Annotated in this window: 147 protein-coding genes, 5 tRNA genes and 1 other annotated feature; of the genes, 67 read left to right on the top strand and 85 right to left on the bottom strand. The window is 41.2% G+C overall.

Annotation, left to right across the window (positions count from 1 at the left end; genetic code table 11):
• Positions 1 to 100: 100 nt before the first annotated feature.
• Positions 101 to 1,213, bottom strand: a complete 1,113-nt coding sequence (locus BCU94_RS03835; RefSeq protein ID WP_102440621.1) for a PilT/PilU family type 4a pilus ATPase — start codon at positions 1,211 to 1,213, stop codon at positions 101 to 103.
• Positions 1,214 to 1,224: 11 nt separating this feature from the next.
• Complete coding sequence (locus BCU94_RS03830; protein WP_076542380.1) at positions 1,225 to 2,262, bottom strand: type IV pilus twitching motility protein PilT; 1,038 nt, start codon at positions 2,260 to 2,262, stop codon at positions 1,225 to 1,227.
• Positions 2,263 to 2,297: 35 nt separating this feature from the next.
• On the opposite strand from BCU94_RS03830, the gene BCU94_RS03825 reads away from it, so the two are divergent.
• From BCU94_RS03825 to BCU94_RS03790, 8 genes are all read left to right on the top strand, one after another.
• Positions 2,298 to 2,993: a YggS family pyridoxal phosphate-dependent enzyme gene (locus BCU94_RS03825; protein ID WP_102440640.1), complete on the top strand. Its 696-nt coding sequence runs from the start codon at positions 2,298 to 2,300 to the stop codon at positions 2,991 to 2,993.
• Between the two features lie 138 nt (positions 2,994 to 3,131).
• Positions 3,132 to 3,950: a pyrroline-5-carboxylate reductase gene (gene proC / locus BCU94_RS03820; RefSeq protein ID WP_102440622.1), complete on the top strand. Its 819-nt coding sequence runs from the start codon at positions 3,132 to 3,134 to the stop codon at positions 3,948 to 3,950.
• An 86-nt stretch (positions 3,951 to 4,036) separates the two neighbouring features.
• Positions 4,037 to 4,588 (top strand): YggT family protein, encoded by a 552-nt coding sequence (locus BCU94_RS03815; protein ID WP_102475650.1) that lies wholly within the window; start codon positions 4,037 to 4,039, stop codon positions 4,586 to 4,588.
• Positions 4,589 to 4,630: 42 nt separating this feature from the next.
• Entirely contained in the window at positions 4,631 to 4,930 is a 300-nt protein-coding gene (yggU, locus tag BCU94_RS03810) for a DUF167 family protein YggU (RefSeq protein WP_102440624.1), read from the top strand.
• Between the two features lie 213 nt (positions 4,931 to 5,143).
• Positions 5,144 to 5,578 carry a DUF4426 domain-containing protein gene (locus tag BCU94_RS03805; protein WP_102475649.1) on the top strand — a complete coding sequence of 145 codons (435 nt, stop codon included), beginning with the start codon at positions 5,144 to 5,146 and terminating at the stop codon, positions 5,576 to 5,578.
• Between the two features lie 308 nt (positions 5,579 to 5,886).
• Positions 5,887 to 6,486 (top strand): RdgB/HAM1 family non-canonical purine NTP pyrophosphatase, encoded by a 600-nt coding sequence (rdgB, locus tag BCU94_RS03800; RefSeq protein ID WP_102440626.1) that lies wholly within the window; start codon positions 5,887 to 5,889, stop codon positions 6,484 to 6,486.
• 5 nt (positions 6,487 to 6,491) lie between these two features.
• Positions 6,492 to 7,643 (top strand): radical SAM family heme chaperone HemW, encoded by a 1,152-nt coding sequence (gene hemW, locus BCU94_RS03795; protein WP_102475648.1) that lies wholly within the window; start codon positions 6,492 to 6,494, stop codon positions 7,641 to 7,643.
• 353 nt (positions 7,644 to 7,996) lie between these two features.
• A complete protein-coding gene (locus tag BCU94_RS03790; RefSeq protein WP_102475647.1) occupies positions 7,997 to 9,886 on the top strand; it encodes a DUF885 domain-containing protein in 1,890 nt (629 codons plus the stop codon).
• Between the two features lie 659 nt (positions 9,887 to 10,545).
• On the opposite strand, the gene BCU94_RS03785 is transcribed toward BCU94_RS03790, so the two are convergent.
• The 5 genes from BCU94_RS03785 to trmB all read right to left on the bottom strand — a co-directional run bounded on the left by BCU94_RS03785 (position 10,546) and on the right by trmB (position 15,263).
• On the bottom strand, positions 10,546 to 11,487 hold the full coding sequence (locus BCU94_RS03785) for a LysR family transcriptional regulator (protein ID WP_102440629.1): 942 nt from the start codon (positions 11,485 to 11,487) through the stop codon (positions 10,546 to 10,548).
• Between the two features lie 546 nt (positions 11,488 to 12,033).
• On the bottom strand, positions 12,034 to 12,843 hold the full coding sequence (locus tag BCU94_RS03780; RefSeq protein WP_102440630.1) for a YggN family protein: 810 nt from the start codon (positions 12,841 to 12,843) through the stop codon (positions 12,034 to 12,036).
• Positions 12,844 to 13,241: 398 nt separating this feature from the next.
• Positions 13,242 to 14,156 (bottom strand): glutaminase B, encoded by a 915-nt coding sequence (glsB, locus tag BCU94_RS03775; protein ID WP_102440631.1) that lies wholly within the window; start codon positions 14,154 to 14,156, stop codon positions 13,242 to 13,244.
• A gap of 8 nt (positions 14,157 to 14,164) precedes the next feature.
• Positions 14,165 to 14,491 carry a 50S ribosome-binding protein YggL gene (locus BCU94_RS03770; protein ID WP_102440632.1) on the bottom strand — a complete coding sequence of 109 codons (327 nt, stop codon included), beginning with the start codon at positions 14,489 to 14,491 and terminating at the stop codon, positions 14,165 to 14,167.
• A gap of 55 nt (positions 14,492 to 14,546) precedes the next feature.
• Positions 14,547 to 15,263, bottom strand: a complete 717-nt coding sequence (trmB, locus tag BCU94_RS03765; protein ID WP_102440641.1) for a tRNA (guanosine(46)-N7)-methyltransferase TrmB — start codon at positions 15,261 to 15,263, stop codon at positions 14,547 to 14,549.
• Positions 15,264 to 15,426: 163 nt separating this feature from the next.
• Here trmB and mutY point away from each other — a divergent pair, with 163 nt between their 5' ends.
• From mutY to BCU94_RS03735, 6 genes are all read left to right on the top strand, one after another.
• Positions 15,427 to 16,563 (top strand): A/G-specific adenine glycosylase, encoded by a 1,137-nt coding sequence (mutY, locus tag BCU94_RS03760; RefSeq protein WP_102440633.1) that lies wholly within the window; start codon positions 15,427 to 15,429, stop codon positions 16,561 to 16,563.
• Between the two features lie 9 nt (positions 16,564 to 16,572).
• Positions 16,573 to 16,851 carry an oxidative damage protection protein gene (locus tag BCU94_RS03755; RefSeq protein WP_102440634.1) on the top strand — a complete coding sequence of 93 codons (279 nt, stop codon included), beginning with the start codon at positions 16,573 to 16,575 and terminating at the stop codon, positions 16,849 to 16,851.
• A gap of 321 nt (positions 16,852 to 17,172) precedes the next feature.
• Complete coding sequence (locus tag BCU94_RS03750; RefSeq protein WP_102475646.1) at positions 17,173 to 18,975, top strand: aryl-sulfate sulfotransferase; 1,803 nt, start codon at positions 17,173 to 17,175, stop codon at positions 18,973 to 18,975.
• Positions 18,976 to 19,338: 363 nt separating this feature from the next.
• Positions 19,339 to 20,736, top strand: coding sequence for an MFS transporter (locus BCU94_RS03745; protein WP_102475645.1), 1,398 nt, complete (start codon positions 19,339 to 19,341; stop codon positions 20,734 to 20,736).
• Positions 20,737 to 20,752: 16 nt separating this feature from the next.
• Entirely contained in the window at positions 20,753 to 23,152 is a 2,400-nt protein-coding gene (locus BCU94_RS03740; protein ID WP_198590849.1) for a glycosyl hydrolase family 65 protein, read from the top strand.
• A 140-nt stretch (positions 23,153 to 23,292) separates the two neighbouring features.
• The gene (locus BCU94_RS03735) at positions 23,293 to 24,165 is read left to right on the top strand and encodes a CBM9 family sugar-binding protein (RefSeq protein ID WP_241904952.1); all 873 of its coding nucleotides are present in this window, start codon (positions 23,293 to 23,295) and stop codon (positions 24,163 to 24,165) included.
• A gap of 73 nt (positions 24,166 to 24,238) precedes the next feature.
• Here the strand turns inward: BCU94_RS03735 and BCU94_RS03730 are convergent, their stop codons facing one another.
• Positions 24,239 to 24,826 (bottom strand): YceI family protein, encoded by a 588-nt coding sequence (locus tag BCU94_RS03730; RefSeq protein ID WP_102440637.1) that lies wholly within the window; start codon positions 24,824 to 24,826, stop codon positions 24,239 to 24,241.
• 129 nt (positions 24,827 to 24,955) lie between these two features.
• The gene (locus tag BCU94_RS03725) at positions 24,956 to 25,507 is read right to left on the bottom strand and encodes a cytochrome b (RefSeq protein WP_102475644.1); all 552 of its coding nucleotides are present in this window, start codon (positions 25,505 to 25,507) and stop codon (positions 24,956 to 24,958) included.
• A gap of 384 nt (positions 25,508 to 25,891) precedes the next feature.
• On the opposite strand from BCU94_RS03725, the gene BCU94_RS03720 reads away from it, so the two are divergent.
• The 4 genes from BCU94_RS03720 to BCU94_RS03705 all read left to right on the top strand — a co-directional run bounded on the left by BCU94_RS03720 (position 25,892) and on the right by BCU94_RS03705 (position 26,335).
• Positions 25,892 to 25,967: transfer RNA gene (locus tag BCU94_RS03720), tRNA-Phe, on the top strand.
• A 39-nt stretch (positions 25,968 to 26,006) separates the two neighbouring features.
• A tRNA-Thr gene (locus tag BCU94_RS03715) sits at positions 26,007 to 26,082 on the top strand.
• 64 nt (positions 26,083 to 26,146) lie between these two features.
• Positions 26,147 to 26,222 (top strand) — tRNA-Phe (locus BCU94_RS03710).
• Between the two features lie 37 nt (positions 26,223 to 26,259).
• A tRNA-Thr gene (locus BCU94_RS03705) sits at positions 26,260 to 26,335 on the top strand.
• Positions 26,336 to 27,290: 955 nt separating this feature from the next.
• Here BCU94_RS03705 and BCU94_RS03695 read toward each other — a convergent pair.
• The 12 genes from BCU94_RS03695 to BCU94_RS03640 form a co-directional block, all read right to left on the bottom strand.
• Entirely contained in the window at positions 27,291 to 28,268 is a 978-nt protein-coding gene (locus tag BCU94_RS03695; RefSeq protein WP_198590850.1) for a transposase, read from the bottom strand.
• A 362-nt stretch (positions 28,269 to 28,630) separates the two neighbouring features.
• Complete coding sequence (locus BCU94_RS03690; RefSeq protein ID WP_102475641.1) at positions 28,631 to 28,927, bottom strand: hypothetical protein; 297 nt, start codon at positions 28,925 to 28,927, stop codon at positions 28,631 to 28,633.
• Positions 28,928 to 29,042: 115 nt separating this feature from the next.
• Positions 29,043 to 30,059 carry a hypothetical protein gene (locus BCU94_RS03685; protein ID WP_102475640.1) on the bottom strand — a complete coding sequence of 339 codons (1,017 nt, stop codon included), beginning with the start codon at positions 30,057 to 30,059 and terminating at the stop codon, positions 29,043 to 29,045.
• 1,250 nt (positions 30,060 to 31,309) lie between these two features.
• Positions 31,310 to 32,614 (bottom strand): sugar MFS transporter, encoded by a 1,305-nt coding sequence (locus BCU94_RS03680; protein ID WP_102439184.1) that lies wholly within the window; start codon positions 32,612 to 32,614, stop codon positions 31,310 to 31,312.
• A gap of 304 nt (positions 32,615 to 32,918) precedes the next feature.
• Entirely contained in the window at positions 32,919 to 34,130 is a 1,212-nt protein-coding gene (locus BCU94_RS03675; protein ID WP_102475639.1) for a DUF5009 domain-containing protein, read from the bottom strand.
• A gap of 3 nt (positions 34,131 to 34,133) precedes the next feature.
• Positions 34,134 to 35,294 (bottom strand): N-acetylglucosamine-6-phosphate deacetylase, encoded by a 1,161-nt coding sequence (nagA, locus tag BCU94_RS03670; protein WP_102475638.1) that lies wholly within the window; start codon positions 35,292 to 35,294, stop codon positions 34,134 to 34,136.
• Between the two features lie 66 nt (positions 35,295 to 35,360).
• Positions 35,361 to 36,359, bottom strand: a complete 999-nt coding sequence (locus BCU94_RS03665; protein WP_102475637.1) for an SIS domain-containing protein — start codon at positions 36,357 to 36,359, stop codon at positions 35,361 to 35,363.
• Between the two features lie 122 nt (positions 36,360 to 36,481).
• Complete coding sequence (locus BCU94_RS03660; RefSeq protein ID WP_102439188.1) at positions 36,482 to 37,393, bottom strand: BadF/BadG/BcrA/BcrD ATPase family protein; 912 nt, start codon at positions 37,391 to 37,393, stop codon at positions 36,482 to 36,484.
• 287 nt (positions 37,394 to 37,680) lie between these two features.
• Entirely contained in the window at positions 37,681 to 40,419 is a 2,739-nt protein-coding gene (locus BCU94_RS03655; protein ID WP_102475636.1) for a family 20 glycosylhydrolase, read from the bottom strand.
• A gap of 675 nt (positions 40,420 to 41,094) precedes the next feature.
• Positions 41,095 to 41,799 (bottom strand): SapC family protein, encoded by a 705-nt coding sequence (locus BCU94_RS03650; protein WP_102439190.1) that lies wholly within the window; start codon positions 41,797 to 41,799, stop codon positions 41,095 to 41,097.
• A 284-nt stretch (positions 41,800 to 42,083) separates the two neighbouring features.
• A complete protein-coding gene (locus BCU94_RS03645; protein WP_102475635.1) occupies positions 42,084 to 43,616 on the bottom strand; it encodes a tryptophan halogenase family protein in 1,533 nt (510 codons plus the stop codon).
• Between the two features lie 122 nt (positions 43,617 to 43,738).
• Entirely contained in the window at positions 43,739 to 46,336 is a 2,598-nt protein-coding gene (locus tag BCU94_RS03640; protein WP_102475653.1) for a TonB-dependent receptor, read from the bottom strand.
• Between the two features lie 438 nt (positions 46,337 to 46,774).
• On the opposite strand from BCU94_RS03640, the gene BCU94_RS03635 reads away from it, so the two are divergent.
• Entirely contained in the window at positions 46,775 to 47,785 is a 1,011-nt protein-coding gene (locus BCU94_RS03635; RefSeq protein WP_102475634.1) for a LacI family DNA-binding transcriptional regulator, read from the top strand.
• Between the two features lie 87 nt (positions 47,786 to 47,872).
• Here BCU94_RS03635 and BCU94_RS03630 read toward each other — a convergent pair whose 3' ends face one another.
• Entirely contained in the window at positions 47,873 to 48,211 is a 339-nt protein-coding gene (locus BCU94_RS03630; protein ID WP_102475633.1) for a P-II family nitrogen regulator, read from the bottom strand.
• A gap of 230 nt (positions 48,212 to 48,441) precedes the next feature.
• On the opposite strand from BCU94_RS03630, the gene BCU94_RS03625 reads away from it, so the two are divergent.
• A complete protein-coding gene (locus tag BCU94_RS03625) occupies positions 48,442 to 48,960 on the top strand; it encodes a GspH/FimT family pseudopilin (protein ID WP_102475632.1) in 519 nt (172 codons plus the stop codon).
• Between the two features lie 101 nt (positions 48,961 to 49,061).
• Positions 49,062 to 49,589, top strand: a complete 528-nt coding sequence (locus BCU94_RS03620; protein WP_102475631.1) for a GspH/FimT family protein — start codon at positions 49,062 to 49,064, stop codon at positions 49,587 to 49,589.
• 126 nt (positions 49,590 to 49,715) lie between these two features.
• Here the strand turns inward: BCU94_RS03620 and BCU94_RS03615 are convergent, their stop codons facing one another.
• The 11 genes from BCU94_RS03615 to murJ all read right to left on the bottom strand — a co-directional run bounded on the left by BCU94_RS03615 (position 49,716) and on the right by murJ (position 63,248).
• The gene (locus BCU94_RS03615) at positions 49,716 to 50,126 is read right to left on the bottom strand and encodes a type IV pilin protein (protein ID WP_102475630.1); all 411 of its coding nucleotides are present in this window, start codon (positions 50,124 to 50,126) and stop codon (positions 49,716 to 49,718) included.
• 12 nt (positions 50,127 to 50,138) lie between these two features.
• Positions 50,139 to 53,648 (bottom strand): PilC/PilY family type IV pilus protein, encoded by a 3,510-nt coding sequence (locus tag BCU94_RS03610; RefSeq protein ID WP_102475629.1) that lies wholly within the window; start codon positions 53,646 to 53,648, stop codon positions 50,139 to 50,141.
• 2 nt (positions 53,649 to 53,650) lie between these two features.
• Positions 53,651 to 54,088, bottom strand: a complete 438-nt coding sequence (locus BCU94_RS03605) for a pilus assembly PilX N-terminal domain-containing protein (protein WP_102475652.1) — start codon at positions 54,086 to 54,088, stop codon at positions 53,651 to 53,653.
• Positions 54,089 to 54,115: 27 nt separating this feature from the next.
• On the bottom strand, positions 54,116 to 55,087 hold the full coding sequence (locus tag BCU94_RS03600) for a PilW family protein (RefSeq protein WP_102475628.1): 972 nt from the start codon (positions 55,085 to 55,087) through the stop codon (positions 54,116 to 54,118).
• 9 nt (positions 55,088 to 55,096) lie between these two features.
• Entirely contained in the window at positions 55,097 to 55,648 is a 552-nt protein-coding gene (gene pilV, locus BCU94_RS03595) for a type IV pilus modification protein PilV (RefSeq protein WP_102475627.1), read from the bottom strand.
• Positions 55,649 to 55,920: 272 nt separating this feature from the next.
• Entirely contained in the window at positions 55,921 to 56,850 is a 930-nt protein-coding gene (gene ispH, locus BCU94_RS03590; RefSeq protein ID WP_198589266.1) for a 4-hydroxy-3-methylbut-2-enyl diphosphate reductase, read from the bottom strand.
• A gap of 31 nt (positions 56,851 to 56,881) precedes the next feature.
• A complete protein-coding gene (gene fkpB, locus BCU94_RS03585; protein ID WP_277869342.1) occupies positions 56,882 to 57,313 on the bottom strand; it encodes an FKBP-type peptidyl-prolyl cis-trans isomerase in 432 nt (143 codons plus the stop codon).
• 10 nt (positions 57,314 to 57,323) lie between these two features.
• The gene (lspA, locus tag BCU94_RS03580; protein ID WP_076542956.1) at positions 57,324 to 57,821 is read right to left on the bottom strand and encodes a signal peptidase II; all 498 of its coding nucleotides are present in this window, start codon (positions 57,819 to 57,821) and stop codon (positions 57,324 to 57,326) included.
• Positions 57,822 to 57,833: 12 nt separating this feature from the next.
• Positions 57,834 to 60,656 (bottom strand): isoleucine--tRNA ligase, encoded by a 2,823-nt coding sequence (gene ileS / locus BCU94_RS03575; protein WP_102475625.1) that lies wholly within the window; start codon positions 60,654 to 60,656, stop codon positions 57,834 to 57,836.
• A gap of 32 nt (positions 60,657 to 60,688) precedes the next feature.
• Positions 60,689 to 61,624, bottom strand: coding sequence for a bifunctional riboflavin kinase/FAD synthetase (gene ribF / locus BCU94_RS03570; RefSeq protein ID WP_102439205.1), 936 nt, complete (start codon positions 61,622 to 61,624; stop codon positions 60,689 to 60,691).
• A 64-nt stretch (positions 61,625 to 61,688) separates the two neighbouring features.
• Complete coding sequence (murJ, locus tag BCU94_RS03565) at positions 61,689 to 63,248, bottom strand: murein biosynthesis integral membrane protein MurJ (RefSeq protein WP_102439206.1); 1,560 nt, start codon at positions 63,246 to 63,248, stop codon at positions 61,689 to 61,691.
• A gap of 256 nt (positions 63,249 to 63,504) precedes the next feature.
• On the opposite strand from murJ, the gene rpsT reads away from it, so the two are divergent.
• A complete protein-coding gene (gene rpsT / locus BCU94_RS03560; protein WP_076542960.1) occupies positions 63,505 to 63,771 on the top strand; it encodes a 30S ribosomal protein S20 in 267 nt (88 codons plus the stop codon).
• Positions 63,772 to 64,001: 230 nt separating this feature from the next.
• Here rpsT and BCU94_RS03555 read toward each other — a convergent pair whose 3' ends face one another.
• Positions 64,002 to 64,298, bottom strand: coding sequence for a metalloregulator ArsR/SmtB family transcription factor (locus BCU94_RS03555; RefSeq protein ID WP_076542961.1), 297 nt, complete (start codon positions 64,296 to 64,298; stop codon positions 64,002 to 64,004).
• 134 nt (positions 64,299 to 64,432) lie between these two features.
• Between BCU94_RS03555 and BCU94_RS03550 the strand changes: the two genes are divergently transcribed.
• Positions 64,433 to 65,869 (top strand): M20/M25/M40 family metallo-hydrolase, encoded by a 1,437-nt coding sequence (locus BCU94_RS03550; protein WP_102439207.1) that lies wholly within the window; start codon positions 64,433 to 64,435, stop codon positions 65,867 to 65,869.
• 105 nt (positions 65,870 to 65,974) lie between these two features.
• Here BCU94_RS03550 and yaaA read toward each other — a convergent pair whose 3' ends face one another.
• Complete coding sequence (gene yaaA / locus BCU94_RS03545; protein ID WP_102475624.1) at positions 65,975 to 66,754, bottom strand: peroxide stress protein YaaA; 780 nt, start codon at positions 66,752 to 66,754, stop codon at positions 65,975 to 65,977.
• A gap of 165 nt (positions 66,755 to 66,919) precedes the next feature.
• Positions 66,920 to 68,356 (bottom strand): alanine/glycine:cation symporter family protein, encoded by a 1,437-nt coding sequence (locus BCU94_RS03540; RefSeq protein WP_076542978.1) that lies wholly within the window; start codon positions 68,354 to 68,356, stop codon positions 66,920 to 66,922.
• A 575-nt stretch (positions 68,357 to 68,931) separates the two neighbouring features.
• On the opposite strand from BCU94_RS03540, the gene BCU94_RS03535 reads away from it, so the two are divergent.
• The 5 genes from BCU94_RS03535 (at position 68,932) to BCU94_RS03515 (ending at position 76,038) form a co-directional block, all read left to right on the top strand.
• Complete coding sequence (locus BCU94_RS03535) at positions 68,932 to 71,298, top strand: phosphoketolase family protein (RefSeq protein ID WP_102439209.1); 2,367 nt, start codon at positions 68,932 to 68,934, stop codon at positions 71,296 to 71,298.
• Between the two features lie 327 nt (positions 71,299 to 71,625).
• On the top strand, positions 71,626 to 72,729 hold the full coding sequence (locus BCU94_RS03530; protein WP_102475623.1) for an OmpA family protein: 1,104 nt from the start codon (positions 71,626 to 71,628) through the stop codon (positions 72,727 to 72,729).
• 305 nt (positions 72,730 to 73,034) lie between these two features.
• Complete coding sequence (tal, locus tag BCU94_RS03525) at positions 73,035 to 73,988, top strand: transaldolase (protein WP_102475622.1); 954 nt, start codon at positions 73,035 to 73,037, stop codon at positions 73,986 to 73,988.
• A 17-nt stretch (positions 73,989 to 74,005) separates the two neighbouring features.
• Entirely contained in the window at positions 74,006 to 75,643 is a 1,638-nt protein-coding gene (gene pgi, locus BCU94_RS03520; RefSeq protein WP_102475621.1) for a glucose-6-phosphate isomerase, read from the top strand.
• A gap of 209 nt (positions 75,644 to 75,852) precedes the next feature.
• Positions 75,853 to 76,038 (top strand): DUF3545 family protein, encoded by a 186-nt coding sequence (locus BCU94_RS03515; protein ID WP_076542968.1) that lies wholly within the window; start codon positions 75,853 to 75,855, stop codon positions 76,036 to 76,038.
• Between the two features lie 133 nt (positions 76,039 to 76,171).
• On the opposite strand, the gene BCU94_RS03510 is transcribed toward BCU94_RS03515, so the two are convergent.
• The 4 genes from BCU94_RS03510 to thrA all read right to left on the bottom strand — a co-directional run bounded on the left by BCU94_RS03510 (position 76,172) and on the right by thrA (position 81,638).
• Positions 76,172 to 76,714: a hemerythrin domain-containing protein gene (locus tag BCU94_RS03510; RefSeq protein ID WP_102439282.1), complete on the bottom strand. Its 543-nt coding sequence runs from the start codon at positions 76,712 to 76,714 to the stop codon at positions 76,172 to 76,174.
• 186 nt (positions 76,715 to 76,900) lie between these two features.
• On the bottom strand, positions 76,901 to 78,184 hold the full coding sequence (gene thrC, locus BCU94_RS03505; RefSeq protein ID WP_102475620.1) for a threonine synthase: 1,284 nt from the start codon (positions 78,182 to 78,184) through the stop codon (positions 76,901 to 76,903).
• Positions 78,185 to 78,216: 32 nt separating this feature from the next.
• Positions 78,217 to 79,173 carry a homoserine kinase gene (thrB, locus tag BCU94_RS03500; protein WP_102475619.1) on the bottom strand — a complete coding sequence of 319 codons (957 nt, stop codon included), beginning with the start codon at positions 79,171 to 79,173 and terminating at the stop codon, positions 78,217 to 78,219.
• Positions 79,170 to 81,638 (bottom strand): bifunctional aspartate kinase/homoserine dehydrogenase I, encoded by a 2,469-nt coding sequence (gene thrA / locus BCU94_RS03495; protein ID WP_102439215.1) that lies wholly within the window; start codon positions 81,636 to 81,638, stop codon positions 79,170 to 79,172. Before thrA ends, thrB begins: the two co-directional genes overlap by 4 nt.
• Before the next feature lie 799 nt (positions 81,639 to 82,437).
• Here thrA and BCU94_RS03490 point away from each other — a divergent pair.
• On the top strand, positions 82,438 to 82,989 hold the full coding sequence (locus BCU94_RS03490; RefSeq protein ID WP_102475618.1) for a peptidylprolyl isomerase: 552 nt from the start codon (positions 82,438 to 82,440) through the stop codon (positions 82,987 to 82,989).
• 289 nt (positions 82,990 to 83,278) lie between these two features.
• Positions 83,279 to 83,668, top strand: a complete 390-nt coding sequence (locus BCU94_RS03485) for a hypothetical protein (RefSeq protein WP_102439217.1) — start codon at positions 83,279 to 83,281, stop codon at positions 83,666 to 83,668.
• Between the two features lie 18 nt (positions 83,669 to 83,686).
• On the opposite strand, the gene trpR is transcribed toward BCU94_RS03485, so the two are convergent.
• Complete coding sequence (trpR, locus tag BCU94_RS03480) at positions 83,687 to 83,965, bottom strand: trp operon repressor (RefSeq protein WP_102439218.1); 279 nt, start codon at positions 83,963 to 83,965, stop codon at positions 83,687 to 83,689.
• Positions 83,966 to 84,169: 204 nt separating this feature from the next.
• Here trpR and BCU94_RS03475 point away from each other — a divergent pair, with 204 nt between their 5' ends.
• Positions 84,170 to 84,619: a cytochrome c gene (locus BCU94_RS03475; protein WP_102475617.1), complete on the top strand. Its 450-nt coding sequence runs from the start codon at positions 84,170 to 84,172 to the stop codon at positions 84,617 to 84,619.
• Between the two features lie 114 nt (positions 84,620 to 84,733).
• Here the strand turns inward: BCU94_RS03475 and BCU94_RS03470 are convergent, their stop codons facing one another.
• The gene (locus BCU94_RS03470; RefSeq protein ID WP_102439220.1) at positions 84,734 to 85,414 is read right to left on the bottom strand and encodes a cytochrome b/b6 domain-containing protein; all 681 of its coding nucleotides are present in this window, start codon (positions 85,412 to 85,414) and stop codon (positions 84,734 to 84,736) included.
• Positions 85,415 to 86,013: 599 nt separating this feature from the next.
• On the opposite strand from BCU94_RS03470, the gene raiA reads away from it, so the two are divergent.
• Positions 86,014 to 86,367: a ribosome-associated translation inhibitor RaiA gene (gene raiA, locus BCU94_RS03465; protein WP_102439283.1), complete on the top strand. Its 354-nt coding sequence runs from the start codon at positions 86,014 to 86,016 to the stop codon at positions 86,365 to 86,367.
• A 131-nt stretch (positions 86,368 to 86,498) separates the two neighbouring features.
• Positions 86,499 to 86,614, top strand: a sequence feature (Phe leader region).
• A 62-nt stretch (positions 86,615 to 86,676) separates the two neighbouring features.
• The gene (pheA, locus tag BCU94_RS03460) at positions 86,677 to 88,632 is read left to right on the top strand and encodes a prephenate dehydratase (protein WP_102475616.1); all 1,956 of its coding nucleotides are present in this window, start codon (positions 86,677 to 86,679) and stop codon (positions 88,630 to 88,632) included.
• Between the two features lie 100 nt (positions 88,633 to 88,732).
• Here pheA and BCU94_RS03455 read toward each other — a convergent pair whose 3' ends face one another.
• The 8 genes from BCU94_RS03455 to ffh form a co-directional block, all read right to left on the bottom strand.
• Positions 88,733 to 89,065: a hypothetical protein gene (locus tag BCU94_RS03455; protein WP_102439222.1), complete on the bottom strand. Its 333-nt coding sequence runs from the start codon at positions 89,063 to 89,065 to the stop codon at positions 88,733 to 88,735.
• Between the two features lie 108 nt (positions 89,066 to 89,173).
• Positions 89,174 to 90,313: a bifunctional chorismate mutase/prephenate dehydrogenase gene (gene tyrA, locus BCU94_RS03450; RefSeq protein WP_102475615.1), complete on the bottom strand. Its 1,140-nt coding sequence runs from the start codon at positions 90,311 to 90,313 to the stop codon at positions 89,174 to 89,176.
• 25 nt (positions 90,314 to 90,338) lie between these two features.
• Entirely contained in the window at positions 90,339 to 91,412 is a 1,074-nt protein-coding gene (locus BCU94_RS03445) for a 3-deoxy-7-phosphoheptulonate synthase (protein WP_102475614.1), read from the bottom strand.
• 248 nt (positions 91,413 to 91,660) lie between these two features.
• A complete protein-coding gene (rplS, locus tag BCU94_RS03440) occupies positions 91,661 to 92,014 on the bottom strand; it encodes a 50S ribosomal protein L19 (protein ID WP_076542580.1) in 354 nt (117 codons plus the stop codon).
• A gap of 35 nt (positions 92,015 to 92,049) precedes the next feature.
• Positions 92,050 to 92,796 (bottom strand): tRNA (guanosine(37)-N1)-methyltransferase TrmD, encoded by a 747-nt coding sequence (gene trmD, locus BCU94_RS03435; RefSeq protein WP_076542576.1) that lies wholly within the window; start codon positions 92,794 to 92,796, stop codon positions 92,050 to 92,052.
• Between the two features lie 15 nt (positions 92,797 to 92,811).
• Positions 92,812 to 93,342, bottom strand: a complete 531-nt coding sequence (rimM, locus tag BCU94_RS03430) for a ribosome maturation factor RimM (protein WP_076542574.1) — start codon at positions 93,340 to 93,342, stop codon at positions 92,812 to 92,814.
• A gap of 18 nt (positions 93,343 to 93,360) precedes the next feature.
• Positions 93,361 to 93,612 carry a 30S ribosomal protein S16 gene (gene rpsP / locus BCU94_RS03425; protein WP_102439225.1) on the bottom strand — a complete coding sequence of 84 codons (252 nt, stop codon included), beginning with the start codon at positions 93,610 to 93,612 and terminating at the stop codon, positions 93,361 to 93,363.
• A 216-nt stretch (positions 93,613 to 93,828) separates the two neighbouring features.
• A complete protein-coding gene (ffh, locus tag BCU94_RS03420) occupies positions 93,829 to 95,202 on the bottom strand; it encodes a signal recognition particle protein (protein WP_102439226.1) in 1,374 nt (457 codons plus the stop codon).
• Between the two features lie 266 nt (positions 95,203 to 95,468).
• On the opposite strand from ffh, the gene ccsA reads away from it, so the two are divergent.
• Together ccsA and BCU94_RS03410 are read left to right on the top strand one after the other, a co-directional pair.
• Positions 95,469 to 96,257 (top strand): cytochrome c biogenesis protein CcsA, encoded by a 789-nt coding sequence (ccsA, locus tag BCU94_RS03415; RefSeq protein WP_102439227.1) that lies wholly within the window; start codon positions 95,469 to 95,471, stop codon positions 96,255 to 96,257.
• A gap of 101 nt (positions 96,258 to 96,358) precedes the next feature.
• Positions 96,359 to 97,642 (top strand): CNNM domain-containing protein, encoded by a 1,284-nt coding sequence (locus tag BCU94_RS03410; RefSeq protein WP_102439228.1) that lies wholly within the window; start codon positions 96,359 to 96,361, stop codon positions 97,640 to 97,642.
• Between the two features lie 78 nt (positions 97,643 to 97,720).
• Here the strand turns inward: BCU94_RS03410 and BCU94_RS03405 are convergent, their stop codons facing one another.
• The 12 genes from BCU94_RS03405 to rpoE form a co-directional block, all read right to left on the bottom strand.
• Positions 97,721 to 98,263 carry an Mpo1-like protein gene (locus BCU94_RS03405; protein WP_102439229.1) on the bottom strand — a complete coding sequence of 181 codons (543 nt, stop codon included), beginning with the start codon at positions 98,261 to 98,263 and terminating at the stop codon, positions 97,721 to 97,723.
• Between the two features lie 158 nt (positions 98,264 to 98,421).
• Positions 98,422 to 98,802 carry a holo-ACP synthase gene (gene acpS, locus BCU94_RS03400; protein WP_102439230.1) on the bottom strand — a complete coding sequence of 127 codons (381 nt, stop codon included), beginning with the start codon at positions 98,800 to 98,802 and terminating at the stop codon, positions 98,422 to 98,424.
• Positions 98,802 to 99,539, bottom strand: a complete 738-nt coding sequence (pdxJ, locus tag BCU94_RS03395; protein ID WP_102475613.1) for a pyridoxine 5'-phosphate synthase — start codon at positions 99,537 to 99,539, stop codon at positions 98,802 to 98,804. The genes acpS and pdxJ overlap by 1 nt, the downstream gene beginning before the upstream one ends.
• A gap of 113 nt (positions 99,540 to 99,652) precedes the next feature.
• Positions 99,653 to 100,360: a DNA repair protein RecO gene (gene recO, locus BCU94_RS03390; protein WP_102439232.1), complete on the bottom strand. Its 708-nt coding sequence runs from the start codon at positions 100,358 to 100,360 to the stop codon at positions 99,653 to 99,655.
• A 47-nt stretch (positions 100,361 to 100,407) separates the two neighbouring features.
• Positions 100,408 to 101,412 (bottom strand): GTPase Era, encoded by a 1,005-nt coding sequence (gene era, locus BCU94_RS03385; protein WP_102439233.1) that lies wholly within the window; start codon positions 101,410 to 101,412, stop codon positions 100,408 to 100,410.
• Entirely contained in the window at positions 101,409 to 102,089 is a 681-nt protein-coding gene (rnc, locus tag BCU94_RS03380; RefSeq protein ID WP_102439234.1) for a ribonuclease III, read from the bottom strand. Before rnc ends, era begins: the two co-directional genes overlap by 4 nt.
• Positions 102,089 to 103,003 carry a signal peptidase I gene (gene lepB / locus BCU94_RS03375; protein ID WP_102475612.1) on the bottom strand — a complete coding sequence of 305 codons (915 nt, stop codon included), beginning with the start codon at positions 103,001 to 103,003 and terminating at the stop codon, positions 102,089 to 102,091. Before lepB ends, rnc begins: the two co-directional genes overlap by 1 nt.
• Positions 103,004 to 103,211: 208 nt before the next feature.
• A complete protein-coding gene (lepA, locus tag BCU94_RS03370; RefSeq protein ID WP_102475611.1) occupies positions 103,212 to 105,002 on the bottom strand; it encodes a translation elongation factor 4 in 1,791 nt (596 codons plus the stop codon).
• Between the two features lie 141 nt (positions 105,003 to 105,143).
• Positions 105,144 to 105,611 (bottom strand): SoxR reducing system RseC family protein, encoded by a 468-nt coding sequence (locus BCU94_RS03365; RefSeq protein WP_102439284.1) that lies wholly within the window; start codon positions 105,609 to 105,611, stop codon positions 105,144 to 105,146.
• A gap of 181 nt (positions 105,612 to 105,792) precedes the next feature.
• On the bottom strand, positions 105,793 to 106,725 hold the full coding sequence (locus tag BCU94_RS03360; protein ID WP_102439237.1) for a MucB/RseB C-terminal domain-containing protein: 933 nt from the start codon (positions 106,723 to 106,725) through the stop codon (positions 105,793 to 105,795).
• A gap of 12 nt (positions 106,726 to 106,737) precedes the next feature.
• On the bottom strand, positions 106,738 to 107,352 hold the full coding sequence (locus BCU94_RS03355; protein ID WP_102475610.1) for an anti sigma-E factor RseA C-terminal domain-containing protein: 615 nt from the start codon (positions 107,350 to 107,352) through the stop codon (positions 106,738 to 106,740).
• A 24-nt stretch (positions 107,353 to 107,376) separates the two neighbouring features.
• Complete coding sequence (rpoE, locus tag BCU94_RS03350; protein ID WP_102439239.1) at positions 107,377 to 107,955, bottom strand: RNA polymerase sigma factor RpoE; 579 nt, start codon at positions 107,953 to 107,955, stop codon at positions 107,377 to 107,379.
• A 224-nt stretch (positions 107,956 to 108,179) separates the two neighbouring features.
• Here rpoE and nadB point away from each other — a divergent pair, with 224 nt between their 5' ends.
• Positions 108,180 to 109,790 carry an L-aspartate oxidase gene (nadB, locus tag BCU94_RS03345; RefSeq protein ID WP_102475609.1) on the top strand — a complete coding sequence of 537 codons (1,611 nt, stop codon included), beginning with the start codon at positions 108,180 to 108,182 and terminating at the stop codon, positions 109,788 to 109,790.
• An 11-nt stretch (positions 109,791 to 109,801) separates the two neighbouring features.
• Here the strand turns inward: nadB and BCU94_RS03340 are convergent, their stop codons facing one another.
• From BCU94_RS03340 to rppH, 9 genes are all read right to left on the bottom strand, one after another.
• Positions 109,802 to 110,233 (bottom strand): protein YgfX, encoded by a 432-nt coding sequence (locus tag BCU94_RS03340; protein WP_102475608.1) that lies wholly within the window; start codon positions 110,231 to 110,233, stop codon positions 109,802 to 109,804.
• A 51-nt stretch (positions 110,234 to 110,284) separates the two neighbouring features.
• Positions 110,285 to 110,533 (bottom strand): succinate dehydrogenase assembly factor 2, encoded by a 249-nt coding sequence (locus BCU94_RS03335; RefSeq protein WP_102439242.1) that lies wholly within the window; start codon positions 110,531 to 110,533, stop codon positions 110,285 to 110,287.
• A 30-nt stretch (positions 110,534 to 110,563) separates the two neighbouring features.
• Positions 110,564 to 111,496, bottom strand: coding sequence for a transcriptional activator NhaR (gene nhaR, locus BCU94_RS03330; protein WP_076542538.1), 933 nt, complete (start codon positions 111,494 to 111,496; stop codon positions 110,564 to 110,566).
• 28 nt (positions 111,497 to 111,524) lie between these two features.
• Positions 111,525 to 111,911 carry a hypothetical protein gene (locus tag BCU94_RS03325; protein ID WP_102439243.1) on the bottom strand — a complete coding sequence of 129 codons (387 nt, stop codon included), beginning with the start codon at positions 111,909 to 111,911 and terminating at the stop codon, positions 111,525 to 111,527.
• A gap of 14 nt (positions 111,912 to 111,925) precedes the next feature.
• Entirely contained in the window at positions 111,926 to 113,098 is a 1,173-nt protein-coding gene (gene nhaA / locus BCU94_RS03320; RefSeq protein WP_102439244.1) for a Na+/H+ antiporter NhaA, read from the bottom strand.
• Positions 113,099 to 113,599: 501 nt separating this feature from the next.
• Complete coding sequence (locus BCU94_RS03315; protein ID WP_102439245.1) at positions 113,600 to 114,451, bottom strand: thymidylate synthase; 852 nt, start codon at positions 114,449 to 114,451, stop codon at positions 113,600 to 113,602.
• A gap of 75 nt (positions 114,452 to 114,526) precedes the next feature.
• Entirely contained in the window at positions 114,527 to 115,330 is an 804-nt protein-coding gene (locus BCU94_RS03310; RefSeq protein WP_102439246.1) for a sulfite exporter TauE/SafE family protein, read from the bottom strand.
• A 160-nt stretch (positions 115,331 to 115,490) separates the two neighbouring features.
• Positions 115,491 to 117,725: a phosphoenolpyruvate--protein phosphotransferase gene (gene ptsP, locus BCU94_RS03305; RefSeq protein WP_102475607.1), complete on the bottom strand. Its 2,235-nt coding sequence runs from the start codon at positions 117,723 to 117,725 to the stop codon at positions 115,491 to 115,493.
• A gap of 24 nt (positions 117,726 to 117,749) precedes the next feature.
• Positions 117,750 to 118,268 carry an RNA pyrophosphohydrolase gene (gene rppH / locus BCU94_RS03300; protein WP_076542529.1) on the bottom strand — a complete coding sequence of 173 codons (519 nt, stop codon included), beginning with the start codon at positions 118,266 to 118,268 and terminating at the stop codon, positions 117,750 to 117,752.
• 733 nt (positions 118,269 to 119,001) lie between these two features.
• Between rppH and mutH the strand changes: the two genes are divergently transcribed.
• Together mutH and BCU94_RS03290 are read left to right on the top strand one after the other, a co-directional pair.
• Entirely contained in the window at positions 119,002 to 119,667 is a 666-nt protein-coding gene (mutH, locus tag BCU94_RS03295; protein ID WP_102475651.1) for a DNA mismatch repair endonuclease MutH, read from the top strand.
• Positions 119,668 to 119,788: 121 nt separating this feature from the next.
• Positions 119,789 to 120,865 (top strand): adenylate/guanylate cyclase domain-containing protein, encoded by a 1,077-nt coding sequence (locus tag BCU94_RS03290; protein ID WP_102439248.1) that lies wholly within the window; start codon positions 119,789 to 119,791, stop codon positions 120,863 to 120,865.
• 39 nt (positions 120,866 to 120,904) lie between these two features.
• Here the strand turns inward: BCU94_RS03290 and oxyR are convergent, their stop codons facing one another.
• From oxyR to BCU94_RS03275, 3 genes are all read right to left on the bottom strand, one after another.
• The gene (oxyR, locus tag BCU94_RS03285) at positions 120,905 to 121,810 is read right to left on the bottom strand and encodes a hydrogen peroxide-inducible genes transcriptional activator OxyR (protein WP_102439249.1); all 906 of its coding nucleotides are present in this window, start codon (positions 121,808 to 121,810) and stop codon (positions 120,905 to 120,907) included.
• Positions 121,811 to 121,974: 164 nt separating this feature from the next.
• Positions 121,975 to 122,340 carry an Hpt domain-containing protein gene (locus tag BCU94_RS03280; RefSeq protein ID WP_076542524.1) on the bottom strand — a complete coding sequence of 122 codons (366 nt, stop codon included), beginning with the start codon at positions 122,338 to 122,340 and terminating at the stop codon, positions 121,975 to 121,977.
• A 190-nt stretch (positions 122,341 to 122,530) separates the two neighbouring features.
• On the bottom strand, positions 122,531 to 123,451 hold the full coding sequence (locus tag BCU94_RS03275; protein ID WP_102475606.1) for a TIGR01212 family radical SAM protein: 921 nt from the start codon (positions 123,449 to 123,451) through the stop codon (positions 122,531 to 122,533).
• Between the two features lie 514 nt (positions 123,452 to 123,965).
• On the opposite strand from BCU94_RS03275, the gene gltB reads away from it, so the two are divergent.
• The 7 genes from gltB (at position 123,966) to BCU94_RS03240 (ending at position 133,404) form a co-directional block, all read left to right on the top strand.
• Entirely contained in the window at positions 123,966 to 128,414 is a 4,449-nt protein-coding gene (gltB, locus tag BCU94_RS03270; protein ID WP_102475605.1) for a glutamate synthase large subunit, read from the top strand.
• A gap of 6 nt (positions 128,415 to 128,420) precedes the next feature.
• Positions 128,421 to 129,833: an FAD-dependent oxidoreductase gene (locus BCU94_RS03265; protein ID WP_102475604.1), complete on the top strand. Its 1,413-nt coding sequence runs from the start codon at positions 128,421 to 128,423 to the stop codon at positions 129,831 to 129,833.
• A 206-nt stretch (positions 129,834 to 130,039) separates the two neighbouring features.
• Positions 130,040 to 130,732 (top strand): 5'-methylthioadenosine/adenosylhomocysteine nucleosidase, encoded by a 693-nt coding sequence (locus BCU94_RS03260; protein ID WP_102439253.1) that lies wholly within the window; start codon positions 130,040 to 130,042, stop codon positions 130,730 to 130,732.
• A 103-nt stretch (positions 130,733 to 130,835) separates the two neighbouring features.
• Positions 130,836 to 131,837 (top strand): cobalamin biosynthesis protein, encoded by a 1,002-nt coding sequence (locus BCU94_RS03255; RefSeq protein ID WP_157936105.1) that lies wholly within the window; start codon positions 130,836 to 130,838, stop codon positions 131,835 to 131,837.
• An 81-nt stretch (positions 131,838 to 131,918) separates the two neighbouring features.
• Complete coding sequence (locus tag BCU94_RS03250; RefSeq protein WP_102439286.1) at positions 131,919 to 132,299, top strand: DUF2721 domain-containing protein; 381 nt, start codon at positions 131,919 to 131,921, stop codon at positions 132,297 to 132,299.
• Positions 132,292 to 132,918, top strand: coding sequence for a trimeric intracellular cation channel family protein (locus tag BCU94_RS03245; protein ID WP_102439255.1), 627 nt, complete (start codon positions 132,292 to 132,294; stop codon positions 132,916 to 132,918). The genes BCU94_RS03250 and BCU94_RS03245 overlap by 8 nt, the downstream gene beginning before the upstream one ends.
• The gene (locus tag BCU94_RS03240; protein ID WP_102475602.1) at positions 132,919 to 133,404 is read left to right on the top strand and encodes a nuclear transport factor 2 family protein; all 486 of its coding nucleotides are present in this window, start codon (positions 132,919 to 132,921) and stop codon (positions 133,402 to 133,404) included. It abuts the gene before it with no gap.
• A gap of 124 nt (positions 133,405 to 133,528) precedes the next feature.
• On the opposite strand, the gene tyrS is transcribed toward BCU94_RS03240, so the two are convergent.
• Entirely contained in the window at positions 133,529 to 134,725 is a 1,197-nt protein-coding gene (gene tyrS, locus BCU94_RS03235; protein WP_102439257.1) for a tyrosine--tRNA ligase, read from the bottom strand.
• 124 nt (positions 134,726 to 134,849) lie between these two features.
• On the opposite strand from tyrS, the gene BCU94_RS03230 reads away from it, so the two are divergent.
• From BCU94_RS03230 to BCU94_RS03210, 5 genes are all read left to right on the top strand, one after another.
• A complete protein-coding gene (locus BCU94_RS03230) occupies positions 134,850 to 136,364 on the top strand; it encodes a peptidoglycan DD-metalloendopeptidase family protein (RefSeq protein WP_102475601.1) in 1,515 nt (504 codons plus the stop codon).
• A 101-nt stretch (positions 136,365 to 136,465) separates the two neighbouring features.
• Positions 136,466 to 137,578 (top strand): anhydro-N-acetylmuramic acid kinase, encoded by a 1,113-nt coding sequence (locus tag BCU94_RS03225; RefSeq protein ID WP_102475600.1) that lies wholly within the window; start codon positions 136,466 to 136,468, stop codon positions 137,576 to 137,578.
• A gap of 247 nt (positions 137,579 to 137,825) precedes the next feature.
• A complete protein-coding gene (gene aqpZ, locus BCU94_RS03220) occupies positions 137,826 to 138,530 on the top strand; it encodes an aquaporin Z (protein WP_102475599.1) in 705 nt (234 codons plus the stop codon).
• A 182-nt stretch (positions 138,531 to 138,712) separates the two neighbouring features.
• A complete protein-coding gene (locus BCU94_RS03215) occupies positions 138,713 to 139,099 on the top strand; it encodes a DUF2750 domain-containing protein (RefSeq protein ID WP_102439261.1) in 387 nt (128 codons plus the stop codon).
• Between the two features lie 119 nt (positions 139,100 to 139,218).
• Positions 139,219 to 139,644, top strand: a complete 426-nt coding sequence (locus BCU94_RS03210) for a hypothetical protein (RefSeq protein WP_102439287.1) — start codon at positions 139,219 to 139,221, stop codon at positions 139,642 to 139,644.
• A 69-nt stretch (positions 139,645 to 139,713) separates the two neighbouring features.
• Here the strand turns inward: BCU94_RS03210 and erpA are convergent, their stop codons facing one another.
• Both erpA and BCU94_RS03200 read right to left on the bottom strand, forming a co-directional pair.
• Positions 139,714 to 140,064: an iron-sulfur cluster insertion protein ErpA gene (gene erpA / locus BCU94_RS03205; RefSeq protein ID WP_055024237.1), complete on the bottom strand. Its 351-nt coding sequence runs from the start codon at positions 140,062 to 140,064 to the stop codon at positions 139,714 to 139,716.
• A 79-nt stretch (positions 140,065 to 140,143) separates the two neighbouring features.
• The gene (locus tag BCU94_RS03200) at positions 140,144 to 140,857 is read right to left on the bottom strand and encodes a DUF6776 family protein (RefSeq protein ID WP_102439262.1); all 714 of its coding nucleotides are present in this window, start codon (positions 140,855 to 140,857) and stop codon (positions 140,144 to 140,146) included.
• Positions 140,858 to 140,924: 67 nt separating this feature from the next.
• Between BCU94_RS03200 and BCU94_RS03195 the strand changes: the two genes are divergently transcribed.
• The 4 genes from BCU94_RS03195 to nhaD all read left to right on the top strand — a co-directional run bounded on the left by BCU94_RS03195 (position 140,925) and on the right by nhaD (position 146,570).
• Positions 140,925 to 142,649 carry a chloride channel protein gene (locus BCU94_RS03195; RefSeq protein ID WP_102439263.1) on the top strand — a complete coding sequence of 575 codons (1,725 nt, stop codon included), beginning with the start codon at positions 140,925 to 140,927 and terminating at the stop codon, positions 142,647 to 142,649.
• Between the two features lie 145 nt (positions 142,650 to 142,794).
• Positions 142,795 to 143,814, top strand: coding sequence for an aspartate carbamoyltransferase (locus BCU94_RS03190; protein WP_102439264.1), 1,020 nt, complete (start codon positions 142,795 to 142,797; stop codon positions 143,812 to 143,814).
• A 27-nt stretch (positions 143,815 to 143,841) separates the two neighbouring features.
• Positions 143,842 to 145,134, top strand: coding sequence for a glutamate-1-semialdehyde 2,1-aminomutase (gene hemL / locus BCU94_RS03185; RefSeq protein ID WP_102439265.1), 1,293 nt, complete (start codon positions 143,842 to 143,844; stop codon positions 145,132 to 145,134).
• Between the two features lie 188 nt (positions 145,135 to 145,322).
• Entirely contained in the window at positions 145,323 to 146,570 is a 1,248-nt protein-coding gene (gene nhaD, locus BCU94_RS03180) for a sodium:proton antiporter NhaD (protein WP_102439266.1), read from the top strand.
• A gap of 162 nt (positions 146,571 to 146,732) precedes the next feature.
• Here nhaD and BCU94_RS03175 read toward each other — a convergent pair whose 3' ends face one another.
• Both BCU94_RS03175 and BCU94_RS03170 read right to left on the bottom strand, forming a co-directional pair.
• Positions 146,733 to 147,854 carry a general secretion pathway protein GspB gene (locus BCU94_RS03175; protein WP_102475598.1) on the bottom strand — a complete coding sequence of 374 codons (1,122 nt, stop codon included), beginning with the start codon at positions 147,852 to 147,854 and terminating at the stop codon, positions 146,733 to 146,735.
• Positions 147,854 to 149,470: an ExeA family protein gene (locus BCU94_RS03170; RefSeq protein WP_102439268.1), complete on the bottom strand. Its 1,617-nt coding sequence runs from the start codon at positions 149,468 to 149,470 to the stop codon at positions 147,854 to 147,856. Before BCU94_RS03170 ends, BCU94_RS03175 begins: the two co-directional genes overlap by 1 nt.
• Before the next feature lie 142 nt (positions 149,471 to 149,612).
• On the opposite strand from BCU94_RS03170, the gene BCU94_RS03165 reads away from it, so the two are divergent.
• Together BCU94_RS03165 and BCU94_RS03160 are read left to right on the top strand one after the other, a co-directional pair.
• Complete coding sequence (locus tag BCU94_RS03165; protein WP_102475597.1) at positions 149,613 to 150,842, top strand: multifunctional CCA addition/repair protein; 1,230 nt, start codon at positions 149,613 to 149,615, stop codon at positions 150,840 to 150,842.
• Between the two features lie 276 nt (positions 150,843 to 151,118).
• Positions 151,119 to 151,385 (top strand): Lpp/OprI family alanine-zipper lipoprotein, encoded by a 267-nt coding sequence (locus tag BCU94_RS03160; RefSeq protein ID WP_076542485.1) that lies wholly within the window; start codon positions 151,119 to 151,121, stop codon positions 151,383 to 151,385.
• 155 nt (positions 151,386 to 151,540) lie between these two features.
• Here the strand turns inward: BCU94_RS03160 and BCU94_RS03155 are convergent, their stop codons facing one another.
• The 4 genes from BCU94_RS03155 to folB form a co-directional block, all read right to left on the bottom strand.
• Positions 151,541 to 152,368, bottom strand: a complete 828-nt coding sequence (locus BCU94_RS03155; protein ID WP_102439270.1) for a methyltransferase domain-containing protein — start codon at positions 152,366 to 152,368, stop codon at positions 151,541 to 151,543.
• Between the two features lie 127 nt (positions 152,369 to 152,495).
• Complete coding sequence (locus BCU94_RS03150; protein ID WP_102439271.1) at positions 152,496 to 153,296, bottom strand: undecaprenyl-diphosphate phosphatase; 801 nt, start codon at positions 153,294 to 153,296, stop codon at positions 152,496 to 152,498.
• Positions 153,297 to 153,313: 17 nt separating this feature from the next.
• The gene (gene folK / locus BCU94_RS03145) at positions 153,314 to 153,817 is read right to left on the bottom strand and encodes a 2-amino-4-hydroxy-6-hydroxymethyldihydropteridine diphosphokinase (protein ID WP_102439272.1); all 504 of its coding nucleotides are present in this window, start codon (positions 153,815 to 153,817) and stop codon (positions 153,314 to 153,316) included.
• Positions 153,818 to 153,881: 64 nt separating this feature from the next.
• Complete coding sequence (gene folB / locus BCU94_RS03140) at positions 153,882 to 154,235, bottom strand: dihydroneopterin aldolase (protein WP_102439273.1); 354 nt, start codon at positions 154,233 to 154,235, stop codon at positions 153,882 to 153,884.
• A 241-nt stretch (positions 154,236 to 154,476) separates the two neighbouring features.
• Between folB and plsY the strand changes: the two genes are divergently transcribed.
• Positions 154,477 to 155,085, top strand: a complete 609-nt coding sequence (gene plsY, locus BCU94_RS03135; protein ID WP_102439274.1) for a glycerol-3-phosphate 1-O-acyltransferase PlsY — start codon at positions 154,477 to 154,479, stop codon at positions 155,083 to 155,085.
• 90 nt (positions 155,086 to 155,175) lie between these two features.
• Here the strand turns inward: plsY and tsaD are convergent, their stop codons facing one another.
• Positions 155,176 to 156,189, bottom strand: a complete 1,014-nt coding sequence (gene tsaD / locus BCU94_RS03130; RefSeq protein WP_076541076.1) for a tRNA (adenosine(37)-N6)-threonylcarbamoyltransferase complex transferase subunit TsaD — start codon at positions 156,187 to 156,189, stop codon at positions 155,176 to 155,178.
• 237 nt (positions 156,190 to 156,426) lie between these two features.
• On the opposite strand from tsaD, the gene rpsU reads away from it, so the two are divergent.
• From rpsU to BCU94_RS03080, 10 genes are all read left to right on the top strand, one after another.
• Positions 156,427 to 156,642, top strand: a complete 216-nt coding sequence (gene rpsU, locus BCU94_RS03125; RefSeq protein ID WP_055024252.1) for a 30S ribosomal protein S21 — start codon at positions 156,427 to 156,429, stop codon at positions 156,640 to 156,642.
• A 7-nt stretch (positions 156,643 to 156,649) separates the two neighbouring features.
• Entirely contained in the window at positions 156,650 to 157,093 is a 444-nt protein-coding gene (locus BCU94_RS03120) for a GatB/YqeY domain-containing protein (RefSeq protein WP_102439276.1), read from the top strand.
• Positions 157,094 to 157,177: 84 nt separating this feature from the next.
• On the top strand, positions 157,178 to 158,905 hold the full coding sequence (gene dnaG / locus BCU94_RS03115) for a DNA primase (protein WP_102439277.1): 1,728 nt from the start codon (positions 157,178 to 157,180) through the stop codon (positions 158,903 to 158,905).
• Between the two features lie 144 nt (positions 158,906 to 159,049).
• Positions 159,050 to 160,879 carry an RNA polymerase sigma factor RpoD gene (rpoD, locus tag BCU94_RS03110; protein WP_102439278.1) on the top strand — a complete coding sequence of 610 codons (1,830 nt, stop codon included), beginning with the start codon at positions 159,050 to 159,052 and terminating at the stop codon, positions 160,877 to 160,879.
• 215 nt (positions 160,880 to 161,094) lie between these two features.
• Positions 161,095 to 161,171: transfer RNA gene (locus BCU94_RS03105), tRNA-Ile, on the top strand.
• 175 nt (positions 161,172 to 161,346) lie between these two features.
• Complete coding sequence (locus BCU94_RS03100) at positions 161,347 to 162,585, top strand: integrase domain-containing protein (protein WP_102475596.1); 1,239 nt, start codon at positions 161,347 to 161,349, stop codon at positions 162,583 to 162,585.
• Between the two features lie 89 nt (positions 162,586 to 162,674).
• The gene (locus BCU94_RS03095) at positions 162,675 to 163,850 is read left to right on the top strand and encodes a hypothetical protein (RefSeq protein ID WP_102475595.1); all 1,176 of its coding nucleotides are present in this window, start codon (positions 162,675 to 162,677) and stop codon (positions 163,848 to 163,850) included.
• Positions 163,851 to 163,976: 126 nt separating this feature from the next.
• Positions 163,977 to 164,246, top strand: a complete 270-nt coding sequence (locus BCU94_RS03090; protein ID WP_102475594.1) for an AlpA family phage regulatory protein — start codon at positions 163,977 to 163,979, stop codon at positions 164,244 to 164,246.
• Positions 164,239 to 164,673: a hypothetical protein gene (locus BCU94_RS03085; protein ID WP_102475593.1), complete on the top strand. Its 435-nt coding sequence runs from the start codon at positions 164,239 to 164,241 to the stop codon at positions 164,671 to 164,673. Before BCU94_RS03090 ends, BCU94_RS03085 begins: the two co-directional genes overlap by 8 nt.
• 292 nt (positions 164,674 to 164,965) lie before the next feature.
• A complete protein-coding gene (locus BCU94_RS03080) occupies positions 164,966 to 165,538 on the top strand; it encodes an inovirus-type Gp2 protein (RefSeq protein ID WP_102475592.1) in 573 nt (190 codons plus the stop codon).
• 7 nt (positions 165,539 to 165,545) lie between these two features.
• Here BCU94_RS03080 and BCU94_RS19870 read toward each other — a convergent pair.
• A partial coding sequence (locus BCU94_RS19870) for a tetratricopeptide repeat protein (RefSeq protein WP_133149776.1) occupies positions 165,546 to 165,900 on the bottom strand: 355 nt, incomplete at its 5' end.

Raw genomic sequence — 165,900 nt, 5'->3', positions numbered from 1 at the left:
CAGGGCTTACGCCTTGGCCTTTTTATAAAATATTTAATAATATCAATGGAGATTAACACTAATGTGAACACATAGTTAAAAGCACAACCAACATTAGCCGTTAATTCATATCAAATGTCACCCCATCCATCATCCCTGACGAGTTAGCTTCATTACTTTGCAGTTTAATCATTAAGCGTAAATCATTGGGTGAATCAGCGTGATGTAATGCATCGGCATAGCTAATCTCTTTTTCAAGATATAAATCCAACAAGGCTTGGTCAAATGTTTGCATGCCCTGCTCTCTTGATTTAGCCATGGTTTCTTTGAGTAAATGCAGCTCATTGTTAGCAATCAAACTGGCTATACGTGGGGTATTAATTAACACTTCGATTGCTGCCCTACGGCCACTACCATCAGATTTTGCCACTAATTGCTGCGCCACAATACCGCGAAGGTTTAATGATAAATCAAACAATAGCTGGTTATGCTTGCTCTCAGGCACTAAATGCATAATACGGTCTAACGCTTGGTTAGCGTTGTTAGCATGCAAGGTCGCCATACATAAGTGACCTGTTTCAGCAAATGTTAAGGCAAATTCCATGGTTTCTTGAGTACGAATTTCACCAATCAAAATCACATCGGGCGCTTGACGCAGCGAACTTTTAAGCGCGGCATCAAATGAATCAGTATCAATACCGACTTCTCGCTGGGTGATAATACTTTTGCGATGGTCATGAACAAATTCTACTGGGTCTTCTATGGTCAAAATATGCCCGCGAGCATGGGCATTACGATAACCCACTAATGCTGCCAGCGAAGTTGATTTACCAGTACCAGTGCCACCCACCATGATGATCAAACCACGTTTACTCATCACCAAGTCTTTAAGGATCGGCGGTAGTTTTAAGTCATCAACTTCAGGAATTTTGGTTTCAATTCGGCGCATCACGCAGCCGGGTGATTCACGTTGCCAAAAAGCACTGACACGGAAACGGCCTAAATCTTTTGCAGCAAAAGCAAAGTTACATTCACGAGACTCGTGAAACTCCTTCTTTTGCACCTCTGTCATTAAGGATTCAACAAACTCTAATGACTGCTCAGGGTTAAAGCTATTATCCGATAGTGGTCTTAGCTCACCATCAATTTTGGCGCTGGGCGGAAAGCCTGCAGTAATAAATAAATCTGAAGCCTTTCTGTCAACCATTACCTTTAAAAAAGGATGCACATCCATTTTACTTTCCTTTAAAAGTTAGCTTGTTTGTTAGAGCTTTTTGACATGGCATCATCACGGCTAATAAGGCCGCGATTGACTAGGTTTTGTAGACACTGTTCAAGGGTTTGCATTCCATGAGACATACCCGTTTGAATAGCTGAATACATTTGTGCGACTTTATCTTCACGAATAAGGTTACGAATAGCTGGCGTGCCCATCATAATTTCGTGAGCTGCCACTCGGCCGCCGCCAACCTTTTTAATTAAGGTTTGCGATATAACCGCCTGCAAAGATTCAGACAACATAGTACGTACCATGTCCTTTTCGCCTGCAGGGAATACATCAACAATACGGTCAACTGTTTTAGCCGCTGAAGTGGTATGCAAGGTACCAAAAACTAAATGACCGGTTTCTGCTGCTGTCATTGCTAAGCGAATGGTTTCAAGGTCACGCATCTCACCCACAAGAATAACATCGGGATCTTCACGCAGTGCACTTCGAAGCGCCGCTTCAAAACTATGGGTATGTTTATGCACTTCACGTTGGTTGACCAAACATTGCTTATTTTGGTGCACAAATTCTATTGGGTCTTCAATGGTCAGAATATGGTCATGGCGTTCATTATTAATATAATCCACCATCGCCGCTAGTGTTGTAGACTTACCAGAACCTGTCGGCCCTGTTACTAAGACTAATCCACGAGGGAAGCTTGAAATCTTTTTGAAAATTTCAGGAGCGCCTAACTGCTCAAGTGATAATATATCGCTGGGAATGGTACGGAAAACGGCACCAGCCCCACGGGATTGGTTAAATGCGTTAACACGAAAACGGGCAAGGTTTGGCACTTCGAACGAGAAATCGATTTCTAAATGTTCTTCGAAGTCCTTACGCTGTTTATCATTCATGATGTCATAGACTAATCCATGAACAGCTTGATGGTCTAATGCGGGTAAGTTGATTTTTCTCACTTCACCATCAACGCGAATCATCGGAGAAACACCGGCAGAAAGGTGTAGATCTGATGCATTGTGCTTTACACTAAAGGCAAGTAACTCAGTTATTTCCATGACTAATGACATCCATTCAAACAAATCAAAACAATATGACAACAATAGCAGACCGAATATCAATCGCCCAGAGCCAAATTGCACAAGCGACGCAAAATTGTTCACGTAATAGTGAAGAAGTCACCTTACTTGCCGTCAGTAAAACTAAGCCAATATCGGCTATTATTGAGGCTTATCAAGCGGGCCAGCGCTGCTTTGGTGAAAATTATGTCCAAGAGGGCGAAGAAAAAGTCCTCGCACTAAAAGATGACTATTGTGATATTGAGTGGCATTTTATCGGCCCTTTGCAGTCCAACAAGTCGCGTATTGTTGCCGAGCATTTTGATTGGATGCACACTTTAAGTCGTGAAAAAATCGCTAAGCGCCTCAATGACCAAAGACCAGCAGGTAAAGCGCCGTTGCAAGTGTGTATTCAAGTTAATATCAGTGAAGAGGCATCAAAGTCAGGGGTGATAGCGACCGAGGTTAGCGCTTTAGCTAAGGTGATAGCATCGCTCCCTAATTTGACTTTAAGAGGCTTAATGGCCATACCGACTGCCACCAGCGATATCGCTCTGCAACGCCAAGAATTTGCCAAACTGCAACAGCTTTTTGCGCAGCTAAAAAGCCAATACCCTGACATTGACACCCTATCAATGGGCATGAGTAATGATCTGGCGGTGGCGATTGAGCATGGCTCTACCATGGTCAGAATTGGCACCGCAATATTTGGCGCTCGAGATTACCCATAAACCCTAAAGGCCAAAAACGCCAAATCATTAATTAAAATTTATCCGCTACTGCTTGTATTAGTAAGCAATAGCCCAAACATTAGTAAATAAGCAATTAGCAAATAACAGCCGACATAAAAATTAAAAGTGATCCTTAATATGACTCAAGCAAAAGTATGTTTTATCGGTGCAGGCAATATGCCCCGCTCAATTATCAGTGGTTTAGTCAGTAATGGTTACCCAGCAGATCGTATTCACGCCACCAATCCCAGTGTTGGTAAATTAGATGCGTTAAAAGCCGATTTTAATATTGGTGTATCTCACGACAATATTGCTGCTGCAGATGATGCAGATGTGATTGTACTCAGCGTAAAACCGCAGTTAATGCAAATGGTGTGTGAACAACTAAGTCAGTTAGATTTATCAAAAAAGTTATTAATCACTATCGCTGCAGGCATTCCTGCGGCGCGCTATGTCGATTATTTTAAGCAACCGATTAACCTTATTCGCACTATGCCTAATACACCAACGCAAATTGGCGTGGGTATGACAGGCTTATACGCCGATGAATCCATTTCAGCAGAGCATAAACAAATTTGCGAAACCTTAATGATAAGTGGTGGCAAAATAGTTTGGGTTGAAAAAGAAGACGAGCTTAACCAAGTGATTGCATTAGCTGGCAGTTCACCGGCTTATTTTTTCTTGTTTATTGAGTCTATGATTGACCATGGCATTAAATCTGGCATGGATGAAACCACAGCAAGAGCGCTTGCCCAGCAGGCGGCATTAGGCGCGGCGCAAATGGTGATTCAAAATCCACAACTTTCATTAGCAACCTTGCGTAATAATGTTACCTCAAAAGGCGGCACTACAGCTCAAGCGGTTGAAACCTTCGAACAAGGCGATTTACGCGGTTTAGTGGATAAAGCTATGACAAACTGCATAAAACGGGCACAAGAAATGGCAAAAACATTTTAAACAAACGATATTTAATGGAAAATAGCCCGTGAAGATAATTTTCAGTTCAATTTTAGATCAACTTCAGATCAACTAAGGCACACTCAATGAATGCACTACATTTCTTAATCGATACCGTTTTTGGTCTTTATCTTATGATAGTCCTGCTGCGCTTTTGGCTACAATTAGCCAGAGCTGATTTTTACAATCCATTTAGCCAGTTTGTGATTAAAGCCACTCAACCTATCATAGCCCCAATGCGCCGTGTATTGCCGTCTATGGGCAGTATTGATACCGCATCAATCGTACTGGCCTTATTGGTGGTATTTATAAAATATTCAATACTTACCGCTATGACACCTGCTGCGCTATTTGACCCATTAATGCTTGGTATTCTTACTGTGGTTTCAGTATTAAAAGAAGCTGGAGTATTACTGTTTTGGGTACTCATTCTGCGCGCACTGCTTAGCTGGTTTAACCAAGGTCACAACCCGATTGTGAAGGTAATGGATCAACTTACCGAACCCTTTTTAGCCCCTGTTCGTCGTATCCTGCCTCCTATGGGTGGTTTAGACTTATCGGTGATGTTAGTGCTGATTGCAATGAACTTCCTTAATATTTTGTTAGCGCAATACATTCCATTTTGGGCTCAGGTTTAAATTTCATGTTTTCCGTTTTAACCTCCGAGCGAGCTTAAGCTGATGCCTGTCGTTATTCAGCAACAGAGTAACCTGTTGCTGAACCTTTATATTCAGCCTAAGGCCAGCCGTGATAAAATTGTGGGCTTACATGGTGATGAAATAAAAATCGCCATCACAGCCCCGCCAATCGACGGTAAAGCCAATAGCCACCTGATAAAGTATTTAGCCAAAGCCTTTAAAGTGCCAAAGTCTGATGTGATGCTTCTAAAAGGGCTTCAAGGCCGTCATAAGCAAGTGAAGATACTTAGCCCGTTAAAGATCCCGCCTGAAATATCGCAGATAATAGCCCAATGCAACTAAGCATCGATTAGTGAAATCATCCATTATTGAAATCATCCATCAAAATGATCCAATTACGGGTGATCTGGCTAAAAATTCTCTATACTTAAGTCTACATTCCAATTAGTGAATCAACTCTTTCGTCGCGACGATTAACTAACCTAGGGCTAAACTAACCCGCTAGGTCAATTAAGCCAGTTGTTAGCAACACAGAGTCGATCAAGGATTTAGATTATGTTTCGCACCCTTTTATGTAGCTTTGTCATTTTAATGAGTACCCTAACGACCGTTCAAGCAGAACAAAAACAGACTGTCGGTAATTATGATATTCATTACATGGCATTAGGTAGTACCTTTATTACCCCTGCTATTGCCAAAACCTATGGTATTGAACGCAGTAATTACAACGGTATTGTCAATATTGCAGTGTTAGATACCAGTAAAGAAGGTAATCCCGCCGTTGCTGTTGAAATCGCTGGCGTAGCCAACAACTTACTTGATGCACGAATGGATTTAGAGTTTAAAGAAATCCGTGAAGGCGATGCTATTTATTATATCGCCCAAGTGCCATACCGAGACGATCAACAAATCAACTTTAACCTGACGATAAAGTACGGCAATAAGCTCAATACATCGTTAAAGTTCAAACAAAAATTTTATGTGGAATAAGGCTAAACAGCGGCTTATTTCAAATGATTTTGCACTTTTAACAAGCTAAACCTCAAGGTTTAGCTTTTTATTTAGTTGCGCAAACCATAGCTATTTTATCCTTTGCTGCTGTCTATCAACTCAGTGCTTAGGTATCATTAGGCCAATTTCATTGATGAAAATTTAAATAGCCAGTCAAGGCGAAAACTAAGCCTTTTTTAAGGCTAGATGCCACTTATTTGATGTGAGTTTTAGTTTACTGCAAAGCCTGCTCACCCCATAAGCACTATTTAAAACATCAGCCCCCTTATTTAATAAAAAGGTATTCCATGCAACAGATTGTTTTAGCAAGCGGTAACAAAGGTAAACTAACAGAGTTTGATCAGATGCTAGCCCAATTTGATATTGAGGTTTTACCGCAAAACCAATTTAACGTTCCAGAAGTGGCTGAAACAGGCACCACCTTTATTGAAAATGCCATTATTAAAGCCCGCCACGCTGCAGAAATCACTGGTAAAGCCGCAATCGCAGATGATTCTGGTTTAGAAGTTGATGCCCTTCAAGGCGCACCGGGGATTTATTCAGCCCGTTACGGCGGCGAAGGCGCCAGCGAGCAAGACAATTACCTTAAATTACTTGCTGCATTAGCAAACAAAACACAGCGCAAAGCACGCTTTCAGTGTGTATTGGTTTATATGCGCCATGCTAAAGACCCAACCCCAATAGTTTGCCAAGCGGCATGGGAAGGCACTATAGGATTGAGCCCTCAAGGTGAGCAAGGCCATGGCTACGACCCTATCTTTATTCCACAGGGGTTTGATATTTCGGCTGCCGAGCTTTCAAGTGAGCAAAAAAACCAGTTGAGCCACCGTGGGTTAGCACTTACTTTGCTTGTAGACGCTATGAAAGCCAAAGGGATTATTAAGTAACTATCATGCAATCAGCGAAATTATCTCTGCCACCACTGAGCTTATATATCCATATCCCTTGGTGCGTTCAAAAGTGCCCATATTGTGATTTTAACTCCCATGGTCAGCATGGAGTATTACCGCAACAAGCTTATGTTGATGCACTTTTAGCCGATCTCAATCACGACCTTCACTATGTACAAGGGCGAAAACTTCACAGCATTTTTATTGGTGGCGGCACGCCATCTTTATTTGAAGCCACCCAAATACAGCGCATTCTAGCCGGTGCTGAAGCCGCCATTGGTTTTGAAGATGATATTGAAATTACCATGGAAGCCAATCCGGGTACGTTAGAGCATGATGACTTTGCCGCATATCGCGCTGCAGGGGTGACGCGCTTGTCCATTGGGGTGCAAAGTTTCTCAAAAGATAAACTCAACCTTCTTGGCCGTATCCATGATGAGGATGAAGCCGTTACCGCTGCTAATACAGCCCGTAATGCAGGTTACAACAGCTTTAACTTAGATTTAATGCACGGCTTACCGAATCAGTCATTTGATGAAGCCATGGCCGATATCGATACTGCTGCTGGGTTAATGCCACCGCATTTATCTTGGTATCAACTGACCATAGAGCCAAATACCTTATTTCACTCTAAACCGCCACAATTGCCTGACGATGAAAACTTGTGGCATATCTATGAGCAAGGACAGAAGAAGCTAGCAGCACTTGGCTATGTGCAATATGAAATCTCTGCTTATGCCAAAGATGGATTTCAGTGCAAACATAATCTCAATTATTGGCAGTTTGGCGATTACTTGGGGATTGGCTGCGGCGCCCATGGCAAGATTACTCAACCTGAGCTCAATAAGATTATTCGCACCGTCAAAATTAAGCATCCGAAGGGTTATCTAGCAACGTCAGATTACACCAGTGAAACTACTGAAGTGCTAGCTGAAGATCGCGCCCTTGAATATTTAATGAATCGACTCAGGTTAATGACGGCTATCCCTAAAACTGAATTTGAACTGCGCACCGGCTTACCTGTGTCAGAGCTTGATGAAGGTATTGCTAAATCAATTAAAAGAGGCTTATTAACCGAAACTGAGACCCATTGGCAATTAACCGCCAAAGGCCATATGTTTGTTAATGATATTTTGTCGCAGTTTTTAGATTAGCTACTTTATAGCTAGCTGATTTATTAAAGTTATTACTAGCCTATATAACTAGTCTACTTATTACTGGCATATTTATTACTAGCCTATTTATTACTAGCCTATATAAAAGCCTGATGGATTACCTTTATAAAACAAGGTTAATGCATTAGGCTTTTTTTGATTTCCTTTGCCCATTAAGCTTGGCGCTTTAAGCAAAGTGCCTGCAAGTCACTAAATAAATCATTTCGCATTTACCCTGTAAATTCAGCAACATTTAAGACACAATTGCTAACATTTCACGTTATACATTTATGCTTGTGTCATTTAGGATATCAATCGATCTCCTGTTCTATTACTTTGCTAACGGAAACCCTATGCGACTAACAACAAAAACGACATTAATAGCCGTTGCTTTAACCAGCTTATTATCAAACGCCGCAATCGCCCACACTGCAGCGCACCAACCTTTAACCAATACAGTAGCCTCCACAAAAACAGCCACCACCGAGTCAGAAAAAGCCAATGAGCTGTTTGAAAGTATGTTCATGGAAAATATAATGGCTAGCCCGATTTCCCAAACCTATTTACGCATCAAAACTGATTATGACAAATGGGGTGATTTTAGTGATAAATCTGCTGACGAAGACTTAGCCAGAGCTAAAAAGCATTTAAAACAACTTGAAACTATTAATGTTGCTAAGTTAGACAAGCAAACGGCACTTAGCTACAAATTAATGAAACAAGGCTTAGAGCAGCAAATCAGCGATGATAAATGGCGTTACCATAATTACCCTGTAAACCAGATGCGTGGTAGTCATTCGTTTATTGCTACCTTCCTTATCAATCAACATCAAGTTGAAAATGTCAGTGATGCACAGGCTTACATTAGCCGTTTAAACGGTGTAAAGCATGTAACTGAGCAAGTGATCGATGCATTAAAAATTCGCGCCGATAAAAATATTATCGCGCCAAAGTTTGTCTTCCCTTATGTGATTTTAGACAGCGAAAATATTATCAAGGGTGCACCTTTTACTGATACTGAAGTTAAAAGCACCCTATGGGGTGATATTAACCGTAAAATCGAGAAGCTCGATATTACCCAAGCTCAAAAAGATGAATTATTGGCGGCAGCTAAAACAGCCTTAATTAAAAGTGTAAAACCTGGGTATGACAATTTAATCAGCTATTTACATGAATTAGAAGCCAAAGCTGATAGCCGTGATGGGGTGTGGAAGTTACCTTTAGGCGAAGATTTTTATAATACTCGTCTAAATCGTATTACGACGACTGATATGAGCTCTGAAACAATTCATCAGTTAGGTTTAGCAGAAGTTGAACGTATTCATAATGAAATGCGTGCGATCATGAAAAAAGTAAATTATACCGGCAACTTAGCCGAGTTTATGGCTTTCATGCGTGATGATGAACAATTTTATTACCCCAACACCGATGAAGGTAAAACTCGTTACATTACCGAAGCTAAAGACCTAATTGATAATATGGAGTCACGCTTAGGTGAAGTGTTTAATATTAAACCTAAAGCCGGATTAATCGTTAAACCTGTTGAAGCCTTTCGCGAAAAGTCTGCTGGTAAAGCATTCTATGATCAACCCGCTCCCGATGGTTCACGCCCTGGTACTTACTACGCCAACTTGTATGACATGAAAGCAATGCCCACTTACCAAATGGAAGCCTTGGCTTATCATGAGGGGATCCCTGGGCATCACATGCAAATTGCCATTGCCCAAGAGCTGGAAGGTATTCCTAAATTTAGAAAATTCGGTGGCTATACTGCCTATATTGAAGGCTGGGGTCTTTATACTGAATACTTCCCTAAAGAAATGGGCTTGTATGCTGATCCCTACTCTGACTTTGGCCGCTTAGCGATGGAGCTATGGCGTGCTTGTCGTCTGGTTGTAGACACAGGGATCCACACTCAACAATGGACTCGTGAGCAAGGTATCCAATACTACGTAGACAACACCCCAAATGCTAAGTCTGATGCCATTAAAATGGTAGAACGCCACGTGGTGATGCCTGGCCAAGCTACTGCCTATAAAGTCGGTATGATTAAAGTGTTAGAGCTACGTGAAAACGCCAAGCTTAAATTAGGTGACAAGTTTGATATTCGTCAGTTCCATACCCTAGTACTGCAAAATGGCCCTGTACCATTAGATGTATTAGAAGCTGAAGTGGACAATTGGATTAATCAAACCAATAAACCTGAGCTATTAAGCCAATCGGCAGACTCAAATCGCGGTTAATCAACCAATCGATTAAGTTATCTAAGGCCACTTTTTAGTGGCCTTCTTTTTGGCTCGTACTAAAGCCTAAGTAATGAAATCTAAGTAATGAGCGCCACTCTATAAATTACCAAGGCAATAACAAGTTCAATAACGAGTGCATTAACAAATGCTATACCCGACAAATATATTCAATTGGCAGCTTAAAAGAGAACAAAAGTACAAAGGCGAGAGAGTAAACAAATTAAGCGGATATTATAGGGCAGAAAAAATAACCCCAGCACAATGTCTGGGGTAAACCAATTAAAACTAGGATGATGGTTTCAAAGCCGGCATTGTTCTGATTTTAAAACCTCTGCCAGCAGTGATTCAAAACTTGCGAAGTTGCTGATTTGCACAAAAAGCTGAAAAGGGGTCATTTCTCAACAAGATGCGTGACTCAAATCATTCCGAATCAACTGAAATCTATTGTATTGATTTAAGAACAGAGTTCAAGCAGCTTTTTATACTCCATTAATAACTCAGCACAGAAACAACCTGAGCGTTTTTCAAGCACAAGACAATCAAGTTATTGTTTTTATTGTGCAAATAAAAAAGCCGCAACTTAAGTTGCGACTTTGTTTTAAAATTCGAACAATGTTTCCAGTTTTAGTTACTGACTTAGAAACCCCATTGAATGGCTATTTACGTAATTTGTATAAATGATCAAACTTACCATCCCAATAAGGTGTAGTACCAATATGACCTTTAATAAATTCAATAAATGCACTTACTTTAGGGGCAAGGTGCTTACGTCTTGGGTAAACAGCCTGTAGCGGTAAGTTGTTGGTCAATTGCCAATCAGGTAATAACGGCACTAATGTACCTTGTTCGATTTCATCTTCAAGTAAATAACTTGCTAGGTAGGCAATACCTAAACCGCTAACCGCGGCCGATTTTAATGCTGGTGCATTATCAACCCGGAAGTTACCAGAAACACCAATTTCACAGTAATCATCAGCTTTCTTAAACTGCCACATGCTGTGCTCATGCCACTCACCTTGGTAGACTAGACAGTTATGATCAACAAGTTGTTCAGGTCGAGAAATATTGCCATGTTGGGCAATATATTCTGGCGATGCCACTAATAAGAACTGACACTTCATTAATGGTCTTGCAACCATACCTAATGGTAGCTGCTCAGACATAGTCAAAAGTAAATCTAAACCTTCACTAACCACATCGACTTTATGATCCAGTAAGCTAACTTGTAGCTCAAGCTCTGGATGTCGTGCCATAAACTCAGGTAATGCAGGAATAATATGCATGGTACCAAAAGACTGAGAAATACCGACTTTAAGTACACCACGGGTGGCATCATTTAGATTATGCACACTAGCAACGGCCTGCTCTGCATCACGTAATAACTCCTCACCTTGTATGTAAAGCAAGTTACCCGCTTCAGTTAAACTTAAACTACGTGTAGTACGTTGGATGAGTTGAACCCCAAGTTTATGTTCAAGATCAGCAACCTGAGTACTTACTTTGGACTTAGATATACTCAACCTTCTGGCAGCGGCACTGAAGCTCCCGGCTCTAGCAACATGAGTAAAAATAGCAATAGGTTCTAATAGTTCTAACATTGGAGTCGCCTTAAGCTGTTTACGACATTAAAAATATTTTTTGAGTTCCAAGTAATGTCGCTTATTACAGACAATGCTGCATAAACGCCACCTACTTTATATGGTTCTTTAAACGTTGCGCCACTCACCCAAAAAGAAATTAAATTTTGATAGTCCATTATCATGAATAGCCAACCAAAACTAAAACAACAAGTTAATTGGTTAACGCCATACAGTTTTATAGTTTTAGGAGTATACCAAAAATTGTATAAATGGCTCTATATTTATAATATACAATTTTTTTATCAGAACAAATCTACGATAAACTGTAATATTAATGACTTTTTCTCAACTTGAACGGTGGCAATTAGACAAAAAACGACTAGCTCGGCTAGCATATCTCGCTACAAAGTAGCGCAAATAACAGATAGTTAACTAGAGCTTGATTGGCGGGTGAAGTTTTTGATTGGTAATTTAAGCAGGAATGGTTTAACCAAAAAGCCCCTGCACAAGGTACAGGGGAAGGTCAGGTGCATTTTGACAATGCTAGAACTTACAAGGTTACCGCTACTCAGTATCTGATAATGTCGCTAATTCATAAGAAGATAGCTGTGGGATGGATTGACGTAATTCACTTTCAAGCACCATTAACTGCTCAAAGTTACCGCAGACTTTTTTGGCTTTAGCTTCTATGGCCTCTGATTGCTCAGAAATCTGCAATTCAACATCTTCACCGATTCTTTCCATTTTGCTTGAAAAGGCAGTCATTTTTTCATCAAAGCTTCCGCCTTCTGAAGACATCATTTCAGCCCCTAGCGCCATCATAAAACTGCCCATGGAGTTTTTAATCATTTGCTCCATTTCTTGTTCAAACTCTTCATTAAATGCTTCTTCTAACGAAGACTCTGTCGCGCCAAGATAAAACTTATCCCCTTGTTGATATGCTGCTTGGTCAACACGGCTTTGAATTCCAGCTAAAAGCTCATCCAATTTAGCCGCGGTGGCATCGCCAAAAATAGGGGTTAATGCCATGCTCACTGCATCTGTTGCCAAAATAACAGCATCATCAACTAAATCAATTACCTCTGGGATCTGTTTAGATACTTGCTCAGAATAATCAGCTAACAAAGCTGCTTGCTTATCATTTAGTGCAACTTGGTTGCCATCAATATATAACTTTCCAAGTTCGACTCGGTAAACCTCAGCGCCTTTTTCGCTAAAGGATAATTTTTGTGGCTCAACGGTAACATCATAGTTTAAGGTCACGTTGCATTGATTATCTTCAAGGGACATTTTGGCCACCGCAGGCGTCATAGCCCCTGCGGTAAAAATTAAACCAGTTAGTGCAATACTTTTAAATAAACCTTGGGTATTCATTAGCTCTATCCTTGCTGTTAATCGTTATGTAGATAATCAATGGGGCGAGTGGCTAAACTGCTCACTAAGCTACTGCCAACGTTTTGATATCTAGTTTCAATGTTAATTAGACTGATACCAAGTTATTGCACAGGCTGTGCCAAAAACATAAATAAGCTTTTTATCAATAACTTAAAGCAGATAATAACTAATAGGTTTAGCTTTTAGATTTGGATTTATATTAACTATGTGTGAAATAAGCCAAATGTTGGTAATTTTCATCATCGCTATTATATGGGTAGATTTAAGAATAGATGATTTTCAAACTCGTGGATGAGGATACTAAAAAGACAATGGATGATTTCAAGCTTAACATTTGAAAATGGGCATAAAAAACTTGCCCAGCAACATAAGCGAGTTTAAAAAATTGAGCGACCTAATGATTGTGATAAATGCTCAAGCATGCGAGTGCCTGCCAGTGAGTTGCCATTTTGATCAAGTTCAGGCGACCATACGCAAATAGACATGTCCCCAGGGATCACCGCAATAATGCCGCCGCCAACACCACTTTTACCTGGCATACCAACCCGATAAGCAAACTCACCTGCGCCATCATATAAACCTGAGGTAGCAAGCAGTGCATTTAGCTGTCTGGTTTGTACTGGGGTAACGATTTGATCCCCTGCTAGGCTTTTACCGCGATTGGCGAGATAAAACATCGCTTTTGATAAGTCAGCGCAATTCATTTTTAATGAGCAGTAATGAAAATAGCTCTTTAATACTGTATCAACATCGCCGTTAAAATTACCAAATGACTTCATTAAATAGGCAATAGAGGCATTACGGGCACTAAACTGAAATTCTGAATTAGCCACAACTTTATCAAAAAGTATGTGAGGGTTTTCGCTCAGGTTTCTAACCACTTCAAGCAAGTGATGCTTAGGTGCACCAAGGCGCGCTTGAATTAAATCTGCTATCACTAATGCACCAGCATTAATAAATGGATTTCTTGGAATGCCTCGTTCAAGCTCAACTTGAACCAATGAGTTAAACGACTGACCTGAAGGCTCTTTACCTACCCTGCTCCAAAGTTCATCTTCGGAGTACAAACTTAGCGCTAAAGTAAGGCTGAATACTTTGGAGATAGATTGAATGGAAAACGGCTCAAGATAATCCCCAGCGCCAATGGTGTGACCATCTGCGCCAGTGACTGCTATTGCTATTTTGTTTGGATCTACGTCAGCCAATGCTGGAATATAATCTGCGACTTTCCCTAAACCAATAAGTGGCCGAACCTTGTCGACCACTTCATCAAGCAATATTTGCTCAGGCATTAGCTATATTAGCCCCACCAGATGTCGTACAGTGCACTAACTTCAAGTTGTGGCACTTTTTTCGCTTCCCAGAAGGCTTTAACAGCAGCAACATCTTCTTCGGTACATTTACCGATCTCTTGTGTTGCAATAATGCCTTCCCACATTTTATGACCGCCGCCATGGAAACCTAGCTTACGAGGTTCAATGACTTGTTCAATGAACTCATCAACAGCTTTATCAATATCTGCTTCAGAAATTGACTCATCAAAAGTCCAGTTGATATCAAAACCAAATTCTTGGAATTCATCAACGCGTAGTTTCTTACGTAAACGGCGAGTTCGGGTCTTAGCCATGGTTATTTCCTAGTTAGTTGATTAAATAGCTTATTTTAACAATATTTTATTATAATTATGCAATACGTTCGAACATTATGTCCCAAACGCCATGACCTAAACGATGGCCGCGGGCTTCGAACTTAGTTAGCGGGCGATGATCTGGACGTTCAACTACAGTATTGGTTGCTGATTGGTTTTTATAACCTTCAGCCACAGACATCACTTCTAACATGTGCTCGCTGTAGTTTTCCCAATCTGTTGCCATATGGAAAACACCGCCAATCTTAAGCTTACGACGAATTAATTGCGCAAATTCAGCTTGCACAATACGGCGTTTGTGATGACGTTTTTTGTGCCAAGGATCTGGGAAAAATAATTGTACTCGGGCAAGTGAGCCATCAGCAATGCTGTTTTCAAGCACTTCCATCGCGTCATGATGATAAACACGTAAATTAGTAATTTCAGCTTCACCGGCATCAACTAAACATGCGCCAACACCTGGTTTATGTACTTCGATACCAATGTAGTTTAACTCAGGAGCCGCTTTAGCCATTTCAACTAAAGATGCACCCATACCAAAACCAATTTCTAATACGGTATCAGCATCACGCTTAAACACTTCAGCTAAATTAATCGCTTCTGGTGTGTAATCTAAACCCATTGCAGGCCAATGTGCTTCAATTGCGTTTGCTTGGCCTTTGGTTAAACGGCCTTCTCTTAATACAAAACTTCTGATTTTACGAATATATTTGCCATCTTCGTTAAATTCAGCGGTGGTAACGTCGCTCATGTATGCCTCATCATTTGAATAGCGTTTAAATTGCCGACTATTCAAAGTTTCATCTTTGTTCCAATAATAGTGGCTAAGTATATCTTAAAATCACCATGACTAAAGTATTTATCAGTTAACAGGCTCCCTTGTTTATAGAATATTCTCCATATACACTGCGCTGATGAAAAAAGTTAACTCCTTTTCTGAGCGGATCACCGCTTGGTACGATTTACACGGACGCAAGACCTTACCGTGGCAAATCAATAAAACCCCATATAGAGTGTGGATTTCAGAGATCATGCTGCAACAAACTCAAGTTGCCACTGTTATCCCCTACTATGAAAAATTCATGCAAAGCTTTCCCGACATTAAAGCCCTTGCCAATGCCAGCGAAGATGATGTACTGCATCATTGGACGGGGTTAGGCTATTATGCCCGCGCCCGTAATCTGCATAAAGCGGCTAAAACAGTTTGTGAGCAACATGCAGGCAAGTTTCCTGAAGCGCTAGATGAAGTCATAGCCTTACCGGGTATTGGCCGCTCGACTGCTGGGGCCATTTTGTCATTGTCCCTTGGTCAGCATCATTCAATATTAGATGGAAACGTTAAACGGGTACTTGCCCGTCACGGCGCAATTGAAGGTTGGCCAGGTCAAAAAGCAGTTGAACAACAATTATGGCACTTAACGGATAAGTTAACCCCGCAAAAAGATGTGGTTAAATTTAACCAAGCCATGATGGATATTGGCTCTGCGGTTTGCACTCGCAGTAAACCCAATTGTGCTCAATGCCCTGTTGCAATTGATTGTAAAGCGCAGCTTGCTGGCCGACAGACAGAATTCCCCGGTAAAAAGCCTAAAAAAACCATTCCTGTAAAATCTGCATGGATGCTAGTACTGCATAAAGATGGTGAAGTCATTCTTAATAAAAGACCACCAGCAGGCATTTGGGGCGGCTTATGGTGTTTTCCTCAATTTGATACTGAGGCGGCGCTGCTTGCACATATCAGTGCTAATGGGTTTAATCACAGCAGCAATGAATATGCCGCAGCAAAAAACAACAATAATGAACAATCACAATGGCTTGCAGGATTTAGACATACTTTTAGTCATTTTCATTTAGATATTCAGCCTATCTTAGTTAATCTCGGCGAAAATCAACAATCGCCTCAAATTGACTCAAGTGTAATGGAACAAAATCAGACACTCTGGTATAACATACATCATCCCGCGAAAGTTGGATTAGCCGCAGCAACTGAGCGGATTTTATCTAACTTAGCCGCTCTTTTAGCAGTAGATCCCGTCAAGGAATCCCTTTAAGGAATAATCATGGCTCGTAATGTTAATTGCGTATATTTAAAGAAAGAAGCTCCAGGTTTAGATTTTCAACTTTACCCTGGCGATCTAGGCAAGCGTATCTTTGATTCAATCAGTAAAGAAGCGTGGGCACTTTGGCAGAAAAAACAAACCATGCTAATCAATGAAAACAAACTTAACATGATGAATGTTGATGACCGTAAACTACTTGAAGAGAATATGGTTAGCTTTTTATTTGAAGGCAAAGATGTTGCCGTTGAAGGTTATGTACCTCCAAGTGAAGACGAGTAACTAAATAGCTAATCCCTTAGCTAGCAGAACAACTTAAGAGCCTACTTTAAAACCGCTAACGGCGTGTTGATATAAAGTAGGCTTTTTTATTCGCATCAATTACCAATCACTTTTGAGACAATTGTAATAAGCTTCCCATCGGTTTTAAACAGTTGTTACTCCACAGCCTATTCACAAAAGTTCCCTAAATTTAGTTAAAAATCTTATTTCGTGAGCTATTAATCAAAAGTAAAAAATTATAACACTTTCTGTTAGTTACACTGCATTATTATCGATTATGCCAAGGTATACTGCCGCTATAACTAATTTCAGAGTGTGCCCATGCTAAAGCCAATACTTTATACAACATTGACCTTGTCACTGCTTTGTTCAATCAATAATGTTAATGCAGACCCCATGGGGATGAAGCCAATGCCAGTGGCAGATGCACCATTGGGTTATATCATTCATAATCCCTATGAAAATGCCCCACTAACGGCTTTAGTGACTCTTAATGGCCATAAAATTTCCAATGTGAATGTCACCATACATGCCAAAGGTGAAACTGGTGTCAGCATAAACTATCAAGTTGATGATATGCGGGTAATGGATGAAGGTGGAGTGCCAATTTTTGGTCTCTACCCTGCCTTTATGAACACCTTTACAATTAAATGGACTGAAAACGGCAAGCAGCGCAGCCACGAGTATCAAATGCTAACCCCAGACATTGATATGGGCTTTTCAGAAAGCCAGTGGGCTAAAGCGCCCATCGTCGAAGTAGAACATGTTGACGCTGACTTTAAAGACCGCCTTTATTTTGTAAACTGGACCAATCCAGACGGAAAGTCGGGTCAGTTATCCCACAATAACCCTGATGCACCTGGGGCGTTTTCTTGGGATGGGAAACCAGGATTTTTCATTATCGATACCGCCGGTGATATTCGTTGGTATCTGAATCCTTACACCACCCATAACTCAAAAAATTATGACAGCGCAGGTTACGCCATGGGCATGAACGTCACTAAAGACGGCAACATGGTGTGGGTACAGGGCCAAGGCTGGAAAAAAATGTCATTAATGGGAAGAATGATTTCAGAGCACAATTTACCGGGAAATTTTATCGATGCATCACACGAAGGGATTGAAGCTGCCAACGGCAATATCTTTATTCGCGCCGCCGCCAAAGATTATCGCCGCGCTGATGGCATGTTAGTCAACACCATACGCGATCAAATCATTGAGGTTGATAACACAGGTAAGTTAGTGGATTACTGGGATTTAAACACTATTTTAGACCCACTGCGTGATGCGGCATTATTATCCCTTGATGCCGGTGCAGTTTGTTTAAATATCAATATTGATCAAGCTGGCCATCAAACCACCTTAGACGATTTAAAGAATGCCCCTTATGGTGATATTCACGGAGTAGAAACAGGCCGTAACTGGGTCCATGTAAACTCTATTGATTATGACCCTAAAGATGACAGCATCATTATTAGCTCACGTCATCAATCTGCGGTAATCAAAATTGGCCGCGATAAACAAGTTAAATGGATATTAGGCCCTGAAAAAGGCTGGAGTGACAAGTTCCAAGATAAGCTACTCTCGCCAGTTGATGCTACAGGTAACAAACTTAGCTGTAATGAAAAGGGTCGTTGCCGAGGCAGTGATTTTGACTTCTCATACACCTCCCATACCGCTTATCTTGTTCCTGAAAAGGGCACTTTAACGGTATTTGATAATGGCGATGGACGTCAGCTAGGTCAGCCGATGTTTGCCAGTGAAAAATATTCCCGCGCGGTTGAATACAAAATTGATGAGGCCAATAAAACCGTTACCCAAGTATGGCAATACGGTAAAGACGAGTTGGGTTATCAAGGCTACTCGCCAGTAACATCTATCGTTAAATATCAGCAAGATAAAGACAGCATGATGAGCTACTTTGCCTCAGCTGGTTTATTTGGTTTAGGTGGCGGTTATGGCAACTTAAAAATGGATGACACCACAGGTAAAGTTAAATCTATTTTAGTTGAGCATCGCTATGGTGAAACCAAACCCGCTGTGCGCATTAATATCAATAGTCACGATATGTTCGCAACGGGTTACCGCGCTCAGGTTATACGAGTAAACGAGATGCTTAAATAGTGAGTCGCTTCTTATTCAATAACAGTTATCCAATAAGAATTATTTAGTAAATGTTATTCAGCCCTTTGATGGAAAAGGGCTGAATACCTTAGCCTCTTTATCCCAGATCAATAAAACGCTTCTACCCGCCTCTTTTCAAAAAATCATATTCAGTTTATTTAAATTAATACTGGTCAAAAAATGATTAATAATTTACATTGAAATCACAATGTAAGCGCTTACACTTAGGCGTGCTAAATATTAAAGCCTTACACTTTATCAGGTATCAACCCAGCGAAGATGTTGTAAATACAAGTGAATAGTGGGTTAGTTGTAAGTAATACCTTCAAGTTAGATTGCAACAATCAAGGTATAAAAACGATTATGGAACAATCAGCAACCAGCGTAAAAAACACATCGGTCACATTCGATAAGTTATCCTTTAAAGAGAAAGTTGGTTACGCCCTTGGGGATGTGGCATCTAACTTTTACTGGCGTGTTTTTGATGTGTTCTTATTTATTTTCTACACCGATGTATTTGGTATATCAGCTGCAGCTGTTGGCACCATGATGTTAGTGACTCGCATAATCGATGCGGTATCTGACCCATTAATGGGCGCCCTCGCTGATAGAACTAACACCCGCTTTGGCAAATTTCGCCCTTATCTCATATTAGGCATTATTCCGATTGCTGCAGCTGGTGTACTCACCTTCACAGTGCCCGATTTAGGTGATGATGGTAAATTGATTTGGGCTTATGGCACTTACATTTTCATGATGCTGGCGTACACCTTTATTAACGTGCCCTACGGCGCGCTATTAGGTGTGGTCACCAGTAATAGTCAGGAAAGAACCACATTAACCAGTTTTAGATTTATCGGTGCTTTTTCTGGTGGTACTTTAGTTGCTTATATGACGCCTGAATTAGTTACTTATCTTGGCGCGGGTAATGAGGCATTAGGCTGGCAACTGACCATGGCCTGTTATGGACTTATTTCAGCGGTGCTGTTTTGCCTTACTTTTTTTGCAACTAAAGAGCGCATAGCGCCACCAACTAATCAACAAACCTCAATCAAACAAGACATAATCGATTTAACCAACAACAAGCCATGGCTGATTTTATTCTCTTTAGCGTTAATCATCATGTTCACCATCACTTTGCGCGCCAGTACCGGCACCTTTTACTTTAAATACTATGTAAACCGAGAAGACCTCATTGGCACCTTTACCGCGGTTTATATGATCTCACTTGCCCTAGGCGCCGCCTCTACGCCTCTATTAACCAAATACTTTGATAAACGCCCACTGCTTATTGGTTTAATGACCATTGTTGCCATACTTTCGGCTGGCTTTTACTTTATTCCAGCTCACAACCTTACCTTGATGTTTATTATGCAGGCCTTAATTGGATTTTGCTTAGGGCCTAAATCGCCGTTGGTATTTTCTATGTATGCCGATACTGCTGATTACTCACAATATAAAAATGGCCGCCGCGCCACCGCAATGATTTTTTCAGCAGCAGCCTTTTCGCAAAAATTAGGCGGCGCTTTTGCAGGCGCGATGATCGGTTGGATGCTGTCATCCATGGGTTATGTGGCAAATCAGCAGCAATCACCCGACTCGTTAATGGGGATTTTACTGCTCAATACCATCATCCCTGCAGGCTTTGCCTTATTAGCGGTTTGGGTTGTTAAACACTACAGCTTAGATGAACAAAAAATGCGCCAAATTAACCAGTCGCTTTATCAACCTATTGATAAATCAGAGCCTGCAAGCGAGTAGTTGAGGAATTTAAATAGTGATTACTTACCATCAAAAAAATGGCAACGTCAGCTTGCATAGTCCAACCACTATGCCAAAAGCCTGTGGTTTTTTATGGAATAAAAACATGATGATTCAAATGAATTGTCGGGGTTTTGCGACTGCGCAATTTATGCAGCCAGAACCTGCTAAATATGCCCATGGGCCTGCATTAGAAGCCAAAACCTTTATGCAGCCAGAACACGCCTACTTTAGCCATCATCCTGGGCGATTTTTTTATATAAAAGATAACCACACTAACGAGCTATTCTCATTGCCCTATGAGCCAGTAAGGCAATCATTGGCATCATTTGAGTTTATCGTTAGCCAGCATCAAGTCAGTTGGCAAGTTAAGCACCTCAACCTACACTGTAAACTAAGCTTAACCTTAGCCACTGAAGATACCGCAGAGCTATGGCAATTATCCATTGATAACCTAAGTCAATCGGCGCGAGATATCAGCATTTATAGCTACTTTCCTGTGGGCTATATGTCGTGGATGAATCAATCTGCAAAATTTGATCCTTCACTTAATGCAATTTTATGTCACTCAATCACCCCCTATCAAAAAGTCGATCAATACTTTGTTCAACAAGACTTTAAAGACACCACGGTATTTCTAACTGACACAACCCCTGATAGTTACGAAACCCGTCAAAGTGTTTTTGAAGGCGAAGGCGGTTTACATAACCCAACGGCTATCAGTAATAACCGCTTAGAAAACATGCCTGCTCATTACCAAACCCCTGCAGCGATAATGCAATTTAATCGTAAGCTTGCCGCTTATGATGACGCTAGCAATAACACCAAGCCAGCAGTGGCATTAAAGTTTGTTTTTGCGCCGGTAAAAGATGCTCACGAAGCGAGTGAGTTAAAACAGCGCTATTTGAGTTCAACAGCGCTATTTACTCAAGCCCAAGATAAATACAAAGCGTATCTCAGCAGAGAAACTGGCTGTTTAAGCCTTTTATCCTCAACCCCTAAGCTTGATAACTTCATCAACCATTGGCTACCAAGACAGGTTTTTTACCATGGCGATGTCAATCGATTAAGTACCGATCCACAAACCAGAAACTACCTTCAAGACGCTATGGGGATGATTTATATCAACCCTAACAAGGCCAAAGCCGCCTTTGAAGTCGCCCTCGCCCAGCAACATCGCAATGGTGAAATGCCGGATGGCATTTTATTGCACCCTGAATCTGAGCTTAAATACATCAATCAAATCCCCCACACGGATCATTGTGTCTGGCTAGTGATTTGTATTGAGGCTTACTTAAATGAAACCGCCGACTTTGATTTCTTAAATCAAACCATTGGTTTTGCTGACAGTGAAGAAAACCGTTCGGTGATGGAACACGTTTGTTTAGCGCTGGAGTTCTTATACTCTCAACGTGATAACCGCGGCCTTAACTTTATCAACCAAGGCGATTGGTGCGATCCGATGAACATGGTGGGCTATAAAGGCTTGGGTGTTTCAAGCTGGTTGACGTTAGCAAGTGCTTACAGCATGACACTGTGGGCAAAAGTTTGCCCGCAAATGGCCTGTGACAATAAAGCATCAAAATTTAGCCAACTTGCAACGCAATTAAATGATGCCGTAATTGAACATTGCTGGGATGGTGAATGGTTTGCCCGCGGTATTACCGATGCAGGTCACTGTTTTGGTGTAAGCGATAATCATCAAGGCCGCATTTATCTTAACCCGCAAACTTTTGCCATGTTGTCTGGCGCAGTTAATGATCAGCGCTGGTCACTGATGCAGCCGCAAATCAAGCAGCAATTACAAACACCTTTTGGGATGATGATGCTAGCTCCCGCTTATACCCAAATGGATGAGCAAGTGGGCAGATTAACCCAAAAGTTTCCTGGCACCGCTGAAAATGGTTCAGTTTATAATCATGCTGGGGCATTTTATATATACGCCCTATTTGAACAAGGCGAAACAGAGCAAGCATTTGAACTATTACAAACCATGATAACTGCTGAAGATGTGCAAAATGAGCTCACCCGAGGTCAATTACCCGTGTTTATTCCCAACTATTACCGCGGGGCTTATTTTCAATATCCTGATGATGCGGGTAAATCGAGCCAGTTATTTAATACTGGAACCGTCGCTTGGATTTACCGAATTATCATCGAGCAACTTTGTGGCCTAAAAGGCTGCAGCGACGGCTTAAAAATCAAACCACAACTACCAAAGCACTGGCCTAGCCTAAAGGTAAGTAGGCGTTTTCGCGGCGCAACTGTGGATGTATCAATACAAAGGCGAGCAGACATCATATCCCAGCAGGTTTTAGTTAACGGTAAAAGCTTACAGACTAATGCTGCAGGTGAGCATATTTTAGCTATCAGCACTAATACAAGCTATAGCATCAGCGTGTTGCTGGCTGAATAACGCAAGTTGAAAAATCAGTATCCTAGCTACTGATTAAGATAACGCTTTCGACTAATGTCAAAGCGTGTGAATATGCCCAATAATAAATGATTCTATAAGATACTGACTTTAAGACTTAAACATTAGGAGTTTACTGGACAATGGACTGCACTGAAAAACCAACTAATAAAGCGAGCCATAAACATAAGGCCAACGCCTCACTTAAAGGCCTAATACTGCCCTGCCTGTTGGCATTAAATTGCACCGCAATTGCTTCAATGGCGAATGCTGATACGTCTTCAAGCACAAACAAAACATCTGCCGAATATGTGCATGCCCCTATTGAAGTTAACTACGCTAATAAAGCCATTACCCTTGATGGCATTGCTGATGAATCTGATTGGCAACAAGCTAAGTGGCTACCGATTGATCAAATGATCATCGGCGATGCTATAACTGCCGATGATTTTAGTGGCCAATATAAACTGCTTTGGCGCGAAAATAAGCTCTATCTACTGACTGAAGTGATTGATGATGTGCTATTTGATCAAACCGCAGATCCCACAGTGCGGTATTGGGATGATGACACCGTAGAGGTGTTTATTGATGAAGATGGCTCAGGTGGCGAGCATCAATATAGCCATAATGCTTTTGCCTATCATGTGGCATTAGATAAACAAGTGGCTGATTTTACCACGCAAAAAAAGGCCGCCACTTTTAATGAGCATATCACCACAGCATGGTCGAGAGACCCAGTTAACCCTCAAAAAATCTATTGGGAAATGGCGATAACGGTATTCCCTGACAGTTACAATGACAGCTTAAGCGCTTTTGATAAGCAGCAGGTTGCAGCCGTTAGCTTACAAGCCAACAAACAAATGGGTTTTATGCTGGCCTATTGTGATAATGATGGCTCCAAACAAAGAGAGAACTTTATTGGCTCCCACCCGATAAAGCCGTTAAATGGCGACATGAATCGCGGCTATAAACACGCTGATGTTTTTGGCAGTATTATTCTAAAAGCGGCACAATAATCATCATAAAAAGCCGCCAATGACTAATATCATTGACGGCTTTGTTGTTTTTAGTAAACCTGTTCAATAGACGTTATTGCTTAATCCCTTCAATAACCAAATCTAGGCTAACATTGGCAGACGCTGGGCCTAAATCCATTTTAAAACCGAAGTCTTTCATGGCAAATTCTGTGGTACCAATAAAGCCAGCACGATAACCACCCCAAGGATCTTGGCCTTCACCAACAAATTCAGCGGCAATAGCCACAGGCTTAGTCACCCCATTTAAGGTCAAATTACCGTTAACCAATATCTTGCCATTGCCTTGGTCTTCAACACTAGTCGAGGTGTACTGCGCCTGAGGAAACGCGCCAGTATTTAAAAAGTCAGCACTGCGTAAATGTTTATCACGCTCGGCATGGTTTGAGTCAACACTCGTTGTATTGATGGTGACATTCAAATTAGTGTCAGCAATTTTTGCCGCATCGTAACTAAAATCACCACTGAAATCATTAAAACGACCAGCTACAAAGCTATAGCCTAAATGATTTACTTTAAATTGAATTGATGCGTGGGCACCTTGAGTATCTATCTTATAATCGGCCGCATTAGCGACTGATGGTAGTAACATTGCAGCGCCGATAACGCTAGATAATACTGTGGCTAAAAGTTGCTTTTTCATTGGTCATTCCCTTTATTATAAATTCAATATTATTGATATGTTCAAGTACTAATAAGTGTTGCTAGCTAATAATTAGCGTTCTCAGCTCGTCGAGTTACAGGCTCGATTCAAGTGCTGTAGGTGTTAAAACTATTTTGTGGCAGGTTTTATCATTCTTGATAAAGTGCCATCCTTATCAATCAATTGGTGTTTTATCGCGCCTGCTGCATGAATAATCACTAGGGCTATTAATGTATAGGCTGCATATTGATGAACTAAGCCAGCAATATCAGCTTGGTTGTTAATAAAGCTGCCCAGTGACGGCACTTCAAACCAATCAAATACCCAAATTCCGCGGCCATCAGCCGTTGAAATTAAAAAGCCTGTCGCCATAATGGCCAACATTAATAGATAAAGCATTCCATGAGCCCACTTAGCCGCCGTTTGCTCCCAAGCCTTGTGATTACTCTTTGCATGAGGTTTCGCAGAGCCTAAGCGCCACACTAATCGCACTAGCGTTGCCAGTAACAATAAAATGCCAACACTTTTGTGAATATCCGGCGCGGTTTTATACCAACTACTGTAATAAGTGAGATCAACCATCCAAAAACCTAAGCCGAATAAGCCAATAACGGTTAATGCACTTAACCAATGGAGACTAATACTCACTAAACCATAGCCATTTTTTGTATTTGCTAACATCAAGCTGTCCTTGTCAAAATCTATGTGAATGATTATATCGACACAAAACAAAAAGAATATCGCTAAAAATCGCCAAAATCATTCGATAAAATAGAACAATAAAACTAATTGAGTCCTAACTAAACCCAGCCAGTCTTACTCAAATAAGCATTCAATTTGAGATATCGATTAAACTCTCTAAAACCACTATCATTGGGCTTTAAACCAATTAAAGGTAAAAAATCGCTCAGTTTGGCCATTTACTAGCCGAACGATTAAAATCATTTAAAAAAGCACTTGCAGGATTAAAACCATCGCTATACTATGTGCGCACTCCAAACGACACAGGCTCTAACGATTAAGTTAGCACCCAGTTTGAAGTAGTAAACTAACGCTTAGTTAGTTGCCCGAATAGCTCAGTCGGTAGAGCAGAGGATTGAAAATCCTCGTGTCCCTGGTTCGATTCCGGGTTCGGGCACCATATTTAATTTAATAGTGTTATCACTGTTAAGAAAGATAAGCCGGCATAGCTCAGTTGGTAGAGCAACTGACTTGTAATCAGTAGGTCCCGAGTTCGACTCTTGGTGCCGGCACCATATACAGAGAAACCACTCAGTGAGTGGTTTTTTCTTGTAAGTTTCAAGCTAACGATAGTTAGTCGCCCGAATAGCTCAGTCGGTAGAGCAGAGGATTGAAAATCCTCGTGTCCCTGGTTCGATTCCGGGTTCGGGCACCATATTTATATTAATAGTGTTTACTATTAAGCAAGATAAGCCGGCATAGCTCAGTTGGTAGAGCAACTGACTTGTAATCAGTAGGTCCCGAGTTCGACTCTTGGTGCCGGCACCATAAAAACAAAAAAGCCACTCAATGAGTGGCTTTTTTGTATCTGAAATTTGTGGTCTTTATTAGTAACTAATCAAGGCTACTTGTTATTCGCCCTACTTTGGTCATAGCTGCGTACTAGATTTGAAGAATTTATAGATTCCCGACACCATAAGATGAGTAGGTATAACACGTAATTGGACAGAAATCATTTAGAGCTGAAACTCTGAAAGCAACGACTTCCATTAGGTAAAGTATGGCGACCTGATATGTGGTAACGCCCTAATCAGCCGAGCCGCAGTTTGGCGTCGGCTGCATTTGTTTGTTATGTTTTTTAAATACTAAGTAGCGGAATATTAATGCCTGTATTAATGCAAACAAACCAAAAAATAACGCTGTTCCCGAATTTACTACTGCCCATAAAATTAATAAAAGTAACATAACTGATAGCACATAGTAGAAATATGAAGAGTTTGTACATTTAGATATCAAATAGTGAATTGGAAGTCCGAAAGCAATCCAGCCTACAAATGAAACGAGCAAATAACCCGCACCATAAAGAGTTAAAAGCATTATGAACTCGTGTGCTTCGTAACCATCAATGAAGGCCATCAACAAAAGGTAAGCTATTGAGCCGAGCCCGACATACATAATGCTTTTTATAAACGCGTTATCCCAATTCCCCATCATCCCTCACGAAAAACATAACAGCTTATTCAATAGCAGCACAATAATGTTCCAGGCTGCTCAATTCATATAAAATACATAGCCACCCATTATTTTGAAGTTATAACATAACGCCTTTCATTTTGAGTTGCCAACACCAACATTCATTTACTGATGGGATTATTCCTGCCAAAGGACTGAATATTTCATCATTAATCACCAAAATTCACTCATAAACTAAATCAAACACAGCAGAAAAGCTTGATATCAATCAAGTGGGAAATGCTGTTATTTTAAATTAAGAAATGATTTATTAAGCGCACAACCAGCGCTGACAGTTAGCTGCGCCTTGTCGTCGTTTACGCTCTAAATGTTCACAATATTCAGTTAATGCAGGTAACGCCCCTACAGCTCCTTTAAATAATGCACCAAATTCAGTGGTGATTTTTAACCAGTTTTCAGCAGGTATATTCAATCGATTGAGAATATCCTGACTACTCGCGCTGATGGCGCCACGTTTATCATCACGAATAATCCGCCCAGTATCTTCAACCAGCACAATGTAATCTTTGACGCTAAACATTAAACCATTGGGCATATCTAAACGCTCATTGCCCACAAAGGGAAGCAACGCTTTTGGTTGCTCACAGTTTATAGCTGAATTAATACGACGCTGAATACTGGTGTAATCGGAGGTTTCAGGTGTTGCTGCCATCCTGGCGCGAATGGGATTTAAGTCCACATAAGCCATGCAGGCGAGTACGGCGGCATCATCTAACAAGGCTTGAGATTTAAACCGCCCTTCCCAAAAGCGACCTGTACACTTGTCTTCTTTATTGGCCATTCTCGCAATCGGTTCACTCAAGGAACGCATAAACCAACTAATATCGGTTAAACGTTCTCGATATAGCCCAATACAATCATTAACCGTCTTTAATTCAAACTCATTAAGGACTTCACCTTTAACAAATTTATGGGTCAGCAAGGTGCCTTTAAAGCCTTTATGCCATTGGGTAAGCACATCTATATCAGACCATTCTTTGGCTTTATCCACATCGACTTTAAGCACCACATGTAAATGGTTACTCATCACGGCATAAGCACAAATATCAATCGCAAAAATCGTCGCTAATTCAATAATACGCGAATCAACCCACTCTCGGCGATGTTCATAGTTATCACCAGTCGACTTATCAAATCCACACAAAAATGCTTTGCGCACCACCCGCGTACAGCAGTGATAGTAAGGGGTGTCTTCTAAGCTCACGAGTGTTTTTCTAGGTCTGGCCATCATCAACTACCTAATATTAAGTAATGACCAAAGCCTAGTAGAGTGTTTGATATTTAGCCACCTGGAATGGGTGGCCATGTTAATTTTAGGAATGGGTGGCCATGTTAATTTTAGGTGGCCATGTTAATTTTATTAGATGCAGAACAATAAAAGTATCAGGAGGTGCTAAGGCATTGATATTTTGAGGTAAAGAAATTAGCTGACGATGCTAAGGGATCGAGGCGGCTAGTAAAAATGTAACTGCTCAGCACACATCGAAAAAGCGTAAGATCTTACGCCGATATTTACACTATAAAGGTATCACTCGGGCTTGTTCAACACTTGGGATAAGGACGCGGCTACGCGCGGCCTATCCTTATCTGTTATGTTTTACTTGCTGATTTCATTGCGGTACGTTCTTCCTTCTGCTTTCCCGAATAAATACAAAATGCAGAGTTATAATCGTTATATGCTACTGAATAATTAAAATCACAAAAATAAGCTGGATTTTTTGTGGCAACTGTATCACCAGCTTTACATTGATTAGGCATACGTTCAACTAAACTATCGTTATTACTCCCTAAACAAGCTATGCCAGTTGTTATATCCTGCTTACCATTACAACCAATTAAACCGATACTTGTTGCTAAAACAAGGCTTACTAATACTACTTTTTTCATAAATACTCCATATTATAAATTGAAACATAACGCCACCTTAAGCGGCAAAAAATTGTTTGCTAAAATGTGAACGGAGTGAAACAGCAAACTGTTTTTTGTCCGTTTAAAGGTCTTTTTATGTGATTGTTCTATAAGCCATTTCATTATTTACTTTTAAATAATTTAATTCAATATCAGATAGTTTTATTATTTTTTTACTGATGTATTGATAAAAAGATACAACCTGAGTCTCTTGTTCAAAAGAAGTAATATAATCAATACAATCAGTTAATTCTGTAGTGCCATCGCTATGGTGTGAGATTGTCGACCTTTTACCAGACAATATTGACTTAGCTCTCTTTATAACTGACTCTAAGCCTTCTTTGCCGCAACATTGCTTAATTGCCAGTATGGCATTATGTTTACTTCTGAATCTTCTATCAGATAATAGTTCTATATATAAGTCCGTGTTTTTATCTTTCATTATCCTTTTAATCGCGCCTAAAGCGTAAATTTGAGAATCTCCATTTTTATCATAAAGGTAAGGTTTAATATATTTTACCGAATCTTCATTTCCTAATTTTCCGATAGATATAATCGCCCTTAGAAACTCTTCGCCTGATATACGGGGTGTGCATAGTACCTTTTCAAGTAGAGGTCTAACATCATTAGATTTGCTTTTGACGATTGCACATAAGGCAGATTCTCTTATATTTCTATTGTTACTATCAAGAAAACGTCCTAGTTCAAATAACCCCTCTGAACCTTTTGGTATTGCATAGAGAAGTGCTACTGTTCTATTATCATCAATATCATGCTCTATTAAAATACTTACCAATTTTTCTGGGATTTTCTTTTCATTCGTTGTTATATAAAGCTGACTAATTAAGTTAGCAACGAAGAAACGAACAGGGTTGTTTTTACCATTTTTTAGTATGCTTAGCAGGTTATCAAGTAAGCTAATATCATTAAGCATTTTATTATTAGTATCGCCTGTCCCCCGAACTATATTCCGGAACGGCTTTTCCATTAGTTCGATATCACTTTCAGAGAAAACATCTTCCTCTTTAAATTTTTTAGATTTAGGGAAGTTTTGTAACATCTGTAAATGAATTTTAATTATTGAGTTTAACTCTCTTTCTACTTCAGCCATACTTTTAGCCTTATTATTTCCATTTTATAATATGTAGGTTTCATAAAGGTTCTTCCGACAAAGAATTATGCCTCAGCGGAAATTATATTTTTATACACCATAGCCTGAGAATCACATAACAGCTTATTATCCAGCATCTCAGATAAATCCCTGCCTAAAATTAATTTTGCATTAAACATATCACGCAACATATTGATGTAAAGAGACTAATATCTCAATTACCAACCACTTTAAAGTTAACCTTGCCGCAAAGTTGAGCAAGAACATTTATCTGGTCCATTGTTACTCCACATGAAAAACTTAAAGTATTGAAACATATCAGTTATATTTTTATGCTCAAATTTATCCATGCAATTTTAGCTAATTTTTGCTTCGATAATAATGCAAATTCTTAGAGAATTATTATAACTGTATTAATACACAGTGCTATTGATCTTTGGGAGGGTCATCTTTGAAGATGAATATATTGAAGTAATTCGTGACAGTTAAAACTAGCTCGTAACTCGTAATGGGGCATAAACGAGTTACCCGCACCAGCTTTAAAATTCATTTATATTAGCTCAGTTACAGCAGGTCATCACTTCAATCTAACCCATTGCCTGCCGCAGGCTTTCGTGCAAGCACGACTGTGACACGCTGCAAGTTCATCCCTGAAAGCTCGGCCATGACGTCCATGTCATGGACGGTCACAGCCGCGCTTACACCGGGATTTTCATCTCTTCGATTTAACTTCATCAGTAACAAAATTTAAAAGCGTGAATGTTCAATTTGAATTGATGACGTTGAAGAAAATAGCGTGAGCCTGACAGGACGTCAGGCTAGCTTTCGCGGTGCATGGATGCACCATCGGAAGCGTTAGCATTTTCGAATAAGTCTTAAGTTAGCAAAAAATGAAGTTAAAAGCTGGATCAATCCCCATCGAAAATTATACGCTTTTCAGCATTTTTCGTTAGGGGCGCTGAGGGATATCCAAAAGGGGAACAAGCGCTTTTCCCCTTTTGGTCTGGTGTGGGCGAAGCACCACGACTTTGATTTTTCACATGCAAAGTAAATTGAGGGCAAGCGTGAGTGTGGAAAGACACAATGTTAATCCAAACGGAGTTTGGAAATACACAAAGGAAACTGACGGTTTAAATCTGATCTGGGAGCAACACCATGACCTTGATTTGTTCAAAATGGCAGTCTAGATTTGGGCATAAAAAAAGAGAGCCTATTGGCTCTCTTGATAATCCTGAAGGGGAGTAACAGGATTATTTCCAGCTTTTCATCTTATGGCCTTTTACCGCATAAAATAAAATGAATAGATAACATGGGATCATCACTAAGTAGCCGCCTTGCATGCCAAGGGAGGTTGCTGAGCTGGTTAAGCCCCAGAATACTGGGCCAAATGCGCCACCAGCAATACCCATGATGAGTAGTGCTGAACCTGTGCTGGTTAGTTTACCCATACCAGATAAGGCTAACGGCCAAACTGCTGGCCAAACAATTGCGTTAGCCAAGCCTAAAAAGGCAATTAACAATAAGGTATCTGGCAGTTGTGCGCCACCAAATGGCACTAATACAGTGTCAGAAATAGCCGTTGAGCTGCTATCACCAAATACAATACCAAAGGACAACACCACCCCAAGTATGGCGCTAATAAGTAGCGCATTAGGCTGAGATATAAACCGTGGAATACAAATAATCCCTAAGGTGTAACCCACTACCATGCATATCATGGTGTATGAGGTCATCACCCCATAGTTTTCAACCCCTAAGGTGAGTGCATACGTACCAATAGTATCACCAGCGATTACCTCAACAGCCACATACACAAACAAGGCCACCACCCCAAGGGCTAAGTTGGGTTTTGCTAGTGCCTGTTTAATTTGACCTTTACTGGTGCCCTCTTCTGCTTCGTCTTGTTCAAGCTCTGGTAGCGGTGATTTCTTAACAGCATAGGCTAAAATACCAATGAAGATTGCCATGCCTAAATACGGCAGAATTAAGCTGTTAGCCATTTCATCAATTTGAACCTGACTTAGGGTGGTGCCGACGCGATCTTTAAAGCTATCAAGGATTAATGCGGTAAACACCATAGGAGCAATAACACCCGCGCCTTTATTCAAAATCCCCATAACACTAACGCGTGCTGCAGCAGACTCTTCAGGGCCTAAGCGAACCACATAAGGGTTAACAGCGGTTTGTAATAATGTTTGTCCGGTGCCCATAACCAGTTGCGCGAGTAAGAACAAAGCAAACACTTGGGTTTTAGCGGCTGGAATAAAGAGTAAACCCGCCACCATCATCACGCCCATACCCAGCGCCATACCGTTTTTATAGCCCACTTTACGGATGACCCAAGCTGAAGGTAGTGCGGTAAAAGTTACTGCAATATAAAAAGAGAATAGAATTAGTGACGCTTGAAAAGGGCTTAACTGAAGGATTTGCTTTAGATATGGCATTAACGAACCATTAAGCCAAGTCGCAAACCCTAATACGAAAAAGAGTATTGCCACAATGGCCATGGGCACTATGCTGCTTTTTTGCTGACTATTATTCATTGTTGTTTCCATAAACCCTGCTTCTTATTGTCATTGATATTTCAGCACTGACTTACTACTAGTGCCCCATATGAGTCTTATTATTATTGAGTTTTTATCAACAATTTGACCTAGCAATGTTGCTGCAGATCATAATCGTTGTGCATTTCATGTTAAAACATAAACACAGCAAAGACAACGCTGTCATTTCATTGGCAACTAAACATCATTGATCACACCACAAGCCCCAAAATAAATCTTGCATGTAGTTCTTAGTGACAGTTCTAATAAACAGCTCTTATAAACAGTTCTTAGTGACAGCTCTTATAAACAGCCTTTAGATGCGAATAAAAATTTTACGTTGATAAAGCCACAATAAAATTAGCCATTGCACTGTCAGTAAGCTCAGTACAAAGAGTAATGGTTGCCAGTCTGCTGGGGTGGCGCGAATAAAGCCGCCCAATAAACTATTGGCTAAGTATTGCCAATTAACCAGACTAGATGCGATATAGATGATGATGGCATTAGTGCCAATCACCACAAAAACAAAGGCCCATTTGTGCCATTTAAGTACATCGATAATGGCGTAAAAAATGGCGAGTAAGATGATGCTCCAACCACTGGTTACCAACACAAAACTGCTGGTCCATAAGTCTTTATTGACCGGAATAATCAAGTCTAATAGCCAGCCTAATGACAATAACGCCGCACCAATAATCACCATACTCAAGACTTTTAGCCATTCACCCCTAAGCCCCCATAAGGGCGGCTTGGCTTTAACAATATAGTGACCGACAAACACACCGATTAAGCCATTTACCACCGCAGGCAGTGTGGATAGCACCCCTTCAGGATCTACGGCTCTATTTTGATATGCGCTACCAGGTAGCAGTATTGAATCCACGTAAGCGTTAATACTATTTTCGGCGCTAAAGCGGGCAAAGGTTTGGCTTGTTTGATTAACTGCTGCTTGAGCTAATTCTGGGTTTTGAACTAGCCCAGAATATAGCGTGAGATCGGGATAAGGAAGATATAACTGAATAAGCCCATAGCCAATTAATAGACTAATGGCGACAATAATTTGGGTTCTAAGGCTGGTATGCCACACCAACATCGCGCCTATAAACCATGCAAAACCAATACGTGCCAACACACTGGCATAACGCACACTGTCGGGATCTGCAGGCATACCAACGCCCCAACCATGATTATAAAGTACCCCTAAAAAAATCAGTAAACCAAGGCGCTTTATAGCATGACGATACAAGGGCAGCCGCTGCTGCATTGGTAGTTTATCTAAGCGTTTTGGTGACAGGCCTAAAGCCACACCGGAGAGGAAAATAAACAGCGGGAATATAACATCATAAAAGGTAAATCCATGCCATTGACTGTGATGCATTTGGCCGTCAAACCAATTCCACCCAGCCCAGCCGGTTAATATAAATAATCCAGCAAATAGGCCCTCACCGCCAAGGATCCAAAACATGTCAAAACCGCGCAAGGCGTCCAATGACATTAATCTTGGCTTCAAAGCGGTTTTAGTCGACATACATTAGCCTTTATCACATCGGCTAAAAACCACATCGCCATTAATATAGGTTTGGTTAACTTGATAACGCGAGTTATCGTTTGCATTAGCAGCTAACAACACTAAGTCTGCGCGCTGACCTACGGCTATGGTGCCAAGCTTAGCTTGCTGTAGATACTGCGCTGGATATAACGATGCCATTCTAAGGGCTTCTTCATAACTGAGGCCAAGCATGCTGACGCTATTGTTAACTGCGCCAACCATATCAAGTACGCAACCTGCTAGCTCGCCTGATTTGGCATTGAGCCTATCACCTTGGCGTATAACCTCGGTGCCAAACAGTTCAAAGCTGGCATCATCATCCAGTCCCACCGGTGGCATAGCATCGGTTACTAACATGATTTTGCCTTGGGGCTTAGCTTTAAGGGCAACTTTAGCGCTAGCACTGTGAACATGGTGGCCATCGACAATCAATCCGCACCATGCTGCATCACTTTCTAGCGCTGCGCCCACCATGCCCGGCTCACGAGAGCCAAAGCCTGACATGGCATTAAACAAATGTGTAAAACCGTTAGCGCCAGCATTTAACGCCGCCAGCACAGTGTCATAATCGGCATTTGAGTGACCTAAGCACACCTTTACGTCGTTAGCGATTAAGGTTTTTATCACCTCAACTGAGACATTTTCAGGGGCTAAAGTGACCACTTTTATACCAAGATCTTGTCGTGAAAATATCGCCAGTTCTTCATCTGAAATACTGCGAATAAACGATTGTGGATGCACGCCTTTTTTAGGCACACTTAAATGTGGCCCTTCAAAGTGAATCCCTAACACGCCTGCAGATTGCAGCTTAATAGCCTCGGCAACGGCATCAGCGGCTTGCGCCATCACCTCAACTTTATCGGTAATGAGCGTCGGCAGAAAACCGGTCGTACCAAATTGAGCATGTGCTCGACCTATGGTCTCAATACACTCAAGGGTTGGTGCGCTATTAAACAGTGCCCCGCCGCCGCCATTAACTTGAACATCAACAAACCCTGGCACTAACGTGCCTTGTAAACGCACTTCTTTCGCATTCGATACTGAATCTAAGGCGATGATGTGGCCGTCTTCAATAGAGATCACCGCATCTTGATGAAATTGCTGTCCATCAAAAAAACCGTCTGCTATTAGGGTTTGTCTCATAATGTTCTCTTTATATTGCGTTAATCTTTAACTGCTTACTTCTTAATGCTCACAGTCGAGTCAAACTTATAGTGTTTGGGTGACTTTTTTCAAACCTTCTGGCTGATCTGGGTCAATACCACGGGCAACAGCGACGGCGGCTACATCGATATAAAAACGTTGTAGCAATGCTAATGGCGCAACACGCGGGTGTATTTCAGATGATGTTTGATTTAAATGCACCAAGTCTGCGCCACGTTGTTTTACGTTTTCTATTTGCTCGATATGGCTTTCATAAGACTCATCATTAATGCAGGCATCGACAATAGCCAGTTTCTTTTCAACTAAAGTCACCGGCCCATGTAGAAACTCAGCGCTACTGAATGATTCGGCATGAATAGAACAAACCTCTTTCATTTTAAGGGCGATTTCTTTGGTTACCGCATAACCTAAACCACGGCCAAGCACTACAAGGTTATTAACCCCAGCTAAAGACTCGGCGGTTAATTGCGGCGCTGCGTCAACGGCGGTTTGTAATGCAGCAGGCATTGAATCAACGGCTGCAGCTAACGACTCACTTTGGGTCCACTCAGCAGTTAACTGCACAATGGCTGATAAAGTCGCTAAGTAGCTTTTGGTCGCTGCGACGGCTTTTTCTTCACCCGCTCTAAGCGGTAATACCACATCGACAATATCTTTAATTGGTGCTGTTTCATCGTTGACTAATGCGACACAAAAAGCGCCTGCTTCTTTAGCCATTCTCGCTTGAGCCAATATATCTGGGCTACGGCCTGATTGTGAAATAACAATCACTAATCCGCCTTCAAGTTGTAAGCTTTTACCATAAACACTGGCAACTGATGGCGCTGCAGCAAAAGTTGGAATGCCCACTTCAATTTCAAATAAGTATTTAGCAAATACCCCTGCGTGATCTGATGAGCCACGACCAACAATCATCACAAACTTTGGCTTAAAACTACGTAGTTTTTCACCAAGCTCTTTGGTTAAGCCAGCATTAGCAGCCAGTTGCTCAGCGATTTTCTGCGGTGCTGAACGCGCTTCACGTTCCATAATTGTATTTGTCATCGAGTTAACCTTAATTTATGTTCAAGTTGATCCATTGAGGTATCAAGTTACTGAGCAGTGCATGGCGATGAATTTATCGTTGACACTGAAAATTTTAAGCGAGTTCAAGATAATTTGGCGAGTTACAGACTCTTGCCGTTATCTGCGGCAAACTGTTGCTGCGCAAACAAGATAGCGCCGATTTCTGGTGGTGATAGCGCTTCAGCCACTTTGCTAGCCACATCAATGTCTAACCAATGTAATAATGGCTCTGCTAGGCCGCCAATCATCGAAAAACGACTGGGATGAATGGCAAATAACTTTCTGGCCATTTCACTAATATAACCCGCTCCCTGTTGCACAATATCAGTGGCAACCTCATCACCATTGTCGGCGCATAACAGCACAATACGGGCTAATTTGGCGTAGGTGCTTGAAGACTGTCCGGCAAGATGCTCGACAATGCCCATGGCATCATCAACATTAAAGTGTGCTAGTAATAATTGTGTTAGTGCGGTGTCGGCGGCAAAGCCGTCTAAATTCAGTAATACATGCTCAGCGGCTTTTTGGCCTAACCATGCGCCACTGCCTTTGTCACCTAATGCAAAGCCATGGCCGCCAATTAATAAACTTTGCTCGCCTACATGGGCAAAGCCACAAGAGCCAGTACCGGTAATAATCACGGCACCATCATCGCCGTTGTGGGCGCCAATACAGGCAGTATGTAAGTCTGTGGTGAGGTACATTTTGGCAAACGGGTGCTGCCAGTTGTTCACTTGGTCAAACAAACGCGGCACATTCACGCCAGCGAGGCCGACACCGGCGATTAACTGCTGAGCGTAGCTTGGTGCTAAGTTTGCATCTGCCAAGGCAAGCTTGGTTGATTCGATAATTGAATTAAAAGTTTGTTCTAGTCCGTGAAGAGGATTAGCTCTACCTGCTACACCAGTGCCAATTACACCTTTTTGTGGGCAAAATATGCTGGCGCGGCACTTACTGCCACCACCGTCAATTCCGATATAAAGCTGTGATTCATTTTGCTGATTAACGCTCATGACATCCCTCTTGTCTCTATTACCCAAGCCTTTTATAACTGATTTTTATAGGCTCTTTTGTAAGTTAACTTTATGTTACACCACAAATGACAGCGTTGTCATTTACTTTTTGTGGTGTTTATAAAACAAACAGCGAAGTAACTATTAAAGCTCTGATTTATATTGATTTTAGCTAGGTAATTAAATTGAAAGTTTTGGATGTTTTGCTGATTTTCTTTTAAAAAAGGACGTTAACCATTCGATTAACGTCCTTTGTATTTAGTTAACTGCGCAGCAATAAAAGCCAGCTATAAAAACAACGAGCGCCCTTTGCGTTTTCCTGATGCGGAAATTGCTCTTATCTCAATATTACCTGATACCTTTACAGGGGCTTGGTATTCAAGCCATGCTGAAGTTTCAGCAGCGTTATTATCAAGGTCTTCACTGAGTTGACGATACTCAATCTTAAGCCCTGGAAAGGCAATATTGGCATAAAGCAGTCCAGCTTCAATTTTTGCCCCAACGGTTGGCACCCGATATTCAATGTTAGCCACATCTAACTTTGCCAGCTCTTTATGGCCTAAGGTATTAGCGATGTCATTCCATTGCTGTTGCTGCTGCTTACGCATATCAGCAGTAAAGTAACCTGAGTTTTGATGATAAACCGCGCCTTGATACTGATATGGCACTTCCCACTTTGCTTTATGCCAAGCTTTTTCAGCTAGCATTAGCAGCCGTGGAAACATCATATATTCAGCGACTTCATCACTGCGAATAGTTTCACTCCAGATTTGACCTTGAATACCACTAAAGCCTTTACCTTGTTGTAATGGCGCTGAGGTCACCTTACCTTGCTCATCTTTTTTAACGCTATCGTCGGCAGTAAAGGGGTTATTTTCGATATCATTCCATTGTTCCGCATTCGCAGGTAAGTTATCTGGCATAAAACTAAACAATTTTTGGCTGTTTAGCGCTCGGGTCGCCCAGTAGTAACCATGCTCTTTAGGATCAGCCTCATAGGGGAAATCAAAGTACAACACTTCAGGGTTTGAAAGCACAGTATCCCAACCTAAATTGGCTTGGCTGTGGGCTCTTTGATAACCATGGTGTGAAATCACATCCCAAATGTTGGTTTGTGATTTAGCCGGCATATTGTCTGCATTAGTATGGCTCATACCATCGCTCCAACCTGCAGGTTCAATACCTTTAGCGCTGACCATATTGGCGACGCGCTCAATAAAATAAGCACCTAAATCATCGATCGATTTAACCCCTTTGTCATTGTTAGCAACAAAGTCTACGCATTGTGGTGATTGCTTCCACGCCCCTGCCGTTTCATCAGCGCCAATGTGGTAGCGTTTTAGCGGATGGCCTGCTTGTTGGTGCAATTTAGCAATTTCATCAATGACTTTATCGACAAAGTGATAGGTCGACTCCAAGCACACATTTAGGGTGTTATCGTTATAATACTGCACCGATGAATACACTGTGGTGTCGTTAGCATCTGTCAGTAAGTACTCATTAGCAGCATTATTGTCGCCACTTGCCATCAAATTACGGTAGCGGGCATCCATAGATTTTATCGCAGCACGTGAGTGACCAGGCATATCCATTGACGGGATAACCTCTACTTGGCGGGCGCTGGCATACTGCAAAATGTCTATATAATCGGCTTTGCTATAAAAACCATTTACACTGGCATCAGCAAAAGGGCCACTGCCCAGCTGGGGAATTAAGCAGGTGCTTTCGGTTAAATCATGGCAACGCTTACTACCAATATCAGTAAGCTCAGGTAAGCCATCAATTTCTAAGCGCCATGCTTCATCATCGGCCATATGTAGGTGTAATTTATTGAGCTTATAAGCTGCCATTTGATCGATTAAATCAAATATCAGTTGTTTACTATGAAAGTTACGGGCGACATCAATGTGCATACCACGAAAATCATAACGCGGTGCATCATCAACAACCATAGTATTTATACTGAGTTCTCGAGTATCGATTAACGCTGCAAGTGACGAAAGACCATATGAAAAACCACTGTCGGTGGCGGCGGTAATGGTAATGCCGTCAATGGCCACCTTGAGCTGATAAGCGCCATCAATCCCTTGCTCGTCTGCTGTAACCTTGCTGTTTTTAACAAACGCTAACGACAAGCCTGTATCTGATTGCTTAACCCCAAGTCTCGCTAATCTCGACAAAGCTGCGGCAACTGCTGCTGAGTCAACTTGCTGGTAATTAACCTCAATACCTTGAGACAAATCTACCGGTGTATTACTTGATGTAACGCTAGCACTGAGCGGCGTTGGAATAATGCGATTAATGGCAGCCTCGCGATTAACTACAAGGGCATTATTGGCTTCAAATAACACCTCAGCACGGCTCCACGCTAAGTTATCGGTTGCGGTTCTGCGATATTGCCTTTTTTCATCCGTAAAGGCTTCAACATAGGGTCTAACTTCCATGCCGGTTTCTGCGTCAATACTTAATTGAGTGCTAGCTATCACGACAGGCTCTAAACCATCCACCACAATGTAATAGTTTGGCATTGGGTCAGTTTCAGATAATTGCCATAACTCGCCTCTAAAACCAATGCGTTGGGTTACGCCAGCGCTAAAGCCAGTGAATTGTTCGGTGGGGGCAATTTTATGTAAATCACCTTGTACTCGAGTGATACTAAACTGCGGATTTAACACCGCTTGTACTGGGCGCATTTGACTGAAATAAATTGCCCAGTCGGCATGGGGAATATTAACTGAACTGGTTAAATCAAATTCAGCGATAAAACATTGCTCATCAGGCTGTGTTGCTGAGCAACTTTCTTCAGGGACATTGGTCACCATGCGATAAGTGACTTTTAGATCTGCGGCAAATTGTTTTAGGCTTGCTTGAGTCCAAGCGCTATCAGCGGCTTGATTAGCCTTATGTTGCAGATCTGAACCATTAGCTGATTGAGCATCATCAGACGTAGAAGGAGCTGAAGAATACTGGCAACCCACTACGCCTATTGATAGTAATAATGCTGATGCAATGATGGTCTTTTTCATATATTCCTCAATTTATCCCTAAATGATCATCTGATGAGATGCCGCGCGTTGACTGACTACTGACGTTAGCCTATTTTAGCTAAATTACCGCAGCTAATTTTTAGCGGCAACAGTATTTAATTGATTCAATTTATTAGTGTATTTAGCCTGTTCAATATCTATGTCTCGTTAACTGCTAGGTTTTATCCTTACTAAGAAACCGGCAAAAAAATAGCTGGGAACAAAAATTGTACCCAGCTTATACTCGTTTCTGGGGAGAGACTAAAAGTATAAATTAATGCTATTTCGCCCGACCGAAATAGCATTAAGGCATGGATAATAGGGACCTATAAATTATCCATGTCGACCTTAAAACAACGATTCACACACAAGCAATGACAACGCTGTCATTTAATAATCTACCGAATATAGAACGAGATTTCTACATTTTTTTTATGTTTTGACACAGGTTTGCAACAATAGACATTAAAAACAAATAATAACAGTGGCTTAATTGCTTAAATTAAGCTTAATTGGCTTAGTAATAACCAAGAATATTGGCATCTAGTGGTAAAGAAAGGATTGAATGAAGTGAAAAGCTTTAAGCAAAAGAATCTTATGCTAAATATGCTACTAATAAAAAAGGCATTATTTCAATATATGAAATAATGCCTTAATACGCGCGATACAATAAGATTAAGCTTTAGCCATGATCTCAGTGCGTGCTAGACGGTTAACTTGGTTTAACGATGCTAAATGACCATAGATAGGACCTAGTAAGCCGCGCTTTCTAAGTTCTAAGTAATCTTCATCTGACAATTCATTTAATTTAGCTTCATCAATTAAGTATAAGCCATTGATGTTGCGCTTCTCACCCGCTACATCAACCGTTAATGTTTGGGTTGTTAGTAACTCTTTTTCAGCCAAGAAACCAAGAATGTTGCGGCTTGCTTGATCTTGCTCAAAATGCGCGATTAAGGCTTTTTTGCGGTTTTCTAAGTAAGCAGACTCTTGCTCACCTTCAAATAATGCTTGGCCTTCAGTCTTGCTGACTTCAGCAGCAGATTCGCGAATACCAATCCATACTTTGTCTTTTACTTCTGGGTTAAGTACTAATCCAAGTGGATAGTCACGGACAACAGCAGGGATATATAGTCCTTGCCACTTGCCGTCTTTAATACTCAGGTTTTGACCAGGCTTAAGACCTAACATAGCAACAGCTTGGAATTCACCGCTATCAGTGTTTTTAACGAATACAATTGGGTATTCTGTAGCTGCACGAGCAATCTCATGCAAAGTTACTGGAACAATATGTTGATCTGCAACGTGTGCAAAATTAGTTGCGGTAATTTTTAAATCACCGTGCTTTGCGTGTTCAAGTAACGTAATTTGGTTAGACATCTTGGCTCCTTCAGGCGCTTCTAATCAATAATGATATACATAAAAATAGGGATTCAAATCCCTTTTGTTTTAAACTTTTGCTAGTAGATTAAAATAAAAAATCCCAAAATCTTTAGCTGATGACTTATTATAAAGCCCACTATCATTTAATCTGCAGCTTACGTTACCGTATCAAGCAATAAAGTACCACTAGCTATTCGCTGATATTTCACCTAAATCGTGCCAACTTTCATCTATAAGTATAAATTTCACTCAACTGGGTTCTAAGTTTATTAATCCTGTAGCTAAACCTTTTGTAAACCGTAACGGTTAATTTTATCAAGCAGTGCTCGATGCTCTGGTAAGTCTAGCGCCAGCTTGTGGCCTATTTGCTGTATTTTATTGGCCTGCTGCTGGGCACTTTTAAGGTACTGCGCCTCGAGCGACACGTTTTTTGTTTGATAATGCATCCCGTATAAGACATACAGGTAATTATCAATATTAAACACTTCGTAGCGTGAGAATAGATCATCGGTTATCGGGCTAAAGCTCTGCCATAATTGCAATTTTTGTTGCAAGGATTCAGGTATCGTTTCAGGCTTTTGATTATCTAACCAAAAATCACTGTCAGTTCTATCTGAAATGCAATAATGCAACTTAGCAAACTCCACTACTCGCTCCCACGCGTAACCTATAGTGTGATTAAAGCGCTCAGACAATGCTGGCATTTGCGCCAGTGTCTGCGGTAGTCGCTTAGCTAAGTAACCGGCGGCAAAATCAGTTAATAGTATTGAGGTTGCCTCGATTGGCTCTAAAAAGCCTTGTGCTAGGCCTAATGCTACACAGTTTTTTGCCCAAAATTGTTCGCGGTAGCCCACTTTCATGGGGATTTCACGATGGTGTAACTGGTCTAGTTTCCCGCCTAAATAACGGTTAAACTTTTGCTCAGCTTGTGCGCTTGTCATGTGGTTATCAGAATACACAAAACCAGTACCGCGGCGCTCTGGCAAAGCGATATCCCAAATCCAGCCTGCTTGATGCGCTGTGGCAATGGTAAAAGGGGCAATCGCTTCAGTAATGTCTGTCGGCACTTGGGCAACAATGGCTTTATTCACCAATAACTGATGGGATTTATCCACAAAGCCGACGTTAAGCTTTTTGGCTAACAAAATGGACTCAAAGCCACTGCAGTCGATATAAAAATCAAAAGCTAACTCGCCGAGCTTATCAGTTTTTAAGCGGCTGATATTGCCTACATCATCTATTGCGGCATCTAACACATTGGCTTTGATATGCTCAACGGCATATTTACTTGTGGCGTTAGTGGCTAATAATTGGGCAAATTTTGCCGCATTTAAATGATAAGCATAACTCACCGAGCCAGCGTATTCGGGGGTGGTGATGGATTTAGGTGCCTTTAATGCCTCACAAATATAATGCTGAGGTGAAACCATTGCACTATAAGCCATATCCTCAGTGGCGGTTTGGTTCCAAAAGGCGCTTAAGTCATCGCCTAATGGGCTTGGTACATCAAATAAGTGATGGTAGCGATTATCTGCGCCATGTTTGGTTTTATCGAGCCAGTTTCGAAATTGGATAGACTGCTTGAAGCTCACATCACACTGCTGAATAAACTCGGTTTCGCTTATTCCAAAGCTTTGTAATGACTGCCTAATCGCAGGTACAGTGCCTTCACCAACACCAATGGGCGGAATATCAGGAGACTCGATTAACGTAACGGACACATCAGCCAATGATTGCACCGCTTTACCAATATGATTTGCAGCAAGCCAACCTGCTGTGCCACCACCGATAATAACAATCTTCTGCACTTTCATATTACGCCTCTTAACTGTTAACTGTAGATAAGTCGCTAATTGGATTTTAACCGTATTTACCAGTGGAAAGTTAAAATCAAAAAGCCTAGCAAGTGCTAGGCTTTTTATGCTTCTAAATCAGATTAAAAACGTAAGTTTAAACCTAACTTATAACGAGCTTCACCTTCAAAGCTCCATGCTGGGTAACCACCTTTTAGCTCAGGCTTAACGTCAGCATCATCAGGTGCAACACCTAATTGAACACTGTCTTCTTCAAGTAAGTTAACTACTTCAAATGTGATACCTAAGTAATCAGTGATATTGTAGTTAGCACTTAAATCAAGTGTACCGAAGTCTTGATGTTCACGGTTACCGTAGAAACCTGGTAACTCACGCATCATGTATTCACTACGCCAGTTATAAGCAACACGTGCTGAGAAGTCATCCATCTCGTAGTAACCAACTAAGTTAACAGTGTGCTTAGAAGAGTCAGAGAACACGCTAACTTGATCTGGGTAGTTCTCAGCTGCAGCATCAGAATCAGCAAAGGTGTAGTTAGCAGAGTAACCAAAGCCGTTATCAAAACCATCTTGGATTTGCAGCTCTATACCTTGGATTTGACCGCCAGTACCATTTTTCTTCGTTGAAACAGTCCAGTTATCTTCACCTGAATTAGGATCAACAATACCAATGCTTTGATCTAGCTTCTGCTCTGAGGTGATAAAAGAGCTGATATCTTTGATAAAGTAAGAAGCACTCATTAACCCGTCAGGACTGAAATACCATTCCACACCTAAATCAGCTTGAGTCGCTTTAAATGGCTCAAGGGCGATATTACCGGTACTAACCACTTGGTTACCTGCAACGTCATCGTTGTAACCTTGCAGTGCCGAAGCTGCAAACATATCAGCATAATTAGGACGTGAAATCACTTGTGATGCTGAAGTACGGATAATGACATCTGGCGCCACATCAAATGCAACGTTGATACTTGGCAATACGTCATTATAACTTGCATCTTTAGTGCTTAAGTTATCGGCATAAGTACCATCAGCTTGCAGCGCGAAATAATCAGATGATGCATCTGTTGATATATAACGTAAGCCGAAGTTACCGCGCATACCGTCTGACTCAAAATTAGCCATTAAATATAACGATAGGTTTTCTTCGTTAATGGTGCCGTAGCCAGCCTTATATACGGTCCCTTCTGTCGAGAAACCATTAATTGCAGCCTTAGCATCCTTTAACATGGCATCCATATCAGGCTTAGGTAAAGTATAACCAGCCCCTGATGAAATTTGACCACTGTAGTAAGCTGATGCATCTTTTGCTGCTATATCAGCATTAACGATTGCAGGTAAAGTTAACATGCTAACATCATGATCTGCATAACGAACACCTGTTTTGAATGAGGTAATCGCACCTAAATCAGTCGGAATAGTAAAGTCTAATTGTGCGTAAGTTTCTTCATCTGAGTTTGGCTGCTTTTTAAGTGCCCAACCTGCAGGGGACAATTGACCACCAAAGTCATCTGCGGTGAAGTTTTTATTAGCAACATCTATTTTGATGATTTCACCAGTCGCATCATAAGTACCAGCATAATCAGCAGCGGTACCTAACCAGAAACCATAGTTAGAAGTTAAATCAGTACCACCTTCAGACTTGGTGTTACCCACACGACCTTCTACTTTAAACATGTCATTTTCGTAATCGAAATTGAAATCGTAAGTATTTGAGTCCATGCTAGCTTGGCGCGCCCAAGTTTGTGCCCAACCTGGGTTTTCACCATTACCATCACGGCGATAGAAAGTACAAGTGCCTAAAGAGTTACGCTGTTCACACGCTTCGTCTTTATCATCTGGGAACATCACGAATAATGAGGTATTTGCGTTGTTCGCTTTCATGTCCAGACTCATAATGTCTAAACCGAAATTTAAATTATCTGTTGGACTGTATTGGAATGAACCGTTAATAGCAGTACGTTCACGCTCTTGTTCAAAAGTCGTCGGAACAATATCACCCCAACCAATTAATGACTCAATACCATTGCGTTGATAAGTTGTTTCTGAGCCAGCTGCAGAAATTAAGAAACCAAAGTTCTCATCTTCATTTTTCCAGCTGTATAGGCCTGATAATTCAGGATCTGTTTCTTCAGAAATTGTACCGTAGTCGCCTTTAGCACTAAGGAATACAGTATTGGCATCTAAATCTAATGGCTTGCGGGTTTTAACGATAACGGTACCGCCAACACCACCTTCAGGTAAATCAGCCTGAGACGATTTATATACTTCAATTCCACCGACCATTTCTGATGGTAGTAAACTGTAGTTAAAGCTTCTGTCAATTGACTGTTGATCGTACCAACCGGTAGATGCAACTGAATGGCCGTTTAATAATGTACGAGTCAAGCTGCTAGAAGCACCACGAATCGAAACACCTTGACCTTGACCAAATTGACGGCTCACAGCCACACCTGGTATACGCCCTAATGACTCACCCACGTCACCATCAGGAAATTTACCGATATCTTCAGCCGTTACCGCATCAACAACAGAGTTAGAAAAACGTTTATCATTAACTGAAGCCTTCATCGAGGCACGCATGCCTTTTACTTCAATTTTTTCGATATTTTCTTCTGTAGTTTCAGCATCTGCTGCAAACGCAGCAACTGAAACCATACTGCCAAGTAGGATAGCAATGTTAGTTGCTAAAACATTTTTCTTAAAATTAATAGGTCGCATCTTCATTTCCCTTCCATAACTTTATTATCGTTTTTGGATACATAACCATTCCAATCGGAATGACAACGCTGTCATGTCTAGAGCAAACATTACACAATATTTAACAGTCTTGCCACAACAAAATAACTTTATTGCAGACAAAATGTGCAAAGCCGGCTTATACAAAACAGATGCAAACACAATTAATAACTAAAAATCAGACACTTAAATGTTGACGATGTTTGTATCAAATTAAGAACAAATAGACTTTAAAGTGAACTCATCCAACCAGAAAAGTAATTCGAGATTGCCTATTAGGATAAAAATCAGCACTATTAGAGTTAAATCGGCTTAGCTTTTGTTTTTACCTACAATATTGATAACCTTCATTTGGGGATGATGGTTATCAATATAAATACAATGCTAAGTTCATCGCCTGAGTTTAAGAGTTAACAAATAATGAAAGTAACCATAAATGATGTTGCCAAACATGCTGGCGTATCAATTAAAACCGTTTCACGGGTCACCAATAACGAATCGTCAGTCAGACAAACCACGGTCGACAAGGTCAATGCAGCAATTAATGAGCTAAATTATCAACCTAACTTAGCAGCAAGAAATCTAGCAAGCACAAAATCCTATGTTATTGGTTTTATTTATGATAACCCCAATGCTTATTATATTATTGATATGCAGAACGGTATTCTTTCTGCCTGCCAAGATAAAGGCTACGAGTTGTTGATCCACCCTTGTAATGCTACCTCTGACACAATTTGTGATGAACTAACCAAAATGGTCAAACACTCTCGGCTATCGGGTTTAGTGCTCACCCCGCCAATGTCAGAAGACCCGAAGATACTTGCAGCACTTGATGAAATAGATGCTAATTATGTAAGAATTATTGCAGGCGAAAGCACTGATGCAGAAAATGGGCTTACTGTACTTGTCAATGATAAACATGGCGCTTTAGAAATCACCCAACACTTAATTGATATGGGTCATAGTGATATTGGATTTTTAAGTGGCGATCAGCAGCATGAATCAACCAAAGAGCGTTTAGCTGGTTTTAAAGATGCCCTTGAGCACAATAATCTTAACGTGAATAACACCTGGGTTTTAGATGGTAAATACTCTTTCGAATCTGGGGTAGAAGGTGCCAATAAATTGATTAACTTAACCAAACGGCCTACGGCAATCGTCGCCTGTAACGATGAAATAGCTGCAGGGGCTTTATTTGCTGCGCGTTTAGCTGGGCTTGATATACCAAAAGATTTATCCATTGTAGGATTTGAGGATAGCCCCTTCTCCCGACAGACGTGGCCCAAATTAACCACAGTGCATCAACCAAACGTGAAAATTGCCAAAGTCGCCACTGAACTGTTAATCGCCAATAGCAAAGAAACGACTGAGAAAAAATCGATGGTATTTACGCCTGAGCCAGTTATTCGGGACTCATCAAGCAAACCATGATGGCAATAGTGAGCTTATAATTTATCCCCAATAAAAAAGCCTCAATAAATTATTTATTGAGGCTTTTTTAATTTAATCTATTGTAAATTAAACAGCATCTTCGTTTTCTTCGCCAGTACGGATACGAATAACACGTTCAATATCGGTTACAAATATTTTTCCATCGCCGATTTTACCCGTACGAGCAGTATCAACAATAACCTCAATGGCTTGGTCTAATTGCTCATCTTGAATAACAAGCTCGATTTTTACTTTCGGTAAAAAATCGACCATATACTCAGCACCACGATATAATTCAGTGTGACCTTTTTGACGCCCAAAGCCTTTCACTTCAGAAACCGTCATGCCTGTTATACCTATTTCCGCAAGTGACTCTCGCACATCATCAAGTTTAAATGGTTTAATAATGGCTTCTACTTTTTTCATCAACACACTCCTAATCACTTGGGAAAATATAGATTTAAATTTTCATTCTCAAATTTAAATCTATTTATTAATAGTTTGGATACTTGAACTATCTTACTTTAAGCCAGAATAATTTGCTCATTATTTTATAAAGTAGGTATTAATCAGTTTAAAACTAGCAGAGTCAGCAAAAGCTTCTATACTTTTTCGACTACTCAGATAATGAACCTTAAAAATCAAGGATGATTTTTATGAATACCCAGTTAAAGGGATTTAACCTAATTGAAGTTATGGTCGCTGTTTCCATTGCTTCAATTATTTCGACCATGGCAGCTCCATCACTTAATAATCTGATTAACCATGCTCGCAGTAAAAGCAATATCAGATCTATACAACAACTTATCCAGTTGGCCCGTAATCATGCCATTAGCCTAAATGCTCGGGTAACTGTTTGTCCTATCGAAAATAACCAATGTACTAACAACTGGCAACAAGGTTTCACTATATTCATTGATGGAGGAGAGTCAAATATCATCAATACTGGCGACCACATTTTACATATTGCACCAGCCTTTAATCCAAACGATATCGTTTACTACAATCGAAAAGCCATAATATTTCAACCGGATGGGCTTGCATCTGGTACCAATGGAACCTTTAGATATTGCCCAGAAATTTATAATAGCCCTTTTTCAAAAGCTGTCATTGTAAATCAATCCGGTCGAATAAGGTTTTCACGCAAAAATAAAATAGAATGTAAACAAAACTAGTAGATTCGTATGTGTTTCAAGTGAACTTTAGGCTTACAAAAACACTGATTTCAAAGTCATATTGCCTTATACTTAATTAAGTATTGCAGAGGAAAATATGCATGAATCAAATGAAAAACGGATTTAATAACGGGTTCACTTTAGTTGAACTAATGGTCGCACTCGTAGTTGCAGGAGTTTTAGTAGGTGTTGCTGTACCTAGATTATCAAGTCTTTATGAAAGTAGTAGAAGCAGCTCAGCCACAAGCTCTATCGAGTCAGCCTTAGTTTTCGCAAGAAATCAAGCGGTAAGCTTTGGCAGAAGAGTGACTGTTTGCCCGGGAGATGGCAGTGGTTGCACAACTGATTGGCTTGGTGGTATTGCCATCTTTATTGATGACGATCAAAATGGTGTTAAAGATAATAACACTGATGTATTGCGCTATATAGATGGCTTTAATAGCGATGACTTTATAAAAACATCATCATCAGCAATCATAACTTTTAATTCCGATGGCTTAGTTAGCGGCTCTAACGCTCAAACAATTACCTATTGTCCTGGAACAACCGACAGTGCCTACTCAAAACAAGTCTCTTTAAGCGCCTCTGGCAGAGTTCAGATTATTTCTGACAATGTAAACTGTACTTAAACTCTTCTGAGATAATCAACAGTACATTACTTATCGTTATCAAAGGCCATAAGCTACACAAAAAAACATAATAAAAAAGGGTTTATGGTTAACCATAAACTCTTTTTTATCTAATGAAGAATTTACTTAATTCCCCCAGCACTCCGTAGGAGTCTTAACACCGTCTGAAGTTATTTGGATAACAGGGCAAGCAGTATCACGTGTAGCTTGAGTGCCTATCGCTGTCGCCTTTAATGTATATTTGCTACCGTCACCAATTGAAAAAGCATCAACCTCATAAAAACCATTATCGACAATATATGGATCATCATCCATTCCTAGTTGTTTCATGTTCTTAGTAAATGTCTTGTGATCTAAATAAAATTGCTCTTGTCTATTCGCCAAATTCATTAAACCGGAAAGTGCATCGGCGCGAGCGCCTTTTGCAGCAAATTGTGTATAACTTGGATAGGCAATAGCAGCTAGTATTCCAACCACTGTGATGGTTATCATCAATTCGATTAGCGTAAATCCATTATTTCTATTGAATCTATTCATTTATATCTCATTTTAGTTTTCATGTTGATGATAGTATATTCTGTTAACACCTAAGCCACCACCGATACACTTATCATCACCTTCAGCGCAGCCGTCATCACCAAGAACATCATTTTTAATCATATCATTTGCTGCATCACCAATGCCTATTAAGTACATGTAACTATCTGAATCACCATTTTTTGGAACAACAAGTGTTGGAGTATCAGGAACCTGTTCACCCATGACAAAATAATCTTCAGTATGGTTATATGTCCTTGCACCTTTATGTAGATCAAACCCATACAATCTACCTTGGCCTGGCACTAAACAAGCGTTTTCAGACGCTCCAGTTTCTGGTACGTATGATGTAAAAAAAACTCTACCAGATACAATCGTAGCGGCCGATAATGACTTCTCACCCGCATCACTAAAGTTATAATACCAACCGCGTTTCGCTCCAAAAGTGACTAACTCTGAATCCGATGCGGGCGACTCTGATGTGACATTATACAAATCAGTATTATCAAGAGTATCTGGTGCTGTGTTTCCAGCAGCTGAACTATAAGATTTAGTAACGATGTTTCTATCTTGAAGTGTAAAAAACTTATCAGCTCTTTGTTTATCTAGTGGATGCGGTCTATGGCCGCTTCCAATTACTACTGCATCGTAAGGTATGCTCTGATATGTCATTGTCGTTGTTGTTGTACCACCTTCTGTATGGGTGTGTTCAGCAACATTACTGAATGTAGTTTGTGCAACGACAGGTTCAGAGAAGAAGCGAATATCTGTTGTAGTTGTTCCGCCACCTAGGCTTGCAAATTTGAAAGCACTCCATGGATTTGAGGAGTCTGTCGATAGACCAGGTAAATCCAACCGCCAAACATTGGCACCTGTATCAGTTGCATAAATGCGGTCTGTGAGTTGATCATTATTCGAATCTAAAATAGCGACTTTATTAGGTATGCTGTCAGAAAGCCCAGGCATCGATGTATCACTACCTGCTAAACCAAAGCTATGAACTTTAGTGCCTTTATCAGCATCAATTATATAGACACCTACCCCAGTTGTATCAGAACTACCGACACTAGAACCATCTTTTGTTGTTGGGTTATAGCCTGCACCAATAATTAATACTGGATTAGCATCTGCAGATGTAGTTGCCCCTGCTGGCCAATCAGGTACTTTTGTGATCACAGGCTCAGACCATGACTCCCCTTGTACTGAAAAATCACTAGTCTGCGAAATCCATTTCAGAGAAGGCGCATCAGGATCTGTAATATCCAGAGCATAATAAGATGAGCCACCACGCCTCATACCCACATATAACCAAGCTTTTGATACTTTATCGCTTGAATCTCTTTCAATATACGCAACAGGTGAGCCATCCATACCATAAATAGAGTGAACACCAGTTTGAGGGTTGTCCCTTAATCCTTTAATGTTTTTTAATAATTCAACCGGCATAAATGCCCAAGACTCTGAAACACTACTTGTGTCACCAGATACTTCATCTTTAAACATGTGCAGAAAGCCATGATTGGTACCCATGATGATTCGATTATCAGGGGAGGACTCATTGCCATAATTGATAACCAATGGTCTTGAGTGCAGTGGGTCCCCCATTATATCTTGACGTAAATATAACGGTGCAGTCGAACTATCATCATCATTGTCTTCATTATCTACATTGATTCCTTTAGCCCAGTCAAAGCTATCACTGATATCACTTTCATCTACTCCCATATATGAAGCTAATTTGGCATCTGTAGACAAAAAACCGTTAAGTTTGGCATTTGAAGGGGTAAAACTAATCAAGTCTCCGCTTGAGCCATTGTTTAATAAAACGTTTCGTGAATTAATAGAAGAGCTATATGTACTTCTCATTGTTGCAGCAACGCCGCCTTCCGTCACATGATAACCTTTATAACTTGTCGCATTACAATCTGCTGTGGTGGTCCAGAATGAACATGCCTCTTCAGCTATTGCACCATTGCTATCAAAGGCATCATTACCATCTTTATCTACAACATTCCCATCTGCAGTTACTTTAAACTTTTTCAAATTACCAGACCAACGAGGTCCTTTATCAGGTAAGAACATAGCAAAATAAGCATCGTCACCAGTTTGTGTTTTATCTAAAACAACAGAAGGAGAGGTAAAACTAGAATCTGTTCCTTGAATGGCTGTAACTGCCTGTAAAAGTGATGCCTTTAACGCTTCTGCTGAATTAGCTTTATAATACACACCACCGGCATTTTCAGCCGTTTTCTTCAGTAGTGTTTCAGCATCATCCGCACCAGAACTAAAGCCGATTGTATATGTTGAAACAGTTTGATCTAATGGAGCATTAGGGTTTACATCATTTTTGTACATCCAATTTGCTAAAGGAGCCAATAAGTTTGTTGTTGTATTCCCACTCCACACAACATCGACGCCTAACGTTAAATCTATTCCAGGCAATAGGCCGATAGCAGTATCTGCACTAACATCATTGTTTGGAATGCCATCAGTCACATAGATGATTGATGCGCTTGATTGGCAATCCTTACCTTCAAAAGGTGAAATATAGTTACCGTCAGACTCAATGTTCTCATCATAGCTAGGGTTAGAAGTAGAGCCATCAGTTTTATGACCAAACTTAACCGGTTTACCATAAAGGTAACTGTATGCTTCAAATAATGTTTCACATAGCGGAGTGTAGTTACCGTTAATGGAGTCTGAATCATCTATAGAAGTAATAATGCTATTTTTATTGTTAACCGACGCCTCTTTCATTCCTGATATTATTCGGCCACCATCTCTAGATGTACTGTTGTTCTTATTAAATATGGCAAGTCCAAAGTCAATCCCGGGAGTTGAAACAATCAACTCCTCCAAAATTCTTTTGGCAACGTCCATACGAGTATAAGAATCACCATTTGATTTACCATTTGGTTTGCTCGCATTATGAAACCAAGTCACATATTCCTGAGTATAAATATGGATTGGATCTCCTAACCCAAACTCTGTTAACTTAGCTTTTTCGATATCAGAATCATAAGGTGAAGCTAAACCATCAACCGGATAACCTGATACTCCACCGGCATTTGATGTATCTTGTTCATATATATCTTCATAACAGTCAACAGTTGCAATACTGCTTCCGTCAGTCAGAGGAAATTTAGACCAAGTAGATTCTTGATACTCCCTGAAATAACCAGTATACAAGCCATACTCATTTAAAAATGCTTTAGAACTTGCACAACCATTCAGACCACTTAAAAAATACTGGTTACTGCTTGCCTCAGGTACAACTGCACCATCATTAGAAAAGTATAGTTTTGTACTATTGCTTATCGTTGATTGCTCATGGAATCTTGGAGCAGTAAATGAGTTATCCCCCATACTGCCAGAAGTGTCCATAATCAATAAGACTTGAGGATTATCATTACTTCGAGCTGAAGACTCTAGTACATATAATTCTGTGTCATCGGCGAAACTATTAGCAATTAAACCTAATCCAATAAAACTTAATGCTATTGTCGTTATTTTAGTAATCATGTTTAACTCCCGGAGAGCACTTCTTGCTCAATGCCAGTTGTAACGGTTAGTTGACCGACGCCAGCTCTACCAAATGTAGCAGAACTCGAAACTTCTAAACGTCTGCAGCTAATCAAATTTGCAGCGTTGGCTTTTTCCGTTCGCTGGCAATTCACATCAATCCCTGGATTATCTGCAGGCATCAATTTAATATTTTGTGTTCCATCCATTTCTGCGGCAACTCCATCTGCTGTTCTTGTACTAAAACTATGGGTAACATTATCATTAACAACTAAATTAAGTCCGCCTTGAGCTTTTGAAAGTGCGGATATTCTATCCCCACCAGCACCGGCCATTCTTAAAGATTGGCTTGAATTAACAGCAAGCGCGACACCAATAATCGTCATGACAATGAGAACAATCAAGGAAAAAAATAACACCATTCCTTGTTGTTTCTTAATTGGATTAATCATTGAAATACCTAATTTTTAATTTCTAATCAGTACTGGGTTATCAAGTACTACTGTCGTTGACATCACTTTTCTTCTATATTTATCGTTTGTTGCTGCAATCGTTTTATCACCAAGTTGATAAACGATTTCATTTTCATAACTGTCATCTTCTTGTATCGAGCGTACAAGTACATAGATTTTAATAGCCACTAAACGTTGAAATCCTTGATTGTCCCACATCATGGTAGAAACTTGATCAGCAGGCATAAAAGAGTCTGGGGTAGAGTCACCATCGTCATCAAACCCGTATAAAAACCTCATATTTTCAATACCTTCAACAAGTTGATCTTCATTTTTCATTCCATTAGAAATATTCAATGTTTTTCTACTCAGAATAGGAATACCACTATCGTCTTTAATAAAATAAACATGATGCTGGTACTCCCATACTCGACTATTCAACGTCGTTGGAGCCGCACTACTGCCATTAAAAAATTCGAGTTCATTAGAAGTTACAGAGGCATAATAGCGATTTGAATCTTGAACTGTAGCTTCTGGCCCTACAAGCCTTTTAATTTGAATAACATCAGTGCCACTATTCGGAGAAATTGCAGAATCACAGTTTAATGTAATCAAACTATTGCCCTGTTCATATCCCCATAAACGTCTAAAATGTGCAGGTACATTTGTTGGAAAAGTTGCATTATTGAACCCATCACCAACACAATCACTGGTTGCCGCAGTTGCAGAAACGGATGTATTGGTGCCTAGTAATAAATCTGTTCCTGTAATATCACCAAAAAAACCTAATTGACTGATATCACGCTCCATTATCGCAAGTGCAATACGCCCATTTTCTTGTAATTGAGTGAATTGACTAGTTGTAGTGACATTACTTGAAGACATACTGAACATTGAGAATAAACCAGCAGAAATAAACAAACTAATGAGCATTGCGATCATTAGTTCTACCAGTGACATACCTTGTTGTTTATATAAAGTGTTCATTAAAAAAACCTAAAGAATTGCTGTTTCGATTTCGAAAATTCGTTTTTTATTATTTTTGGTGCCACAGTTGATAACATAATTTGAGTACCCTTTTTCTGTATTCGAAGATTTTCTAATACCAGTCCAACTCATCACCACTACAACTTTATTTGGCTCGACATAAATGCAGCCATTGGGAGTTGGTAAACCACCAACATTATTACCACCATCACTTTCAGCTTCACCAATAAAAGCAGATTGCCATTCATATACATCCCAAAGCTGTAACTCAGCGGGTGTGCAAATTGCTGCACCCGAGCATGCTTTGGAGGGCGCAGTTAAAGAAGCGCCGGTGTAGGTAATACCTGTGGCTGAGCCATATGAATCTAACACCGATGGATTTAATCGCATGCGGTTTATAATATCGTTGGCGTAGTAAGAAGCTTGGGTTTGCTGAAAGGACTCAAAGCTACCTCTTTTGGCAACAATATGAAGATTAAAAATCCCAATTAACCCTACAGTCAGAATCACCAGAGAAACCATAACTTCGATTAAAGAAAATCCATTCCTTTTAACAGGCATGAGTGTCAAATCTCCATTTATCGCCAATATATTGACAAGGTAAAGGTCATTATCTTTTTAAAAAACCATAACTTAGCCGCTAATAGTATCTCTTTACCTATAAGCGAGCAAGATGTAACCGAAAGGTGTCTAGTTGTTTGCCAAATATAAGTAAATCGTTAACTTAGACTGTTTCAAGAGTATAGTCTATTAGTTGCAGATATAAAAAAACCGTAAACCTTTACAGATTTACGGTTTTTTAGCTTTTAGTTAGTTTGCGTGTTTATTAAGTGCTAGCGCAATTCAGCGGGTACAGCGAAGACAGTATCTTCTTTACGACCTTCAACCTCAGTGATTACCGATGGCTCAAATTTAGCTATCGCGTCAACAACTTGTTGAACCAGCACTTCAGGCGCTGAAGCGCCAGCAGTCACTGCTACTTTTTTTACATCTTTAAACCAAGCTTCATCAACATCGGCAGCGGTATCAACTAAATAGGCTTCTGTACCAGTTTTCTCAGCGAGTTCACGCAGTCGATTGGAGTTAGAGCTATTTTTTGAGCCTACAACAATCATTAAGTCTGCATCTGATGACATATTGCGCACTGCATCTTGACGATTTTGAGTGGCATAACAAATATCATCTTTACGCGGCCCTTCAATGGAAGGAAAACGTTGTTGCAAGGCCGCAATAATATCTAGCGTGTCATCAACTGATAATGTGGTCTGCGTGACGAAACATAGGTTATCTGGGTTATTAACCTTTAAAGACGCTACATCTTCCGGGGATTCAATCAAATAAACCCCACCTTCAGTGTTGTCGTATTGACCCATAGTGCCTTCAACCTCTGGATGGCCTTCATGGCCAATCAGAATACACTCCACGCCTTTACGGCTTGCACGAGTAACTTGAAGATGCACTTTAGTGACCAAAGGACACGTGGCATCAAATACTTTTAAACCACGCACTTTTGCTTCTTTGCGAACAGCCTGAGAAACACCATGAGCACTAAAAATCACAATACTGTTATCAGGCACTTGCTCTAACTCATCAACAAATATAGCGCCGCGGTCTTTTAGGTTTTGTACCACGTAACGGTTATGTACGACTTCATGGCGGACATAAATCGGTGGTTCAAATAACTCTAAAGCACGTTCGACAATGCTAATCGCCCGATCAACACCAGCACAAAAACCGCGCGGATTTGCCAGTAAGATGTTCAGTTCTGGCGATGTAGGATCAACTTTAAGCATTTTAAAGTACCTCTACCACTTCAAGTTCGAAAGTTAATTTCTGACCAGCTAGAGGATGATTCAAGTCTATAGTCACTGAATCACCAGCAACTTCACGAACCATACCTGGGATTTCACTGCCGCCTGGACCACCGAAACTAACAATGACACCAGGTTCTAATGCCATATCAGCAGGGAATTTACTTCTGTCCATATGATGCACAGCATCAGGATTAGACTCACCAAAAGTATCAATCGCATCTAAGGTAAAGCTGTGCTTATCACCTTTATTCAGGCTTGAAATTTCTGATTCAAATGCAGGGCTTAAGCTCTCATCACCAACATTAAAACGCGCTGGTTTTCCTGATGCTTTGGTGCTTTCTGCCGTTGAGCCATCTTCTAAAATGATATTCATATGACACACTATGGAACGTGCAAGTTGTTGCTCAGACAAAATAGACTCCCTAACTTTCTGCCGCTTGGGTTTCGGGTTTAAACGCTTCCCAAATAATCAATGCTGCACCGATAAAAATAGCTGAATCAGCAATATTAAATGCTGGATAGTGGCTGGTTTTCCAATAGAAATCGATAAAGTCCACTACGTAACCATGCATTAAACGATCAACTAAATTACCAATGGCGCCACCAATAATGAGCGTATACGCAAGGTTGGTGCGCCACAGCGACGCTGACTGTTTACGCAGCCATATCGTCAGCAGTGTGCTAAAACCAACGGCTATGATGGTAAAAAACCACCTCTGCCAGCCACCGGCTTCACTTAAAAAGCTAAACGCGGCGCCGTAATTACGCACATAGGTGAAATTAAAAATAGGTAACAGCTGTATTGATTCATACAGCTCAAAATTGGCTAACACCCATTGCTTAGATAGCTGATCGGCAATAAATACCAATACAGCTACCCAATACCAACGAATGCCGCTTTCTTTCCATGTTAGTGGCATCAAGCAAGTCCTTTATGCAAAGTCGCGATGTTCGCCATCGCCTTCGATGTTAGTTACGCAGCGGCCACATAATGTCGCATGAGACTCGACAGTGCCAACATCTTCGCTGTAGTGCCAGCAACGCTCACACTTCTGGGCTTCACTTGCTGCAACAACAAGCTTTAATGCAGCAAGCTCTGTTTCAATTGCATCAGCTGGCGCATCACTTAATGGGGCAACAATCGCTTTAGATGTTAACAATACAAAACGTAGCTCATCATTCACTTGAGCCAGTTTTGCCGCTAACTCTTCATCAGCATATAAAGTCGCTTCAGCTTGCAGTGAGCCACCAATACGCTTATCACGACGGGCTTGCTCTAATACTTTATTGACTTCGTTACGAACAGCTAAAAGTTGCTGCCAGTATTCATCATTTAAATCGTCAGCTAAGGTCACTGACTCTAGGCCTTGGTACCATTCTTGAGTAAACACGTATTGCTCACGTTCACCAGGAAGTAGCTGCCAGATTTCATCAGCGGTAAAGCTTAAGATTGGTGCAATCCAACGTACCATTGCTTCAGCAATATGGTATAAAGCAGTTTGGCAACTACGACGAGCGTGACCATCTGATTTAGCAGTATACTGGCGATCTTTAATGATATCTAAGTAGAAGCTACCAAGCTCAACAGAACAGAACTGCATTAGTTTTTGGGTCACTAAGTGGAAATTATATTGCTCGTAAGCTTCAATGATTTCTTCTTGTAGTGCTGCAGCGCGGCGTACTGCCCAGCGATCCAGTGACACCATATCTTCAGTAGCAATCATATCCGTTTCTGGATTAAAGCCACTTAAGTTAGCAAGTAAAAAGCGCGCGGTGTTACGAATACGGCGATATGAATCAGCGCTGCGATTTAAGATTTCATCAGAAACCGTCATCTCACCACTGTAATCAGTTGCTGCAACCCATAAGCGTAAGATGTCAGCGCCAAGCTTATTAATAACTTGTAGCGGTGCAATCACGTTACCTACTGATTTAGACATCTTACGGCCTTTACCATCAACGGTGAAACCGTGTGTTAGTACTTGCTTGTAAGGTGCTTTACCATTCATTGCCGTTGAAATCATCAATGAAGACATGAACCAGCCGCGATGCTGATCGCTACCTTCAAGGTATAAGTCAATCTCGTGGCCTTGGAATTCAGGGCGTGATGCAACAACTGATGAGAAAGTAGAACCTGAGTCATACCAAACATCTAAAGTATCAGTCACTTTACGGTATTGATCGGCTTCATCGCCAATCAGTTCACTGATCTCAAGATCCCACCAAGCTTGAATACCTTGTTGCTCGATACGGTGCGCAACGCGCTCCATGATAGAAACGCTATCAGGGTGTAATTCTTCAGTTTCACGGTTCACTAATAACGTGATTGGTACGCCCCAGGTACGTTGGCGTGAAATACACCAGTCAGGACGGTTCTCAACCATTTTTTCAATACGGCTTTGGCCCCAGTCAGGGATCCACTGCGTTTGTTCAATTTCAGATAACGCCTGCTTACGCAAGCCATGGTTATCCATTGAGATAAACCATTGTGGCGTTGCACGGAAGATAATGGGCGTTTTGTGTCTCCAGCAATGTGGGTAGCTGTGACGATATGCCACATGACACAACAGCTGGCCTTTCTCTTCTAATAAATCAACAACACTCTTATTGGCTTTGAATACGTGTTGACCAGCAAAAAACTCAGTGTCAGCTTTATAGACACCATTGTCACCAACAGGGTTTGCGACTTCTAAGCCGTACTTTTGACCAACCACGAAATCGTCTTGACCATGACCTGGTGCAGTATGAACTACGCCAGTACCAGCTTCAGTTGTTACGTGGTCACCAAGAATGGCAGGCACATCAAATGCAGAAAGAGGATGCTTGAAACGCATTAGCTCAAGCTCAGCGCCTTTTGTAGTACCGATAACCTGATGTGACTCAGCTTCAAAGCGGGTTAAACAGCCTTCAACTAGCACTTCAGCTAAAATAACGGTTTTAGTTACGCCATCTTTAACGAGCTCAACTAGGCTGTAATCAAGCTCTGGGCTTAATGATAATGCACGGTTAGCAGGGATAGTCCAAGGCGTCGTGGTCCAAATAACCGCTGAAACCGTGTTTGTGTAACCTTCAACGCCAAATTTCGCTGCAACCGCTGCGCTATCAACGGCATTAAATGCCACATCAATAGCGGGTGAGGTTTTATCTTCGTATTCAACTTCTGCTTCTGCTAACGCTGAACCACAGTCAGTACACCAATGAACAGGTTTAACACCTTTGTGCAGGTGACCGCTTTCAATCACTTTAGATAAAGAACGTACGATGTTAGCTTCAGTGCTGTAATCCATGGTTAAGTATGGATTATGCCAATCACCAAATACACCTAAACGAATAAAGTCTTCACGTTGACCGTCAACTTGCTTAGCGGCGTATTTACGGCATTCTTCGCGAAAATCAGCAGCTGAAATCTTTTGACCTGGTTTGCCAACTTTTTTCTCTACCATTAATTCAATTGGTAAGCCGTGACAATCCCATCCAGGAATATAAGGCGCATCAAAACCTGCCATTGTTTTAGACTTAACAATGATATCTTTTAATATTTTGTTTACCGAGTGACCAATATGGATATTGCCATTCGCATACGGGGGGCCGTCATGCAAAATAAACGGTTTGCGACCAATTCGACTGTCACGAATTTTTTGATAAAGTTCGTCTTGAGTCCAACGGTCTAACATAGCTGGCTCACGATTAGCCAGATTACCGCGCATCGGAAAATCGGTTTCCGGCAAATTCAAAGTAGATTTATAGTCGGTCATTGATCCTATACCATTATTTGGGCTGATTAATCTCAACCTGCATCATTGCTAAATAAAGCTTTTGCTTCATTTACATCATTCAAAATTTGTTTTTTTAACGCATCCAGTGACTCGAACGGATGTTCATCACGGATTTTTGCCACTAATTCAACTTCCACTCTTTTACCGTATAAGTCACCAGAGTAGTCGAATAAGTGCACTTCTAATTGACAGACTTGCCCTTCAACAGTTGGCCTAAAACCAACATTAGCAACGCCTTCATAAATATCACTGCCATCCCAATACATTTTTACCGCAAACACCCCTCTAACAGGTGATACTTTGCGCTTTAATGCAATGTTGGCAGTTGGAAAACCAATGGTTCGCCCAATTTTTTGGCCGTGGGCCACTTTACCTGACAGTAACACTGGGTGCCCGAGTAAACGCCTTGCTTGCTCTAAGTTCCCTAATGCTAACTGCTCACGAACCGCAGTGGAGCTCACTCTGGTCGAACCTAAGATAAAGCTTTGGGTACTGACCACAGTAAAACCGAACTTTTTACCCGCTTCAAGTAACATATCAAAGGTGCCAGTTCTGTTTTTACCAAAACAAAAATCATCACCAACCACTAGATACTTCACCCCTAATTTATTGACTAATAAATCTTCAATAAATTGCTCTGCCGGTTGATTAGCAAAACGAGTATTAAAATTAGCACACAGAAGACGATCAATATTGAGCTCTTCTAGCAAACTAATTTTATCTCTTAATAAGCTAATTCTTGCAGGGGCATCTTGTTGGCGAAATAACTCTTGCGGTTGTGGCTCAAAGGTCATTACTACAGCAGGTAGCTGAAAGTGTTTAGCTTTATTAACTAAATTATTAATCACTTGCGCATGACCACGATGCACACCATCAAAGTTACCAATAGTGAGCACGCATCCATTATGCGAAGGTAAAATATTATGTATACCGCGAATTAGTTCCATTACGCCAAACAACTGCTACTGTAAATCGGCTGATTATATACTAGATAGAATGGATAATCAGCATTCATGATCGACGTTTCATTGTCCAAGGTTTTAGCCCCATTAGCACTAAGCTGAATAAATAGGCTAATGCACCTAATATGATGAGTTTTAACAGGCTGTAAACCTTAACTTGCATTGCCATATCTAACCACATTTGCTGCTCTGGTAATAAGTAAACTAAAAGCGCTGCCATCACGAGTGTCGCAATGACCACTTTAGCGAAAAATACCATGGTTGAACGATTGACTTTATAGACACCAGCTAGGTGTAAGCCTCGATATAACAGGCCGGCATTAAGAAAGGCTGACATAGAAGTGGCAATTGCAAGTCCTACGTAGCCAAATGGAATGGCAAAAATGATATTGAACACCATATTGCTTACCATGGCGATAATACCGAATTTAACTGGGGTTTTAGTATCTTGGCGTGAGTAATACCCCGGCGCCAATACTTTAATCATCATAAAACTCAGTAAGCCACAACCATAAGCCACTAAACTGTACGATGCCATCTCAACATCAGATACTGTAAATGCGCCGCGCATAAACAGCACCATTAACATCGGCTGGGCAAGAATGATTAATCCCAGCATGGCTGGCATGCCCAATAATAAAATGGCTCTTACTCCCCAGTCCATAGTGTCACTAAAACCACTGCCTTTATCATCAATATGCTTTCTAGATAAAGCTGGCAAAATAACCGTCGCAATGGCAATACCAAACAATCCTAAAGGGAACTCAAGTAAGCGGTCTGAGTAGTAAAGCCAACTAATAGAGCCTGTCATTAAAAAACTGGCAATAAAGGTATCGAACAATAAATTGATTTGCGAAACAGAAACGCCAAATAATGCCGGGATCATTAAGGTTCTGATTTTCACGACCCCACTGTGGTTCCAGCCCCATGACGGTTTTACTAAGGCATTTTCACGTAGTAAAAACGGAATTTGAAACAAAAACTGCACTAAACCACCAAAAAACACCCCTAAAGCTAAAGCGATTTCAGGTTGTTCCATCTTGGGGGCAAACACTAAAGCGGCAATAATAATGGTAATATTCAAAAATACCGGCGTAAAGGCAGAAACTGCAAACTTACCGCGGGTATTTAATATTGAGCCAGCCAGTGCGGTTAAGGTAATAAACCATAAATAAGGGAAGGTAATTTTGAGCATCATAGAGGCAAGTTCAAACTTTGCCGCATCCGGCCCATCGTTCATCCAATCATAAAACCAGCCACCAGCAAATAATGCAGCAAGTATCGGTGAGCCGATAACACCAATTAAGGTTACAACGCTCACTATGCCGCCCAAAGTACCGGCCACTTTACCTATAAGCTCACGGGTTTCAGCTGGGGTTTTGTTTTGTTGGTATTCTGTCAACACCGGCACGAATGCCTGTGCGAAAGCACCTTCAGCAAATAATCGACGTAAAAAATTGGGAATTTTATTGGCAAAGATAAACACATCGGCACTACTACCTGCACCCATTAAGTTGGCAATGACTACATCTCTAACCAAGCCAAGCACCCGAGATATCAAGGTCATAACACTGACGATAGCACCTGATTTTAATAACGATTTACTCAAGCATCACTCCAAAGCCGCACACAAGCGTTTAAATTAAGTCTGATATATCTCAAATTTTCGATTCTAATGCTGTCTATGGGGTATAAGAACTGATAGAATTGCGCCACATCTTACACGAGTTGGGTTGAAGATAACCGAGCCAGGTAGTTTTATTTGTCTTTTCGACGTTATTTCTATCATATTCATTGACAAAATGAATAAAAGCAGGCATATTCCTCGCCCTCAAAGTATTAAACCCAGTTTTAGGAGTTGCACCTTGGCTAATAGCAAGTCTGCAAAGAAGCGCGCGCTTCAGTCTGAAAAACGTCGTCAGCATAACGCTAGTCGTCGTTCAATGTTACGTACATACGTTAAAAGAGTTATCGCTGCTATCCAGAGCGGTGACCACAAAGCGGCTACCGAAGCATTCGCAGCAGCACAACCAATTGTTGACCGTATGGCGACTAAAGGCCTTATTCACAAGAATAAAGCTGCTCGTCAAAAGGCACGTATAAACGCAAAAATCAAAGCACTAGCTGCTTAATTTTAGCGATTTATATTACAAAAACCGACTTAGGTCGGTTTTTTTATACCTGCAATAAAATAACTCACAAAAAATACTCTCTCCACTTGCCCTGCCTTCAAGCTTTTACGGACATTTTTGCGCTAAATATCAAATCCATATTTAAGACATAAAAAAACGCCTTAACTCGATCTTACTGTCATCAGTAGCAAGATATTGTTAAGACGTTATAGGTATCAAAATTATTGCCATTAATGGCAGTATAAATTATCCAATACTTTTATTAGCTCACGAACTTCATCACTTTTAAGTGAATAAAACACAGTTTGCGCTTCTTTACGTGTACAAACGAGATTGTCTTTTCTCAGCCAAGCTAAATGCTGCGATAACGCAGATTGGCTTAGACCTAGTTTTTTATTCATCTCACCGACACACATTTCGCCTTCATTCAGCAAATGGCACAAAATAAATAAACGGCGTTCATTTGCCAGTGCCTTTAGCATTACCACAGCATGATCTGCTCGCTGCTGCATCATTTCTATATTCATCACGCGTTAGCTCTCCTTAATCATCACTGAGACTAATATAGCCTTCCCTAACAAATCGGGCAGCGACATGAAGCACACTTTTTGGTAGATTGTTTTTAAAAATGAGACTTAGCTAATAAAAATGAAGGAAACTCATGAAAAACTATAAGAAATCAATTTTTACAGGGATAGTTTTAGCCGCTATATCAGGCTGTCAAAGCCAGACAAATGATACCCAAGTAACACAATTACCACAGTCTGCTAACGATGTAATTAGCCAGCAACTAGCCACAAAGGCGTTATCTTCTACTTTAGGTTATGACATTGTTGAATCATTGACAGTGGAAGTCGGCCCTCGACTCGCCGGTTCCGAGAAAGATCTCATCGCAGTCGAATGGGCGATGAATAAACTCAAAAGCTTAGGTTTTGATAAGGTCTATAAGGAATCTGTCCAAGTCCCAGCTTGGTCACGAGGCCATGCTCAGGCATCAATCGTCTCACCGTTTGAGCAACCGCTGGTCATTAGCGCTCTAGGTGGCAGCGTGGCAACGCCTGAGTCAGGTTTACAAGCCCAGATAGTGCGCTTTGACACCCTTGCTGCACTACAAGTCGCCGATCCAGCATTAGTCGAAGGCAAAATTGTCTTTATTGATCATAAAACCGAGCGCCATATTAGTGGTAAAGGCTATGGTCAGTCTGTTGGCGGCCGCTCAAGAGGCGCGGTTGCTGCAGCAGAAAAAGGCGCTGTCGCTGTGGTCATTCGCTCAATAGGTACCGATCATGACCGCATGGCCCATACCGGCATGATGCGTTACAAAGATGGAGTGGCAAAAATTCCAGCTGCTGCATTGTCTGCACCAGATGCTGATATGATTAATGCCATGTTAAAAAGAGATAAGAACATCAGCTTATCACTTAACCTATCTTCAAAGAATTTAGGGGTCGCAACATCCTACAATGTTATTGCCGAGGTAACTGGCAGTAGTAAGGCTGAAGAAGTGGTGCTGATTGGCGCTCACCTTGACTCTTGGGATGAAGGCACGGGTGCAATTGATGATGGTGCAGGCGTTGCGATTGTGACTGCAGCGGCGAAATTGATTCAAGATTTACCTCAAAAACCAGCGAGAACCATTCGAGTGGTATTATATGCCGCAGAAGAAGTGGGATTAGTTGGCGGTAAGGCTTATGCAAAGCAACATGCTGACGAGCTGGTTAATCATTATATTGCCGCAGAATCTGATTTTGGCGCAGGCAAGATTTACCAAATTGATTTCAACGTTAATCCACACGTATTTGAGCAAGTTAAAACTGAGCACAGTTCAATGACCATCAACGGGGTTAAGTTAGGGAACAATAACGCTTCTGGTGGCCCTGACGTGTCTATGATGCCCTCTCTAGGTGTCCCTGTGGCGTCCCTTCGACAAGATGGTACTGATTACTTTGATTATCACCACACCCCTAACGACACTTTAGATAAAATCGACCCTACCGCATTAGCGCAAAATGTCGCTGCTTATGCGCAATTTGCTTATATCATGGCGCAATCAGAACTTAACTTACGCCCATTAGCTAAAAAGGCCGATAAGAAATAATCTATCAGCCTTTTATCGCAAAAAAGCAGTTAAGGAGTTCAAACCTTAGCTGCTTTTTTATTAAGTATTTTTTTACCCGTTACATTACACTGAAACTTGTAGTGGTTACTTAATTTGCTCTTCTCTTAAAAACACTGGCGCTGCAGGTGTCGATAAGTCTTCACTGTAATAATAGCCATCTAAGTCAAATTGCTGCAATTGTGCCAATGACGTCACATCGTTTTGGATAATGTAACGCGCCATCAAGCCGCGGGCTCTTTTGGCATAAAAACTGATCACCTTGTATTGACCATTTTTGCAGTCTTTAAATACCGGGGTGATTAAAGTGGCCTTAAGTAGTTTGGGTTTAACCGCTTTAAAATACTCATTTGAGGCTAAATTAATGACGATATCATCGCTTTGATTAGCAACAGCTGCGTTAACTTCATTGGTGATTGTCTCGCCCCAAAATGCATAAAGACTTTTACCTGCGGGGTTTACCAAGCTGGTGCCCATTTCTAAACGGTAGGCTTGCATCAAATCCAGCGGCTTCAGTAAGCCATACAAACCAGATAAAATTCGTAGGTGCTTTTGAGCCTTATCGATTTCCATATCAGACAGTGAGTCAGCATCAAGGCCGGTATATACATCGCCCCTAAAGGCAAACATAGCTTGCTTGGCATTATCTAGAGTAAAACGTGGTTGCCACTGTGCAAATCGAGCCGCATTCAAACCTGCTATTTTATCGCTCACTTTCATTAAAGAGGCAATATCCATTGGCGTCAATTCACGACATACGTCAATCAATTGTTGGCTGTAATCTAGCAAAGTCGGTTGAGTAAACTTCTTGGTTGATGCAGGCGTTTCAAAATCAAGTGTTTTGGCAGGAGAAACTAATACTAGCATTGCTGATAATCCTATTTTATAAAATGGACTCTAATTCATGCTATCTATCATACTGAGCTTCATAAAAAAAACCATGCAATTACTGCATGGTTTTTTAGATTGTGCTAAATGCTTTTTTCAGATTTGATTAATCTGCAATTAACATTCGCGATTAAGTAAAGTGAGTTACTTGGTCACTTCAACTTCTTTATTGATCCAAATCCCATCTTCTATCTGACCTTCAAGCTCTGGGAACTTAGTCGTATCAAATACAGGATCTTCACCCTTATTAACTTGTTGGCGGTAATCATTAATAATTCTCACCGCTAAACCTGACAATAACAGCAGGGCAATCATATTAACTAACGCCATCAAGCCCATAGAAACGTCGGCTAAATCCCAAACGATGCCAATCTTAGCCACTGCGCCAAACATAACCATACCTAATACTGCGATACGGAAGATTGGTAGTGCACCTTTTTTATTGCCAGATAGAAACATCACGTTAGTTTCTGCATACGAATAGTTAGCAATAATTGACGTGAAACAGAAAAGTAAAATAGCAAAGGCAATAAATGCCCCACCCCAGTCACCCACATGATGCGTTAATGCATTAATGGTTCTTGCAATACCATCACCAGAGCCGCCACCATCACCAGACAATAAGATAATTGCCGCAGTAGCAGTACAGATAACAATAGTGTCCACAAACACACCCATCATTTGCACAAAACCTTGTGACGCTGGGTGATTAGGATTCGGTGAAGCACTTGCTGCAATATTGGCGGCACTACCCATACCTGCTTCATTAGAGAACAAGCCGCGAGCAATACCCGCCTGCATTGCTTGAGCAACACTGTATGCTACACCACCAGCAGCGGCCTCTTGCCAGCCAAATGCACTGTTAATCACCAACATAAATACGGCAGGCAATTGCTCAACATTCATTAAAACAACAACCAAGGCAATCGCAATGTAGGCTAATGCCATAATCGGAACGATAATTTCTGACACTCTAGCGACCTTTTTAAGACCGCCCATAATCACGAGGCCACTCAATAGCGCAATCCCAAGACCGACATAAATTGGATTTAAATCAAATACGGCAGTCATTGCACCAGAGATAGTATTTGCTTGAACAGCATTAAACACTAAGCCAAAACAAATAATCAGTAGGATTGAAAATAGAATCCCCATCCAGCGTTGGCCAAGGCCTTTTTCCATATAATATGAAGGGCCACCACGATACTGCCCGTCAACGTCTTTAACTTTATAAACTTGCGCTAACGTTGACTCGATCATTGCCGTCGCCATACCGAGCATGGCAATGGCCCACATCCAAAATACTGCCCCAGGACCTGCGGCACCGATTGCAACCGCAACACCAGCCATATTACCGGCTCCGACACGGGCAGCCATACTGGTACAAAAAACTTGAAATGAAGATAAGCCATGCTTACCAGGGCGGCGGCTAATCGCTAATACTTTAACGCCGTGTACGAAATGAGTAATTTGAATACAGCCAAGACGTACAGTAAAAAAGATACCTGCGCCTACCAGCCCATAAACTAACAATTTACCCCAGAGTAAATTGTTCATGAAACCAACAATTGTTTCTAACATTGCCATTTGCTTAATCTATTCCTTGGAATAACTTTATTTTGTAAAAATATGCTTAAACCGAGCAACACCTTCAGACAAAATAAAATTATCGAATTATTATAATGAGCTCATCAAAATCTAAGTTCGCAGCCTCAGCATGTATTCGTAAATAGCCAAGCTGTTACTGTTTATTAAATTCAGTGAGCGAATATATTAGTTAATTATTATTTAGCATTATTCAAGTTAACTTTACTGACTTTAACCAGTAAAGCCCAGCAAACATTACCACTCTTTACCACTTATCGCTTAGTTATAGGTGTTCTCAAAAAAATGCGAGAAAAAACTAGCATAGAAAAACTTCAAACATAGGTGACAGTGATCACATTTATTTAAATAGCCGCCTAAAGCCCCATCTAGAATAACAATTGCAAATCGCCTAACACCAAGTGACTCAACAATTTCTTAACCTAACATCATTTTATTAATGATTTTTTTTAATACAAAGTTAGATCAATAACACATTATTGGTTCAATTTAGGGAATACAGTGTTCTCATTAAAAGCCAAATCAATCTTATCTTTCATAATGAGGTCACTATGACACAGCAAAATGAAATCACTGCTCTTAAAAAATATGTTAGAGCAACTAACTTCCTCGCTACCTCACAAATCTATCTTAAGCAAAATGTGCTTTTTAAAAGAGAGCTACAACATACAGACATTAAACCTCGACTTTTAGGTCATTGGGGTACCTGTCCAGGTATCAATTTTGTGTATGCAAACGTTAATCGCTTAATCGTTAAGCATGAAAGAGAATTCATTTATTTAGTCGGTCCTGGTCACGGCTTCCCAGCAGTTCAAGCTAACCTGTTTGTTGAAGGTTCTTTAAGCCATTTTTATCCAGAAACCATCCCCTATAACGAATCAGGTATTGAAGATATCTGTAAAAAGTTCTCAGCAGCATATGGCTACCCTTCTCATGCAAACCCTGAAGCCCCCGGCCAAATTTTAGAAGGTGGCGAATTAGGTTATTCATTATCCGTTGCTTGGGGCGCCGTTCTTGATAATCCAAACTTAATCGCAGCTTGTTTAGTTGGTGATGGTGAGTCTGAAACAGGGCCATTAGCTGCATCATGGTATGCCAACCGGTTAGTCGACCCTGCAACCAATGGTGCGGTACTGCCCATTGTGCATATTAATGGCTATAAAATCTCAGGCCCGACTCGTATGGGACGCATGAGTCATGAAGAGTTAGATCTTGAATTTCGTGGTTTAGGTTATCATCCCATTATTGTTGATGATCAACTTGAAGAGGATGTGTTTGTTCAAATGAAAGAGGCTATGGACTTAGCTTACGAGATGATCAATGATATCCAAACTCGTGCCCGTCGCGGCGAAGATGTTTGTAAGCCTCGCTGGCCGGTTATTCTTATGCGAACAGCTAAAGGCTGGACAGGTACATCTGAGTTTGGCGGTAAGAAGCTAGCTGGCAACTGCGAATCTCATCAAGTCATCGTCAATAAGTGTGCAACAGATGCAGGTCACCTAAAAGCGCTTAATGACTGGTTAGCAAGTTACAAATTTGATGAACTGTGCAGTATCAATGCGCAAGGTGAAATTACCTTTGATGAAGAAATTCAATCTTTGATTCCACCTAAGCAGTTATGTTGTGGTCGCCAACACTTAAGTTATGGCGGTGAAGTAGTCCGTGCACTTGCTCAACCAGATCTTAAAAAACTAAGTTATGGTCCAGAAACCCCACGTGGTACTCGCGGCGTATCAATGTACAAAATGGGCGAGTGGATGCGTGACGCATTCAAATTAAATCGAGATCAACGTAACTTACGTATCTTCAGCCCAGATGAAACATACTCAAATCAATTGCAAGCGGTATTTGAAGAAACAGATCGTGCATGGCAATGGCCGATTGAAAGCTGGGATCAAGATATGGCGCGTGATGGCCGTGTTATTGAACTGCTATCGGAAAACTTACTTTTCGGTATGATGCACGGTTACACAGTAACAGGTCGGCATGCCATGTTCCCAACCTATGAAGCCTTCTCTCAAGTAGTTTCATCAATGGCTGATCAGTACTGTAAATATGTGTATGCCAGTCAAGGGGTTCACTTCCGTAAACCTGTACCTTCTTGTAATGTTGTTTTGTCTTCTTTATTAGAGCGTCAAGATCATAATGGTTATTCGCATCAAAACCCTTCATTTCTAGGTGCTATGTTAGAAAAGCATCCAGATATTATTTCTGCATATTTACCTGCTGATGGTAACAGTACACTCACTTATACAGAGCGTGCATATGAAGACCGCGACAAACTCAACATTTTAGTTGCAGGTAAAAAAGAGTTACCTCAATGGCTATCACTAGATGAAGCCCGTAAGCAAACTAAAGATGGCGTGATGGTATGGGATTTTGCATCAGATGATAATCCTGATGTAGTACTTGCAGGTTGTGGTGATTATGTCACTCAAGAATGTATGGCGTCATTAGTACTCATTAGAGAACTACTGCCAAGAGTGCGTATTCGTTATGTCAGTGTAACTGAACTTAATAGTAACGGTTTAGGTAGTCGTAAATTCCAAAATAAGCCTTGGTTAATGGATGAAATATTTACTGAAGATAAAGGCGTGGTATTTAACTACCATGGTTATCCAAATACCATCAAGAAATTGGTATTTGATTATAAAGGCAGTAAACGTTTCCGCATTAAAGGCTATGAAGAAGAAGGTTCAACTACCACACCATTTGATATGGGCGTTCGTAATGGCACATCACGTTATCACCTTGTGATTGATATGGCATACAAACTATTCCAACAAGGTGTTATTGATGAAACTCAGCATGTTCAAATCACAACGGATATGCTCCAAAGATTAGTAGAACACCGTAACTACATTAAGGCCAACGGTGTTGACCCAGTAGACATTGAAAATTGGGTTTGGACTCGGTAATTAGATTAGAGTTCAAAAAACAAGCTACAATCGTTTATAACGAGTTAAAGCGCCTTTGGGCGCTTTTTCTTTATACCACGGACAACAAAGCCCATCGTCAATTCATTAGAAAAAACCAATACTGCAACATCTTGCGCGAATTCGTTAGGTATTTGTTGGTAATATTTTAAAAATATTCGTAACTACTATGGAAAACCATTGAATTTAAGACGATAATTAGCTTGCCAGCTAAATCATAATAGGAACGCCAAATAAGTGCTGGTGACACTTAAGGTAAACAATCGGTTTACATGTGTTTTGGTGACATAAAATAACAATGGACTATATATGATGAAAAACACCTTAAAAGTAGTATTACTCACCTCAATGTTGCCTTTTGCCGCTGTCGCAGAACAAGAGTTAACGCCATGGTATGTCGGTGGTGGTTTAGGGATTAATAATTACGAACCACATTGCGACCTTAAAACAATGACCCAATGTGAAGATGATGACCCTTATGCTTGGGATGTCTTCGGTGGTTACTTATTTAATGACTATTTTGGTATTGAACTCGGTTATAGAGACTTAGGTCGTATTCAATGGACAGATTTCAGTAATAAACGTAATGATGTCGGCGCTAGAGGCATGGCATTAGGTTTAGTCGGTTTTTATCCTTTCGCTGACAAGTGGAGTTTGTCTGCTGAGGCTGGCGGAATGAACTACCTTTTAAAGAACATAAAAAATTATGGCACTGAGTATTACAGTGACAGCGGTATTGCGCCCTATATCGGTGCTGGTATCGGTTATAATTTTACCGAAAACTTAAAGCTGCAGGCTAAATATCGTCGCTACGAAAACTTAGACGATGATAAATATAATACCCTTGAAATGGAAAGTAACTATTGGGGCTTAGAATTAAGCTACCGCTTTGGTAAAGCTAAAGCAGCAGCCCCTGTTGTTGCAGCTGCTGTTGCACCAATTGATTCCGACAACGATGGCGTAATGGATGATCAAGATAGCTGTCCAGATACACCAGCAACTCACAAAGTTGATGCCAATGGTTGTACTGTCTACGAATTTGTAACAGACAATCATGACTTAGGTGGTATTTTATTTGATAACAACTCTTCTGTTATTAAGTCAGCTTCTTATGCTGACATTGAAAAATTAGCTAATTACTTGAAGAAAAATCCTGAGCATACCGTATCAATCGAAGGTCACGCTTCTAATGTTGGCAAGCCTGCATATAATATGACCCTTTCTGAGAGTCGTGCTAAATCAGTCGCTGAAGCTTTAGCAGCTAAATATGATATTGAAGCAAGTCGTATTCAAGCTATTGGCTATGGTATTACTAAACCTATTATGGAAGGCAATACCGCTGAAGCCCATAAGCAAAATCGTCGTATTGAAGCTATCGTAACCGGCACAGAAAAACGTGCGGTTCTAAAATAATCAACTAATTAAGCTGGTAATAAAAAGTCGCTGCTTGCAGCGACTTTTTTGTTTTTGTAGCCATCAGCTAAAAAATAAAAACCCTTACCAATAAAGAGATGTTATCGGTAACACTTTTATTTCAACGATAAAAACAACTTAAACAACTAATAAATCAGGCATTAAATTACACAATTAGTTGCTTATGAGCTCATTTCACGTTTATTTGCGTTATTTTTTTACAAATGTTGTTGGAAAATACAGTAAGATCGCATTTAATAACTGTATTGAACAAAATAACTTTGTTACTTGAGAGGGAAATTTCCATGGCGAACACGTTAGCTCAACTAAAAGCACTAACCACAATCGTTGCTGATACCGGCGACATTGAAGCAATTAAACGCTACCAACCAGAAGACGCAACCACCAACCCTTCTCTAATTTTAAAAGCGGCGCAAATTCCTGAATATGCCCCATTAATTGATGATGCTATTGCTTGGGCAAAACAGCAGTCAAATGACACAGCTCAGCAAGTTGAAGACGCAGGTGATAAATTAGCCGTCAACATCGGTGTAGAAATTCTTAAGATTGTTCCAGGCCGCATCTCAACAGAAGTCGATGCCAGACTTTCTTTTGATAAAGCAGGCTCTATCGAAAAAGCCCATAAGCTAATTAACCTATATCAAGCAGCCGGTATTGATAAATCTCGCATTCTGATCAAGTTAGCATCTACTTGGGAAGGGATCTGCGCAGCAAAAGAGCTTGAGCAACAAGGCATCAACTGTAACCTAACGCTATTATTTAGCTTTGCTCAAGCCCGAGCTTGTGCTGAAGCAGGTGTTTACCTTATTTCGCCATTTGTTGGTCGTATTTTAGATTGGTATAAGAAAGACACAGGTCTTGATTACACCGCTGAAACCGATCCTGGTGTGGTATCAGTAACCGATATCTATAACTACTATAAGCTTCACGGCTATAACACTGTGGTAATGGGTGCAAGTTTCCGTAACACTGGCGAAATTATCGAGCTTGCGGGCTGTGACCGCCTAACGATAGGCCCTGCGCTATTAGAAGAGTTAGCCAATAGCGATACTGTTATTAGCCAAAAGCTAAAACCTGCAACAACAACGGTTGCCGCGCCAGCACCATTAACCGAAGCACAGTTCCGTTGGGAATATAACCAAGACCCAATGGCTGTTGATAAACTTGCTGAAGGCATTCGCAACTTTGCCATCGACCAAGGTAAACTTGAGGTTATGCTAAACGCAAAACTTAGCTAATCAACGGAGTGATTTGCATGACTAATTTAACTCAGAGTAATACTTGGCAGCAGCTAAAGAAAAATACAGCAGCGCTTCCCCATATGCGGGAGCTATTTGCTAATGACCCTAAACGTTTTGAGAAGATGAGCCTCAAAAGCTGCGGTTTATTATTAGATTATTCTAAAAACCGTATCGATAAGGAAGGCTTAGGATTATTGTTTGCATTAGCTGAAGAAACCCAGTTATCAGCTAAAATTTCTGCCATGTTTAATGGCGATATTATCAATAACACCGAAGGCCGTGCAGTATTACACACAGCGCTGAGGAGTAATCCTGAGCAAGTAATTATGGCTGAAGGGGCGAATATCGTCCCTGAAGTGCAGCAAACACTAGCAAAGATGACTCAGTTTGTGGCGTCTGTATCTCAAGGTGAATGGAAAGGTTACACCGGCAAAACCATTACTGATATTGTCAGTATTGGCATTGGTGGCTCTTTCCTTGGCCCTAAAATTGTCTCTCAAGCATTAAGGCCTTATTGGCAAAAAGGCCTTAATTGCCATTTTGTGGCTAACGTTGACGCAAGCTCTATCTGTGAGAAGCTTAAAAACTTAGATGCTGAAACAACCTTATTTGTTATGTCATCTAAGTCATTTGGCACCCAAGAAACACTGACCAATACCCTAAGCGCTAAAGACTGGTTCCTCGAGCAAGGTGGTAGCCAAGCCGATGTCGCCAAGCACTTTGTTGCAGTAACATCAAACGTTGCTAAAGCGACTGAGTTTGGTATTGATGCTGACAATATTTTCCCTATGTGGGATTGGGTGGGTGGACGTTATTCATTATGGTCAGCCATTGGCTTACCCATAGCGTTATTAGTGGGTATGGATAACTTCAAGCAACTGCTTGATGGTGCCAACCAAATGGATCAACATTTTGCCCAAGCGCCACTTGAACAAAATATGCCTGTGATTATGGGCATGTTGTCAGTGCTTTATAGCAATTTTCATGATGCACAATCCCATGTAGTTTTGACCTATGATCATTATTTACGTGGTTTACCCGCTTACTTCCAGCAACTTGATATGGAAAGTAATGGTAAGTCGGTCATGCTTGATGGAACTCAGGTAGATTTCAATACCGGCCCAGTGATCTGGGGTGGTGAAGGCACCAATGGTCAGCATGCATATCACCAGTTGTTACATCAAGGTACAGCACTTATCCCAGCTGACTTTATTATGCCACTGCAAAGTCACAATCCATTAGGTGAACATCATAACCAGCTTGCTTCAAACTGCTTTGGCCAAACCCAAGCATTAATGCAAGGTCGCACTTATGAAGAAGCTTTAGCGGAATTGGCAGGCAAAGATACGCCTGATGCTGATAAAGCCCTTATTGCTAAGCACAAGACAATGGCAGGTAATAAGCCAAGTAATACCTTATTAATGGATAAGCTAACTCCAACGACCTTAGGTTCGTTAATTGCCTTATATGAACACCGCACGTTTGTTCAAGGCGCTATTTGGCAAATTAACTCTTTTGATCAATGGGGTGTGGAATTAGGTAAAGTCCTTGGCAACGATGTCCTAGACCGCATCGGCGCCAAAAATGATGCCACAGAGCTTGATAGCTCCAGTAATTCATTAATTAATTTATACCGTCAAGGTCAGATTTAAACACTAAAAAAGCCAGCTAAAGCTGGCTTTTTTATATACACTTTCATTTCCTCATAGCACAAGCCTCTAAATACGCCAGCAAAACACCACTTGAACATCACTTAAATATCACCTCCCATTAACAATATTGAAACATAACTATTGCACTATAGTGACGGAATATGATATTTATTTGAATAGAGACATCATAATAACAAGGGAGGTTTACCATGGATCGTTTAGACTATGGTGGTGCGCTAGACCAAGTTGTTGAAAGACCAACTCGCTCAAAAAGCTCAAATAAAAAACGTAAATGGCGAGAAATAGAAGCGTTAAAGGATAAACAGCGCTTACTTAAGGAACTTCAAGACATTGACACAAGTTTCGATTTTGATTTCGATGCGATGCCATTGTAAGCAAGATAACTAACTGAATAGTTATTCAAAGGTCTATATATAAAAAGAGCGCTTATCGCGCTCTTTTTAATTGCAATGCTTTTAACTGTAACTCGTTATCATTAATCCTTTAGGGGAGATAACACAGAGTCAGCTACTGTGGTTCAACTTCAGCAATATGCTCTTTAAGCTCTTCAAAGATATTATCATCACTATCGTTAAATAACGGATCATCAACTAAACGCTGCTCACATTGTTGCCATATTTTATCCCAATCACTGCCCTGCATGTGCTTAGCAAACAGAGGAAATAGCTCTTTTTCTTCATATTGCATATGAGCCGTTTGGATTTCAACATACGCTTTTAAGTCGGAAACCAACTTTTCTCGGGAAATCACCACATCTGAAAGTATCAAATTCAGACTATACATCAATGCACCAGATGACTCTGCTAGACTGCTATGTTCATCATGAAGCCTGGTCGTACTAGGGCTAGGAAAGTGCTTAATAAAGTAATCAAAAGTAATATCTTCTACCGGATGGTGACTATGCTCAGCATAAACCTGCATATATTCGACGACATCACGAATAAGCGCAAAATTAACTGATTCGCCCTGAGAAAGTTTGTGATTTTTCTTGGCTAGAATATTCAATAATATGGCTATGTGTTTGTGATCATTCATTAGCCTTTTAAGTATCATCTTCTCCATTACCACAATTCCTTCATGTCTAAAAAGTTTAAACCTCTAGTATTATTAATCTACACTATGGATTGCGCAGATGTTATGACCGAGATCATAAAATACAAATCTGAAACATTCAGATGAGTTTAAATAACAAAAAAGCACCCTAAGGTGCTTTAGTAAGCTGATATTAAAGCTTTATTATTTAAGAATGTTAAATAAGTGCTCTTTCAGCTTGGTAAAATCAGCGCTCAGTTCTGCAGATAAAATCGGCTTATTCACTACAGCTTCAAGCTCTTGGGGTAATGGTAAATCGATTTGTAATTGCACATCGACCACATCTTTAAATTTCGCTGGATGCGCCGTTCCTAAGAAAATACCGGTTTCACCACTTTTAAGCTCATCAGATAAAGCTTGTGCGGCAATTGCGGCATGAGGCTCAGATTGATAACCCAGCTGATATAACTCTTTTAACGCCGCAGTGGTTTGCGCTTCATTAAGCGCCACCCCTGTAATAGACGATAACGGCCAATTTAACGCCTCACAAATGGCTTCGACTCTTGGCCAGTTTGATGGCTCGGACACATCCATCGCATTAGACATAGTCGCAACGGTAGTATTTGGCGCCCAATCACCTGCAGCAAGGTAACGTGGCACAGTATCGTTTGAGTTAGTCGCCGCAATAAAGCGCTTAATAGGTAAGCCCATCGCCTTGGCAAATAAACCTGCGGTTAAATTACCAAAGTTACCGCTAGGCACTGACAGCACAATTTCAGCATTGCTGGTTTGCTTCATTTGAGCTACCGCTTCAAAGTAGTAACAAATTTGCGCCAATAACCGACTAATATTGATTGAATTAGCCGAGTTTAAGTGCAGCCCATCACGAACATCACTATCATCAAATGCCTGCTTAACCAGTGTTTGGCAAGCATCAAAATCTGACGCAACTGCGACAGTATGAATATTCTTACCTAGAGTCGTGAACATCTTCTCTTGCAGCTCACTGATTTTTCCTTTGGGGTACATCACCACCACTTGTACAGCGTCAAGGCCAAAGAAAGCATCTGCCACCGCCGCGCCAGTATCCCCTGAGGTCGCCGTCAAAATAGTCAGCTTTTCATTACCCGCTAATAAATTAACGCATTGCGCCATAAAGCGCGCGCCAAAGTCTTTAAATGCCAATGTAGGCCCATGAAATAACTCTAAACACGCACGTTTATCATCAGCTTTCACTAAAGGCACATCAAAAGTGAATGCTGCATTAACTAACTCATTAACTTTATCTTGACCAATTTCATCAGCAAGCCAAGCCCCTAAAATACGCTGACTTCTTGCAACAAAAGGTAACGCGAGTAGCTCATCGATATTATCAAGCACAGGAATAGATTTTGGAAAAAAAAGCCCTCTATCTTTACCTAAACCTAATTTTACCGCTTCACTAAAACTGACCACTTGTGATGGGTGCTTTAAATTATATAATTCCATTTCTAAACGCCTTTAAAATTAAAATGTGGTGACTAAACTCGACGCGTACCTTGCTCATCAAGTTGACAGACATGGGCAAACCCACCAGCCTGTGATAAATAATGCTGCTCTAACCATGCTTTAGCAGCTTTAGCAGTTTCTAGATTATCGGTTACAGAAAACAGCGTTGGGCCACTTCCTGATATGCCGGTGGTTAACATGCCTAACGTTTCAAGTTCTGCGCGCGCATGGCTATAACCCGGAATCGCATCGGCTCGATAAGGCTCAGCCATCACATCCTTTAAAACGCTAATAGCAAGCTTTGGATCTTGCTGATAGCTTGCATGCACAAATGCACTTAAATGACGGCCAAAATCGATGGCTACCGCTTTATCGTATTGCTGTGGTAATAAGTCGCGCATCTTGGCCGTTGACAGTGAGATCCCCGGATAGGCCACCACCCAATACCATTGCTTAAACGTAGGAATACCAGCGCACACCTTATTGGGAGTATTTAGCATCAACTGCATGCCGCCTAAATAACAAGGGGCAACATTATCAAAATGAACACTGCCTGAAATCATTCCTTCAAACTCGCCCATTAAAAGCAATAATGCTTGTTCATCAAAAGGCTGCTCAAAATGCTCATTTAATGCATAAAGTGCTGCAACCACAGAGCTTGCACTAGAACCAAGCCCACTGCCAACTGGTAAATTTTTCTCTAAACAAATAGCCACACCTTGTTTAGCATTAAGTTTTTCAAGAAAAAACACAGCACATTGATAGACGATATTCTGTTTACCATCTTCTGGTAACTTATGCGCCCATGGACCCGTTTGAGAATAATGAACACCAGCATCAGCCGCTTCAATCATCACTCTATCACCCAGTAAACTGCCATCAATTGGCGCAAGCGCAGCGCCGAGTAGATCAAATCCAACACCGACATTACCCATTGAAGCAGGAGCATAAACAGTTATCGCTTTATCCGAAGTGACTTTTTTGCTCATAGCCCCACCTCGCGAGTCCAGTTTAAAGTTCTTAATACATCCGCAAACGCGCCAGCTGCAGTCACATCAGTACCCGCACCATAACCGCGTAATACAAATGGAATAGGCTGATAATAACGGCTGTAAAATGCCAGTGCATTCTCACCGCCTTTTACGCTGTATAACGGATCTGATGAATCAACCTCTACAATACGTACATGACACTTACCTGCTTCAATCTGACCCACATAACGCAGTACTTTACCTTGCGCTTTTGCCGATTCAACTCGCGCACTGACTTGCGCATCAAGTTGTGGTAAACGATTCATAAAGGTGTCTACATCGCCTGAATCATCAAACGAGCTTGGCAGAACTGATTCAACATTAATATCATCAAGTTCTAATGGCATGCCCACTTCACGAGCAAGAATTAGTACTTTTCGCGCCACATCCAAACCACTTAAATCTTCACGAGGATCCGGCTCTGTAAAACACTTATCACGAGCGATTGAGGTGGCCTCTGATAAGCTCATGCCTTCATCTAACATGCCGAATATATAAGATAATGAACCAGATAAGATCCCATTAAATCGCTGTAACTTATCACCGGCATATAGCAGTTTCTTTAAGTTATCAATCACTGGCAGGCCAGCACCTACGGTTGTTTCATACAAGAATTGTCTGCGCTGCAATAACGCCGTTGTGCGCAATTGTTGGTAGTAAGCATAATCACGAGTGTTGGCTTTCTTATTCGGGGTGACGACATGGTAGCCAGCATTCATCACATCAAGATAACGATCTGAAACCAACTCACTTGAAGTGCAATCAACTAAAACAGGGTTTAGCAGTTGCTGTTCTTTACCCCAGGCCAGCATCTCTGCGAGATCATAGCTTGTATCGCTATCAGCCAATAAAGCCTGCCAATTATTTAAATCTAGCCCAGCACTGCTCAGAAGCATTTTACGAGAATTGGCAATACCACATACTCGCATGGTTATATGCTGCTCTTTAAGCATCGAGGCTTGTTGTTTGATTTGCTCTAATAGCCCTGCCCCCACATTACCACTGCCTACTAAAAACACATCTAAATACTGCTGAACATCAAAGAAGGCTTGATGACAGGCGGCAATGGCATGCTTAGTTTTACGTTGCTCAATTACAGTAGAAATCGAACGTTCTGACGAGCCTTGGGCGATGGCGATAATATTAACGCTGGCTTTAGCCAGGGCGCTGAAAAACTTAGCAGCGGCGCCTTTATGGGTTTTCATGCCATCACCAATAAGCGACACAATCGCTAAATCTTGTCTTAATTCGATAGGCTCGAGTAACTCAGACTGGATTTCTAACTCAAATTCAACTTCTAATGCTTGTTTTGCTTTATAAGCTTCATTAGAGCTAACACAAAAGCTAATACTGTATTCAGACGAGCTTTGAGTGATTAATGAAACTGAAATACCACTGCGAGAAATCGCTTCAAGGGTACGACTGGCCATGCCCACCATGCCTTTCATGCCAGGGCCTGAAATGTTAAACATGGTTTGTTCATCAAGGTTAGAAATGGCCTTGACCTGCAAGCCTGTTTTGTCAGGCTGATTAGACACTAATGTGCCAGGCGCTGATGGGTTAAAACTATTTTTGATATAGCAAGGAATGTGATACTGAGCAATCGGTGCAATGGTTTTAGGGTGCAACACCTTAGCACCAAAATAAGAAAGCTCCATAGCTTCTTGATAGCTAAGTTGTTCAAGTAATTTAGCGTCTAATACCACGCGTGGATCCGTGTTATAAACCCCATCGACATCAGTCCAAATTTCACAGCTTGAGGCATCAAGACAAGCTGCTAAAACCGCTGCAGAGTAATCTGAGCCATTTCGCCCTAAAGTCACTGTTTTACCTTGCTCATTAGCAGCAGTAAAACCTGGCATAATCCATACCCGTGCTTCATTTAATGAAAGCGCAGCAAAACGCGGTTTGCTTTCATTGATATCAACAATAGATTCAAGTGGCTTACCATGGGCTAAGAATAATTTTCTTGGGTCAAATTGCGCTGCGGTAAGTGATTTTGCTAGCATCACTTGTTCCATTAAGGCTGCCGATAAACGCTCGCCAGAGACGATAACCTGCGCTTGAACATGATCGGGGCATTCGTTAAGCAGCTTTATTCCAGTGACTTTGTCATTCCAGTCAGTTAATTGCAGCGCCAGCTTTTCATCCAGTAGCGCTTTTTGCTGCGGTGAAATTAACGCTTGTTCAGCGTCACTAAAAAGGCCACTAAAAACCGACTCAATATGGGCTAATACCGCTGCATAGTCTTGATTGGTTTGTGCGAGACTTACTAACTCTAACAAGGCATTGGTAACAGTTGCAGGCGCTGATAACACAGTCGCAATAGCCTCTTCAGCTGCAGCTTGTTCAATAATGTCTGCTGCCATCAAAAAACGTTGCCAATTGGCTAACGAGGTTCCACCAAACTTCATCACTTTCATATTCTTCTCCCTTAACTCGCTAGCACTAAATATTAATTTTAAATCTGAAAACAAAAAGCCCGCTTCTTTGTGGGAAGCGGGCTTGTCGTTATAAATCTTTAGGGTGTAATCAGCCCGCCCCCACAATGTTAATTGTGGTGGTTGTAATAATGGTAACTACAACATGGTTAACGGATTTCATCATTACACTCGATTTAATATGTGTTTGTTTTGAATTGATAACAGAATTGCTTTTTTTAAGGTAGGTTGTCAACCCCTAATTAGTGGTTTATTTTTAAGCACTCTATTGATAACAAGCTAAATCACTGCTGAAATCACAATAATCGCAGCTATCACACTAAAAAACGCCTCCAAAACAAGTTTTTAGTATGTTTACGTAAACGTAATCCAAAAAAGATATCAAGAATAAATACTTACAAGTCAGAGGCTTACTATTATTATGATTTTTATATGGTTATTCAAAAGCGCCAAAAGTCATCTTGCATTAAATTTCAGTGCCTAAGCACTAAAATTAGCATTTTCATAAACATGGCAGCGCAAATCACCATGAAAATGATTCATCTAATCTATTTAAAAACAGTGACCTGTGTACTGCGCGTAAATTTAGTCACAGCAACAATGGTAAAAACATCCATTGTCAAAGGATAAGTAACCGGATGCGCCACGATTTAAAGCAAATGTCAGCCAGCGAGATACTTGATTTAAAAACATGTGATTGAATAAGCAAAAGCTGATACAAATTATCGCGACTTTGTAAAAACAATAGTATTATGCCGCCACATTCAGAATTGGAGTCGTTATGAAAATCACAAAACATGCAGCAGTAACTATTCACTACAGTTTAACCGATCAAGAAGGTCGTTTAATCGAAAGCTCATTTGAAGCTGAACCTATGGTTTATCTACACGGAACTGAAGGCTTAATTCCAGGCTTAGAAACTGAGCTAGAAGGTAAAGTTATTGGTGACAAATTTGACGCGAATATTCCAACTGAACAAGCATATGGTGAATACCATGACGGCCTAAAACAAGAAGTCCCTCTTGAAGCATTCGGCGATATCGAAGACATCGTGCCAGGTATGCGTTTTATTGCTGAAACTGAAATGGGTCAACGCCCAGTTCAAGTTACTGAAGTAAAAGATACTGTAGTCGTTGTTGATGGCAACCACCCTTTAGCTGGTCAAGCATTAAACTTCAGCGTTGAAGTGATGGATGTACGTGAAGCAACTGCCGAAGAAATTGCCCATGGTCATATTCATGCTGCTGGTGGTTGTGGCAGCGAGCACGCCCATGAAGCTTGTGGTACTGACAAACCGGGTTGTGATGGCAATGGCGGTTGTGGCTGCCACTAAAGTCTAATAAACAATTTTTGTCCTAGACATTGATTCAATAACTTAGACTGGATTAACTCAGCCTAAAGTTTGAATTATTAAATACGTTAGCCTTTTTTAGGTTGACGTATTTTTTTTACGTTATTATTAATCATAGATAGATTGTCTGTGAAACTTAACCACAAGCATTGCTGGGCACAGGTTTTGTTTCTTTCTCTGTGCTTTGGTAACTAGAAAGCAGCTGGGTTTGAAGGTTATAGAGTTAACCTTTGTTGCTGTTTGAAAATTAATTTAAAGCGAAGGAGTGCTTATGTTAATTAAACCGCTATACGAAATCTTACCTTACGCCTATATGATTGTCGGCGCAGCTAGCGTACCTTTCATTGAACAACCCTATATTGTCGTTGCTTCAATATTAGTCTTTTTTTACGGCGCTCATGTCTGGAACCTACGCTCTAGAAACCGCCGAACGGATAAGAAAAGAAAACGAGTCGAGGGTTACCTACCCGATTCAATATATGGCTTTATGCCATTCATTTACATTATTTCGGCCGTAATCACCTTTCGTTTTTTCCCTCAAGATTCAGCACAGTTACTGTCGATAGGGCTTTTTACATACGGAGGCTATATATTACTGCGCCGTATCAGCTATCGATGCCATAAGCATCCCTCAACGAACATTAAAGCTAAATTTAGATAGCTAGCGCGACATAAGTAACTAGTCCAGTATCAGCTGCTGGACTTTGTCTTTTTGCGCCTGAGGCATATTTTTTAAATAGTTTGAACAGCGAGTAATGGTCGCAATGCTCACTTGATATTCTGCAGATATTTGACGCTGACTTAGCTCACCTTGCAATAAAAGTTGAAAAACCTTTAACCTACCAGCAACTGCACTACGCTCTTCTTCTGTCATTAATAACTGAAATAAAATGCCTAATTCGTCAGAATTTGGATAGCTTAGTACCTTTTCTACAACTGAATCCCAATTAGCTCGCATAACGCTCTCTTTTAGTAATGCCTCGACAGTACAAAGTGTAGCAACAATTCAGCTTTTACAGAAATCATATATGCAAAATATGCCTGATAATTATTGTAAAAATCAAATTTACAATTAAACACAAAACTAGACTCGCACTTGGTTCAAATTTATGCTTAAAATGTGACAAACACCTATAAATCAATAAATAAAAAGAGATCTGTCATGAAAAATAAAATATTGGCCTTAGCTGTCAGCGTATTGCTTATTCCAACTGTCAACGCACATAACTTTGAAGATGCCAATGACGCTATCGATTATCGTAAAGCAGGTTTTAGTTTAATCCGCTACCAATTTGGCGATATGGCTGCAATGATGAAAGGCAAAAAAGAGTTTGAATTAACTGTATTTCAAACTCGCGCTGCTAATTTAGCGGCACTAGCTAAAATCCCTCATGAAGGTTTTATTGCAGGCTCTGATAACGGCGATACAGAAGCTTTAGCAAAGATCTGGTCAAATAAAGCAGACTTTGATACTAAGATGACCGAATTCCAAGAAAATGCGGTTAAGTTAGACTTGGCAGCCCAAACAGGTGATAAAAAGCAAATCAAGCAAGCATTTGGTAATACAGGCAAAAGCTGTAAAGGCTGCCATGACATGTACAAGAAAGACTAACCATAAAACATTGTTAAAAATTCAGCGCCTTAAATATGCTATTCATATTTAAGCTCGCTAATAAAAAGCCCACTGAAGTGGGCTTTTTTCTGACAGTCTCTTGAATTAATTCAATCACATAAACGCAATGATAGGTGCAATAAGCCATACCCAGACACCTGAACCAAGTATCATGACAATCCCAAAAGCAAGTAACGGTGATTTCATTTTAGGCTCAGCGCTCAGTAATTTATGTTCCTCATGGGTTAAGGTTTTTTTACCCGAAATCATCGCACCTACTAACTTGTGTCCTTTAATGGCATAAATCGTAATCGCGCAAAGATGCAATGCGATGCACCCAAGGATAAAATTGAAGTTCATTTTGTGTAACCATGTCATAAATGAAGCAGTATCAGAAGACACCATGGCGTAAAGCGGTCCTTCGGTAAAGATATCATCTGTAGCGAATAGGCCCGTTAGCAACTGCAATGTGAGCACAAATAGCATTAGCATCACCATATAACCACCCATAGGGTTATGGCCAACAACAGGCTCTTTTAACGGCTCACGTAAATAACCAATAACTTTTTTAGGTCCAGCGACAAAGTCTTTGAATTTTGCGGTATCACTACCTACAACCCCCCACAGTAACCTAAAGACAATCAGCACTAAAAAGCTATAAGCACAAACTTGGTGCCACTCCATCTCTCCTGCATCTGCTGTCCACCACAAACAAATCAGCAACGCCACCGTAAACCAGTGGAATAATCGAGTGGGTATATCCCATACCTTAATTTTTTTTTGTTCTATACTCATAGATGTGCCTTAAGCTTAGTTCTTTTAATATGCTTGATTATAAAGAGCAAATTCTTGCACTCATAGACCCTTAAGGTAAAGAAAAGTAATTAAGTATTACAGCGTTTCATCAAACAAGTGCAAACTCTAGCACTTGTGGAGCAATTAGCATCAACAGCTTACATGTTTCTGTATTATTGGATTAAAACACAAGACTTGGGTTTATTTAATCAGCTCTGAAAATAGGGCTTTGCCTATAAGTGCGGCCTTAAATCTGGATATGAGTGTCAAAATTAGAAAGATATTTGGAGCCAGTGATGACAAGCAGTATAAACGTTGGCAGCAAACATGGTTTCAATGACGTTGAACCGCTGCATAGAATGGAGTTGGTGAACAAAAATCGTTCAAAACTGGGAGGTAAGCTAGGTTGTTATCCATTCAAATATGCGCCTATTTAGATTGAGTTTCAAGACTTTTTAAGCGGTTTTTTAGCTAAATTGTCTAAGCGATCAAATATGAATCAAACAGTCTAAAAAGGCCTACAAAACGTGATTTAGATCACGATTTTTCTTTCAGAGCTTGGTAATCTGAACTTAAGCAAACAACAGAAGGTTCGAAATATGCTGAAAATCACTAGCAAGCAACTTGAAGTAACTGCACCGATTCTTGAACGTATCGAAGGACAAATTGAAAAACTCGCAAGACATGATCTACAACTCATTAACCCGCATGTAATTATCACTCAGGAAAAGCAGCTCTTTAAGATAGAAGCGTCAGTAGGCTTGCCAAGTGGAGAACTATTCGCCCAGGCGAAAAATGAAAACCTTTACGCAGCAATAACTGCAATGGGTAAAAAGCTGGAAAAACAGCTAAATCGCCTGACTCATAAACCCCAGGCTCAACGTCACGTTTCACCAACAACTGAAACCGATAATGATTTTGAGTATGTCTATAAGGAGGAAACCGCAGCTTGATGTTTTTTATTACTCTTAAACCAAAGCGCGCCCTCGGGTGCGCTTTTTTATGCAAACCATCAACAATGGGCAAACTTGATCATTATTTGATTGACACTGATAGCTTAGCGCTTTAATTTTACAGTATGAAAAATATCACTAGCCGCAATTTTATTTTCTTTTTTATTCAGCCCCCATATTGAGGCCGATTTTTTGTGTAAAAACGAAAATGAAATTTAGAGCCTCCCAACTGGGGGGCTTTTTATTATTAAATATTTAATGCTCGCTGTTCAACACCACGTCAGCTAAGCAGTCGTCATTGAGGCTATTATGAAAAAAGCGCCAGAATTGAGTCAGACCAGAGAACAAATTACCTCACTAGATAAGGACTTATTAGCCTTACTAGCCAAAAGGCGTGAATTAAGCCTTGATGTCGCCAGAAGTAAAGAAGTCGATGTTAGGCCCATCAGAGATACGCAGCGGGAAAAAGAATTATTAGAACGCTTAGTTCAACAAGGTAGAGAGCAAGGTTTAGATGCTCACTTTGTTATCTCACTTTATCAAAGCATTATTGAAGATTCAGTCTTGAATCAACAAGCCTTTTTACATGGCCGTGCTAACCCTGAAATCCAGCAACAACAATCGACCATCGCCTACCTAGGTGCTAGAGGCTCATACTCTTATCTCGCCGCCAGCCGTTTTTGTCAGCGCCGCCAAGTAGAAATGATTGATTTAGGCTGCCAAAGTTTTGATGAAATTATCAGTTCAGTTGAACTCGGCCATGCTGACTTAGGTTTTTTACCTATTGAAAATACCTCATCGGGTTCAATTAATGAAGTGTATGACGTGCTGCAACACACCTCTCTTTCAATTGTCGGAGAAACAACCATTGAAGTGGGCCATTGCTTACTCACCAAAAATAATGCTGAATTAGAACAAATCAAAACCGTATTTGCTCACCCACAGCCCATTAGCCAATGCAGTCAGTGGTTATCACAACATCCAAACTTAACGCTGGCCTATTGCTCAAGCAGTGCTGAAGCCATGCAGCAAGTCATTGACGCAGATGATGACAGTGTTGCCGCTATTGGCAGTGCTGAAGGCGGCGCCTTATATCAATTAAGTGCCACAGAAAAAGGGTTAGCCAACCAAAAAATTAATCAAAGCCGCTTTATTGTGGTTGCACGCAAAGCTGTAGCAGTGCCGTCACAACTGCCGGCAAAAACCACCTTGATTATGGCTACAGGACAAAAGCCCGGCGCGCTAGTTGAGGCGCTACTCGTATTAAAAGCCCATAACATTAATATGAGTAAGTTAGAGTCTCGCCCAATCCCTGGCACCCCGTGGGAAGAAATGTTCTACCTTGATGTTGATGAAAATCTTGCAAACCATGATATGCAGCAAGCCTTAAAAGAATTAGAAAGACTGACACGCTTTATAAAAGTGCTGGGCTGTTACCCTTGTGAAACCGTCAAACCAACTCAACTTAATAGTAGTCAGCTAGTGATTGAGCCAAATAGCTCTAAAGCCCCCAATAAAACTACCAGTGACAATCTTGATGCCCCAAAGCATTCGAAGTTGTATCGACAAGAGCAGACCATTATTGAAACCAAACAGTGTGCCATTGGTGAAAAGGACTTAGTTGCGCTGCAACAAATGACCCTTACAGACACCGATGACTTATTTGCCGCTAAGGTGAAGCAGGTGAAAGAGTCTGGTTATCAAGGGGTATTGCTACAAGCTTCATCTACAGATAACTTATCGCCGTTAAACCTTAAAAACTATTGTCATATCGTTGAGCAAGCAGGCTTGTTCAGTGCCATTGAAGTTGACTCAGTAAGCAGCTTCGATATCGCAGTAAAGTCGGCCGATATGGTTTATCTTGCCGGTAAGGCGATGTTTGATAAAGAACTGTTAGATGCAGCTGGCGCTATCAGTAAACCGGTATTGCTTGAGCGCAATACTATGGCAAGTACCTCTGACTGGCTTACTGCTGCAGATAGAGTTTTAACCACGGGTAATCAACAACTGATCTTGGTTGAAGCAGGCATTAGAAGCTTTACTAATCCTGAGCAACTGTCATTGGATTTAGCCGGATTAATTGCAATAAAGCATCAATGCCACTTGCCAGTTATTGTTAATACCAGTTACGCGGTTAACAGCCCACTTTTACATCAGCAAGCCATAGCGGTTAAGCAACTACAGGCCAACGGGCTGATTCTGAATGAGCAACAACTGGCAGAGGCAGATGACCAACATCACTTGCTACACGAGCTTCATCAATAAAACCAGCAACCAACCGCATCATTTATCCAAACCATGCGGTTGCTTTTAGCCCAATAAAAAACCGAACTTTAAGTTCGGTTTTTTATTGGTTAATCAACAATTAATACATGCTGACATTATCATTTAACCCAAGCCATCCTTTAAAAATACGATAACTAAACCAGCCTAAAGCTAATACAAATATCGGGACACTAAGCCATAATTGAGGAGTAAAATAGCCTAAGATCAATAATGGCATCAAACCTGTCATGCTATTACGTTGCCATCTTAAATGAGAGCCCAGCAAAGAGCTTGCTGGAATACGGTTTTGGGAAATATTAATTAATAAACTAAAAAACACTGGTAAAAAAAAGAGTGGAAAGGCGCTCATTAGTGCATATAAAAAATGCCCAAGCGATAAATCTTCTGCGGTGTAAACCTCAGTATTTGTCATTAGATTATCACTCCTATTAGTCCGAAAAAAAGAGCTACTTAAAAGCAGCTCCCTTTAACCTTAATCCCTGTTTGATGATTTCGCAATATTATTCAGCGTTAACTCGGCTTAATTGGTCTTCATATCATTGACAGACTGTAGCATAGCGCGGCTTTCTTGCTGAAATTGTGGCGCAAAATCCCCAAACCATTTTGCAACTTGCTCAAATTGAGACACGAATTCATCTCGATTGCCGGTCTTAAGTAGTTGAAGCGCTTGACCATAGTTATCGAGATAATCACTAATGGCGACTTGGCTACCTTCTTGGGCAAAAATAATATCAGCATACAGCTTTGGATCTTGAGCAAACAAACGCCCCACCATAGCCAACTCTAAACGATAAATAGGCGAACTAAATTGTAAAAGCGTCTCAATATCGGCCTGCTCTTTACATAAGTTCAAACCATAAACAAAAGTTGAAAAGTGACGCATGGCTTGCACTAGTTGCATGGCTTTATCATGCTTTTGTGCATCTTCGTTAACAATGCGTGCACCCCAAATAACAATTTGATCGAGCAACCATTGATAAGCTTGGGGTTCACGGCCATCACACACCACCACAACCTGTTTTGCTAAACTGCCCACATCAGGGCCAAACATTGGGTGTAAACCCACTACAGGGCCATTGTGAGCGGCAAGCATGGCATTTAAAGGCTCAGTTTTAATTGAGGTCAAATCAGCAAGAATACAATCATCAGCTAAATTGTTTAATTGATTGCTGATCACCTCGCAAGTGACATTAATTGGCACGGTAACGATCACCATGCCAGCGCCATCAAATAACTCGTCTGCGCGATGCCAGTCGTTTTTATCAAGGCTTTTTACAGTATAGCCAGACAGCGTCAGCATTTGACTAAATAAACCACCAAGTTGGCCTTCACCACCAACAATGACAATATGACCAAGATCCGTTTTTACTTGCTTAAATCCGACATCTTTTTCATTCAAATAGGACTCACGCATTAAACGACGTAAAATATCTTCAATAAGTTGCGGTGAAACATCCATCTCACTGGCTTCTTTACGGCGTTTCGCCAACATTGATGCTTCACGCTGCGGTGCGTAAATCGGCACCCCAGCAGCATGCTTAACCGCCCCGACTTGAGCAACAAGATCTAATCGCTTACGTAATAAATGCAGTAGTTGCTGATCAACGCCGTCAATGAGCTCACGCAAATTGTCTAAATCTAAAGTGGTTTTTTCATTCATCGCTTAAATCCATCCATCGCCGCGTTTATGCTGCGAATCGATTAGGTAATACAGTTTTAAGTAAATTAGCATTGCTACGCAACAATGTCTCAGTAGTTTGCCAATTTATACAAGAATCGGTTACCGATACCCCATAAGCCAGTTCTGACAGAGGCTTATTGCTGGATTGATTACCTTCATTTAAGTGACTTTCAAGCATCACCCCAATAATTGAACGGTTACCTGCATGTATTTGGTTAAACACATCCTCGCAAACTAGTGTCTGTCTTGTATAGTCTTTTGATGAATTGCCATGACTACAATCAATAATCAATCTGGCATTTAATTTGGCTTGATGTAACTGCGCTTCACACTCTGCCACACTGTCAGCATCATAATTAGGTGTTTTGCCACCACGTAAAATCACATGGCCATCGGGGTTACCTGCAGTTTGCAGTAATGACACTTGCCCTTGCTGGTTAATGCCCATAAAGCGGTGGCTGCTTGCCGCAGATTGCAGTGCATTAATCGCCACTCCAAGTTTACCGTCAGTGCCGTTTTTAAATCCTACTGGCATGGATAAGCCAGATGCCATTTCACGGTGAGTTTGCGACTCTGTGGTTCTGGCACCTATGGCCGACCAAGTCACCAGCTCTGACATATATTGTGGGCTAATGGGGTCTAACGCTTCAGTCGCTACCGGCAGCTCGAGCTCTGCAAGCCAAATCATCAACTCACGCGCCATTCTCAGTCCCTTTTCAACATCGAATGACTCGTCCATATCAGGATCGTTGATAAGGCCTTTCCAACCTACTGTCGTGCGTGGTTTTTCAAAGTAAACCCGCATCAAGATATAAAACTCATCACTGAGATCATCATGTAATTTTTTAAGCTTTAGGGCGTATTCTTTGGCAGCATCGATATCGTGGATAGAGCATGGGCCAGTAACGATTAATACTCGATTGTCACGTTTGTGGACAATATCGGCAACGGTTTTACGTGCGTCAAGAATGTACTGATAAGCGTGATCAGACAGCGGCAATGCTTTTTTTAATTCTGCTGGGGTGACCAGTACTTTCTCTGAACTAATATGAACGTTATTAATCGTATCTTGCTGCATGATATTTCTCACTTCTTAAAAAATTATTTCTGTCTTGGGGCTATCGCGTAAACCATGACTGCACTAACTGACCTTACTAAAAAGTAACACCGTACCGCTACACCATTACAAGGTTGGGCTAACTATGCCTTGGATTAAGCCACTAATCAACCACTAAATTTAATTTTCTCCAAAAACACAAAAACCCGCCATAAAGGCGGGCTATTGTGCGAACACTGCATCTAATTTTTTTAAGCGGGTAACTAGTCTTACTTAGTTGCCAACTTTTCACGGATACGTGCAGATTTACCTGAACGATCACGTAAGTAGTAAAGCTTAGCACGACGAACACGACCGCGACGCTTAACTTCGATGCTAGCTACTAGTTTACTGTGCGTTTGGAAACCACGCTCAACACCTTCGCCATTAGAGATTTTACGTACTGTAAATGCAGAATGAAGACCACGGTTACGCTTAGCGATAACCACACCTTCAAACGCTTGAAGACGTTCTTTGTTGCCTTCAACTACACGTACCTTAACTACTACTGTATCACCAGCACCAAATTCAGGTACATCTGTTTTCATTTGCTCTTCGTTGAGCATTTTAATGATGTTGTTCATAACTTACTCCGTTCTAGAAATAACTGGGCTTATGACTACACAGGTTTGTCTAAATTTTTGACAAACTCCGCTAAAAGAGTCTTTTGTTCGCCAGTCAGAGCTAGATTTTCAAATAATTCTGGTCGTCTTAAAAAAGTCCTACCAAGACTTTGTTGCAACCGCCAGAGTCTAATTTTTTTGTGGTCACCGCTTAAAAGCACTGCTGGTACACCGACACCATCTAAAGTTTCAGGGCGTGTATAGTGTGGACAATCCAATAAGCCATCAGAGAAAGAGTCTTGCTCTGCTGACGCTTGCTTACCTAGTACACCAGGTACTAACCTTGCAACTGAATCAATTAAGGTCATCGCCGGTAATTCTCCGCCCGAAAGCACATAATCACCAATTGACCACTCTTCATCAATTTCAGATTGAATAATACGTTCGTCAACACCTTCGTATCGACCACATACCAACACTAAACTTGTTGATTTACTTAACTCAGAAACGCCTTGCTGATCCAGCTTACGTCCCTGAGGTGATAAATAAATCACCTTTGCACCGTCACCTGCCGCAGCTTTCGCTGCATGAATAGCATCGCGTAACGGTTGCACCATCATCAACATGCCTGGACCACCACCGTAAGGTCGGTCATCAACAGTGTTATGTCGATCATGGGTGAAATCACGAGGATTCCACGTTTGCAACTCTAACAGGCCGTTTTTAACGGCTCGACCCGTGACTCCAAAGTCTGTAACGGCACGAAACATCTCAGGAAACAGGGTTACTACCCCTAACCGCATATGATGTACCTCGACTTAAAAGTCTGGATCCCAATCCACTAATATCTGTTTGCTTTGCAAGTTCACCTCAAGGACGAACTGCTCAGGGACAAAGGGAATCATTCGTTCCGCTTTGCCAAAAGCATCTTTTACGTTAGCTTTAACAAGGAGTACGTCGTTCGATCCTGTTTCCACGATCTGATCAACTTCACCCATGTTGTAACCTTTGGTGTTAGTCACAGTACAACCAATCAAATCTCGCCAGTAGAATTCATCTTCTGACAAGTTTTTCATTTGGTCTGACTGAATGGCAATCTCACAATTTGTAAGTGCTTGCGCATCCTCTCGTGTATTTACGCCTTCTAAGCAAGCCACGAGTGCTTTACCTTGAAAACGCCACTGAGAGACCTTAACCTCACGCCATTCACCTTGTTCTTTTATGTACCAAGGGGAATATTCAAAAATACCTTCAACAGAATCGGTATAAGAGGTGATTTTCATCCAACCTTTAATACCATGACTAGAACCTATTTTGCCTAGTACGATGGGTTGTTGATTACTACTCATCTTTATACCTTAACGCTATTAAGCAACAGCTTTACGAGCGTCTTTGATCAATTTTGCTACGCGATCTGAAGTTGCAGCACCAGTTGCAACCCAATGATCAACACGATCTAAATCTAAACGTAAAGTTTCTTCTTGACCTTTAGCTAAAGGGTTGAAAAAACCAACACGTTCGATGAAACGACCGTCACGTGCATTGCGGCTATCTGCTACAACGATACTGTAAAATGGACGCTTTTTTGCGCCGCCACGAGCTAAACGAATGGTAACCATGCGTTTTATTCCTCTAATGATTTGCTAGAAGCAAAAATAAAAAACTGGGACTCCGTGTTCGCGAAGGGCCCCAGTAGAAAGCCGGAAGATTTTACCTGACTTTTCAACTATTGCAACCAAATCCGACGATTTTTACATCGAAGGCTAATGCCTGCAATAGGTCAAAATAAATCTAACCGGCGGTATTTGAATAGATATCCATGAAAAACTTAGGCATTAACGTCCTGGAAACTTCATTCCCGGAGGCATCATACCGCCCATACTGCGCATCATTTTTTTCATGCCACCTTTACCTGACATTTTTTTCATCATTTTTTGCATTTGAGTAAACTGCTTCAAAAGACGATTAACATCCTGAATTTGAGTGCCAGAACCTAAGGCAATACGACGTTTTCGTGAACCTTTAATGATATCAGGACGCTTGCGCTCACCTGGTGTCATTGAATTAATAATAGCTTCCATTTGGCCGGTCATCTTGCCATCTTGAACTTGGGCTAACGCTTCGGGTGGTAATTGGCCTACACCTGGCAGCTTTTCAATCATGTTCATCATGCCGCCCATATTCTTCATTTGCAGCAGTTGTTCGCGAAAATCCTCTAAATCAAAGCCGCCACCTGATTTCACTTTTGAAGCAAGCTTCATGGCTTTGTCTTTATCAACGCCACGTTCTACTTCTTCAATGAGTGAAAGCACATCGCCCATACCAAGAATACGTGAAGCAATACGCTCAGGGTGGAATGGCTCAAGGGCATCAATTTTTTCACCGACACCTAAGAATTTAATCGGTTTTCCAGTAATATTACGAATCGATAACGCCGCGCCGCCACGTGCATCACCATCAATCTTTGTCAGGATCACACCGGTTAACGGTAATGCTTCATTAAATGATTTTGCAGTATTAGCTGCATCTTGGCCAGTCATAGCATCGACAACAAAGAGCGTCTCTACAGGATTAACGGCTGCATGAAGGTCTTTAATTTCATCCATCATCGCTTCATCAACATGCAAGCGACCTGCGGTATCGACAATCACAACATCAATGAACTTAAGCTTGGCATGGGCAATCGCGGCAGTAGCAATATCTACTGGCTTTTGGCTCACATCCGATGGGAAAAACTCAACTTCTACTTCGGTGGCTAAGGTTTCTAGCTGTTTGATCGCTGCAGGGCGATAAACATCGGCACTCACTACCAGTACTGATTTCTTTTCGCGTTCACGTAAAAATTTAGCCAGTTTGGCAACACTGGTGGTTTTACCCGCACCTTGTAAACCTGCCATCATTAATACTGCTGGCGGTTGACTAGCGAGGTCTAAGGCTTCATTGGCCTCACCCATTGCAATTTCAAGTTCATTTTGGACAATTTTAATGAATGCTTGTCCTGGACTTAAACTTTTTGACACCTCTTGACCAACAGCGCGTTCTTTTACACTGTTAACAAATTGGCGTACCACTGGCAAAGCAACATCAGCCTCAAGCAGCGCCATGCGCACTTCACGTAAGGTATCTTTAATGTTGTCTTCGGTTAAGCGACCACGACCACTAATATTCTTGAGGGTGCGTGACAGTCTGTCAGATAGATTCTCAAACATGCGCTGCTGTATACCTTAAACGATTCCATAATTGGCGCCCATTATACCCAAACTACTTCAATATGCGACATCAGCCTGCGCTATCAGATTTGATATTCATCATCTTTCGTAAAGAATTTGCAGTTAAATGATGGAAACTGTTAAATTTTGAGTCTTAGGTCACTCCACTATTGGGGGGCGTTCGTGTTAATCTTAACTAACTAAAGATGTGCTGATTTTATATTGTAAAAAACAACGGCACTCATAACTTGATAGGTTTATTCCAGATGGTCATTTTCCCAGCTTCGGCGATGTTGTTTTATTGCATTGCACTTATTTTAGTGACAAGCCGACTTTTCCACGTAGAAGGTCCCAATCGCAAGCTCGTTGCTATCTTTGCATCCATTGCCGTTGTGCTTCATGGCATTGCATTATCACAAACCATTTTTACCGCTGATGGGCAAAACTTTAGTTTAACCAATGTGATTTCACTTGTTAATTGGATTATTGCCTTTAGCTTTACCATTATCATGCACCGCTTAAAAGTGATTGTTGTGGTGCCTGTGGTTTATGCTTGCTCAGTTATTTCGGTTGCTGTGCTGTGGCTCATTCCCCCTCAATACATCATCCACTTTGATGTTCACCCAGAAATCCTAGCACATATTGTATTATCGCTTATGGCCTACAGTGCCTTGATGATTGCAGCTCTGTACGCTATTCAGTTGTGGCTAATCCAAAATAAATTGAAAAACAAGAAAACCATGATGAGCCCCGGCATGCCGCCATTAATGACAGTTGAAAAACAGCTGTACCATTTGGTGACTATCGGAGTGATGCTACTAACATTATCACTGGCGACAGGGTTTATCTTCTTGGAAGATATGTTTGAAGATGGCAAAGGTCACAAGGCTATTTTATCAATTATGGCCTGGGTGGTTTACTGTGTGATGCTTTGGCAGCATTACAGCATCGGTTGTCGTGTTCGTACAGCTGTAATATATACCTTATCTGGGGCAACGTTACTTTCTCTGGCTTATTTTGGCGCACGAATCGTTACTGAAATTATTTTACGATAACCGTATATTTGGTTGAATAGTATTAACCAAGCTTGACACTCATGACGAATGATTGATACTCATCATTCGTCTTTTTTTTACTACAATAACTGGAGCCATTTTTGGACGCTATTTCTACCAGCGCACTCCTCTTCTCTCTGTTGGTGTTAATTTGTATCTCAGCCTATTTTTCGGGTAGTGAGACCGCCATGATGACCTTAAATCGCTATCGCTTACGTCATTTAGCAGCTAGCGGCCACAAAGGTGCTATTCGTGCACTAAAAATGTTAGAGCGACCCGACCGCTTAATTGGCCTGATTTTAATTGGTAATAATCTGGTTAATATCTTAGCCTCAGCTATAGCAACCATTATTGGCATGCGCTTATTTGGTGACATGGGCGTAGCTATTGCCACAGGTGTTTTGACTTTGGTGGTTCTCATCTTTGCCGAGGTCACCCCAAAAACCATTGCCGCCTTACACCCTGAACGTATTGCCTTTCCGTCAAGCTTGCTATTAAAAGCCTTACTGTCGATATTATGGCCGCTAGTGAAAGTAATTAACTTAATCACTTCTGGTTTTTTACGGGTATTAGGAATTAAAAATGTCAGTGTTAATGATGCCCTTAGCCAAGAAGAATTACGCACGGTTGTTCATGAAGCTGGGGCATTGATCCCGCAGCGACATCAAGAAATGCTTTTGTCGATTCTAGATTTAGAAAAAGTCACGGTTGAAGACATTATGATCCCGCGCTCAGACATTTATGCCATTAACGTTAATGACGAATTCAAACTGATTAATAAACAGGTGACTCAAAGCCCGCACACACGAGTGTTGGTGTATCGCGATAATATCGATGATGCCGTCGGTTTTATCCACCTGCGTGATGCCTTAAGACTGCAGTCAAAAGAAGAATTTAGTAAGTCGACATTATTAAGAGCCGTAAAAGAATTGTACTTCATTCCAGAAGGCACGCCGTTAACGGTACAACTGTCTAACTTTCAGCAGAATAAAGAACGTTTTGGCTTAGTAGTGGATGAATATGGTGATATTCAAGGTTTGGTGACGTTAGAAGATATTCTTGAAGAAATTGTCGGTGATTTCACCACTTCAATGATCACCACTGCCAGTGAAGATATTGATATTCAACAAGATGGCAGTTTCATTATCGAAGCCAGCATCACCATACGTGACTTAAATAAAGAAATGAAATGGGATTTTGCCATCGATGGACCTAAAACCTTAAATGGGTTGATCATCGAACACCTTGAAGAGATTCCATCAGCCAGTACTCGCCTTAAAATAGGCCGCTATGACATTGAGGTTTTAGAGGTATCAGATAACATGATTAAAACGGTAAAAGTCATACCGGATGCTGCGCTTACTGAAGTTGAGCAGGATGACTAACATTAGTTAGTTTTAAGCTATTAAAAAGCTAAAAAGGCGCATTGAGCGCCTTTTTTAATACCAAAAATTCAATCAAACTTATGCGGTTTGACGCTTTTTAGCCTCTAACGCTCTGCGTTTATCCCGCGCTATTGGGGTGATTTCTTCTTCAAGTTCTTTGCCAAAGCCAAGCATAAAATACAACTCTGCCATTAAAAAAAACGGCCCTATCAAAAGTTGATTTAAATCGTCAATAAAAGCTGGTTTGGCTTTTTCGTATTTATGGCCGATAAACTGAATCGCCCAACCAACAACAAATACAGCAATGGCCACAAGCCAGCCCGCCCCATGCTGCGCTGCCAGCGTAGTGGTGATAAGCACTGGAACAATAAAAATCGTTAATCCTAACGCTAAACCTTTATGCAAGATGAAGTAGTAAATTAAAGTACCGATAGCAAACGCGGATGCCACATTCACATTGATATACAAATTTGGCAAAGACAGCAAATTCACCGGTATAAAATTTAACATCAAAAATACTGACCAGATAATCAGCGGTACGCCGATGAAATGGGTGCGAATATTATTCGGGTTTAAGTGCACACTTTTATAAGTTGCTAACTGCTCGACCGCTGATTTCATATCACCACCTTTAGTTGTTAGTTTTTTGTGAGTAATGGTTAACTCACGTTAACTTACCCTATCGATATCAGCAAACTCAAGTTTCGCCCTAAAAAGACTCAACCACAAAAAAAGCGCATTAAGCGCCTTTAGATATTTAATATTAACAATTTCAGTCACTAAGACTCAATAATCACAGTTGCAACGGCATAATGCTGCTCATCAGCAATAGTAATATGGCCGCGGGTTGCGCCAAGTTGCTCAAGCCTTGCTAATGCACCATCAGTAAAGCTAATTAGTGGCGCACCATTGTCATCATTACTGATATGAATATGCTGAAATGAAACTCCGCGGCCAATACCAGTGCCTAAGGCTTTCGCTGCGGCTTCTTTTGCAGCAAAACGTTTTGCTAGGTATCGATGGGCTATTTTTGAAGATTGGTAAATTTCAAGCTCTGTAGGTGTGAGTACACGCTTAGCTAACTTATCCCCTAAACGGGCATATTGCAGCTCAATGCGGTTTATCTCAATAATGTCTGTACCAATACCCACAATGGCCATTATTCGCCTCTACGCCCTTCTAGCATTAATGTTTTCATATCTTTTACTGCAGTCGCTAAACCGTCAATGGCTGCTCTAGCGATAACAGCATGCCCAATATTTAACTCATACAACTCAGGGATAGCTGCAATAGCTTTGACGTTATGGTAATGCAATCCATGTCCTGCATTAACAATCAAGCCTTTACTGTGAGCATATTTGGCCATTTCAGTAATGCGCGCCAGCTCTATAGCCTGCTCAGCATCCGTTTCAGCATCGGCATAACAACCGGTATGGATTTCAATATAAGGTGCGCCCGATGCTACAGCAGCATCTATTTGGCTTTTTTCGGCATCAATAAATAAAGATACCTTGATGCCTTCTGCAGCTAACGTCGTGACAGCTTGAGTGATTTTATCAAGTTGACCTGCCACATCTAAGCCACCTTCTGTGGTCAGCTCTTCACGCTTTTCTGGCACTAGGCAGGCATAGGCGGGCTTAACTTCACAGGCTATTGCAATCATTTCATCGGTAACGGCAAACTCAAAATTCATCCGCGTTTTAAGGGTTTTAGCCAACAAATACACATCACGGTCTTGAATATGGCGGCGATCTTCTCGTAAATGAATAGTGATGCCATCTGCGCCAGCATGTTCTGCAACTGCTGCGGCATGGATAGGATCAGGGTAACTGGTTCCACGAGCTTGACGAAGAGTGGCAATGTGATCGATGTTAATTCCTAATAAAATTCCACTCATTGTGGCTCCTTAATTGGCAAAACTGACTCGCTAACTAGCAAATCTAAAAAGTAATATTTCAAACTAGTGGGCCTATTCTAATGTAAACCACTGGCTGCTCATATATTAAAAAGTTATTGTTTAATAAATAACTTACGGCTAAGTAATGGCTTACCGCCTAATAGCGGCGTTAACAGATAGCGCATGAGCCCTTTGGCTTGATTTAGGTGCTCTGGGGTTAATTGTTTTTGCTTGAGCTGAATGAGCATCTCACCAGCGAGCAAGTTACGACTGCTTGTAAAATGCTCTGATGCGGCTTGATTTACGACAGCAAAACCGGCATCAGTAACAAAACGATAGCTGCAACCTGCCATGATCATCTCACCTAAGGTGTCGTAGTCCAGTGATGGCAAAGCACCTAATTCTAAAAGTAGCTCCATCTCAAAATAGCGTAAATGACTGGAACTAAATTGCTGCGCCAAGCCCATTAAACTGCGGTGATAATGCAGGAATAACCCTTCAGCATGTTGGCCTGAATTAAGTACCCTAACCAGCAGCTCATTAAGATACATAGCAGAATATAAACTTTCAGCTTTAAGGGGTAATGCCGGCGCTGCGGGTTCAACTTGGGTAATAAATTTAAGCGAAGAATCAGTAGAGCCTGATTTGCTATTGAACTGGAATATCAGCGGCTGAAATGGCTGAATGATACTTTTAAGGGATTTTTTTCCGCTACCTACTCTGACTAAGGCATCGACCCTTCCTACATCATCAACTAACAGGTTAACGATCACACTGGATTCTCTGTATGGTCGATGATGTAGTATGTACCCCCTTAACATAGCAGGGTTACACAGTCGCTAAAGTCGGTATTAAGTAAAGCATCGGCTTAGTCTTCACCATAGCCTAAGCTTCGTAAAGCACGTTCGTCATCTGCCCAGCCTGACTTAACCTTAACCCAAACTTCTAAGAAAACTTTATTATCAAACAAGGTTTCCATATCAAGTCGAGCTTGGGTGGCGATAGTGCGGATACGCTCACCTTTATTACCGATAACCATACGTTTTTGGCCCGTACGCTCGACCAAAATCAAAGCATTGATTTGATAAACGCCGTTTTCCATCATTTTGAACTGTTCAATCTCAACGGTGGCATCATAAGGCAATTCATCACCTAAGAAGCGCATTAGCTTTTCACGGACAATTTCTGATGCCATAAAGCGTTGCGAACGGTCAGTGACGTAATCTTCTGGGAAATAAAATCCAGCTTCAGGTAACGACTCACTGGCTAAATCTAAAATTCGTTGAATATTCGTGCCTTTAGTAGCCGAGATAGGCAGAATTTCATCAAATTTAAACTTAGCAGATAACTTTTCAAGATAAGGGAATAAAGACTCTTTATCTTTAATATTATCGACTTTATTGATAGCTAAAACCGTTTTACGCTGACCACTGCCTTGCTCTAATTTCTTGAGCACCATCTCATCATCTTCAGTCCACGTCATGCCATCAACCACAAACACAACCATGCAGACATCAGCAAGCGAACTTGCTGCAGCACGGTTCATGAGGCGGTTAATCGCACGCTTTTCTTCAATATGTAAGCCTGGAGTATCAACAAAAACAATTTGCCTAGCTTCATCGGTATGGATACCCATAATGCGATGACGAGTGGTTTGCGGTTTTTTAGAGGTAATACTGACCTTCTGCCCAAGTAACTTGTTCAGTAAGGTCGATTTACCCACATTAGGGCGGCCGACAATAGCAACCATGCCACAATAGGTGATCTCGTATTTTGCTGTAGCGGCTGGCGCAGCGCCATTCATCCTTGCCAATAATTCATCTAAACTCGGCTCAACTGGTGAGTTCTCTGGCAAGTCTGTTTTTTTGGTCATTTATTAATAAGCTCCAATACCTGAGCGGCAGCTAGCTGCTCAGCTTTTCTTCTTGAAGTACTGACGCCTGTCACTACTTTATTGATTTCTGCTACGCGACATTCAACTGTAAATGTCTGGTCATGGGCCTCACCTTTTACATCAACAACATGGTATTCAGGTAAGGGCTTTTTATAACCTTGCAGATATTCTTGTAAAATCGTTTTCGGATCTTTTTGATTGATGCCAGGTTTGATTTCAGCCAAACGCTGCTGGTACCAGGTCAGTAATAACTTACGACAGGTCTCTATGTCAGCATCTAAATAAATCGCCCCGATAATTGCTTCAACCGCATCAGCTAAAATAGACTCACGTCTAAATCCACCACTTTTAAGCTCGCCAGGGCCTAAGTAGAGGTAATCGCCTAGCTTAAATTCTTTTGCTATAACCGTTAAGGTTTCACCTTTGACTAAGGTGGAACGCATACGGCTTAAATCACCTTCAGTAGCCTTAGGGAACTGATGATAAAGGGCATCAGAAATAATGATTGATAAAATCGAGTCACCTAGAAACTCTAGGCGCTCATTATGTTTTGATGCAGCACTACGATGAGTTAATGCCTGAGTTAATAAATCAACATTAGTAAACTCATAACCCAGCGTACGACACAGTCGCGGTAAGTTTTTAATTGGTTCCATTACTTGATCGCACCTACTCTGTCAAAACGCACCCCGGTTGGTACCCATGTTGGTAACCAACTACTTGCAGGTCGTTCAAATTCAAAACTAATCCAAATCGCTACCGCTTTACCTACTAAGTTAGCTTCAGGGACAAAGCCCCAAAAGCGGCTATCAGTGCTGTTGTCACGGTTATCACCAATGGCAAAGTACTGACCTTCTGGCACAATAAATTCACCCACTGCCGTACCCGGTTGCTCAAAGAAATGTGAGCTAAAATCAGGGCGAGATGGGTTGATTAAAATATCATGTTCTACATCAGTTAACTGCTCGGTATAGCGAGATAACGACACACCTTCATGGGTAAACTCACCACGATTAACTGGCGTTAGCTTAATTGCTTTTGCTGGCGGACAATTTGTTGCTGCATCACATTTAGGCTGAATAAGAAATTGCTTATTTTGGTAAATAATACGGTCACCGGGTAAACCAACCACTCTTTTAATATAGTCTATTTCAGGCTGCTGAGGATATTTGAACACAAACACATCGCCACGCTCAGGCTCACCTGTTTCAATTAGCTTGCTGCGAAAGACGGGGTCACGTAAACCATAACTGAATTTTTCTACCAGAATAAAATCACCTACCAGTAAAGTCGGTTTCATTGAGCCTGATGGTATTTGAAATGGCTCATAAATAAATGAACGCAATATCAATACAAATGCGATAACCGGAAAAATTGAATGGGCAAATTCAACCAAGGTTGATTCACGCGTAATGCTGTATTTTGCATCATCACTCAAATCAGGTTGCTTTGCTTCTGCAAGGGCTAAGCTTTCACGACGTTTAGGGGCAAATATCGTTGCATCGATTAACCAAATTAACCCACTCACAAGGGTTATTATGGTTAAAATAAGAGAAAAATGGGCTGCCATTGAAATTTAAGCTCCTGCCTTTAACACTTTCAAATAATAGTTTAATGAATAAACCGCTGAATAATGAGTATCCTATGGAATACATCGTTAAGCACTAACTGTAATGTTACAAATTATACGAATAAACCGTTGTTGCAAAATTAACTTTTGCTAATGACAACGCCGCAAACTGCGGCGTTATCTGAACTCTAATGAAACCTATGCAGGATTAATCATTAAGTTTCAATACAGCTAAGAACGCTTCTTGAGGCACTTCAACGTTACCGACTTGCTTCATGCGCTTCTTACCTTCTTTTTGCTTATTTAGTAGTTTCTTCTTACGCGAGACATCACCACCATAACATTTAGCGGTAACGTCTTTACGCATTGCTTTAATGTTTGAGCGGGCAATAATCTGACTACCCACCGCAGCTTGAATCGCGATATCAAACATCTGTCTTGGGATCAGCTCTTTCATTTTATCAACTAAAGCTAAGCCGCGATGACGAATGTTTGAACGATGAATAACCATTGCTAGCGCATCAACTCTGTCACCATTGATCAAGATATCTAAACGCACCATATCCGCTTCTTCAAAACGAATAAAGTTATACTCTAATGAGGCATAACCACGACTGGTTGATTTCAATCTATCAAAGAAATCCATGACGACTTCAGCCATTGGCAATTCGTAAGTCACAGAAACTTGATTACCGTGATAAACCATATTGGTTTGTACGCCACGCTTCTCGACACATAAAGTGATAACGTTACCCAAGTACTCTTTAGGCACCAACATGTTTGCTTCAACAATAGGTTCACGGATCATGTCGATGTTATTGATTGGCGGTAAATCTGATGGGTTATCTACATACACCACCTCACCATTGTTCAATTGAACTTCATAAACAACCGTCGGTGCTGTGGTAATCAAATCAAGGTTGTATTCACGCTCAAGACGCTCTTGAATGATTTCCATGTGCAATAAGCCAAGGTAACCAATACGGAAACCAAAACCTAATGCTGAAGATGATTCAGGCTCGAAAAACAGCGATGCATCGTTCAAGCTTAGCTTGTTTAATGCATCACGGAAGCTTTCAAACTCATCTGTCGAAATTGGGAATACACCGGCATAAACTTGCGGTGTAACCTTTTTAAACCCAGGTAAAGGCTCTTCGGCACCATGTTTAGCGTGAGTTAAGGTATCACCTACTGGTGCGCCGTGAATTTCTTTAATGCCCGAAATAACAAAGCCAACTTCACCGGCTTTAAGCTCAGGTGTATCTGTTTGTTTAGGCGTAAAGATACCAACACGGTCAGCATTGTAGTTTTGACCGGTAGACATAACTTTAAACTTGTCACCTTTTTTCAAGACGCCATGCTTAATACGTACTAACGAGACAACACCAAGGTAACTATCAAACCATGAATCAATAATCAGCGCTTGAAGTGGTGCATCGATATCACCTTCTGGTGGTGGGATATCCGATACGATGACTTCTAGTACATCTTTAATACCGATACCCGTTTTAGCTGAGCAGCGCACAGCTTCCATAGCATCGATACCAACAATATCTTCGATTTCTGCAGCGACACGCTCAGGATCGGCTTGAGGTAAATCGATTTTATTTAAAATCGGTACCACATCAAGATCCATTTCTAAGGCGGTGTAACAGTTTGCAAGTGTCTGTGCTTCAACGCCTTGACCGGCATCAACTACTAGCAATGCACCTTCACACGCAGCAAGTGAACGGGATACTTCATAAGAGAAGTCAACGTGGCCGGGTGTATCAATGAAGTTCAGCTGATAAGTTTCACCATCATCGGCTTTATAGTCGAGGGTAACACTCTGCGCTTTAATGGTAATGCCGCGCTCACGTTCGATATCCATAGAATCGAGAACTTGAACGTCCATTTCACGGTCTGATAAACCACCACAAAATTGGATAAGGCGATCAGACAATGTTGATTTGCCATGGTCGATATGGGCAATAATTGAGAAGTTTCTAATGTGTTTCATGTGGGTGAAATGGCTACTACTAAAATGGTGGATATAATGAGGTCGAATTGTACCTGATAAAGGGGTTAATACCAATCACAATCAATAACTGGACAAAAAACAATAATAAAATCGCCCTTCATATCTGATAAATAATGCTATCTACCCCCGCGAAAGGCTGATCCCTTGGCCTAAATACGCTGTAATGATGGGCGTCGAGGCTTTTTCAAGCGTTAGCGCTTTGCTTTTACCGGCTTTCCAAGCCATGAAACTGCCTATCGCTGCAAGCATCATTGCGCCATGGTCAGTGTTGATATCCAAAAGACCAGCTAAGCCCTGCCCCATAATAGCGCCTAAAAATAACCCAACTAAAGGAGTGATATAAACCAGCATTGCTGCTTTTAATATCACGGATTCAGGCAGAGCAAGTTTCAGTAAATCACCCGCTTCGCAGGCTTGTTCTGCCATCAGAGAGAATTGCTGCTTTTTAATCGAAAAGGCTTTAGCAACCGTTGAGGTGCCACAATTGTCACTGCTTGAACAATGATTACAAGCACTCTTAAGTTCAATCTCAACGGTGACCCACCCTTTGGGATCGTAAGCGATTACCGTCGCCACCTCCTCCAACATCGATTGCGATAATGCTGGAGGTGATTGAGGTTTTTGCGCTGATGTTGAGTCTACTTGTTGAGTCATAGCGAAAGGCGCCCTGTAGGTTAAGTGCTAGTGATTCTAGCACTTATTTTAACGCTTGTTTTATGGCTAGTTACTTTAATACTCGTTATTTCAAGACCATTTATTTCAAGAATCTTTATTTCAACACTAGGCTTTTAGCAATACGATTAAGCGTATCTGCAGGCACTTTACCCACAGCAACTACTTCAACATTGCCCACTTGCTCAACCACCATTGAAAGGCCGTTGCGGGTAATTAGCTCATCAGGCATTGGACTATCACCCATTCTGGCCACATACACTGAAATGTTAACTAAGCCATCGGTTAAAGCGATATATTCAACTGATTCATCACTGCCAAGTAAGCGGTGATGATCTTTTACTACTAAATGAAACCCTGCAGGTAACCAAGTAAATTGCCAATTCTGTCCTTCAATCCGTTCAGCTGGGTTCATCACAGGCGGCAGTTCTTGCTTTTCAGCTTCGACTAAAATGCTCGCTGGCTCACCAAGCTCTATTAGCTCAATGACCATCATTTGCTCAATAAGCTGTTTGTCTTGGTTAATCATGTCATAACGCAGTGGTAAATGGGTTTCCATGTCCACCCAAACTTGTGACATAAAGCGGTGTTCATCAACCGGAATAATGCGGATCATTTGCCCAGGGCGCCCAGCTATACGGCTTCTTCCACCTAAAACAAATTGATACCCCTGCTCTAAAGAATTGATATTAGATGCAAAAATAGCAGGCCAAAGACCTTGAATACGGGGAGCGCTGATGCTGTATGCCGGTTGGTCATGCTCAATAAATGTTACCGTATCAGCAACTCTGACCGCATTTTTAGGGGGGCCATTGAGGTACTCTAGAAAAGCGACTTCTTTATCATTGACCGTACCATGCAGATAAACCAGTGGTCGTATGTGGTCGGCTTGCAGTTGAATAATAGAAGATTTGAATTGTTTGGTTTGTAATGCTTGGCTCATACTTTCAAGCCAAGCTTTCGCTGATTTTTCTTCTTCGGCAATACTAGGGAAAGCCAATACAGCAAGTACTAACAGGATTAGACGCAAGCTAACTCCGAATTAATGATTAAAATCGTTTAGTTCAATTTCGCTATTGTTGTCCACAACCGCACCTGAATTCAACCTTTGTTGTAGCATATGGTCTTGGATATAAGAATTTATACGGCGACGTTGCTCAATCATATTATCGTTACTGATATTAGATTGATTTTGTACAGCCCCAGTTTGGAGACTAACAGGTGACGCAGTCCCAATTAAAGGACGAGTATTTAACACAGGTAATGGTGAGTCGACACTTGGGTCTTGCTCATAATTTTGCACACCAACAATTGCTACCATAGCCACAGTTGCAGCAATTGCATATTGACCAAACTGTTTGAAAAACGGTACCACATTATCTTTCTTAGTCTCGTTCACGGTTTCAGTATCATGTACTGAAGTTGTTTGAGTCTGAGGTGCAATAATGGCTGGCTCTAATTCTATTGCCGCTGCAATATTAGCAGAAAGATCCAAATCAATTGTCTGTGGTAACTCGCCGCGCATTGCATCGCCTATCATGTGATAGTTTTGCCATTTGCTATGTGAGCCTTCGTCTGCTGACAATTCCGCTAATGTTTTTGCATCAACTTCGCCGTCAACTGCTGATGAAACCCATTCTTGACCTGATTTAAGCATTTTTCACCCATGTCATAAAGACTGTTACTGTTCCAGCAAAGGCTGGAGTTTTTTATCGATTGATTCCCGTGCGCGGAAGATCCTTGATCTCACCGTCCCAACAGGACAATCCATGATATTGGCAATATCCTCGTAACTCATACCATCGAGTTCTCGTAATGATATTGCAATTTTCAATTCTTCTGGCAACGTTTCTAACGTTTCAAAAATCACCCGATTAATTTCATCTGATAACACCAAGCGTTCTGGTGAAGCAAATTCCTTTAATGCATCGCTGCCTTCGTAGTATTCAGCTTCTTCGGCGTCAACACTGTTAGCCGGTGTTTTTCTGCTCTGAGAAACCAAATGATTTTTTGCAGTGTTTACTGCAATGCGGTAAAGCCAAGTATAAAAAGCACTTTCACCCCGAAAGTTGGGTAATGCACGGTAAGCTTTAATAAAGGCTTCTTGTGCAACATCTGCTATGTCCGCTTGGTTTCGTATGTATCTCGAAATTAAGCTCATTACCTTATTTTGGTATTTTTGGACTAGCAAATTGAAGGCGTTTTTATCACCACGCTGAACACGTTCAACTAACTGTTGATCACTTATTTGTCCACTCATCCGAGCCGACTACTCCTAAATCTATAATACTGATTTCTCAGTCGCTCGAATCATATTCACATTAAAGTAGACTCGCATGCTTTGAAAAAGTTCGATATTGAATGAAAAAAAATTAATTTAATTAAAAAATTAGCGATTACCCCATCTAATAGTAATGTCTAAGTACCCAAAAAAGCGTAATTGATTTACCATTGAGGAACATATTAAGTACTCCATGATACCTTATGAAACAAGCAGTTGAACACCAGTCTGATATTTTGGTTATAGGTAGCGGTGCAGCAGGATTAACACTTGCCCTGCATCTAGCTGAAAAGTCTAAAGTTATTTTACTTTCTAAAGGCCCTTTGGCGGAAGGTTCGACTTATTATGCCCAAGGTGGAATCGCATCTGTATTCGATGAATCGGACACTATTGAATCACATGTTAATGACACGCTCATTGCTGGCGCAGGACTTTGTGACAAAGAAGTGGTAACTTACACGGCTGAAAATGCCAAAAAGTCGATGCAATGGTTAATTCAATGCGGTGTTGCATTTGATAAAGAAGAAACTGACGGCGATCAAAGCGCTGCACCTTATCATTTGACTCGTGAAGGTGGTCACAGCCATCGACGTATTTTGCACTCAGCCGATGCAACAGGAAAAGCCGTACAAACAACCTTGCAAGAACGCGCAATCGCGCACCCGAACATTAAGGTCCTTGAACGATATAATGCCATTGACCTAATCACCACTCGCAAATTAAACCGCCCCGGTAATCGTGTAGTGGGTGCTTATATTTGGAACCGCGATGCTGAGCACGTTGAAACGGTAACAGCCAAATTTGTTGCTATCGCGACAGGTGGCTGTTCAAAGGTATATCAATATACTTCTAATCCGGATATTGCTAGTGGTGACGGAATCGCCATGGCTTGGCGAGCAGGTTGCCGTATTGCCAACATGGAGTTTAATCAATTTCATCCAACTTGCTTGTATCATGCTGATGCTAGAAATTATCTGCTCACTGAAGCATTACGTGGTGAGGGCGCATATTTAAAACGACCTGATGGTAGCCGTTTTATGCCTGAATTTGATGAACGCGCGGAACTTGCTCCCCGTGATATTGTGGCAAGGGCAATCGATTATGAAATGAAGCGCTTGGGTGCTGATTGTCTGTATTTAGATATCAGCCATAAACCCGCTGAATTTGTCATCAAACATTTTCCCACGATTTACAGTCGCTGTTTAGAATTTGGTATTGATATCACCACCGATCCCATCCCTGTGGTGCCTGCAGCCCATTACACCTGCGGCGGCGTCATGACAGATTTGCATGGTCAAACTGATATCAATGGCCTATATGCCATTGGTGAAGTAGCCTACACCGGCTTACATGGTGCCAACCGACTGGCCAGTAACTCCTTATTAGAGTGCTTGGTTTTTGCTAGAGCTGCTGCTCAAGATATTGAAAGCTTGCTTGAAAAAGTGCCGACACCCGGGCCTGTGCCACTCTGGGATGAAAGTCAGGTTAGTAACTCAGATGAAGAAGTGGTCATTGCCCATAACTGGCATGAACTGCGTTTATTCATGTGGGATTATGTAGGAATTGTTAGAACCGATAAACGCTTGGAGCGCGCGCTACGCCGCTGCGCATTGTTACAACAAGAAATTCAAGAATATTATAGTAACTTCAGAGTCAGTAACAATTTACTGGAATTGAGAAACTTGGTTCAAGTAGCTGAGTTAATCATTCGCTGCGCCATGGAAAGAAAAGAAAGTCGTGGCCTACACTATAATGCCGATTACCCAGAGCAAGTCGATAATCCAAAGCCAACTATTTTACAACCTGAACGATAGCGTTAAGATTATTAACGCTTTTGATATGCGATTAATTGACGACACAGGTTTCGGTAACTGCTGTCGTCAAGCATGTCGCTCCAGACAATTAATAACTGCCTTTTTCCCCGAGTTGCAACTCCCCGCTCATCTAAAACGTCAAGTTCAATAAACATCACTGCAGCAAATACAGTGACTATTGAACTGCGCCATAATTGAAATTCTTGCCCTTGGGATAACTTACCTTTACTTGCATCAAGTAAAGAAAATTGGCAACGCCAATGCCTTAACGCCAACAGATGAGCGACAAAAAAAGCCAGATACGAGATAAGAATAAAATAGAATGCCAGTTGATAAGCCCAGTGGCGATAATCTGGCCAAAGAATAAAGCTGCTTAAACACACACAGAGCAATACAATATGTGATAAAAATTGATTAAATGAAGCGCTTAAGCTGAAATGCATCAGTTAAGCACCTTCATCTTTTGCAGTAAGCTCATATCGCTATAAACTAGCTTATGGTTGAGGGCGACCACGAACCGTAACTATCATGTCAGCCATAGCAGCATCAGGGCAAACTTCATGCCCCATAAACCAAGCAAATAACTCAGGGTCTTCACAGGCTAATAAATCAATGAAGGTTTGCTTATCTTTATCAGCTAAAGCTTGGTAATGTTGCTCTACAAAAGGTTGAAAAAGAACATCTAACTCAAGCATCCCTCTTCGACAAGCCCAGCGCACTCTTGCTATATTCATTAATTCCAATGTACTTCTCCTAACATCTCTTCGGATACTTTATAGATGTTGCAAACTTCGATGCTCAACATCTTGAACTTGTGGATCAACACCAGCAAACAAATCATTAAAGTCTGTTTCTAACAAGCGTTGAACCGCAGGGTGTTGAATCATCCTCTCAGCAAACATGACATGATACTCTTCTTTAATATCAGTGGTTTCACCCAGTAATACCATGCCTTGGGAGAGTATATCATGACGATAAATAGAGGGAGCAACAAATATACCGCGCTTAAACAAACCAAATGCTTTCATCATAGCTGCATCATCAAACTCACCTAAAATACTCACATTAAGATTTTTTTCAGCAAACCAGCGATGTAACTGTTGCCCAAGGGAAGTACGCTTGCCTGGGATCAGTAATTTCTCTTGCTCAAGACATGCTGGAAAGTCAGCAGAGGGCTTTGATGAAGAGAAAAAGCTAATACCGCACTCGCCTAACTTTTTGGATAAGATTTCAGGGTATTTAAGTGATACGCCAGCACAATCAGATAAAATCATATCTAATTTATGTTCACGTAACCTTGCTATCAGGCTTTCATGGGTTGATTCATAACAGCTCAAATGCATTGAACCGTCACTTGGGATCACTGTCAGTAAAACGCGACTGGCTAAGGCTTTAGACAGGGCATCAGCAATACCCACTTCAAATAACACTGAGTCATCTTTTTGATAAGAGAGTAAATCGATCATTTCGTAGCTTAGACTAAACATCTTATCAGCATAACGAAATACGATTTCACCAAGTTCGGTGGATTCAAGGTTGCGGCCGACACGTTTAAATAGACTGCCATTGAGGCGTTCTTCTAAAGCGCGAATTTGACCAGTGATAGTTTGCGGGGCTAAACATAAAGCGACGGCAGCCTTGGCTACCGTCCCTTTCTTTCTAACCATCCAAAAATAATATAGATGGTTATAATTTAAATGTTGCATTCATATAAGCCAGCTAATGAAAGATGACTTATTTTAGTCTCTGGCAGTTCAACAAGCTATCAATTAATATCGACAACTCATTTAGGTCATTGATGTTTTTATTGGCCGTTTGTTCTTGAATGGCCAAAACAATATCTGCCTTGTCAGGGACTCTTTCTGCACAAAAACTGCGGTTAGCCTCTTGATAGCGTTTACCTGCGCGGTATTTAAGCGCTCGAGACTCATAGCCACTATCAGCGTCTAATCGGCTAGCAGAAGCGTCGTCGTGGTACATCAATGCACCATCAACCACACCATCTAAGTAACTTTTACACTCGCTTGATTCAACATCCTTTTGACAAACATTGAATGACGTTGCTTGGGCAGGAACAACGGCCCCAATAGCAAAGGCTAACATTAGCAGTTTAAGTTTCATTTAATCACTCCAGCTTATTTTGCTTCAGTTTTAGGAAGCACCTTGTTTAACCAGAAATAACCCACTAATGCAGCTAGCATTGAACCGGTTAAAATACCTAATCTTGCAAAATCACCATATTGATCAGGTGCACCATCAAAGGCAAGCGACGAAATAAATACTGACATAGTGAAACCAATACCAGTCATCACTGCCACAGGGATAATTTGACTCCAGCCAATTCCTGGTGGTAATTCAGCTAATTTTAGTTTTACCGCAACATAACTAAACAGTAATACACCTACAGGCTTACCTAATAGTAGGCCTAAGATAATACCGATAGTTACTGGCTCAACTAACGAGGTTACGCTCATACCTGCAAGTGATAAGCCTGCATTGGCAAAGGCGAATACGGGTAGAATGAAGAAGGTGCTCCAAGGGTGTAGGCTATGCTCTAAATGCTCAGATGGTGATGAGCCGTCTTTAGCCCGCAATGGAATACAGAACGCAATAATCACACCTGCTAATGTGGCATGTACGCCAGATTTAAGCACTGCAACCCATAAGATCAGACCAAGTAAACCGTAAGGGATCAGTGAGCTGACACCTTTGCGGTTCAGAGCAACCATTAATACAATTGAAATAGCTGCAACAATCAAGCTTACCATCGATAAATCAGCACTGTAAAATAGTGCGATAATGACGATTACGCCCAAGTCATCGATAATGGCTAATGCAAGTAAAAAGACTTTCAATGCCACCGGAACACGGCTACCAAGTAGCGCCATGATACCGAGTGCAAAGGCAATATCAGTCGCAGCTGGAATTGCCCAGCCCACTTGAGTCACAGGATCTGAGTAGTTGAACGCTAAATAAAATAACGCTGGGAACAACATACCACCAATAGCAGCAAAGGTAGGTAATGATGCTTTTGAAACGCTTGAAAGCGCACCTTCTAGCAGTTCACGTTTAACTTCTAAACCAATTAGTAGGAAGAATAACGCCATAAGACCATCATTAATCCACAACAGTAATGGCTTATCTATATCCAGTGAACCGATACGTACTTGGACTTCTGTATCAAGAAAACCACTGTATAAACCCGCTAATGGCGAATTTGCCATTAACATCGCCAGCACTACAGAGATCATCAAAATGATACCCCCTGCAGATTCTTGACTTAAGAAATTCTTAATTGCACGTTCCATAATTTTCTCCACAAAAAACAATTAATTCGAGTCTAGCGGAATTATTCAAACAATCATAATCGTTAGTTTGGGTCTTATATGTCGGGATTTCCGAGGTATTAAACAAAATAACACGAACAAGATCACATTTAAGTGTATTAACGTGAGCCCAAATTGCCAACATATCGCTTTTTTAAGCTAATCAATTACCAACAAGCTTCTTGAAAAAAATATCAACTGCTGAATAAAAATACAATCAGCTAAATTAATTAATCTTTTATTTACAATACTCTGCAAAATTATTATCACAAGCATTATTAACTAACATTGTCTTTTTAGTCTTAAAAAGCAACTTAGCAATGAGGCTGTTTTGCATACACTGTCTCCATAAGATCATTAAAGGTTAGCTGTTATTTTCATTATCGGGTTTAAAAATCGTCGATACTTTGCGCAGTAGAAGACAATCGCTTTGGTTTAGATGTAAACCAAAGCCATTGGGTGAAATGATGGCTGAAATGTGATTTATACGGAGAAGGGATACTTAATTGCTTCGTGATGTTGGTAACCAATCACTTCAAAGTCATCCATGGTGACCCAAGTTTCCAAGTCACGTAAACTTTTTATATCAGGATTAATATTCAACTGTGGCGATGGGAATGGATCACGGACAAGTTGCTCAGTTTTCATCAATTCAAGTTGATCTTCATAAATGTGCGCATTGATGATCTTGTGATAAGCCAGACCTGGCTTATTTCCAGTGATCTGCGCCATTAGTGCTAAAAAGGTGTACACCTGAATTTGATTAAAGTTAAGCCCCAAAGGCACATCACATGAACGCTGATAGCTTGTTAGGTAAAGGGTATCACCGAGAAGCGAAAAAGTATGAGTATGCATACAAGGTCTTAAGCAGCCCATGTCAAACTCACCAGGATTATAGAAAGTGATAATCTCACCACGATCGTCAACCCCTTTAGATAAGTTATCGACAATTTTAGCAAGCTGATCAACGCTTCCACCACAAGGTTTTTGCCAGCGTCTTCCTTGCACTCCGTATACTCGGCCCATATCATCCTCACCTTTGCGGTGTGGATTGTTTAACCAACTTTGGTTGTCATTGGCGTTCATATCCCAGGTTTTAGTGCCGATGGCGCGAAAATCTGCGGCATTATCGTAACCACGAATGTAGCCAATAAGCTCAGCAATTGCAGCCTTCCAGAAGCTTTTACGAGTCGTAATAATGGGAAATTGATTATTGGCAACATCGTATTGTAAATCTGCATTGATCACCGTTAAACAGCGCTTACCTGTACGTTTATTTTCAATCCAGTGGCCGTTTTCAACGATGTGGTTGCAGAGATCTAAATACTGACGCATTTTATTGTCCTATTATTAAAACGTTTATTATTTGCAGAATATTAATTATCAAAACTCGTGGCTAGTGTAATTTTTTTAAGCAGAAAGCGCGAGCTTTAAACCTATTACCATCAGCAAAACTGCGAATATCTTTTTCAGTATCGGCGTTGGCCAAATACTGGCGGCCTTTACCCCTAAAGGTGCAATAAGCATAGAGGTAATGATGATCCCCACTAATGCGGGAATATAAATATAACCGACTGTCCAAGTGGGTAAGTCAGTGGCATTTAATCCGGCAATAACATAGCCCGCAGTACCCGCTATCGCGATTAAAAAACCTGTTACCGACGCAAAGCCAACCGCTTGACGCATTTGTAAACCGCAATAGCACAAGAAAGGCACCAGCAGTACCCCGCCGCCAATGCCCATTAAGCCGGCAACAACAGCTATTAGCATTGAAACGATAAACATCAGCTTAAAACTTGGCACTTTCGCTACGGCTTTGGGTTTCAATGGAAATGCCATTTGTATTGCCATCACTGTGACAAATATCGAGAAAGCCTGCTGTAATACATTGGCTGCTATTTGTTCTGAGATAAAAGCCGATGCTAACGCACCAACCACAATACCCGGCAACATGGGCTTAAAAAGCTCCCAAGGGATATTACCGTGTCTATGATGGGCAATAGCAGAGCTAAACGAGGTCATAATAATTGAGGCTAACGAGGTGGCAATGGCTACATGGGTGAGTTGGCTGGACTCTATGCCTATCCAGGGCAGTAAATAAATCAGTGCCGGTACAATAATAAGCCCGCCACCTATGCCTAACAAACCAGCAAAAAATCCAACCACTGCGCCTAATAACAAGCAAAGTGAAAAAACTAACAATATATTGTCCAACGTACAGCCCTAACAATGAAAAATGTGTAAATTGACTTAGCCAAGTTGCTTTTATCAACTTGTTTAATTAACTAACTTTGCTTCAATATTTTTATTTCAACTTGCTGATTTTAAATTGCTGATTTGAAATTACTGCAATAAGCGTCACGTTGGCCTGTCATTAGTCTAAAATCGACAGCAAATTACGCTGTTGCAAATATTGATTCAATAATTGCCTGACTTGCTCACCATTAGACAAGCTTAATACCTGGTCTAGTAATCGCTCAAGTTCAGCTTTGTTAATCCGTCTAAGTAGATAGTTTATCCGCGCAATACTGCCTTGGTTCATACTGAGTTTTTCGTAGCCCATAGCCACTAACAATAAGGCGCCCATGGGCTCGCCAGCAAGTTCACCGCAAATACTGGCATCAAGCTGAAAACGGTTACAGTCAGTAATAGTCCATTTTAGCGCCCTTAATACGCCAGGGTGAAAACTATCAAATAATGGACTGACACTGGGGTTATTTCTATCCACCGCAAGCAAATACTGGGTTAAGTCATTACTACCTACAGAAACAAAATCAACTCTTTTAGCCACATCTTCTAATTGGAAAAGCAAAGATGGGACTTCAAGCATTACCCCTATTTTAGGTTTGGGTATTTCTCTTGCGAGCTCTTCAGTCAGCTCTGAATATGCCTGTTCTAGGTAAAGTAATGTTCGATCGATTTCGTCTAAATTACTGACCATAGGCAACAATATCTGCAATTGTGAAGAGTCAGCATTGGCTGTCAACATCGCGCGTAATTGCATTAAAAACAGTTCTGGGTGATCTAAAGATAAGCGGATGCCACGCCAGCCTAAAAAAGGATTATCTTCTGTGATAGGAAAATAAGGCAATGGTTTATCACCGCCCACATCAAGGGTGCGCATCACCACAGGTCTGTCTCGCGCTGCCGATAGTACTTGTTTATAAACTTGAACTTGCTCAAGTTCACTGGGAAAGCGTTGATGCAGCATAAAGGGAATTTCAGTGCGGTACAGTCCAATACCATCAGCGCCTTCTGCCATATCGGTGCTTAAACCACTTAATAAACCGGCATTCAAATAAAGCTGTATTCTTTGACCGTCTAAGGTTTCAGCGGGTAAGGATATTTCAGCAGAAAATTGTCGTTGCTGGGCTTTACTCTCAGAAATTAAGCAAAGATATTCATGAATAATGGCATCAGATGGCGAAATTAATAATTGGCCGCTATTGGCATTTAGCACTAACTTTTTGTTGTCAACATCTGCAGATAAAACCTGATCAACACCAACAATTGCTGGCACACCCAAGGCTCTTGCCAATATTGCTGCGTGGGCATTTACCCCGCCAAGTTCTGTGACTATTCCTGCAAGTTTTCCTCGAGGAAACTCTGCTAATAATGTGGCATCAACCTCTTTCGCCACCAGTATGACCGGTTTATCAGGTGCGAGTTCTAATTTGTCTGGTTCGATTAATTGGCGTAAAACTTTTTGGCCTAATTCACGAATATCACTGGCCCGCTCTTTTAAATACGGGTCTTCCATCGCGATAAACTGCTCAATATAGCGTTTAGACACCCGGCTAACGGCAGATTCGGCTTGCCAACCTAAATTCACTTCCCGTAGATACTCGCCACCAAGACTGGCTTCACCTAACAGTAATTGTAAAGCAGAAAAAATAGAGGCCACATCATCTACATTTTCACGATCAAAACGTTGGGATAAAGTGCTGATAATATCACTACAGCGTTGCATAGCAGCTTTTAGACGCTGAATTTCTGTTGCTAAGTCTGTGGCTTGTTCTTCGGGCTGATCGAGAGAGATAGCACCACCAAGCACAAAGCCATCAGCAATGGCGATACCTTTTGACGCTGAAGTACCTTTGAAGACGACTTGTTGTTGAACATTACTGATCGCAGCTTTGTTTTTCAAATTACGTACCACAACCGCTAGTTGGGCCGCCAAAGTCATCAAAAAGGCTTCTTCATTTTCACTAAACTGTCTCGGCTGCGGTTGCTGCACCACAATGACGCCGACAACCTGTTTTTGAAAGATTATAGGTACTGCCAGAAATGCGCGGTACTCTTCTTCTTCAACTTCAGGAAATAGTTTAAATCTGGGGTGTGATTTTGCATCGGCAAGGTTAACAGCTTCTTCTTTTTCTGCCGCTAAGCCCACTAAGCCTTCAGATAAAGGCATTTTGACACGATTGATGGAATTAGGTGCAAGGCCCTCTGTAGCAGAAAGCACCAATTGTTGCTGTTCAAGAATATAAATAGAACAGCAGTGCGTTTGCATTGCCAACTTGGTTTGGGAAACCAATAATGACAATGCCGTCTCTAAGCTATTAGCACTGGCGACAGACTGTGTAATATCCCTAAGCGTATTTAGCACTGCTTCACATCCTTTTTTGATCAGCTAATTTCTATAACGGCCTCTTTTTCGGCTAGGCTCGCGGCCTTGAAATGCCAATGTAATAGAGGAAAACTCCTTCATAACTTTACGGTAAACATCACGCTTAAAAGAAACGACTTGTCTGACTGGATACCAATAATTCACCCAACGCCAATCATCAAACTCTGGATGACCACAGGAATTCAAATTAATCGTGTCGTCACTGCCTTTCAGTTGTAATAGATACCACTTTTGTTTTTGACCAATACAAACTGGTTTACTTTCTTGCCTAATTAACCTCTTAGGCAAACGATATCTCAGCCATGAACGTGTTGACGTTAAAATTTGCACATTTTCAGGTTTAAGACCGACTTCTTCATACAATTCTCGGTACATGGCTTGTTCTGGGGTTTCACCATCATCTACACCGCCTTGAGGAAATTGCCATGAATGTTGTCCAAACCGTCTGGCCCACATTACTTGACCATATTTGTTACAGATAATAATGCCCACATTTGCGCGAAAGCCGTCGCTATCAATCACATGGACTCCAATTTCACTACAAATTAATGACTAGATTGTTTCATAAAGCTCGCCTACGGGCAAACGACTATTTCAATAGAACACTTGGATAAAATAAGCCCTTAGCAACTTTTATCAACAGATGATGACCTTAGTTATCATTATTATCCACAAAATCTGTGGATATCTCTGTTTGAAACTCTAAAATAACTCTAAACAGGCCAAATTACAGTGACAGCCACTGTCGTTAACAAAACCAAATCAACAGCAAAAAAACGAACCAATACAACAGCTTGACCTTTTACATCGTTGTTAACTTATAATTAAATCACACAAGAGGTCACTTTTTAAACAGTAAAGGTAATTATTAATTGTGGCCATACAGGCCAAATAAGTTATACACAAAAAACAACATATTTATTTTATAAATATCAAAATAAAGCTATTTTTCACCATTGACTGTCAAAAAAATATCCGCTAAGCATAAACAAATTAAAGTTATTCATTCATTCTGTGGATAAGTGTGTGTGAAATAGTGGAGCAAAAGGAGTGTAACTTTATAAAATGGTCAAACAAACTCACCAACATTCATAAAAGTCGTTAATAAACAGAGCGATATATTACTGCAAAACCTTGGATAACTTTAACCCGCCAAGACGCTCAAAAAACAACCAGTAGTTGTCATTTTAAAATAATCGATAAAACAGTACACTTTAATACACGCGAACTTTTAAAAGTAAGACATTGCTCCATGATGAATACCCCACCAAACTCAATCGATGAATTGATGCAAAGAGCCAATGACATGGCTGGTGTCAGTTTAGGTGACATAGCAAAAGAGCATGGCGTAAACGTGCCAGAAAACTTAAGAAGAGACAAAGGCTGGGTAGGACAACTGATTGAAATGGAGCTAGGGGCAACGGCAGGCTCAAAACCACAGCAAGACTTTCTTCATTTGGGGATTGAGTTAAAAACCATTCCAATTGATAAACAGGGTAAACCAATAGAAACAACCTATGTCACCGTTGCCCCACTGACCAATATTCAAGGGCTAACTTGGGAAGACAGTGTGGTTTATCATAAATTACAACACGTGCTGTGGATCCCCATTCAGGGTGAAAGAAGTATCCCTGTCGCTGAGCGAAAAATAGGCTCACCAGTATTATGGCAACCCAATCAACAACAATATGTCCAGTTAAAGCAAGACTGGGAAGAGATAATGGAATTAATCGCCATAGGAAAAGTAGAGCAAATCACCGCTCGTCATGGTGAAGTATTACAACTAAGACCAAAGGCAGCCAATAGCCAAGCATTAACTGAGTCAATTGCCGAAGACGGTCTGATTAAGCTCTCTAATCCCCGAGGTTTCTATTTAAAGATCAACTTTACCCACCAAATACTAACAAATGCATTTAGTTAGCGTTACAAACTGTAAATATAAAGGCTTTTTATTAAAACTATTGTAAATACCACTATGACAAGTATGGGAATTTTCTATAAACTAGCCTGTCTTAAAATATCAACGGACTCGATATAATCCTGTGAAAGTACGTCGTCAGACAAGAAAGCTATTATTTGCGATTTTAGCATGGTGTATTGCCATGAGCGCATTTGTCTTTTTCCGATATTCACAAACTCCTGATTTACCTCAATGGGCCATCGGAAAAATAGACTTAGCAACGCTAGCTATTTTTATGGGCTTCGTATTCGGCTGCCTGCATTGGATGTCTAACCTTATTGCCGATTTTAGCGCCATCAGCCGCCTGCCCTATATTTTTTCAGTCATATTTAAAGGCCTATTTTTACTACTCGGTGCCATGACGCTGGCTTATGTCACCCAATTTTTAAACATGTGGGCCATAGAAAACCATTTAGTATCACTAAGGCAAATGCTTACTGCGCATATTTTATACAGCCCAGCATTTCAGGCCTTAGTGATTTATCTCGCCGTGGTACGCGTCGGCTTAGCCTTTATTGAACAAATGGCGCTACTTGTAGGCCCAAGAGTGTTACTTAACATAGGTTTAGGTAAATACCACCAGCCACGTTATGAACACCGACTATTTTTATTTGTGGATATGGTGTCATCTACCGCTCATGCAGAAACATTAGGTGATTACCGTTTCAGTCGTCTAATCCAAGATAGTTTTAGCATGCTGGCAGATACAGTAACCAATAATGAAGCTGAAATTTACCGTTATATGGGTGATGCCGTATTAATTCATTGGCCGTTAGATGAAGGTGTTAAAGAAGATCGCTGTATGAATATCTATTATGAATTCAGCCAACAGTTAAACTGGCATCGCGCTTACTTTGAAGAACATTATGGTTTTGTACCCAAATTTAAAGCTGCTGCCCATTGTGGTCAGGTTGTCGCTGCCGTAGTTGGCGTTCATAAGCAAGAAATTAGCTACTTTAGCGATGTACTCAATACCCTCGCAAGGCTTCAAGATCAGTGTAACCCTTTAGGTCAGAGAATGTTGATCTCCGGTGAAGTCGCCCACCGTTTAGAACGTCAAACCAGCCAATACGATTTAACTGATTTAGGTGCAATGATGCTAAAAGGTAAAAAACACGAAATTGAAGTATTTGGTGTAGCTCCGAAAATAACCCCTTAATGAAACAACACCAAACAAGATAAACCGTTGCCAGCTTGATTACTGCTTTTGCAATAAGCCTTCTAGCATCAAGCCTAAGGTTCTAAAGGTTGAAATACGACTAGTGGTTTGTCGCCAAACCAATCCAATATCACGATATGGCGCTTCACCAGGCGGTGTCATAATCTGAAGTTCAGTGTCATTCAAAATACCAGCATCAATGGCCATTTGCGGTAAAAAGGTCGTTCCTAACTTACTATCCACCATTTGCACCAGAGTATGTAAACTCGTGGCGGCAAAGGGGTTAATCTTAGCACTATTGCCTAATTGGCAAGCCGTAATCGCATGGCCAGTAATACAATGCTCACTTTGCAGTAAGAAAATACTTTCATCGGGCATTTGTTGATAATCAATAGGCACATGGATCCCATTAGATAGTTCCTGATGAACCACCATTTTGAACGGGTCAATGCCCACTTTCATACTATGAAAACCTGTAGTATCCACAGGCAAAGCTAAAATAAGTAAATCCAGCTCACCTTTTCCCAGTGATGCTAACAAACTTTCTGTGGTGTCTTCCCTTAGCAATAAACTCAATTGGGGATAATCAGCTTGGCACTGTTTTACCACTCGACTCAATAAAAAAGGCGCTATGGTCGGAATACAACCTAAGCGGATTTCACCTGTCATTGGTTCACCTTGGTTTTTGACTAATTCGACAAGATCATCAACATCCGTCAATAATTTTCTCGCTCTATCAACCACCTCTTCACCAATGGCTGTGAACATAAATGATTTATGATCACGCTCGATAAGCTGATATCCCAATTGCTCTTCAAGGTTTTGAATCCCACTTGAAAGAGTCGACTGACTAACAAAGCAAGACTTTGCCGCTCGGTTAAAGTTTTGCTCTTGATGCAAATTCACTAAATAAAATAGATTTTTAAGGCTTGGCAGGTTTTTCATTTAATCGATTACCATAAGATGATGTCATTCAAATAATGAATTAACTAAACATAAATAACAATAAATTAAGCTGGATCTAGTCCTCATAATCAGCAAATTTAATGCTGTTACTTTTTTAAAGGCAAAAAAAAGCCCCTTGCGGGGCTTTTAAAAGTCAAAAGCAATTAAGCTTTTGCTTCTAAAAATTCTTTTAATTGCTGTAGATCTGAACCTGCATGCTCAACGATTTGACCTAACCATTTATCATGCTCAGTATCCCAAGCTGGCTCTTCGCCATGTTGAACAAGCTGTGCAAATTGCTGAATACGCTTTAATCCAACAGAACCTGCAGCACCTTTAAATTTATGCGCTTCAGCACAAAGGGTATCTTTGTCATTCGCTTCATTCGCTTTAATGAGGCTTCCTAAATATTCAGGCATTAGCTGCTCAAATAACACGACACTTTTTAATAAAGTTCCAGCACCAATAGCACTACAATATTGCTCTAACGTATTGAGATCCAATACAGACTCTAACTCAACTGTGGCCATCTCGGCACCTCTTAATCAATTCATAACTTTAAAATTGAATTTATAATACTCGCTAAAATCCCCTATGCAACTAAACAAGGCTTTTCAAGTCTAATTTCTGGCAAATGAGCACAGTATTTTAACAAGCTGTTAAAAAAACTTTATAAAGTAAGTGAATAAACTTTCATAAATTGCAGTTAAAGATTGAGTTTTAGTTTTTTTGGGCTGACAAATAGTGCCCTTGTCCACCGTTAGCCGCTAAATTTTGCACGATAGCCACTAAGCCTTCCCATCGATAACCGCACCAATCAGGCGCCAGTAATAGCGGTTTTTTAGCATAAGCTGTGACTCTGTGAAAAATAATATCTTTAGGTGTATGACGAATAAGCTCACTGGCATAGTTGGCGTAGTCTTCTTTTGTGAGTAATGCCATCCCTTTATGACGCCATGCCTTAGCCATTACACTCCCTTCTACTATATGTAATGGATGCAGTTTAATGCCATCAACTCCGGTTTCAATGACACTGTTCAAACTGCGCAAGTAATCACTATAGTCTTCACCGGGCAAGCCAAGGATCAAATGAGCACAGACTTTAATGCCACGTTTTCGAGCGCGCTGCACTGTATCTTGATAACAAGCAAAGTCATGACCACGGTTAATGCGCTTTAAGGTGTCATTGTTTGAAGTTTGTAAGCCAAGCTCAAGCCAAACTTCAGTCCCCTTATCTTGATAACTGACTAACAAATCTAAAATATCATCTGGTACACAATCCGGGCGGGTACCAATATGTAAGCCAACAATATCTGAATCTTTAATGGCCTCATCATACTTCGTCTTTAGCACCTGATACTCATCATAGGTACTCGTATAAGCCTGAAAATAAGCAATATATTTGGCACTATCATTTAGCGAGCGCTGCTTACCTTGCTTTAATTGCTCAGAGATACTGGCTTCAGTGCCTTGCTCATAACTAAATGACGACACATTACAGAAAGTGCAGCCGCCTTTACCTAAGGTTCCATCTCGATTTGGGCAAGTGAACTTAGCATCAATTGTCAGCTTTTTAATTCTGCCGCCATATTGCTGCTTACATACTGCACCGAAGGTATTTACAAAATCATCTAAACCCACAATTGCTCCTGACGGCAAAAAGTGGCAGACAATACAGGCTCTGACAGATAAAAACTTAGTGCCACATCAAAAAAACAGTAAATAATCGATTAATTTATATTCACACAGTGACAAAGGGCACATTTTTGAACTTGGCAGTTACAACTCTTAGTCAAATTAATTGAATAAATAATCATTTAAGGCAATTTACCTGTTCAAACTGTACTTGAAAATAAATTCACTATCCATAAATCAATATCAATCAACACCAAATGTTAACCAAAAGTAAAAGTGACAATTTTGTAATTTTAAAATTCTTTTTATTCATAAGGTTATACGAACAAAAAAACATCTTACGTTAACGTAAGGTAGCTTTTTTATAACATTTGTAATAACAGTAACAATTCATTTTGTTGAGTAATTTAAGTTTGACCTTTATCCATTATCAAGCTAATTTGGGTGGTTCGGGTGCATATCTATGAGAACTTCTCCGCATTATCCGAGTCGTATTAAGTTAGGTTTAGGGAGTTTTTGTATGAGCTTATATCATCCCAGTTTTGAGCGGGACAATTGTGGATTTGGTTTAATAGCCCAAATGGATGGCGATGCTAGCCATCGTATTGTCCGTACTGCTATTCACGGTTTGGATAGAATGAAACACCGTGGCGGGATAGCATCAGACGGTCGCACAGGTGATGGCTGTGGACTATTAATGTCGATGCCGAAAGACTTTTTTGCAGCCATTGCAACTGAAAATGATTGGCACCTTAGCCGCAAGTTTGCAGTGGGCATGCTATTTCTCAGCCAAGATCCAGTCAAAGCTGAAACCGCAAAAGCCATTTTAGAAAAAGAACTCCAGCGTGAAACCTTAAGTGTTGCCGGTTGGAGAAAGGTGCCTGTAAACCCTGATGTACTGGGTGAGATTGGCCGCAAAAGCCTGCCACAAATTTACCAAGTGTTAATTAATGCCCCTGTGGGCTGGCGTGAAAAAGATTTAGAACGTCGGCTTTATATGGCCAGACGCCGTCTTGAACAGCAAATCATCGATGATAGCGACTTCTATGTTGCCAGCTTATCGGGTGAGGTTATTGTCTATAAAGGCTTAATGATGCCTGCAGACTTGCCAGCATTTTATTCTGACTTAGCCGATATTCGTCTCAAAAGCACCATTTGCTTATTCCATCAGCGCTTTTCAACTAACACCTCGCCGAAGTGGCCATTAGCGCAGCCATTTAGATTTTTAGCACATAATGGTGAAATCAATACCATTACCGGTAACCGCCAATGGGCCAGAGCCCGTGCTTATAAATTTAATTCACCGCTATTGCCTGATTTACAACAAGCCGCGCCTTTTGTTAATGAAACTGGCTCTGATTCATCATCATTGGATAATATGCTGGAAATGCTATTAGCCGGTGGCATGGATTTATACCGTGCTATGCGCTTACTTATACCACCAGCCTGGCAAAGTAATCCTGAAATGGATGATGAGTTGAAAGCATTTTATGATTTCAACTCGATGCATATGGAGCCGTGGGACGGCCCTGCTGGCATCGTAATGAGCAATGGCCGCCATGCTGCCTGCGCCGTAGACCGTAACGGCCTACGCCCTTCTCGCTACGTTATAACCAAGGATCGCATCCTAACACTGGCATCAGAAGTGGGTATTTGGGATTATTCTGCCGATGAAGTGGTAGAAAAAGGCCGTGTTGGCCCTGGCGAATTATTAGTACTCGATACCATGAATGGCCGTTTGTATTCGTCATTTGAAATCGATAATGACTTAAAACGTCGCCACCCATACAAAGAATGGATGGCTAAAAATAGCCGCACCTTAAAACCTGCGACCAAAATTGATGCCGCTCAACAAGGCGCCAGTAATTTTAGTGCTGATGTGTTACTTCAGTATCAAAAGCAATTTGGTTACAGCCGTGAAGAGTTAGAGCAAGTTATTTGGGTGCTAGCAAGTAAAGGTGAAGAAGCTACTGGCTCAATGGGTGATGATACTCCAATGGCGGTATTGTCGAAAAAATCTCGCTCACTGTATGACTATTTCCGTCAAAAGTTTGCACAAGTCACCAACCCGCCTATTGATCCATTACGTGAAAAACATGTGATGTCGTTAACCACCTGTATTGGGCGCGAGCAAAACTTATTTTGCGAAACAACCGGCGTGGCTTATCGAGTGATGTTTGAATCACCCGTTTTACTTTTTAGTGATTTTAATCAGTTACTTGGTCTTGATAGCAGTTACTACCGTGCGAATACTATTGATTTAAACTATGATGCCCACGAAAACTTAAAGCAAGCTATCGAGCGCATTACCGATGAAGCTGAGCGTTTAGCAAGAAGTGGCACAACCTTACTAATCCTGTCAGACAGAGCCGCCGCTAAAAATGTTCAAGTGATCCCTGCCGCTATGGCTGTGGGCGCGGTGCAGCAACGCCTTGTTGATCAAAGCTTACGTTGTGACACCAACATTATTGTTGAAACTGCATCAGCGCGCGACCCACATCACTTTGCCGTGCTATTAGGTTTTGGCGCGACAGCGATTTACCCTTATCTGGCTTATGAGTCTATTTCAGCCATGGCAAAGAAACATCAAGTAGAAGATGACAGTATCTTGATGTTGAACTTCCGCCAAGGTATTGAAAAAGGCCTGCGTAAAATCATGTCGAAAATGGGGATCAGTACTGTAGGCTCTTACCGTTGTAGCCAGCAATTTGAAGCCATTGGTTTATCTTCAGATGTAATTGAATTGTGCTTTAAAGGCGTGATTAGCCGTATTGAAGGTGCAAGCTTTGAACATTTAGCTACCGATCAAAAAGTGCTTCATACCGCAGCGTTTCGCGCTCACATACCACTGCCACAAGGCGGTTTATTAAAGTATGTTGAAGGCGGCGAGTATCATAGTTTCAACCCCGATGTCGTCAATACGTTACAGCAAAGTCTTAAAGATCAGGATTACCCGAAATATAAGAAATTTGCAGCGTTAGTCGATGACCGCCCTATTGCGACCTTACGTGACTTAATTGGCATTAAAGGCACAAATGCGGCCATTGACGAGTCAAATGTTGAAGCTGCCGGAAACTTATTCCCACGCTTTGATAGCGCTGCAATGAGTATCGGCGCATTAAGTCCGGAAGCCCATGAAGCCTTAGCCGTTGCTATGAACCGCATTGGTGGCCGTTCAAATTCTGGTGAAGGTGGTGAAGACCCAAGTCGTTTCAATAGCGAACGTAACTCAGCGATTAAGCAAATTGCCTCTGGCCGTTTTGGCGTTACAGCCCACTACCTTGTTAATGCTGATGTATTGCAAATTAAAGTCGCTCAAGGGGCAAAACCCGGTGAAGGTGGTCAGTTACCTGGCCATAAAGTGAGTGTTGAAATCGCTGGTCTTCGTCATGCGCGCCCTGGGGTTACCTTAATTTCGCCACCGCCGCATCATGACATTTATTCTATCGAAGATTTAGCCCAGCTGATTTTCGATTTAAAGCAAATCAACCCTAAAGCTTTAGTGTCAGTGAAACTGGTATCTGAGCCGGGCGTTGGCACCATCGCAACGGGTGTTGCGAAAGCTTACGCCGATATGATCACCATATCAGGTTACGATGGCGGTACTGGTGCCAGTCCAATTACGTCAGTTAAATATGCTGGCTCACCATGGGAGCTTGGCCTTGCGGAAGTGCATCAATCACTGGTTGAGAATGGTTTGCGTCATAAAATTCGCTTACAGGTCGATGGCGGCTTAAAAACCGGTCAAGACATCATTAAAGCCGCGTTGTTAGGTGCAGAAAGCTTTGGCTTTGGTACCGTACCTATGATTGCTTTAGGTTGTAAATACCTGCGTATTTGTCATCTAAACAACTGCGCAACCGGTGTTGCAACCCAAGATAAAAACTTACGTGACAAGCATTATCATGGCTTGCCAGAGCGAGTAATTACTTACTTTGAGTTTGTCGCTCAAGAAGTCCGTGAATGGATGGCAAAATTAGGCGTTGCTAAATTTGAAGATTTAGTCGGCCGTACTGATTGGTTATATGCCCTTGAAGGCCAAACAGCCAAGCAGTTAGGACTCGATTTAGCGCCAATTTTATATCAGCCAAAAGTCGCTGACGGAAGTGCTATAACTTGGAAAGAGTTAAACCCGCCTTCTGATAAAGGTGAGTTAAATCTACAAATTGTTTCAGACACAGCCCAAGCGGTATTAGCCGGTGAGGCGTTAACCAAGCAATATGCCATTAACAATACCGACCGCTCAATCGGCGCGACATTATCAGGTTTTATTGCCACCAACATTGGTAAAGAAGGCACTAAATCACCTATCACACTGCAATTTAACGGCAGTGCAGGTCAAAGCTTTGGGGTATGGAATAGCCCGGGGTTAGATTTAGAGCTAATTGGTGATGCTAATGACTATGTCGGTAAAGGCATGTCTGGCGGTAAGATTATTATCCATCCTCCTGTTGGCAGCCCATTCCAAAGTGAGCGCAGTGCCATTATGGGTAATACCTGTCTATATGGTGCAACTGGCGGCCGAGTTTATGCTGCAGGTCAAGCTGGCGAGCGTTTTGGGGTGCGTAACTCTGGCGCCGTAGCTGTGGTTGAAGGTGTGGGTGACAACGGTTGTGAGTACATGACTGGCGGCATCGTAGTTGTTCTTGGTAAAACAGGGGTTAACTTCGGCGCAGGTATGACGGGGGGTTTTGCTTATATCTTTGATCGCTTTAATCACTTTAGTCGCCGAGTTAATACTGAGCTTGTTGATACCCAAAAACTAGAATCAACAATACAGCAGCAACACCTTAAAGGCTTGATTGAAGAGCATGCAAGCGCCACTGGCAGTGAGCATGCCAAAATGATCTTAAGTGATTTTGAGAACTGGTTAGATTGTTTTGTATTAGTGAAGCCGAAGAACATTGCCGTTGCTGACTTGCTCAAAATTGAGCAAAAAAGCCCGGAACTTGCAGTAAAGGCGGGGTAAATTAAGATGAGTAATGATTTTCAATTTATAGAAGTCGATCGTAAAGATCCAACTAAACACGCCGCTTCGAAACGTTCAACTCAATTTATTGAGATTTATCAGCCGTTTTCTCAGCCTCAAGTGGCTGAGCAGGCAGACCGTTGTTTAGATTGTGGTAATCCTTATTGCGAGTGGAAGTGTCCACTGCATAACTACATTCCTAATTGGCTAAAACTGGCCGAACAAGGTCGTATTCTAGAAGCGGCAGATTTGGTTCATGAAACCAATACCTTGCCAGAAATATGTGGCAGAGTGTGCCCTCAAGATCGTCTATGTGAAGGGGCTTGCACCCTCAATGATGATTTCGGCGCAGTCACCATTGGTAATGTTGAAAAATACATTACCGATACTGCAATCAGCCAGGGATGGCGACCCGATATGACAAAAGTGAAGCCACGCAAAGAGCGCGTGGCAATTATTGGTGCAGGGCCAGCGGGCCTTGGTTGTGCTGATATCTTAAGTCGTAACGGTGTTAAAGCTGTGGTATATGATAAATACCCACAGATTGGTGGTTTGCTGACTTATGGCATTCCATCTTTCAAGCTTGATAAAGAGGTTATGGCCACCCGACGTAGTGTACTTGAAGGTATGGGCATTGAATTTAAAATGGGCGTTACCGTTGGTAAAGACATTCCCTTTCAAAGCCTGCTAGATGGTTATGATGCTGTGTTCCTCGGCATGGGTACCTACACAGCAATGAAAGCTCGCCTACCCGGTGAAGACAGTCAAGGTGTCATTCAAGCACTGCCTTACTTGATTGGTAATACTCATCATTTAATGGGCACTGAATGCTCTGAAAACCCATATTTAAGCCTTGAAGGTAAAAACGTGGTGGTATTAGGCGGTGGTGATACAGCTATGGATTGTGTCCGCACTGCTGTGCGCCAAGGGGCTAAAAGCGTCACTTGTGCTTATCGTCGTGATGAAGCAAACATGCCAGGCTCTCGCCGTGAAGTGCAAAATGCCCGCGAAGAAGGCGTCAACTTCTTATTTAACCGTCAACCGGTGGCAATCAAAGAGCAAGATGGCATAGTCACAGGCATTGAGAGTGTAGAAACTCAAATGGGCGAAGCCGATGAATCTGGTCGTCAAAAAGCTGAAGTCATTGCCGGTAGTGAGCAAACCCTTGAAGCTGATGCCATTATCATTGCCTTTGGTTTCCAAGCCAGCCCTGCAGCTTGGTTTAGCGACTTTGGCATTGAAACCAATGAATGGGGTTTAGTAAAAGCCAGTAAGTTTGACGATAACCCTTTCCAAACAACCAACCCGAAAGTGTTTGCCGGTGGTGATATGGTACGTGGTTCAGACTTAGTCGTTACCGCTATTGCTGAAGGCCGCGATGCAGCTCAAGGGATTTTAAACGCTTTTGAAGACGCATAACTCACTTTTGCAGCCACTGACAAGCCGCGGTCAATAACACTGCTTGGGCTGATTAATAACAAAAACTTGTGATAGCAAAACTCTTAAAGCGCATCTTTTGATGCGCTTTTTTATTTGCTGAAATTGCTACTACAGTGCTCATTCCCTGTTTGCTTTTGTGCTATATTAGCCGCCATTATTTAAATGAACTGTTTGAGACGCTAATTATGAAAATCGCTATTATCGGTGCAATGGAACCTGAAGTTGCTCACCTAATTGAATCAATGACCAATCCAGTACACTCAACTGTAGCGGGAATCGAATTCGTTGAAGGACAACTTTCAGGTAAAGATGTTGTCGTCACCCGTTCAGGCATTGGTAAAGTCGCTGCCAGCGTTGCAACCACTTTAGTTATTAACAACTTTAAGGTTGACGCTGTGATTAACACTGGCTCTGCAGGTGGATTTGTTGACAGTTTAAATATTGGCGATATTGTTATTTCATCTGAAGTACGTCATCACGATGTTGATGTAACCGCCTTTGGTTATGAAATTGGTCAAATGGCATCGCAGCCTGCTGCTTTCATCCCTGATGAAAAGTTAGTCACTGCCGCAAAAGCGGCTATTTCATCATTAGGTGAAGCTAAGGTGATTGAAGGTTTAATCGCCACAGGTGATAGCTTTATTTGCGATCCTGAACGCACAAAAGTGATGCTGGCTAACTTCCCAACTATGGCGGCATGTGAAATGGAAGCCGCTGCGATTGCGCAAGTTTGTCATCAATTTAAGGTGCCGTTTGTTGTCATCCGCTCATTATCAGATAATGCTAACAACGACTCGCCTGTTGATTTTGATTCCTACATTGTAAAAGCAGGTCATTACTCAGCACTAATGGTCATTGCATTACTAAAAAACCTATAAAGAAGCCCAAGGTAATTTAATTTAGCCGTTATTGGCAGCAAAATGATGTCGTTCTGCCAATAGGGTTAACACTGTGGATGTGGACTAATAAGGTGCTATGACATTGTTTGATAGTTCTTTTTACCAACAGCTCATTACGGTTGATGGTAGTTTTCTAGCCAACTGTCTGGTGCTTTTTATGGCGTTGCTCATTTCTAGAGTGGCGCCAATACCTAGACATTTGCAGCCAATTGTTTTTTTTCAGCTACTGGCTAATAAATTAAGCGCGAAAGTTAACCATCCACAGCGTTCTTCTCAACAGCAAGTTACCGCCGGCCTACTCGCAACACTGTTACTGATTTTACCACTGTGGTTTAGCGTCTACTTTATCTTGTCGCTGGCAGTGTACCCTTGGTTTTTTGACTTTTTATTAGTGTATTTTTGCATCAGTGACGCAGGCTTTAGACCCGTCGCGAATGACGTTGTAAACTCCCTAAAGCTTAATGATAAACAACGAGCCAAAAAGTTACTGAGCCCATGGCTAATTCAGCAAACCGATAGTTTGTCAGAAGTCGGTATTTGTAAAGCCACCATTGAAAGGCTATTAATCAGCCCAAGTTATGGCACTGTCGCCACCATCTTATTTTTTGCCATTGGCGGTGCCCCCTTGGTGTTATTTATCCATTTGCTACGTCAATTAGAACATTGCTGGCCTAATTACGTGCCGCAATACCGCTACTTCAGCGCCCCTATTTATGCCCTCAACCAAATCATTTTTGCTCTCCCCAGTTTACTGTGGAATCTGACTTTAATTTTGCAAGGCAAATTAAAAAACGTATCAGCATTAGTTAAACAGCCAGCTCATACAGCTGGAGTGTTCGGTTACTCAAGCTTATACATTGGCAGTAAAGTGTTGGAAGTGGAGTTAGGCGGGCCGCAAAAATTTATCTTAAAACACCAATTGCAACGAGTTGAATTAAGCAAGATAAACCCATCAAGAATGCCGCTTACTCAAGATATCCGCAACGCGATCAGCTTGACATCATGGGCAATCAGCTTTTGGATTTGTTTTACCATTGCCATTCCGATTTTATGGACCGCATTAAGGTGGTTTCAAGCGATGTAACTTTATTATAAAAAGGTTATTATACCCAGCTTAGTCATTTTTTGTTGTTTGATGTAGAGGCGACTCCTTTTGTTAGATAATCTGCAAATATCTTTAACGACCCCAGGTTTGTTATTCCCAGCTATTTCATTATTGCTGTTAGCTTACACTAACCGTTTTTTCGCATTAGCAGCTTTAATCAGAAACTTAAGCTCCTCAGGTAAGCCAATTAATAGCGAACAAATTAAAAACCTTCGTCAGCGCATTAAGATTATTAGACGCATGCAAGAAGCAGGCGTCATCAGTTTTGCCATCTGTGTCATTAGCATGATTTTTATTTATTTGGGGCTGTTTGATATCGGCTCAATGGTATTTGGGGTGAGTTTATTATTTTTACTTTATTCACTGATTTTATCTGTAGTTGAAATCCGTATTTCGGTCGATGCACTCAATATCCACTTAAAAGAGCTTAGCAATGATTGAGTGGATTTACTTTTTTGACTTGTGTGGCACCGCGGTCTTTGCCTTATCAGGCGCATTAGCCGCAGGTAAGCATAAAATGGACCCCTTTGGGGTAATTGTTTTGGCCTCAGTGACCGCCATTGGTGGCGGCAGTATTCGTGATGCGCTTATTGGCTCAACACCGGTGTTTTGGATCAGTAACCCCAGTTATGTGGTGGTCATTTTGGCAACCGTGATTGCCTGTTTCATTTTAGTTCGTAAACCTCATAAATTACCTAAGTTAACCCTCCCCATAGCCGATGCCTTTGGCTTGGCTCTGTTTACCGTGATTGGTGCAGAAAAAGCATTGCAACTAGGGTTATCTGGCATGTCTGCGGTGATCTTAGGTTTAATCACCGGTGTCGGTGGTGGTATTATCCGAGACTTATTATGCCAGCAAGTGCCTATGGTACTGCGCACCGAAATATATGCCACAGCCTCTATTGTTGGCGGTATCTGTTATACCTTGAGTATTGCAGTTGGCATGGATAGCACTTACGCGCTGTTTTTGGCCATGTTTAGCACCTTGATTATTCGCTTAAGTGCAATTCGCTGGCATTTATCATTACCTGCATTCGATTTAAAAACTAAGGGCCATTAGATGCGACTCATTTTATTAGTATGCTGTTTATTGAGTAGTATTTGGAGCACTTCAAGCCTGGCTAATAGCGGCGAAATGCCAAAACAGCAGCAGCTTGCAGTGCAATACATGCAAGCATTAACCAGCCATGATTACCGCACTTTAAAGAAGTTTTATAATCGTGAAAGCATCTTTTTTGATAAAACCGCCAATGTAAAATACACCGGCGGTCGTCATATTATCGAGTTTTTCCAGCGCGCCCATGATGGCGTTCTTGAGTATAAATTGAATATTGAGCACATGTTTAATACTGGCTCTTTAGTGGTACTCATTGGTAACTATCACCTTAGAGGCCCAGGTGATCAATTTGGCAAACCCGGCAAGATTATTGAAATCGCCGTGCCTGGTGTTACCACCTTAAAGTTCGATATGAAAACCGAGCGGGTGACAGAACAAGTTGACTTAATGGACTATCAAACCATGTCCGATCAACTTGAGTCACAATAAAGTTAACTCGCGCTAAAAACCTGTGTAGATTGCCATTATTTGGTAAATTTTACCCATAAAAAAACGGCTCATTGAGCCGTTTTTTGCTTTTAGGGATTAAGCCCCATCAGAATTTATTGTCTGCCTATACAAGCGAAACTTTAGCAAACTTGCGCTTACCTACTTGGAATACCGCGGTCATACCCGCAGTAAATACCTGACGAGTATCAGTGAGCTTTTCGCCATCCATTTTAACCGCGCCTTGCTTGATCATGCGCATGCCATCAGATGTTGAAGCAACCAGTGCCGCACTCTTAAGTAAGTTAGCAATCGCTAAGCCTTCGCCAGCTTCAAGCTCAACTTCTTCGATATCATCAGGAATAGCGCCCTTCTGGAAACGATCAATAAAGGCTTGATGTGCTGAGTCTGCTTGAGCTTGATCATGAAAACGAGCGATGATTTCTTTTGCTAAGGCAATTTTGATATCACGTGGGTTCTGACCGTTTTCAACATCTTGCTTAAATTGTGCAATTTCAGCCAATGGGCGGAATGACAACAATTCAAAGTAGCTCCACATTAGGTCATCTGAGATTGACATAATTTTGCCAAACATCTCATTTGCAGGCTCGCTAACGCCAATGTAGTTATGTGCAGATTTAGACATTTTCTTCACGCCGTCTAAACCCACTAATAAAGGCATCATAATAACGGTTTGTGGCTTTTGCCCTTCTGCTTTTTGTAGCTCACGGCCCATTAATAGATTGAACTTTTGATCGGTTCCGCCTAATTCAACGTCAGCTTTTAATGCAACTGAATCGTAGCCTTGCAGTAATGGATACATAAACTCGTGAATAGCAATTGACTGTCCACCAGCATAACGCTTTTTAAAGTCATCACGTTCCATCATGCGTGCAACGGTTTGTTGTGATGCTAAACGGATCATACCAGCAGCGCCCAGTGACTCTAACCACGATGAGTTAAACTCAATGCGGGTTTTTGCCGGGTCAAGAATTTTAAATACCTGCTCTTTGTATGTTTCAGCATTGGCCAGTACATCTTCACGAGTTAATGGCGGGCGCGTGGTGTTTTTACCACTAGGATCACCAACCATACCGGTAAAGTCACCAATAAGGAAAATCACCTCATGACCTAACTCTTGGAAGGTACGTAGCTTATTTAAGATCACCGTGTGACCTAAATGAATATCTGGAGCGGTTGGGTCTGCACCTAGTTTAATTCTTAAAGGACGACCTTCTTTAAGTTTTTCTAGCAGATCAGACTCAACTAAAATCTCGTCAGTACCGCGTTTAATTTCTGCTAACACTTGGTCTAAATCAGCCATTTCGGCACCTACTCCTGCAGCTTGGATAAAAAATAAGACGCCTATGTTACTTGTTAGCCACAGTAATTGAAAGTGTGTACACTAAGGGGATTACAACGAAAAAGAGAAATTGGTACCTAGGTCAATGGCAAAGTTTATCACTTTATTTAAATTGCTCCCTAAAGTGCACCAAATTGCACTGTGTTCATTAGTTATTCTCACGATAGTTATCGTGTTATTCCCATCAGATAATGCCCAAGCATCCAAACAAGCTAACACTGGTACAGTTGATATTTCCGATAGAATTGGCATCCAAGCCCCTTCGTCTGAAGAAGGTCATGTCAGTAACAATGACAAACAAAGCCAATACTCTGTACCGCTGGCCTTTAGAACCCCTACCCCGCCTGGAGGCAGCGCCCCAGCAAACACTATAACGGCAAGCAATAATGATGCTCAGCTTCGCCCTTCGCAAGAAAGTAATCCTATTGCTGATTTAAACCCATTAATGACAGCCTCAGACGGCTTATTAGCCACCCAAGCAGATGTTGAAAATGCCGTACCCTATCGTGAAGCAGATTTACTGTCACATAAAACCTTTAAAGTCGCTAAAGGTGACACTTTTGGTGGCTTAGCCAATAGAGCAGGCTTAAGTCCAAAAGATGTTTATCAAATTACCCGTTTGCCTGTATCTAAGAAAAATTTACTCAAAATCATGCCCGGTGAAGAGATTATTGTCTCTAAAGATGCCCAAGATGAAGTGACTCAAATTAGTTATCAAATGGACAAAGTCTCTACCCTATTGATTTCAAAGTTTGATGATAAATTCGAAGAAAAGGTCAATGTTAAGTCCATTACCTTAGAAACGAAGTTCATCACCGCCAATATTAGTACTAATTTTTGGAGCGCTGCAGCCAGCGCCGGTTTATCAGCTAACCATATTATGCAACTTGCCAACATTTTTGGTTGGGATATCGATTTCGCTCTAGATATACGTAAAGACGATCATTTCTCATTGATGTTTGAAGAAGAGTTTGTTGATGGCCAATTTATTGGTACCGGCAACATTTTAGCCGCCGAATTTGTTAACCAAGGTGAGCGCTACACAGCTGTACGTTATACCGATGGCGAATATTACTCAGAAACAGGCAGTAGCATGCGAAAAGCCTTCCTTCGCTCACCTGTTGACTTTAAATATGTCAGCTCAAGCTTTAATCCGCGTCGCTTACACCCAGTCACAGGCCAGGTTAGAGCACACCGTGGCGTAGATTATGTGGCTGCTATTGGTACCCCTATTAAAGCTGCAGGTCGCGGTAAAGTGATTGAGTCAAGTTATAACAAATACAATGGTAACTATGTCTTTATCAAGCATAACGATACCTACACCACTAAATATCTGCATCTAACAAAACGCAAAGTAAAACGTGGCGAAACCGTTAAGCAAGGGCAGATTATTGGTACTTTAGGAAAAACAGGTCGCGTTACTGGCGCTCACTTACATTACGAATTTATCGTTAATGGCGTGCATCGCAATCCAAGAACCATCAAGTTACCGCAATCTAAGCCAATTGATAAAAAAGAAAAAGCGCAGTTTGATATACTCAGCAAGCAAATAATGGCTAAAATTGAGCAAAACAAGCAGCAGCATTATGCCAGTAATTAACCTGTGATGCCGCGATTGAACTAGCGTTTCTCTAGTCACCCATTCCTTTGTTGGGCTAGTTTCATACAGAATCTAGCCCGCTTCATAAATGAGCCAATACCATGGATAAACCTCAGTATTATATCGGTTTAATGTCAGGCACCAGTATGGATGGTGTCGATGCTGTTTTAGTTGATTTTAGCAATAACCAAACCCGCTTAATCGCTACCTATACGGTAGCAATTCCAGAGCATGTTCTGCATCAATTACACCGTCTATGTAGTCCTAATAATGATGAACTGAACATTATGGGCCGCATGGACAGAAGTATGGGCTTACTGTTTGCACAGGCGGTCAACGAATTATTAGCAACCACCACTATTAATAAAGCCGATGTCATAGCCATTGGTAGTCACGGCCAAACCATTCGCCACATGCCCAATCTTGAGCATGGTTTCAGCTTACAAATTGGTGATGCGGATACCATAGCGGTTACCACGGGTATTAACGTCATTGCAGACTTTAGGCGCAAAGATATTGCCTTAGGCGGTCAAGGGGCGCCGTTAGTACCAGCATTTCATCAAGCGTTATTTGCTAAAGCTCACACACCACGGATTATTTTAAATATTGGCGGCATTGCTAATATCACTTACTTGCCAGGGGAATCTGATCAGGTTATTGGATTTGATACAGGCCCAGGTAACACCCTCATGGATGCATTCATTCTGCAACAGCAGCAGCTCAGTTTTGATGAATCAGGTCAATGGGCCGCATCAGGTAGCACCAATGCCGAGTTATTAACTCACCTGTTAACTCACCCGTACTTTTCCATGGCCTATCCTAAAAGCACTGGTAGAGAGCTATTTAATCATGCTTGGCTTGAACAGCAATTGGCTGATTTTTCTCATCTAGCACTAGAGGATATTCAATCCACGCTACTTGATCTTAGCTGTCAGACAATCGCCAATGATATTAATCAACTCACGGATACTGGCGATATTTTTGTTTGTGGCGGCGGTGCTTTTAACACTGAGTTGATGCAGCGTTTAGCCATGCTGGTGCCTAACTTTACCCTGTCAAGTACCACAGCAATCGGTATGGACCCCAAATGGGTTGAAGCCATCGCCTTTGCCTGGCTTGCTATGAGACATCACCACGGCTTAACGGCCAACTTACCCGCTGTGACTGGCGCAAGTAGAGCGGCGATCCTAGGCAGCTTTTACAGCGCTATTTAGTAAGTGAATAGATAGCAATACTAGTACCTAAACTCGCTATCAAAACTCGATATCAAAGCGATGCATATAACTGAACAAAAGTGAGTGGGGTTTCACCCACAAGCTTTGTTCAGCGTTAATACTTTTTCTTTAAATTCCCTCTCTTGTACAAAGTCACATTGTAATAACGGGAAATTACTGCTTAACTCTTTGTAGTGATTAATTTTTGTTCACACAGCAGTATTCAATTTAAATTAAGGAAGGTTAAATGAGTATTTCGCAAAAAATGTTTGCAGAGTTTCTAGGAACCTTATGGTTAGTGTTAGGCGGCTGTGGTAGTGCGGTATTGGCCGCGGCTTTTCCTGAAGTAGGTATTGGGCTATTGGGCGTATCCTTAGCTTTTGGTTTAACCGTACTCACCATGGCATTTGCCATTGGTCATATTTCTGGCTGCCATCTAAATCCAGCAGTTTCATTTGGTTTATGGGCTGGGGGTCGCTTCCCCGCATCTGAGCTAGCGCCCTATATTATTGCCCAAGTGGCTGGCGGTATTGCTGGCGCAGGTATTTTATACCTTATTGCCACAGGTCAAGATGGCTTTAGTTTAGCAGGCGGTTTTGCCTCAAATGGTTTTGGTGAGCACTCTCCTGGTGGCTACAGTTTAACGGCGGTATTAATTACTGAAGTGGTAATGACATTATTCTTTTTATTAATCATCTTAGGTGCCACAGACTCTCGTGCTCCTGCGGGGTTTGCCCCGATTGCGATTGGTTTAGGGCTAACGTTAATTCATTTGATCAGTATTCCAGTATCAAATACCTCAGTTAACCCTGCTCGTAGCACTGGGCCTGCATTATTTGTCGGCGATTGGGCGGTATCTCAGCTGTGGTTATTTTGGCTTGCACCCATTGCAGGGGCGATTATTGCAGGTTTGATTTATCGCTTTTTTGAAAAGCCAGCTGACAATGCATAAGCACACTCATTAGCCATTGAGTCACGAATAAAAGAGCACCTTGAGTGCTCTTTTCTTTTTCAATCTAAAAGTCGATGTTATCATGAGCCACCGACGGGATTTGGTAACGCTAAAGCTTGCTCTTTAGCTGCTCAATTTAGCCAATACCGCAACCTATTTACTTATTTTATTGAGAATACACCATGAGTAGCAAACCAAAATCTATTGCCGACCAATTAAACATGACCCCAGAAGCAAGATACGATTACCTTGTTGAGCAAGTTAAGCAAGAGCAGCAAATCTGGAGCCTACAAGATCAAGATGGCTGCGTGATGCTCACCACTGAAGATGAAGATTGTATTCCAATGTGGCCTTCTGAAGATGCGGCAAAATTATGGGCTGTTGATGAATGGAGTGATTGTGAACCATTATCAATTCCACTTAATGAATTTCAACAGCGTTGGGTAAGCGGTATGGAAGAAGATGATTTATTCATTGCCGTATTCCCAGTTCATGAAGATTTGGGTGTAGTGATCCCACCATTTGAACTTGATTCACGTTTAACGCCGAAAAAGCAATCAAAGCACTAACTCTTAAGCAAAAAATAATTCTTAAGCACAAACATAATACTTTAATACAGATATAAACCATGACAGATAAAAATGTGACCACAAGCGAGATATGCCCTGATAAAGATAATACTCCCGCAATGGAGCAAAGCGCTGAAAGCCAAACTAAAGCTGTTTTCCCTAAAAGGTTAATGGCTTTATTGGCGGTCTACGTTATCTCGTCCGTCAGCGGTTTAATGGCCCAGCAAGGTGTATTGCTCTGTATATTGACCTTAATGATGGTGCTCGGTATTACAGGACGTCAAAAAGCGGCTTTATACATGCTTCGTGGCTACGGGATCTTGCAGCTGGCCTTATATAGCATGCTACCTGTCATTATGTATGATCCTGACAACTTAGTCGCTGGGCCGACTACTTTTGATTTTGGCTTTATGCAAATGGTACTGCCTGATTGGATTATCTTTACAGCGCTAATTATTTTGGCATTAATCCAAGTGTGGATTAGCTTTAATGCAAAAGTGCTGAAGTGGTTTAAGCCGCGGATGAACTTCAATATTATTAGTTGATTTGATAGTCAATTTAAGACACAAAAAAGCCGTCACATGACGGCTTTTTTATTGGTCTCAGTTTAGCTATTAAACTGAGAAACTGGCCCCACAACCACAGGTTGTTGTTGCATTTGGGTTTTTCACGAAGAAACGTGACCCTTCTAAGCCTGAAGTGTAGTCAACTTCACCGCCAACAAGATATTGTAGACTCATAGGATCAACAACCAGTTGTACCCCTTGCTTTTCAATAGTGAAGTCACCTTCATTCACTTTTTCATCAAAAGTAAAACCATACTGGAAACCTGAACAACCGCCTCCAGTTACGTATACTCGAAGTTTTAATTCAGGATTCTGCTCTTCTTCTAGCAGCCCTTTAACTTTAGTTGCCGCAGCATCGGTAAATTGGATTGGCATTGCTGCATCTGTTTGTTCAGTCATTACTACCTCTAACTTCAGTTTCAGATCGGGATTATCTATTACCTGACTAATTTGTTCAAGTATTACCCTTAGTTCTTTTTTAGCTTTCTAGTAACTCTGCGATATCGAACGTTTGCTCAATACGTCCACCTCGTACCCCGCGGGCAGCTGAGACTAGCACTACCGCTTTTACACGTTGTAAAGCAAAGCCTTCTGGCAGGTTCATTTCAGTATCAAATATTTGAAAGTAGCGAAAACCAAATGCAAATTTTTCAATATCAATGTCAGATAATGAAATTTCAACTTGCTGTTCATGTTGTAAACCCACCAACACAATATCTGCAACCCCTTTAACGCTGGTTTTACGCTTTTGGTTTTGGGTCAAAATTAATCTTAATTGATAACTATTGGCGACTAAGCCTTTTGACAGTTCGAGACCATGGATAGCAATGCCATCCACCTCTTTTTCTGGTGACACTAAGCTGCGATAAAATGCTAACTCTTGTTCGATAGTTTTTTGCTGTTGCAGTTGTTCTTTGAACATGGTTTGCATGTTGCTATTGGCTTTTTCAGCAATTGATACTGCCATTTCAAGCCGTGAAATCACCAGAGATTGTTTCTGGTAAGCCGTTTGTAATGCCTGAATTTCTTCCGCATTAAGCTCGGGTTCTATCACTTCTGACATAACAAAATGTTGGCTCAGCACCCCAATGGTGAAACTAATCACAATCAGCCCAAATAAATACAGACCTGAAGTGCGCTTTTTTCGTTCTAAAACTTGCAAGCGGTTCAGCAAGCGACGATAATTTAACATTAGGTAACAAGCCTTTAATAAAATACAATGCTAACAATATGCCCACAGATGGAAGTTAGGCAATAAAGTGCAATTCAAGTTTAGTAAAGCCGCTATTATTCACACCAAAGCAGTTACACGCAAATATCTTCGTAACGATTTGAGAGATAAACTTTCTCAAGCGAAAATTAGTGTGCAACTTTGTGCGTTAGCGCTTCTATTTGCTCTCATTACCTCCGGTGTGATCATCTTATTTCGCTTAACCTTGAACTGGGCACAAGTGTATACCCTTGCTGAAGCCACCCATTTCACTGACACAGTCAGTGATTGGCGCACTTACTTACCCATTTTAGGCGCATTACTTATTTGGTTGGTGGCTGGTATTGGTTCCAAACGCTATCGCCGTATGGGCATTGCCTATGTCTTACACCGATTCAAATTACATTACGGCAAAGTGCCGTTACCATCGGCTGCGGGTCAGTTTTTTCAAGCATTAATTGCGCTAGTGGCAAATTTTTCAGTGGGTAAAGAAGGCCCAGCTATTCACCTTGGCGCGGTGAGCGCGAGCTTTTTAGCTGAAAAATTTAAATTGCCTGACAACAGTGTGCGCATTATGTGTGCCAGTGGCATTGCTGCAGGTATCGCCGCCATTTTTAACGCGCCATTAGCCGCTGTATTATTTGTATTTGAAGTGATTGTGCGCGAATACAAGATTCATTACTTCTTTCCGATCATGCTTTCAGCCATATGTGGTGCATTATCAAGCCAGTTAGTTTTCGGCAATATTCATGAATATGACTTAATCAACGTCACTCGTATTCCGTTAGATCAATACCCAATTCTTGCCATAGGCGGTATCGTTTTAGGCTGCACTGCGGCGCTGTTTAATCACTCATTACTTAAAATGACCGCCATTGGTCAGCATTGGCCTTTAATTTATCGATTAATGATTGCCGCGGTCATCACCACCTTAATCGGCTTAATACTGCCACAAGCACTAGGCTCTGGTGATTTAGCCATTGAAGCCGCCATTAGCGAGCATCCAAGTTTATGGTTTTTAGGCGCATTGCTTGTGGCTAAAATAATCGCCACCATTGCTGCAATCAGTTTTGGCATTCCTGGTGGCTTAATTGGCCCCTTGTACGGAATAGGGGCATTAATTGGCGCCATGTTAGCCCTTGTTAGTGCGATTTTTTTCCCGTCAATTGCGCCTTATGTTGGCCTTTATACCGTGATCGGAATGACGGCGATGATGGGGGTGTGTTTAAGTGCGCCACTAGCCGCATTAGTGGCACTATTAGAGCTCACCAATGACGCTGCGATTATTTTACCTGCCATGTTTGTCACTATCCCCGCCTTTTTGATTGCCTATCAGGGCTTTAATACCAATTCGGTTTTTTTAAAACAATTGGACATTATGGGGCTTGGCTATAAAGTGCCGCCGGTTAATCTTGGGCTGCAAAAGAAAGGCGTACGGGCGCTGATGGATAAACGCTTTGTGATCGTTAATGACGATAATGACTTACTGCTTGAAGTCATGAAACGTGCGCAAGGCCGCCCAGTGATGGTACGTAATGCTGATAACCAAATTGAAATGCTCAGCCTTGAGATGCAGTCCTTTGAAGATAAAACCACCCTTTCACGGCATTTGATGCACGGCGTTGCTGATACCGCAACCTTAAATGAAGTGTACGAGCTATTGTCACTAAAACGCAGTGGTGAAGTGTATATTTATCAGAATAATACCAATAATGTCGTTGGGGTCATTAGCTGGGCTAACCTATGGCAAGAAATCCGTTCTGGGCAAGTATAATTGGCGTGAGATCTTAAATAACAGAAATAATCATTAGCATGATTTAATATTGGTTCACTCTCTGTTAAAATCTCGCCTCAGCCACCCTACATAACCACTGAGTAGATAGTTCTATTTACTCGCCTAATAATTGGAAATCAGGCTGATGACACAGTTTACAGGTTCTCACATCCTTTCAGTTAACCAACTGAATATTGATTCAATCAACACTATTTTCAACGTTGCCAATGATATGACCCCTTATGCACTTCGTGAAAAACGAACCAAAGTGCTTGATGGCGCCATTTTAGGTAATTTATTTTTCGAACCTAGTACTCGCACTCGAGTCAGCTTCGGTTGCGCATTTAATTTACTTGGTGGCAACGTAAGAGAAACCGTCGGCATGGGCTCATCCTCATTGTCTAAAGGTGAATCACTTTACGATACAGCAAGAGTATTATCGACTTATTCAGATGTTATCGCTATGCGCCACCCGGACGCTTTTTCAGTTAAAGAATTCGCACAAGGCAGCCGCGTTCCTGTGATAAATGGCGGTGATGGCGCTAACGAGCACCCGACACAGGCTTTATTGGATTTATTTACCATTCAAAAAGAATTGGGGCATCACGGACAAGATATCAGCGGCATGCACATTGCCATGGTCGGTGATTTAAAACATGGTCGCACGGTACATTCCTTGTCACGTTTGTTATGCATGTATAAAGATGTGAAGTTCACATTAATTTCACCAACTGACTTAGCAATGCCTGACTATGTGATCAGTGACATTGAAAATGCTGGTCATCAGATCACAATTACAGATCAGCTAGAAGGTAATTTACATCAGGCTGATATACTCTATTTAACTCGCATTCAGGAAGAGCGATTCCCTTCACAAGATGAAGCGGATAAATATCGCGGAAAATTCCGTTTAAATCACAGTATTTACACCAAACACTGTAAATCTAACACTGTGATAATGCATCCATTGCCAAGAGACTCTCGTGCTCAAGCCAATGAATTAGATAATGATTTAAATAGCCATCCTAGTCTGGCAATTTTCAGACAAGCTGATAATGGCTTACTTATAAGAATGGCACTTTTTGCTCTAACACTTGGGGTTGAAAATCAACTACAACAATACGAGTGCCCCGTTAATTGGTATTCACGCAAAGCCGATAAATAATTGGCTAACGACTTAAAAGGATTACACATGACCCGCTCAGAAGCGCTTTTTGAACAGGCTAAACAAACCATCCCTGGTGGCGTTAACTCTCCAGTCCGTGCATTTAATGGTGTCGGTGGCTCGCCACTGTTTATCGAAAAAGCCGATGGTGCATATATCTTTGACGCTGATGGTAAAAAATACATCGATTACGTTGGTTCTTGGGGCCCAATGATCCTTGGCCACAATCACCCACAAATTCGCCAAGCAGTATTAGACGCTGTGGAAAATGGCCTTTCATTTGGTGCGCCGACTGAACTTGAAGTCAAAATGGCTGAAAAAGTGATTGAGATGGTGCCATCAATTGAACAAGTTCGTATGGTAAGTTCTGGTACTGAAGCGACCATGAGTGCGATTCGTTTAGCACGTGGCTTCACTAACCGTGACAAAATCCTTAAATTTGAGGGTTGTTACCATGGCCATGCTGACTGTTTATTAGTAAAAGCAGGTTCTGGCGCGTTAACTTTAGGTCAACCTAGCTCACCAGGTATCCCTGAAGATTTTGCAAAGCACACACTTACCGCGGTTTATAACGACCTAGATTCAGTACGTGCTATCTTCGAGCAACACCCTGAAGCGATTTCTTGTATTATTCTTGAGCCAGTTGCTGGCAACATGAACTGTATTCCTCCGGTTGCCGGCTTCTTAGAAGGCCTGCGAGCAATTTGTGATGAATTCGGCGCATTGATGATCATTGATGAAGTAATGACAGGCTTCCGCGTGTCTAAAAGCGGCGCTCAAGGTCACTACAATGTGAAACCAGATCTTACTACCCTAGGTAAAGTAATCGGTGGCGGCATGCCAGTGGGCGCTTTTGGTGGTCGTAAAGATGTGATGCAGTTTATTGCACCTACTGGCCCAGTTTACCAAGCAGGTACTTTATCAGGTAACCCAATTGCGATGACTGCAGGTCTTGCACAAATGGAAGCCCTTTGCCAAGACGGTCTTTATGACGAGTTAGCAGCAAAAACTAAACGTATTGCAGAAGGCTTTAAAGCCGCTGCAGACAAGCACGGTATACCACTTAACATTAACTATGTTGGCGGCATGTTTGGCTTCTTCTTCACTGAAGACACCAGCCCTATTACTAGTTTTGATCAAGTGACTAAGTGCAACATGGAGCATTTCCGTAACTTCTATCACCTTATGCTAGATGAAGGCGTTTACTTAGCACCAAGTGCTTATGAAGCAGGCTTCTTATCAATGGCTCATGGCGAAGAAGAACTTGAAATGACCCTAGCGGCAGCAGATAAAGCTTTTGCGGCGTTAAAAGCACTGTAATCGCCCGATAAAATAAAAGGGGGTTGATAGCATTGCTATCAACCCCTTTTTAACCAAATAAGAACAAAGTTGCAACAACCCTGTTTATGTGATGAAATTCCGCGCACTGAAACAAACCAATATTAACTTGGTTTGCCTACTTTCATTTTAGCAATCTAGCTTTGCTAAGCAGCAATGGAAATATCAATATGTTTGAAGTCTTTCTCATATCGCTGGCAGTACTTGCCTTACTCAGTATTGTGTTTGAAGAAGTCACTCATATTAACAAAGCCAAAACCACGCTATTTCTCGGCTGTATTGCTTGGATTAGTTTATTCATCTCTGCTGCTGGCACCGACAAAACCCCATTCATTGCCGCAGAGTTAAACGACAATTTACTGGAAATTGCCACCTTGTGGTTATTTCTCATGTCGACAATGACCTTTGTGGCTTATCTCAACGCCAAAGGCATGATCCAGCTGTTAGTACAAAAAATCTTTCCGCAGCAAGTTTCTGTCAGAATGCTGATGCTGCAAGTCGGCCTTTTTGCACTGGTACTATCCACCTTCTGTGACAATGTCACTGCCACCTTGGTGTCCTTAGGCTTATTAACCACATTTAATTTAGCAAGTCGAATGCGTCGCCGTATGGCAGTATTAATTATCTTCGCGGTTAACTCAGGCGGAGTAGCCTTGATAACGGGTGATGTCACCACCTTAATGATATTTCTTGCCGGTAAAGTGCAAATGTCACAACTACTGATTTTGTTTTTACCTGCCGGCATTAGTGTGATGCTATTAGCGCTGTTATTCTCTCTAAACGCTGAAGGTCATGTCAGTACCACACCGGTAGATAAACAACTAAACCCTATTGATATCATTATCGGACTGATTTTCTTAGTCACGATTGTTCTGACAATGCTATTTAATATCTTATTTGATATTCCGCCCGTGCTTACCTTTCTTGCTGGATTATCGGTGATGTTTTTAGTTGGGCGTACCAGTCACACTAAAAAAGAAGAAATTCAAATTTTAGAGTACATTCGCCAAGTAGAATTTGACACTTTACTATTCTTTTTAGGGATTTTATTGCTTGTAGGCATGCTCAAGGAAATTGGCACTTTGGAGCTACTGACGCAGGCTTATGGGCTGTATAACCCAGCGATATCGAACTATTTTGCCGGAGTTGGCTCAGCAATTTTAGATAACGTACCACTGACTGCGGCGCTACTTAAAGCAGAGCCAGTACTCACCACAGCCCAATGGTTAGGTTTAACCTATTCTGTCGGTGTCGGAGGCTCACTACTAGTCATTGGCTCTGCTGCGGGGATTATTGCCATGAGTAAGATAAAAGAGCTCACCTTTGTGAGTTACTTAAAATACTTTCCTGCATTATTACTGTGTTACTCCGTGGGTTATGGCTTAACGATTTTAATCGCTAATCAGATCCATAGCTAAGGTGTTAGCTTTCAGACTAAGCGCTAAAATAATCAGAGCTAATAACTAAGCGCTAATAGTCTGTGCAGGCCCGATACTCTGCGCTAGTAGCACACATAAAACAATAAAGGCGCCATTGGCGCCTTTATTAAAATCAGAGATTAACTAAAGAAGTTACCCAAACTAAATTGCTGGCACTTTAAACTCTGAGCCATCGATTTCAAGTACCACATCTCTGGGTCTAATTTCGATAATTTTAAGCTTACCACTGATCACATCGCCTTCTTGAAGCTCTGCACCATCAATGTTTAACCAGCGATTATTTGCATCAGAAGAATAGACATGAGCCTGAATATTAAACTCTGGTACTTGTAATTGCACACTGGCAGGTAGCTCACCGTATTTAGGGATGCTATCTGATTTCGGAGTAGGGATTGGGTCAAACTCAGCTTCAGTCACAGGTTTATTGGCTGATTCTTCATATTCAACATCTTTAAGAGCGGCTTGAAAAGCGGCCATTAAATTATTCGATTGCTCAGCAGTTAACTGATTTTTTTCTGGGGTGTTTTGGGTAGCGGTCACTTCATTGCTCACGCCTTGCTGCTCAAAATTGACGTTTTCAACTGCGGTTGCCACTTTCATCTGCAGTGCAGTTAAATCCGATGTTTGCTTGTAGTTAGAATTGGCCCCTAAAATAATCGCATCTTCGCCATAGAGCGCGGTTAACTCAGCGGCAGTTAACTGCCGTTGAGGGTCATTTTTGCTCGCATTTGCAGTACCTGTTGAACTTACTGCGGTGGCTGCAAGCTCATTTTGCGATGCTGAGCTTACTTGACCTCGATTACTCTCATTCAAGCGATACTCATACTGGGTATTATCACCACTATTTGATGGACTCTTTGCAGGTGAATCACTTGAAGATAAGTTATAGCCAGCAACAGCTTGTGGTTTTGCCAAGGGCAAAGCCACTTTATTGGCAATTCTTATCTCACCACTATCTTCTTGAGCGGTATTGGAACTCTGGCTTTGCTGCGATATGGCTTGCTTAACAGTCGCATTTTCCTCATAAGAGGTCTGTGCTGAATTCGCCGTTAAAGTCGGTTTCACTAATCTCGCTAAGCCCCAAGCAGATAACACACCTAATAAGATCACTGAGATTAACACCAGCGCCTTGGCCCAAAGCTGACGTAACCAATGCTGGTTAGTCGCTGGTTTATAACCAGCCCTTGGGGTTAATACCGCATCAGGTAATTCGCCCATCTGTTGCTGTTTTTCTTTGGTCACGGCATCTAATAAAATAGACATTAGCTGCGCCCTACTTTAGTTAATCTTGGGCCTTGCTTGCTGAGGTATAAGTTAAGCTGCACCAAGGTTTGGTTCCCTGCTATGCCATCAGATTTAAGTCCATGTTGACGCTGAAAGGCCATTAAATCTTGCTCTAAGGTATCATCGAAACGGTTTAATAATCTCGGCGCTCGTTGTTGCACCAAGGCTAAGTTATTTTCTAACCATTGAATTTGCGACAAACTGGATGTTTGACCAATTTCACTTGGCATTACTCCATCGGTTTGCCATAAAATTTCAAAGGTGCCGCTAAAATGACGGTTAAACCAATCCTTGCTGACCCAAAGCTGCTGCTCATTTAATTGCAGTAAGACTTGCTCACCTTCGCGAGCTACCACAACCCCATAGAATTGCTTAGCTTGCTGATCTTCTAAATACACCACCGCCGGGTAATTAAGCCTTGCAATACTGTTCCAGTTCCCCTGCTGCTGATGGCACAACAGCCCTTGCTCAGTCGCTGCTTGGCAAGAAGATAAACCAATAATGGGTTGTTTTCCCCATAAGGCAAACAGTCCAGCAAATGCATTATCAATGCTGCGACTTTGCGCCATTGCGGCGCGGACAATGCTTTGATTGCGATTAACTTGTGTTAATGCCACAGGGACAACATCTTCAATAACAGCTACTTTATCAACCGCTTGTTTATTGACTAAAGCACTCGCCTGCTCTGAGCCGACCTGTTGAGGAAAAAAGCCATAAAAAGACACCCCAAAGGTAATCACTAATGTCGCAGCAATGGTTAAAGGCCAATGGGAGCGAGTCTCAACCGGCATTTCACCTAATACTTCAGCAGCAGCTTGCTTAACCATATGCTGATCGATTGGCACTTTTGATTGGCCATAACCGGCCATTAAGGCTCGTTCACACAACAGGTTAGTTAAGCGTGGAATACCGCCACTGTACTTATGTAATGCTTTGCAGGCTTTTTTAGAAAATAACGGCTCAAAACGCCCAGCGACTTGTAATCGATGTTGCACATACAAGGCTATCTCTTCAACGGTCAAAGGCAACAAATGATATCTTGCGGTAATTCGCTGGGCTAACTGACGTAGCTCTTGACGCTTAAGCAGTTGCTGTAATTCTGGCTGGCCAATAAGAATCACTTGCAGCAGTTTTTTGGTATCTGTTTCAAGGTTAGTCAGTAATCTTAGTTGCTCTAACACCTCAGGGCGCAAATGCTGCGCTTCATCGATAATTAATACGGTATTGCGGCCATTTTTATGATTATTGAGTAAATACTGGCTGATTAAGTCGGTCAGTTGTTTAATTGATGGAGCATCACCATAGCTAATGGCAAGTTCATCACACAAGGTTGCCAGTAACTCTTGTTCAGTTAATGAAGGATTAAGTATAAAAGCAGTATCCGTGTGCTCAGGTAATTGCTTTAATAAACAACGTGACACAGTGGTTTTGCCAGTGCCAACCTCACCAGTTAATAACACGAAGCCACCGGTCTCGCCCAGACCATAGGTTAAATGCGCTAATGCTTCTCGGTGACGGTCGCTTAAGAACAAATAATGTGGGTTTGGTGCGATTGAAAATGGATTATCATTTAATCCATAAAATGCTTTATACATCTGGCCAAAAATCCTTATCTATAACTGACGGCTCAAGTTATATCTTGCAGTACTGCTTGTCAAAATTTAGCAGCAGAAATGTTAGTCGTGCTAAGATTTATCTTAAGATACTTAAGATAAAGCTCCTTAGGCAAAAACATTTATGAAAATCTATTTAGTGGGTGGCGCTGTACGTGACGGCATTTTATCACTTCCAGTCAAAGATAAAGACTATGTGGTAGTGGGCGGTTCAACCGAGGAGATGTTCGCCCTTGGCTATAGTCAAGTTGGCCGTGATTTCCCCGTTTTTTTGCACCCTAAAACCCAACAAGAATATGCCTTAGCACGTACCGAAAGAAAAAGCGGCCAGGGGTATTCTGGTTTTAGCTGCGATGCCAATAAAGAGGTAACACTGGAACAGGATTTACTGCGTCGCGATCTAACCATTAATGCCATGGCCCAAGATGACCAAGGCAATCTATACGATCCCTATGGCGGCATGGAGGATATTGAAAGTCGCCAATTACGCCATGTGTCGGATGCATTCATTGAAGATCCATTACGGGTTCTGCGGGTTGCCCGATTCGCGGCGCGTTTTGCCCACCTTGGTTTTACTATCGCCCAAGAAACAATAGCACTGATGCAAAGTATCTGTGACTCAGGCGAGTTAGCGTATTTAACGCCTGAGCGCGTGTGGCAAGAGCTAGATAAAGCTTTAAGTAGTCAGAACCCTGAAGTCTTTTTTGAGCAGCTGCGTAGTTGTGGGGCGCTTAAGGTGCTATTTCCAGAGATAGATGCCTTGTTCGGCGTACCTCAACCTGAAAAATGGCATCCAGAAATTGACTCAGGCATTCATACCATGATGGTATTGCAAGCCTCGGCTAAGCTCACTGATAAAAAAACCATTCGTTTTGCCGCTTTGGTTCATGATTTAGGTAAGGCCATCACCCCTGCAGAGCTTTGGCCAAAACATCATGGGCACGGCCAAAAGGGCTTACCGATAATCAAAAAGCTAGTACAAAGAATTAAAGCCCCAAATGAATACAAGGAATTGGCACTGCTGTGCAGCGACCAACATCAAAATATCCATAATGCGCTAGAGTTACGCGCTGAAACCATTATAAAGATTTTTGATAAGGGTGATTTTTGGCGCAAACCGCAACGCTTAACAGACTTACTATTATGTTGTCAGGCCGATATTCAAGGTCGAACAGGTTTTGAGCAAGCGCAGTATCCTCAAAGCGAGTTTTTAACCCATTGCTTTAACATTGCTAAAGAGGTCGATGTGCAACAGGTGATTAGTGATGGGTTTAAGGGCGCAGAAATTAAACAGCAGTTGAGCATACGCAGAGCTGAGGCCATTAGCCTGTATAAAAAAAGCCAAGTACAATAAGCGTTGCAATTGTAACGTTTAAGCATTCGTGATGCACTAAACGAAACCTTAGCACTACTTCAATATCAGAGTGATTAACCTAATACTAACGCCGTAGATTATGCCTTTTTACAAATTTCTACAGATGAATATCCTTATATTAATTGGGTTTACGCTGTTTTTTATGATTTTTTTTGCCATTTTGTGTAGCAAAATACAATAGCTGTGACATAATTAAAAGGCTGTTGGGTATTACGCCTCAGCAACTTATTACAACCTATAATGAAGGGATTTTCCATGAACAAGAAAGTATTAATGATTGCTGGTGTTGCTATGACTGCTCTTATCGGTGGTTGTGCAAACACTACTGCTTTAGAAGAAAGTGTTGCTAACCTAGGTAACAAAGTTGATCAACTATCTTCTGAAGTTAGCTCTTTAAAATCAGAGCAAAGCAAATTATCTGCTGATGTGAAAGATTCTAAAGCAGCTTCTATGGACGCTCAAGCTGAAGCTAAGCGTGCAAACGATCGCATCGATAACATGGCTTCTTCTTACAAAAAGTAAGAAACCATGAAAATTAGCTTATTTTTATAGGTTGATTATTAAGGCTTGAACATAGTAAACAGACTTAAGTCGTTTACCATTTCAAGCCTTAATTGTATCTGCAGGATTAAATCAACATAAGGGTATGCCGCGCAAACGTTAACTCTGTAATAAACTTACTTGGCTTCTGCTAGCTTTGCAGTAATCAATACATAATCAAATTCTAACCCTGTCACAGGATGACTCTTAATTTGATGCTTTAATTGATCATTAACCCGCCATGCAAGGTGGTTCATCTCCAACAGTGTCATCGCTTGTTCGCCGCTCACATCACCAGTAAAGCTAATCGATTTTGTATTAACCACTTCAATCTGCTTGGGTAAATTCAACTGCAATGGCTTTTCCGCTAAATTGTCATATACCTGCTGCTTCAGTTGCCATAAATGCCGAGGACCGGGCACTAACATTAATAATCGACCGCTGTCTTTTAACACCCTTAGGCACTCTTTACCTTTTAAAGCCACGTCAAATAGCGACACGATATCTAAACTGTTATCAGCAAAAGGTAACTTCTTATAAGGGGTAAGGATTAGACTAGCTGGGGTATTTTCTTTGCTGGCTGCAAATAGTGCGTTCTCAGCTTCAGAAACGCCCCAATGGCTAACATCAACATTAGTGCTGGTAGCAAGGTGTCGCAAATATAGACCATCTGCACAGCTAAAATTCAGGTGCTGTAGTTCGGTGCGCCCATCAATCAATTGATTAAATGACTCACTCAGTTTATCCATTAACGGTTTAAATAAGTCTTCAGCCATAAGAAAGCGTTTCGAGCGCAGTTGCTGACGTGACTCATTCGCGCCCTTGAACTTGGTTGAGGTAACAAAGGATAAATAGCCTTGGGCATTTTTATCAATATGATGCTTATTATCACAATAGTAGCCTGCTGAGGCCTGATGATAATGCAATGCTGTCGCACACTTAGGGCAGATCAAAATTGAGTTCATTACAGAAAACGTCCTAGACTTTACAGCTAAATTTAAGGAATAAAAAACGGGTGATAACACCCGTTTTTTATTTTATTAATCATTGATGATTTTGTCTCTCATAATGATTAATCTATTGTGGTTTATATTACAGGAATATAAAGCCACATAATACTGCGCCAAGAGTTAGGCGATACAGCACAAATGGGGTCATGCCAATCTTGCTGATAATTTTCAAGAAAAAGTAAATACAAGTATAGGCTGCAAAAAACGAAACCACGATACCCAGTAGCACCTCACCGTAATTAATCACCAAGTCACTTGAAACGGCATCTTTAGTCATTAAAATCGCCGCACCTAAAATCACCGGTATTGACATTAAAAATGAAAAGCGTGCTGCAGCTTCTTTGTTTAGACCTAACATCAAAGCGGCGGTGATGGTAATACCTGAACGTGACGTGCCTGGAATAATCGCCAACGCTTGAGCAAAACCAATTAATAGCGCCTTTCTCCAACCGGTTTGATACTCGGTTAGCTCATTACGGGCCATTTTATCACCGACCCACAACAGCAAACCAAATATAACTGTTGTGATAGCAATTACCCCAGGGCCACGAAGGTAGGTTTCGATTAAATCTTTTGCCATAAAGCCAAAGAACACCGCCGGTAATGTCGCTAAAATGATCCACCAAGCTAATTTACTGTCTTGGGTATGAACACCTTTAACCATGCTCGCTATCCACGCATTGAGCATGAGCCATATTTCTTTTCTAAAATAGATCACTACCGCTAATAATGAACCAATATGAACAGCGACATCAAAGAAAAGACCTTGATCTTGCCAGCCTAAAACTTGCGCCGGCAAAATCAGGTGAGCGGAGCTTGAAATCGGTAAAAACTCTGTTAGCCCTTGAATGATGGCAAGTATAATAACCTGAATGGTTTCCATGATTGTCCTTTATAATATTAACGTGTCAGTGTTGCAGGGAAGTCAAACTCAATCGGCCAAATATGCTGGCTAGATTTATCGTAATTATCCCAAAGTAATTGATAGGGTTGATGCGTTATTGGGTGAGTTAATTGCGGCGCAATTTCTGCCAGCGGCCACAATACAAAAGCATTAAATAAAATCTCACCTCGAGGCAGTTCAACCGGTTGCTGACAAATTTCATTATCATAAAGCAGTAAGTCGATATCTAAACTTCGTGGACTAAATTTTTTTTCACCGCGAATGCGGCCATTTTGCTTTTCTATTCGTTTAAAGCTGGCAACTACCTCAGCAATACTCATATCGGTATCAGCTGCGGCCACCATATTTAAAAAATTGGTACCTTGAAACCCAACTGCTTCACTTTCAAACATCCTTGATAACTGTAATGGGCCAAATTGCTGCTGCAAATCAATTAATCCTGACTGCATGTGTGCAACAGGGTCAATATTAGTGCCTAGACTGATATAAATACGTGCCATTAACTCACTCTGTAATATAAAGAACAAACATGAAAAGATGATTAAATAGTGCTAAAACATGTTACTAAAATTGACCGCGCTCAATAACCACACCAACAGAGACTGCAGTAGGTACCGCACCAGGTTTCATCACTGTCACTTTAACGCCTTCAACCTTAAATTCAGTCATCAAACACTCGGCAATCATTTCTGCGACAGTTTCAATTAGCTCAACGGGTTTTTGAGTGATTAATGCAGTGAGGCGATTAGACACACTTTCGTAGCACAAGGCATGTTGATAATCATCAGTGGCAGCAGCCATTTTATTATCCCAAGCCATATCTAAATCGATGAGCAATATTTGCTGTATTTGTTTTTCCCACTCGTAGATCCCTATTACAGTTTCAATTTTTAGCTCGCGAATAAGTACTTTATCCATGCTTTCTCCGAGTTTTACTCATTTTTTTAAAAAAACAGCCTAAAAAAGCTGATAATGACATCAATTAACCGTTATCATGATTTTTGTCTTTTTCCTGAGCAACTAAAGCAGTAGGATAATGGCTAGCTATTTATGAATGATAACCATTCTAAATAGCGTTTTAAAAGCTGATAATAACCATTAAGATCAAGTGATATAAATTAATGGGCGATGATACCCTAAGAAGACTAAGGACACCAATTTGAGCGCTGTTACAATCACAATATTGATGATTATAACCGCCTACCTAGCCGGTTCTATTTCAAGTGCCATTTTGGTTTGTAAATTAAGAGGTTTACCCGACCCTCGCACTGAAGGCTCAGGCAACCCTGGGGCAACCAACGTACTTCGTATCGGTGGCGCAAGCTCTGCTGCCTTAGTTTTATTTTTCGACATGCTTAAAGGCGCCGCGCCCAGCTATTGCAGCTACTTACTCGGTCAAGATGCGGTGTCATTAGGGCTCATTGCCATCGCAGCTTGTTTAGGCCACATCTACCCGCTCTTTTTTAACTTTCAAGGCGGCAAAGGCGTAGCAACTGCCTTTGGCGCGATGGCTCCTATTGGCGGCGATTTAGCCGCCATGTTAATTATTACTTGGTTAGTATTTGTAATTATTACTCGCTATTCATCATTAGCCGCCATTTTAACTGCAATACTTGCACCAGTTTACACATGGTGGTTAGACGAGCGCTTTGTCATTCCAGTGGCAATGCTCTCTTTATTAATTGTCATTCGCCATAAAGATAATATTAAGCGCTTGAGAGTGGGCGAAGAAAGCAAGCTTTCCCGTAAGAAAAAACAAGCTAACTAGTTTTAACTCAAACTATCTAACTGATTATATTATTGATATAAAAAAACCTAAGCCATGGCTTAGGTTTTTTCATATCAGGTAATGACTTAATTACACAGCAGACAAGGTATCTAATGGCCAGCGCGGCTTGCCTTCTACCTCTAACGACTCCACCTGCCCAGCTTTTAAGCGCTGTAAGCCAGCAAAAGCGATCATTGCACCATTATCGGTACAAAACTCACCTCTTGGATAAAACACCTCACCATTTAACTTAGCCATCATGGTCGCTAAATTTTCTCTTAACCGAGTATTAGCGCTCACTCCACCTGCTACAACTAAGCGATTATAACCTGTTTGTTTTAATGCGCGTTGACACTTAATCGCTAAAGTATCCACCACTGCCTCTTCAAAAGCGCGGGCAATATTGGCTCTTGTTTGCTCATCATCAGGCTCTTTAGCGATGGTATTCGCGGTAAAGGTTTTTAAGCCTGAAAAGCTAAAATTAAGCCCTGGTTTATCTGTCATTGGTCGAGGGAATTTATAACCTGCCTCAACACCTTTTGCTGCTAACTTAGCTAAACGTGGCCCACCAGGGTAATCAAGCCCCATCAGCTTAGCGGTTTTATCAAATGCTTCACCAGCAGCGTCATCAACCGATTCACCTAACACCTGATAACGGCCAATGCCTTCTACTTGCACTAACATTGAGTGACCGCCAGATACCAGCAGAGCAAGAAAAGGGAACTCAGGCGCATCATCTTCAAGCATTGGCGCTAATAAATGCCCTTCCATATGGTGAACTCCAATTGCAGGCTTGTCCCACGAATATGCCAATGAACGCCCAACACAAGCGCCGACTAATAGCGCGCCAATTAATCCAGGTCCTTTAGTAAAAGCGATGCCATCAATATCATCAACAGTAGAGTTAGCCTCTTTAAGCGCCTGCTTAATCAATGGAATAATTTTACGCACATGATCACGAGATGCTAATTCAGGCACAACACCACCATAATCTGCATGTAATTTCACTTGGCTATATAAAGCATGGGATAATAGTCCCTGCTCATCATCATAAACAGCGATTCCAGTTTCATCGCATGATGTTTCAATACCTAAAACCCGCATAGCATCTCGTCTTGATAAATTTGTAAGGGCGGCAATTCTACCTGTTGAGAAGATTTTATTCCACCAAGCATAATCATCAGTCTCAAAAAAATGACACCTTGATTGTCATTTGCGATTAACAAAGGGGTTTACAAAAGCATCGTAATCGATGTAGAATTCGGCACCATTTTAAATAGCCTTGGTTAATCTACCAAAACAGGTAGTGCCAAATTAACTACACCTAAGGGGTGATGGCGTATGCCAATTATTAAAGTACGTGAAAACGAACCATTCGACGTAGCTCTTCGTCGTTTCAAGCGCTCTTGTGAAAAAGCAGGTATCTTAGCTGATGTTCGCGCTCGTGAATTCTACGAGAAGCCAACTTCTGCACGTAAGCGCGCAAAAGCTGCCGCTGTTAAGCGTCTAGCTAAGAAGCTTTCTCGCGAAAACGCACGTCGCGTACGTTTATACTAATCTCACTATGAGCCTAGTCGAACAGCTAAAAGACCAAATGAAAGAAGCTATGCGTGCCAAAGATAAGGCGCGTTTGGGGACAATTCGTATGGCACTGTCTGCCATTAAACAGATTGAAGTGGATACCCGCGAAACTCTGACTGATGAACAGACAATAGCCGTTTTAACCAAAATGGTAAAACAACGTCGCGATTCTATAACTCAGTATGAGTCAGCAAATCGCCCGGAGTTAGCAGCAGCTGAAGCAGCAGAGATTCAAGTCATTGAAACTTTCTTGCCTTCTCCTTTAACAGAAGAAGAAGTTGCCGCAATCATTGATGAAGCTATCTCTCAGGTAGGTGCATCAACCATGGCGGATATGGGCAAAGTAATGGGAGCATTAAAATCTAAGGTTCAAGGTCGTGCAGATATGGGTGCCATTGGCAGTCTAATCCGTGCTAAATTAAACTAACAGATCGTTAATGTGTGAATAAGCCGTGCACCTTGCACGGCTTGTTTGTTTTATCTATTTGGTAATGCGAGACCTATAGCATTTATGGCGATACCTCGTGACTTTATCAATGAGCTAATAGCTCGAACTGACATTGTTGATCTAATTGATCACCGTGTACCTTTGAAAAAAGCAGGGAAAAATCACTCTGCATGTTGTCCTTTTCATAGCGAAAAATCACCTTCTTTTACCGTCAGTCAAGACAAGCAATTTTACCACTGCTTTGGTTGTGGTGCTCATGGCAACGCCATTGATTTTATCATGGAATATGATCGACTAGAATTTGTCGATGCCATTGAAGAGCTTGCCGGTAAACTCGGACTCGAGGTACCAAGAGAGCAAGGTACTGGTCCTAAAAAAGATCAAAGTTTAAGTCGTGACTTATACCAATTGATGGAAGAAGCGAATCTTTATTATCAAAATCAATTGCGTCAACACAGCGACAAACAAAAAGTTGTAGATTATTTAGAATTCAGAGGGCTCTCCAGTGATGTTGTAGAGCATTTTGGAATCGGTTTTGCGCCAGATGGTTGGGATGGACTATTAAGTCGATATCGCCAAAACCCTGCAGCACAAGACAAATTACTCACCGCCGGAATGCTAATTGCCAACGATAATGGCAAGCGATATGACCGCTTTCGCGATCGGTTAATGTTTCCTATTCGCGACCGCAGAGGCCGAGTTGTTGGCTTTGGTGGTCGAGTTTTAGGCGATGGAACACCAAAGTACTTGAATTCGCCAGAAACGCCCATATTTCATAAGGGAAATGAGCTTTACGGTCTTTACGAACTCAAGCAAACCCATAGAGACCCACAACAAGTATTAATTGTTGAAGGCTATATGGACGTTGTGGCACTTGCCCAATTTGGTGTTGATTATGCCGTTGCATCACTTGGCACAGCAACAACCGCTGAACAATTTCAGCTGTTAGTGCGTAGTGCTAAAGAAGTCATTTGTTGTTACGACGGTGACCGAGCAGGTAAAGAAGCCGCTTGGCGTGCACTAGAAACCGCACTGCCTTTATTAAAGCCTGGTGATGTCGTTAGGTTTATGTTTTTACCTCAAGGCGAAGATCCAGATACCATGGTTCGCCAAGTAGGCAAAGACGGTTTTGAAGAGTTAATGGTCAGCGCCCTCGACTTACCGGCGTTTTTATTTGAGACCTTAACCAGTAAATTCGGTAGTGATAAAAGCTCATTGGCTAAACAAGCTATGTCGCTAATCGAACGTGTTCAAGACACTGTGTTACAGAATTTATTATTAGAAAATCTCGCCCATAAAATTGGTATGAATAGCGCAGATGATCTAAAGAAAAAGTTAGGTTTTGCAGTAAAACAGCAACAACCTATGAATAAAAAAGGTTTACAAGGGCGTGGTACCCCACTGCGATTAGCCATTGCATTATTAGTACAACGTCCAGAGTTAGGATATGGCTTAGCTGTACAACCCTCACTTGCACATTTAAAGATTGCTGGCATCGAATTGCTCAGTGATTTATTGAATTTAACTCGAGACCGAAAGTTAAACAGCGCACAACTACTTGAGATTTATCGTCAGCATGAACAAAAAAATGCGTTGATAAAATTGGCCCAATGGGACCACCAAGTGGCGGATGAAAACCTAGTTCAAGAGTTTAAACAATCCCTGATCTGGTTGAACAATCAATATATTGAACAACGCTATCAGGAACTGAGTCTTAAACAAACTCTAAATAAAGCTGAAAAAATTCAGCTCACGAAGCTTATTTCTATAATGAAAGGCATTGCTAAATAACATCTTTTATTAAAAAAATGTTCCCTTAAGTCATGTCATGGACTAGCGTACTTTAGTTCATAGAGCTATAATTGACGATTTGCTTGACACTTTGCCTCGGCAGGTGTCCAGTCGTTATTTCAGTTACCAACTTGGATGATATCTATGGAGCATACTCCGCAGTCGCAACTTAAATTGTTGCTTGCTAAAGGTAAAGAGCAAGGTTATTTAACCTATGCTGAAGTCAATGACCACTTGCCAGCTGACATGGTCGATTCTGATCAGATTGAAGATATTGTCCAGATGATCAATGACATGGGCATCCGCGTGTTTGAACAAGCGCCAGATGCCGATGACATGATGATGTCTGAGGACAACACCGACGAAGATGCAGCAGAAGAAGCTGCAGCAGCGCTTGCAACGGTAGAAAGTGAATTAGGTCGTACCACTGACCCAGTACGTATGTATATGCGTGAAATGGGTACAGTTGAGTTATTGACTCGCGAAGGCGAAATCGTCATCGCAAAACGTATTGAAGAAGGCATTAATACGGTTCAAAGTTCTGTCTCTGAATATCCGCAAGCGATTGCGATGATTTTAGAGCAGTTTGATAAGTATGAAGCTGACGAAATACGTTTAACTGACATTATCGCAGGTTTTGTTAACCCTGATGATGATGACGTAGCACCAACAGCAACACACGTTGGTTCTGAGTTATCAGAAGAAGAGTTAGAAGACGAAGATGATGCCGAAGATGCTGAAGACGAAGAGGAAGGCCCAAAAGGTCCAGATCCTGAAGAAGCTAAAGAGAAGTTTACTCAATTACGCGAAGTGTTTGAAAAAGGCTTAGCTGTTATTGAGAAAAAAGGCCGTGATCACCCTGAAGCCATCGGTGCTTTATTTGTCATTGGCGAGCTTTTCAAAGAATTCCGTTTAGTACCAAAGCAATTTGATCGCTTAGTAAAAAGCATGCGTTCTATGATGGATCGCGTACGTGTACAAGAGCGTTTAATCCTTAAGCTTTGTGTTGAACAAGCTAAAATGCCAAAGAAAAACTTTGTTAAGTTCTTCACCGGTAATGAAACTGACTTAACTTGGTTCCATGCTGAAATGAGCAGTAATAAGCCTTATGCTGAAGGCTTACGTATGGTTAAAGACGATGTGATTCGTTGTAGCACTAAACTTGCTGCTATCGAAGAAGAAACCGGCTTAGTCATTCGCGCAATTAAAGACATCAACCGTCGTATGTCAATCGGTGAAGCAAGAGCTCGTCGTGCGAAGAAAGAAATGGTTGAAGCGAACTTACGTCTAGTAATTTCTATTGCTAAAAAGTACACCAACCGTGGCTTACAGTTCTTGGATTTGATTCAAGAAGGTAACATTGGTTTGATGAAAGCTGTAGATAAGTTCGAATACCGTCGTGGTTATAAGTTCTCAACTTATGCAACCTGGTGGATCCGTCAGGCGATTACTCGTTCAATTGCTGACCAAGCACGTACCATTCGTATTCCAGTACACATGATTGAAACGATTAATAAACTTAACCGTATTTCACGTCAAATGTTACAAGAAATGGGTCGCGAACCAACACCTGAAGAATTATCAGAGCGCATGTTAATGCCTGAAGATAAGATCCTTAAAGTGCTGAAAATCGCTAAAGAGCCAATCTCAATGGAAACACCTATTGGTGATGATGAAGATTCGCACTTAGGTGACTTCATTGAAGATAACACGCTTGAGCTACCATTAGACTCTGCTACAAGTGAAAGTCTTAAAAATGCCACTCATGAAGTGCTAGCAGGCCTAACAGCCCGAGAAGCTAAAGTGTTACGTATGCGTTTTGGTATTGATATGAATACCGACCATACCCTTGAAGAAGTGGGTAAACAGTTTGATGTAACCCGTGAACGTATTCGTCAAATTGAAGCAAAAGCACTACGTAAATTGCGTCACCCTTCTCGCTCAGAAATCTTGAAGTCTTTCTTAGACGAATAGAGTCTCACTAAGAAGTTGCAACAATAATGAAAGCCCGTTAATTCGGGCTTTTTTTTGCCTCAAAATTACTTTATTTAATATAAAAAACCTCATGATTGCTTAACAGATAACCAATTGAATCTTTTAGTCACAATTCTCAGCAATTGGCGGGTGACAACCGTGAATAAACTTCGTATACTTCTTTCCGCTTTCGATAGTGACGACTATCTTAAGTCGGCCCCTTAGCTCAGTTGGTTAGAGCATACGACTCATAATCGTCAGGTCCCCAGTTCGAGTCTGGGAGGGGCCACCAATTTATGGATTAAAGACGCTTTTTAGCGTCTTTTTTTCTGCCTAAAATTCAGTAACACCCTCGTTTGTCTGCCATTATCACGACCAGCAAGACTTAAAGACGATTTGTAAAACTCAAACTTTGATGTACCATCGATTGTACCAACAGCTTTTGGCAATCATTTTATTGGTACATTATGGCAAAAATCATTACACCTTTAAGCGATACACAGGTAAAGCAGGCTAAAGCCAAAGAAAAGGAGTATACCCTTGCTGATGGCAACGGTTTACAGCTTAGAGTGCGGCCTAACGGTTCAAAGTTATGGATATTGAAATACTCACAGCCATATACAAAGAAGCGTACCAACCTTGGTTTAGGCAAATACCCTGATGTTTCTCTATCTAAAGCTAGATCACAAAGAGACGATGCCCGTAAACTGCTAGCCGATAATATTGACCCCAAAGATCACCGCGATGAACTGAGTCAGCAAAAAAAAGAAGCCATAGAAAATACATTTGGGGTGATGGCTAACAAATGGTATCAACTTAAATTAACCAAGGTTAAAGAAGAAACAGCCAATCACGCATGGCGAGCAGTCACTAAACATGTACTGCCAAAACTGGCCAATGTACCAATCAGCACCATCAAGCCAAAAGTTATTATTACCTTGCTAACTCCAATAGCAAACAAAGGCAACTATGAAACGGTCAACCGCCTATGTCGCTATATAAATGAAGTTATGCGCCTTGCGGTCGCTGAAGGTATTATCGAAGTTAACTACCTTTCTGATGTCACCAAGTTATTCCCTGCCGCCAAGAAAACTAATATGCCCACCATTAAGCCAGAACGTTTACCTGAGCTTATGCGAGCCATTAGAGAGGCTAGGATCACCCGTACAACCCAATGCTTGGCATTATGGCAATTACATACAATGACCCGACCAATAGAGGCAGCTACAGCACATTGGGATGATATTGATATCGACAATCAGGTCTGGGTGATACCTGCCGAACGTATGAAAATGAAAAAGCCGCATACTATCCCACTTACAGAGCAAACCTTAACACTACTTAACACCATTAAATCAATGTCGGATGGAACAGGTTACCTATTTACCAATCATCGAGATCCGTTGAGACATGCCAATAGCCAAAGTGTGAATGTAGCGCTGAAGCGTATGGGCTTTGCTGGTGAACTGGTATCTCACGGCTTGCGCGCACTAGCCAGTACCACTCTAAATGAACAAGGCTTTGATCCCGATGTCATTGAAGCTGCCTTAGCGCATGTCGATAAGAATGAAGTGAGGCGCGCTTATAACCGAGCTGAATACTTAGAACGTAGACGAGTATTGATGTGCTGGTGGTCTAAGCATATTGTACAAGCAGAAACTTCATTTTACATAACAAAAACAAAAGGCTTAAAAGCCGTTAACTAGTTTTACGAAGCCTAGGGTAGCTCCCGAAAGAAGTTGATTACCTACCAACTTTTGGCTTAGTAAATTAAGTAGGATCGCGAGGGTGTACTGTGGATATTAGACAGCAATCATTCTATACATTAGAACAACTAGATTCGTTAATTGAGTTACCGATTCAACAAGTGATTAACTGTATCAGTGGATTGAAAAAAAACGATTCAGATAAATTACTAGCTGAGTACATTGAATTTAAAGGTTTAGTTAAATCTGTAAAAGGCGAAACACCTGAAGTTTTTTATGTTGATGGAATTTTTGAGGTTAACAAAACTGAATTTATTTCAATAACCGATCCAGACGAACTCTGCTCCGTGGCTCAATGCTTACTAAAAGAATTAAAAGGAACAGAGCATTACCAAAATAGTAAAGTACTGATAGGTAATATTTATGAGCCAATCACGCCTGAAGGGTACAATAAACCCAAATATAGCTACCTTCAATTCGAGTCACTGGTGAATCGACTAGGCATACCTTTAAAAAGCTATTGGCCAGTTGGTCAAGAGGATTTCAACTACAATATTGATTTACTGAATCAAAAAAGTAACTTTACGTTAGAGGAGGCAAGCAGGATTGCGGGCAATGCGCCCCTTCAAGATCAACAGGGTACTTTTTATGACGTTTCACTTGTAGAACATTACAAAGAAATTTTATCTGAATGTGTCAAAGGGCAAAATCAACATGGCTTCCATTTATTCACAACTGAATTATGGTGCCACTCATACTCTGAGGACATTGGCGAGTGTAGTAAGCGTTATGATAACGGTACTCACTTAAAAGTCAGTGCCAATATAGACATAGACCTTACCATAGTATCGAAAACAGAGTTTTTGAGATGGTGCAAATATATGGATATTAATACAGGGCTATACAACAGCCAAAAGGCCATCGATGAATCAGTTGCGAGTTTAAAGCTTAATAACGAAAACCTTACAGCCGAAATTAAACGCCTCAAGGATTTTACACACGAAATTATCAGTGAGAAAAAGCAGCTAATCGAATGCGTGAAAAACATTACTTATCCTCCAGAATTGCAGCTTGCTGTCGATGCTTATAAGCAACTCTGTTTAGGGCAAGAAAAACCACCGACCAATAAAAAAATAGAAGAATGGCTACAAACAGAGAGCAAATCTCGAGGCATTACCCATAAAGATGGAAGTAAAACGCTTAAAGGGCTTAGTGAAAAAAAATTATCAACAATACCTTCAATCATAAAATCAGTTAAATTATAACTACTTACTACAGGGGTTACCTAGATAACCCCCAATCCATAATTGGGTAATCCCATTTGCCTAACCCCCAGTCTCAAAGTTTTTAATAAACCTGAATCGTTCAATAACTGACAAAGGTAATTAAAAATGGATACCAACAACTTTTATCAACTGATCCGTAGACCAGAGGTTTTAGCATTAACTGCAAGATCTAAATCAGCACTTCACCTAGATGAGAAAGCAGGACTTTTCTGTCCAGCTATATCTATTGGTTTTAGAGCAGTTGCCTACTTAAAAATCGAAGTTGAAGCCGTTATTCAAGCTCGTATAGAAAACCAAACACCTGAACAGATCAAAGCCCTTGTTACCACTCTCATTAAGCAACGTAGCGAGCATAAGGGTGGAAACTATGAATAAGATATTATTTACCGCACCTGATGGCGCACTACCTGAAGCTAGTAGCCCAGCCTATAAGCTACTCCAAATACTGGCTGAAAATGGTAAGACACCTCGCGATGTACTGTGTGAAAAACTTGGTGGAGGCTTTCGCTCTTATCTACAACAGTTAACGGGTGAGTATTATCAGTACTGGTTAATTCGTAACGAGAAAGGCGTTTTTAATGGCCGTAAACAATCGCTGTACTGGATTGATAAGCGACACTTCAGTTGTGACTGGGAGCAAGAGAAAGACGCTAGAGCTATCGCCAGAAAGCGCTATAAGGATCGTTCTTACTATGGCTGTAAGAACGCTTTTGTAAGGTTACAAAAAGCCGAAAAGGAAAAGGACGAAGCTGACAAGGAGTATCGGCAGCGTATAGAAAGCAAAAAGCCCACTCAGAGCTAATCTAAGCAGGCTTTAATTTGAACTTGCTGGTGGTTGTAGTTGGCGAACCGCACCACCAGCAGTAAATGGAGTATAAACCAGAAGTGTAGTTAGTGACCACCAACCATGTAAGTATTACAACTATTGGCTTGATTGTTAATGGCTACTATTTATTGGTTTTTGACCCTATATATTGAAGTCATTAAATCAAATAAACTTTTATATGGTAATACTTTAACTATGAGGTGCGGTCATCAAATTGCTAGGTAATTGATAATATCCTATTCACTGTTCACTTCGTTTTATAAGCAATATGCCCTATATAACCAATGACCGAGCGATAACAATAAATGGTGTAACTTGGTGGGTAAATTCCAAAGGTAGTGGCTTAGAGGTTAACTCAGTTAAAGCCATGATTAACCAAGTCAATGCGATGATGAGCCATCACAGTAAGGTTCACTTACTTCGCTTTGATTTACGAATGAGCCAATACACCAATGATAATAAAATCATCACCATTTTTAACCGTAGGCTTCATCGCTGGCTGGTTCGTGAGTATCAGTTGAGAAGTGACCGCATAGGCTATATCTGGTGTCGTGAAATGGAAACGGCTAAACAGCAGCATTATCACTATGTATTAATGATTGATGGCCATAAGGTAAGACACCCAATCAAGATACTAGAAAAAGTCAGAGAGATTTGGCAGCAGCATCTAGGCGGCTCTGAGTTCACACCCAAAAACTGCTATTACAACTTACACCGCGACAACTTTGAATCACGCCAAAAAGCAATTTGGCGCATATCCTATTTAGCTAAAGCACGAGGTAAAGGCTACAAGCCAGATCAAACAAAAAACTACAGTACAAGTAGGATTAAGCCGAAGTAACGAGCGGCTAGCCACACTCTTTATAATCAGAAGCTAAACACTTTTGTGACATTGATTGAGCTTCAAGTATCTCTTCTTTAGTCATTGTCGGGGTAATCAATTCAATAGTTCCCTCAGTGTCATGGCCGTTATATCTCGCTAAATTGAACCACATATAAGCCTTCTTATAATTTAGCAAACCCGCATTACCAGTGAAATAATAAATGGCTAAATTATTTTGTGCCATAGCATCCCCTTGTTCAGCAGCTTTGGTGTACCAATAAACCGCTTGCTTGTCGTCCTGTAGCACACCTCGCCCCTTGTCATAAAAAACACCAAGATTATACTGGGCCCGAGCAAGACCCTGTTCAGCAGCTTTGGTG

Origin of the sequence: Shewanella sp. 10N.286.52.C2 (assembly GCF_002874545.1) — a bacterium.
Lineage (GTDB): Bacteria > Pseudomonadota > Gammaproteobacteria > Enterobacterales > Shewanellaceae > Shewanella.
This window is presented reverse-complemented; position numbering and strand designations above follow the sequence as displayed.

Bases quoted from the DNA above. Each gene is read 5' to 3' on its own strand.
- BCU94_RS03835 (WP_102440621.1), bottom strand. From the start codon at position 1,213: ATGGATGTGCATCCTTTTTTAAAGGTAATGGTTGACAGAAAGGCTTCA.
- BCU94_RS03830 (WP_076542380.1), bottom strand. From the start codon at position 2,262: ATGGAAATAACTGAGTTACTTGCCTTTAGTGTAAAGCACAATGCATCA.
- BCU94_RS03825 (WP_102440640.1), top strand. From the start codon at position 2,298: ATGACAACAATAGCAGACCGAATATCAATCGCCCAGAGCCAAATTGCA.
- proC (WP_102440622.1), top strand. From the start codon at position 3,132: ATGACTCAAGCAAAAGTATGTTTTATCGGTGCAGGCAATATGCCCCGC.
- BCU94_RS03815 (WP_102475650.1), top strand. From the start codon at position 4,037: ATGAATGCACTACATTTCTTAATCGATACCGTTTTTGGTCTTTATCTT.
- yggU (WP_102440624.1), top strand. From the start codon at position 4,631: ATGCCTGTCGTTATTCAGCAACAGAGTAACCTGTTGCTGAACCTTTAT.
- BCU94_RS03805 (WP_102475649.1), top strand. From the start codon at position 5,144: ATGTTTCGCACCCTTTTATGTAGCTTTGTCATTTTAATGAGTACCCTA.
- rdgB (WP_102440626.1), top strand. From the start codon at position 5,887: ATGCAACAGATTGTTTTAGCAAGCGGTAACAAAGGTAAACTAACAGAG.
- hemW (WP_102475648.1), top strand. From the start codon at position 6,492: ATGCAATCAGCGAAATTATCTCTGCCACCACTGAGCTTATATATCCAT.
- BCU94_RS03790 (WP_102475647.1), top strand. From the start codon at position 7,997: ATGCGACTAACAACAAAAACGACATTAATAGCCGTTGCTTTAACCAGC.
- BCU94_RS03785 (WP_102440629.1), bottom strand. From the start codon at position 11,487: ATGTTAGAACTATTAGAACCTATTGCTATTTTTACTCATGTTGCTAGA.
- BCU94_RS03780 (WP_102440630.1), bottom strand. From the start codon at position 12,843: ATGAATACCCAAGGTTTATTTAAAAGTATTGCACTAACTGGTTTAATT.
- glsB (WP_102440631.1), bottom strand. From the start codon at position 14,156: ATGCCTGAGCAAATATTGCTTGATGAAGTGGTCGACAAGGTTCGGCCA.
- BCU94_RS03770 (WP_102440632.1), bottom strand. From the start codon at position 14,491: ATGGCTAAGACCCGAACTCGCCGTTTACGTAAGAAACTACGCGTTGAT.
- trmB (WP_102440641.1), bottom strand. From the start codon at position 15,263: ATGAGCGACGTTACCACCGCTGAATTTAACGAAGATGGCAAATATATT.
- mutY (WP_102440633.1), top strand. From the start codon at position 15,427: ATGAAAAAAGTTAACTCCTTTTCTGAGCGGATCACCGCTTGGTACGAT.
- BCU94_RS03755 (WP_102440634.1), top strand. From the start codon at position 16,573: ATGGCTCGTAATGTTAATTGCGTATATTTAAAGAAAGAAGCTCCAGGT.
- BCU94_RS03750 (WP_102475646.1), top strand. From the start codon at position 17,173: ATGCTAAAGCCAATACTTTATACAACATTGACCTTGTCACTGCTTTGT.
- BCU94_RS03745 (WP_102475645.1), top strand. From the start codon at position 19,339: ATGGAACAATCAGCAACCAGCGTAAAAAACACATCGGTCACATTCGAT.
- BCU94_RS03735 (WP_241904952.1), top strand. From the start codon at position 23,293: ATGGACTGCACTGAAAAACCAACTAATAAAGCGAGCCATAAACATAAG.
- BCU94_RS03730 (WP_102440637.1), bottom strand. From the start codon at position 24,826: ATGAAAAAGCAACTTTTAGCCACAGTATTATCTAGCGTTATCGGCGCT.
- BCU94_RS03725 (WP_102475644.1), bottom strand. From the start codon at position 25,507: ATGTTAGCAAATACAAAAAATGGCTATGGTTTAGTGAGTATTAGTCTC.
- BCU94_RS03695 (WP_198590850.1), bottom strand. From the start codon at position 28,268: ATGGCCAGACCTAGAAAAACACTCGTGAGCTTAGAAGACACCCCTTAC.
- BCU94_RS03690 (WP_102475641.1), bottom strand. From the start codon at position 28,927: ATGAAAAAAGTAGTATTAGTAAGCCTTGTTTTAGCAACAAGTATCGGT.
- BCU94_RS03685 (WP_102475640.1), bottom strand. From the start codon at position 30,059: ATGGCTGAAGTAGAAAGAGAGTTAAACTCAATAATTAAAATTCATTTA.
- BCU94_RS03680 (WP_102439184.1), bottom strand. From the start codon at position 32,614: ATGGAAACAACAATGAATAATAGTCAGCAAAAAAGCAGCATAGTGCCC.
- BCU94_RS03675 (WP_102475639.1), bottom strand. From the start codon at position 34,130: ATGTCGACTAAAACCGCTTTGAAGCCAAGATTAATGTCATTGGACGCC.
- nagA (WP_102475638.1), bottom strand. From the start codon at position 35,294: ATGAGACAAACCCTAATAGCAGACGGTTTTTTTGATGGACAGCAATTT.
- BCU94_RS03665 (WP_102475637.1), bottom strand. From the start codon at position 36,359: ATGACAAATACAATTATGGAACGTGAAGCGCGTTCAGCACCGCAGAAA.
- BCU94_RS03660 (WP_102439188.1), bottom strand. From the start codon at position 37,393: ATGAGCGTTAATCAGCAAAATGAATCACAGCTTTATATCGGAATTGAC.
- BCU94_RS03655 (WP_102475636.1), bottom strand. From the start codon at position 40,419: ATGAAAAAGACCATCATTGCATCAGCATTATTACTATCAATAGGCGTA.
- BCU94_RS03650 (WP_102439190.1), bottom strand. From the start codon at position 41,799: ATGTCTAACCAAATTACGTTACTTGAACACGCAAAGCACGGTGATTTA.
- BCU94_RS03645 (WP_102475635.1), bottom strand. From the start codon at position 43,616: ATGAAAGTGCAGAAGATTGTTATTATCGGTGGTGGCACAGCAGGTTGG.
- BCU94_RS03640 (WP_102475653.1), bottom strand. From the start codon at position 46,336: ATGCGACCTATTAATTTTAAGAAAAATGTTTTAGCAACTAACATTGCT.
- BCU94_RS03635 (WP_102475634.1), top strand. From the start codon at position 46,775: ATGAAAGTAACCATAAATGATGTTGCCAAACATGCTGGCGTATCAATT.
- BCU94_RS03630 (WP_102475633.1), bottom strand. From the start codon at position 48,211: ATGAAAAAAGTAGAAGCCATTATTAAACCATTTAAACTTGATGATGTG.
- BCU94_RS03625 (WP_102475632.1), top strand. From the start codon at position 48,442: ATGAATACCCAGTTAAAGGGATTTAACCTAATTGAAGTTATGGTCGCT.
- BCU94_RS03620 (WP_102475631.1), top strand. From the start codon at position 49,062: ATGAATCAAATGAAAAACGGATTTAATAACGGGTTCACTTTAGTTGAA.
- BCU94_RS03615 (WP_102475630.1), bottom strand. From the start codon at position 50,126: ATGAATAGATTCAATAGAAATAATGGATTTACGCTAATCGAATTGATG.
- BCU94_RS03610 (WP_102475629.1), bottom strand. From the start codon at position 53,648: ATGATTACTAAAATAACGACAATAGCATTAAGTTTTATTGGATTAGGT.
- BCU94_RS03600 (WP_102475628.1), bottom strand. From the start codon at position 55,087: ATGAACACTTTATATAAACAACAAGGTATGTCACTGGTAGAACTAATG.
- pilV (WP_102475627.1), bottom strand. From the start codon at position 55,648: ATGCCTGTTAAAAGGAATGGATTTTCTTTAATCGAAGTTATGGTTTCT.
- lspA (WP_076542956.1), bottom strand. From the start codon at position 57,821: ATGCCACTAACATGGAAAGAAAGCGGCATTCGTTGGTATTGGGTAGCT.
- ileS (WP_102475625.1), bottom strand. From the start codon at position 60,656: ATGACCGACTATAAATCTACTTTGAATTTGCCGGAAACCGATTTTCCG.
- ribF (WP_102439205.1), bottom strand. From the start codon at position 61,624: ATGGAACTAATTCGCGGTATACATAATATTTTACCTTCGCATAATGGA.
- BCU94_RS03555 (WP_076542961.1), bottom strand. From the start codon at position 64,298: ATGAATATAGAAATGATGCAGCAGCGAGCAGATCATGCTGTGGTAATG.
- BCU94_RS03550 (WP_102439207.1), top strand. From the start codon at position 64,433: ATGAAAAACTATAAGAAATCAATTTTTACAGGGATAGTTTTAGCCGCT.
- yaaA (WP_102475624.1), bottom strand. From the start codon at position 66,754: ATGCTAGTATTAGTTTCTCCTGCCAAAACACTTGATTTTGAAACGCCT.
- BCU94_RS03540 (WP_076542978.1), bottom strand. From the start codon at position 68,356: ATGTTAGAAACAATTGTTGGTTTCATGAACAATTTACTCTGGGGTAAA.
- BCU94_RS03535 (WP_102439209.1), top strand. From the start codon at position 68,932: ATGACACAGCAAAATGAAATCACTGCTCTTAAAAAATATGTTAGAGCA.
- BCU94_RS03530 (WP_102475623.1), top strand. From the start codon at position 71,626: ATGATGAAAAACACCTTAAAAGTAGTATTACTCACCTCAATGTTGCCT.
- tal (WP_102475622.1), top strand. From the start codon at position 73,035: ATGGCGAACACGTTAGCTCAACTAAAAGCACTAACCACAATCGTTGCT.
- pgi (WP_102475621.1), top strand. From the start codon at position 74,006: ATGACTAATTTAACTCAGAGTAATACTTGGCAGCAGCTAAAGAAAAAT.
- BCU94_RS03515 (WP_076542968.1), top strand. From the start codon at position 75,853: ATGGATCGTTTAGACTATGGTGGTGCGCTAGACCAAGTTGTTGAAAGA.
- thrC (WP_102475620.1), bottom strand. From the start codon at position 78,184: ATGGAATTATATAATTTAAAGCACCCATCACAAGTGGTCAGTTTTAGT.
- thrB (WP_102475619.1), bottom strand. From the start codon at position 79,173: ATGAGCAAAAAAGTCACTTCGGATAAAGCGATAACTGTTTATGCTCCT.
- thrA (WP_102439215.1), bottom strand. From the start codon at position 81,638: ATGAAAGTGATGAAGTTTGGTGGAACCTCGTTAGCCAATTGGCAACGT.
- BCU94_RS03490 (WP_102475618.1), top strand. From the start codon at position 82,438: ATGAAAATCACAAAACATGCAGCAGTAACTATTCACTACAGTTTAACC.
- BCU94_RS03485 (WP_102439217.1), top strand. From the start codon at position 83,279: ATGTTAATTAAACCGCTATACGAAATCTTACCTTACGCCTATATGATT.
- trpR (WP_102439218.1), bottom strand. From the start codon at position 83,965: ATGCGAGCTAATTGGGATTCAGTTGTAGAAAAGGTACTAAGCTATCCA.
- BCU94_RS03475 (WP_102475617.1), top strand. From the start codon at position 84,170: ATGAAAAATAAAATATTGGCCTTAGCTGTCAGCGTATTGCTTATTCCA.
- BCU94_RS03470 (WP_102439220.1), bottom strand. From the start codon at position 85,414: ATGAGTATAGAACAAAAAAAAATTAAGGTATGGGATATACCCACTCGA.
- raiA (WP_102439283.1), top strand. From the start codon at position 86,014: ATGCTGAAAATCACTAGCAAGCAACTTGAAGTAACTGCACCGATTCTT.
- pheA (WP_102475616.1), top strand. From the start codon at position 86,677: ATGAAAAAAGCGCCAGAATTGAGTCAGACCAGAGAACAAATTACCTCA.
- BCU94_RS03455 (WP_102439222.1), bottom strand. From the start codon at position 89,065: ATGACAAATACTGAGGTTTACACCGCAGAAGATTTATCGCTTGGGCAT.
- tyrA (WP_102475615.1), bottom strand. From the start codon at position 90,313: ATGAATGAAAAAACCACTTTAGATTTAGACAATTTGCGTGAGCTCATT.
- BCU94_RS03445 (WP_102475614.1), bottom strand. From the start codon at position 91,412: ATGCAGCAAGATACGATTAATAACGTTCATATTAGTTCAGAGAAAGTA.
- rplS (WP_076542580.1), bottom strand. From the start codon at position 92,014: ATGAACAACATCATTAAAATGCTCAACGAAGAGCAAATGAAAACAGAT.
- trmD (WP_076542576.1), bottom strand. From the start codon at position 92,796: ATGCGGTTAGGGGTAGTAACCCTGTTTCCTGAGATGTTTCGTGCCGTT.
- rimM (WP_076542574.1), bottom strand. From the start codon at position 93,342: ATGAGTAGTAATCAACAACCCATCGTACTAGGCAAAATAGGTTCTAGT.
- rpsP (WP_102439225.1), bottom strand. From the start codon at position 93,612: ATGGTTACCATTCGTTTAGCTCGTGGCGGCGCAAAAAAGCGTCCATTT.
- ffh (WP_102439226.1), bottom strand. From the start codon at position 95,202: ATGTTTGAGAATCTATCTGACAGACTGTCACGCACCCTCAAGAATATT.
- ccsA (WP_102439227.1), top strand. From the start codon at position 95,469: ATGGTCATTTTCCCAGCTTCGGCGATGTTGTTTTATTGCATTGCACTT.
- BCU94_RS03405 (WP_102439229.1), bottom strand. From the start codon at position 98,263: ATGAAATCAGCGGTCGAGCAGTTAGCAACTTATAAAAGTGTGCACTTA.
- acpS (WP_102439230.1), bottom strand. From the start codon at position 98,802: ATGGCCATTGTGGGTATTGGTACAGACATTATTGAGATAAACCGCATT.
- pdxJ (WP_102475613.1), bottom strand. From the start codon at position 99,539: ATGAGTGGAATTTTATTAGGAATTAACATCGATCACATTGCCACTCTT.
- recO (WP_102439232.1), bottom strand. From the start codon at position 100,360: ATGTTAAGGGGGTACATACTACATCATCGACCATACAGAGAATCCAGT.
- era (WP_102439233.1), bottom strand. From the start codon at position 101,412: ATGACCAAAAAAACAGACTTGCCAGAGAACTCACCAGTTGAGCCGAGT.
- rnc (WP_102439234.1), bottom strand. From the start codon at position 102,089: ATGGAACCAATTAAAAACTTACCGCGACTGTGTCGTACGCTGGGTTAT.
- lepB (WP_102475612.1), bottom strand. From the start codon at position 103,003: ATGGCAGCCCATTTTTCTCTTATTTTAACCATAATAACCCTTGTGAGT.
- lepA (WP_102475611.1), bottom strand. From the start codon at position 105,002: ATGAAACACATTAGAAACTTCTCAATTATTGCCCATATCGACCATGGC.
- BCU94_RS03365 (WP_102439284.1), bottom strand. From the start codon at position 105,611: ATGTTGGAGGAGGTGGCGACGGTAATCGCTTACGATCCCAAAGGGTGG.
- BCU94_RS03355 (WP_102475610.1), bottom strand. From the start codon at position 107,352: ATGCTTAAATCAGGTCAAGAATGGGTTTCATCAGCAGTTGACGGCGAA.
- rpoE (WP_102439239.1), bottom strand. From the start codon at position 107,955: ATGAGTGGACAAATAAGTGATCAACAGTTAGTTGAACGTGTTCAGCGT.
- nadB (WP_102475609.1), top strand. From the start codon at position 108,180: ATGAAACAAGCAGTTGAACACCAGTCTGATATTTTGGTTATAGGTAGC.
- BCU94_RS03340 (WP_102475608.1), bottom strand. From the start codon at position 110,233: ATGCATTTCAGCTTAAGCGCTTCATTTAATCAATTTTTATCACATATT.
- nhaR (WP_076542538.1), bottom strand. From the start codon at position 111,496: ATGCAACATTTAAATTATAACCATCTATATTATTTTTGGATGGTTAGA.
- BCU94_RS03325 (WP_102439243.1), bottom strand. From the start codon at position 111,911: ATGAAACTTAAACTGCTAATGTTAGCCTTTGCTATTGGGGCCGTTGTT.
- nhaA (WP_102439244.1), bottom strand. From the start codon at position 113,098: ATGGAACGTGCAATTAAGAATTTCTTAAGTCAAGAATCTGCAGGGGGT.
- BCU94_RS03315 (WP_102439245.1), bottom strand. From the start codon at position 114,451: ATGCGTCAGTATTTAGATCTCTGCAACCACATCGTTGAAAACGGCCAC.
- mutH (WP_102475651.1), top strand. From the start codon at position 119,002: ATGAATACCCCACCAAACTCAATCGATGAATTGATGCAAAGAGCCAAT.
- oxyR (WP_102439249.1), bottom strand. From the start codon at position 121,810: ATGAAAAACCTGCCAAGCCTTAAAAATCTATTTTATTTAGTGAATTTG.
- BCU94_RS03280 (WP_076542524.1), bottom strand. From the start codon at position 122,340: ATGGCCACAGTTGAGTTAGAGTCTGTATTGGATCTCAATACGTTAGAG.
- gltB (WP_102475605.1), top strand. From the start codon at position 123,966: ATGAGCTTATATCATCCCAGTTTTGAGCGGGACAATTGTGGATTTGGT.
- BCU94_RS03265 (WP_102475604.1), top strand. From the start codon at position 128,421: ATGAGTAATGATTTTCAATTTATAGAAGTCGATCGTAAAGATCCAACT.
- BCU94_RS03260 (WP_102439253.1), top strand. From the start codon at position 130,040: ATGAAAATCGCTATTATCGGTGCAATGGAACCTGAAGTTGCTCACCTA.
- BCU94_RS03245 (WP_102439255.1), top strand. From the start codon at position 132,292: ATGATTGAGTGGATTTACTTTTTTGACTTGTGTGGCACCGCGGTCTTT.
- BCU94_RS03240 (WP_102475602.1), top strand. From the start codon at position 132,919: ATGCGACTCATTTTATTAGTATGCTGTTTATTGAGTAGTATTTGGAGC.
- tyrS (WP_102439257.1), bottom strand. From the start codon at position 134,725: ATGGCTGATTTAGACCAAGTGTTAGCAGAAATTAAACGCGGTACTGAC.
- BCU94_RS03230 (WP_102475601.1), top strand. From the start codon at position 134,850: ATGGCAAAGTTTATCACTTTATTTAAATTGCTCCCTAAAGTGCACCAA.
- BCU94_RS03225 (WP_102475600.1), top strand. From the start codon at position 136,466: ATGGATAAACCTCAGTATTATATCGGTTTAATGTCAGGCACCAGTATG.
- aqpZ (WP_102475599.1), top strand. From the start codon at position 137,826: ATGAGTATTTCGCAAAAAATGTTTGCAGAGTTTCTAGGAACCTTATGG.
- BCU94_RS03215 (WP_102439261.1), top strand. From the start codon at position 138,713: ATGAGTAGCAAACCAAAATCTATTGCCGACCAATTAAACATGACCCCA.
- BCU94_RS03210 (WP_102439287.1), top strand. From the start codon at position 139,219: ATGGAGCAAAGCGCTGAAAGCCAAACTAAAGCTGTTTTCCCTAAAAGG.
- erpA (WP_055024237.1), bottom strand. From the start codon at position 140,064: ATGACTGAACAAACAGATGCAGCAATGCCAATCCAATTTACCGATGCT.
- BCU94_RS03200 (WP_102439262.1), bottom strand. From the start codon at position 140,857: ATGTTAAATTATCGTCGCTTGCTGAACCGCTTGCAAGTTTTAGAACGA.
- BCU94_RS03190 (WP_102439264.1), top strand. From the start codon at position 142,795: ATGACACAGTTTACAGGTTCTCACATCCTTTCAGTTAACCAACTGAAT.
- hemL (WP_102439265.1), top strand. From the start codon at position 143,842: ATGACCCGCTCAGAAGCGCTTTTTGAACAGGCTAAACAAACCATCCCT.
- nhaD (WP_102439266.1), top strand. From the start codon at position 145,323: ATGTTTGAAGTCTTTCTCATATCGCTGGCAGTACTTGCCTTACTCAGT.
- BCU94_RS03175 (WP_102475598.1), bottom strand. From the start codon at position 147,854: ATGTCTATTTTATTAGATGCCGTGACCAAAGAAAAACAGCAACAGATG.
- BCU94_RS03170 (WP_102439268.1), bottom strand. From the start codon at position 149,470: ATGTATAAAGCATTTTATGGATTAAATGATAATCCATTTTCAATCGCA.
- BCU94_RS03165 (WP_102475597.1), top strand. From the start codon at position 149,613: ATGAAAATCTATTTAGTGGGTGGCGCTGTACGTGACGGCATTTTATCA.
- BCU94_RS03160 (WP_076542485.1), top strand. From the start codon at position 151,119: ATGAACAAGAAAGTATTAATGATTGCTGGTGTTGCTATGACTGCTCTT.
- BCU94_RS03155 (WP_102439270.1), bottom strand. From the start codon at position 152,368: ATGAACTCAATTTTGATCTGCCCTAAGTGTGCGACAGCATTGCATTAT.
- BCU94_RS03150 (WP_102439271.1), bottom strand. From the start codon at position 153,296: ATGGAAACCATTCAGGTTATTATACTTGCCATCATTCAAGGGCTAACA.
- folK (WP_102439272.1), bottom strand. From the start codon at position 153,817: ATGGCACGTATTTATATCAGTCTAGGCACTAATATTGACCCTGTTGCA.
- folB (WP_102439273.1), bottom strand. From the start codon at position 154,235: ATGGATAAAGTACTTATTCGCGAGCTAAAAATTGAAACTGTAATAGGG.
- tsaD (WP_076541076.1), bottom strand. From the start codon at position 156,189: ATGCGGGTTTTAGGTATTGAAACATCATGCGATGAAACTGGAATCGCT.
- rpsU (WP_055024252.1), top strand. From the start codon at position 156,427: ATGCCAATTATTAAAGTACGTGAAAACGAACCATTCGACGTAGCTCTT.
- BCU94_RS03120 (WP_102439276.1), top strand. From the start codon at position 156,650: ATGAGCCTAGTCGAACAGCTAAAAGACCAAATGAAAGAAGCTATGCGT.
- dnaG (WP_102439277.1), top strand. From the start codon at position 157,178: ATGGCGATACCTCGTGACTTTATCAATGAGCTAATAGCTCGAACTGAC.
- rpoD (WP_102439278.1), top strand. From the start codon at position 159,050: ATGGAGCATACTCCGCAGTCGCAACTTAAATTGTTGCTTGCTAAAGGT.
- BCU94_RS03100 (WP_102475596.1), top strand. From the start codon at position 161,347: ATGGCAAAAATCATTACACCTTTAAGCGATACACAGGTAAAGCAGGCT.
- BCU94_RS03090 (WP_102475594.1), top strand. From the start codon at position 163,977: ATGGATACCAACAACTTTTATCAACTGATCCGTAGACCAGAGGTTTTA.
- BCU94_RS03085 (WP_102475593.1), top strand. From the start codon at position 164,239: ATGAATAAGATATTATTTACCGCACCTGATGGCGCACTACCTGAAGCT.
- BCU94_RS03080 (WP_102475592.1), top strand. From the start codon at position 164,966: ATGCCCTATATAACCAATGACCGAGCGATAACAATAAATGGTGTAACT.